179 protein-coding genes, 1 pseudogene and 1 riboswitch are annotated in these 191,294 nt (G+C 39.8%); of the genes and pseudogenes, 39 read left to right on the top strand and 141 right to left on the bottom strand.

All coding sequences use genetic code 11. The annotated features are described in order from the left end of the window. Positions 1-146: 146 nt before the first annotated feature. The 5 genes from LMF89_RS05120 to LMF89_RS05100 all read right to left on the bottom strand — a co-directional run bounded on the left by LMF89_RS05120 (position 147) and on the right by LMF89_RS05100 (position 5,812). Positions 147-290, bottom strand: a complete 144-nt coding sequence (locus LMF89_RS05120) for a hypothetical protein (protein ID WP_007961169.1) — start codon at positions 288-290, stop codon at positions 147-149. 211 nt (positions 291-501) lie between these two features. Next, positions 502-1,449, bottom strand: a complete 948-nt coding sequence (locus tag LMF89_RS05115) for a LysR family transcriptional regulator (RefSeq protein WP_229534181.1) — start codon at positions 1,447-1,449, stop codon at positions 502-504. A gap of 217 nt (positions 1,450-1,666) precedes the next feature. Next, positions 1,667-2,926 (bottom strand): C4-dicarboxylate transporter DcuC, encoded by a 1,260-nt coding sequence (gene dcuC / locus LMF89_RS05110; RefSeq protein WP_229534180.1) that lies wholly within the window; start codon positions 2,924-2,926, stop codon positions 1,667-1,669. A gap of 31 nt (positions 2,927-2,957) precedes the next feature. Continuing rightward, complete coding sequence (locus tag LMF89_RS05105; protein WP_229534179.1) at positions 2,958-3,548, bottom strand: DMSO/selenate family reductase complex B subunit; 591 nt, start codon at positions 3,546-3,548, stop codon at positions 2,958-2,960. Next, a complete protein-coding gene (locus LMF89_RS05100) occupies positions 3,545-5,812 on the bottom strand; it encodes a DMSO/selenate family reductase complex A subunit (protein ID WP_229534178.1) in 2,268 nt (755 codons plus the stop codon). Before LMF89_RS05100 ends, LMF89_RS05105 begins: the two co-directional genes overlap by 4 nt. A 295-nt stretch (positions 5,813-6,107) precedes the next feature. Beyond that, a riboswitch (purine riboswitch) is annotated at positions 6,108-6,208 on the top strand. Positions 6,209-6,373: 165 nt separating this feature from the next. Here LMF89_RS05100 and LMF89_RS05095 point away from each other — a divergent pair. Both LMF89_RS05095 and LMF89_RS05090 read left to right on the top strand, forming a co-directional pair. Then, positions 6,374-6,943 carry a xanthine phosphoribosyltransferase gene (locus LMF89_RS05095; protein ID WP_229534177.1) on the top strand — a complete coding sequence of 190 codons (570 nt, stop codon included), beginning with the start codon at positions 6,374-6,376 and terminating at the stop codon, positions 6,941-6,943. A gap of 24 nt (positions 6,944-6,967) precedes the next feature. Further along, entirely contained in the window at positions 6,968-8,257 is a 1,290-nt protein-coding gene (locus LMF89_RS05090) for a nucleobase:cation symporter-2 family protein (protein ID WP_229534176.1), read from the top strand. A 141-nt stretch (positions 8,258-8,398) separates the two neighbouring features. Here the strand turns inward: LMF89_RS05090 and iadA are convergent, their stop codons facing one another. After that, entirely contained in the window at positions 8,399-9,421 is a 1,023-nt protein-coding gene (gene iadA / locus LMF89_RS05085; RefSeq protein WP_229534175.1) for a beta-aspartyl-peptidase, read from the bottom strand. A gap of 62 nt (positions 9,422-9,483) precedes the next feature. On the opposite strand from iadA, the gene LMF89_RS05080 reads away from it, so the two are divergent. Then, positions 9,484-10,470, top strand: a complete 987-nt coding sequence (locus LMF89_RS05080; protein WP_229534174.1) for a sigma 54-interacting transcriptional regulator — start codon at positions 9,484-9,486, stop codon at positions 10,468-10,470. 34 nt (positions 10,471-10,504) lie between these two features. Here LMF89_RS05080 and LMF89_RS05075 read toward each other — a convergent pair whose 3' ends face one another. From LMF89_RS05075 to LMF89_RS05050, 6 genes are all read right to left on the bottom strand, one after another. Then, positions 10,505-11,845, bottom strand: a complete 1,341-nt coding sequence (locus tag LMF89_RS05075) for an FAD-dependent oxidoreductase (RefSeq protein WP_229534173.1) — start codon at positions 11,843-11,845, stop codon at positions 10,505-10,507. Beyond that, positions 11,832-12,401 (bottom strand): hypothetical protein, encoded by a 570-nt coding sequence (locus LMF89_RS05070; RefSeq protein ID WP_229534172.1) that lies wholly within the window; start codon positions 12,399-12,401, stop codon positions 11,832-11,834. The genes LMF89_RS05075 and LMF89_RS05070 overlap by 14 nt, the downstream gene beginning before the upstream one ends. After that, positions 12,402-14,561, bottom strand: a complete 2,160-nt coding sequence (locus tag LMF89_RS05065; protein WP_229534171.1) for a hydantoinase/oxoprolinase family protein — start codon at positions 14,559-14,561, stop codon at positions 12,402-12,404. A gap of 33 nt (positions 14,562-14,594) precedes the next feature. Beyond that, complete coding sequence (locus LMF89_RS05060) at positions 14,595-15,908, bottom strand: hypothetical protein (RefSeq protein WP_229534170.1); 1,314 nt, start codon at positions 15,906-15,908, stop codon at positions 14,595-14,597. Positions 15,909-15,961: 53 nt separating this feature from the next. Further along, complete coding sequence (locus tag LMF89_RS05055) at positions 15,962-17,233, bottom strand: ROK family protein (RefSeq protein ID WP_229534169.1); 1,272 nt, start codon at positions 17,231-17,233, stop codon at positions 15,962-15,964. Between the two features lie 272 nt (positions 17,234-17,505). Continuing rightward, positions 17,506-18,387 (bottom strand): LysR family transcriptional regulator, encoded by an 882-nt coding sequence (locus LMF89_RS05050; protein WP_229534168.1) that lies wholly within the window; start codon positions 18,385-18,387, stop codon positions 17,506-17,508. Positions 18,388-18,509: 122 nt separating this feature from the next. Between LMF89_RS05050 and LMF89_RS05045 the strand changes: the two genes are divergently transcribed. Continuing rightward, a complete protein-coding gene (locus LMF89_RS05045) occupies positions 18,510-19,511 on the top strand; it encodes a DMT family transporter (RefSeq protein WP_229534167.1) in 1,002 nt (333 codons plus the stop codon). 183 nt (positions 19,512-19,694) lie between these two features. On the opposite strand, the gene LMF89_RS05040 is transcribed toward LMF89_RS05045, so the two are convergent. The 12 genes and pseudogenes from LMF89_RS05040 to LMF89_RS04980 all read right to left on the bottom strand — a co-directional run bounded on the left by LMF89_RS05040 (position 19,695) and on the right by LMF89_RS04980 (position 30,000). Further along, entirely contained in the window at positions 19,695-21,005 is a 1,311-nt protein-coding gene (locus LMF89_RS05040; RefSeq protein ID WP_229534166.1) for an amidohydrolase, read from the bottom strand. Between the two features lie 163 nt (positions 21,006-21,168). Beyond that, positions 21,169-21,783, bottom strand: a complete 615-nt coding sequence (locus LMF89_RS05035; protein ID WP_229534165.1) for a hypothetical protein — start codon at positions 21,781-21,783, stop codon at positions 21,169-21,171. A 94-nt stretch (positions 21,784-21,877) separates the two neighbouring features. Beyond that, a pseudogene (locus LMF89_RS05030) lies at positions 21,878-22,611 on the bottom strand (TerC family protein). 316 nt (positions 22,612-22,927) lie between these two features. Then, entirely contained in the window at positions 22,928-23,632 is a 705-nt protein-coding gene (locus LMF89_RS05020) for a hypothetical protein (RefSeq protein WP_229534162.1), read from the bottom strand. Next, positions 23,632-24,327: an ABC transporter ATP-binding protein gene (locus LMF89_RS05015; protein WP_229534161.1), complete on the bottom strand. Its 696-nt coding sequence runs from the start codon at positions 24,325-24,327 to the stop codon at positions 23,632-23,634. Before LMF89_RS05015 ends, LMF89_RS05020 begins: the two co-directional genes overlap by 1 nt. Then, positions 24,320-24,697 carry a GntR family transcriptional regulator gene (locus LMF89_RS05010; protein WP_229534160.1) on the bottom strand — a complete coding sequence of 126 codons (378 nt, stop codon included), beginning with the start codon at positions 24,695-24,697 and terminating at the stop codon, positions 24,320-24,322. The genes LMF89_RS05015 and LMF89_RS05010 overlap by 8 nt, the downstream gene beginning before the upstream one ends. Positions 24,698-24,924: 227 nt before the next feature. Next, positions 24,925-26,034: an Acg family FMN-binding oxidoreductase gene (locus LMF89_RS05005; RefSeq protein ID WP_229534159.1), complete on the bottom strand. Its 1,110-nt coding sequence runs from the start codon at positions 26,032-26,034 to the stop codon at positions 24,925-24,927. A gap of 38 nt (positions 26,035-26,072) precedes the next feature. Then, positions 26,073-26,660, bottom strand: coding sequence for a hypothetical protein (locus tag LMF89_RS05000; protein WP_229534158.1), 588 nt, complete (start codon positions 26,658-26,660; stop codon positions 26,073-26,075). A 73-nt stretch (positions 26,661-26,733) separates the two neighbouring features. Then, positions 26,734-27,180 carry a MarR family winged helix-turn-helix transcriptional regulator gene (locus LMF89_RS04995; RefSeq protein ID WP_229534157.1) on the bottom strand — a complete coding sequence of 149 codons (447 nt, stop codon included), beginning with the start codon at positions 27,178-27,180 and terminating at the stop codon, positions 26,734-26,736. Positions 27,181-27,449: 269 nt separating this feature from the next. Continuing rightward, complete coding sequence (locus LMF89_RS04990) at positions 27,450-28,055, bottom strand: hypothetical protein (RefSeq protein WP_229534156.1); 606 nt, start codon at positions 28,053-28,055, stop codon at positions 27,450-27,452. Positions 28,056-28,103: 48 nt separating this feature from the next. Next, positions 28,104-29,078, bottom strand: a complete 975-nt coding sequence (locus LMF89_RS04985) for a diaminopimelate dehydrogenase (RefSeq protein WP_229534155.1) — start codon at positions 29,076-29,078, stop codon at positions 28,104-28,106. A gap of 19 nt (positions 29,079-29,097) precedes the next feature. Beyond that, positions 29,098-30,000 carry a LysR family transcriptional regulator gene (locus LMF89_RS04980; RefSeq protein WP_229534154.1) on the bottom strand — a complete coding sequence of 301 codons (903 nt, stop codon included), beginning with the start codon at positions 29,998-30,000 and terminating at the stop codon, positions 29,098-29,100. A gap of 184 nt (positions 30,001-30,184) precedes the next feature. Between LMF89_RS04980 and LMF89_RS04975 the strand changes: the two genes are divergently transcribed. After that, positions 30,185-30,358, top strand: coding sequence for a hypothetical protein (locus LMF89_RS04975; RefSeq protein WP_229534153.1), 174 nt, complete (start codon positions 30,185-30,187; stop codon positions 30,356-30,358). Between the two features lie 29 nt (positions 30,359-30,387). Next, positions 30,388-31,152 carry a TSUP family transporter gene (locus LMF89_RS04970; protein WP_229534152.1) on the top strand — a complete coding sequence of 255 codons (765 nt, stop codon included), beginning with the start codon at positions 30,388-30,390 and terminating at the stop codon, positions 31,150-31,152. A gap of 61 nt (positions 31,153-31,213) precedes the next feature. On the opposite strand, the gene LMF89_RS04965 is transcribed toward LMF89_RS04970, so the two are convergent. After that, positions 31,214-31,852 carry a M23 family metallopeptidase gene (locus LMF89_RS04965; RefSeq protein ID WP_229534151.1) on the bottom strand — a complete coding sequence of 213 codons (639 nt, stop codon included), beginning with the start codon at positions 31,850-31,852 and terminating at the stop codon, positions 31,214-31,216. 223 nt (positions 31,853-32,075) lie between these two features. Here LMF89_RS04965 and LMF89_RS04960 point away from each other — a divergent pair, with 223 nt between their 5' ends. Continuing rightward, the gene (locus tag LMF89_RS04960; RefSeq protein WP_229534150.1) at positions 32,076-33,209 is read left to right on the top strand and encodes an efflux RND transporter periplasmic adaptor subunit; all 1,134 of its coding nucleotides are present in this window, start codon (positions 32,076-32,078) and stop codon (positions 33,207-33,209) included. A gap of 125 nt (positions 33,210-33,334) precedes the next feature. Here LMF89_RS04960 and LMF89_RS04955 read toward each other — a convergent pair whose 3' ends face one another. The 10 genes from LMF89_RS04955 to LMF89_RS04910 all read right to left on the bottom strand — a co-directional run bounded on the left by LMF89_RS04955 (position 33,335) and on the right by LMF89_RS04910 (position 43,938). Next, entirely contained in the window at positions 33,335-34,519 is a 1,185-nt protein-coding gene (locus LMF89_RS04955) for a right-handed parallel beta-helix repeat-containing protein (RefSeq protein WP_229534149.1), read from the bottom strand. 128 nt (positions 34,520-34,647) lie between these two features. Then, positions 34,648-35,181, bottom strand: a complete 534-nt coding sequence (locus tag LMF89_RS04950; protein WP_229534148.1) for an RNA polymerase sigma factor — start codon at positions 35,179-35,181, stop codon at positions 34,648-34,650. Continuing rightward, positions 35,166-35,366 (bottom strand): hypothetical protein, encoded by a 201-nt coding sequence (locus LMF89_RS04945; RefSeq protein ID WP_229534147.1) that lies wholly within the window; start codon positions 35,364-35,366, stop codon positions 35,166-35,168. Before LMF89_RS04945 ends, LMF89_RS04950 begins: the two co-directional genes overlap by 16 nt. A gap of 474 nt (positions 35,367-35,840) precedes the next feature. Beyond that, positions 35,841-36,839, bottom strand: coding sequence for a right-handed parallel beta-helix repeat-containing protein (locus tag LMF89_RS04940; RefSeq protein ID WP_229534146.1), 999 nt, complete (start codon positions 36,837-36,839; stop codon positions 35,841-35,843). A gap of 279 nt (positions 36,840-37,118) precedes the next feature. Next, positions 37,119-38,474 (bottom strand): two-component system sensor histidine kinase NtrB, encoded by a 1,356-nt coding sequence (locus LMF89_RS04935; protein WP_229534145.1) that lies wholly within the window; start codon positions 38,472-38,474, stop codon positions 37,119-37,121. Positions 38,475-38,730: 256 nt separating this feature from the next. Continuing rightward, on the bottom strand, positions 38,731-39,384 hold the full coding sequence (thiT, locus tag LMF89_RS04930; protein ID WP_229534144.1) for an energy-coupled thiamine transporter ThiT: 654 nt from the start codon (positions 39,382-39,384) through the stop codon (positions 38,731-38,733). Then, the gene (locus tag LMF89_RS04925; RefSeq protein ID WP_229534143.1) at positions 39,368-40,108 is read right to left on the bottom strand and encodes a thiamine diphosphokinase; all 741 of its coding nucleotides are present in this window, start codon (positions 40,106-40,108) and stop codon (positions 39,368-39,370) included. Before LMF89_RS04925 ends, thiT begins: the two co-directional genes overlap by 17 nt. A gap of 169 nt (positions 40,109-40,277) precedes the next feature. Continuing rightward, positions 40,278-41,399 carry a M20 family metallopeptidase gene (locus LMF89_RS04920; protein ID WP_229534142.1) on the bottom strand — a complete coding sequence of 374 codons (1,122 nt, stop codon included), beginning with the start codon at positions 41,397-41,399 and terminating at the stop codon, positions 40,278-40,280. A 52-nt stretch (positions 41,400-41,451) separates the two neighbouring features. After that, the gene (dcuC, locus tag LMF89_RS04915; protein WP_229534141.1) at positions 41,452-42,834 is read right to left on the bottom strand and encodes a C4-dicarboxylate transporter DcuC; all 1,383 of its coding nucleotides are present in this window, start codon (positions 42,832-42,834) and stop codon (positions 41,452-41,454) included. Positions 42,835-43,083: 249 nt separating this feature from the next. Then, the gene (locus LMF89_RS04910; RefSeq protein WP_229534140.1) at positions 43,084-43,938 is read right to left on the bottom strand and encodes a MurR/RpiR family transcriptional regulator; all 855 of its coding nucleotides are present in this window, start codon (positions 43,936-43,938) and stop codon (positions 43,084-43,086) included. Positions 43,939-44,514: 576 nt separating this feature from the next. On the opposite strand from LMF89_RS04910, the gene LMF89_RS04905 reads away from it, so the two are divergent. The 3 genes from LMF89_RS04905 (at position 44,515) to LMF89_RS04895 (ending at position 49,446) form a co-directional block, all read left to right on the top strand. Then, positions 44,515-45,135 (top strand): TetR/AcrR family transcriptional regulator, encoded by a 621-nt coding sequence (locus LMF89_RS04905; protein ID WP_229534139.1) that lies wholly within the window; start codon positions 44,515-44,517, stop codon positions 45,133-45,135. Positions 45,136-45,280: 145 nt separating this feature from the next. Then, positions 45,281-46,387: an efflux RND transporter periplasmic adaptor subunit gene (locus LMF89_RS04900; RefSeq protein WP_229534138.1), complete on the top strand. Its 1,107-nt coding sequence runs from the start codon at positions 45,281-45,283 to the stop codon at positions 46,385-46,387. After that, complete coding sequence (locus LMF89_RS04895) at positions 46,384-49,446, top strand: efflux RND transporter permease subunit (protein WP_229534137.1); 3,063 nt, start codon at positions 46,384-46,386, stop codon at positions 49,444-49,446. Before LMF89_RS04900 ends, LMF89_RS04895 begins: the two co-directional genes overlap by 4 nt. Positions 49,447-49,660: 214 nt before the next feature. On the opposite strand, the gene LMF89_RS04890 is transcribed toward LMF89_RS04895, so the two are convergent. The 6 genes from LMF89_RS04890 to LMF89_RS04865 form a co-directional block, all read right to left on the bottom strand. Continuing rightward, positions 49,661-51,043 carry a mannose-1-phosphate guanylyltransferase/mannose-6-phosphate isomerase gene (locus LMF89_RS04890; RefSeq protein WP_229534136.1) on the bottom strand — a complete coding sequence of 461 codons (1,383 nt, stop codon included), beginning with the start codon at positions 51,041-51,043 and terminating at the stop codon, positions 49,661-49,663. A gap of 48 nt (positions 51,044-51,091) precedes the next feature. After that, positions 51,092-52,234 (bottom strand): AGE family epimerase/isomerase, encoded by a 1,143-nt coding sequence (locus LMF89_RS04885; RefSeq protein ID WP_229534135.1) that lies wholly within the window; start codon positions 52,232-52,234, stop codon positions 51,092-51,094. Beyond that, the gene (locus LMF89_RS04880; RefSeq protein ID WP_229534134.1) at positions 52,234-53,448 is read right to left on the bottom strand and encodes a glycosyltransferase family 4 protein; all 1,215 of its coding nucleotides are present in this window, start codon (positions 53,446-53,448) and stop codon (positions 52,234-52,236) included. The genes LMF89_RS04885 and LMF89_RS04880 overlap by 1 nt, the downstream gene beginning before the upstream one ends. Positions 53,449-53,678: 230 nt before the next feature. Next, on the bottom strand, positions 53,679-54,023 hold the full coding sequence (locus LMF89_RS04875; protein WP_036682087.1) for a hypothetical protein: 345 nt from the start codon (positions 54,021-54,023) through the stop codon (positions 53,679-53,681). Between the two features lie 148 nt (positions 54,024-54,171). Continuing rightward, a complete protein-coding gene (locus LMF89_RS04870) occupies positions 54,172-55,182 on the bottom strand; it encodes a glycoside hydrolase family 130 protein (protein ID WP_229534133.1) in 1,011 nt (336 codons plus the stop codon). Between the two features lie 308 nt (positions 55,183-55,490). Then, the gene (locus tag LMF89_RS04865) at positions 55,491-56,501 is read right to left on the bottom strand and encodes a glycosyltransferase family 4 protein (RefSeq protein WP_229534132.1); all 1,011 of its coding nucleotides are present in this window, start codon (positions 56,499-56,501) and stop codon (positions 55,491-55,493) included. A gap of 266 nt (positions 56,502-56,767) precedes the next feature. Here LMF89_RS04865 and LMF89_RS04860 point away from each other — a divergent pair, with 266 nt between their 5' ends. Beyond that, a complete protein-coding gene (locus tag LMF89_RS04860) occupies positions 56,768-57,682 on the top strand; it encodes a fumarylacetoacetate hydrolase family protein (RefSeq protein WP_229534131.1) in 915 nt (304 codons plus the stop codon). Between the two features lie 26 nt (positions 57,683-57,708). Further along, the gene (locus tag LMF89_RS04855) at positions 57,709-57,912 is read left to right on the top strand and encodes a hypothetical protein (RefSeq protein ID WP_229534130.1); all 204 of its coding nucleotides are present in this window, start codon (positions 57,709-57,711) and stop codon (positions 57,910-57,912) included. 6 nt (positions 57,913-57,918) lie between these two features. On the opposite strand, the gene LMF89_RS04850 is transcribed toward LMF89_RS04855, so the two are convergent. Next, on the bottom strand, positions 57,919-58,734 hold the full coding sequence (locus LMF89_RS04850) for an alpha/beta fold hydrolase (RefSeq protein WP_229534129.1): 816 nt from the start codon (positions 58,732-58,734) through the stop codon (positions 57,919-57,921). A 150-nt stretch (positions 58,735-58,884) separates the two neighbouring features. Between LMF89_RS04850 and LMF89_RS04845 the strand changes: the two genes are divergently transcribed. Together LMF89_RS04845 and LMF89_RS04840 are read left to right on the top strand one after the other, a co-directional pair. Further along, complete coding sequence (locus LMF89_RS04845; protein ID WP_439651929.1) at positions 58,885-60,228, top strand: putative DNA modification/repair radical SAM protein; 1,344 nt, start codon at positions 58,885-58,887, stop codon at positions 60,226-60,228. Next, positions 60,207-61,010, top strand: a complete 804-nt coding sequence (locus LMF89_RS04840) for a TIGR03915 family putative DNA repair protein (RefSeq protein ID WP_229534128.1) — start codon at positions 60,207-60,209, stop codon at positions 61,008-61,010. The genes LMF89_RS04845 and LMF89_RS04840 overlap by 22 nt, the downstream gene beginning before the upstream one ends. Here LMF89_RS04840 and LMF89_RS04835 read toward each other — a convergent pair. The 4 genes from LMF89_RS04835 to LMF89_RS04820 all read right to left on the bottom strand — a co-directional run bounded on the left by LMF89_RS04835 (position 61,000) and on the right by LMF89_RS04820 (position 65,905). Continuing rightward, positions 61,000-62,331, bottom strand: a complete 1,332-nt coding sequence (locus tag LMF89_RS04835; RefSeq protein ID WP_229534127.1) for an MATE family efflux transporter — start codon at positions 62,329-62,331, stop codon at positions 61,000-61,002. The two genes, LMF89_RS04840 and LMF89_RS04835, sit on opposite strands and share 11 nt — an antisense overlap. Positions 62,332-62,634: 303 nt before the next feature. Further along, on the bottom strand, positions 62,635-62,979 hold the full coding sequence (locus LMF89_RS04830; RefSeq protein ID WP_229534126.1) for a CGGC domain-containing protein: 345 nt from the start codon (positions 62,977-62,979) through the stop codon (positions 62,635-62,637). Positions 62,980-63,155: 176 nt separating this feature from the next. Then, positions 63,156-64,808: a flagellinolysin gene (locus tag LMF89_RS04825; protein ID WP_229534125.1), complete on the bottom strand. Its 1,653-nt coding sequence runs from the start codon at positions 64,806-64,808 to the stop codon at positions 63,156-63,158. A gap of 293 nt (positions 64,809-65,101) precedes the next feature. After that, positions 65,102-65,905: an epoxyqueuosine reductase gene (locus LMF89_RS04820; protein WP_229534124.1), complete on the bottom strand. Its 804-nt coding sequence runs from the start codon at positions 65,903-65,905 to the stop codon at positions 65,102-65,104. A gap of 226 nt (positions 65,906-66,131) precedes the next feature. Between LMF89_RS04820 and LMF89_RS04815 the strand changes: the two genes are divergently transcribed. Beyond that, positions 66,132-67,013 carry a LysR family transcriptional regulator gene (locus LMF89_RS04815; RefSeq protein WP_229534123.1) on the top strand — a complete coding sequence of 294 codons (882 nt, stop codon included), beginning with the start codon at positions 66,132-66,134 and terminating at the stop codon, positions 67,011-67,013. Between the two features lie 228 nt (positions 67,014-67,241). Here LMF89_RS04815 and LMF89_RS04810 read toward each other — a convergent pair whose 3' ends face one another. From LMF89_RS04810 to LMF89_RS04790, 5 genes are read right to left on the bottom strand one after another with little or no spacing between them, the layout of a single operon-like run. Next, entirely contained in the window at positions 67,242-67,976 is a 735-nt protein-coding gene (locus LMF89_RS04810; protein WP_229534122.1) for an alpha/beta hydrolase, read from the bottom strand. Next, positions 67,973-68,788 carry an ABC transporter ATP-binding protein gene (locus tag LMF89_RS04805; protein WP_304622595.1) on the bottom strand — a complete coding sequence of 272 codons (816 nt, stop codon included), beginning with the start codon at positions 68,786-68,788 and terminating at the stop codon, positions 67,973-67,975. The genes LMF89_RS04810 and LMF89_RS04805 overlap by 4 nt, the downstream gene beginning before the upstream one ends. 16 nt (positions 68,789-68,804) lie before the next feature. Beyond that, positions 68,805-69,827 carry a FecCD family ABC transporter permease gene (locus LMF89_RS04800; protein WP_229534120.1) on the bottom strand — a complete coding sequence of 341 codons (1,023 nt, stop codon included), beginning with the start codon at positions 69,825-69,827 and terminating at the stop codon, positions 68,805-68,807. After that, positions 69,820-70,827, bottom strand: coding sequence for a FecCD family ABC transporter permease (locus LMF89_RS04795; protein ID WP_229534119.1), 1,008 nt, complete (start codon positions 70,825-70,827; stop codon positions 69,820-69,822). The genes LMF89_RS04800 and LMF89_RS04795 overlap by 8 nt, the downstream gene beginning before the upstream one ends. 23 nt (positions 70,828-70,850) lie before the next feature. After that, positions 70,851-71,825 (bottom strand): ABC transporter substrate-binding protein, encoded by a 975-nt coding sequence (locus LMF89_RS04790; protein WP_229534118.1) that lies wholly within the window; start codon positions 71,823-71,825, stop codon positions 70,851-70,853. A 332-nt stretch (positions 71,826-72,157) separates the two neighbouring features. Here LMF89_RS04790 and LMF89_RS04785 point away from each other — a divergent pair, with 332 nt between their 5' ends. Both LMF89_RS04785 and LMF89_RS04780 read left to right on the top strand, forming a co-directional pair. After that, complete coding sequence (locus LMF89_RS04785; protein ID WP_229534117.1) at positions 72,158-72,787, top strand: helix-turn-helix transcriptional regulator; 630 nt, start codon at positions 72,158-72,160, stop codon at positions 72,785-72,787. Between the two features lie 15 nt (positions 72,788-72,802). Next, on the top strand, positions 72,803-72,916 hold the full coding sequence (locus LMF89_RS04780) for a helix-turn-helix domain-containing protein (RefSeq protein WP_255710960.1): 114 nt from the start codon (positions 72,803-72,805) through the stop codon (positions 72,914-72,916). Positions 72,917-73,275: 359 nt separating this feature from the next. Here LMF89_RS04780 and LMF89_RS04775 read toward each other — a convergent pair whose 3' ends face one another. Beyond that, positions 73,276-73,572, bottom strand: coding sequence for a putative quinol monooxygenase (locus LMF89_RS04775; RefSeq protein WP_229534115.1), 297 nt, complete (start codon positions 73,570-73,572; stop codon positions 73,276-73,278). Between the two features lie 120 nt (positions 73,573-73,692). After that, the gene (locus LMF89_RS04770; RefSeq protein WP_229534114.1) at positions 73,693-74,385 is read right to left on the bottom strand and encodes a Crp/Fnr family transcriptional regulator; all 693 of its coding nucleotides are present in this window, start codon (positions 74,383-74,385) and stop codon (positions 73,693-73,695) included. 106 nt (positions 74,386-74,491) lie between these two features. Between LMF89_RS04770 and LMF89_RS04765 the strand changes: the two genes are divergently transcribed. Next, positions 74,492-75,178 (top strand): ATP-binding protein, encoded by a 687-nt coding sequence (locus LMF89_RS04765; protein WP_229534113.1) that lies wholly within the window; start codon positions 74,492-74,494, stop codon positions 75,176-75,178. Positions 75,179-75,287: 109 nt separating this feature from the next. Here LMF89_RS04765 and LMF89_RS04760 read toward each other — a convergent pair whose 3' ends face one another. Next, positions 75,288-75,722: a MarR family winged helix-turn-helix transcriptional regulator gene (locus LMF89_RS04760; RefSeq protein WP_007961042.1), complete on the bottom strand. Its 435-nt coding sequence runs from the start codon at positions 75,720-75,722 to the stop codon at positions 75,288-75,290. Positions 75,723-75,904: 182 nt separating this feature from the next. Between LMF89_RS04760 and LMF89_RS04755 the strand changes: the two genes are divergently transcribed. Then, positions 75,905-76,906: a YhdH/YhfP family quinone oxidoreductase gene (locus tag LMF89_RS04755; RefSeq protein WP_229534112.1), complete on the top strand. Its 1,002-nt coding sequence runs from the start codon at positions 75,905-75,907 to the stop codon at positions 76,904-76,906. Between the two features lie 164 nt (positions 76,907-77,070). Here LMF89_RS04755 and LMF89_RS04750 read toward each other — a convergent pair whose 3' ends face one another. The 4 genes from LMF89_RS04750 to LMF89_RS04735 all read right to left on the bottom strand — a co-directional run bounded on the left by LMF89_RS04750 (position 77,071) and on the right by LMF89_RS04735 (position 83,217). Further along, positions 77,071-77,490 (bottom strand): CBS domain-containing protein, encoded by a 420-nt coding sequence (locus tag LMF89_RS04750; RefSeq protein ID WP_229534111.1) that lies wholly within the window; start codon positions 77,488-77,490, stop codon positions 77,071-77,073. Between the two features lie 104 nt (positions 77,491-77,594). Continuing rightward, entirely contained in the window at positions 77,595-80,708 is a 3,114-nt protein-coding gene (locus LMF89_RS04745; RefSeq protein ID WP_229534110.1) for an efflux RND transporter permease subunit, read from the bottom strand. Between the two features lie 14 nt (positions 80,709-80,722). After that, on the bottom strand, positions 80,723-81,892 hold the full coding sequence (locus tag LMF89_RS04740; RefSeq protein WP_229534109.1) for an efflux RND transporter periplasmic adaptor subunit: 1,170 nt from the start codon (positions 81,890-81,892) through the stop codon (positions 80,723-80,725). A 32-nt stretch (positions 81,893-81,924) separates the two neighbouring features. Beyond that, complete coding sequence (locus LMF89_RS04735; protein WP_229534108.1) at positions 81,925-83,217, bottom strand: TolC family protein; 1,293 nt, start codon at positions 83,215-83,217, stop codon at positions 81,925-81,927. Positions 83,218-83,509: 292 nt separating this feature from the next. On the opposite strand from LMF89_RS04735, the gene LMF89_RS04730 reads away from it, so the two are divergent. Together LMF89_RS04730 and LMF89_RS04725 are read left to right on the top strand one after the other, a co-directional pair. Beyond that, positions 83,510-84,127, top strand: coding sequence for an outer membrane beta-barrel protein (locus tag LMF89_RS04730; protein WP_229534107.1), 618 nt, complete (start codon positions 83,510-83,512; stop codon positions 84,125-84,127). A 916-nt stretch (positions 84,128-85,043) separates the two neighbouring features. Then, positions 85,044-85,313, top strand: coding sequence for a hypothetical protein (locus tag LMF89_RS04725; protein ID WP_007960874.1), 270 nt, complete (start codon positions 85,044-85,046; stop codon positions 85,311-85,313). 209 nt (positions 85,314-85,522) lie between these two features. On the opposite strand, the gene LMF89_RS04720 is transcribed toward LMF89_RS04725, so the two are convergent. From LMF89_RS04720 to LMF89_RS04690, 7 genes are all read right to left on the bottom strand, one after another. Then, the gene (locus LMF89_RS04720; protein WP_229534106.1) at positions 85,523-86,647 is read right to left on the bottom strand and encodes a DUF362 domain-containing protein; all 1,125 of its coding nucleotides are present in this window, start codon (positions 86,645-86,647) and stop codon (positions 85,523-85,525) included. Between the two features lie 338 nt (positions 86,648-86,985). Continuing rightward, positions 86,986-87,366, bottom strand: coding sequence for an HsmA family protein (locus LMF89_RS04715; RefSeq protein ID WP_229534105.1), 381 nt, complete (start codon positions 87,364-87,366; stop codon positions 86,986-86,988). A gap of 341 nt (positions 87,367-87,707) precedes the next feature. Further along, positions 87,708-88,313: a LysO family transporter gene (locus LMF89_RS04710; RefSeq protein ID WP_007960877.1), complete on the bottom strand. Its 606-nt coding sequence runs from the start codon at positions 88,311-88,313 to the stop codon at positions 87,708-87,710. Next, on the bottom strand, positions 88,310-88,609 hold the full coding sequence (locus LMF89_RS04705; RefSeq protein WP_229534104.1) for a LysO family transporter: 300 nt from the start codon (positions 88,607-88,609) through the stop codon (positions 88,310-88,312). Before LMF89_RS04705 ends, LMF89_RS04710 begins: the two co-directional genes overlap by 4 nt. Positions 88,610-89,128: 519 nt before the next feature. Then, positions 89,129-89,623 carry a hypothetical protein gene (locus LMF89_RS04700; protein WP_229534103.1) on the bottom strand — a complete coding sequence of 165 codons (495 nt, stop codon included), beginning with the start codon at positions 89,621-89,623 and terminating at the stop codon, positions 89,129-89,131. A 51-nt stretch (positions 89,624-89,674) separates the two neighbouring features. Beyond that, the gene (locus LMF89_RS04695) at positions 89,675-90,220 is read right to left on the bottom strand and encodes a hypothetical protein (RefSeq protein ID WP_229534102.1); all 546 of its coding nucleotides are present in this window, start codon (positions 90,218-90,220) and stop codon (positions 89,675-89,677) included. Positions 90,221-90,386: 166 nt separating this feature from the next. Further along, the gene (locus LMF89_RS04690) at positions 90,387-91,652 is read right to left on the bottom strand and encodes a cation:dicarboxylate symporter family transporter (RefSeq protein WP_229534101.1); all 1,266 of its coding nucleotides are present in this window, start codon (positions 91,650-91,652) and stop codon (positions 90,387-90,389) included. Positions 91,653-91,874: 222 nt separating this feature from the next. On the opposite strand from LMF89_RS04690, the gene LMF89_RS04685 reads away from it, so the two are divergent. Beyond that, a complete protein-coding gene (locus tag LMF89_RS04685; protein WP_229534100.1) occupies positions 91,875-93,167 on the top strand; it encodes a sensor histidine kinase in 1,293 nt (430 codons plus the stop codon). A 4-nt stretch (positions 93,168-93,171) separates the two neighbouring features. Further along, on the top strand, positions 93,172-94,092 hold the full coding sequence (locus LMF89_RS04680) for a response regulator (protein ID WP_229534099.1): 921 nt from the start codon (positions 93,172-93,174) through the stop codon (positions 94,090-94,092). A gap of 207 nt (positions 94,093-94,299) precedes the next feature. On the opposite strand, the gene LMF89_RS04675 is transcribed toward LMF89_RS04680, so the two are convergent. From LMF89_RS04675 to LMF89_RS04605, 15 genes are all read right to left on the bottom strand, one after another. Further along, positions 94,300-95,046, bottom strand: coding sequence for an ABC transporter permease (locus LMF89_RS04675; RefSeq protein WP_229534098.1), 747 nt, complete (start codon positions 95,044-95,046; stop codon positions 94,300-94,302). Then, positions 95,043-95,795 (bottom strand): ABC transporter ATP-binding protein, encoded by a 753-nt coding sequence (locus LMF89_RS04670; protein WP_229534097.1) that lies wholly within the window; start codon positions 95,793-95,795, stop codon positions 95,043-95,045. The genes LMF89_RS04675 and LMF89_RS04670 overlap by 4 nt, the downstream gene beginning before the upstream one ends. Continuing rightward, positions 95,795-96,748 carry an ABC transporter substrate-binding protein gene (locus tag LMF89_RS04665; RefSeq protein WP_229534096.1) on the bottom strand — a complete coding sequence of 318 codons (954 nt, stop codon included), beginning with the start codon at positions 96,746-96,748 and terminating at the stop codon, positions 95,795-95,797. The genes LMF89_RS04670 and LMF89_RS04665 overlap by 1 nt, the downstream gene beginning before the upstream one ends. Positions 96,749-97,055: 307 nt before the next feature. Continuing rightward, on the bottom strand, positions 97,056-97,853 hold the full coding sequence (locus tag LMF89_RS04660; RefSeq protein ID WP_229534095.1) for an ATP-binding protein: 798 nt from the start codon (positions 97,851-97,853) through the stop codon (positions 97,056-97,058). Then, entirely contained in the window at positions 97,850-99,811 is a 1,962-nt protein-coding gene (gene cooS, locus LMF89_RS04655; protein ID WP_229534094.1) for an anaerobic carbon-monoxide dehydrogenase catalytic subunit, read from the bottom strand. The genes LMF89_RS04660 and cooS overlap by 4 nt, the downstream gene beginning before the upstream one ends. 163 nt (positions 99,812-99,974) lie before the next feature. Further along, a complete protein-coding gene (locus LMF89_RS04650) occupies positions 99,975-100,646 on the bottom strand; it encodes a Crp/Fnr family transcriptional regulator (RefSeq protein ID WP_007960900.1) in 672 nt (223 codons plus the stop codon). Between the two features lie 176 nt (positions 100,647-100,822). Next, positions 100,823-102,727, bottom strand: a complete 1,905-nt coding sequence (locus LMF89_RS04645; protein WP_229534093.1) for a heavy metal translocating P-type ATPase — start codon at positions 102,725-102,727, stop codon at positions 100,823-100,825. A 2-nt stretch (positions 102,728-102,729) separates the two neighbouring features. After that, on the bottom strand, positions 102,730-103,149 hold the full coding sequence (locus tag LMF89_RS04640; protein WP_229534092.1) for a MarR family winged helix-turn-helix transcriptional regulator: 420 nt from the start codon (positions 103,147-103,149) through the stop codon (positions 102,730-102,732). 344 nt (positions 103,150-103,493) lie between these two features. Next, a complete protein-coding gene (locus LMF89_RS04635) occupies positions 103,494-103,799 on the bottom strand; it encodes an antibiotic biosynthesis monooxygenase (protein WP_007960904.1) in 306 nt (101 codons plus the stop codon). Positions 103,800-103,861: 62 nt separating this feature from the next. Next, positions 103,862-106,762, bottom strand: a complete 2,901-nt coding sequence (locus tag LMF89_RS04630; protein WP_229534091.1) for a sigma 54-interacting transcriptional regulator — start codon at positions 106,760-106,762, stop codon at positions 103,862-103,864. Between the two features lie 240 nt (positions 106,763-107,002). Beyond that, positions 107,003-107,836: a class II fructose-bisphosphate aldolase gene (locus LMF89_RS04625; protein ID WP_229534090.1), complete on the bottom strand. Its 834-nt coding sequence runs from the start codon at positions 107,834-107,836 to the stop codon at positions 107,003-107,005. Between the two features lie 40 nt (positions 107,837-107,876). Beyond that, positions 107,877-108,989, bottom strand: coding sequence for an NAD(P)-dependent oxidoreductase (locus tag LMF89_RS04620; protein WP_229534089.1), 1,113 nt, complete (start codon positions 108,987-108,989; stop codon positions 107,877-107,879). A 25-nt stretch (positions 108,990-109,014) separates the two neighbouring features. Continuing rightward, positions 109,015-109,488 carry a PTS sugar transporter subunit IIA gene (locus LMF89_RS04615; protein WP_007960908.1) on the bottom strand — a complete coding sequence of 158 codons (474 nt, stop codon included), beginning with the start codon at positions 109,486-109,488 and terminating at the stop codon, positions 109,015-109,017. A gap of 171 nt (positions 109,489-109,659) precedes the next feature. Continuing rightward, positions 109,660-110,934, bottom strand: a complete 1,275-nt coding sequence (locus LMF89_RS04610) for a PTS transporter subunit IIC (protein WP_007960909.1) — start codon at positions 110,932-110,934, stop codon at positions 109,660-109,662. Between the two features lie 73 nt (positions 110,935-111,007). After that, on the bottom strand, positions 111,008-111,313 hold the full coding sequence (locus tag LMF89_RS04605; RefSeq protein WP_007960916.1) for a PTS sugar transporter subunit IIB: 306 nt from the start codon (positions 111,311-111,313) through the stop codon (positions 111,008-111,010). A gap of 557 nt (positions 111,314-111,870) precedes the next feature. On the opposite strand from LMF89_RS04605, the gene LMF89_RS04600 reads away from it, so the two are divergent. Then, positions 111,871-112,368 (top strand): hypothetical protein, encoded by a 498-nt coding sequence (locus LMF89_RS04600; protein WP_007960918.1) that lies wholly within the window; start codon positions 111,871-111,873, stop codon positions 112,366-112,368. Positions 112,369-112,425: 57 nt separating this feature from the next. On the opposite strand, the gene LMF89_RS04595 is transcribed toward LMF89_RS04600, so the two are convergent. Genes LMF89_RS04595 through LMF89_RS04585 form a run of 3 tightly spaced genes read right to left on the bottom strand, consistent with a single transcriptional unit; the run spans position 112,426 to position 116,473 of the window. Continuing rightward, complete coding sequence (locus tag LMF89_RS04595; protein WP_229534088.1) at positions 112,426-114,117, bottom strand: [FeFe] hydrogenase, group A; 1,692 nt, start codon at positions 114,115-114,117, stop codon at positions 112,426-112,428. A gap of 4 nt (positions 114,118-114,121) precedes the next feature. Then, complete coding sequence (gene nuoF / locus LMF89_RS04590) at positions 114,122-115,996, bottom strand: NADH-quinone oxidoreductase subunit NuoF (protein ID WP_304622594.1); 1,875 nt, start codon at positions 115,994-115,996, stop codon at positions 114,122-114,124. Then, complete coding sequence (locus LMF89_RS04585; RefSeq protein WP_229534087.1) at positions 115,997-116,473, bottom strand: complex I 24 kDa subunit family protein; 477 nt, start codon at positions 116,471-116,473, stop codon at positions 115,997-115,999. It lies immediately after the preceding gene. A gap of 367 nt (positions 116,474-116,840) precedes the next feature. On the opposite strand from LMF89_RS04585, the gene LMF89_RS04580 reads away from it, so the two are divergent. Then, positions 116,841-117,209 (top strand): ArsR/SmtB family transcription factor, encoded by a 369-nt coding sequence (locus LMF89_RS04580; RefSeq protein WP_229534182.1) that lies wholly within the window; start codon positions 116,841-116,843, stop codon positions 117,207-117,209. A 10-nt stretch (positions 117,210-117,219) separates the two neighbouring features. Then, positions 117,220-119,790 (top strand): heavy metal translocating P-type ATPase, encoded by a 2,571-nt coding sequence (locus tag LMF89_RS04575; RefSeq protein WP_229534086.1) that lies wholly within the window; start codon positions 117,220-117,222, stop codon positions 119,788-119,790. A 271-nt stretch (positions 119,791-120,061) separates the two neighbouring features. On the opposite strand, the gene LMF89_RS04570 is transcribed toward LMF89_RS04575, so the two are convergent. Both LMF89_RS04570 and LMF89_RS04565 read right to left on the bottom strand, forming a co-directional pair. Further along, positions 120,062-120,382 (bottom strand): DUF1540 domain-containing protein, encoded by a 321-nt coding sequence (locus LMF89_RS04570; RefSeq protein ID WP_229534085.1) that lies wholly within the window; start codon positions 120,380-120,382, stop codon positions 120,062-120,064. A 12-nt stretch (positions 120,383-120,394) separates the two neighbouring features. Continuing rightward, positions 120,395-120,937, bottom strand: a complete 543-nt coding sequence (locus LMF89_RS04565) for an NADH peroxidase (RefSeq protein ID WP_229534084.1) — start codon at positions 120,935-120,937, stop codon at positions 120,395-120,397. 230 nt (positions 120,938-121,167) lie between these two features. Here LMF89_RS04565 and LMF89_RS04560 point away from each other — a divergent pair, with 230 nt between their 5' ends. Further along, on the top strand, positions 121,168-121,944 hold the full coding sequence (locus LMF89_RS04560; protein ID WP_229534083.1) for an NRDE family protein: 777 nt from the start codon (positions 121,168-121,170) through the stop codon (positions 121,942-121,944). Positions 121,945-122,187: 243 nt separating this feature from the next. Then, positions 122,188-123,150 carry an L-lactate dehydrogenase gene (locus tag LMF89_RS04555; protein ID WP_229534082.1) on the top strand — a complete coding sequence of 321 codons (963 nt, stop codon included), beginning with the start codon at positions 122,188-122,190 and terminating at the stop codon, positions 123,148-123,150. 23 nt (positions 123,151-123,173) lie between these two features. On the opposite strand, the gene LMF89_RS25670 is transcribed toward LMF89_RS04555, so the two are convergent. Beyond that, entirely contained in the window at positions 123,174-123,305 is a 132-nt protein-coding gene (locus LMF89_RS25670) for a hypothetical protein (protein ID WP_255710956.1), read from the bottom strand. A gap of 261 nt (positions 123,306-123,566) precedes the next feature. Between LMF89_RS25670 and hsp18 the strand changes: the two genes are divergently transcribed. Then, positions 123,567-124,010 carry a heat shock protein Hsp18 gene (gene hsp18 / locus LMF89_RS04550; protein ID WP_229534081.1) on the top strand — a complete coding sequence of 148 codons (444 nt, stop codon included), beginning with the start codon at positions 123,567-123,569 and terminating at the stop codon, positions 124,008-124,010. Positions 124,011-124,178: 168 nt separating this feature from the next. Here hsp18 and LMF89_RS04545 read toward each other — a convergent pair whose 3' ends face one another. The 19 genes from LMF89_RS04545 to LMF89_RS04455 form a co-directional block, all read right to left on the bottom strand. Continuing rightward, positions 124,179-124,409: a GlsB/YeaQ/YmgE family stress response membrane protein gene (locus tag LMF89_RS04545; RefSeq protein WP_007960928.1), complete on the bottom strand. Its 231-nt coding sequence runs from the start codon at positions 124,407-124,409 to the stop codon at positions 124,179-124,181. 62 nt (positions 124,410-124,471) lie between these two features. Continuing rightward, on the bottom strand, positions 124,472-124,780 hold the full coding sequence (locus LMF89_RS04540) for a YbhB/YbcL family Raf kinase inhibitor-like protein (protein ID WP_229534080.1): 309 nt from the start codon (positions 124,778-124,780) through the stop codon (positions 124,472-124,474). 214 nt (positions 124,781-124,994) lie between these two features. Next, positions 124,995-125,285 carry a cysteine hydrolase family protein gene (locus LMF89_RS04535; RefSeq protein ID WP_229534079.1) on the bottom strand — a complete coding sequence of 97 codons (291 nt, stop codon included), beginning with the start codon at positions 125,283-125,285 and terminating at the stop codon, positions 124,995-124,997. 378 nt (positions 125,286-125,663) lie between these two features. Next, positions 125,664-126,524: an SDR family NAD(P)-dependent oxidoreductase gene (locus LMF89_RS04530; RefSeq protein ID WP_229534078.1), complete on the bottom strand. Its 861-nt coding sequence runs from the start codon at positions 126,522-126,524 to the stop codon at positions 125,664-125,666. A 95-nt stretch (positions 126,525-126,619) separates the two neighbouring features. Further along, complete coding sequence (locus tag LMF89_RS04525; RefSeq protein WP_229534077.1) at positions 126,620-127,042, bottom strand: MarR family winged helix-turn-helix transcriptional regulator; 423 nt, start codon at positions 127,040-127,042, stop codon at positions 126,620-126,622. A 149-nt stretch (positions 127,043-127,191) separates the two neighbouring features. Next, positions 127,192-128,691, bottom strand: coding sequence for an ArnT family glycosyltransferase (locus LMF89_RS04520; protein WP_229534076.1), 1,500 nt, complete (start codon positions 128,689-128,691; stop codon positions 127,192-127,194). Between the two features lie 318 nt (positions 128,692-129,009). Continuing rightward, entirely contained in the window at positions 129,010-129,360 is a 351-nt protein-coding gene (locus tag LMF89_RS04515; protein ID WP_229534075.1) for a PHP domain-containing protein, read from the bottom strand. Between the two features lie 229 nt (positions 129,361-129,589). Further along, positions 129,590-130,480: a decaprenyl-phosphate phosphoribosyltransferase gene (locus LMF89_RS04510; protein ID WP_229534074.1), complete on the bottom strand. Its 891-nt coding sequence runs from the start codon at positions 130,478-130,480 to the stop codon at positions 129,590-129,592. A gap of 346 nt (positions 130,481-130,826) precedes the next feature. Continuing rightward, positions 130,827-131,954: an ABC transporter permease gene (locus LMF89_RS04505; protein WP_229534073.1), complete on the bottom strand. Its 1,128-nt coding sequence runs from the start codon at positions 131,952-131,954 to the stop codon at positions 130,827-130,829. Positions 131,955-131,977: 23 nt separating this feature from the next. Then, complete coding sequence (locus LMF89_RS04500; RefSeq protein WP_229534072.1) at positions 131,978-132,670, bottom strand: ABC transporter ATP-binding protein; 693 nt, start codon at positions 132,668-132,670, stop codon at positions 131,978-131,980. Positions 132,671-132,718: 48 nt separating this feature from the next. After that, positions 132,719-133,357 (bottom strand): response regulator, encoded by a 639-nt coding sequence (locus LMF89_RS04495; RefSeq protein ID WP_229534071.1) that lies wholly within the window; start codon positions 133,355-133,357, stop codon positions 132,719-132,721. Next, positions 133,347-134,573: a sensor histidine kinase gene (locus LMF89_RS04490; protein WP_229534070.1), complete on the bottom strand. Its 1,227-nt coding sequence runs from the start codon at positions 134,571-134,573 to the stop codon at positions 133,347-133,349. Before LMF89_RS04490 ends, LMF89_RS04495 begins: the two co-directional genes overlap by 11 nt. Positions 134,574-135,279: 706 nt before the next feature. Beyond that, complete coding sequence (locus LMF89_RS04485; RefSeq protein ID WP_229534069.1) at positions 135,280-135,570, bottom strand: class I SAM-dependent methyltransferase; 291 nt, start codon at positions 135,568-135,570, stop codon at positions 135,280-135,282. 105 nt (positions 135,571-135,675) lie between these two features. Beyond that, positions 135,676-136,635 (bottom strand): carbohydrate kinase family protein, encoded by a 960-nt coding sequence (locus LMF89_RS04480; RefSeq protein WP_229534068.1) that lies wholly within the window; start codon positions 136,633-136,635, stop codon positions 135,676-135,678. Positions 136,636-136,676: 41 nt separating this feature from the next. Next, on the bottom strand, positions 136,677-137,678 hold the full coding sequence (locus LMF89_RS04475; RefSeq protein ID WP_229534067.1) for a LacI family DNA-binding transcriptional regulator: 1,002 nt from the start codon (positions 137,676-137,678) through the stop codon (positions 136,677-136,679). A gap of 290 nt (positions 137,679-137,968) precedes the next feature. Further along, the gene (locus tag LMF89_RS04470) at positions 137,969-138,397 is read right to left on the bottom strand and encodes an RbsD/FucU family protein (RefSeq protein ID WP_229534066.1); all 429 of its coding nucleotides are present in this window, start codon (positions 138,395-138,397) and stop codon (positions 137,969-137,971) included. 132 nt (positions 138,398-138,529) lie between these two features. Further along, positions 138,530-139,525, bottom strand: a complete 996-nt coding sequence (locus LMF89_RS04465; RefSeq protein WP_229534065.1) for an ABC transporter substrate-binding protein — start codon at positions 139,523-139,525, stop codon at positions 138,530-138,532. Positions 139,526-139,709: 184 nt separating this feature from the next. Then, positions 139,710-140,681 (bottom strand): ABC transporter permease, encoded by a 972-nt coding sequence (locus tag LMF89_RS04460; protein ID WP_229534064.1) that lies wholly within the window; start codon positions 140,679-140,681, stop codon positions 139,710-139,712. A 40-nt stretch (positions 140,682-140,721) separates the two neighbouring features. After that, positions 140,722-142,212, bottom strand: coding sequence for a sugar ABC transporter ATP-binding protein (locus tag LMF89_RS04455; protein ID WP_229534063.1), 1,491 nt, complete (start codon positions 142,210-142,212; stop codon positions 140,722-140,724). A gap of 588 nt (positions 142,213-142,800) precedes the next feature. On the opposite strand from LMF89_RS04455, the gene LMF89_RS04450 reads away from it, so the two are divergent. After that, the gene (locus tag LMF89_RS04450; protein ID WP_229534062.1) at positions 142,801-143,961 is read left to right on the top strand and encodes a cupin domain-containing protein; all 1,161 of its coding nucleotides are present in this window, start codon (positions 142,801-142,803) and stop codon (positions 143,959-143,961) included. 283 nt (positions 143,962-144,244) lie between these two features. On the opposite strand, the gene LMF89_RS04445 is transcribed toward LMF89_RS04450, so the two are convergent. From LMF89_RS04445 to LMF89_RS04375, 15 genes are all read right to left on the bottom strand, one after another. Further along, positions 144,245-145,513: an S-layer homology domain-containing protein gene (locus LMF89_RS04445; protein WP_229534061.1), complete on the bottom strand. Its 1,269-nt coding sequence runs from the start codon at positions 145,511-145,513 to the stop codon at positions 144,245-144,247. 208 nt (positions 145,514-145,721) lie between these two features. Next, positions 145,722-147,155, bottom strand: coding sequence for a sucrose-specific PTS transporter subunit IIBC (locus LMF89_RS04440; protein ID WP_229534060.1), 1,434 nt, complete (start codon positions 147,153-147,155; stop codon positions 145,722-145,724). 185 nt (positions 147,156-147,340) lie between these two features. Beyond that, positions 147,341-148,171: a PRD domain-containing protein gene (locus tag LMF89_RS26140; protein ID WP_229534059.1), complete on the bottom strand. Its 831-nt coding sequence runs from the start codon at positions 148,169-148,171 to the stop codon at positions 147,341-147,343. A 21-nt stretch (positions 148,172-148,192) separates the two neighbouring features. After that, positions 148,193-148,690 carry a PTS sugar transporter subunit IIA gene (locus LMF89_RS04430; RefSeq protein ID WP_229534058.1) on the bottom strand — a complete coding sequence of 166 codons (498 nt, stop codon included), beginning with the start codon at positions 148,688-148,690 and terminating at the stop codon, positions 148,193-148,195. 71 nt (positions 148,691-148,761) lie between these two features. Further along, positions 148,762-150,240 (bottom strand): glycoside hydrolase family 32 protein, encoded by a 1,479-nt coding sequence (locus tag LMF89_RS04425; protein ID WP_229534057.1) that lies wholly within the window; start codon positions 150,238-150,240, stop codon positions 148,762-148,764. A gap of 56 nt (positions 150,241-150,296) precedes the next feature. Further along, a complete protein-coding gene (locus tag LMF89_RS04420; RefSeq protein ID WP_229534056.1) occupies positions 150,297-151,718 on the bottom strand; it encodes a sucrose-specific PTS transporter subunit IIBC in 1,422 nt (473 codons plus the stop codon). Between the two features lie 119 nt (positions 151,719-151,837). Then, on the bottom strand, positions 151,838-152,824 hold the full coding sequence (locus LMF89_RS04415) for a LacI family DNA-binding transcriptional regulator (protein WP_229534055.1): 987 nt from the start codon (positions 152,822-152,824) through the stop codon (positions 151,838-151,840). Between the two features lie 294 nt (positions 152,825-153,118). Further along, on the bottom strand, positions 153,119-153,652 hold the full coding sequence (locus LMF89_RS04410) for a histidine phosphatase family protein (protein WP_229534054.1): 534 nt from the start codon (positions 153,650-153,652) through the stop codon (positions 153,119-153,121). A 99-nt stretch (positions 153,653-153,751) separates the two neighbouring features. Further along, on the bottom strand, positions 153,752-154,093 hold the full coding sequence (locus LMF89_RS04405) for a LysE family translocator (protein ID WP_229534053.1): 342 nt from the start codon (positions 154,091-154,093) through the stop codon (positions 153,752-153,754). Positions 154,094-154,220: 127 nt separating this feature from the next. Beyond that, complete coding sequence (locus LMF89_RS04400; RefSeq protein WP_229534052.1) at positions 154,221-154,652, bottom strand: GNAT family N-acetyltransferase; 432 nt, start codon at positions 154,650-154,652, stop codon at positions 154,221-154,223. A gap of 245 nt (positions 154,653-154,897) precedes the next feature. Next, on the bottom strand, positions 154,898-156,079 hold the full coding sequence (locus LMF89_RS04395; RefSeq protein WP_229534051.1) for an acetyl-CoA C-acetyltransferase: 1,182 nt from the start codon (positions 156,077-156,079) through the stop codon (positions 154,898-154,900). A gap of 234 nt (positions 156,080-156,313) precedes the next feature. Next, a complete protein-coding gene (locus tag LMF89_RS04390; RefSeq protein WP_229534050.1) occupies positions 156,314-156,967 on the bottom strand; it encodes a 3-oxoacid CoA-transferase subunit B in 654 nt (217 codons plus the stop codon). Positions 156,968-156,969: 2 nt separating this feature from the next. Beyond that, on the bottom strand, positions 156,970-157,629 hold the full coding sequence (gene atoD / locus LMF89_RS04385; RefSeq protein ID WP_229534049.1) for an acetate CoA-transferase subunit alpha: 660 nt from the start codon (positions 157,627-157,629) through the stop codon (positions 156,970-156,972). Positions 157,630-157,777: 148 nt separating this feature from the next. Continuing rightward, entirely contained in the window at positions 157,778-158,521 is a 744-nt protein-coding gene (locus LMF89_RS04380; RefSeq protein ID WP_229534048.1) for an acetoacetate decarboxylase, read from the bottom strand. Positions 158,522-158,789: 268 nt separating this feature from the next. Then, on the bottom strand, positions 158,790-159,923 hold the full coding sequence (locus LMF89_RS04375) for a GNAT family N-acetyltransferase (RefSeq protein ID WP_229534047.1): 1,134 nt from the start codon (positions 159,921-159,923) through the stop codon (positions 158,790-158,792). 132 nt (positions 159,924-160,055) lie between these two features. On the opposite strand from LMF89_RS04375, the gene LMF89_RS04370 reads away from it, so the two are divergent. Further along, positions 160,056-160,949 carry a LysR family transcriptional regulator gene (locus LMF89_RS04370; protein WP_229534046.1) on the top strand — a complete coding sequence of 298 codons (894 nt, stop codon included), beginning with the start codon at positions 160,056-160,058 and terminating at the stop codon, positions 160,947-160,949. A gap of 157 nt (positions 160,950-161,106) precedes the next feature. On the opposite strand, the gene LMF89_RS04365 is transcribed toward LMF89_RS04370, so the two are convergent. Continuing rightward, positions 161,107-163,221 carry an amino acid permease gene (locus LMF89_RS04365; RefSeq protein ID WP_229534045.1) on the bottom strand — a complete coding sequence of 705 codons (2,115 nt, stop codon included), beginning with the start codon at positions 163,219-163,221 and terminating at the stop codon, positions 161,107-161,109. A 268-nt stretch (positions 163,222-163,489) separates the two neighbouring features. Beyond that, positions 163,490-164,611, bottom strand: coding sequence for an alanine dehydrogenase (gene ald / locus LMF89_RS04360; protein ID WP_229534044.1), 1,122 nt, complete (start codon positions 164,609-164,611; stop codon positions 163,490-163,492). Between the two features lie 388 nt (positions 164,612-164,999). Between ald and LMF89_RS04355 the strand changes: the two genes are divergently transcribed. Beyond that, positions 165,000-166,574, top strand: a complete 1,575-nt coding sequence (locus tag LMF89_RS04355) for a sigma 54-interacting transcriptional regulator (RefSeq protein WP_229534043.1) — start codon at positions 165,000-165,002, stop codon at positions 166,572-166,574. A 31-nt stretch (positions 166,575-166,605) separates the two neighbouring features. Here LMF89_RS04355 and LMF89_RS25655 read toward each other — a convergent pair whose 3' ends face one another. After that, positions 166,606-166,830, bottom strand: a complete 225-nt coding sequence (locus LMF89_RS25655) for a S4 domain-containing protein (protein ID WP_439651931.1) — start codon at positions 166,828-166,830, stop codon at positions 166,606-166,608. Positions 166,831-167,009: 179 nt separating this feature from the next. Between LMF89_RS25655 and LMF89_RS04345 the strand changes: the two genes are divergently transcribed. Then, positions 167,010-167,636, top strand: coding sequence for an NAD(P)-dependent oxidoreductase (locus LMF89_RS04345; RefSeq protein ID WP_229534042.1), 627 nt, complete (start codon positions 167,010-167,012; stop codon positions 167,634-167,636). A 74-nt stretch (positions 167,637-167,710) separates the two neighbouring features. On the opposite strand, the gene LMF89_RS04340 is transcribed toward LMF89_RS04345, so the two are convergent. From LMF89_RS04340 to LMF89_RS04320, 5 genes are all read right to left on the bottom strand, one after another. Continuing rightward, the gene (locus LMF89_RS04340) at positions 167,711-168,037 is read right to left on the bottom strand and encodes a winged helix-turn-helix transcriptional regulator (RefSeq protein WP_229534041.1); all 327 of its coding nucleotides are present in this window, start codon (positions 168,035-168,037) and stop codon (positions 167,711-167,713) included. A 43-nt stretch (positions 168,038-168,080) separates the two neighbouring features. Then, a complete protein-coding gene (locus tag LMF89_RS04335; RefSeq protein WP_229534040.1) occupies positions 168,081-168,449 on the bottom strand; it encodes an arsenate reductase family protein in 369 nt (122 codons plus the stop codon). A gap of 181 nt (positions 168,450-168,630) precedes the next feature. Continuing rightward, on the bottom strand, positions 168,631-168,786 hold the full coding sequence (locus LMF89_RS04330; protein WP_229534039.1) for a hypothetical protein: 156 nt from the start codon (positions 168,784-168,786) through the stop codon (positions 168,631-168,633). Between the two features lie 181 nt (positions 168,787-168,967). Continuing rightward, a complete protein-coding gene (locus LMF89_RS04325) occupies positions 168,968-170,332 on the bottom strand; it encodes an amino acid permease (RefSeq protein ID WP_229534038.1) in 1,365 nt (454 codons plus the stop codon). Positions 170,333-170,366: 34 nt separating this feature from the next. Further along, complete coding sequence (locus LMF89_RS04320) at positions 170,367-170,831, bottom strand: Lrp/AsnC family transcriptional regulator (protein WP_007953732.1); 465 nt, start codon at positions 170,829-170,831, stop codon at positions 170,367-170,369. 383 nt (positions 170,832-171,214) lie between these two features. On the opposite strand from LMF89_RS04320, the gene LMF89_RS04315 reads away from it, so the two are divergent. The 4 genes from LMF89_RS04315 to LMF89_RS04300 all read left to right on the top strand — a co-directional run bounded on the left by LMF89_RS04315 (position 171,215) and on the right by LMF89_RS04300 (position 175,215). Beyond that, on the top strand, positions 171,215-172,261 hold the full coding sequence (locus LMF89_RS04315) for an energy-coupling factor ABC transporter permease (protein WP_229534037.1): 1,047 nt from the start codon (positions 171,215-171,217) through the stop codon (positions 172,259-172,261). 86 nt (positions 172,262-172,347) lie between these two features. Beyond that, on the top strand, positions 172,348-173,160 hold the full coding sequence (gene cbiQ, locus LMF89_RS04310; RefSeq protein ID WP_229534036.1) for a cobalt ECF transporter T component CbiQ: 813 nt from the start codon (positions 172,348-172,350) through the stop codon (positions 173,158-173,160). Next, on the top strand, positions 173,157-173,909 hold the full coding sequence (locus LMF89_RS04305) for an energy-coupling factor ABC transporter ATP-binding protein (protein ID WP_229534035.1): 753 nt from the start codon (positions 173,157-173,159) through the stop codon (positions 173,907-173,909). Before cbiQ ends, LMF89_RS04305 begins: the two co-directional genes overlap by 4 nt. 388 nt (positions 173,910-174,297) lie before the next feature. Further along, positions 174,298-175,215 carry a protease complex subunit PrcB family protein gene (locus LMF89_RS04300; protein ID WP_229534034.1) on the top strand — a complete coding sequence of 306 codons (918 nt, stop codon included), beginning with the start codon at positions 174,298-174,300 and terminating at the stop codon, positions 175,213-175,215. Positions 175,216-175,426: 211 nt separating this feature from the next. Here LMF89_RS04300 and gnd read toward each other — a convergent pair whose 3' ends face one another. The 4 genes from gnd to LMF89_RS04280 all read right to left on the bottom strand — a co-directional run bounded on the left by gnd (position 175,427) and on the right by LMF89_RS04280 (position 179,301). Continuing rightward, positions 175,427-176,836, bottom strand: a complete 1,410-nt coding sequence (gene gnd / locus LMF89_RS04295; RefSeq protein WP_229534033.1) for a decarboxylating NADP(+)-dependent phosphogluconate dehydrogenase — start codon at positions 176,834-176,836, stop codon at positions 175,427-175,429. 171 nt (positions 176,837-177,007) lie between these two features. After that, on the bottom strand, positions 177,008-177,658 hold the full coding sequence (locus tag LMF89_RS04290; RefSeq protein ID WP_229534032.1) for an HAD family hydrolase: 651 nt from the start codon (positions 177,656-177,658) through the stop codon (positions 177,008-177,010). A 330-nt stretch (positions 177,659-177,988) separates the two neighbouring features. Continuing rightward, on the bottom strand, positions 177,989-178,447 hold the full coding sequence (locus LMF89_RS04285; RefSeq protein ID WP_229534031.1) for a chemotaxis protein CheX: 459 nt from the start codon (positions 178,445-178,447) through the stop codon (positions 177,989-177,991). A 2-nt stretch (positions 178,448-178,449) separates the two neighbouring features. Beyond that, entirely contained in the window at positions 178,450-179,301 is an 852-nt protein-coding gene (locus LMF89_RS04280; RefSeq protein ID WP_229534030.1) for a response regulator, read from the bottom strand. Between the two features lie 539 nt (positions 179,302-179,840). On the opposite strand from LMF89_RS04280, the gene LMF89_RS04275 reads away from it, so the two are divergent. Next, complete coding sequence (locus tag LMF89_RS04275; RefSeq protein ID WP_229534029.1) at positions 179,841-181,166, top strand: hexokinase family protein; 1,326 nt, start codon at positions 179,841-179,843, stop codon at positions 181,164-181,166. Between the two features lie 145 nt (positions 181,167-181,311). On the opposite strand, the gene LMF89_RS04270 is transcribed toward LMF89_RS04275, so the two are convergent. The 8 genes from LMF89_RS04270 to LMF89_RS04235 form a co-directional block, all read right to left on the bottom strand. Next, positions 181,312-181,473, bottom strand: a complete 162-nt coding sequence (locus LMF89_RS04270) for a hypothetical protein (RefSeq protein WP_439651932.1) — start codon at positions 181,471-181,473, stop codon at positions 181,312-181,314. Positions 181,474-181,600: 127 nt separating this feature from the next. Beyond that, positions 181,601-182,173: a pyridoxal 5'-phosphate synthase glutaminase subunit PdxT gene (pdxT, locus tag LMF89_RS04265; protein ID WP_229534028.1), complete on the bottom strand. Its 573-nt coding sequence runs from the start codon at positions 182,171-182,173 to the stop codon at positions 181,601-181,603. 24 nt (positions 182,174-182,197) lie between these two features. Next, positions 182,198-183,079 (bottom strand): pyridoxal 5'-phosphate synthase lyase subunit PdxS, encoded by an 882-nt coding sequence (gene pdxS, locus LMF89_RS04260; protein WP_229534027.1) that lies wholly within the window; start codon positions 183,077-183,079, stop codon positions 182,198-182,200. A gap of 270 nt (positions 183,080-183,349) precedes the next feature. Beyond that, on the bottom strand, positions 183,350-184,054 hold the full coding sequence (locus tag LMF89_RS04255; RefSeq protein ID WP_229534026.1) for an NAD(P)-binding domain-containing protein: 705 nt from the start codon (positions 184,052-184,054) through the stop codon (positions 183,350-183,352). 389 nt (positions 184,055-184,443) lie between these two features. Further along, positions 184,444-185,733 carry a DUF445 domain-containing protein gene (locus LMF89_RS04250; protein ID WP_229534025.1) on the bottom strand — a complete coding sequence of 430 codons (1,290 nt, stop codon included), beginning with the start codon at positions 185,731-185,733 and terminating at the stop codon, positions 184,444-184,446. A 16-nt stretch (positions 185,734-185,749) separates the two neighbouring features. After that, positions 185,750-186,991 (bottom strand): DUF445 domain-containing protein, encoded by a 1,242-nt coding sequence (locus LMF89_RS04245; RefSeq protein ID WP_229534024.1) that lies wholly within the window; start codon positions 186,989-186,991, stop codon positions 185,750-185,752. Then, positions 186,988-187,374, bottom strand: coding sequence for a YkvA family protein (locus LMF89_RS04240; RefSeq protein ID WP_229534023.1), 387 nt, complete (start codon positions 187,372-187,374; stop codon positions 186,988-186,990). Before LMF89_RS04240 ends, LMF89_RS04245 begins: the two co-directional genes overlap by 4 nt. A gap of 129 nt (positions 187,375-187,503) precedes the next feature. Continuing rightward, entirely contained in the window at positions 187,504-189,240 is a 1,737-nt protein-coding gene (locus tag LMF89_RS04235) for a hypothetical protein (RefSeq protein WP_229534022.1), read from the bottom strand. A 325-nt stretch (positions 189,241-189,565) separates the two neighbouring features. On the opposite strand from LMF89_RS04235, the gene LMF89_RS04230 reads away from it, so the two are divergent. Continuing rightward, complete coding sequence (locus LMF89_RS04230; protein ID WP_229534021.1) at positions 189,566-189,940, top strand: methylglyoxal synthase; 375 nt, start codon at positions 189,566-189,568, stop codon at positions 189,938-189,940. Positions 189,941-190,020: 80 nt separating this feature from the next. On the opposite strand, the gene mqnE is transcribed toward LMF89_RS04230, so the two are convergent. Beyond that, a complete protein-coding gene (mqnE, locus tag LMF89_RS04225; protein WP_229534020.1) occupies positions 190,021-191,106 on the bottom strand; it encodes an aminofutalosine synthase MqnE in 1,086 nt (361 codons plus the stop codon). Between the last annotated feature and the right edge of the window lie 188 nt (positions 191,107-191,294).

The following is a 191,294-nucleotide window of genomic DNA, read 5'->3' as shown; positions in this document are numbered from 1 at the left end:
ATTTTTGAAGTGATCATTTTTTTCTAGTGAGGGCTTGACTTTAGTTAGCTGGTCTTGTGTCCCGGATAGCAGAAAAAAGGCTTGGCAAAAGTGCCAAACCTGCAAAATTTCTATTACTTTGTAGTCCAATACAACAAAAACGATTTTTATGACATTACTGCCTGATCCCAAAACCATTGCTGCTGGGTAATATCCACGATTTTTGCTTCATCTTTTTTAACTTCAGCAGAAGATTCTTCTTCTGGTTTATCAAAGATACTCTGATCTAGAACATTGATCGAACTGCTCACGATATCCCTCCTAATCCTATGTGACTGCTTAGCATACTTATAACGCTTGCCTTGATCTTATTGTATTCCTCTTACAATCGGAAGTGAAATACGGATTCGGCATATATTGCATTTAGATTCGGAATAAGTAGCCTAAAAGCAGTCAACACAGGACAGGATTGGTGTAATTGCCTATGTATACATAGGTGAAAAATGAAATTGATGTCTTTATCTAGGACGGAGCAGCAGTATCCCAAAACCATTGATGCCGCGTAATATCAGGTTTTTTATCATCGAAGTCGATCTTATCTTTTACAAACTGCAGCCATGCTTTTGTGGCGTGAGAAACATATCGTTCTTTTTTCCAAGCCACTCCTAACTGTAAATAGATTGGCGGATCAGCTAATGGAAGGGACTTCAGTGCATTAGTGTCCAAGTGTTGACAAACGGTACTTGGCAAAAGAGCTATACCGAAATGATCTGCTACCAGTTGAGTCATCAGCTCAAGCTGCAACGTTTCAAAAATAACATTTGGACGGAAACCTGCTTGCATGCACCGATCGATAATGAGATCATTTAAACTAAAGTCATTACTATACAGCACAAAGGATTCATTGATCAGATTCGCATAGTCAATGATTTCACATTTGGCAAAAGGGTGCTCTGGATGGACGACGAGCCGAAGGGGATCTTGGATACTGCAAATCATTTCATAAAGTTCCTGATCACTAGGTGGAATACATATTATACCTACGTCTAGCGTCCCATCTAGAATACCAGTTTCAATTCTCTTCGATCCGAACTCAAATAGCTGTATATTAATATTCGGATAGGCCCTTTTAAAAGGGCCAAATAAGCGGGAGAATGATGTCAGACCCGTAATTGGCGGAATACCAATCCGTATTTTCCCTGATTTTAAATTAGATCCTCCAACTAAATTAGCACTTATATTTTGAAAAGATGAAACAATATTCTCTGCTTGTTGTAAGATTATTTCACCTGCATCAGTCAATTCCACATATTTTGTAGTTCGGTAAAATAGTACCACTCCAAAATGACTCTCAATTTCTTTAATTATTTTACTAATCGACGGCTGGGAAATATGCATTTGGTCAGCCGCCTTACTAAAACTCTTTTGCCGCGCTACCTCTATGAAATATTCCAGATGTCGTATCTCCATTTTGATCTCCTTACAAAAAAGTTCTAACTTAAATTGTAGCAATAAGTAACTCTTTTCAAAGCAATTATAATCGCTATTCCATCATATGGCAACTCACGAAAAAATGTAACAGGCAGCATAATAACAGGGCTTATGTACCACTATTTGTACAACTATTGTGGTACATAAGCCCTGTTATTCATGATATATCGTACTCGACATTGGATCAAACAGCAAATTAGTTGAATGAGAAAACAATTAAGACAGCAACAAGGGCACAAAACATTCCTGGGGCGGTACGTTTAGCGATCTCCATGGGATTTACACCAGCTATTGTTGCACATACAATGGCACCACCAGCAACGGGAGACATTGTACGTCCTAAACCACCAGATATTGTAGCAAGGGAGCCCATATCTGTAATTTTAAACCCAAACTGCGCAGCATGTGGAGTAACCGCACCATTGAAAGCAAGAGCAGCCGCATCACCTGATCCACTTAAAACTGCGAGAAAAAATGGACCGATGGATGCGGCATATCTTGCTACATCCTGTGATTCTTTCATATTTTCAATCAGTGCACCAGTAAGTCCAATGGTATCCATTCCCTGGGTGAATACAGCTGCTGCAATAATAATACCCATTATTTCTCCATAAGAGTCACCCATGCCCTTAAAAAAGCTTTTGGATATTTCTTGTGCATTGCCCCATGTTACGACAAATCCAAGCATGGCACCTATAATCATAGCTTGGGGAACTGTGACCTCAGGAATCAGAGCAACCATTTTGCTCCCTAGTACCAACAAGACCAGAGGAATGATAGGAACTACAGCTTTTACAACGTTAATCTCAAATTTTTCACCATCATTGGCAATTTCAGTAGATCGCTCAGCGCTAGCACCTTCTTTTCGCAAATGAGAAACAATCGTTAGCATTGTTGCTGCAACAGCAAGTGAAATAAGGGCAGGAATAGTATGACCAGCGATCACTGCCATCACATTAACATTGGCTAATTTAGCGACAAATGGATTATGTGCAAGACCCGGACTCATGACACTGCCAATCGTACCAGACATGACACAAGCAGCAGCCATCGCAGGGTGTACGCCAGATACGATCAATGTAGGTATTAATACGGCGCCAACAGCAGCAGCACATCCAGCTGTACTCGGTAAAGCAATATTAATGATCCATGTTACGATAACCGCTCCTGGTATCAGAACAAATTTAGCTTGTTTTAGCAAACTAGTTAATACGTTTACCAGATGACTATCACAGCCAGTTAATTTCATTACATAAGAAAAGCCCATCACTGTACAGATCGTTGTTACAAGCCCTCCGCTAACCATTGTTTTAGCGAAAGCATCTATGGCTACTAAAGGCTTGCCAACGACTAAAGCCATTGCCACGCCAGCTACAAATAGAACCAACCTAGTTTCATAACGTTTGATGATAGCAAAAAATGTTAAAGCTACAATTAAAATACCAATCCAAATCATGAATTACACCTCCTGTTTTTCTCCACCAAAACTACATTGTTTCTACCAAGACTGCATCACGGTGGGGTACCAGGACCCAAGCCGGTTTGATTTTTGCTGTATTGGGCAGTCCCTTTACCCAGCTGGTATTACCATACTTTTTCTGTAATTCACTAAGCTCGCCATATCCCAGCACCCGCATAGGGCAGGCTGAAACACAAGCCGGTGCTGTTCCTTGCAGCAGGAGATCTTGGCAGAAGTCACATTTCTTCATCTTGCTGGTGGCAGCATCAAACTGTGGTGCCTGATAAGGACAGACTAAGAAACAACGGCGGCAGCCAATGCAGCTCTTTTCGTTAATCAGCACCAATCCATCTTCTTGTCTTTTGTATATCGCTTTACTTGGACACACGGCAATGCAAGGAGCATCTACACAATGATTGCAGCTAACCGGTATCCAATAGGCATATGTATTTTGATGAACAACATTGCCGGAAATGGTAAAACCGCCGCCTTCATAGGCATGAATTCGTCTAAAATTCTGACCGACAGGTAGATTATGCTTATCTTTGCAGGCAATCTGGCAGGCGCTGCAGCCCGTACAATGTTTTTGCTCAACATAAAATGCCATTTGTTTGCTCATCCCTTTGCCTCCATCTGATCCAGTTTCACCACTTCAACCAAGTTGGTATGTTGAGGATTCGCAAAAGCCAGTGGTGTCGGCTGGTATTTGGTTAATGTATTGATGCAGCCGCGTTGGTCGATGCCTTCCTTATCAGGTGACCACCAGCCCCCCTGGGGTATTGAAACCACCCCCGGCATAATACGGGGAGTGACTTTAGCGGTGAGTATGACTTTGCCGCGGGCATTATAGATACAAACCCTTTCACCATTTTTTATGCCGCGCTTTTTTGCATCATATACGCTAATCCAAAATACCTGTGCTTCTGCCTGCTCCATCCAGTCACTATTGTCAAACATGGAATGTACGCGCCGTTTGGTATGATGACCAATGCATTGCAGCGGATACGTGTCTCGCAGGGGATCTTCCGGTCCTTCCCAGGCAGGGATATATTTTGGAATGGCAGGCACTTCAGCAGGCTTATCTAATTCCCATAAGCGTAATGAGAAAAATTCGATTTTCCCAGAAGGGGTGGGAAAAGGATGGTGCTCGGGATCTTCGATCTGCTCCTTAAAAGCAATTGCAGGTTCCTCATACTCCCAGTCATACACACCCTTTTCTTTAAATTCTTCATAGGAGGGAAAACCGGGATTTTCCTTGCGGGTTTCATCAACAATAAAACGCAGCCAGTCTTCTAACGTCCTTCCTTGGGTAAATTCATCTGCAAGCTCCAGTCTTTCAGCTAAATCCCTGACCCAGTCATATCCGTTTCGACATTCATAAACCGTATCCACTGCCTTATTCATAAACAACACATAATCACCAGCAGACCAGGGTAATACAATATCTTCTCGCTCCATGAAATTATCACCCGGCAGCAAAATGTCAGCAAACTTCGCGCTGCTTGTAAGAAAATGATCACTGACTACAATAAATTGAGCTAACTTTTCATCGGTTAACAGTTCTGCCGTTCCATTAGTATCAGAATGCTGATTGATGAGGCAGTTGCCTGCCAGATTAAATATTAGTTTAATGTTGGCTGACAGCTTATCAACACCCCGGACGCCCTCCTTTTTCCCTAGTTCAGTGCCCTTTTGAATCGCCAGCGGCCACATGTACATGGAGATCGCTGCTTTGCAGGGGTTATTGATGGGAATCGAACCAACATACTGTTTGCGGCATGGTGAACCGCAGCCAGAGGCCCAGCCGCCTTTTATGCCAATATTTCCTGTCATAGCAGCAAGAGCAGCCGCACTGCGGGGCGGCTGTTCACCATAGGCATGGCGCTGGGGTCCAAATCCCTGAATGAGTGCACCGGGTTTATTTAGGGCATATTCCCTAGCCAGCTGAATAATGATCTCCCTTGGAATGCCTGTTGATCTTTCCGCCCAAGCAGGGGTTTTAGGAACCGGATCTGTGCCCGTGCCAAGAATATAACTTTTGTATGAGTTGCCCGCTGGAACATCTTCCGGCATATGATCCTCATCAAAACCGAGACAATAGGTATCCAAGAATAACTGATCTTGTAGATTTTCTGTAATGATCACATAGGCCATTGCATCCAAAAGAGCACTATCGGTGGTGGGGCGTATGGGTATCCACTGATCAGCCAGAGCGATAGCAGTATCCGAATACAGTGGATCGATACAGATGATTTTTGCCCCAGCTGCCTTCGCTTTTTTTAGATAATAAGCTGTATTTGTTCCATGAATGGTTGTCGCCGGGTTAAATCCCATCAGAATGATAAGCTTCGAATTAACCCAGTCTTCTCGGCTGCTGCCAGTATTGACAGTCCCATATGTATAGGGGGTTGCTGCGTTCGTACAAGCTGAACTATATGTTCCATAGTAATCCAAGTAGCCTCCATAGAGTGCCAGCAGCCGTCTCATCCAGACCCGTTCCGACGTCTTCCCTGCATTGCCTGTAGCATATGACAGATAAATAGCCTCTGGACCATACTCAGCCATAATTCGTTTTGTATGATCTGCAATCGTGTCTAGGGCTTCCTCCCAGGAAATACGTTCAAATAGACCTTCTCCTCGTTTGCCGACTCGCTTCATCGGATACTTCAGCCGATCATCATGATACAAGTAGCTCCTGTAGGCCCGGCAGCGGAGGCAGCCACGCAATTGGGGTCTTTTATCCGTATCGGGACGTTCATCATCACTGGTAATGCGAATAATGCGTCCGCCTTTTACATGAGCCTTAACAATGCAGCGACCGCCGCAATTATGGGAGCCTGATGTCCGTATTATGGTTTCTTCTTGGAACGTTGTATCCGTCATATCTCTTTGCTCCCTTGATTACATTTTTGTACATAGATCCAACCACATAGAGTTTAATGGCTCTTTTATAAAAGTAGTAACTATATTACCTTATTTACAATTAGAAGACAAAATTCCTGCAAGTTTTTATAGGGCTTTTACAGGAATTTATTGTCTTATCGCGACGAATACAGTTGATAAGAAGAATGATTGTAAAGGATTGATGAAGCAAAGAAAGTTAAATATTAGAAATATACGTTTTTTCGACAAAATAAGCGTTACTCTTTATTGACAATGAGTTTTGAGACTGCTACAATAAACCACATGTAAATAGTCTCGTATAATTTTGGGGATATGGCCCAGAAGTTTCTACCGGCAGCCGTAAATTGCCTGTCTACGAGTGAAAGTGTATCTAAGGTCTACGCGCTACGTTACTTTCATTAGTAGTCGTGATCCAATGATACAGGTGATCATACACCACACCCAAGGATAAAGTCCTGATGGGGAATTTTCGCTCATTTTCTACAACGCGGAGATTCCCTATCAGGGCTTTTTTTATTTTAAAGAACTAAAGGAGGGCTTATGGATTTATTAAAAAAAAGGATTCAGTCTGACGGACAAGTTTTAAACGACTCCTTACTCAAAGTTGACTCCTTTTTAAACCAACAAATTGACCCTCAGCTTATGCTGAAAATGGGAGAGGAGTTTGCTAAACGCTTTAGTGGAGAATCGATTACGAAAATCTTGACGATTGAATCCTCCGGTATCGCCGTATCGGTAATGGCAGGACTAATCCTTAATGTTCCCGTCATTTTCGCTAGAAAGAAAAAATCAGTGGTTTCCAATGAAGCCTTATACTGTACCACGGTCTATTCCTTTACAAAGCGCGAGAGTAACAATATTATTGTCTCTAAAAAATTTCTACAAGAGGACGATCATGTACTTATTATCGATGACTTCCTAGCCAATGGAGAAGCTGCTACAGGTTTAGCATCTATTGTGGAGCAAGCCAATGCAAAAGTAACAGGAATAGGCATTGTAATCGAAAAATCCTTCCAGCCTGGTGCTCAAAAGTTACTGCAAGCTGGGTATCGTGTAGAATCGTTAGCTCGAATCGCTTCCTTTTCAAATGGACAAGTCAATTTTCTATAATCAGTATCACTAGGAGGATTGTGTATGAAAAACTCTGCCGGGAAAACATATCTGCTTGGCACTCAGCATGTGCTTGCCATGTACGCTGGTGCAATTATCGTTCCCCTTATTGTTGGCGGCGCTCTTAAATTAAACTTTGAACAAATGGGTTATATTATTGCAGCTGATTTACTAACTTCCGGTCTTGCCACTCTGCTGCAAGCATGGCGAAATCCTTTCTGTGGAATTGGTTTGCCGGTTGTACTAGGTTGTACCTTTACAGCTGTTTTCCCCATGATTAGTATTGGAAGCCAGTATGGTATGACAGCCATGTATGGCTCCATTATATGCTCCGGTCTTTTCGTGGTACTCATCGCAAATTACTTTTCAAAACTGGTTACGTTCTTCCCGCCTGTTGTGACAGGTTCTGTCGTTACGATTATCGGTATCACATTGGTTCCAGTCGCCATTAACAATGTGGCTGGGGGTGTAGGAAGTGCAGATTTTGGTTCCCTATCCAACTTTGCTCTAGCTTTTGGCGTGCTATTATTTATCATATTATTAAATCGCTTTACCACAGGATTTATCCGTTCTATTTCCGTCTTACTGGGATTAATTGCCGGAACCATTGTCGCGGCACTAATGGGCAATGTTTCCTTCAGCAGTGTTGCCCAAGCTTCATGGTTTAATATGATCACTCCCTTCTATTTCGGAATGCCCACTTTTGAACCAAGTGCAATTATCACCATGATTGTTGTTGCAATTGTCAGCATGATTGAATCAACAGGAGTTTTCATGGCACTGGGTGAGATTTGCGGCAAGAAAATAACAGAAACCGACCTGACTCGCGGCTATCGAGCCGAAGGAATTGCTGTAATCCTGGGAGGTATTTTCAATTCTTTTCCTTATACAACATTCTCCCAAAATGTTGGCCTCGTACAGCTTTCCCATTCTAAGACCACTAATGTAACCATTGTTGCTGGTTTTATGCTCATAGTGTTAGGACTGATACCTAAATTCGCAGCACTAGCTATGATTATTCCAAATTCCGTACTGGGTGGAGCCATGATTGCCATGTTTGGAATCGTCGTTGCCTCAGGAATTAAAATGCTCAGTAAAGTTGATTTCGCCAGCAATGAAAACTTACTGGTTATTGCCTGCTCTGTTGCTTTAGGTTTAGGAGTCACTGTCGTCCCCAATCTCTTTGTTAAATTTCCGCCACTACTAAAAATGTTCTTTGAAAATGGAATTGTAACAGGTGCGTTAACAGCCGTAATTTTAAACATTATCCTGAATATGGGACAAAAGAAGCTGCCGCCTGCCCCTAAAGTTTAATCATTAATAAAACAAATTGCCGAAAAAGTTAGTAAGCCCGGAAGTCTTCTATAAAAGAAAACTTCCGGGCTATTTTTACTACTATTATTTAGTTTAGACCATGCTCTTTTTCTGCAAAGCTTATTTAACTATCATGATAATTTATTTTTCAAAAACACCTTTTACAACCGCCTGCTGCTCTTTGACCATACAGCGTCCTTTGGCAAATACATGACGAATAGTCAGCGTTTTATCAAGTACTACAATATCGGCATCATACCCCTTCGATATCATGCCTTTCTTAGGTAATTTTAAAGATTTAGCCGGGTTGATGGTTACTAATTTGATTGCATCCTCTAAAGGCAATATTCCAGCTTCAACAATATTACGAACAGCCTGATATAAACTGCGTGGCGATGCTGCCATCAAGCCAGTCAATTCACCATTTTTACTGAAAACGGGCAAGCTTCCGTTGCCATCTGAGCTCATAGTGACCTTCTCTAAAGGCACCTCTGCTCCAATACACATTTTTACTGCTTCAGGCGGCTGTATACGTCCAGGAGATATCGTTGAACTACTGGTTGTTATATCTAACATGCCTCCTGCTTTCGCAAATCGTATCCCCTCCATAAACAATTCCTTATTTTTATTGAAATGTGTGGGGGTAAATTGTGTAATCGGCAAGTCTGTTTGGGTTATTATATCGAATACCCAATCCAGCTTTCCCTTTCCATCTCCCAGATGGATATGCAAGACTCCCGCTTTACCCGACAGCATCCCACCAACTCGCGCCTGGGCTGCTAATTGTGCAAAATCTTCTTTTGATGGTTGGGAAGAACGATGATCTGACATAGCGACTTCACCAACACCAACGACTTTATCAATAAGAAGAATATCAGAACGTACGCTGCCTGTAATTGTGGGAACAGGGACATCATAGGCCCCAGTATATATCCAGGTAGAAATCCCTTCTTCTTCTAACCCTTTAGCCTTTGCCAGTAAAGATTCCATATGTCTTGTAACACTATCCGTTCCCAAAGTTCCTACCACTGTAGTAATCCCAGCAGTGGTAAGTTCACTCAGCATCACCTCCGGCGTTCTGGTTGAGAATCCGCCTTCTCCTCCGCCGCCTATCAAATGAACATGTTGATCAACAAAGCCAGGGACAACAAGACATCCCGTCACATCATAAACCTCCGTATCTCCATAGCCAGGAAATAAAACACACCTTAGAGCTGGCACGCAAAATGGCCGTATCTGATGCTCCCATCCTGATTCTAGGAGAAAGCGGCACAGGAAAAGAGCTTTTAGCCCAAAGTATTCACAATGCTTCACCACGAAAAAGTGGTCCGTTTGTCGCAGTAAATTTTGCAGCAATGACGGAAAATTTGTTAGAAAGCGAACTTTTTGGTTATGAGGAAGGTTCCTTTACTGGTGCCCGTAAAGGTGGATCCGCTGGTCTATTTGAACAAGCCCATAAAGGAACCATTTTCTTAGATGAAGTAGGTGATGCGCCTTTGCCTTTTCAGGTCAAACTGTTAAGAGTACTCCAAGAAAAACAAGTCCGTCGTATCGGTGGATCACGAATTATTCCAATTGATGTTAGAGTCATTACCGCTACCAATAGGGATTTAAAAAAGCTAATTGCAAAAAATATTTTTCGCCAAGATTTATATTATCGTTTGAATGTCTTACCCATAAAGATGCCATCGTTAAAAGACAGAAAAGCAGATATTCTTCTACTGGCAGAAAAGTTCTACGATGTTCATTGCCGTCGGCAGGAAAATGCAATTCCGTCTGACATGTATTTTAGGCTTATTGCATCGCACTTTTTTTCATATGACTGGCCCGGGAATATTAGAGAACTGCAAAATGTAATTGAATATCTTGTTACTATTTCTCCCTCTCATCCTCCCTCGCCCGATATGCTGTCCGAAGAACTGCATTCAGATACGATCAACGTCCATGGGAATGGCTGTCACGATATCCACTCCCTAATTCTCACCACAATAGCTAAATGTAATGAACAGGAAACATCCATTGGTCGAAGATCATTGGCTGCAGCGTTAGCACTGCCAGAGAGTGTGGTAAGAAAGTCACTAACTTGCCTACAACAGGAAGGATTCATTCAGGTCACTAAAGGCAGAAAAGGGTTGTTAATTTCTAAACCACAAAAAGCACTTTTCGGTGACGACTTAGCCTCGCTTGATGCTTGTTCTGAGCTAACGACATAATCCGTATAAATTATTGACACCCAAAGTTAGCAATCTATCGAAGATATGCACCGCTTTCTAAGAGTTGAGTTCTAATTTCCGGATATTTAACGGCTACCGCATTACTATTATGTATAGCAGCCCATGCTGCAGCTATACCACCGGCTTGCCCGACTGCCATTGCAATTGGCGATACCCGCACTGACGCACAAGCTTCATGCGTAACAGATATACAGCGCCCCACATTGATGAGATTATCGACTTTAGAATTAGTTAAACATCTGTACGGGATTCCATATATTACTCCCCAAGCTAAATGTCGACTGTTTGTACCTTCACCATCAGGACTATGAACATCTACAGGATAACCGCCGCAAGCAATTTCATCTTCAAACCGTAACCCGTCAAACAGATCTTTTGCCGTAAGAATATAGTTGCCTTTAATTTTACGGGATTCCCTCACTCCTACATTAGGTCCAGTATACATTAGTATCGATTTTTCAAAACCAGGCACCCTGTTGTTCATAAAACCAAACAGTTCCAAGGCCTGACGCCGTCCTTCTATTTCAGCGCCGGAAAGCTGCCAGAAATCTGTTGGATTCACCTTTTGTACACGGGTAGTGTTGACAATTACTTCACCGGGATTGCTGGTCTCAAACAATAAAATGAACTCTCGGGAAAAAGTAATTTCTCCGTTTTTTCTGCCTTCGTCGAAAATCTTTTTAAAGCCTCCCATTGATAACCTGGGTGCCTTATCCAAAAGATCCACGCTAGTATTCGGAAAATCACCAGGATCTTGCCGTATGCATTCTTTTAACTTTTCGATATCCACATTTCTGACTTTCATATTCATGGTTACCGGCTGACATAAATTATCCGTGTCTCGTCCCAACAAAAAACCCACACCGCTCAACGCTGCTAAATCCCCATCACCAGTAGCGTCAATGAATATTCGGGCTGTAAATTCTATGGAACCCGATTTAGTACATACATGAATAGCTTTGATTTTTCCTGTCTGAACAGTAGCCTTGAGTAGCATACTATGGTACAGAATTTCTCCTCCAGCCGCCAGAAACATATTCTCCAGAACATGCTTTAGTAGTTCCGCATCAAAAGGAGTTACCGTATAAGTATAGCCTGTCGTATCTACAATATGTCCAGGTGAACCTCCCTGTTCCTTAAGTTTTTGTACGATTTCTTCGGCAATGCCCCTAACTACTTGAATATCCCCGGCGTGAAAAGTCATCATCGGTCCAACACCCCCAGCCGTAAGCATACCGCCTAAAAATCCCATTTTCTCAATGATTAATGTTTTAACGCCCATTCTGGCGCAGGCTATTCCAGCTACGGCTCCAGAAACTCCTCCACCTACAATTACAACATCATAATCGTACATACGAAACCTCCTCATCCATCCGCAGTAAGGCCTTGGTAAAGCTATGAGCCCCAATTTCACACAATGCTCTTATGCCGGAGGTAATTTTTAAGGGTCCAATTCTGAATGTAATAATCTTTTGCTTTTTGGAAGTAAGTCCTTTATGATGGCACTCAATGTGATGATAAATTTCATGAGCAATAAAAAGTTCCCGTATCTGATCATAGCTTTCACAATACGTGCGCTCCCTGTCGCTGCACCTCTTTACTTCTTTTAAAATAGTATTTTTATATAGTACAATCCGTTTTAGATTGCTAAAATATTCGCTATAAACCTGGGTTTCAGACAAAATGAAATTCTCATCAATCTCCAGTAAAGACAGTTCCATCCTGCCAGCTAATTCGCTTGGCACACGAGTCTGGTATTTCTCACAATACTCGATGGCAGTTTCACGACCAACGTTCCAGGCAAAATCAATGAGCTGGTAGTAACGTTCAGGAGGTATTCTGTAAAAAAGAATATCATGCTGGATTTCCCACATACCAAGCCGATATTTATCATAAAAGAAGTGCTCCATTTAGAAAAGACATCTCCCTTCCGTGTCTTTTCCACTAATAAAGGCATAAATTATACTTTCTTCATCGAGCCCACTGACTTCCAGTTTGGCAACCGAAACAATTTGTGATGTATTAATAAGTCCTGAAAAGTCCATTATTTTTTTGTAATACAGCAAGAAAACATCTGGTAATTGCTTGCCGCCATCACCATACGTAGTACATTGTTCAATGGCTCGCTCAAGTTCCAGCTCAAAATTGGTTAAAGAAAGCTTAAAAATCCCCCCCCCTGATCTCTGTATTCTAATTACACCTTCACTGTCAATTACCCGTAAAGGATGACAAACATTCTTAATCAGTCCGAACATTTTTTTCTTGATGGTTTCTCCACGAACAATGTATATCTCACCGGTAATTCCAATAACTTGCACTGAACTTGATTCCACTTTCATGGACTTAGCCGCAACTTGTAAGATTTCCGCATCAGACAGCCGCTTCTGCATTCGTTCTTTGGTACGAAGCTCGGTAATGCCTGTAGCAATTACCCTTACAATATTGCGTGGAGCGTCCACTTCAACACTCAGTTCAATAGATCCAGGAGCGGCTCCTGAATGAATTGCCGCCTGTTCAGCTTCTCTGCGCACTCGTATAATATCATCAACAGTTGGATTATCAATTGTTCGCTCAACAACCTCCCTCACCATTGCCAACGCTACCCCAATAGGAGAAATAACTTCGGCAGTCTTAGAAATTCTATGCTCAAGCCCCATATATTGAGCTAAATAAGGAACAACTGCCGTCGCTCCTCCACCACCGCCCACTAAGACTGTATTGGAAAGATCAAACTTATAATCAGTAATGAGATTTTTTAACACCACTGCATTTTTCTTTGCTGCTATTTCCATAATTTTCTTAGCAAACTCTTCCACTGTAGTGCAGTATTTTTCAGCGAAAGGTACAAGTGCCTTATAAGTAGCTTCCTGGCAGCCGTGCGCATAATCTCCCGGCCTACTATATCCTAGAACATTGGCTGCACACGAAAGAGTAACAGTATATTCCTTGCCGTTTTTACATCTGATGGCAGCATAATTAGCCGGGTCCCCTTCCTTGGGTTGTACTAACATAATTTCTGGGTCAATAATATCATCGGGACTAGCATATGCAGCATATGCCAGTCCCGCAATATGAGCGCTGCGCGGCCCTACATCTGCCACACCGTTATCATCAATCCGGATCATGCTCCCGCCGCCAACGCCGACAGTGCGAATGTCCAGTGAATGGAGATAGGTTTTATGACCTCCAACCTCTGCATAAGAAATCATAACCTTGCCATTACGAATAGCGGAAATGTCAGTACTAGTACCACCAACCTCCAGGAATATTCCGTCTGAAATTTTTTCATACATCAAAGCCCCGGCAACACCTGCAGCCGGCCCAGATAGCATAGTCAAAATCGGTCGCTTGCGAACTTCATCAATATCCATTACGCCACCGTCGCCGCGCATAATCATTAAAGGAGTTTGTATACCTGCTAACCGAACACTTCTTTCTGTAATATCCGCAGTTTCAATCATCTTCGGCAATATACTGGCATTGATGACAGCCGTCCGTGTCCTTATTTTCAAACCGTACAGTTTTGATATTTCATGGCTTCCGGTTGCCAACAATCCTAATTCTACCGCCTTAGTAATAGCTGTTTCTTCGGTAGACGGATCATCCACAGCAAAAGCAGCGCTGGCGACAATAACCTGGCAGCCATTCTCTTTTAGTTCATGGATAGATTTCTCTAAATGATTATCTTTAGCAATGTCAATATAACGATGAAAGGTCTTTAAATACCTGCCAGTCGCAAGCTCAATATCTCCTACCTGAGTATCGCTTTTGGCTTTAACCCCTTCTAGTCCCTTTCCCATACCGATAATTCCTACTGGAATGACATCACCTTCCAGCAAAGCATTGGTAGCCTGTGTAGTACCGTAAGCAATAAATACCACATCTTCATGCTGTATATTATACTTTTCCATGATTCTTTGGATAACTTGACTAACGCCTCGGGCCACACCTTCTTTTTCCGCATGTGTGGTAGGTATTTTTAGAGTACCGATAATACTGTAAGTATTGTCGTCAATTGCAACGGCATCAGTAAATGTTCCACCAACGTCGATGCCTATTCTGATTTTCATTTATTATAATACCTCCATGCTGATCACGACGTATTAGAACCACATAGAACTGGAAATTATAATGCCAATTATAGCTAGTCCCCAGATATAGGGCAGCACCTTTACAAGTATTTGGTTCACATCCACTCCAACATAGTTGGACAACCAAACATTGTGTGTATTGGTCGGATCACCGATATATTGCACTCTTTCGGCAGATAAGAAGGCGCTAAACACCGCAGGCGCAGGCAATATCTTGAGACCGATAATCACAGCAGCAATGCCACTTCCTAACCCCCACAGGTTAAGCGGCCCCCGATACAAAGCCAGCGGTGCCAGTAACGAGAAAAACACGATGTAAGTGATCTGTTGTGACGGAATAACAGCCTGTAGGAAAGGCGTTATATTCTTAGCTACAATGGGATGCATAAAAGAATTGAGTACCATCCCAATACCAATCATTAACAGAACAGCCGGAGCGCTGTCGGAAACTCCCTCGAAGGCCGCTTTCATAAGGAGTGATGTTAATTGGCTAAATTTCCTTTGCGCCGATAAAAGATATACTGTCAGGAAACACCAGACAAGACCAGCAAGAAAGGCCGGTAATATGGGCCAGTTAAAAAGAATGACACAAAAGATGGGGATTATCGGCGTAACCAACGACAACACCGGGGGCTTCTCTTCTTGCATCTGCAGTGAAAATTTAGTAGCTGTATGAGCCGCCCATGCAAATTTAATTCCCGTACGTTTGAATTCAATGATGGCAAACAAGAGACTAATTATTGCAGTTAACGCTGCTAAGGTTAAAGTAAAGGTCTGCACATCACTCTGCGCCACGCCGGTAGCCATAGTATAAAAAGCCCAGTTGGACATATTGACAATACCGCCGGTCGCCATACCGAACAACATCATGCAGGCAGCAGTAATCCCTGGTACGCCTACCGAAGTCATAATCGGTACTACTATAGTAGCTGTCATAATAGCGGCTCCTAGTCCTTCAATTGTTGTAAAAAGTAAAGCCACCGCCAGCGTTATTAATACAGTAACCAACAAGGGGTTGTCACCACCCAATTCCGCCGCTCCTTTGACAATTCTTTTGGAAACGGCGGTTTGATTCATAAATTGCCCCAACCATGCCCCTAAAATGACCGCACAGTAAGTAGCCACCAAGCGGGTGGCACCTCCCTGAATTACATAATTCAATATCCCCATATCCTTTTCGCCGCCGGTATCAACCAACGGTACGCCAGCAATTACTGCCACACCTACTGCTAAAATGGGCAGCGCAAGCAGAGCCGGTAGCTTGCGGGTAACCATCAGCCCTGTGATGACCAAAAACAAGCCAAGCATCCCAATTGCAGTTAACATAAATTTATCCTCCTGACAAATCGGCATATAAGTAAGCCTTGCATAGGCAAGGCTTACTTATATTTGTACTTTCTATAGGTATTATCATAAGCTGCCAACTTGTCTTCGATAAAACCTGTTTCTAAATAATTACGCAAAACAATAGCGCCGTTTCCTATATTCACCTCTTCCTGGGGCAACGACGTTACAAGTACACAGCTGCGTTCCTTTTGAAATAGGATATGTTTTCCCCAAGCCTCTGCCAGTGCATGGGAAAAATTTGTTAGCCGCCCCACCTTGCCGTCAATAACAACATTATTTATATTAAGCAGAGCCATCATGTTGAATATCCCGGTACATAGCATTTCTGCCGTCTTCGCGATAATATCCTCGATAAAGCGATCCCCCTCATTGGTGCACCGGATAATCATATCAAAATTAACCTGATTCATATCCCCACCGGATAATTCATGTACAAGCGTTGCTTTTTCTCCAAGCAGATCCCGTTTAACGCGTTTCACAATAGCACCTGTGGTAACCAGTACTCCTAGACAGCCTCGTTGACCACAGCTGCACTTCGGACCATTCCGATCAATAATAATGTGTCCCAGATTGCTGTGTACTACAAGGGGCATCTTTACAATTTGACCCTTTTGTACAACGACGGTCTGAATGTCCTCACTGACATCAATAAAAATAAATTCCTCCATGTTCTTAGCTGCACCTAAATAGTATTCCGCTATCGCGCGTGAATGGATCGTTGGTTCAATAAATACAGGTTGTTTATACTTGAAACCTAAAGCAAAATCAAGGTTCATCCTATCTGCCGACACCCCGGTATCGAGCAGGACTTTTCTATCCATATCATCGTACTCCCGAGGAATGCTGATGCTAATACCAAGTAGTTTCTTACTGAATTTCGGCCTATTGGCGAGCAGTAGATCTATGTTTTCCACCAAGTTTTCAAACAACTGCTGCAGGATAATTTCTTCGGAGTTTTCTACGATGAATTCCTCTATTTTTTCTAATTTCATGTTAAACAATGTATAGGTTATAGTGTTAGACAGGACGCTTACCGCACATATGCAGCCACCATGGGGATTAATCTGCAATAGGGATACTTTAGTTACTTTTTTGCTGCTATTAGGCATTATTTCCCAGATCTCGACTATCATTTTTATATCAAGAAGTTGTTTTGTTAAAACAGCAACCGTTGCCGGATTTAGTCCGGTAAATTCAGCCAATTCGGTACGTGACATTTCCTTTTGATAGAAAATGGCATTCAAAAATATTACCTGATTTGTTCTTTTCATGTCTTTAATGTATACTACCTTATTGTTCTTCACCAATAAACCTCCTTTCTACATTGTTCGAAATTACCATATAGTATAATTCTATATAAATTACCATGTTCCTCTTTAAATGTCTAATATTGTATATTTTTCCGTGAAATGATAATATTTAGCAAAAACTGATGTCGCTTTTTGCCTTTTAAAAATCTACGCTTTTATTTATATAAGACCCAGGACCAAAGCATAGACATAGACAAACCCCACTTTTAAAACGAAAGACAAAAAAGCGGGGTCTTGCAAGTAGCGCTTAATAATATTACGCTGTATTACTTGAGAAGCGTAGCTTTTAACAAATCCAAGAAGTGCTTACTGCTAGCAGACAATTTGTGATTTCTCGCCCAGACAATTACCGTTTGTGTCGATACGGTGGGCTCCACAATAGTTTTATAAGTCAGTTCTGAATCAGAAATGAGTTCCTGGGTAGACTTTGGCACTAAGGCCATGCCAATTCCTAGTTTCGTCCATATTATATTGAGTAAAATTCCATCACTTATACATACAATATTCGGCTTAAATCCGGCTTTTCGGCACCATTCAACAAACATAGCCTTCCACCTTAGCGGAATAATTAATGGTTGGTTAACAAGCTCAATCATCCGAATTTTTTCAGGATCCTTTCCACAAGAATGTACATCTCTTTTCATCGCAATTACTAGTGGCTCATCGGGCAAAGTGATTGATTCATATATTTCTAGATTAAAGGGAGCTCGTATAATGCCAATTTCAATCACTCGATTATTTAGCAGCTCTAAAATACGATTACCATCCCCTTCCCATAGCTGGAATGTAACCTTCGGGTATAAGTTATGAAATTGATGCAGCAGGTTTGGAAGCAATGTAGCTCCCGATGTACTCACCGTACCGATTGACAGCGCACCGACTAAGCCTGAATTCAACTCTGTAATTTCTTTAATTGTACCATCGACTAACCCTAATATTTGCTCTACCCGCTCTCGTAATAACTCCCCTGCTTCTGTCAGCCTTATTCTACGACTTCCGCGCTCAAACAATTGAACTCCGAGATTATCTTCTAACTGTTTCATCTGCTTACTAAGGGGTGGCTGCGCTATATTAAGCCGCCTCGCTGCATTGCTGATATTTCCTTCCTCAACGATGGCATAAAAGTTTTTCATATCCCGAATGTCCATTTTTCTCACCTCATACTATATATTTTCAGTATAGAACGTATATTTTATTAATAATTTTATTATAGTTTGCGTCATGCTATAATTGCAACAAATATGATTAGTAAAGACTGGGAGTGATTGTAGTGAATGACCAAACTACTCTTTATAACAACTTTAACATCAAAGGTATTGCATGTACTAAACCTTCTCCTTGGAAAAAATTTTATAATATCTATCTGCTTTTAATGACTGTACCTATATTTCTTGGAACATCATATGTTGCAGCTAAAATTGGAATGCGTGACTTCCTTCCTATGAACCTGGTTATTTTACGGTTTGTAATTGCATCTTTAGTATTTACTCTCATTCTTTTGCTTAAAAAGGGAACTAGCTGCATTGATAAAAAGGATATACCTCAGTTCTTCCTGCTTGGCTTTTTTGCTATTACTTCATTTTTCTATATTCATTATACAGGTTTGCAATATACAACCAGTACAAATGCTGGTCTTATTATGGCAACTACCCCGGTCTTTGCTGCTTTATTCTGCATCATTACCAAAAAAGAAAAAGTGACTACTCGCAGCAGGTTAGGGATATGTATTGCTTTTTTCGGTGTTCTGCTAGTCATAAGCCAAGGACAATTTGGCAGCATATTCTATCAAAAGACCCTCTTAGGAGACGGTTTACTGGTTCTAAATGCACTAGTTTGGGCCTGGTTTACTCTTAAAGGTAAAACAGTGTTAGAAAAGTATAGTCCATTTATCGCAATGGCTTATATTCACATTTTTGGAACCATTCTATTACTGCCATTTGCAATTTTTCCAACGGTATTAGCTGAAACAACATTGTTGCAGCAACTTCCCACAGTTAGCAGGGCTACCCTTTTAGCCGCAGCGTATTTAGCCATTTTTTGCTCCGTTTATTCATACTTTATCTGGTATCTAGGAATCGCAAAGATCGGTGCCGTAAAAACAGCAATCTTCAGCTATTTTAATCCAATTATGGCTACACTGGCTGGCATAATGATTTTTGACGATAAACTGACTCTATCTATTGTTTTAGGTGGATTATTTGTCATTCTAGGTGTATATATCACCAATCAGAAGAACGCCATCTCCTTAGGCAATACTATTTCTACCAAGTAGAAAATTTAACTAAAATACTAGGACCAGTAGTTTTTATTGTTATCATTGGTAGCCTTTTAAAGTAAAGTGTATCAGTACTTTTTTCAGTATGTACTCGAATATGAGTACATGAGTAGTGATAAAAACTCCTGCAAGGCTATACTTTAGAGCCCCTGCAGGAGTTTACTAACTCATCTATTCAACTCAACGTGTTTTTTGCAAAAGATCCGATACCGCTAATGTCAAGACCGTCACAGCATTTGATAAGGCAGCTTCGTCAAAATCAAATGCCCCATCATGATGCCCGGCAGCTCGATTAATTCCGACCATAGCATATCCGCCTTGTCCGCCGCTTTCTTGAACCCGCTCTAAAAAGCATGTGAAATCCTCGCTGGCTCCCAAACTGCCACGGTCCTCAATCACGGCAAACAAACTCGAAGCCTCTGCCGCCTGCCGCAAGCGATTTGCAATAGCAGTATCACTTTGACCGCCGGAAGCTCCGCCCATTTCACGAATGGCTACGGTTACGCCTTGTATGGCAGCAGCTCCGTGAATGATTCGCAGAGCCTCTTCCTGCATAAAGCAATTAATCGCTGAAGTTTCTCCGCGAGTTTCCAGTTTTAGAACAGCTCTATCAGCAATAACATTGCGCCCGCTGCCTGCTTCCAATACTCCAACATTAATGCGCGATACACCAGCAGCATGACGGGGAATCCCATGCAAACTGATGGCAGCATGAGCCGCAGCAAGCAATGCATTGCGTCCTTCCTGTGGTGCCGCTCCGGCATGGGCCGGCACACCCGAAAAATAGGCATCAAATTTTGTAGTAGCTAAAAAACCGTCAGTACCACAAATAAAGCGATCACTGCTCCCAGCCAAGAAACCTAAATGCATGCCAAATAAATAATCAACATCATCAACGACTCCAGCTTCAACCATTGCCTTGGCTCCTCGCACCCCTTCTTCGGCTGGTTGAAAAATCAGTTTGACGGTTCCACAAAGATTGGCTTTTTGTTCTTTTAAGATTTTTGCCACTCCCAGCCCAACAGCTGTATGTCCGTCATGACCACAAGCATGCATGACACCAGCATGAAGAGAGGCAAACCCCTCTTGCCAAGGCCGATGCTTCTCATCTGTTTTCTCCTGCACTTCATTAGCATCCATGTCAAAACGCAGCGCCACTACAGGACCGGGGCGACCAGTATATAGTGTGCCAACGACACCCGTTTTACCACCTGTCATACTCTCTACCACTGTACTGTCCGCGCCTTCTTCGATTGCCCTCTTTGAACTATTTTCTAGAACGTCCTGAGTCGGCACCCCCATCATAGCAGCCTCTTCAACAACCTCACTACCATATTGAACGTCGTAACCAAAACTGTTCAATACTTTCACCACTCTGTCAGCTGTACGAAACTCAGTCCAGGCCGCCTCCGGATATCGGTGAAAATCTCTTCGCCATTCAATGATTTGCCCCTCGATTTGCTTCACGGCTTCTTTAATATCTACGTTCATTGTTCCACCTTCCTCGCTATCTTCTCTTAATACTAAAAAAAATATTTACATATCTTACTCCATTATAACATGATCGACTTGATTTCTTAATTTTTTAGGAAATTTCCGAGGAAATATGAAAATCCCGACCAGCAGATTTGCCAGTCGGGATTGGTTTAAAACCTTATAAGTAGCTCTTTATTTTTTCATTGGCATCATCCATTGCCTGGTTTAACGCCTTTGTAATTGGATCTTTGTATCCAACATCACCAAACACCGTTTTATTTTCCGACAGCCCCGTTACTTGAAAAGAAGCAACTTTATCGTTTTCCGCGTTATAAAATTTGTAACGCAGCTTTGCTTTTGATACTACTTTAGTTTGAAATAAACTCATATGCCTTGTAGTTGTTAATTGTGATATCTCCATGGCAATCACATAATCCGCATTCGTTTGTTTCGCAACAGAAGCTAAGATATCTTTTTCAGCAAGCTCCTGATTTGAAACATCATAGCCTGTACTATTTAGAGCCTTTTGTACATCTTCCAAGGGAATAATTTGAAAATTTTTGTTGGAATAGTGTTCCGTATATTTTCCATCCACAATTTCTTGTATGTAGCCTTTCTTTTCTTCTGTAGAGTTAATATAAGGAACGATAGCGAGACGATAGGATGTTTTAGCAGTTGATTGAACAGCATCGTTGTGTGTGTGTTGCGGAGTAGTCATCTCTTCAGCAGACACAATAGCAACCATTGACATTACAAAAAGACATAGAATTGCGATAATCGATATTTTTTTCATAATTCCACTCCATTTACTTGTTAATCCATGTTAATTATACCTTTAAATAATAGTCAGATTTTGTCGAATGGAGAAGACAACTAAAATATATCATTCAAAAATCCGTCTCTTTCAACTCTACCGGCTTTGATAAAAACCAGCCACCAAGACAAATCAGGAGAAATCCACTCCAGAAAATAAGCTTCCATTCTACTGAACCAGAAAATCCTGCATCCAGCCAAGCAACTCCCGGATGTGACAGCGTATAAACTGCCAGCTTGACACCTACCCAGCCGACCAACAGATACGCTGCGGTTTCCAAACCCGGTTTACGAAGCAGGATATCCACAAACCACTGGGCAGCAAAACGCATTAGTACCAGACCGACAAATCCGCCAGCGAAAACAACCACAAAATGTCCGCCGTCGAGTCCTCCAATGCTTGGCAGTGTAGTTTTCGGCAAACTAACTGCCAATGCAACTGCTGCCAGAATGGAGTCTGCTGCAAAAGCAATATCCGCGATTTCCACCTTTATCACAGTATTCCAGAAACCTGATCCCTCCGCAGCAACCGAATTAACTTTCCCTCCATTGCTGCACACAACAGATTTATATATATGATTGAGACTTAGGAAGATCAAATAAAGCGCTCCTACCGCTTGCAGTTGCCACCATTCGATCAACATCGATATTGCGAATAAAGATGCCGCGCGAAAAACAAATGCTCCTGCCAACCCGTACATCAGAGCCTCTTGCGTTCTTCAACCGGCAAATGTTTAACCATGACCCCTAGAACACAGGCATTATCAGCCGCCAATATCCCTTCCAAGAAAATAAGAATCACAAACATCCAAGCATACTCTACAACAATTGTAAAATCCAATTGCTATCCCTCCCTTTTTTACATCAAAAAAGACCCCGCCTATGGAAAGAAACAATTCGATTGCTCTTCTCATAGGCAAAGGTCTCGCATACAACTTGCATTGCCAGAAAGCCGGAGTCTGCACTCGTATTGACGGCTTACCTGTATTTAGCTACTCCCCTTTGCAGGAGGCTTTATTGAGTTATAATTTATTATAGAGGTATTACGGGTATTTTGTCAATAATGATTCTTCTTAATACTGTATTTACGATGCTATACCTACCGCTCCTTATCAATTCCCTCTTTACAGATCTACCTTGTGCTCTAATAGGTAAGAAGTAGCTATGAATAACAGAACAAAGGTAACAATGTCAAATATCATGCTTCCAACATTCATTGTCATGGTTGTGACAGAATGAATTTGCACCATCTGGGGAAAGAGATTTGCGATTGCCACCGATAGCCCTGTCCTTGCTATGCTTAGCAGAAAGAAAATAATAAAGGAACCTATTTTCCCTACCTTTTTCCCTTTCAAGGCAATTCTTCCAACAACCATGCAAAAATACATAAATGTTAATGTCGAAACGATAGTCCATAGATGCATTAGGATAAAATACAGTAATTCACGTATTTCAACTTGCTGCAAAATAGCATTGAGTAATCTTCCTTGATCAAGTAAACAAAACATGGACACAGACACAATCAAAACAATGCTGATTTGAATCACAGCGGTAATCAGCCTTGATGCCATGATTGAGACACCGGACTGGGGAAGTGTAAATAATAGATAACCTTGGTCATCATACAGATAATCACTCATCAATGTTAACGAAGCTATGCATATAACGACCAGGGCACCGCCCCCTAAGAAACCAGATAGCACAGGTGCTCCAATTTGCCAGGAGTCTACCTTGGTCATTAAGAAGAGATTTCCGATTATAACTGTTAGGCAAATACCCAGTATGGTTAACAACTTTCCTCTTAGTTCATATTTTATAAGATGAAACATTATTGAAACACCTCCCTGTACAATTCATCAATGGATTTATTCTTGTTCAATCGTAATTCTTCTGCATTCCCCTGCAGCACAATTTCTCCGTCAGAGATAAATGCCACCTCATCAAAAATTCGTTCAATATCATTTACAAGATGGGTCGTAATAATCATGGAGCTGTTTTCACTAAAATTATTGATGATAGCATCTAATATTTTTTCTCGGGCAGTAGGATCTACTCCGCCAAGGGGCTCATCCAGTATATACAGCTTAGCCTTCCGGGAAAGCACTAAGGTTAGTTTTAATTTTTCTTTCATGCCCTTTGACAAACTCTTAACACTGCTATTGGCATCTAGTTTCATAAACTCTAGCAGCGCAAAAGCTTTCTTTTCATCAAAGTCAGAGTAAAAATCCTTAAAATATTGAACAGCATCTTTTATTTTCATCCATTTGAATAAATATTCCGTGTCAGGCAGATACGAAACGATAGACTTTGTGTACACCCCAGGTTCTTGGCCATCTATAAGTAGTTTTCCAGAGGAAGGATGCAATATGCCTGCTGCTATTTTTAAAAACGTAGTTTTACCACTGCCATTCGGACCAAGAAGGCCCAGGATTCTTCCTTGTTGTATCGTCAAATTTGCTCCTTGCAATGCTCTTTTATTTAAATAGGATTTACATAAGTTTTCAGCTTCCAATACATTATACATGCTTGTTCACCTCTGTTATATTTTTAGAAATACTCGCAATGATCTCTTCCTCGCTAAACCCCAAACGCTTCATTCGCAGGATAAAAGAATCGATAACTTCCTTTGCCATTTCCTGTTTCAAATCATCTATCATATGCTTTCGCTCCCCCACAAATGTACCCATCCCCCTTTGGGTATAGACAATTCCAAGTCGTTCAAGTTCTTGATAGGCTCTTTGCAGGGTATTGGGATTTACCTTTAAAATCGTTGCCATTTCCCGTACTGAAGGTAATTTATCATTTGCTTTTAACTTTTCTGTAGCAATATCCATCTTTATGCGGTCCATAATTTGTAGATATATGGGCATCTTATCATCAAATTCTAAATCCATACCTTCATCTCCTTAGCTTGCTACATCTCCAGTCTAGTGTATTAGTTAAATAATACACTAGACCATTCTATTTGTCAAAAAAGTTTTTCCCTAATACTATACATTTGGAATACGGTTCAACACCAAAAAGGACAGATTGAATTTTTTCACTCTGTCCTTTGATCATATCCATTATTTTTTATTGATAACCTTATCGCAACTCTACCAGTTGGTGACAACAAGTATCCCTATATGATGATACACTGTAAGGGCATCCTTAGACTCACGGGTTTGGGATAGTCATTTATATAACCAACCCGTAATAGGAGTTGGATCTCCTCTGCAATTCCTAATGTCGACGAGAGCTCATCTCGTATTGCGGTCTCCTCAATCATCTGAGTCATGGGATGAATTGCTATTTTTTTATCTCTTGCTGCAAGCCATATTCGCTGAAGGTTCCGCCCCACATTAATCAATTCCGCAACAGAAGAATCTTTACTCGTAAGGAGCAGCCATCCACTGCCGGTTACTACCTGCTCCCGTATTTTCTGAATGGTTGCTTCACGAAAATGCTTTGCTAATGCAGATTGATGGGAGTAAAAATTCTTAACAAACCATCGTGATATTCCTTCAATTTCCATTGTTTCAGCTGTCAATCCGTTTTGATACTTCTTACTCTCTTCATTAGACCATCGAATCCATTTTGCTAATTCCTCTTGCGTAGAATTTCGATCGGTCTGTATTTTATTTGCTAAAACAGTCCCTTGGGATAGGTACTTACCTTCCTTGCCCTGCCTTGAGAAATAAAAGAACGACTCTTTGTTTTTCCCTGTAAGAAATCGAATATCTTCACTGGATAATTCATTCGTAAGAAAGTTATTTCTTATGGTTCTGCGTAATTGAATCTTCTTAATGTCAAAAGGTTCTGTCTGACCTACTTTATATAGCTGCACATCCACTATTTCTTTATCTTTGGAACTTTGTGCTTTTAGCTGAACCTCTATATCATACCCTTTTGTCCTTGCCGCTACAGCTAGATTTTCTAAGAAAGCACCGATTGAAATCAAAGCTTCCCGATTCTCTGGATCCACAACAGGCAACCACCTGGCAGCATCTATACCGATAAGCCAATGATGACAGGTAATAAACTTTACTGTCCATGGTTGCGTATTATGGCCGCTAGGCGCTAAGGATGCTAGATATAGCAGTTCCATATACTCTTTTTCTGTTTCTTGGACATGATCATAAAAATTGTCTCTAGCTACTTCTTTTAACTGCGCCAGGGAGTGAAACAGAGAAATTCCTCCTGCTGCGGCAAGGCCTGCACCACTCCACTTAATAAATTGCCTCCTATTCATAAGCCACCTCCATGCGGCAGAGACTTTAGCTATACGTATTAATCACTTTTTGCATTTTGATTTACCTTTTGTGCTGCCATGTCAGTCGCTTTATGAATCGCTTCCAGTACCGTTACCTTCTTTCCTACAGATGTATACGGAATGAAGGTTTTATTAGTATCTGTACCTGCCACGTCTTCAGACAGCACATATTGTTTTCTTGCCACGTCATATAAACGAATTCTTAATGTAGCATCTGATCGTATCGCCTTATAAAATACAATATCACTAAAATCAGACTTAACCGGCAATATCTCTACGACTAGTACTTGGTCTGCACCTGTCTTCTTAGCCAATTCTAATAACTCTGGCTGTTCAACCTTCGCTATTTTGTCAATTTCATGGCTACTTTGATTTATCAGCTCACTTTCTTTCATCACTGCAGCCTTTAACTGTTTCTTTAATTGTGTAAATACCTCACTCTGCAGCTGGGTGCCATAAGTTTCTTTCGATTGATCTACAATAAGCAAAAGAACCTCTTGATTCGATACACTCTGAGTATCATTGGCTAGGCAAGAGAATGATGCCCCAAAATAAATTAAAATGACTAAAAAAACGCTTAAAAAACCAGATATTTTCTTCATCATTAACCTCCTTAAATTCATGTCTTTGCATATAGTTAGTTTTATAAAACTAACTATATGTTTATTTTAAACCCGCTTAATTGCGGGTAATATTATTGGTAACTTTATTTAAAAGAAATGTAAAGGTCTTCCTTTCCGTCTCATCCAATGTCTCCATAATGAGATCAGCAAATTGATAGTATCCCAAGTCCTCGATCTGAATTAAATGTTTTCCTTTCCCCGACAAGCGTACATACACGACTCGTAAATCGCTTTGAGATGAAAATTTCTCAACAAAGCCGCGCTGCAATAACTTATTAACTGCAACGGTTACTGTTGATCTTTGCACTCCAAATATTTCGGCAAGTTCGCTAATCGTAGGATTCGTCCGCTCCCTTATTGCATGGAGATAATGCAATTGGGTTATGGATAAATTAAATAATTCCTGACTATTCGGAGTCTGTTCCTTATGTTTTCGCATACATTCGCGCATTGAGTCTGATAAAACATTGATTGCTTTGACGATTACCTCTTTAGTTGCCATAAAATTATTCCTTTTCAATAGTTAGTTTCATCAAACTAACTATATAATATTTATACCTCACTGTCAAGCTACAAACCTTACTATAGAACTAAATCATTCCTTGCCAGTATCAAAGACTCGGCAGATCGTCGCCACTCTGAAGAGATTAAGAGAAGCAATCCTAGATTGTCAACATTTTTCCACTATACCATGAATATCCTAATTACTTTTTTAATTAAATGGAAGTTGCCAAAATAGGACTGTTCCTCATCTTACTTTTTCGAGTATCATTACTCGATTGACATAATATCATACCTAATTTCTGTAACCTCGTTCTGGTAGTTAAAAAATTCAATGGTCACCTTTTTATTTTTATCCACGTAGCCAATGATTGGTACACCAAAATCAGACATCCTCTTATAATAATCTTTTCCATAGACTTTAATAACTTCATCAACTACATTTCCTAGTCCAATGCCTTTATTTGTTTTTATATTATGATCTGACTCATTGTTCTTTATGATTCTGATAATTTGCCTATCTTTATTTACAGCAATTATCAAACCATCACTTAGCTTGTAATAATCAAATAAGGAATTATCAATTCTTTCAAGGTTTGTTCCATACCTCTTTGTAAACCCTTTATTATCAATATTCTCATACAATTGAAGCTCCCCTATATTCTCATCACTAAGATTAGTTGTTTTAGTAAATATAAGACTACTTGACCTTTGAGAATATTGATAAACACTAAATATGATACAACTTATTAAAACGAACATAATCGTGGTAAATGTAAAGATCTTTTTCACTTGAACTTTTCTTTTAATAAGTCCTCCTATAATCAATATCGCTGCTACTAAAAAAATCAGCAGCAAAATACTTGTAAATGACAAAAAGACTCCCCCTCGTCCTTCTCGTTTCCTCCCTCTCCACCACAATCACTAAAGCATTGTGGCCCGCAACTCTTCACCTGACTTCGGCAATAACCAACCAAAGGGAATATCAAATACGGTAAAGGCACCTGTGCTGCCCTTTTGGGCTAAGCGGAAAGTCGCCCGGGCATAGGCTACGAGGACACTGGAAGTAAATTCAGGATTGCTGTCCAGTTTAAGGGCAAACTCCATAACATGGTTGGTATTTGGACTGGTGGAACCAGTACGGAAGACAAAACCACCATGGGGATAACCTGCATGCTCAGCTTGGAGTTCTTCTTCCGATATAAACGTAACATGAGTTTCATATCCTTCAAAATAATGGGGCATAGTTTTAATCTCTTTTGTAATGGCATCAAGATCTGCACCTGGCTTGGCTACAACATAGCATTCACGGGTATGGGCTGTGTTGGAACTGACATCTAGACTTTCCCCTGCCCGCAGGGAGGCAATTACCTGTTCTTTAGGAACGGTATACTGTTTTGCATCTTTTACACCGGCAATGCGGCGAATGGCATCGGAATGACCTTGACTTACCCCTTTACCCCAGAATGTATGATTTGTTCCATTAGGTAAGACTGAACTGGCTAGAAGTCGGTTTAGTGAAAAGAGACCAGGGTCCCAGCCGACGGAGATGGTTGCAACAGTCCCTGAAATCCCAGCAATCTTATTCATCGAAGCAAAATAGTCGTTAATCTTAGCATGAGTATCAAAACTATCCACAGTGTTAAAAAGCGAAGCAATCAGCGGACCTTGTTCTATCAGGTCCGTTGCCGATCCACCACACAGCAACATCACATCGATTTTTTCTTTATAGGCGGCAGCATCCTTTATGGAGAGGACAGGTACACCGCTTTTTGTCCCTGGGAGGCTGCGACGTGAAAAAACGGCCACAAGTTCCATATCTGGATTATTGCCAATCGCTAATTCCACACCTCTGCCTAGATTTCCATAGCCTACAATACCAATACGTATTTTTTGCATCTTAAAGTACCTCCTATTATCAAGTATATTTTGTCAGGTAATCAACTTCTTTGAATATTTCTGCCGCAAAGGCATCAAAAATGGTTATTGCTTCTTTTGTTCTGGATTTCGCAAATTTATGAGTAAGCTTATAACAGATTCGGTCGGGAGGAGGATCACTCAATCTTTGAATGGTATATGTGTTAGCTGCTACCGTGGATTGAGCGATGGATAAGGGAACAATGGCCCATTGCTTTGGTGTTCTAAGAAGAGGTAAAACCATGGGGCCGTTGCTTACCTGAATATGAGATGACTGAAAAGGGTCCCACCATTTGTTATGCCAAATCTGATAAGCTGGAAACCATTCATGATACAATTCATCACGGGGATTCAGCTGATCTGGGTCAATATTGGGAGCCCCTAAATGCTCTGGCAGAGCCAAACGGACCACAACCATAGGTTCTGCAAAAAAGGGAGATAGTTCAATATTCTTTATGATTCTCTCATGCAAAACAAAAGCAATATCGATCGTCCGCTGTTCAATTAATGTATAAAGATCTGTTGAATTCTGGGTATAGATATGTAAGCGCATGGCGGGGTGCTGTTGGATGATCTGCTGATAAATATTGGGCAGCACATGGGTATTTACGCTGTCAACTGCACCAATTGCTAAAGACAACCGAGTACGTGCTTTTAAGGATTGGGTTTCTAATAACAATTGAATCCACTTTTCGGCAACTGGAATGAAATCTTCACCCGCAGGAGTAAGAGAGATGGTTTTTAATCCTTTCCCGCGTTCAATCAGAACCAGGTCCAGTTCTTGTTCCAGGTTTTTGAGGCGATGGCTCACGGAAGACTGGGATAGGTGAAGAATTTCAGCAGCCTTTGTTAAACTCTGATTAGAGACAACCGCTAAAAATGCTTGAATGTCATCAATATTCATTATTGCCCCTTTAAGTAAATATTAATTTTTTGCATATTATTAATGAATTTTATTTGTTTTACTTTAAGTATACGCACTGGCTATAATAAATTCAAGAGACAGCACCCAATAAGGTTGTGCAGAATAAAGTCATGAAACGGTTATGGACTTATTTTTGAGGCTGGCAGGATAAGGGGGCAAAGCCATGCGAGCTTGTAGTTTTGTATGTACGATTATCGTTGTATTTTTATGCATTGACCAATTTTACAGCGGTCTAAATTGGTGGCGGCTTTTTATTGGCGGTTTTATGATTGTTGCCATATGGACAGATTGTGAACGTTGGCTGCGCTATAAGATAAGGCATAGAAGACATGGATAACGTATAGTAAAAATCGGAGGGTAATGTTTATGGATCATATTAGCTTGGAAATGCTTAGTTTTCTATTCGGAGCAGGTTTTGTTGCTGCTTTTATCGACTCTGTTGTTGGCGGCGGCGGTTTAATATCCATGCCAGCACTGCTGATGACAGGACTGCCTCCCAGTGTTGTATTAGGGACTAACAAACTTGCCTCCATCTGCTGTTCCAGTACCAGCAGTATCTCCTTTTTGCGTTCAGGTAACATGGAACTTGGTTTAGTGAAATATCTTTTCCCCTTATCCCTGCTTGGCTCTGTATTAGGAGCCTATACGGTACGGCTGATTCCACCGGAATTTTTAAAACCATTAGTTATCGTTATGTTGATTTTAGTAGCCATCTATACGATTTTCAAAAAGGATTGGGGTGATCAGTCAACTTATAAAGGCATTAGTAAAAGGGTCGGCATCTTAGGAGGTTGTGTTGCTTTCCTACTGGGTTTTTATGACGGATTTTTCGGACCGGGAGCAGGATCATTTCTAATCTTTGCATTTTTAATGCTTGGTTTTGATTTTGTGGTGGCTGCGGGAAATGCCAAGGCCTTGAACCTAGCGAGCAATCTTGGTGCAGTCTCAACATTTTTGCTATTCGGTTCCGTCAATTATGTCTATGGTATCAGCATGGGGATCGCAATGGTTTTTGGTGCAATCGCAGGTTCTCGGTTTGCAATTGCCAAAGGTACCACTTATATAAAACCACTATTCATTTCAATGACAACATTGTTAATTGGAAAACAAATGTGGGATATCTTACATTAACTAATAAAATCCTGGAGGAATGCTCAAGCCTTCCTCCAGGATTTTATTAGTTATCCGATGACTATTGAACCATAAAGCCAATCGGATCCACCGCATTCCCATTTACTCTGACTTCATAATGAAGATGAGGACCAGTACTTTTCCCTGTGCTGCCCACATAAGAAATAACCTGACCTTTTCTCACACTTTGACCGACGCTTACTATAATGCGGGAATTATGCCCATAAATAGTCGAAATGCCATTGCCATGATCGATCTGCACCATATTGCCATAGCCTCCAGCCGCTCCACTCTGCACAACCACACCATCAGCCGCGACAACAACGGGTGCCCCCATACTGTTGGCAATATCCATCCCCGGATGCAATTCACTCCCGCCACCCATAGGCGAATTACGCCAGCCAAAACCAGAGGTAACTTCTCCGCTAGTTGGCCAAATAGAAGGCTTTGTCGCTAGCTGATCCGTATCTCTCGCCATTTTTTCAATCTCTTGAACCTGTCCATTCTCTCTATGCCGAATCGGCTCCGGTTCAGGGATCACACGGCTGCCAGCACTAATGCTTTGATGATAGTTTGCAAAAAGGATTATCAAAAATATGCTAAGTACGCACATGGAGGAAACAATCCATCGGACAGAGATAAACTTCGTCCACTGGTTGCCTACTTTTTGCGTCTCATGAGGTTCATTCGAAATATGCATTACGATGTATCTCCTCTTTAAATAAATATAGCCGCCAAAACATTCTGGCTGTAGTATGGTCACAAACAATGTTCAACCACTCTACCCTACATTATACCGGAAATCCATCTTTTTTACTGTCCTATCCTGCAATTTAATTCGCTTTTTTTATCAAAACTTGACGTAAAAAGTGAAAAGTGAGAACATAGTAACTACTACAGTATCATTATTGGAGGAAACACAGGTGAAGAAATTAATCCAGCAATATCCCATTGTCGCTCTACTAACCGTACTTTCATTTGCCGTGGCACTACTGTTAGCCGCCAATCATAATAATCTGTTCCCTTTTTCACTTTGGAATGAGCACAGGGTTCCCCGAGAGCCAATTAACCTCACTGCTGTACCTTTAGGCACCATAAATAAGCCAGTACAAATCATTCGAACGGGTTCTGTCGAACATGCCACATCCACTCCGATTACGGCAGACTTTTCTGGCCTTCTTAGTGAACTATACGTCGCAGAGGGACAAGTAGTCAAAGCAGGCCAGCCTCTGCTTAAGCTCCAGGCTCAGGCATCTTCAGAGCCAATAGCCGCTCAGGCTGCAGAATCTTCTCCCCAGGCACAAACCAATTATGACAATGCCTTAAAAGAATTTAACCGCTTACAAAAATTATTCGAAATAGGGGCGATTCCACGGCGGCAAGTGGATACTGCTGCCGCCCGTTTGCAAGAAGCAAAAGAAAACTTGTCCAATGTCCAAAATACAACGCAATCTTCTAGCAGCACTATAAACGGCTCTGCTACTATCAGCGCACCAATCGACGGCATCGTGACTGGTTTATCCACATCTTCAGGAAAAACGGTACAGGCTGGTCAGCAGCTGCTTTCCTTAGGAAGCGGTCAAGAAGTAGAAGTTGTTATTCCTCTGAATCAAAACGATCTGTATTTGGTTCATTTAGGCACACCAGCTACAATAGAAGTATCTGGGCAAACGATCGGAGGCCAAATTTCCAGCATCTATCCTCGAATTGAAGCAGAAGAAGTTTCTGCCTATCTTGCTCATATGAAACTTGCTGCTAATCCAAATGGTTTACTTACATTTGGTATGTCCGTTACCATTCATATCGATACCGGCAAAACAACTCTCGCACCCGCAGTTCCTAAATCATCAATATTTCAAGATGATCAGGGCCGAAATCTCATCTACCTCGCGGTCAGTGAAAAAGCGCTCCTGCAAGAAATCAGCATTGGAGAAACCATTGGCGATTTCACGGAAATCACTTCTGACCTTCCACAGCAAAGCATGATCATAACAAGCAACATGAACGATATAAAAAATGGTGATGCTATTGCAGTCACGCAGGACGAAACTAATTAAGCCTTCTTATTCACCAGTCAAACATATAATTTTCATCAGACAGAAATGCCATGTATTTTTCCCAGATCCCAACGCTCACCTGTCCGGCACCTTTCGATGCCGGGCAGGTGAGCGTTGTTTTTATGTTATCTGGCTCCAATATTAGTGCCGCTTGGAGTACCTGTACCGATGAGATCACTACCAGTAGCAAGTTGTAAGAAGGTTCCAAAGTTGATAGAACCATCTGAGTTTCTGGTTACAGCTGGAGTGAGGCTAACAAAGTCTGCCTCGCTGCAAACTAATCCATTTGCATTTGTACTTTTTTTGTTTTTCCACCAGACATTTGAATTATTTACATCAGTGCCGCTTGTCTTGTCACTCGAACTGGCTATGTAGGACAATAAATTAGTAAATACGTGTGTGCCTTTATCAAACGCGAAGTTGCTTCCTGACGTAGTTCCATTATTATAACTTGTACAATTTGTTAACTCGATAGAGCCAGGATTACTGTTATAAGTAAATCCATGTTTTTTATTGTTGAAGGCAATACAATTTTCTACAATATGGTTAACAGATATTTTATCTCCGCCTAATTTAAATCCATTACCATCGCTATTTGCTGTAGATGTACCATCAGAAGTTACGCCGTTATTAAAGGCTACACAATCTTCTATCGTTACAGCACCAATAGCGCCAGTGGCGGTTTTCGTATATAAATCCCAGCCATCATCAACATTGTTATAGGAAATGCACCCTCTAAATACATTGCCTTCACCGGTAGTTAGCTTGCAGGCAAAACCATCTGCATCTTCCCCATTATCAGGATCATAATTGTCATGAGAAGTACAATTTAAGATTTCATTATTGGCTGGCCAATCACTTTCTGCAGCGGTGGAAATATACCGCCCTAACTGCAAGCCTGAGTCTCTATTCTCATACGTTTCGCAAAGTTCTATTTTGTTATAGCTTCCACCGATATAAATACCATTGTCAGCGGCACCTTTTACAGCAAGACCTTTAATATGCCAATAATTTCCGTTTATTTGCAGTCCTCTAGGATTGGTTACGCTGGATGGATTTCCATAAGCTTGGGAAGAAAAGTCTAAGATTACTGTTCCAGATTTGTATGGCATAATACTTTTGTAGCTGCCTGATGTTCCATCATTGCCGCGTTCAATCGTTAGTTGAGAATCATAAGTATAGGTTCCTGACATCATGTAAATCGTTCCACCTGCAGTTACCTTTGTAATTGCCGCGGTAAGGATAGTTGGGCTGCTCACACTGCCTGAATTACTGGCACTTCCTGATGTAGATACATATAAATCACTCATAATTAACACTCCTACAGTTTTTTATTTAAGTTAAAAAAGAAACTAGTTCTTAACATTTCTTAATATACGCATCTAAGCGCCACCTCCTTATAACTTTCAATAATCCAATATAGTCTAGGAAACTTTCATCAATTGTTTTGTCCTGTATATTGGCTTTCACTTATATACATTCTTTCAAGTTTCTTTTTTAAACGGGCTAGCCCACGATTTCGCAAATTATATATTGCTTGTGGCGTTACTCCCAATGTAGCTGCGGTTTCAGTTTGGCTAAAGTTACAAACCACCGTTTTAATTACAGCAACACGCTGACGTTCGGGTAACATATTAATAGCTTCTCGTAATTCTTCCATCAGAAATATCTGTTCGACCTCATCCGAAACATTTGTGCCACTCGATAATATATCAATTAAACTGTTTTCTTCATTATTTTCGTTACTTTCCAAATCCACTTCATGCTCCCATTGTCTATGTTGCTTTCTAAGCATATTCCAAACTGAATATTTGACTCTGCTTTTTACAAAGCCAGCAAATGGTATTCCCTTAGTTGAATCATATAATTTTGTTGCCTCCACTACTGCTAACCATGCTTCTGCTCTTACATCCTCCGATTTATTCCAAGTATATTTACGCACTAGTGGTGCAAAATCTAACGCTGTCCCCATGCTTTTTCTGTAATTCTACTATTCGTAATACCGTTAAAAGACGCTTTATTCATTGTGCATGCAATTTTAATATTTTCAGCAATATTTGCACCATTAGTGGCAATATTCTGTTTTTCTTTCCATCCCCTAAAGCTTTCCGTGATATCTGCCGCATTGTATCTAGGTAAATCTTGATTGTATACCATCTAAATCGCCTCCTAAATTTTTAATGCTTTTTGCAAAGCCAATATAATCAAAAAATCTTATGATTTGATTATGTTTCGCGTATATCGGCTTTTACTTATATACATTGTTTAAAGACGCTTTTTTAAACGGATCAATCCATGATTACGAAAATATTTTTTCCCAGTATTTATGGCAAGCCAACTTCGGTATCAGTCAAATTTTTATTATCCATTCCTCCTTTTTAATGTTCAAGCAATTTTGCAACATTATCATTATATAAGATAAAATCCCATTTTTCCCTTTTATTTCAATTCGCTTTGCACCAAAAGGTGATTTCATGAATCAAAAAGCTACATTGACTGTTGCTATCGATTCATTAGCCTCTTAGACATGATTTAATCATATTCTTGTAAGCTGGTCTTATAAACAAATAAAAGCCCCCAGCCGAAGCCAGAGGCAAGTTGCAAGCACCAGTAATAAACATTTTCTGGATATTAGTCCCATATATCTAAAGTGATCGCTCCTGTAATAATATTATTTTCGCAATTGGATAAAATTTTGTTACATGCAGTCTTGACCGCACTCCGAATGGAAGCTTGTTTTGTTGTATCAGTAATCTTCGTAACAGAAACACCGGATGGCAGCTCATCACTGTCGCAATTGAACTCTCGACAATTCTTCATGACAAGGCTAGATGCGTCGTCTAACTGGTAGCCTATAACATTGTCAAAGGATAGACAATTTGTTAATGTTGTAGCACCAATACCATTGTTTTGGTCAAACCCTTTTTTTCCATTATATTGAGTATCCCAAGCGATACAGCGAGTCATAGTTCGTTTTCCATTACCGCCTTTAGACCCAAGTTTGAACCCATTACCGTTGCCTGCATAAGTAGTTATACTGGCGTCTCCGTTATGCCAAGTAATGCAATCTGTATATGTAACATCATTATTCATATCGTAGCTATCCCAACCATCGTCAGAATTTTGAAAACCTCGGCATCCGATGAATTGATTGCCTGTGCCCGCACTCAATTTGCATGCAAAACCATCCGCATTTCCGCCGCTTGTTGCTGTATCACAATTTCTATAGGAATCACAATACTTTATTGTATTATTTTTAGCTGTAGACTTGGATATCTGTAGACCAGTATCTCCGTTATAGCGGAAGATGCAGTTTTGCACCGTATTACTAGCTCCTTCAATCTTTATTCCATTATCCCCGGCATTTTGAATAATAAGACCATAAATGGTATTATTGCTACCAGTTACATAGATCCCAATCCCCTTTGAACCTGAATTAATGCTTCCGATAGCGGAAAAATCTAAAACAGGTGTTACTCCCGTTGCTGCCTTTAGGGTTACACCGCTGGTACTCATTACGATTTGCGCAGAACAAGTAATGGACGCTCCAATATAAATTGTGTCACCAGATGTGGCAGAAGCCACCGCACTTTTTAATTGGGTATAAGTCGTTACATTATAAGTAGACATTTTTACACAACCTTTCTATTATTTTGAAATCGATATAGCCAAGGAACTCTTTTTATCAATTATTTTTTTCCTGTATATCGACTTCTACTTATATAAATTCTTTTAAGATTCTTTTTTAAACGGGCTGAAAATAAAAAAACGTCTACCTAATCGTAAGCTGAACCAATAAATTGGAAATGAATAAAAAGTACCCCCAGTCGTAGAATAAAAAAACTACGATTGGGGGCATTTTTATTACAACACTAACTAATGCTAAGTCCTAGCAGCTTGCTTCTGTCTTTATCCCTCACACTCTTTTATATACAAATAAAAAGTAGTTCCTGAATCACCCGTCGTGAAGTCAATCGTAGCATCATGCCTTTTTGCAATACTATAACACGTTGCAAGGCCAAGACCAGTTCCCTTTTCCTTTGTAGTAAGAAATGGAGTTCCTAGTTTGGATCGTATCTCCTCTGGAATTCCAGATCCCTCATCTTGTACGGCAAATACGATCTTATCATTATTTTTATAAATCCGAATTGTTAGAGTCCCTCCTGATTGCATTGATTCAAAGGCATTACGTACTAGATTCAATATTAACTGACGTATTTCTCTTGGATCTAACAAAGCCATTGGAATTTTTTGCAGCTGCGTTTTTACATTTTGCCCTAAAAGGCGGGCATCCGATTCTATCAAAGGTAATATTGCTTTAATAAGTTCTACCAAATTGATGGGTGTGCGCACAACGATTTTATTGTTGGCCAAAGATAAAAACTCTGAAATAATTTGATTGGCCCGATCTAATTCTTCAATCATCAGATCAAACTGCTCACTAAAGTCAAGGAGCCGATCCTTGACCTTAAGCATTTGCAAATACCCGCGAACCGTGGTCATAGGATTTCTGATTTCGTGTGATATACCGGCTGCCATTTCCCCTACTAAGTGTAGTTGCTCGAGTCGAGCCATTTCTCGCTGAATTCTTTTTTGTTCATCGATATTACGAAAATAAACGGTTAATCCTCCATCCGATAAGGGATAGATATTCACACTCATCCACTGCTGTCCGAATTGCGAAAAAATTTCAAAGTGCACAGGAGTTCTTGTCTTTTTAACTTTCGTTATATTCTCAAAGAACATCGGGGTTTTAGGGACAATATCCCATATGTATTTACCGATCAGCTGCTGCGCTACATTTAGAGATGCATATCTGGCAGCATATTCCATAGCTACTCGATTTGCATATGAAAAATGCCATTCATTATCTAATGAAAAAAATCCATCCAAGGCTTGAGCTGCATGGCTAATAATCTCCTGATTTAGCAGACTGATCCCCAATGCAATCACACCAGTGATCGTTCCATCTTCATCCTTTATCGGGAGAGAATTTGACTTAAAAGCTACCCCATATGCTTCCTTCTCCACATTGATGCTGGAAGCCTGCCCTATTTCTAGCACTTTCCTAAACCCTGCACTTTGCGGGATAGGCGCTCCTAGCGGAAGTTTTATATCAATCTCTTTGCCAGGCAAATAGTAAATAAATTTTTCCTGGTCAGTAATACCAAACATAATATCCAATGGAAGAAGTTCTTGAATAATTGGCAAGGTAATTTTTAGAGCTGCCAATAATTCTTTGGTTTCGCTCTTTGCTATGTTCACAGAACAATCAACTCCTCAATACCCATATATGGCTGACATGCAAGGGCCTTCTAACTTACTAGACATAATAGTCCCACTTCGATTGGTGTAACCCATTGGTAACGTAGAAGTAAATAGATGTTGTAATTACTTTTCTTTCTTAATTTCCCACTAATATACAAAATTCCTGCAAGTTCTCTTTAAAGTTCTTGCAGGAATTTATTATTTTCTATAAATCGTCAACACTTTGCCACGAACCAGTTAATCTCTCTTAAATTCACCGTCCATAGCCTGACACATAATTTTCACTATTTCTCATTTGAAGCAGCAAACGCTTCACTGGCAGTACACGTAAGATGAGCAGGCAGATCATCAACTCCGGTAAAAGATAGGTGGCATTAAACACCAAGGAATACCAATAGGGAGATGTTCCAGGCGGCGCATAGCTGGCAAAGAAAACTACCCCAGATATAAAATGACAAATAAATCGACCACAACTGCCGACAATGGCTCCCAACAGCATTCGATCTTTAAAATAGCCTGCCAGACCAAGTGCCATATATGGCAGGGGATAATCAAAAAGGACTTGAACAGGATGCAGGATATAAGGATCTTGGAGTAAATTAAGCAGACCATAGGTAAATCCCGCCAGATACCCGACAACCGGTCCATAGCGAAAGGCAATCAGTAAAAGAGGAATCATTGCTCCTAAGGTTACACTGCCCCCCTGGGGCATATGGTACAAGCGGAAAGTATGCAAAATGACGGTCAATGCAAGCATTAAGCCAATATGAACCATCATCGATGTATTCAGTTTTACTTTTTTTATGTATGCAAAAGCTAGAATCAATGCCACCATAGCTGCTAGGGCAAAAACACTGGTAGGCTGTTCAAATATCATTGCTATATTCTTACTAAAAGCTGCTTCCATAACACTCATCTCCTTTCCAGCATAAATAGATCCCTAACCAACCTGTTCCTATCGAAACGCGAATTTCCCTGTTCATTTCATTGGGGCGATTACTGACAGCATAAGGCAGGGCATCACGCAATGTAACATTGGCTAAGGGCCAGTGAACACCCTCAATCGATACATCCGTACATTCCGTAGATAACGGGAGTAAAGAAACTACTTCTGGAGGCGCAGCCGTTTCTATACATACAGAATCCTTACCTTTTAATAAGATCAGTACCTCTTTTTCATCTGCAGCGCAACAACCCCGTATCCCAAAATCTTCACAGCCCTTTAATGAATGGATATTACTAAAGGTATGATCGAAGCGGCCTCCCCATACGCCAGTTATAGTGACTGCTGCATGTCCATGAACCACTCCCACCCTTTGTAATGCCAGTTGTAAATCCGTCAAGTTCTTTTCTGCCGGATAGACCTCCACAGGGATTCCCAAGCTCTCCCCCCAAGCCCATCCCTGAGATGTGGCACTATCACCATCACCAATGAGCCGCTCGGGAATAATGTGATTCGCGTAACAACTATCAATACCGCTATCTACACACCAAACTGGAAACTGGTCAGCGGCCTGAATCAGCCAGTCAGATGCTGGTTTCCTTCCCCCCGCGACAAGCAGCACTTGTGTATCCGGCAGTTCTTTTTCAAAGGAACATCGTAATTGTGGCAATACCAAAAGGTTCTTCATTCCATCAATCTCCTGAATCTTTATCCATTACATCTTTGAAAGCAATCTTATCATATGACTTATATTATATATTCTTTATTCAAAAAAATCATCTATATAGTAAGCCCCCGCAATATATACCCTATCGAGGATATTGCGGGGGCTTTACTATCGCTAGCAGGAAAATGCACTATTTTACTTTTACGGCCTCTTTAATCATTCTCCTTAGCAAATGAATCCGCGGCTCTACAGACTCGATAAGCATATACTCGTGAATACCATGAGCATTGCCGCCGACTGGTCCTAATCCATCAATAGTCGGCACACCTAAGGCTGCTGAAAAATTTCCATCCGAACCGCCGCCCGTCTTAGCCCAATGAACCCTCATATCTACCTCTTTGCCAATGGTTTCTGCCAATCTGCAAATCTTTTGGGTTTCTTCCGTAGGGTTCAACGGTGGCCGAGTCATACCGCCAGAGACTCCGATCTTAACACCAGATGTTTTTGCATGTGCCAGTAATGAATCAATTTTTTGCTCTATGATATGTACCTGACTCATATCAGCAACCCTAAAATCCAATTCTGCTTTAGCGTAGTCGGCTACCACATTCGCGGTTGTACCACCTACAACTGTGCCTACATTGAGTGTAAGGCCCGAAGAAAAATCAGTCAGGCCATGAAGAGCAACAATCCAGTGCCCTAGTTCCAAAATGGCACTTATACCATTTTGTGGGGCAACACCAGCGTGAGCCGCTACACCATGAAACTCAAAAGTATATCGCCCAAGCCCTTTTCGCGTCAAGACTAAATCACCATTTTCTCTCGCAGCTTCCAAAACAAATACATAGCGACTTTTACCAGCTGCCTTCTCTAACCAAGGACGAACCCGCCTTGATCCCATTTCCTCTTCGCTATTGAGTAGTAAACATATCGAAAGTTCTTGGTCTTTCAGCCCATCTAAAGCATAATAGGCAGATAACAAGCCGGATTTCATATCGATGACACCGGGACCATATGCTTTTCCATCTTTTATTGTAAAAGGTCTTTCCTTAACCGTCCCCGCTGGAAATACCGTATCCATGTGTCCTAAAAGTAAAATATCAAAGCGGTCTGTATCACGATTGGTAATTTCAATGCAAGGAGCAATCTCAGTTGCGATGTCATATTTTTTTATATTCCATCCTGCAGCTTTAAATTTCTCTGAAAAATACTCCCCGATTTGCGCAACACCTTCTAGACTCTTTGAACCGCTGTCTATATTCACAAGATACTCTAGCTCTTTTAAATACCGTTCCAAATCAAACTGTTCCATTTTTTGTCCCTACCTTCGATTCCAGTATATGTTCTACCTTCTGCTTGATTCGTTACCCAAATAGTATATAAGTCATAATCTGGGTGGTAAGCAATCCCACTGCCATAGGAATAGCAGTTCGCTTGACTACTTCAAAAGGTGATGCTCCCGAAATACCGCATACCGCTACAATTACCGCTGTAATGGGTGATATGCCGCGAGCCAGGCTGGAAGTAAGCTGCATGGGCAAAAGCAGATTCACAGCATCAAAGCCTAATTTCTTCGCAACTTGGGGTGCAAAAGCTGAAAAAGCAAAGAAAGGGGCATTACCCGATCCCATAACAATGCAGCTAACAGCAATAATCCCACTCATAACCAAGACCATGACTGTTTTGCCAGAACCTGTTGACTGTGTGACATTGATTAGCGTATCAATAGCACCCAAGGCTGTGAGTCCTTGGGCTAGTGTCTCGCCAGCAACAATTAATGTAATAACCGTAGCAAACTGACTTCCCATTCCATCAAAAAAAGTTTGAATACTTGCAAAAACTTTCTTTACATTCCGAGTCGTGAGAGCTTCACAAACCATAGAAATAAATAAACTGACAAACATACAAGGAATAATATCTAAGTGTATTCCTCGAAACTTAAAAAAGCCAAATGCTAAAATTAATATCATTGGGAAAATTGGCAAAAATACATACCACAACGGACGAAGAGGCTCTGTATCACTTTTATGATCTGTTTTTTCCTCTTCCCGGGGTACCCCTGCAGCCAATCCACCTTCATGTTTTTTATCAAACCAACGCTGTACAAAATAATGAGTTACTGCAATGGCCAATATAACAACTACAGCCACTGGAAGCTGATACGTGACGAAATAATCTACGGTTTGCAGTCCAGCCGTTTTTGCTGCCAGTACCGTATTGCCTGAGCTAGGACCCAGGTCAATAGCAGAAGTGGTTCCAATTACAGCAGTAGCACCATTCCGACTGATCCCAAGGCTAATAAGAATCGGATACATCGTTACCATTAGCAATACACCTAAACCTGAAGCGCTGGCAATAAAAAGGTGTAAACATTGACCAATAATAAAGCCAAGGGCCATTACGATATAAGGTGACCGCAGAGCCTGCAGAGGCTTGATGCAAATATGAACAAGCACTCTGCTGGCACCAATTTTGTCCATGTAGCGGGCAAAACCAGTAACGACCATAATTAACATACCGATCTCTGCAGCTCGCTTCGATGCAAGAACTGCAACAAACTGAAACATGTCAAACCAAGGACTTCCTGTAGAATTCTTAACAGGCAGAATATCTCCCATTCCTAAAAGGATAGCAACTGACATCATGGCAAAACCGCCTGTTAATAATACGGTTTGGGCCTTATATTTTTTAAAAATAGCATAGCCGCAGATACATAAAAAGAATAGTGCGATCATTAATCCTAACACTGGTACATCCTCCTATTAATCATTTATTTTTACAATTTGGCTTTTTCTAGTAAAAATCGCCTCCTTTACTTCACTATTTTCAATTGCAAACGTCGTATACACTACATTTTATAATATAAATGTTATAATACACTACATTAAGTTGTAATACAATAGACTCAACAAAAAAACACCAGCCGTCTTGTAGACCGCTGGTGTTTTTATTGTTCGATTCATTCTATGCTGCTCTATTCTCTCTCATAAGAAAGCTTACAGTTTTTCTCTAAACATCTCCATGTTTTGTATATTTTCTTTTAATGTTACATATATTTTCTCTTTGTTTCTCTCTAAAATACTCATAGTTAAAACATTACATAATTCCATAGGCACTACATAGGAATTAAAGAAAGTGGAATTATCTATTTTTAATGAAAATACAATGTCGCTGTTCATACTCATCGTAGAAAAGTAACTATCCGTAATGGAGAGTATCTTTGCCGCTTTTTGTTTGGCAAAATCAATGGCTCCAAAGGTAATTTTAGAGTATCTCGGAAAACTGCAAGCAATGAGTAAGTCATTCTCAGTGATCGGTATTATTTTTTCTATACTTGCCACTCCGCCTTCACTTAATGCAAGTACACGAAACCCCATTCTTCTTAAATGCAAAGCTAGAAAATCAATTAGAACACCGGAAGATCCTGCTCCAATTAAATAGATGATATTTGCTTTATAGATTTCATCAACAGCTTGATTTATTTTATCCATATCGAAATTTACTAAAAATTCTTCGAGATTTTTTAAATCTTTTTTGCCAACTTGTGAAATCAAATCGTTATCATTATGAAGATCATCAACGCTTTGTGAAAGCCTTTTATGAGGAGGATCAAAGTTCTTAATCCCCTCTCTGATTTGTTTTCTCAACTCTGCAAAACCACTATAACCAATGGAACGAGCAAATCTTATAATCGTAGCATCACTGACTCCTACTTTTTCACCTAATTCAATTGCCGACATAAACGCAATCTCTTTATAATTGTCTAGAACATATTGTCCGATATTCTTTTGGCTTCCTGTTAATTTATTATAATTTTCTTTTAAGTCTAGAAATACATTGTTTTTATTCATATTATCTCTCATTTATTTATTTTATTTCTATTATATCATAAGAGAGATATTTGGGAATGTTCTTACATTACCCATATAATGCTGTCATACCTCTGATACCGAAAAAAACAGTTCCTAGATAATCTGAACGGCGGACTGCTACTTTTTCATAAGACTTTATAAGGATAGGCATCCCAACATATTTAAATAATAATAATAACACTTTGCACGCCTAAAAAATAAATCATTTGAACACAAAAAAAGCGAAGACTGTAAAGAATAAAGAATAGGTATACTACCTCTTCGTGTTCTTTACATTTCTTCGCTTCCTTCGCGGTTCATCTTTTTTTATTTATTTCTTTTCATAACATACGGCTGCTCCGGTTTCCAATACACTTGTAATGTATTTGGATACTTCCATATGCACTGAATGAACCAAATACGCATCAAAATCGTAATCAATATGATGTCATAAGACGATGCTCCATGGCGGATATCTATTTCTGGAAATAGGCATTCCTGCAGAATAGTTTTTCTTGACAATGGTAATATTTCTTTATAATATAATAACTGACCCAGGTCAGTTATTTTAAGGAGGTGACAATCATCGTTAGAACGATAAAAGACCCCGAGGTCCGGCGATCGGAATTGATAGATGCAGCCCAAGAATTATTCATTGCTTTCGGCTACAATAAAACGATGATTATTGATATCGTCAAAAAAGCAGGTGTTGCCAAAGGAACTTTCTATTATTATTTCCCTTCCAAAGAAGCGATTCTGGAAGCAATTATCGCTCGTTACTCTACAAAACTCGCTGCTGAGATAAAAAATTTGGGTGCCTCCGTTACAGCCTTACATAAACTCAGGCTATTGATCGGCTATCTCTTTCGCTTTGATCAAACGGATATCGTGTTTTATTTATTATGGGAAGAGCAGGAATTTTCTTTGCTTTTTAAAACTTGGAAACAAAGTGATACGATTTTAAATCCTGTGCTAACAGATGTTATTCAGCAAGGTACTGAGGAAGGTACTATACATGTACAGTCTATTGATGAAACCATTTGCTTTTTTTGGAGCACCCTTAGTTGTTTATGGGAGTCCCAATATAATAAAGAGGCACCCAAACTATTTACCCGTAAAAGCAAGATTGCTGAAGTGATTTTAGAGCGGATATTAGGGATATCCGAAGGCTCACTTGCGCTAAAAATATTGATATAGTAAAAAACTTATAAAACGAATCGAACCACAAAGGCGCAAAGGACACAAAGGGTTCTATTTCTATTTTTTGTGTACTCCTTTGTGTGCCACAGCAGCGGCATTGTACCTTTGTGACTCAATAAACCCATTAAAGGAGAAAATCTGGATGCTCAAAACGAAAAATATTCGTACACTCATGATCGTGCTAATATTACTTATCATCGGCAGTATAACTGCCTGGCGTATCTATAACTCCCAACAGACAGCAGTTATCGCCGAACAGCCCCTTGCAGTTACTACTGCGGTAACCAGACTGGTTAATAAACCGCAGGTGCTGTCACTAACCGGTACAGTAGAAGGCTTAACTTCAGTCCTGATCAGCAGCCGCTTTCAAGGTAAAGTGGAGCAAATCCTGGTGGAAGATGGTCAGGCTGTACAGATTGGTGCAACGCTAATCACACTAGACCCGCTAGAACTGAATAACGCTGTACGAATTGCCGAGAACAATGTCCGCCACACCGAGGCTAATTTGCATACAGCACAAATGGATTATCAGCGTTATCAAACCCTTTACTCTCAAAATGCCATTACCAAACAGCAGCTGGAAAGCACAGAAGCCCGTTTGATTACCAGCCGCACCGAAGTAGATAATGCCTACGCCAATTTAAACAGTGCACAAAAACAAGCAAAGGATACGCTAATCACTACTCCTGTAACCGGTGTAATAGCTAATAAGGCAGTCACTGTCGGACAAGTCGTCTCCCCCGGCAATACGCTCTTAACCGTGGAACAGCTGGATCAGGTTTACGTCGTAGTGCATATCGAACAAAAAGACATTGCTGCAGCTCAGCTAGGAAGGGATGTAGCAATTACCGTTGACGCTTATCCCGGAGAAATATTCAGGGGAACTATTGCGGTAATTAATCCTGCCGCTGGCAATGAAAGTCGTATGTTCCGGGTAAAAGTCAAAATCAATAATCCAGATCAACTACTAAAACCAGGAATGTTTGCCCAGACCACGCTGTCCACTGGCGATGTCAAAACGGTCCTTGCAGTACCTCACAAGGCAATCGTGAAACACAAGGGATTGAATTATGTCTACATAGATGACAATAAAAAAGCCAAGAAAATCCTTGTGGAGACGGGAGAATTACTCGGCGATTCAATTGAAATCACAGCTGGATTGCAGGAAAATACGCCGATCATAATCGACAACCTGGATAAAATCAAAGATGGTGATGCCCTGCTGACGGAAGGAGGCAATACGCTGTGAGTCTGCCTGAACTTAGTATTAGACGTCCCGTTTTCGCCACTGTAAGCCTTCTGGCTCTGATTTTACTAGGTATCGTCAGTTATCTAGGCATGAATGTCGATGAGAATCCAGATGTCTCTCTTCCTTACGTATCCGTCATGATTACCTATGAGGGGGCTTTACCGGAGCAAATGGACACCCAGGTAACCAAGAAGGTAGAAGAAGCTGTCGGCGAGGCTAAGGGTGTCAAGCACATTCAATCCACCTCATCGGAAGGGTATTCCCGAACAGGCATTGAGTTCAATCTGGACATTGATCCGGCTATGGCCGCCCAGGACGTCCGAGATAAGCTCAGTGCCATCCGCGGCGAGCTGCCGGAAGGAATCAAGGAACCTATCATTGCCCGATACGACATGAAGGCGTCCCCGGTTGCAACGATTGCCTTTACTGGCGACACTGCCAGCCTTCGTGAATTAAGCATTCTGGTGGAAGACGTGATCAAACCCCGTCTGCAAAAAATCAGTGGGGTAGGACAATTGAAAGTAACGGGTCTACAGGAACGGCGCATCGAATTATTGCTGGATCGGGACAAGGTGGCGTCTTTCGGATTTTCCGTACCGGAAATCATCCAGCGCCTGCAGCAGGAAAATCTCGATATTCCAGCAGGTAAGCTTACCGAAAACACAAATGAATTAGCGGTACGAACCGCCGGAAATTTTAAAGATCCTAAGGATTTTCTTTCCCTTGTCATGGGTATCCGTAATGGTGCGCCGGTATATTATAAACAAATTGGCACTGTCAAAGATACTGTTAAGGATATCGAAAGCATTGCCCGCTATGACGGTCAGGAGGTTGTTGGACTGGAAATTGGCAAACAGTCCGGCGCCAATGCTGTAAAAGTCGCTAAACAAGTCAAGGCGGCACTAGAAAGAATTCAGCAAGATCTGCCGTCAGGCATAGCGCTGCATATGGTGCGGGATGATGCCAAACGCATCGAAGAATCCATTCATGAAGTATGGTTTGATCTCATTGTCGGCGGCGTTTTTGCAGTGATCACCGTCCTTTGGTTCCTGGGCGACTGGCGCAGTACCGTAATTAGCGCCCTTACGATCCCCGCCTCCATTATTGCCACCTTTTTCTTTATGAAATTGGCCAATTTCACCATCAACAGCATGTCTCTCCTCGGTCTTTCCTTATCTGTCGGCCTGTTAATTGACGATGCCATTGTAGTGATCGAAAATATTATTAGGCACCGCCAGCTGGGCAAATCGGCGATGACGGCCGCTGCCGATGGGACGAAAGAAATTGCTCTGGCGGTCATGGCCACTACCTTTACCGTTGTCGCCGTATTTATCCCAGTCGGTTTTATGTCCGGCGTTGTGGGGCAATTCTTCAAAGAATTCGGGCTGACCATTGCTTTTGCTGTCCTGATTTCTCTATTCATCGCTTTTACGCTGACGCCAATGATGGCCGCCTTATATTTACCCGTGGGACAGCACGCAACAGGCAGGCTAGGTCGCTGGTGGATGACTTGGAATACTCTATTTGAAAAAATGGCAACTTCCTACGCTTCTATATTGCACAACTTATTGCAATTTCATCGCAAAAAAACATTAGGTATCTCCGCAGCACTGTTTCTGCTCAGCATGCTGCTCCTCCCCTATCTGGGCTCATCTTTTATCCCGGATACCGACCAGGCTCAATTCACAGTCAAGGTACAAACACAGATCGGTCCTACAATTGAAGGTCTGGATCAATCAACACTCTATCTGGTGGAGACCCTGCAGCAACTTCCCGAGGTACAGCATGTATTTAGTACCACCGCTGCCGGTGAACAAAATCTGTTTGTGACATTGATTCCTAAACAAAACCGTGAACGCTCCCAAATCGAAATTATTGGTGATGCCAGAAACAAACTCAACAGCATTCCCGGTATCCGTGCTGACTTCGAACAGGGCGGCGGAAAACCAGTCAGTGTATCCCTAACTGGCGAATCCGTAGAAACACTTGGTGAGATTGCAGAACAGCTGCACCGGAAAATGGAGACCATTCCCGGTGTCCGAGACATCGTGTCGAATTATCGTCCCGGCAGTCCCAATCTGGACATTACAATCAAAACAGAACGAGCTAATGATCTAGGTATATCCACCTCCACCATCGGCAACGCCCTGCAAACGCTATTGCAGGGAACAGTGATTGGCAAGTTCAGCGACGGCGATGAACGGGTCGATATCAACCTACGGCTTAATGCTAAGGATCGCAGCAGCCCAGAAAGTCTGCAGAATGTGTTTCTAACCAGTGAAAAAATGAAAACAGACGGACAGCGACTCCTGATTCCGTTGTCCCAAGTAGTTAACATGGGGTACGCCACCAGTCCGTCAGAGATTAACCGCTATGATCGGCAAAAAGAAATCAGGTTAACAGCTAACCTGGAGAAAACCACCCTTGGTGATTTTAACAACAAATTCTACGAGGATATGAACGAAATCCCACTGCCTGCAGGCTATCAAGTAGGCGGCGCCGGTCAAACCGAGGATATGGATGATTCGTTTTCCAGCATGACCATTGCGCTGGTGTTAGCGGCAGCCTTTATCTTCATGGTTCTGGCGGCCCAATTTGAAAGTTACAGCGAACCCTTCGCCATCATGCTCGCCCTGCCCTTGGCTGTCATAGGGGCTCTGGCCGGATTATTTCTAGCAGGTAGTGAATTGAGCCTAATCTCACTCATCGGGATTATGATGTTAATGGGACTGGTTACCAAGAATGCGATTCTCCTGATTGATTTCGCCAAGCAACGCATGCAGGAAGGCACTTCCTGCAATGACGCTCTAGTGGACGCGGCCCGCATCCGTCTGCGCCCTATTCTTATGACCAGCATTGCAATGATCTTCGGCATGCTCCCAATTGCCCTATCCATCGGACCAGGTGCTGAAGCCCGGGCCCCGATGGCCCACGCCATCATCGGCGGCCTTATTACCTCTACCCTCCTGACGCTTATAGTCGTACCCGTGGTATATTCTCTCATCCACGGTTGGAGAAAGCATCAAAGCAATAAAGAGGTCCGGCAGAGCATAAGCTAAGTCCCAAACAAATAATAAATTCCTTGCCTCTTACTTTAGACACTAATACAAAAAACCTCCCTAGTATGGGAGGTTTTTTACCATTATCCTACATTTATCGTCATCTTTGCTTCGGTAACGGTTTGCCCTCAGGCAGCAATCACTCTTTTGCGGGTATCTCGAAAGCAAGCTTCAGCATGAACAGATTTTAGTGCCTCAATCAAGTCTCTACGGCTCATGACCTCCCATATCGATCATCAAAACGCACAATATCATCTTCACCCAGATAGCTGCCGTTCTGTACTTCGATAATCTGAAGAGGCAGTCTTCCGGGATTTTCAAGTCGGTGGTTAGTGGTTTGCGGCACGAAAACACTCTCATTTTCATGTACCATTTGTTCTGCAATACCGATAGTGACCTTTGCCGTACCGCCAATAACAATCCAATGCTCACTACGATGATAATGCATTTGCAGACTTAGGATTTCACCGGGATTCACAACAATCTTTTTCATTTTATACCCTGGACCAGAACCAAGTACGGTATAGAAGCCCCAGGGTCGATAAACAGTTGTATGCTGGTCCGCCTCAATCCTGCCCTTCTCCTTTAGTTCACAAACAAGATCCTTGACCTTTTGGGATTCGCCTTTTTTAGCAACAACGATAACATCGTTTGTCTCCACTACCAGAATATCCTCAAGACCGATGCCGGCAATAAGACGACTATGTCCCAGTATCAGGGTATTTGAGCATTCAATCGGAATGCAATCCCCTTTTACTGCATTGCCATCCAAATCCTTATCGAGCACGTCATAGATTGCATCCCATGAACCGATATCATTCCATTCCGCCGTAATCGGCAGCATCACCATCTTTTGGGATTTTTCAGCAATTGCATAGTCAATAGAGATATTGGGCATTAGGGTGAAATTCTCCTTCATCCCGTCCAAACCACTTTGGACCAGCTCGTAAATATCGGGCTGATACGCTGCTAGTTCCTCCATAAAACACTGAATCGCAAACGCAAACATACCTGAGTTCCAGTAGTAGTTGCCAGCAGCCAGATATTCTTCTGCTGTTTTTAGATCTGGCTTTTCCCGAAAGGATTGAACGGCAAAGCCACCGCTAAAAGGTGTACCTGCCTGCATATAGCCATAACCGGTTTCCGGATGATTGGGTCGTATACCAAGAGTCACAATCTTGTCCATGTTCGCCAATCCAATGGCCTGGCGAACATTTGCTGCAAACGTCTCTATCGGGCGGATTATGTGATCAGAGGGTGTTACATACAGTATTTCATCGGGTTGACAGCCCAAATGTTCGAGGCAGTATTGTGCCGCGAATGCAACTGCCGGCGCTGTATTTCGTGCCATCGGCTCCAGCAGGATATGGGCTCCCTGAGCCTTAGCCAGGATGAGTTCTGTCCGGACATGATGAACATATTCCTGATTGGTCACCACTACCATGTCAGAAGGTTTGACCATAGGCAAAAATCGGGTTATGGTCTGGGCAAGCAGCGACTCTTCCCCATTGAGTTTTAAAAATTGTTTAGGAAACAGGGTACGGGAAAGAGGAAATAAACGACTACCTCCGCCACCGGCGAGAATAATGACTTTCATAGGATCATCACATTCCTTTTTATGCTGAATTACCGCCCAATATTTATTTTATTTGCGATTGGCTTGACGCCATGAAGGTAAAATAACTTTCCCCAATCTTCTCCAATTAGATTGCGGTGATGCTTCTTCTGTGTTTTGTAAAAATTGGTCATGAATCCCCAATGGTGCTGATGCTGCATTATCCAAAGCCAGATTAGCGATTGCATAGCCAACAATACTTTCAGCACCTTGATTACGGTTCAAGCCCTCAACCATAATGCCATCAAAGCAGCCACCAGTTTCTGCATCAATTAAACTTTCATTGCGAGAATTTTCCCCCAAATACCAGGCAAAACTTCGTCTGGCCAATTCCAGCATAGATTCATCACCAGTCACCTTATAAGCAGCCAAATGAGCTAGTGTGGACATGGATGCCTCGACTGGCTGCTGGTCATATAATGCCGGTTCAGCCCCCCGCATCCGCCATCCTCTGCAACCCACTGGTCGGAAAAAGCCATCCCGAAAAGCATCTTGGTCGAGAAATTCCATACTTTCACGCCCGATATGGAGAAAGCGTTCCTGCCCTGTTTGATAGGAAGCCACGAACATAGCCCACGGCAGAACCCCATTATCGTAAGTCAGGCTGTCTTCGAACCATTTCCAATTTTCTCCAGAGCACTGCTCAAAGCAATTTCCAATAGCATCTGCGAGCTTAAGAATAAGGCTATCCCTTTTTATATCTGGGATAAGACCAAGACCGATCAGAACATATGCCTGTCCCCGCAGGCATTTAAGAGAAGAAATAATCGGTAATGCACGGGTGATCGCACTCGTACATGCATCCTTTATCCCACCGGGCATTACTGGTGAAGCCAATGTATATCCTAAAGCCCAGAGGCAGCGACCAAAGCATTCTTCCGATCCTTCTGCTTCCGTGAATTGACGACCATATGTCATAAAGTTCCGAAAATGACCATTTTCATTCTGGGCATACAAAATAAATGCCAGGTAGCGATAAATTAATACGAGGTATTCGGGCTTGCGTCTCGTTTCATAAAGCATCACTGCCATAATTAATGCCCGGGCATTGTCGTCAGTGGTATACCCTTTAGCCAAATCAGGAACATTGTAACGGGTATGTTGAAACATACCCGTATCATCGGTCATACGAAAGATATGTGCGTCATCAAAGACGTTGCCTAATTGGTTCATTATATAGCCCTCATTCCGCTTTGCTTAGCGATCGTAAGATGGGGATGGGATTTTGGAAGTAAGCGCCGGGCTGGTTGAATACTATCCGCGCATAACTGAACATATTGCTTTGCTACAGTAGACCAGGTCATTGTCTGACCAACTGCCAATGTTTTCATCTCCATTGCTTTCTTTCCAGGTGAGTTCCCGAGTACCGTTCGAATACATGATGCAATTGAGTCAGAATCTCTAAATTTGCTAAGCATTCCACGACCGTCTCCCAGCATTTCCTCTGCATATCGGTATGGAGTTGATACAATTACTCGTCCACACCCCATGGCGTATGCCAGCGTTCCGCTGACTGCCTGCTCTTTTGATAGATAAGGCGTCAGATACATATCAGACATGTGAAGATAGGTAATTACTTCTTCTTTTGTCAGGTATTTATCAATAAATCGAATGTTATTTTGCACCCCAAGGCTTTGTGCTAAATCCATCAGACTCTGCCTGTATGTTTCGCCCATGCTTTCTTTGACGCATGGATGAGTCTTACCAAGAATCAGATACATCAGATTTTTATAATCCGGGACAACCTTCGCCACCGCTTCAATTCCATACTCGATACCTTTCGCTGGGCTAATGAGTCCAAAGCTGCTAATAACTTCCTTTTTCTGCAAACCATGTCGGGCTTTCAATTTTTCACGGGATTCAACCTTCATATTAGGAACGCCATGAGGTATGAACACAATCTTCTCTGACTCGATACTATACGTCCCTGCCAATATGGAAATGGAACTTTGCGCCATAGTCACGACCTTTGTGCTAAGCCTCCCTAGATCCCTGAGGACAGTACATTGCTTCAAAGATGGTTCTAGCAATACAGTATGTGTTGTAACAATAAAAGGAATTTTTAGTCCTTTCGCTAAATCAATAATGTATTCGCCACATTCGCCGCCAAAGATCCCATATTCATGTTCAATAACTAAAAGATCCAAATTATCATTGGCCCATGCTGCGGTCTTTATATAGCTTGTACGATCGTGCTGGCTCAATTTATAATGTACCTTTGAATTTGTATACTCTTCCTTATCTACTACTGCAATGACACTGGGCCTAACCAATGTTATTTTATTAATTTCGTTTATTAGGTCTTCCGTAAATGTAGCTAGTCCGCATTCTCGAGGAGGATACGTACTTAAAAAACCAATATTCTTGATTCTATTTTCTCCAACCATTTTCTTTATCTCCTTCATTTTGAGCAGCCTTTTTATAGATGTTTAGCTGCATCTTATCGATTTACGCTGGTTATATTCATTAATCTACTTTTACAAACTTGGATTGTACCAAACTTCAACAAAGCGCAAACCACCATTGTACGCACATCTTAGCAAAAATGGTCATCACCAGCAATTTGAAACACCTTTAGATGTCTTCTAGATCCACTGTTGATGACCATTATCAGTCATTACATTTTTCTATTTTTATAGCTTAGTCCTTTATGAATCCCCCAATGGCCTTTTCTGAGAGATTCAACATCAATCCATAGTTTCTGCGGGATCGGCTGACATGTTGTATACCAATCCTTTGCACCTTCTACTAGTTTCTGCGGCGGCGCGTTCTTACCAAAATGTGATATGTTAAGAAGTGACACGCTGATTCTAATCGTAGCATTATTTCCCCCAGACCATTCCTGCGCTTCTAGTTCCTTGTTCTTAGTTAGCCATACAACTCCTCCACCTGACTGGTTAAGGCAGCCGTGCTCCAATATTTGTTCCAAATTCTCCTCTGTCGTAAAGTGATATAGTTTCATATTTCACCCGTGAAAATTAGTAAATTTTTTATAAAATTCATTTTATTCTCTTCCTTTCTTCAAGACTCATGGTCACATGTTATAGTCTTTTTATTTTCAGCTTAGGTATCTAATGAAGAGTAACGTCTGATTTTAGCAACGACTCTGACTAATAAAGCGCTTCATCTAAGGGTTCTGGACACTTTTTTATATATTCCAGCAAATCCCCTACGCTGGCAGTAGCCAAGGCAATACAAGAATCGGCCCCCCCATAGTACATTTTAAGCAATCCGGTCTTATCGTCTAACACCCAGCCGCTTGGAAAAACGACGTCATCAACGTCCCCCTCCCGTTCATACCCTTCCGTTGGACCAAAGACCCATTCATCAGTGCGGTGCAATACCTTTGCCGGATTATCCAGATCCAGTAATGCCAGGCCGATTCGGTAAATCGAACCAGAAGCTGTTTGGCGCACCCCGTGATACAAGAGTATCCAGCCTTCAGCAGTCTCGATAGGTGGCGCTGCAAGACCAATTTTTCCACCATCCCACCAGCCACCTCGACGGGCGTGCATTACCACCTGGCGGTCTCCCCAATGGGTAAAGTTACTATCAGAATATGATAACCAGATGTGAGAACCTGGTACATAATTAGTAGTAATTGGCCGATGAATCAGGACCCATTTTCCCTGTATTCGACGAGGAAAAAGTGCGGCATCTTTGTCTTCCGGCGGCATGAGCGGTCCGATCCGCTCAAACGTGATAAAGTCATTTGTCAGTGCCATCGCTACAAGTGGTCCACGACGAGAGTAAGCAGTATAGGTTATCGCCCACTTATTTAGTTCAGCAAGCCAAGTAATCCTAGGATCTTCAATTCCCCACCGTTCCTCCGGATAATTTAACGGATCTGATTCCAGCGTTGGCACTCTGTCAATCTGCCAATTGCTGACTCCATCATCACTAATCGCCTTAGTCAGGTGGGAAAAACCTCGTCTATCCTCTACACGAGCCAGCAACAATACTTTACCGTGAAACATAGTGGCTGCTGGATTGAATACTGAATGCGCAGGATAGGGCCAGTCTTTCGCTGTCAAAATCGGATTCTTTGGATGCCGCTTAAACAGTTCTATAAATGTATGATTATCATTTTCCAACTGAGTGCCAAACCTATTTTTATCCATAAAAAAACCCCCCTACGTTTGGATATTCGGCGCGTTGCCGGCAAGTGTGATATCTCACACCCAGTCTGTATATCCCGTGGCGGTTAAAACACAATATGGTATTGTTACTAATCGTCAGACAGTAGGTTCAAACGATTTATGTTTTATTATACTACAAATAATCATTTCCGTCAAATAACCGTTTTTCCTGAATAAACAATCATCCATTTCTATTGAACATTTTTTAACAATATTCTGATTTATAGCAGGACATATGCATAAATTAATCCTCTATTTGTAATGCCCAAGAGCTTTTTATTCCTTATTAACTATAATTTTTTTAATATTTCTTTGTAAACCTCAATATATTGTTTTACCATTTGCTCCTGTGTAAATTTGCATTCAACCGTTTTGCGGCAGACTTCCCGTGAAATATTTCTGACATCTTTAATTTTCTCAGCCATTTCTTCCACATCAGACACAATAAGCCCATTCACGCCATCCTGAATAATTTCAGGCATCGAACCTTTATTAAATGCAAGGACAGGTGTTCCGCATGCCATTGACTCCACAATACTAAGACCAAAAGGTTCATTAAAATGAATGGGATGTAACAATGCGTATGCATTACCCAGTACTCTATTTCTTTCTTCAGGACCTACGGAGCCAATATAGCATACGTCATCATTAAGATATGGCTCTACATCATTTTCGTAATAGGACTTATCCTGTATAATACCAGCAATAACCAGCTTCATTTTTGCTCTTTTAGCAACTTGTATTGCCTCCCAAGTTCCCTTGTCCCTATGTATTCTTCCAAAATAAACTAAATAATTGCCCTGTTCTTTGTTGAATGTGAATTTTTCGATATCAATACCATGGTACACAGTCCTTATATAATCAAGATCTTCATGCCGGTCCGCATTACTAATAGAAACATAGTGTGTTTTTTTGTTATATTTTCTATACACAGGCAAAATTTTAGGCGAGGAAAATCCATGTATCGTTGTTATAACAGGTGTTTTTATAAGACTGCTATAGGTCAGAGGCAGAAAATCATAATTGTTATGTATGATGTCAAATTCATCTGCCTGCTCCATGATTTCGGATATATGCAAAGATTCCCAAACTTTAGCATCCAGTTCTTTGTCTTCTTCATAGGGCGCTTTGCACACACTACGAAGCTTCGCATTGGTTAATGAATCGCCAGTAGCATAGAGTGTTACATCAATCCCCTCTTTCACAAGTCCCTCTGCCAATAACGAAACGACTCTCTCCCAAGGACCATAATGCCTAGGCGGCGTCCTCCATGCAATTGGTGAAATGATTGCAATTTTCATATTAAAAATCCCCCTCCATAAATTCCCCTAAAAAACCACTCTACTTATTCCTACTTACTATCTATAAACTTCGTCAGGGACAAAGGTGAAGCCTCTATTCCCCGAGCATACAAAAGCTTTTATTTTACCAGAGCTGCTTTACTATGAAACATTTCCCTAATAATGAGAATAACGTTTTAGATTTTTCTCATATAGTGATTGACAAAACTGTAAAATGGGATTATGTTAAATTTTGTATACTATTTTTTAAGAGGAGGGATACTTGCATGCATTTTTTAACATATCAATCTAACGGTCAAGAAGAAATAGGCCTCTTCACAGCAGATCAGAAACAGATCATTCCTCTGCTGACCGCCGAGCATCATTTTTATGGTCAAACCATATTACCAGCTGCGCTACTCTCTCTTATTCAACAAGGTGAATTAGCTTTACAGCGAGTCAAGTCGATCGTGAAATCAGTGGAAGCACAAAGCGATCTTCCATTTCTGCTGTCACCGGACAACATCCGGATTGTGGCGCCAATTCCTCGTCCTGCCAAAAATATTTTCTGCATTGGCAAAAACTATGCCGAACACGCTATGGAGGGTGACAAAAGCGCCGACCCGAGTGTGGCCATCCCTAAATATCCAGTTATCTTTACCAAGGCTCCCACCACGGTAATTGGTCCTGGCGATATCATTAACAGTCATAGCCAAGTTACAAGTGCTTTGGATTACGAGGTAGAGCTGGCTGTAATCATTGGGAAGAAGGCTTCCTATGTTAGCAAAGAAGAGGCAATGGACTATGTATTTGGCTATACCATTCTTAATGATGTGACGGCGCGGGATTTACAAAAGCGTCACCAGCAGTGGTTTCGCGGCAAAAGTCTTGATACTACAGCACCAATGGGTCCCTTCCTTGTTCACAAGACTTCTGTTCCTTCGGTCAATGACCTAACGGTAACATTAAAGGTAAACGGCGAGCTAAGACAGCATGCTAACACGAATTCTCTAATTTTTGACATTCCAACACTTATCAGTACGATTTCCTCTGGTATCACTCTTGAACCCGGAGATATTATCTCTACCGGCACCCCCGCCGGGGTCGGAGCCTATTCAACACCTCCTGTATTTTTGAAGCCTGGAGACAAACTGGAACTATCAATTACTGGTCTGGGAACATTAATTAACACAGTAGGCTAGTAGTCCGCCAAGACCAAAGCTATGGGATGAATTGTGCGAGATTTTTCGTCCAGCAAGGCGGAGGAGCCGCGCATATCGGACATATGCAAGGTGACGATAACGAAGCTGGACGGGAAATATTGCGACAAGAACACCATGGATTTAGGCTTGGTGGACTACTAGTCAATGCCCCTTGGTCAATCACTGACCAAGGGGCATTATACATTCACGGCTGTCTATTCAAATGTTAAAAGATTTCATTCCTCCACAAATTGCACCAATTCCTTATTGAACTTATCCCGCTGGTCATAGAACAATCCGTGACCGCTGTATTTAAAGGGTACAAGTTTAGAATTTCTAATTCCTTCATGTTGTGCAATAGCTAATGGAAACAGGCAAACTTTATCATGAATGCCATGAAGAATTAATGTAGGAACGCATATGGCTTCAAGATCGGAAAAGAGCCTTTCTTCATCTAGCCACGAGTTTGCAACCGCAGCGGTAGACCAGCCTGCCGCTTGTAGTCCTAATTGAAAGAACCAGTCTGAGAAAGGCTGAGATACATACTGAAAGAAAAACATATCTCCAAAGCCCCTAAGCATTTTGGGACGATCATTCAGTGTGTCTTGAATGATTTTATCTACATCCTCTTTCCTTAAGCCATGAGGAAAATACGGACGTTGAATCAAACTTGGAGCTGCAGCTGCAAAAAGGGCAAGCTTTGCTACCCCATAGCCATTGTGACGGGCCATGTAGCGAATCACAATGCCTCCCCCTGTAGAATGTCCTCCAAGTACAAAGTTCTCCAAACCAAGGGCTTCAACCACACATCGAATATCATCTGCCGATTGATCGTAGTCATAGCCTCCCCAAGGCTTATCCGAATTGCCGAACCCTCTAAGATCAATTCCGATACAGCGATAGCCCATTGCCGGGAGCTGGTCAAATTGATATTCAAACATTCTATGATTGGCAGGCCAACCATGTATAAATACAATGGTCTTACAGCTTCCCGGGTTGACATCTTCCACATAAAGATTTACGTTTGGCTCCACTTCAATAAAATATCCCATGCAAATCACTCCATCAAAAGTCTCTACATGGTACTATATTCAACTCGTAAGAAAAAAGCGCAGAATAGGTCGTATCTGAAAAGGTTAAAAATTCCTTTGCAAAAACCAAACGTATGTTCTACAATATAATGAAGATACTTAAAGGAGTTAATGCACATGGATGTTTTTGACAAGCTGAAAATTTTGACCGACGCAGCCAAATATGATGTGGCCTGCACCTCCAGCGGAGTGAATAAAAAGGCGGCTGCCGGAGGAATTGGCAGTGCAGCGGCCAGCGGCATCTGCCACAGCTTCTCAGGAGACGGTCGGTGCATCTCACTATTAAAGGTACTGATGACCAACGTATGCGCCTATGACTGTAAATACTGTGTAAACCGGAAGTCAAATGACACCCCTCGAGCGTCTTTCACACCACGGGAATTGGCAGAACTGACCATCAATTTTTATCGACGCAATTATATTGAAGGGCTTTTCTTGAGTTCTGGCGTACTGAAAAATCCTGACTATACCACCGAGCAAATGATTGAGGCACTGCGCATTCTGCGAGAGGAATACCGATTTTTCGGGTACATCCATGCAAAAGCCATCCCTGGAACAGACAGCGGTCTCATTGCCCAGTTGGGCATGCTAACCGATCGCATGAGTGTAAATATTGAACTGCCTTCCCAGAGTAGTCTGCAGATGCTGGCGCCGGACAAGTCAAAGCATTCTATTTTAGCGCCTATGAAATACATTCAAAATCGCATCCAAGAAAATTCCAAGGATATCATAAAATATCGCCATGCACCAAAGTTTGTTCCTGCCGGTCAGAGTACCCAAATGATTATCGGTGCTACGCCAGATACTGATTTTCAGATCTTGAATTTAACAGAAGGTCTTTATAAAAAATATAAGTTAAAGCGGGTATTTTTTTCTGCCTATATGCCTGTAGCCGAAAGCACCCTGCTGCCCACCTTAGATACAACTCCGCCTCTTTGGCGCGAGCATAGGCTTTATCAAGCGGATTGGCTGCTTCGATTTTACGGTTTCACGGCAAATGAGCTCCTGGATCAGCATCACCAAAGCTTCAATCCCTATTTAGACCCCAAATGCAATTGGGCACTCCATCATATGGATTTCTTTCCTATGAATGTAAACCGGGCACCCTACAGTGACTTGCTGCGGGTGCCGGGCATTGGAGTAAATAGCGCCAAACGAATTGTTATTGCCCGCCGCTCAGCTACCCTCCAATTCAATGATCTAAAGAAACTGGGAGTTGTACTAAAGCGAGCACAGTATTTTATTACTTGTGGCGGTAAAGTCACAGGCGGTTTAAAAATTACTCAGGATAAAGTACTGCAGTCTTTAATGTCAGAGAAAACCTTGGGTATGTATCACCAGAGTTTCCCGCTTCAATCACAGATCAAGCAGCTCTCCCTTTTTGAACAACCACCCATGATACCATCTGGATTCCCACAGGAGGATCTTCAAAGATGTTTGACCAATCCAATCTGATTTATCGTTATGACGGAAGCTTTGACGGGCTGCTCTGCTGCGTATTTGAAAGCTATGATAAAAAAGAAATTCCGACAGAAATCATTCTGCCGGATACCTCTCAGACGTTGCTTTTTACCGTTAAAGAAATTCGGACCGATGTTCAAAAGTCGAGCCGAGTGCTGGCTTCCATCCCAGAAAAAATGGGATTCGATGCTCTGAACTTTATACGCCGCGCCTTCTTAACCTGCTTTACACAAAAAGAATTGTACATCCTTTTATTCCTGCGTTTAGGCTACCGCCATGGCCAATCCGTAATGAGTATGTTGGCCAATGATGTAGTCAACATCCTTTTTAAGGCAGTAAAGCATTTGGATAACGAAAGTCACCTGCTGAAAGGATTTGTACGCTTTTCCATCTTCAGCAATATTCTGGTTGCCCAAATAGAGCCCAAGAATTACGTACTGCCGCTGATGACCCAGCATTTTAGTGAACGTTATCCAGAAGAGCGTTTTCTAATCTATGATAAAACCCATGGCATGGCACTGGTTTATCAGCCTTACCAGTCAGCCATTATTCCCATTGAGGATCTTGAACTACCTGAACCGGATGAACAAGAACAATCCTACCGGGAACTATGGCAGCTCTTCTACGATACCATCGAAATACAAGGCCGTCATAACCCTAAATGCCGCATGAGCCATATGCCAAAGCGTTACTGGAAGTACATGACAGAATTCGGCGGACCACGAAAGAAATCTCCGTTGAAACTGGAGGATACCGCCAAGTTCCTTATACCATGATCTTGGCCTTCCATGCACCGCTTTTCCAGCGCCATAACATACACATTCCACGCAGCCATTCATCGACAAGCATCAGAGCCCAAATCGCCGGCAGACCAAATCCTAAAATGACTCCCAGGTAGTAACCCAGCCCGATGGTAACAGACCACATGGAAAGTATGGCAACGATCACAGGAAAATTGACATCTCCAGCTCCCCGCAAACCATAAATAAAGACAATATTAAACGTTCGTCCCGGCTCTAGAAGAGCATCAATTGCAAAGATCAGGGCACCAAGAGCGATAATCTTTGCATCCGTGGTGAATATCCCGATGAGATGATACCTAAATAAGAACAACATACCGCCAATGATCCAGGCAGAACCAAAGGCAATCAAAAAATTATGCATTCCAGCTTTCTCTGCTTCTTCAAATTTCCTGGCACCCACTAATTGCCCGATCATAATAATATTGGCTTGCCCAATAGCTAAGGAAAATAGGAAGGCCATTTTAATAATGGACCAGGCATAGGTGCGAGTAATATACGCATCGGCGCCCAAATGGACAATAATGATGGTCATGAGCACTGTCTGACTCATGTTATAAGACATGTTTTCCATTGCAGCCGGAAAGCCAATCTTCAATAATTGTTTCAATTGCGTCTTAGGAAATTGAAGTAAATGACGCAGGATATCAAGCTTAAGCAGCTTAGTAAATAAATATACCAAGGCAGAGCACACTGCAATTCCTTTACTGCAAACAGCCGCAATCCCAACACCATAAACCCCCATCGCCGGAATTCCTGCCACCCCAAGCCCCAGTACTACGGAACCGATCAAATTTAAAATATTCATAAAAGCGGTAATCGCAAGACACTGCTTTGTTTTCCCAAAGCCTTTCAGTATGGCATCAGCCGACGACAGCATCGCATCAAAAAAAATAAAACCACCTGCCAGAAGCAAGTAGGTATGAGCGTAGGATAATAAATTATCAGCAATTCCCATAAACATCAACATCTTTTTTCCGCCAATGACTAGCACCAAACTGGCTATCCCGCCCAGAATCGCATTAAATAGCAGAGATACAGCAGCTACTTTATCAATTTCTTCCGGTCGTTTGGCCCCTACATTCTGCGCCACTAAAACCGAGGTTCCCATGGAAATGATGGCAAATACCAGAAGAAAATTCCATAGAATTTGAATCGTAGCTTCCACAGCTGCTGCAGCAACACTGTCATACTTACTCAATATAAATACATTTACAAACCCTACCAACGTAATCAGAAATAATTCCAAAAATATCGGCCAGGCAAGTTTAAATAACGATAACTGACTCACAGCCATCCCCCCATGCAACACAAACAGGATTCCAATACAATTGGTTTATCCTATCAGAAAACTGTGAGATTGTCAAAATTCCCTGCATTCTAAGAAAATGCTGCGCGTCCTTTTTTTTAAAACCTTTAGAACCGCGAAGAACAGGTCGGCTAAAATATCTATAATATTCCGACGCGTTTTTCAAAACAAATAATTGAACCACAAAGACGCAAAGGACACAAAGGGTTTTATTATATTTTTTGTGTTCTCCTTTGTGTGCCGCGGGCAGCGGCATTGCGCCTTTGTGGTTCAAAACATCTTATATTTTCTTTACTTAGTAACTCTCTTCATAATAATTGTCTCTTGCCCCTTGCCTTCTTTTGATCCATGGGTATATCCTACGACATCAAAATGCTCGCTTAGACGCTTTGCCAATGCCTCATAATTAACGGCTTTCCCCCGCATGCAGGTAGACAAATGCACCACATCCACGCCATTTTTGATCATCGTCTCAATCTTATGATCGATATCGCCGTCAGCATGAGAAAAAGTTATAAGCTCAATATCGCCCTCGTATCCGGCAAAAGCATCCTTTCTTTGAAAGAAGGCATTAAGGCAGCCTTTACCAGTACAACGCTTCATGGTTTCTTCTCTGACTAATATAGCAACTTTCATGGTTCACCTTCACTTTTACATTTTTGAATAACTCTATCTATCCTTACCTTTGTTGCAACTGATCTAGAGCCACTCGTGTCTTTTCTAAAAAATCTCTGTTTCTATTCTATTTCTCATTTTACATACAAACTCCTGCAAGTTCATTCCTTGCAGGAGTTAATATTTATCCCTCTTTCCTAACTACTTTTCAGCAGTTGCAATACTCTCTCAGGCTGTAGTCTTGCTATCTTCGACACAATTCTAGCATTTGCATCACCCAGGCTGGTTTTTACTTGTTCCATTTCTTTTTTGACCATGTGGGAATCTGTTATCGCCAAAGAATTGACCTTTTCAGCGGTCTCACTCTCTTGATTGTTTAATTTATTTTTTATATCGCCAAGCTGCACTTGTTTATTGGTAACATAGGATATCGCCTCATCAAAAATTCCGCTGGCTGCATCAGAATGATTAACAACATCTACTTGATCCGTACCAAGAGCCTTGCTATCCACTTTAAACTGTGTGTAATTTCCCATACTACTTTCAATCATAGCAGCTTTATTGTCCTGATATGGAATTTTATCTTCCCTAGTTGGCCAGATAACGCGGAAGTTATCCAGCGGTGTCTCGGTCGGATGATTGATATCAGGAATTACCGATTCTGCCGTCTGAACAGGACCACCATCAACAGTAGCTCCTCCTATAGCTCCAGTATCGCCTCCAGCTAGAGAAGCTCTAAATTCACCCGCTACATCAAGCTTATGGATAAATGCAGCTCCGTTCCCATTTTTAACGTAATCATTAACAAAATCTTTCACATTAGAATAACGAGAGACATTGTTCAAAGCTTGATCAAGGCTTTCCGTTGGGTTGGACTTTAGATCCGTTAACAAATCTTTTACGCCGCCGCTATAGCCATCTTCTTTTATTTTCATATGTAAATAACGTACTGCCATGGAAGCTGCCGAATAATTTAAACTCGTATTCGCCCAGGAATTATTGGTCCCATCCCCCAAAGCATCTTGAAGCGCTGTTGCGCCTTTCATACCTCCACCACTACGCTTTAAATCACCAGCAACCCTTTCATTAGGGCCATGGATAAACTCTGCAGTTCCTTCTTTAAACCAGTTAGGCATCGCCTGAAAGTTCATTGTCCGCCCCATGAGCACATGAACCATCTCATGAGTAATAACGCGATCGTCGTACTGCCCTGGGTCTCTTCCCCCATTAGGCAAAGCAGCCGGAAGTGCGCTCTTAACGGCAATATGCATGGTCTGGTTAATGGCTTTGCCATCTTTGTCGTAATTGTACATGATCGCAGCAAGATAAGGCACAGCATCTTCATCCAGCACGATCTGTAATTCTGCTCCATCGCCGACTAGCCCATAACGCTCCTTTATGACATCTTCTGCTACTTCTAACCAATCACTTTTTAAGGCAGTCATAATCTCTTCATTATTCGGATCTGATGAGTAAGTGGTTTTATAGCTGTCAATATCATGATTTATACTATTAATTTCATTTTGAAGCCTTTCCTTTTCAGCTTCGTCTTGAGAATCAGCCGCTTGAGCAGCTAGTTCTTTTCCTCGCTCAAGCATGCTGCGAATTTTATCTAAATCTTGATCCGCAGCTTGCAGCAAGGATACGCCATTTTGCATATTTTTCAATGTTTGCGCCGGTATATCAGCCTTATTCTTTGTATCTTCAGACATTTCAACCTTGACAGCATCTTCATAATTTGCAGAACTTGTCTCTCTATTAGGAACAAGTGATAGCGGCTTCTTCTTTGACACATTATCTTTCTGACTCGCAGCCTTATTCGTTTCCACAATGGCGCTATTAATTCTCATTGGTGCTCACTCCTAACCCCTCGTGAGAAGGTACAACTTTTTCCCATCCTATATTTTGTATCGAAAGGATTTCTTTGAACTGCATTTGACTATATGCAATTAAACCAATTATATAAAAAATTTTTGAACCGCAATGATGCGAAGACTACGAAGAATAGAGAATACACATATCTCGACCTGTTCTTCGTACTGCTTCGCGACTTCGCGGTTCAATTTTTTTATAAAGCTATATATTTTTGTTGTTTAAATGTTGTCTAACATTAGGATTTTCATTAATAGTGCTATTTGATTTATTATCTGTTTACAGACATAGAACTTGCTTGTACGCGGGGAATACGCGCTTCACAAGGCACAGCGGTCTGACATTTTCCACAGCCGTATCTGGGACGATAGCGCGCCAATACGCGATCAAGGTAATCTGAGCAAACTGCATTATCCTTACCTTGCTCATTGATCGCCAAAGGAGGACAGCGCAAGATACAAGCACCACATTTGATGCAATGTTCATCAATTGCAGTATACTGCCGCTCAGTAGGATCAATGATAACATCTACAATGATACTGCCAATCCTGCCTGCGGAACCATGAGTTGTAATTAATGACCGATTCAGGCTAAAGGTTCCTAAACCAGCTACAAAGGCAACATGCCGTTCTGACCAATTACTGCGGCGATTCACCACACTAAAACGAGAATCCATAACGGGGGCAACGGCTCTCATTCCAGAGCCTTCAAAAAACTCTACTAAATATTTACTCAAAGAGTTATTGAATTGCTCTCCTTCATAGCGCCCATACATCCATTCCCGAGCAGCCACCCCTAATTTTCGATTCGCTTCACGGACTCTTTTCGTCAAGGGCAGGAAGTAAGATATAACCGACTTGGCACCTTCTAACCACTCCTGGGGCATTAGATGCTGCGGACCTACAACCTCTTTTTCCTTTAACTTTGTAAATAATGGGTCAAAGGCATCTGCTGCTGCAATCAGCGGCGCATCAAAAAGCTGCAATGAATCTAACTCTGCAATCGTATTCATTGGACTGTTCCTTGTGAAATCACATGCAGCATCTTGTATCCCCTGTAACGTTATTCCTGTCATACATCATTCCCCCACCCCTAGTACCTTGTGTGATTCCCGATCTGCGCGGCTCCTCCGCTTTGCAGGTCAAAAAAATCCTGGCTAAATTATCTATAGTTTTAACGGAGATAAGGTACTAGTAATTTTCTAATTTCATTGTACTACATCTCTTTAATTCTGTATAATTGAAATAAGAGAATGATTATATCAATATTATTGAACTATCAATATTGGAGTGATAACAAATATGGACCTACGAGGACTCAAAACATTCCTAACGATTGTAAAACTGGGGAACTTCCAACAAGCCGCCCAAGAGCTTCGCTATGCACAATCCACTGTAACGATGCAAATTCAAAAATTAGAGCGAGATTTGGGAGTAACCTTATTTGAACGGGGGAAAAGCTTTCGTCTGACAGAAGCAGGAAGAATCTGCAGCGAACAATCCGCCCATATCCTACGAGACGTCGATCAATTGCAAAATACCATGAGCGATATCACCCTCGGAGAATCCGGTTCCATTTTAATAGGTGCTATGGAACCAGCTGCAAGTTTCCGATTGCCTAACATTCTCGCTGCCTTCATGGAGCGCCATCCCAAAGTACAAATATCAATTCAAATTGGAAATACATGCACCTTAACGGAACTCACTCTAAAAGGCGAAATCGACTTTGCTATTTCTTCTGTACCAACAACCAGCTCTGGCTTAACGTTTGATCCTTTATTTTCTGAGCCCCTTGTATTGCTGGTTCCTTCCGTGAATCCCCTTGCAGTAAAACAAGATATCACGATACAGGATTTAAAAGGAGAGCGATTTCTAGTTACCTCTCGCGAATGTGTTTTTCGAAAAAAACTATCCATTCTATTACAAAAAATAGGCACTTCTTACACAACACTTGAAATCAACAGTTTAGCTGCACTTAAGTATTATGTCCAAGCAAATCATGGCATTGCCCTGGTTCCCGCAGCTACCGTCACACCAGCTCCTGCTGGTACGGCAGTAAAAATAGTACAGGATTTGAATCTGGATCTAGAAGTTGGATTTTTGCGCAGCTCTGAAAGAACTACCTTTGGCATAGCCGAAGAGAAGCTTTTCGCTTTCTTAAGAAAATCCTTATGCGTCTTTTAAAATAACTAAAAACATAATCGAACCACAAAGACGCAAAGTACACAAAGGATTTTATTTATATTTTTTGTGTTCTCCTTTGTGTGCCGCGGACGGCGGCATTGTGCCTTTGTGGTTCATAACATTCGATATTTTTGACCTACAAAACATATGCATTCTGCTATAGTAAAAATATCTACCTTGAAACAAAAAATGACCAGCTGCTCTATCTTTTAGAGCAACTGGTCATCTTTATGGGAATAACCATTGTAATGCTGTTGGGAAACGCTTCAGAAAGAAGGAGTGCCCATGGTCCCCACCTTCGTGGGTAACAAATTGGCAGTGCTCCTTAAGAAACCCTTTATCCAATAAAATCTCATGAACTTCTTGATTCTTTGCGACCATGTTTCTTTGAGCATTGTCTTTTCTTGTACCCTCTAATGATCCAACGTCCATGTAGATCCTGCGCCCAAACTGTACAATATCTGCTGAACGCATAAACGCAGTAAATCCTGCATACCAAAAAGAGCCTGAGATAGAGGCGATTCTGCCAAAAACCCCAGGATACAGGTACGCCGCATACATCGAGATCAAACCCCCAAAAGATGCACCTGCAATTACTGTATTTTCCGGATTCCTCATCGTACGATACTTCTCATCAATGTACGGTTTCAGATCCTTTACCAAAAACGCAAGATACTTGGCTCCCTGACCGCCAAAGTCTGAAAATCCTGCTGTAACTGCTTTCGCAAACCAAGGAGTATACTCATCATTGCGATTATCCGGTTTAATACCTGCAAAGATAAACTCTCGCAGTTCTTTTTCAATCATCATTTCTTCTAACTCACTCAGACAGTCGCAAAACAGGTAACCGCCATCATGCAGATAAACAACGGGAAAATGCTCCTCATGCATATCATAGGATGGCGGCAGGTAAATACAGATTTCGCTGCTCATAAAAGTGGTAAGAATCAGCTTTCCCTTCATGCCTCTCCTCCTATTGCTTCCTTCTCTGTCTGTAGATTGTCGTAACTAAAACAAACAGGTACTCCATCCCGAGGATCAAGCATCACTCTGGCATCAATACAAAAAACTTGTTTTAATACTTCTGGCGTGATCATTTCCTGAGGGCTGCCCAACGCAACGATATGACCTTCTTTCATCGCAACAATCTCGTGAGAAAAACGGGCAGCGTGGTTAATATCATGCAGCACCATAACAATGGTGCACTGCCGCTGACGATTTAACTGCTGCACGATCTTTAGCACTTCTAACTGATGCACCATATCCAAATAGGTAGTCGGTTCATCCAATAGAAGAATTGCGGTTTCTTGTGCCAATGCCATCGCCAGCCATACCTTTTGCCGTTCTCCTCCTGACAAACTGCCCAGCTCCCGATGCCGAAAAGAAATCGTTTTGGTAATATCCATAGCCCATTCAATGGCCTTTTGATCAGCTATTGAACTTTTTTGTCCTTGATTGAGATGGGGGAACCGCCCGTATGTAACCAATTCTTCTACTGTCAATTCATTAGGTCCCACTGAATTTTGGGGAAGAAGTGTGAGTCTTTTAGCGATTTCCCGGGTAGCAAGGCTTCTTAGATCCTGGTTATATAAAAAGACGGTTCCTGCCTTCTGTTTAAGAATCCGTCCCATGGTTTTCAATAGTGTTGATTTACCACAACCATTTGGACCAATAATCGTGGTGATTTTCCCTTCTTTTACAGAAAAATTAAGATCCTGGAAAACCGTATGCTGCTCATAGCCCGCTTGCAGTTTTTCTGTTCTAAGTATACTCATATCCATACACATCCTCTTAGGCTTTACTTCTAAATAACAAATAAACAAAATAAGGTACTCCAATCAGGGATATGATTGTCCCTGTAGCGATTTCTGCCGGTGCAAAGATGTTTTTGGCGATAAAATCTGCCACTATCACAAGAAGCATGCCTAACATTGCACATAGAGGAATCATTTGCTGATGGCGAATACCCGTCAGGGATTTGGCTAAATGAGGAACAATTAATCCTACAAACCCGATGCTCCCGGACACAGAAACACAGGCACTAACCAGCCCAGTGCTGCAAAGCAATAAAATAACCTGCTCTCTCCCTACAGAAACACCCAGGCTTTTGACGCTGCTTTCCTCTAGTTGGAACAAATCAAGAATATGGGCTTTCCAGAAAATGATAGGCAGTAAAAATAAGAACCATGGCAATATGGAGATGCTATATTGCCAATTGGCATGAAACAGACTGCCGACGCTCCAAACTGTCGCTGTGTGAAATTCCGTAGGATCCATTTTTAATGTAATATACAATGAAAGTGCCGCAAAACCAGAATCAAGAGCAATTCCCGTTAACAAGAAGCGTTGAGAATCCAGCCTCCCATTTTTCCAGGAAAGAAGATATACCAAAATTGAAGCAGCTAATCCTCCAATTAAACCAAAAAAGGGCATAGCCAGTATCGAAAACCAATCCGTTCCAGCAAGTTTCCCCTGATAAAAGAACATAAATACGACAATGGCAAGGCCCGCTCCAGCATTAATGCCTAAGATGCCAGGATCAGCCAGTCCATTTCGGGAAACACCTTGTAATACAGCTCCGGCGACCCCCAGCCCCGCCCCTACCAATCCGGCAATCACGATCCTGGGCAGTCGAAATTGATAAATCAGTACATCATATTCTCCGTTGCTCTGACTGCCAAATAGCGTCTTAACGACCTCAGCAAAAGTAAGATCAAAGACTCCATAACTAAGGCTTATATAAATAGCAGCCACAATTAGCCCTAGAGCAGTAAGCATGATGCCCACAAAACGCTCCTGACTGTATTTAAGCATACTTATTGCCCCCCTTTTTCCTCGCTAAATAAAGAAAGAAAGGCACGCCAATCAATGAGGTAATGACTCCAACTGGAGTCTCGAAGGGATAGTTGAGAAAGCGGCTTACTATATCAGATAAAGCCAAAAAGATGGCCCCTAGTGCCCCTGAACAAGGTATGACCCATTTATAATCAGCACCTACAAGGAAGCGGACGATATGAGGAATAATCAGACCTACGAAAGCAATTTTACCAGCTAAAGCCACAGCACTCCCCGTCAAAAGCATGACAGCAGCAGCAGCCAAGACTTTTACGACAGTAGTCCGCTGCCCCAAGCTGACCGCCACTTCTTCTCCCAAGGAAAGTACGGTGACAGATCTAGCAATCCGAAGAGCCGCAAGCATTCCGCCTACTACAAAGGGAATCGCTAATCCTACTTGCTCCGGCTGCAACTGATGCAGACGCGCATGATACCAAAAGCCAATATCCTGAGAGATTTGAAAATAGATTGCTAAGGCAGAAGCAAAGCTGCTTAGAAATGTTCCAATAATCGTCCCTAAGATAGCCAGTCTGACTGGCGATAATCCATTGGGCAATATGGATCCCAAACCAAAGACAATCCCTGCCCCAAGAGCAGATCCGGCAAAGGAAAATATGATCCGCTGCAAATCAGAGGCTTCGGGCAGCAAAATCATACTCAAGGTAACGGCTAAAATTGAACCATCACTGATACCCATAATTCCGGGAGAAGCCAGATAATTTCTGGTAATTCCCTGCATCAGCGCCCCGGATACCGCAAGAGCGCAGCCAATCAGCATGGTTCCCATCACTCTGGGCAGGCGGGAACTCATAATAATCTGGTGATCCACATTGGTGGGATCGAATTGAAATATGGCATTTCGTATCGTCATCATATCAATCTCTTTTGCACCATATAGTATAGATAAAGCCGCCATCAGAAGGATCAACGCTGGAGATGCCAGCAAAATCATATAGGGAAAATAACGTTTTACATACATTGGTTCCACTCACTTTGTACCGTTTATTGTGATAATTTTTCTATAGCAGCATTTAGAAACTGAATTTTTCCACCGATTGCTACCCCTTGCACCAAAGGGTCAACTACATTGATAAACACATTATTATTTTTTACTGCTTTCATACTCCGCCAAATCGGATTCTGCTGCAAGTCTTTCAATACGTTAGGCTGTGCCGGACTTTCAAGCACCGCATATTGCAGAAAGATATAATCCGGGTCCATTTCGCTGAACTTCTCCAAAGAAATGACTTCCTGTGCTTTAACGGCTTTGATTTCCTCTGGGACAGACAAACCTAATTCGCCATACAGTATTTCATTAAAAAATACATTCGCTGGATAAACACCAATATTACCCGCACGAATTCGTACTGCTACCACTTTTTTGTCCTTCACCCCTTCCGGCAAGCGAACTTTGGCAGCTGCCGCATCCTGCTCATACTTTCGCAGCACTTCTTTTGCCTGTTCTTGCTTACCAGTCAATTCGCCAAGAAAGAGGAGATTGGCTTTCCCGTCAATGGGAAAATGGGATATGGGGATGGTCGGAGCAATTTTTTTCAATTGCTCTGCCGTAGATGCAGGGAATTTGTCACTGCTCAAAATGACATCCGGTCTTATTTTCAAAATCGCTTCAAAGCTAGGCTGCATCCGTTCTCCGATGGGTTTCGCATCTTTCGTAATGTCTGCAAACAGGGTAGGAAACGTCCCGCCAATCGTCATAACACCAACGGGCTTCACCCCCAAAACTAACAGATCCTCTAATGCTTCCAGCGCACCAGTAACTACAATTTTGTCAATCTTATCAGGCAAGATATATTCTTTTCCAAGATAAGAATGACTTTTTCTCCCTACTTGACCCTTTGCTGAAACTGGCACACTCTGATCGGCTTGGTATAACACCGTCTTGTTGACATAAATACCAGTAATGAGACCGCCAGCGATTACAACCGCCAATCCCAAAATCCATAATTTTCTTGTCATGCTATTACTCCCTTACTTTATCTCAGTATGAAAGTAACGTACATCCGTTCCTTTCATGAAATTACACTGATTTTATTTCTCAATTAAAGATAGCATTTCTCTTACGAATTTCTTAGAAGGATATTACGATTTTTATAATAATATTGTGATTTTCAGAAAATAAATGTCTTGCAGAATCCTTGACACGCTCACCAAGACTCATTGACAAGCAAAGCAAAGAAGAATACAATAAATAAAATCAAATAATTGATAACGGTTATCATATTGTAACGATCTGCACAATTCTAAAGTCAAAATTAAGAATCCTATCTGATGTTTTGGAGGTATACTACATGTCGGTTCAAGAACATATCCGTCAAATCGATACAAAATTCTTTTTGTGTACTCATCTTCCCATCCGAACCTTTGATTTCAACGGAAATCTCATTCATTCCGCTGGCTATAACCGAGATATGGAAGATTTTTTTAAACACCATGACATTTTTGAGCAAGTACGCCAGGAACTTGTCACAAAGACCGAGAATTGCATCATTACGATCCCCTGCTTGGAATCTATTTCTTTCACCGCTTGCTGGGTTTGCAGCAAAAACATCAATTGGGGCTTTCACATCCTAGGTCCTTACACTACTTTGGAAGCTGTCAATCTCTTTGACATCGTATACAAGCCAACCTATTGTATACCTTACTTAATCACATTGCTGGGCACCATAGCAGCAGATAGTGCGTTTCTAAAGCAAAAAATCAAAAAATTTAATGACATGCCCTATAGTGCCTATGTCAAAAAATCCATTGATTACCTGAATGCACGTTACCATGAAACAATCACACTATCGGATATTGCAGCACACCTGAATATCAGCAAATACTATCTTTGCAGCTTATTTAAAAAGGAGACAGGGAAAAATTTTTCTCAGTACCTAAATGAAATCCGTATTGAAAAAAGCAAGGAACTGCTATTGTAGGAAAATTTATCTGTCTTGGATATCGCTCTTTCTGTGGGATTCAATAATCAAAACTACTATAATGTAATGTTTAAAAAATTTATGAATTATACCCCCTTAGAGTTTCGCAACCAACGCAAATCATCATAGCTGCATTGCAGCTATGATGATTTGAAAATAAGAAACACCTCGCCACGTCATATTTTAAGCAGATAAACGAATCGAACCACAAAGGCGCAAAGGGCACAAAGGGGGGGTATTTATATTTTCTGTGCACTCCTTTGTGTGCCACATCAGCGGCATTGTGCCTTTGTGGTTCATAATTTCTTATGTTTTTTACTTACACAACTTATAAATTCTATAAGAAAACACTAACTCATCCATCAAAACATAGCCGTTCTGAAACACAAAGAACACAAAGATGCAGAATAAACACATCGCTGTGTTCTTTTTGCATCTTTGTGTTCTTTGATTCTTACTATCTACTTTGAAACATGGCATACTCTCTGTCAGAAGCTTATTTCATCAGACTGATAAAGCTCAATTGTCGTTTTTTCAGCCAACAGGTTGGCTGATTTTTGCCGCCATTCATTAAGATGAGGTGTTTTAAGATGTTCTACAAGAGCCTCTTTGTCTCCCCATCTTTCTACAAAAGCGCAGCGATTGTCGTCATATGGATCATCCAGCAGCTCATAACTTATACATTTCTCTTCTTTCCGGGTGGCTGCAATCACGTCTTTTGCCAGAGCAAATAGTTCAGCCTTTTTTCCGGGTTTCAGCGTTTGTCTTGCAATTACAATTACCATGATATATATCTCTCCTCATTCCATCGTTCTCTATGTACTCTTTTCCATTAGAAGGAATATTCCTGCAACGCCAGTTTATCCGCCAGAAGATTTCTATTTCAAAATCCAAATACGCTGGGCTCACTCAGCTCCTCTTCTTAGCATGGCAAGATTATTAATTTTAACTGATGTCCGATAAAATTCGATGATGCCCTCGTCACGCATGCGGCCTAACTCCCGGGAAAGTGCTGTGCGGGAAACGCTGAGAAAATCAGCTAATTCATTGCGTTTTAAGGGCAAAACAAAGGTATTTTTTTGATTGATCTTATATTGCTCAAGAAGATAAATACTTATTTTCTCCCGCATGCCTTTTATCGCCAAATATTCCACTCTTTGATTCAGCATTAGTGCCTTAGTTGATAAAAGCACCAGCATGTTTTTAATCAGTTGCTTATAGCCTCCACAAACTTGAGTGCATTCACCAATTATTTTCTCAGGGGGTAAAAACATCACTGAGCATGTACCTTGTGCAAAAACCGATGCCGGCCAATGTTTTCTTGGTGAGAAAGCGATCATTTCTCCAAACAAATCTCCCGGACCAATCACCGTCATGATAACACGGCTGCCTGACGCACTTTCCTTGATGATTGCTGCCTCTCCTAATAACAAGATGCCCAAACCCGTATAGGGTTCACCCTGGACGGCAATATAGCTGTTTTTGTTATAGGTATTGATTTTAGGATTTAGACAATCTAACATGATATCTAGCTGACTCGGTGAAATATCATGAAAAATCGGCGATGAGACCAGAATTTTTACTATATTTGCATCCAAATGATCCTCACCTCACTTTAGGTAGCTATAGCTACCGATTTTTTACCTCTATTGTATTACAGTTAGGTATAAGAATTCAATGAATATCCCTTAGGAGGAATCTACGATGCAACTTCGAAAAGTTAGTAGAATCGATGAAGAGAAATGCACCGGATGTGGAATTTGCACCCAAACCTGTCATGAAGGTGCTTTGCAATTAGTGAATGGTAAAGCCAAATTGATTTCAGCCTCCCAATGCGACGGCCTGGGAATCTGCTTGCCAGTATGCCCGAATGGTGCGATTACCCTGGAAGAACAACCTGTTACTGCCCCTGCCATTGCTCAGGCGAATACAGCATTTCAATGCCCTGGAAGCCGTTCCAACCGAATTGAAAGAAAAATGGCTGGCAGCCAACTGCCAGAGCAAACAATTGTGCCACAATCCCAATTGCAGCAATGGCCTTGTCAGATCAAACTCATTCCTGTCACTGCTAGTTATTTTGACAATGCTCATGTTTTGATTGCCGCAGATTGTACGGCATATGCCTATGCTAACATTCATCACGATTTTATGCGTGATAAAATTACCCTAATTGGCTGTCCAAAGCTGGATGAGGGCAATTATGCCGACAAGCTGAAAGAAATCTTCCAATCCAATACCATCAGCAGCATCACCGTATTGCGGATGGAAAAGCCTTGCTGCAGCGGTTTGGTAAATGCTGCCCGGGAAGCATTAGAAAACAGCGGCAAGTCCATCCCCTTTGACTTTGTAATCATCGGGGTTGACGGCAGTATTATCAGTACACAACACTAAGTTAACAATATAAAGTACACCCTCACTGCTGGAGTTTATTACAATTGAAATAAACTCCAGCAAATTTTTCTTTACTCTGCTGGAGTTATCTTTATCCAATCGGTTAATACTAAACCGAATCAAAATTATTATTTAATTTCTTTAATAAACGTAGAAAAACCTTCTGTTCTTCAACGGAAAAACCCTTATAGGCTGTTCGATATACCTCATTTGAGATCCCACTGAACTTTGCCTGCATTTGCTTGCCCTTCTCCGTAAGCATGATATACGTAACTCTCTTATCCATTTGATTTTTTTCTCTTGTGATATAGCCTAAATCCATTAGTTTATTTACTAATGGTGTTATCGTTGATTTGTCCTTGCCGATTGTTTTGGCTATTTGCTTCATGGTTAGCTTATCATGATTTTCATAAAGGGCGGTAAGGATATTTCCATGAGACGGAATCAAATCATCCAATTCATTTTTCTGTAGTTGCTTTTCAATAAAGTGTAACATTTTATCTTTCGTTCTACTGATAAAGTAGACGATATATTTATCCTTCATATAACAACCTCGTTAACAAATAATAATTCTATATCGGAATAGCCATTGTAATTATAGTACTAGGTAAAATCCCATGTCAATATGGAATATTCTTCAAAAACAGATAATGGTTTGACACAAAACTATTTTCTGTTATAATGTTTTTAACAAACTTTATTCAATTAGGAAAGGAAAGTGAATCTATGTCTATAACCCATTTTAAAGCCATGTTAGTAACAGAGAATACGGATGCTACATTTTCAAGAGAAATTATCAATAGAGAGCTTACTGCCCTTCCAGAGGGAGAAGTTTTAATCCAGGTGAAATATTCTTCTTTAAATTATAAGGATGCTTTATCTGCCTCCGGCAATAAGGGCGTGACAAGGAAATATCCTCATACTCCAGGCATCGACGCCGCAGGAATTATTGTAAAAAGCAGTAATGAAAAGTTTCATACTGGGGATGAAGTCCTGGTTACTGGTTATGATTTAGGGATGAATACATCTGGCGGCTACGGTCAGTATCTTAGAGTACCTGCAGAATGGGTAGTTAAGTTACCTGAGAATCTTTCATTACGAGAAAGTATGATCTACGGCACTGCCGGCTTTACGGCTGCTCTTTCCGTCTATAAAATGATACATGGCGGTATTAAACCCGATGCAGGTAATATCTTGGTAACGGGAGCAACAGGCGGCGTAGGCAGTATTGCAGTTAGCATCTTACATAAGCTTGGCTATAGTGTGATTGCAGCTACTGGTAAAGCAGAAGCTAAAGAGATGTTATTACAACTCGGCGCCAAAGATATCATCTTAAGAGAAGAGCTTAATGATCAATCAGGAAGAATCCTTTTAAAAGGAAATTGGGCTGGAGTCATTGATACCGTTGGCGGAAATATGTTAGCCACTGCGTTAAAATCCACTAACTATGGCGGCAGTGTAACGTGCTGCGGAAATGTAGCCTCTCCTGAGTTATTAACTTCTGTATATCCATTTATCTTAAGAGGCATCACTCTATATGGAGTGGATTCGGTAATGTGTCCTATGGACTTGCGTTTGGAACTCTGGTCTTTACTCGCAAATGAATGGAAACCTCTTCAGCTGGAACAAAATGTCGAAGAAGTATCATTAGAGGGCTTAGATAAAAAAATTGACTTAATCCTGCAGGGAAAACTTCAAGGCAGAACCATCGTCAATCTTGATTTGTAATCTATGCAAGGCAATAGGACACAAAAGGTTCTGTTTTTTTAACCTATTTTTTGCGTTCTACTTTGTGTGCCGCGGGCGGCGGCATTGCGCCTTTATTGTATCTCATAGTAAAAAACGAGGTGCGGCTTTTATGCCGCCCTCGTTTTTTTGCTACGGTATACGATTTATATAGCATCTGATTTTATCGAACATTGTTTTGCGTAATGCTCAATAATCTCTCTTCGGCGAATGATCCCGATAAAGATTCCGCTGTCATCCACCACTGGAACAAAATTTTGTACGATGGCTAAGGAGAGCAGCCCTTCTATGTGAGCATTTACACGCACTGGATTATTGATTATCCGCCAAGGAATTTCGTTTATCATAACCCGCTCTGTATCAGCAAAGGTTAAGCCTGGTGTGTTTTTCATTTTCCATAGTAAATCCCCTTCGGTAATTGTCCCGGCATATTTACCATCCTCATCAATGATTGGAACAGCCGTATAACGATGATATTCCATTTTTTCGAGGGCCTGGCGCATTGTACTATTCACTGGCAAATGAACGACTTCATTTTTGGGAATCAGGAAGAATGCAATGTTCATGGAAAAGAATCCTCCAACTTCGATTTAGTCCTGCTCGCAGTATGTTAAAATTGCCTTTCTGGCAATACATTATGCTTCTACACGAGCCATCATTTTTCCTGGTTTTATGCCTTCTTCCCCAATGCAATTTTTTCTATCACTACAAACAGAACAGGGATTAAAAAAATCCCAAGAGTTGTAGCGGTAAACATACCGCCAACAACTGCCGTCCCCATAGAATTTCTAGCGCCAGCACCAGCACCAGTAGCAATTGCCAAGGGAAAGCAGCCAATAATAAACGCTAAGGACGTCATCAGAATCGGACGCAGACGGATCTTGGCTGATTCTATGGCAGCCTGTACAGGGTCCATGCCTTTATCAACCCTGACTTTAGCAAATTCAACAATTAATATTGCATTCTTTGCAGCCAAACCAATGAGCATCACTAGACCGATCTGCATATACACGCTATTTTCTAAATTACGCGCATACTGAAATAGAAACGCCCCAAAGATTCCTACAGGAACGGTAAGCAGTACTGCAAAGGGAACACTCCAGCTTTCGTAAAGTGCAGCTAAGCACAAAAACGCAAATACCATTGCCATGCCAAATACGATGGGGGCCCGATCACCAGAAAGCTTTTCCTCCCGACTTTGACCTGACCATTCATAGGTATAGCCATCAGGTAATACCTCAGCAGCCACTTCTTCTAAAGCTGTCATTGCCTGGCCGGAACTGTATCCTACCGCCTGACTGCCGCTGATTTTAACAGACTTAACACCGTTGTATCTTGTAATGACCGAAGGAGCACTTACTTTCTTGGGTTTTACTAAGGTATTTAACGGTACCATTGTGTCATTTGAACTTTTTACAAACAGATATCTCATGGCATTAATATCACTGCGAAATGCGGAGTCTGCCTGTACGGTGACTTTGTAAGTACGTCCAAACTTATTAAAATCATTTACCTGTGATCCACCGAGAAATACTTGTAAGGTCGTAAATACATCGTCAACGTCTACACCCAATTTCTCAGCTTTCGCCCGGTCTACTTCAAATTCATATCCCGGTGTATTGGCTTTGAAATTGGAAGCAATTGACCCAATTTCAGGGCGCTGCTGTGCTGCAGCAATAAATTTCTGTGATATGCTGTCTAAATCATCCAATGAGCCTCCACTTCGATCTTCCAGCATTAAACTATATCCGCCCACCATCCCAAGTCCTGGAAGAGCAGGAGGAGCAAACGAAATTACAGTTCCTTCTGGTAATTGAGCTCCACTCATAAAGGTTTGTGCAATTTCCGCTTTCACTTGTAATTGCGCATCTTTTCTTTCTTCCCACGGAGCCAATGAAATAAACATCGCACCTGCATTTGGCTTGGTTCCTCCACCTAACATGTCCATTCCAGATAAGGACATCACGTTTACAACTCCTCCTTGAGAGGACACGGTTTGGGTTAAACCTTTCATTGCACTAATCGTACGATTTAAGCTGGATGCCTCTGGCAAAGTAAGAGAGGTCATATAGAATCCCTGATCCTCATCAGGTACAAAAGATGTGGGAACCAGCTTATACAATACACCAATCAAAATAAATACAACCAACAGCAGAACCATACACAAACGTGCCTTAGCAATGATTTTTGTTAAGCCCGCTCCATATTTTTCAATCACCCTATCAAAGCAGTCATTAAATTCATCAAAAAATCTGCCAACAATCCCCTTGTGACTATTGGGATCATATGGTTTCAATAGCAGCACGCAAAGTGCCGGTGTAAGGGACAACGCAACAACAGCAGATAGAGCCATGGATACTGCAATGGTTATAGCAAACTGTTTGTATAAAATCCCCATCATTCCGCCAAAAAAGGCAACTGGAATAAATACAGATGCTAAGACAAAGGCTATAGCAACTACTGGGCCGGAAACTTCACTCATCGCCCGTCTCGTAGCTTCTAAAGGGGTCAGTCCTGAATAACGCATATGATGCTCAACTGCCTCAATTACAACAATCGCATCATCCACTACAAGCCCGATGGCAAGCACCATGGCAAATAAGGTCAATGTATTGATCGTAAATCCTAAGGCACTAAAAGCGCCGAATGTTCCCAGCAAGGATACGGGAATTGCCAAGGTAGGAATCAATGTGGCACGCCAGCTTTGTAAAAAGAGGAATACAACAATGACTACCAGCAGCAATGCTTCGGCAAAGGTTTTCCCAACCTCTATCATTGATTGCCGTACAAAATTGGTATTATCAACAACTATTTTGTATTGCATCCCCACAGGGAAATTTTTTGACGCTTCTTCCAAAACTTTTTTTACATTGCCGATTGTCTCTAAAGCGTTTGCATCACTGGTTAGCTGAATAGCAAACCCGGCACTGTGATGCCCATTAATCAGACTGTCATACGTGTACTCTTTGCTGCCGAACTCAACTCTAGCTACATCTTTGATATGAACCGCTGAGCCATCGGAATTGGAACGAATAATAATATTTTCAAACTCTTTAGCAGTACTAAGACGTCCCTTTACGCGGGCCGTATACTGGAACTCCTGGTCGGATGCTACCGGCATTTTGCCAAGAGAACCAGCAGCAGCCTGCACATTTTGCTTTTCAATAGCCGACGTCACTTCACTTGTCGAAATCGCCAGCTCCGCCATTTTTTCAGGCTGCAGCCATATTCTCATACTGTAATCGGAACCAAATGCCGACACATCACCGACACCTTTGACCCGTTTAATATCATCAAGAAAGTAAATACTTCCATAATTCTTCAAGAAATTCACATCATAAGTGTCATCTGGAGAATAGAGATTAAAAATCATGGACATATCTTGGGATGCTTTTCGAGTTGTAATGCCTGTTGTCTGAACAGAACTTGGTAATGATGCGTTTGCCTCTGATACACGATTTTGCGTCTGCACGGCTGCCGTGTCAGAGTCTTTACCAGATTCAAATTGAACCGTTAGCGAATAGGAACCTGAATCTGTACTGGTGGAAGACATGTAAGACATACCTTCTACGCCATTTACTTGCTGTTCAATTACCTGTGCTACCGTTTGATCTACAACATCAGCATTTGCCCCTTGATAACTTGTGCTAATGCTTACTGTCGGCGGCGAAATTTGCGGATACTGCGCCACAGGCAGGCTGAAGGCAGCGGTTACGCCTATTATTGTTATGATGATTGATAAAACAATAGCAAAAATAGGGCGATCAATAAAGAATTTAGCCATTGAAATCTCCCCCCTTATTGCTTAGCCGGAGTCTGTAAATCCTCCGGTTCTATCATGGTTACTTTTAATGTTGTTCCTTGTTTAACTTTGTCGATTCCTTCTACAACAATACAATCATCAACAGTAAGTCCTTCTTCTACGATCCACATGTTGCCGACCTTATTTCCCATCTTCACGCTACGGCTTTCAGCTTTGTAGTCTTTTGTCACTACAGTAACAAATGTATTTTCCAGCAATTCTTTTACTGCCCGCTGGGGAATTAGCAACGCTCCCTTACGAACATCTCCTTGGGCTGATACCCGGGCAAACATCCCAGGCAAAAGAAGTTTTTGCGGATTACTAAAAGCTGCTTTTAGAGTAATTGTTCCCGTAGTATCACTTACTCCTTTATCAATTTGCTCAATATGACCAATCAATGGATATTCTACTCCATTACTAAGGGTAAGTTTGAGATTGTCCTTAAAATTACTTGGCAGCGTACCATTCCCTAGCTGAGCAAAATTTAAGTATTCATTCTCACTCATACTAAATTGCACCCAAATAGGGTCCATTGATGATACGGTAGCCATAGTAGTGGACCCCGCTACTACATAATATCCGTTGCTTACATCGTTCACATCAATTCGTCCATCAACTGGCGAGACGATTAACGTATCTTGTGAATCCTCCTCAGCCTGCTGCAAATTGGCCTGATTCACGTCAACGGTAGCAGCATCTTCTTCGGCTTGCGACACATTCGCATCTACTGTTTGCTGGGCAATACCGTTTACACTTGCTAATTTCTGATATCTTTCCACATCTTTTTGGGAATTACGAAGTGTCACTTTTGATTTGTTGAGGGTTGCCCTAGCAGAATTTATGGCTGATCGATACTGCTTGTCATCAATCTGAAACAATGGCTGTCCCTTATAAACTAAATCTCCACCATTGACCATTTTAGCCACAATGTTGCCAGATACTTTAGACATAATTTTGATTTCATCTTTCGATTTTACTTGTCCTACGAATTCATACTGAATCGGAGTATCACGCTGTACGACTTTCGTTGCTTTTACTTCTACTGCTTGTGGGGCTTGGGTGGTTTGTGTTTTTGAGAACCAGCCTGAATGTACAATAACAGCACCTACTAAGATTACCGAAATCATGATCGCTGCATATGTTCTAGTTGAATATTTACTGCTCACTTACGATTCCTCCTATAACAACATTTGATGATTTATTTGACGGGAATCCCCATAGCCTGCTCTAACTTTGCTTTATTGGTGTTATGGTCATATAAAGCCTGAATATGGTCTTTTTTAGCGGAATCTAACGATAATACTGCATCAAGAAGGTCAAGATTGGTACCAACTCCCACATCATAACGAACTTTCTGGATCATAAGACTTTCTTCCGCTTGGTCTACTGATACTTTACTTGTCTCAATCCGCTTTTCAGCTTCATACATGCTCAGATAATACTGGCGAACACTCAGCAGGATAGAATCCCGTTCGGTCTTCGCCTTATCTTCCACCATATCCACATTATGTTGTGCTTGCTGCACTTTGGAATGGGTTAATCCGGAATCAAATACATTGAAGGAGGCTGTCATTTTCAGCGTCCAATTATTATTTTTCGCCCCCGGAAGATGCGTATCATTCCAATCCTCCGTAGCCGCCAGATCAACTGTCGGCAGATAACCACTTTTGGCAATTTTAACATCATATTGGGCGCTGGCAATATTTGCATCATATTGCGCTAGTTCTAATCGGTGTTTTTTTGCATATTCGATGCATTCCTCAAGGGTTTGTGAATATTTTTCATATTGAAAGCTGTCTTTTAATTTTAACTCCGTGTCATGAGATAGGCCAATCGCATTATTGAGTGCAGCCATCGCATTATTGTAATTATTTTGCGCTTTAATTAGGCTATTTTGAGCCGTTGCCAAATTAACTTGGCTTGACAGTACATCTGTTTTAGCAACAAGACCTAAATCATATTTTATTTTCACTAAATTCAGATGATCCACATAGTTATTCACGGTGTCCTGATCCACTTGTACTTCGTTGCGATATTCTAAAACCGTAAAGTAGTCCGTAACCACATCTAATTTGAGTTGCTGTTTTGCCAGGTCAATATCCATTTCGGCAACTTTAAGACTCAGTTTAGCCTGATCAATTTTATTCTCTAATTTATTGCCCGAGTAAATCGGCAGGCTAAGAGATAAGCTATTATCAAACTCAGTAGTATAGGTGTATGCGGGGGTTAAAACTGTGGGTGCTGTCTTGTACCTTTCACTTATGTGACTATAGTCAAGAGAAACGCCTTTATTCTTCTTAGCTTCTTCGACAGCCCAATAAGACTTTTCTCGCGAGGACTGCGCATATTTTATATCATGATTATTCTGCAGGGCTAATGCAATGCTATCATCCAATGATAGCTCTATGGGGTTTGCAAATGCAGCTTGACTGAAAGTCAGCATGAAGATCATGGGAATTAATGCTGTAAAGCATCGCTGTTGAATGCTCATATGTTACCTCCTAATGAATCTTAGATCTGTAAATTATACCAACTTAAAATTACATTCAGTTGTAACTTATGTGTCGATTCTGTCACAATTCTTATTTATGAAACGACAAAAAGCAGCTATATGCGATTTATATCGAGTCTTCAAATACAAATAAAATAATCTTTTGTTATAATCCATATAAAATTGCTTTGTGTTTCTTTTTTAATCGGAGGACACAGAGAAAATATAGATAGGGTTGCCTTGTAACAACTATACAAAAGATCATTTTACACAAAAATAGGGAGGTTTTATCTTGAAAAAAATCATTTATGTGGTCTTTTTATTATTCATTTCCACTTCAGCTCTTTGCTCAGCCAGCCCTGTACCAAACTATTCTTTGGGGGAAATCTCAATTGATATGAATTTAGGTGCTCCGGACCTGACAAATGACAGTGGAAAAGCTGACGGAAAATACAATGTAGGATACAGCGTAACAGCAGGGGTTGGATTTGGTTTTGCCGGACAATATACCTATAATAATTTCAAAACAAAGTCGCCTCTTAATGGAAGCAATGAAATTAAAGCCCAGCAGCTAAATGTAATAAGTAATATATTTGACACCATTGCTAATGTTTCTGTGTTTGGAGGTATTTCACAAACTGAGGCAGTTGGCGGATCTCAAAAAGATGGACTTGTAGTAGGTATTGCTGCGAATATGCCAATCGCTCCAAGAACGAAAGTCTATGGAGTACTCAGTACAGGCAACCACCTGGGGGGCTATGAAATCGGCATAAGCTACCATATAGCCAAAGATACTGACTTTAACCTTGGTTATCACGACACCAAATATAAAGATTTAACATTTGAAGATGACACCAAAAGTGACGTAATCTCGAAAGGTTTCGTTGGCGGTGTTCACTTTAAACTGTAATAAATACATAAAGAAAAGGGCCGTCTTAAAAAGGATTTTTCATCCTGATTTGAGCGGTCCTTTTCGCATGATCTAAAATTGGTTTAAAAGTGGGTATACGAAAATAGAGGAAGATTCTTCCTCTATTTCCGAGTTTTACGATATACCTGAAAGTCGTAAAATAAGACTTAGGAACTGGCTTCGCAAGGTGTAGGAGCTCAAGTCTCCTCTCCCGCACCCCAACAAATACAAGGCTTTCAGGGTTATACATGAAGTTTTTTTATTGCAGCATAACGTTTGTACAGCAACGCGGGAAAAAAGTATTGTTGCATTTTTGACGTTTTTTTCAATTCGATAATTAGGATTTTAGGGACTTTTTCCACTCTATTTTAGCTTGCAATCTCCATAAAATATAATATAATTAGAAATAGGTGGAAATTAAAAAAGTCGCCGTGTCCTGAGAGTGCGGTAACACTCTCAGGCACGAGCAGGTGTACGAGCACCTACACGTAACAGCTAGCTGTCTACGACGACAATTTATTATACCGTGATCTTTCCTTGAAAACAAGGGATGCATTATTCGGAATAGTAATATTGTGAGTTTTGGCAGAGGCTTAGCGTCTGCGCGTAGTCAAGACGAAGCAAAGCGCATGTGTAGGTTGAAAAGACCTCGCATATGCGTTTTTTTAATTTCCCCTGAAACAAACTGTATGCTGGTTTCTTCTATCCTGAACTGGGGATAGAAGAAACCTCCTACAGGATGAAGATGGGGGGATATAAATTGGTAGCAATCCAAGGTAAGAAAGAAGTATGCAGTTGGGGCAAAAGCACCGCACCAGCACGTGGCGGGGACTCCTCCTCGCCACAACGAAGGAGAGATATTCATTCCATTTACGAAGCACAACACCCGATTCCTGGGAAAATGAGGATAGTGTAAATGTACAGAACCTATAGAACAACGAAAGACACGATTATGGGTGAGGAAACAGAGAGCGCCGACATTACACTTAAATTGATTACAGATTTGGATGGGAAAGAATATGTGATAGTCAAGAAGCAAAAAGAAGATGCGATATATCATCTTTCGCTTGTTGGAAAAGTCACTGAAATAGTTCACGAAATTTCATTCGAAGAATATAGAGACATTACCTATGCAAGATTAGACAAGGAATTGTTAGAGCAAGGAATCAAACCCAGGAGACGGTAAAACATGGTGTAAAGTGTTCGAAGATTTGGTTCTAAAGAACAATTCAATATACATGGGAAGAAACTACGCACATTATAAAAACGTGGGTAGTTTTTTGATTTTTTACGAAAAAACAAACCTGTCTCTCATACTTTTGTATTTTGAGACAGGTCCTTTTTCTTTACGTATTATTAAATGGGTATGCAATCTATAGATTATAACGTTAATGCCTAAACTTCAATAAGCTCATACTGTTTGGTGCCAATACCGATTTTTTCGGCATGATCAAGACAGGACATCCAATTGGTTTCAGGATGAGCCGTTTGAAAATGATCATGGTCATTCGACGAGCCATTTTTATTCTTTAGCTGCTCTGCCAGATAGCTGTCCGCAATGGCAGGCGCCGCATTTGCTTTATCAGCACAAGCCATATCAAGGGCCACGGGATCAAAGGATGCAAACATACCAATATCAGGAATGATCGCTACATCATTTTCAGCATGACAGTCGCAAAATGGGGAAACATCAATGACTAAACTGATATGAAAATGCGGCCTGCCATTTAAAACCGCCCAAGTGTATTCGGCCATTTTTTTATTAAGGACATCATTGGATTCGTCCCAGGCAGCGCCAATCGCATCAAAATGGCAAACCCCAATACATCTTCCACAGCCAACACATTTTGCATGGTCAATTTGAGCCTTCTTGTCAATAAGGCTTATGGCGCTATGAGCGCAAATCTTCACACAGGCGCCGCACCCTACACAACTTTTTGTACGAACGTTTGGCTTACCGTCACTGTGCATTTCCATTTTGCCAGCCCTTGAACCACAGCCCATGCCGATATTCTTTAACGCACCGCCGAACCCCGTCAGCTCGTGACCCTTAAAGTGACTTAGGCTGATAATAATATCCGCATCCATTACAGCACGGCCAATTTTCGCTTCTTTCACATATTCTCCAACAGGCACAGGTACATATGACTCATCCGTACCTTTTAAACCGTCACCTATAATAATCTGACAGCCAGTAGTAAAGGGATTATAGCCATTTTCATATGCTGCATCTAAATGCTCAAGAGCATCTTTACGTCTTCCGACGTATAAGGTATTACAGTCCGTAAGAAAGACCCTACCACCTAAACTTTTGATTACATCTGCAATCACTTTAGAGTAATTCGGTCTAAGATATGCAAGATTGCCAGGCTCACCAAAATGTATTTTAATAGCACTAAATTTACCTGTAAAATCAATTTGCTCAATTCCAGCTTTCTTTACTAATCGCTCCAGCTTTTGCAGCAAGTTCATCTTGCTAGTTGCCCGCATATTTGTGAAATAAACCTTTGATTTTTCCATAATATCCTCCCCTTGTTCTCATGATCATAGATTCTTGGAAAAGTAATCCACAATCGCTATTTATGTTTTATTTACCATTCAAAGACATTTTCCTGCAAGAGTACAATTAAGAACTTAGAATAAAAAACAAAACATTTTCAACCGCGAAGATGCGAAGATTACGAAGACTAGTCGAATATGGACTATTTCTTCGTAACCTTCGCAGTTCATGGCTTTTTCACTATAACGTTATCTTTATTAATGCTGCGTTATTTCAATAACTTCTCAATGTCCTTTTCCAAGCCTTTTGGCTATACCAGAATTATGCTCTTTGGTATGATCGCTGACCAGCGGTTTATTTATAGAAAATGGACAATTGCTCCGCTAATAAAGGGCAATAACCAAATCAGCCAAACGAGTAAGCTATAGCGATGAAACTTTCGAATCCAGCTTTCCTTATGAGTCACGATAATAATCGTAGCCCAGCACGTATGCAATAGCATCAATAGCAGCGCTATAATACCAGTCAAACTGTGAAAATCGCTGGTTATGGGTATGACACTAGCAACATGCCCCTTAGCGATTTCCCCCATAGCTGATGTTCCTAGAACATCACAAATAATTCCTAACCAGAATAGGAATAAATGTCCTCGTTTTAATTTACCTTTTATCTTTTCACTCCAAACTCCAACTGTATATAATACAAAGGCACAATTTATAAATATGATTCCATATGACATTTTAACTCCTCATTCTTTCGTTTCTTGCTGCATCATGGCTTGCATTTCGTATTTTCTTTTTTTACTTTAACAATGATCTCGACTACATCTTTTTCTTGGTTATACATAGCATCTGAATTCCCTCAACCTAGCCAGAATTCTATGATTCACTTATAATATGACTCTTCTTTCCTATTGTACCACTATTATACATGACGAAATAACAGCCAATTTATTGCATGACTTTTTTCTTTTACTGAATGGACAAAAAAAGCCCCAGAATCATCTCACTCTAGAGCAATTTAAAGGTATCTTTGGGTCCGCGCTTCCCCAGCTTTTTTATTTAAAAAGACACACTTACTTTAATAAATCGCCAATAATAAGGGGATCAGAAATGGTACCATTGTTGTTAATATTAGACCGCTTACGAAGGCAATCATTGCCGTGGGTGTATCCGTCATTTTAGCAATAATCGGCAAGGTAGAATCCATGGTTGTCGCACCGCCGGGAGCGATCGCCACAATCTTTCCAATATGAATGGCTAAAAAGGGAATTAAGACAAATGCCATTAATTCACGAAAAACATTAGCCAAAAATGCAATAGCTCCCAACTCAGCACTATAAAGCTGAGTAATGAGCACACTAGACAAACTATACCAGCCAAATCCCGCCCCAACAACTAACACTTCTTTCAAGGACATATCTAAAAACATGCTGGCAATAGAAGCTCCCAAAAGACTTCCTCCCGCAATCGCTACGGGTACTAATATAATACGCCAGCCGACTGCTTTTATTTTTACTAACTCCCGGCGATTATATCCTATGCTGATCCCTACACCAAATAGCATGACCGCCAATACATAGGTGATTACCTGATCCAACACCTCGGGGTTCATCAAAGAAGGCAGCATCCATCCAAGAGCAATGCCTGCTAAAACCGCTGCCACAATACAGCTAATCATTTTCATAATTGCTCTTCCTCTTTTTTGTGATGTTGAAAAAAATCTACTTTTAAAACGACAAACCATAACGCAAACACACTGCCAATCGTACTTAAACCTGAGATCACCATTGCTTTGTAGCCTAACAACGTTAAGTTTCCAATGAGCTCTCGATTGCTGCCAATTCCAATACCAACAGCAATTAATAAAACAAAAACAATTGCCATTACGATTTTATCCAAATGTCCAATCCATTTTTCCGTAATTATATTACTAGCCCCCAATAAACATCCTGCAAGTAAGCTGATGATTACAATTTCCACTTCATTCCCTCACCTTATCCTTTTCATTTATATTATTTATTTCAATACTATAGCGAAATAACCTGTATTCCTGGACGTTACTTTTCTGATTTTAACATAGATTCATCTTTTTCCATCGATGAAAATTATACTTTTACTAGTAAAAAGAGACCCTGCAAGGATGGAGGGCACTGAAAAACATAGTCTTCACAGATAGCTGAGGAAATAAGCGCCTCAAAAAAGACGACCTTCATTCACCTATTTGGGAACGGAGGCCGTCTTTTTTTTGGGGGCGGATATTTAAACATCCGGACCGGGTCCACGGCGGTACGTCCGTTATTGTATACTGATAAATAAAAAAACTTCCGCCTGCTGCAAGTGGGAGTTAAGAATCGATAGTATCTCATTTGCGTTAAAACTATAGATAATTTAGTGAGGATCTTTTCGACCTGCAAGGCGACGACAACAAGGCTGGACGGAAAAAGACTGCTAAAGTAGCAGATTTTTAATGCAGATGAGGAACTAGGAGTCCTGGATCGATTAAAATTTACAACTAACACCTATGCCAATACTGGATTTATTACCAGAAAGAGTGGACAAATTGATATTTAGATCACTGGTATCCGTCAATCGATAGTTAGCACCCAGCTGTAATTCTTGCAAACCGTTTCCAGCAATTAAAGAAGCGTAGCCTTCTAGATCATCAGCTAATTCGCTCTGTACGGCTCCACCCAAATATCCTTTGGAATGAGAGTCAGAAATTCGATTTCCAACGATCACTCTCAATGTTTCATTATCCGTTCTAATCTGGGCATAATAATCCGTTGCACTCTTGTCATCTCTTAAGTCACGGTAAGAAATACCGAGAATCAGATTATCCGTAGTTTGCATTTCCATATAGTACATACTATTCTTGCTGCCGCTAATGACACCAACAGCCGTATCTTCTCTTTCCAGATCATTGATCGGCGTGGCAAATACATTATTCATATTGAGTAAAAGGAAAGATATAAAGGTTATTATTATTTTTTTCAACTAAAATTCCCTCCCAACTATCTACTGCCTTTACCTCACTACTTTTTAGCTTTACTTCATCGTGACATATTCAATATTATTTTGGATATAGTCTGTCATATTTCTCATAATTTGTGCTTCTGTTGAATCAACAGGAACTGCAACCCAGTCAGATGAGTTTGCATCTCTAGAAATAAGCTGGGAATCTTTATCATAGTAATAGGATTCTAGAGCTTTGTATCTAAAATTTTTAGAATCAAATTGAATATGTATGTATTGATAAGACATCTTTTTATAGAGTTCCTTTATTTCCTTGGCTTTTGCCTTTTCCTTCTTCGATGCCTTTTTGATACTTTCCAGTTTTGCTTTTCTTTCTTTGTCCGTAACTACTTTTTTTACCCAGCCATCCAGAATTCCACTGTTAACATATTTGGTGATTCTTGTATTATCCAGATAAACGGTTCCAGGCTCTCTGGTAGTAATCTCTAGCAAACCACTTTGCCCATGAACAGGAGCCACTATCCCCGTCAGCAAAAAGATCGTGATGAGCAGTATCGATACATTGTGATGCAGCCATTTCTTTTTTTGGGATATCCATAAGTATTTTATCTTAACCATGGGATTATCACTTCCCCTCACACTTATAATTATTAAATCATTATAAGTGATAAACTTTGTAATTTCCTTTTAAATTCTTATTTTATGACTGATAATGGTAAATAAAATAGCCTGAAGCTTATTTGCAAAGCCTCAGACTATTTTTTAAAAAAGTATAGTAATAATCCTATGCAATTTTACGAAGTATTTCTTCTTCTTTTTTAGTATCGTATTGATGTTCCAATTTAGAAATTACTACTGCAGCTAATGCATTGCCAATAACATTGACAACCGTTCTTGCCATGTCCATAAAGCGATCAACCCCTGCAATAAAGGCCAATCCTTCTGCTGGTATTCCTACGGTACCAAGGGTTGCTAATAATACAACAAAGGATGCGCCTGGCACACCTGCTATACCTTTAGAGGTAAGCATAAGCACCAGCATCAAGTCAATTTGACTGCGAATGGACAAATCAATACCATATAATTGGGCTAAGAAAATAGCAGCAACTGCCTGATAAAGGGTCGAACCAGTTAGATTAAATGAATAACCTGTAGGAATTACAAACGTTGTAATCGATTTGGGACAGCCCATCTTTTCCATTTTCAACATAATATTAGGCAGAACGGCTTCTGAACTTGCTGTTGTGTAAGCAAGAATCAATTCATCCTTCAGTACCCTAATAAAATTCATGATGCTCAGACCATAAAGTTTGGCAATCCCACCCAGTACCACGAATACAAATACAAACATCGCTCCATAAACTGTAATAACCAGTTTCCCCAGAGGAATCAAAGATTGAAGACCAAATTTAGCAACGGTTGAACCAATTAAGGCAAACACACCAAAAGGTGCAAATTTCATGATTTGGTTCGTCACCCAAAACATGGTTTCTGCAATTCCTTCGCAAAGCTTAAGAACAGGTTTTCCTTTTTCTCCAATCGCTGCTACTCCTAGCCCAAACATAACGGAGAAAAATATGATAGCAAGTAAATCACCCTTAGCCAGTACATCAAACACATTCGTAGGAACAATATTAACAAAGGTATCAGCAAAACTATGCTGACTCATACTTTCCGCAGTATTCACATAATTGGCAATATTCGTTTTAGCAAGAGTACCACTGTTTTCAATGCCAATTCCGGGTTTTACTACGTTGGCAATGATAAGTCCCATAACAATAGCTATCGTTGTGACAATTTCGAAAAAAAGAATAGTTTTACCGCCTATTTTCCCAAGCTTCTTGGCATCACCAACACCCGCAATCCCAACAATCAGGGAGGAAACCACGATGGGTACCACAATCATTTTAATCAGCCTAATAAACATGTCACCTAAGGGTTTGAGATACCCTTCAATCGTTGGATCACCATAGTAAGCAGCACCGACTGCAACGCCTAATACAAGACCAATCAGAATCTGCATACCTAATCCAAATTTAATTTTCTTCATTTTTTCATCGTCCTTTCTATTTTCTCTGGTATGATGGAAAAGTCTAATGTAATACAATTTTCTGATTTTACTGTATCACGCAGCCTATAAAATCCAACATAATACTAGAAAGCTACTGAAAACTTTAAAAAGAATGCCTGGAAGACAGTTATATTTTCTGTTATTCTGTAAAGAGTACCAACAGCATTCCCAAGATTCCCGTCCAAGGAAGTGTACCTGAAAATGAAGAAACACTATATTGCGATTTTGCTAATGATGTTCATTGTTCCCTTAGCCGGCGAATTAAAATTTTATCCTTTTGAAGGGGAATTTCACTCTTTCCGTGTTAGTTTTGGCTCACCAGCATTTTTATTTTTTCTATTATGGCTGCGCAGCACCTCATTTATGCTGTCAGGCTTACTTTCTGGTTTGTCCGTTTTAGTCTTTCGCATGCTCTTAGACTGGAGTACGGGGGATGGATCTTGGACTTCTAGTTTTTTATTTCACCTGCCAGCATTTCTTTATTATGTGATTTATGCAGGGATCTTTTATTTGGCAAAAGCCAATGATTTATATAGCAGCCCCTTACGTATTGGACTGTTGTCCATACTAGCAGAAATTACCGCTAGTATGATAGAACTCTTACTCCCCCTTACCTATTCCAGTGCAGCCTTTATACTTACATTTTCGATTATTAGTAAGCTTTTAATTGCTGCCGTTATACGCAGCTTTTTTGTTCTTAGCTTCTTTTTTATCACAAACTTACGCCACGCGGAATTTGCCGCTGAACAGCAAAAAGAACAGAACAAGCACATATTACTATTAATCTCCAGTTTATATGAAGAAGCCATTCAACTTACAAAGTCTCTGCAAAATGCAGAAAATATTACGCGAGACTGTTATAAATTATATAAAGATGTAAATGATGATCATTTTTTGCTTACTAAAAACCAACTTGCGCAGAACATACTGGAAATAGCCGGACAAGTACATGAAATAAAAAAAGATAACCAAAGAATCTATGCCAGTCTTACCCAGTTAATCTCAGACGGTGAATTGCATGACTATATGACCGCCTCGGAATTAGCAGAAATTATCGTACAATCCCATCAAAAATATGCCCGCTCCTTGGGCAAGAATATAGCCTTTGACCTGCAGGTTGAAAAAACACTGCCACCATTGCACGTGTATACAGTTTTATCTCTCGTCAATAATCTGGTATCCAATGCCGTAGAATCCATTCAAGATTCTGGCTGTATCAGAATCTTTTTTTATCGCAAGGAGCAATACATCGCCTTCCAGGTAGCCGATACGGGGCCAGGAATTCCCCTCAAAAAAAGAAATCTGATTTTCAAACCTGGCTACACTACTAAGTTTGATGTATCAGGCAATCCGTCTACAGGTATGGGCCTGCCATATATTAAAGATTTAGCCAATAGTCTAAACGGCAGTCTTACACTCGAAGAAAATTCTCCTAGCAATGAGACCATTTTCACCATAACGTTACCACCACAACATTTAATAAGGGAAGGATAATATCATGCGTTTTTTTATTGTTGATGATGATGAGGCAATCCGTTCTATGTTGTCAGAAATCATTGAAGATTATGACCTTGGAATTGTAGTAGGAGAAGCGGCAAATGGCGCTGCCATTGATGATCATCTGTTAAACGTGAAAGCTGTTGATATTCTCATAATTGATCTACTTATGCCTGTGCGAGATGGAATTGAAACGGTTCGTGCAATAAAATCCGGATTTGGCGGCAAAATTATCATGCTCTCCCAAATAGATAATAAAGAGATGATCGGCAATGCCTATTTACTAGGAGTAAACTATTACATTACCAAACCTATTAATCGCCTGGAAGTTCTCGGCATTATTCAAAATGTAATGGAACATGTAAGGCTGCAGAATGTGATCAATAATATTGAGAAAAACTTGAATGTGCTCAATACAGAAAAAGGCCCCTCTGCATCTGGAACTGCTGCAGTAAGTAAACATTCCATTGTAGTATCGGGACAAAACCTGCTCGCTGAATTGGGAATGATCGGAGAAAATGGCTGCAACGACTTGTTAGGCATGCTGGACTATCTAAAAAGCTATGAGAATCATCAACCATTAGAGCTGGAATTTCCGTCTTTAAAAGATATCTTTATGAATGTAGCAATGAAGAAGCTGGGCTTATCTGACCCGAATGATATAAAAAAAGAAACAAAGGCATTAGAGCAGCGAGTGCGCCGCGCTATCTTTCAAGGACTGCATCATCTATCTTCCATCGGCGTTACAGATTACGCCAATCCAAAATTTGAAGAATATGCACCAAAGTTCTATGATTTTGTTGAAGTCCGAAAAATGATGCTCAACTTACAAAATAATATGAAACCTTCCATCTCCAATTCTCATATCAATATTAAAAAATTTATAAAAGTTTTGTATCTGGAATCAAAAAAAAGGCTCTGACAGCAGTAGCTGCCTTCTCATTAGGACAGCAAAGGATGAGCATAACTAACGCTTCAACCTTGTACTTAACCTGCGCTTATAGTTATGCTCATCCTTTGCTTGTCTACGGCTATAGTTCTTTTTCGAGAATAAACCATCATAAGTCCCAGTAAATTCTCTTCCATAAGAATATTTACTGGGACTTTATGATGTACGCTACATTCTACTTTATTTATACTGCCAGTGGCATATTTTTCGATCCAAATAATCAATCACACCGAATAAAACCAGCCCCATGCAGCTTAGCACCACGATACCTGAATACATTTCCAAATAATTTACCCGCATCCAGGCATCCATAATGAAATATCCCATCCCATACTCAGTGCCAAATGTTTCTGTAAAAAATAGCACGGAAATTGCCGTTGCCATAGCCACTCGTATCGATGTCAAAAATTTAGGCATGGAAGCAGGTATGAGAATTTCCCGGAAAATATTACTAAATGTAGCCCCTAATGAATATAAAGGATAATATGTTTCCTTCGGTATACTTTTGACTCCATCTCGAACGGCTATAATGACCTGAAAAACAATGATTAAAAAAATCATAAGGATTTTTGATACTTCTCCTAATCCCAATAACAGCATCATAATCGGTAATAATGCAATTTTAGGTATGGGATAGGTTAAATAGACAATGGGCGACAAGGCCCTGTCCCATTTTGGAAAATAACCCATGCATAGACCTACAGGAACCCCGACAATCACAGCTAAAATAACACCCGCCACAATACGCCATAAACTATAGGAACCGTGAATTAGAATTTTGGGAATAAAAATTCCCAGTAAATTCTTCATCACAATCCAAGGCGTTGGGATAATTGGCAGATTTACTAAGCTGGCAGCCATATACCATAAAGTGAAAAAAATCAGTATGCCGTAAAGATACCAAACTCCCCTTCGCTGTTCTATCATTTTGACCAATCCTCTTTTATCATTTTGCGCAGTGTAAGGCTGAGTTGAAAAAAATCTTGATGGTTTCGAATATCGTCTATGCCGAAGAGAGGATTATCAATTATTTTACTGATCGTACCGGGAATACCAGATAAAATTACAATCTTTTGTCCTAAATACAAGGCTTCTTCTACATAGTGAGTGACAAGAATGGTGGAAACGGAATATTTGCGCCAAACATCCAAGAAAACATTTTGTATTTCTTCTCGCGTCATCGCATCTAAAGCAGAAAAGGGCTCATCCATTAATAGCAAATCCGGCTTTAGCAAAAAGGAGCGAGCCAAAGCAACCCGCTGCTGCTGCCCTCCACTTAATTCTCCAGGATACCTGCCTTCCAAGCCTGCAAGTCCTAACTGCTGAATAAAAAAATCCAATTCTTTAGAATGGTCGCTCTCTTTTTTATTTTTAATTTTGGCACTCAACCGGATATTTTCATATACATTCTTCCAAGGCAGCAGTCCATAGTTTTGGGGAATAAAGCCAATTTTCTGCTTCATCGGCATAATAGGCTGTCCATTTATTTCTACTACACCTTCATATTTTCTGATAATCCCTGCCAATACTTTTAAAAGCGTGGACTTGCCGCAGCCAGAAGGTCCAATAATAGCGCAGGTTTCTCCTGCCCCAAGCTCCAGATTAATATTTTCAAGAGCAACGTATCCCTCTCCCATGGCTTCATAGGTAACGTTTAAGTTCTTAATCTGAATCATTACCTTACAAACCGATCATCAACCAATTCTTTGTAGGGATAGACCTTTTGGATCAATTGTCTAGCTTGAAGCCATGTCACACAATCTTCAACATCGGCTACCCCTGGTGCCACAGCTTTCTTATATTGAGGCAGGACCAGCGCACCTTTCACACTTTCAGGAAAACCGCCTTTTTCGATTAACAGGTCAATATAATTGTCCATAGGCTCCTTGGCTAGATACTCTATGGCTTTATTGTAAGCTCGATACATCCCTTGAAGTTCCTTATCTTTTTCATTCACTGCCTTAGTAGTAAAAATCAGAACTCCAGGATTGATGCCCAGTTGATCTGAACTATTTAGTAACTTGCCACCATTGCGCACAGCAATACTTGCCATGGGCTCCGGCAGAGTGGCAGCAGCCACCTTGCCGCTTTGCAGCATTTCCAGCCTTGTGGGAATTTGAGGGATCACAACTTTATGAATGTCCTCTGGAGCAAGTCCCCCTTCTGCCATAATCTTATCCGTTACATATTCAATAATTGTATTTTTTGATATAGCGACATCCTTGCCTTTCAGCTCTTTAATGGATGTAATCTTTTCATCTTTGTTAATGACCAGCTTATAACTGCCGCTTGTCAAAGAGGTAATCACGGTATCAAATCCACCTTCCTTAGCAAAGGCTTCTGCCAGCATATCCGAAATCGCTCCGTCTAAATTGCCGCTTTGCAAGGCACTATCCCGGTCTACAGCACTTCGAAATGGTTTGAGTATTACCGTTACTCCTTCTTCTTTAAAATATCCCTTTTCCTGGGCAATGATGAAGGGAATGGAATCCACATCAGGCATAAGCCCAATGGTAATATTCTGCAGTTGTCCCGACTTTGAATCAGCGCCTTCTTTTTTACTGTTAGCGCAAGCTCCGAGAACAACCGTCATAGCACATATAAGTAGGAATACAATGATTTTTTTCACTTCATGATCCTCCGTTTTCCATATAATAATTCTTCTTCATCCATAATAACATAGAATAGTTATCTTTTAAAACAGAAAAACAGAGGCGCAGAGAACACAGAGAAAATACAGATAGGGTAAAATAAAACGATTTTGAACCGCAAAGACGCGAAGGACACAAAGGGGTCTATTTATATCTTGTATGCCGTATCAGCTGTCTTATACCTTTATAGTTCATAAAATCTATACTGTAAATAGGAAGAAGCCAGGAGTATTGTCAATTGATACTCCTGGCTTCTTCCTATCTACTTATTTACACTTGGTTTTTTTAATCAACTTCTGCCAGTTCTTTATCAATTCGATCTAAAATAGCAGCGGCTTCTTCTACCAGGTCGGGACACAAATCAAAGATCGTCTTTCCTTGCAGATCGGCAAAAACCGCCTCTACTTTATAGGGCAGAAAACCAATTACGTTTAAATTCTGCAGTTCATCTTTGATAGAGGATGCATTGACTCCGTGAAGCTTACTCACAACAACATACACGTTTTGAACACTTAAATCTCTGGCCATTTTGGCAACGGCACGTGCGGTAGCAAAGCTGCGCTGCCCAGGCTCCACTACAATAATAAAGGCATCTACACCTTCGGCAGTACCCCGCCCTAAATGCTCTAAACCTGCTTCCATATCAACAATAACTGCTTCATCCCGCTCTACTACCAAATGGTTTAAGAGAGATTTCAGCAATATACTTTGGGGACATGCACATCCTGTACCACCTGTGGATTTAGCCCCCATCTGCAATAGACTGATATTCCCTTGTTTTACTACATATTTCTCCGGTATATCTTCTACAAAGGGGTTTAGTGCAAACCAGCCACCGAATTCTCCGGGAACTGCTCCAGTACGTTCTTCAATCAGCTTCTCATCCTGGGCAATGGTTGTTGCTTGAGCAAGAAGCCCTGAGCTGAATCCCAGTGCCATACCAAGATTGGCATCAGGATCTGCATCAACGGCAAGCACCTTACTTTTCTTTCGGGATAAAATATGGCACAGCAGTGATGCCAGCGTTGTTTTACCCACACCGCCCTTACCGGATATGGCAATCTTTATCCCTTTTTCTTTCATATTGCTGACTCCAATTTTGAACTGAGCCCCAGCGCCAGGCGCTTTTCTTCAATTCGTCTTAACAAAATAGCTGCTGCCTTCACCGGATCTTTTTCATAGATCAATTTACCGCCAAAAAGCTTTTCTAAATTCAAACCGTCATCTTTCGCACCATTGCATAGTACATCTGTAACAAACTGAGAACCGGATACTTGAGGATTCACACCAACGTGAACATCCACCCCATTGGCTAAAAAGTACGTACCAATGACCAATGCTTTCGGGCTATGGGTTTCCGGGCAAGATCCAACTGCAGGCAAATCCTTAACTTCCACACCTAATCGATTTGCCACAGCCGTCAACAGATCGGCAGGACGGGAATTATCCACACAGCTTCCCATATGAAGAGTCGGCGGCAGAGATTCAAGCCCAGCAGCTTGCCCAATCGCCTTTAAGACACCCCGCAAGGATTCACCACAGTATTCCAAGCCTTGCATGTTCATCAAGTTATGTTTTGCTAAAGAATGAGCCGAACAACCTGTAGCAACGACTAGAACATTATTCTTGAGCAACTCTTTGGCAACAGTAACATTTCCCCAGTCTTGAAATTCACGGACATTTGTACAACCAACGATGGCTGCAACACCCCGAATGGCTCCGCTGGTTATTGCATCAAGCAAGGGCTTAAGGGGATCTTCTTTATTTAACGCACTTAGCGCTTCTATGATTTGTTCGTTGGAAAAACCCGCATATGCTTCTACAGTGCCGGTAAAGCTGGTAATTTTCTGATGATCTCTTTTGGGGAAGTTGGCAATTGCTTTGCGAACAATATCCTGAGCCGCTTTATCCGCCTTATCCGTGTGGAAATTAACATGGGTAGATCCTGCAATCTTAACATAAGGCAGAGTTGTAATAATCTCGGTGTGATAACATTCCGCTACTTTTTGAATGCCAGGCATAATGCACTGCACGTCTACGATCATTGCTTCGAGCATACCCGTTACAATGACCAGTTCCTGAGATGAAAAACTAGAAGCTGCAGGTATGCCATGACGCATGAGCATTTCATTACCGGAACAGCAAATCCCCACAACATTAATGCCTGCGGCTCCAGCAGCTTTTGCTTCTTCCGATAATTTTCGAGACCATTCTACAATTTTCTCCGACAATAAAGGAACATGACCATGTACTGCAATATTAACCATTTCTTTTTTTATTACGCCGAGTCTAAAATTGGATTTGACCAATTTAGGTACACCAAAAAGAATGTCTTGTAAATCCGAAGACAAATGCAGACCGCCAAAGCCATCTACCAATCCCATGGTCAAGCAGCCCAAAAGAAGGTTTATCGGATCAGCATCGCATCCCATTGATGTTCGGGTAACAGCTTTGGAAATCTCTAAATGAATGTTAACAGGGGTTATACCAAGCTCATCCCACTTATCGATTGATTGCTGCTGGGCGTGAAGCGTTAGCCAATTCATCGCCCCTGCTTGTTTCTGAAAGTCTTCTAATGCCTTGAGAGCCACTTGCTTTCCAATATCCTCCACTGCTTTGCCATTCGTTTCAATTCCCAGACCAGCAGCTACCTGATATAACTTTTCCACACCTTTAATCTGATAATCAGAATGCCCCTCTGAGGCTTCTAATAATGCCAAGGCAGTCTCTCTGCCATGCTCGGCGTGTCCTGCCGCACCTTCGATCATCATCGTTAATAAGTTGCGAGCAACAATCGTATCTCCATTCGCTCCACATATGCCTTCCTGGGGTCCTTTGCCATTTAATCCTATACGGCATGGACCTTCCAAACAGTGTCTACAGCAAACTCCTGCAGACCCAAAAGGACAAGGAACAGGGGTTTGTTTTGCCCGAGAAAATGCTGTGTCAATACCTGCTTCACAAGCCTTCTCGTAAAGAACTTCAAAGTCATGATCCAAAGAGATCCTCTGCGTATGAGTGTGATCCTGAGTCTTAGGCATTGTAAATCCTCCCCCTCAAATTTATCCTAAAATAAGTTCAACTTTAAACCAGCTGGAGAAAAACATCCACCCGGTTCTTTAGTCTACTTATCTATACACTAGCAGAGAGACGGAAATAAAAATGTCGGCTAGCTGACAGAATCTTATGTTTTTTTTTATATTTCTATTCATCATCATCCTTGGCTCGCTCCATAATGATATCAAATTTTTGAATGATAATCTTATCCTTTCCAAGAATGAGTACTCCTTCTTTTTGCAGATTATTAAAGAATGTGTTCACCGTCTGCCTTGTGCTTCCCACAATCGTAGCAATCTGCTGATGGGTTAACCCGATATTAACCTGGAAGGAATGTAATTCTTGTCTGTCACTAGACAAAGCCAGGCTATAAATGAACTGATAGAGCCGTTTATTCACTTCTTTAAAAACAAGACTTTCAATGGTGTTAATTGAATTTTTTAAGGAGTCTCCCAGCACTCCGATTACGGTCATCGCGAAGGAAGGAACTTCCATGAGCAAATTTCGAAATGCATCTACAGGAATAAATAAAATTTCGCTATCGGCAATCGCCTGACCAAAAGCACGGGTATGACCACTATAAGTATCGCCCGCATCCAGCAGCGTGAGAGTGAACTCTTTACCGTTTGGGTACCGTAAATACACACGAATTCTGCCGCTGACCACAAGATAAATATACTCAGAATGCTCCTCTGGTCCAAAAATCTCTGCTTTCTTTTTATATTTTTTAGTAAGACAGTGACTTAAATATTGGGTTACAATAGGTCCAGGCAATTGGCTAAATAATTGTTTTCCCTGCGGTCCTCCTAGATTTTTCATTATAGGGCCCTCCCACTATTTAAATCTGGATATAAGTATATCTCAATCATAGTCTTTTTTATATTTTCTATATTACTATAAAAATGCAAAACTCCTGCAAGATTGAGATAAAATCCATCTTACAGGAGTTTTGTATACGTTGTACGATAACCATATCTCTTGTTCACTCTACATAATCAATTACGTAATAAACGCGCAGAGTTCAATACGACTAAAATGGAACCAACATTATGCACAATAGCAGCGGCAACAGGTCCTAACAGACCAAGAGCAGCCAAAATAATTGCTGCAAAGTTAATCACATTTGCTACTACAATATTCTGCCAAATGGTACGAATCGCCTTGCGGCTTTTCTGTATTGTCTCAGGCACCCTTTTCAGGTCATCGGACAGTAATACAATATCTGCAGCCTCAATGGCAATATCCGTTCCAGAGTATCCCATGGCAATCCCAATATTCGCCTTGGCTAGCGCTGGCGCATCGTTGATTCCATCCCCAATCATTGCTACATTACAGCCTGAACGTTGATATGTTTCCACATAGCTGACTTTATCTGTGGGTAGTAGATCTCCATGAACGATAGGAACATCCACTTGCTTCCCGACAGCCTCTCCAACCCTTGAGGCATCGCCCGTCAGCATCACTATTTTTGTAATTTTTTCACGTTTTAAGGCGTTAATTGCCTCTTTCGAACCCGTCCGAATGGGATCTTGTATTGTCAGTATCCCGCTTATCATGCCATTTACGGCTATAAAAACGACGGTGGCTCCTGATTTTTGGTTTTCAGAACAATATTCCTGCTGCTCTGCTGTAAGCCCTATATCTTTGGATTCCATCAAGGATTGATTTCCCAATAAGAAATGGTCACCATCTTTTTCTGCAACTATACCTTGACCAATGACAGGCTCCCAATAAGATGGCTCAACAAAGGATATGTTTTCTTTTTGGGCCTCCTCAATAATTGCTTTTGCCAAATGATGCTCGGAGCGCTTTTCTATTCCTGCTGCAATTGCCAGCAGCTCATTTCTTTGCCAGCCATTATAGCCGCGAATCTCTTTTAATGAAGGCTTCCCAAGTGTGATTGTACCTGTTTTGTCAAATAAAATTGTATCTAGTGCTCCCACTTTTTCTAATATTTCCCCGCCCTTAATTAAAATACCCCGACGAGCTGCCGCCCCAATGGCTGCAGCCACAGCGGTAGGTGTACTCAATAACATCGCACAGGGGCAGAATACAATTAAAATTGTAACGCCTCGTACAATATCTCCCGTTACTAGGTAGACTAATACTGCAATCGCCAAGCTTAATGGAACAAACCAATTCGCCCAGCGATCGATGATTCGCGCACTCGGTGCCTTATTGGCCTGAGCCTCTTTTACCATTCGAATAATATGACCTAAAGCCGTATCTTGCCCAACCTTCGTCGCTACAATCTCAATACTCCCCATAGTTACAATCGTACCGCCGAAGACACTCGCACCATTACGACATTCAACAGGTATAGATTCACCCGTTATCGTAGCCTGATCGACTGTAGCCTGCCCACTGACTACCATACCATCAACCGGGATTTTTTCTCCAGGTTTTATCAACAGCTTATCTCCAGTCCGTACTAATTCGGCTGCAATTTCTCGTTCTGTTCCATCCTCTATAATACGAGCTTGCAATGGTGATAGTTCCGCAAGTTTTTTTAATGCAGTATTTGATTTTTCCAAGGTGATATGTTCTAACATCTCTCCGATCGTCATAATAAGAGCAACTTCAGCAGCTGCTAAATATTCACCAATGGCGATGGAAGCAATAATTGCAATACTTACTAAGAGACCAACCCTGGTATCTCCTCTTTTATAAATAGCTGTAATTGCTTCTTTCACAATGGGTACTCCACCGATGATAGCAGCAATCAGCGTTGTATCAATGCCAAAAATTTGTGGCAGCCACTGAAACCAACTGCTTAATAACAAGATCGATGTGGATGCAATGACCACATAATCTCGAACATGGCCTCCTGCCCCATGTTCCATATGCTCAGCGTGCTCAGTAATTTCTGCTTTTGCCATTTGTCTGCTTTCAACTTCCATACCTAAAAAGCCTCCGCATTAATTTTCTTAAGTATATTTATCAATTGTTCATTTTCTTCACTGGAAAGAACAGAAAGTATCTGTTCAGTTAAATTAGAATGATACTGATGATGCTCAGCAAAAGCCTGCTGACCTTTTTGAGTTAGCGTAATTAAATGAATGCGACGGTCTTCCTTCACAGACTCTCTTCTGGCATAGTCTTTCTTTTCCAGGCGATCAACAGTAACCGTAGTGGTACCGGTCGTCACTCCCAGATGCCCTGCAAGAGTTTTCATCTTCATTTGACCATGTGTTCCCAATATTTCTATGGCATGGGCTTCCGAAACAGACAGTTCACTCGTCTTTATTACGGAGTTTTCCCATGAAGAAAAACCATTAAAAAAAGTAAATAACTCATGTGTCAATTCATCTAAAGAATTCATTATTCACAACTCCTTTGATTGTCTTATTGTTTTAATTAGTGATTGTTTGATATTCAAACTAATTGTAATTTATTGATATTACTTTGTCAATTTAAATTTATAAGGCAAATAAGAAAAACGCTTCGCGTCCTTTAAAACATAGAAAGTAAACCGAACCGCAGAGGCGCAGAGAACACTGAGAAAAAATAGATAAGGGTTAAAAACCTCTGAGCTCTCTGCGAACTCTGTGCCCTCTGCGTTCAACGTTCCCTCTAAAACTTATAACTTCTAGTGAATGCTAAAATAAAAAGAACAGGTTCGTTGAACCTGCCCTTGCTACACTCCATTTGAAATTACTTATTTTCTCAAAAATCCTTTTCAAGAGGAGCAATAACAGAATGTGCTACTCCTGCTCGTGGTCGTGCCATCCAATCGGCGACTGTATCTCTCCATTTTAAATAATGAGCTGTCTTTTTATGAGCTGCCGCCGCCTCTTCTGAGGAGTAGGCTTCATAAAGAAAAAATCTGGTTTCATCACTAATGCATCTCAGTACATCGAATCGAAGATTCCCTTCTTCTTTTATTGAATTTCTGTGATTATCAAGAGTGGCTTCAATAAAATTGGGTATAAAGGGTTCTTTTACATAAATAGTAACGCATGTAACAATCATCTGTATTCCCTCTCCTTTGTATATTACTGAATGCCATCATCAAAAGTCCTACAATGCAGAACTTATGAAAAGGAATCATACAATACTTTTATAAATTCAAAACGATTTTTTGCTTTTATAAATTCATCTATATTATTTTTTTGTTTAAGTAATCTAAACAAATCATTGATAATATTAATGTCATCATCTTTTACTGCAAGTAAAAATACCAAATTGACCAAATTTCCGCTGTTATCCCACTCAATGGCTTGGCTTAACCTTGCAGAAATGATCGAAGTTTCATTAACAAATGACGGTAATCCATGGGGAATGGCCACATTTTTTTTAAAACACGTACTACTCATATTCTCTCTTTCAAATACGGAGTCTATATAACCTTTTTTAATAAAACCATTATTAAAAAGAACCATACTCATGGTTTCGATTACTTCCTGCTTTGTTTTACATTCTAAGTCAATCATTATAAAATCTTCTCTAAAAATCTTCTTAAGACTACTGTAATTTTTCTGTTTTAATACATGATCAAGAAGCATCTTTTTGTCTTGCGTAAAATTACTTTCAAAGGGTATAAAGTTAATCCCTTCTATATAAGGATTCATCGTACCAATAATCGCCGGGATATTATATTTTTGTTTTAAATTGTGGATTTCCTGCTTTACATTAGCATCTAATATGCTTAAGGGGATTACTTTTATATGAGGGTAATTTGCAGATAAAAGTTCTTTTATTTTTATAGCAACTCCATGACCTGTAAGACACATAGCAATTAAAGCTAAGGGCTTATCCGAATGATTCGTTGACACCATATGATAGGTGTGTTTAGAATTCATTATATCGTAATAAATGTCATCAAGGGTTTCCTCGGATATATATATTTTTCTAATTGCTTCCATAACAGAAACAAGGTCCACTCTATCAATGGTGCGAGTTTTAATACCGGTTCTTTTTTCAACTATCTCTCCAACATTTAGCAGGGAGCCCATGTCTACAAAAAATAATATACCACTTTGGCTATCTAAGGTTTTAGAGATTTCAATGATTTGTTCAAAAATCCTTATCGGATTCACATTAAAAGGCATGTCCACAGCAATTGGAAAATCTACATTCATCATTTTATTAGCAACAGCTATCATCTCTGACGCTATTTTCCCATGAGAAATAACAATTATATTGATTCTACTTTTGCTGCTTCTGGGTTTTAACAGCTCATTAATATACATCGCAATAAACCCGACTTCCCCTTCAGGAATCCTGACTTTATTATTGGCCTCCAAATCTTGTACCAGACTGCATGCCATATCATATTCCGCTTTGAGGTTTTCTTTTATATAGATAAGATTGGGATTAATTATATCTTGTTTTAAATTAATCCTTTTCATCGCTTCACTGATGTGAATGGCTAAGTATATCGCAACTTTCTCATTTACCTGTAATTGAGAATCATTTTTTTTAATCCTTTTTATGAACTGTTTTACGACTACTGCAATATTTTCACCCACAAGATATTTTAATTCATCTAGAGAAGTTATATTTTTATCGTTATTCGAATCAATTCCCATCATGCTGAAATTACTTAATATAAAATTCCAAATGATTTTTTCTATTTCGACGGGTGTAACGTTTGCTTTTTTCAGTTCATAATATTTTTCTTCAATTTTTTCATAAATATCTTTTGGCAGAGAGTAATGACTATCGTTTGCCGTAACAAAGTGTTCCCCTTTATTCGCTGCGTTTGGAATGAATAACATATCCTTAAAGGTAACTGTGAGCTTCGTTGTCTGTATTTCGGAATTTTCTGTATTATTGTTAAAGAAATTATGATACAACATCTCATTAAAGCCAATATTAATTTCATCCCTGCTGTTATTCATTTTCTCAACATAAGCATTTGCGCAGGTTACTTGAATCTCACTTTTGAGTTGACCTATATTTCCTAAGTATTTTTTCAGAACAAAGGCTTCCATAATTTTAGCCTTTACAAAAATTTTTAAATGAGTCCGATTTGCTTCTTCTTGAAAGAAACTATAAATCAATTGAATCTTCTCTTTGGTGGATCGATCCTTTAGCGATGGCAGTTCTATGATCATAGGAATTCTTCTTCTAAATGTTAAAAGCAGAGAAGACTCAATGTTCTCAGTGGTTGCACCGATAAAATAAATCTGGGACTTTCGGTCATTTACAACCTCACCAAGTCTTCTAAATTTTCCTTTATCCAAAATAGAAAATAGCATTTCCTGTCCCTTAGGAGGCAGGCGATGTATTTCATCTAAGAAAAGGATCCCTTTATTGGCGCGCTCTACAAGACCTTCTGTATCTTGATTCGCTCCTGTAAAGGCCCCTTTTTTGTATCCATACAGCATAGAAAGCAAAAGTTGAGGATTATCACTATAGTCAGCACAATTTAGCGATACAAAAGGACCATCCAATTCTATTATTTTCTTCTGAACCGCATATTGATAAATACATTCTGCAAACAAGGTTTTGCCAGTACCGCTTTCTCCTATAATAAGGGTAGGGAGACCAAAGGGAGGATATAATACAGATGCCTTGCCTTGTTTAATATTATTGGAAAGACTTCCATCATAACCTGTTAAATTCTGAAAGCTATCCATTTCATTTTCACATTCAGCACGTGACTGTAATTCTTTTGTTACTTCATCGCATTCACTATTGATGATCTCCCCGATATAGCTCCTCGACACTTTAAACCCCTGCTGTTTCAACTTGGCTACAAGACTCGTTATCGTTATATCTGAGTTTTTCGTCTTTATTAGTTCTACAGCCTTTTTAACGTTCATTCTTTTTCGGTCTCGAGAACTGGGGATATTCAGTTTTTTTCTAACATTGTTAACGGTTTCCCGCAAGATGGACAACTTTTGTGATATTTGCTCATCCGTTAATGGCTCTTGGGGACGTTCATTCTTAATTAATTCCGTAATGTCCTTCCGATTGCCTTCTGCCATATTTTTCTCCTTATCAAAATAGTGATGTAATGACATTATTATAACGCAAATTAGAAATTTCAAGTTATAATTACGCAAAAATCATTACATTTTTCCACATTTTTTTACACTAAGTTACAATCATTGCGCCATTTAGAAAATAAATTAGTCTACTATTCTATTTTCTAAAAGAGATATGCAAGCTGATAGGAGTAAGCTCACATATCTCTAAATAGAAAAAATTTTCACTTTATTAAATTACTATGCTTTACCGCTTGCTCCAAACCATTGTATGTAGTGTGTCAGTTTGTCAGAGTAGCCTTTAAACATGAAATTGCAAGCTTCTGTTATTTTACTTATTTCCTGCTTCTTTATCGACTCTTGAAATAAATTATATCCTGCCATATCCAAATCAGTATATAAATTGAGTTTTGTTATTCCATACCCGATGGCCTTTTTTAAGTTTTCATCTCCCGTGCCTGAGCATCCATGAAGTACTAAAGGAACATCTACTGCACGATTTAACTTGCTGAGCAAATCAAACTGCAATTCTGGTTTTCCTTTATACACACCATGGGAAGTTCCGACAGCAACCGCAAGACAATCCACACCTGTCATTTCTACAAATTCAATTGCTTCATTTGGATCTGTAAGTCCTTGATCCTTGGTTTCTTTATAGTCACACCCCTGCCCAACATGGCCTAATTCTGCTTCTACTGTTACTCCTACCGCGTGAGCAAACTTAACAATTTCTTTCACGGCTTCTACGTTCTTGTCAAAAGGCAAGGTTGAACGATCAACCATAACAGATGTAAATCCAGCACGTATGGCCTTAACTACCTGTTCTAACTCTTGTCCATGATCTAAATGAACTGCAACTGGTACTGACGCGTTCTTTGCCATTTCTACGGCAATTTTACCAAATTCAAAAATATCAGCCATTACAGGATAAAGGGCAATAATGATTGGCGCTTTTTCTCTTTCGGCAGCTCCGATTGCTGCTCTTATGCTATCTTCATTCCATGCATTAGGAGCTGCCACCCCATAAGACTTCTTTCTGGCATCTGTCAGAATGCTTTTCATATCTGTAAGCATAATTTCACCTTCATTTTCTCTATATTTTATACTAAGGCACTTACGCCTGCCGCTTATTTATTTCCATGATTTCAGCGGAATTAAAGCAAGTAGCAAGGCTGTCTTCTTGGAAGAATGGCTTCATCGTTCCTTCTAATATGGAGGCTGACCCTTCTGAAACATCTTTTCTTTGACCTGCTAAATGAGGGGTTAGTATCACATTGTCCAATTTGACTAAAGGACTGGTCTTTGGCAGAGGTTCTGTATAATATACATCCAGCGCTGCTCCCGCTATTTTTCCTTTCTGCAATACATCAATCAGAGCTTCTTCATCAATAATTTCTCCTCTTGCAACATTGATGAAGTATGCGGAAGGTTTCATCTTATTAAAGAGTTCTCTGCTGATGATGCCTCTGTTTGATTCGACAGGGGGAATGTGAATGGTTATAAAATCGCTGTTTACAAATAGTTCCTCCAGAGTACATACCGTGCCATACTCACCTAATATCTTTTTATCTAGAAACGGATCATACACTTGTACGTCCATACCAAGTCCGGCTGCCTTCTCAGCGACTTTCCGCCCTATTTTACCAAGGCCAACCACTCCAAATTTTTTATTTTTAAGGGTAAGTCCTCTAAACGTTTCGTACTCTTCCCAACTTGGTACTTCTCTATTGAGATCGCCTGCCCATTTGCCCTCTTTTACGTATCGATCAGCTCTCATTATATTTCTGCAAAGTGCCAAAGCGAAAGTGATAGTAAGATCCGATACTGGTTCAACGGACCGTCCTGGAGCATTAAAGAAATAAATTCCTTTATCCGTAACAGCGTCTACATTTACACTTACAGCATCGGATCTGCAGCAGCCAATCGCAATAAGATCCTTACCAGCCTCAATCACTTGCTTTGTAACAGGAGATGTATGAACCACAAGAAGATTCACACCATCAATCCTGCTGATCAGTTCTTGAGGATGCCCACAATATTCTGTAACACTGTCATCGCCTATATCGTCTTTTTTTTCTCTGCTCATCGGTTTGTCCATTACTTGATCAAATGAATCAATTTCATAATCGTAACCTTCCAATACACGCTTGGTAGCTTCAATCAGATCTTTCGTTTTTACCCAATCGTCTCCCACGACTAATGCTTTTATTTTCTTACCTTTATCCATACTAACATCCTCCTCTTATTTTGTTTTAATCAGCATTTACGATCTCAGATACAAATATCTTTAACGCTTCCTCTGCCGATTTTACACCATAGAGTTTTGTAATATTTTCTTCCACCTTGCAATAATTAACAATATTCTTCAAGTAATTAATATGACCATTCTCACCCTTTAGTGCCAGTAAAAACATGATTCCAACATTCAGCTTAGAATCACTATTTCCCATTTCTGAAAACTCGATTAGATGATCTGATATTCCCAGTACAACCGACTGCGTTATTACATTCTCGTGTTTAGAATGAGGAACTGCTATAGCAATTGGTTTGGTTGGAAGACCAGTAGGATAGGCATCTTCCCTTTCAATTGTTGCACGTTCATAATGTTCATTGACATACCCTTTCTCCAGCAAATGATTCGTTAAAGAATGTATTGCTGCTTCTTTTGATGTTATGTTCTTCAACATTACTACGTCATAAAATATAGTGTCTGCTTCATTGCTCATATTTCCCCTCCTCCTAGTCTTTTGATGTTGGCTAATCATGTGCTTACACATCCTCTTATCATGAATTTTCTCTTATGATTCGGATGTGTAAGCGTATCTTTTCATACCCTTAGCTATATAGCTGCCAATATGAAGAAATCTTACTATAACAATCTCATTTACACGTGCACGTTAAAAACCAAATATCCAAGAAAACAATCCATATACTAAAACCAGTCCGGGAGTCCCTGCCGCATCCCAATTGGACACTAGGCCTTTAGCAGCATCATATCCCATGGAAACCGCCAAATGAGTCATAGGACCCGCCATGAAAGTAGCTCCCCAGCAAAAGAGACAAACGATCAGGGATAATATTATGATATTATGAAATATGTTTCCTTCTGTGATCGCATTTACCGCTGCACTCTCCCAGAGAATGATAATTAAACTTACGGATGAAATCATCTGATTCCCTGGAAGTATAACCGATATCAGCAATGCTATCGGATACATAATGAGTGTTGTAGGAACAACTGCTGCATGTCCAATAACCGTTGAACAATCAAGTGCAATACGCACATCATCCCTTTTTAGTTTACTTACAAGTATCTGTCTTGCAGCCTTAATGACTGGAAACCAACCTTCCACAAGTATGGCGGCCATTCTTGGAAGAAGGAGAAATGCGGCTGCCATCTTCACTCCAAGTAATAGGGAGGGCATAATACCGACTTGGCTAAATAGTCCAATGATAATACCCAGTATTGCTCCCATGACTGTTGTTTCTCCAAATATTCCAAATTTTTCTTCAATAGTTTCAGCATTAATATTTATATCTTTAATAACAGGTATTCTTTTTAAAACCCATTCAATTGGTATGGCAATGCATGCCTGAAATGAAAAGTGAGTCCCATGAGGCCATGAGCCTCCCGGAGGAAAATTATTAATTCTTTCTATATATGGCGCTGCAATATCTGCAGCTTTTACATCAATGATCAGAAAGATTACAACAGCAAAAGTGGCAATCCAGAAGTTTCCGGTAGTAACTCCGATCATTCCTGCCAAAAGCATCGCTCTCCATGTATTAAAAACATCGACATAGATGGTTTGGGTAAATCGCACAGATACTAATATTACATTTACGATTAGAAATACGAGTACCCCAAAATAACCATATGTATTTCCAAAAGCATATCCTACAGAACCCCAGCCAATATCTACTACACTTTTATTGATGCCATACAGAGAGATCATATTGCTTATTGGATTTACCATGGCGGTCTGTATCAAATTTACAACAAGGAACAGACCTGTAAGCCCTATAGAAACTTTCAAGGCACCAAGTATAGCTTTCTTAATTGGTACTTTCACAAGCAAAGAAATGGCAATAATAATACCTAGTATAGTGACGGTTGAATCAAAGCTAAAGAACGCAGATAGCCCATTGGTGATTGAATCTATAAATTCCATTTTTTTACCCTCCATACATATTCTCGTTACCATCACAATATCTTGAAATCTTTAAACCAACGATCAGAATCACTTATTCTTGCATAATTTTTTTAACTTCATCCACAATTTGATCCAGTGCCTTTTTGGCAGCCTTATCATCTAACATGATCCCTAAAGCCCTTATCATTGGTATGGAGTATGTTGCTTTCATTTCCACAGTTGTAACAAGTAAGTCAGCTCCGCTGATTGCTTCGTCTACATCACTTACTCTACATAAAACTATTTTGACATTTTTTAGACCTTCCTGTTTGATTCGATCTTCAATTTCTTCTTTTAAGTAATTGGATGTACATATACCTGCTCCGCAGCAGCAAAGGATTGTCACTTTTTCTTTCATGCTCTCATCTCCTCCAGATTCTATTTCACTTATAAATATATGCAACTATCGTGCCAGTTACAAATTAAGTAGATAATCCCCTTGTAAACACTGTTACTATCGAGTTCTAACATAAATGTAATTACATAACTATTCACAATATTGGCACGAAATCATACAAAACTAATCAAAAACGGTCCATATTTCTATTAAATAATAAAAAACCAATATTTCATAACAAAAAACTCCCACATTTCTTGTAGGAGTTTTTTATTTAAATGATGATAACCTCGATTACTTCGGCCTGGAGAAGCATCCATTTCCCGTTCTTACACCATATACTATCTTTACATTATTCATCATTTGCTGCAGAGTTCTGTAATATTGTCAAATTATAGTATGTAACATATACTAAGTCAACTAAAAAAATTAAATTAGCGTAGTAATATATTGTAAGGTACGTATATACTAACTTAAAGGTATCAAAATCGAAAGAATACATGATCCATCAGGAGATTTTATAAATAATGTAGTTAGATACTGCTATAAAAGTAAAAAAAGAAGGTGAAGCGATAGCAATGAGCAGTAATCAATGGGATATCCAAGCACGTGCTTTTCAGATTCCCTATACTCCTTTTAGCCATAACTTCTGGGTATTAACCAATTCCACTCATAGAGTAACAGATCAAATTCATGGCCTAGCATTTCATATAGAAACTAAAACAACCAAGGCAATCGGCAGCTCCGTTGATCGCCTGCAAGTGTTTCGTGATGCTGGAATCCCTTGGTCCTTGCAGCCCAATCAACCAACGAGATCCTGTATTACAGGTGATGAAGCCCAGGTAAAAGAACGATGGCAAGCAGCAGTCAATGCAATTCCTGCCATTAATGCATTACAGCTGTGTTACCCTAATTTATGGGAGCATTTTCACAAAAAAAACTGCAACTCTGTCTTTAATACCCTGGGACAGATCATGGGGATTGACGCCCCCTCTCTCTTACTCCCCACTTGGGCCCCTGGAATCCACTTAATCATTTCACAAGATATTATCAATCAATATTGCTATAAACAGTAGTAAATGCCAATACAGCTTTCCAAATGCTGAACAATATTAAAATTCTTTTATTGGAACTTACATATCCGATTTAAGATAATTAACATGAAGCAGCTTATGTACCTTACCTTTTAGCATCCCATCGTAAAGCTCTTTTATAATCGGATTTTCTTCTGATCGTTTTATATTGCTCATCCGATCAGCATTATAAAGCCCTGCGCCTCTATTATACTTCCCATCACGATTGGTAACCGGCTGTCCCGCTCCGCCGATGCAGCCTCCGGGACAAGACATCACTTCAACAAAATCATATTGTTTTTCTCCTTGTTGTATGCTTCTGATTAAATCATCAGCGTTTTTTAGACCGCTGACAATTGCAATTTTTACCTCACGACCATTACAATCAATCCTTGCTTCTTTTACGCCCTGCATGCCCCGTACACCTGTAAAGGCAATTGCTCGCAGTGCAAATGATGATTTATCATCCGAAAGCCGCCTAATTACTGCCTCAGTAACCCCCCCAGTTACACCAAAAATGACCCCAGAACCGCTGGTGGTTCCAAAAGGCATATCTACAGCTTCTGGCTCTATTTCAGAAAAAATAAGGTTCGCTTCTTTAATAAGATGGATCAGTTCTTGTGTTGTGATCACATAATCCACATAGGGAACGCCATCCTCTTTAAATTCATCTCGTGCAGCTTCCTGCTTTTTGGCAGTACAAGGCATGACTGCAACGACAACGACTCTCTTTTCATCGTTTCTGTGGTGTTCTTTAAGAATTGATGCCAGCATTTGCATTGGGGAACGGCATGTAGATATATTCTTGAGCAGCTGAGGATAGTTCTGTTCAGCATACCTTACCCATGCAGGACAGCAAGAGGTGAATAACGGCAGGTTTTCTCCAGTTAGCAGCCTTTTGCTAAACTCCTCTGCTTCTTCCAATACGGTAAAATCCGCCCCGGTAGATGTATCGAATACTTCATCAAAGCCAATCCGTCTTAAAGCAGCAACAATCCTGCCCATCACATTTTGCCCCTCTGAAAAACCAAGTTCTTTTCCAATGCCCACTCTTACTGCAGGAGCAATCTGTACAATTACTTTTGTATTGTTATCACTTAGTTCCTTCCAGAGTTTCGCTGTGTCATTTCGAACCACGATGGCACCTGTGGGACAGACAACGGAACACTGACCGCAGCCTACACACTTTGTATTGGCTAGAGGCTCGTCAAATGCTGTACTTACACACATCTTTGATCCGCGAAAAGCAAATTCGATGGCTCCCACATTCTGCACTTCATTGCACATTCTTACACAATCACCACAGAGTATACATTTACTTTTATCCCGAACAATGCAGAGAGAAGAGGTATCAAGCTCCGAATCTTCCGAGGTGTTGTGAAATCGCACCTGTTTTATGCCAAAACGCTGCGCCAGCTCCTGCAGCTTGCATTTTCCATTTTTTTCACAGGTTGTACAGTCACGACAGTGATTGGAAAGCAGCAGCTCTAGAATCATCTTTCTATATTTCCTGAGCCTTGGCGTATTCGTGCGGATCTCCATACCAGCTTTAGGAGGTGTGGAGCATGCGGCCTGAATCGTCCCCCACTGATCCTCTACCACGCACATACGACAGGCGCCATAAACGGATAATTCGGAGTAGTAACAAAATGTTGGAAGGTCAATTCCCGCCTTCCTGATTACATCCAGGATATTTCTTTCTCCATTTATTTCTACGGGCATATTATCAATTACCATAAATTCTGTATTCATTGCGTCATGCCTCCTTGATTGCTTTGAAGGCACATGACTCTATACATGCACCGCACTTTATGCATTTATCCGGATCTATCAAGAACGGCTCTTTTAATTTGCCGCTAATTGCCCCCACCGGGCATAACCTGGAACATTTTGAACAGCCGCGGCAAAATTCTGCAGCAATATAGATTCTTTTTAATTTTTGGCAAGTTCTTGACGGACATCTCTTTTCGACGATGTGAGCTTCGTATTCTTCGCGGAAGTTTCGAATGGTGCTGACAACAGGCAATGCTGCAGTTTTTCCCAGACCACACAGTGCCGTGGCTGATATCGTGTCGGCAAGCTCCAATAACATATCCAAATCTTCTATGACTCCTTGCCCGGAAACGATCCGATCCAGGATTTCAAGCATACGTTTGGTTCCCTCGCGGCAGGGTATGCATTTACCACAAGATTCATTTTGCGTAAAATTCATAAAGAATCTTGCTACTTCTACCATGCATGTATGTTCATCCATTACCACCAGACCGCCAGATCCGATCATCGCTCCCGCCTTTTTAAGAGAATCAAAATCTAAAGGCAGATCAAGCTGTTCTTTGGTCAAGCATCCACCAGAAGGCCCGCCAATCTGGACCGCTTTGAACTCATGTCCACCCCGCATTCCGCCGCCAATATCAAATATCACCTCACCTAAGGTGGTACCCATTGGAACCTCAATGAGACCTGTATTTTCGATATTTCCTGTTAGAGCAAAAGCCTTTGTTCCCGGGCTATTCTCCGGACCTATTGCTTTATACCACTTAGCCCCCTTATGAATAATAAATGGAACATTCGCAAAAGTCTCTACATTATTAAGGACCGTAGGTTTATCAAAGAGACCATGTTCAACAGTTCGAGGAGGCTTAACTCTTGGCATTCCCCGCTTACCCTCAATCGATGCAGTAAGGGCACTTCCCTCACCACAAACAAATGCTCCTGCACCTTTGCATATTTTTATGTCAAAGTCGAAACCTGAACTGAGAATATTTCTGCCAAGAAGTCCCCTCTCCTTCGCTTCACCAATTGCTGTTTCTAGACGGCTAACGGCAAGGGGATATTCCGCCCGTACATAGATGTAGCCTTCCGCTGAGCCACAGCCTACACCAGCAATCATCATTCCTTCCAGTACCCTGTGAGGATCGCCTTCCATTATACTGCGATCCATAAATGCACCCGGATCACCCTCATCCCCATTGCAGACAATATACTTAACGCTGGAATTCTGCCCTTTTACCTGCTTCCATTTACGGCCTGTAGGATATCCGCCGCCTCCCCGCCCTCGTAAATTAGATAGATCAATTTCCTTTACGACATCCTCCTGACTCATATCGAATAAGGCTTTTGTAAATGCGCCGTATCCCCCAATTGCCAAGTATTCATTGATCGATGTGGCATCAATATGCCCACAATGTTCAAGTGCAAGCCGGGTTTGCTTTTTATAAAAAGGAATCTCTTCTTGAGTAGGATACATCACTCCCTCTTTTTTATAAGCCAAGCGCTCTATAAAGGTTTCATTAATGATTGATTTCTCTATAATTTCAGCACAGTCCTCTGGCTTTACTTTTATATATAGCCATCCCTGGGGTTCTATTCGTACTAATGGACCCATTTCGCAAAAGCCATGGCACCCGCTCTTTTTGATTCCTATGGATTTGTCATGAGGCTCCTTCTCTAACGTCACCGTACAAGGTACATCATACTTTTCATTGGATTTTATCAATTGTTCATAAATCTCAATGGCTCCACCAGCCACGCATCCCGTTCCGGCACAAACCAAGATCTTCTTTATTTGCATAGCAAGAGAGTCCGTATATGTTGTACAGGCATTTTTAAAATCTTCTCTGTTTAAAAACATCTATTCTTCCTCCTTGAGCCTCTTAAGAAGTTCCTGTGCTTTGTCCGGCGTCATGGCAGGATATACCTGATCATTTACGGTAAGCACAGGTGCTAGCCCGCACGCCCCAAGACAGGAAACCGTTTCAAGAGTAAACATAAGATCATCGGTCGTTACCTTGTCTGCAGTAAGTCCAAGCTGATTTTTCAGTCGTTCCAAGATAGGAATGGATTTTCTCACATGACACGCTGTTCCATCACATATTTTTATTACATATTTTCCTTTTTGCTCTAGGGAAAAATTTTCATAAAAAGTAGCTATACTATAGATTTTAGCAGTGCTGATTCCTAGATTTTCTGAAAGGTAAGAAAAGGCTTCCTTGGGCAGATATCTATATCTTGCTTGTGTTTCCTGTAATATAGGTATAATACAGCTTTTCTCATACCCATACTTCTCCAGAATTTCGTCCATTTCTCTGTTATCAACTACTTCCGACACTCGATTCCCTCCCCATATTGACCACATGATTGATTTCTTTATCTGATTATAAACAACCTATATGAATGTATTCCCACAAAAATACAATATTCCTGCTATTGCCAATGGAAGATATCGCGTTGCTGAAACATTTCCCCCGGAAGATGCAGATTATGTTACGTATAGTCTTTATGTAACATATAATATAGCAGTTTGGAGTAAGTTTAATTAGCGGTGATTGTATAATTGAAGATAAACCATATTTTTTTCTACGGGGTTATTTTCTTAATCATATTTTATTAAAAGGTTGCATTTGCCCTTGACTTCTCATATAAATCATTTATAATACAACATATGAATACATGTTCATATGTTAGGGAGTGAGAACTTGCAAACAAAAGAATGTCCCGAAGATATTTGTGAGCAGCTCTGTGAGCATCCGCAAATTATCTGTATCGCCAAAAAAGAATCTATTTCTGATAGTGAGGCACAGCAAGTCGCTGAAATCTTTAAATTACTTGGTGATCCGACCAGAGTGAAAATATTACAAGTGTTAACAAAACGGGAGTTATGTGTATGTGATATTGCAGCGGTGATCGAAATGGGCCAGTCTACCGTTTCTCATCAGCTGCGGCTTCTACGCAATGCTCGACTTGTCCGATACCGCCGAGAGGGAAAAATGGCTTGGTATTCCTTAGATGACGAACACGTCCGTTCATTGCTCTCTCAAGGTATCGACCATATTAAACACCGATAGGAGTGAGATCATGGCGAATAAAACTCAATTCATTGAAGAAACAAAACATTCCTGTGACGATAGCTGCTCTGAATCCGGTGCAGTATTGACAAAGCCGGAGACAATACCATCCTGCAGTTGTTGCTCGCCAGAAGGTTCTCCCACTGATGCTGATATGAATCATGAGGGACACATAGATGAAGAAGCAGCAGCTGTTGAAGATCATTGCGATTGCTCACACACAGCTGCTCCAGCCATTGCCCAAAGTGATATTATCGTAAATAACTTTACCATCGCCGGCCTCGACTGCGGAGATTGCGCTATTAAATTGGAAAAAGGTCTCGGAAAGCAAAAAGGCATTATAGACGTAAAGGTCAACTTTGCCACTGCAAAGATGAAAGTAACGTATAATCATACTATGATTCAAACTGCAGAAATTGCAAAAGCCGTTAGCAGTTTTGGATATAAAGCCAGTCTAATAAACGATATAAATAAACAGTCCCAATTTCATAAGTCAGTATTTACCGTCTCTGGACTTGATTGTGGCGATTGCGCCAATAAGCTGGAAAAACATCTCTCCACTCTGACAGGAGTGCACACAGCGAATGTAAACTTTGCTGCTGCAAAATTAACGGTAGAGCATACAACTACCGACTCTGCTATTATGCAGGCGGTCGCACAAGTAGGTTACAAGGCAGAAATTAATACCCAATCGATACAACATACCAAAATACAGGCAGAGTGGTGGACCAACCCCAAAACCCAGTCCACAGTATTTTCCGGAATCATCCTAGCAGTCAGCATGATACTTGATTGGCTGGGTATTGGTGATACAATCATTGTTCCCTTATATGTTCTAGCTGCCATTGTGGGCGGATACAATACCGCAAAAAGCGGCTTTTACAGCCTGCGGTCCCTTACTTTTGATATGAATTTTCTGATGACAGTAGCTGTCATCGGAGCATTCGCCATCGAAGAGTGGGGCGAAGGAGCAACGGTTGCTTTTCTGTTCTCCTTTGGTAACACATTGCAAACCTATACGATGGATAAAACAAGACAATCAATAAGGGCACTTATGGAATTAGCACCAGCGGAAGCTTTAGTTTTGCGTAACGGTCTGGAGCAAAAGCTTCCTGTAGAAGAAATCGTGATCAGTGATATCATTATCGTAAAGCCTGGTGAACGCATTGCTATGGATGGCATTGTTAAGAACGGGGCATCTGCCGTGAACCAGGCGACAATTACAGGAGAATCATTACCGGTAGAAAAAACAATTGGCGATGGGGTATATGCAGGTACCGTCAATGAGCATGGTGCTTTAGAAATTGAAGTTACTAAAATTGCTGCCGACTCTACTCTTGCCAAAATTATGCACTTAGTTGAAGAAGCACAGTCACAGAAGGCTCCCTCCCAACAGTTTGTTGATCAGTTCGCGAAATACTATACACCAGCAGTGTTAGTAATTGCTGCAGGGATCATGGTTGTACCTTGGCTGCTCTTTAGTCAGCCATTCGCTCCATGGTTCTACAAAGGCTTAGTCCTTCTTGTCATATCTTGCCCTTGCGCTTTGGTTATTTCCACACCTGTTTCCATCGTTTCAGCCATTGGTAACTCCTCTAGGAATGGTGTTCTTATTAAAGGTGGTGCTTACCTAGAGCAAATGGGTTCCATACAGGCCATTGCCTTTGATAAAACTGGTACCTTAACTCATGGTCATCCCAGAGTTACAGATATTATATCTTTGAACAGCAATGAACAAGATGTTTTAACCACCGCAGCCTCCATCGAAAAATGGTCTGAACATCCATTGGCTGTTGCAATCGTCGAAAAATCTTCAGGGTTAGCCTTAAAGCCAATAATCAATTTTAAAGCCCTGGTGGGACGTGGGGCACAAGCAGATATCGATAACCAAACTGTATTTATCGGAAATCCACGCTTGTTTGAAGAATTGGGATTGAACCTATCTCAATACGAAAAACAAATTACAGATCTACAGCAACAAGGCAAAACTCTTATGCTAGTCGGAACGCAAAACACTCTATACGGCATGATTGCGGTAGCTGATACCTTACGGGAAAATAGTAAAGATGCCCTTATGAAACTCCGGGAGGCAGGTATAAAACACATTGCCATGTTGACAGGTGATAATCGACAAGTAGCTGGCTCTATCGCAAAAGAATTGAACATTGATACCCTTTATAGTGAACTCCTACCCCAAGATAAAGTAGCAACCATAAATGAACTCCTGAATAAATATAACAATGTAGCGATGGTCGGCGATGGAGTCAATGATGCTCCTGCCATGGCCGCCTCCACAATTGGTGTTGCCATGGGGGTCGCTGGCTCGGATACGGCCCTGGAAACAGCCGATATCGCGCTGATGTCCGATGATCTGGGAAAATTGGCCTATGTAATCAAACTCAGCAATAAGACGCTGTCCATCATTAAGCAAAATATCAGTTTTTCAATCATAATTAAAATCATTTTTGTTATTTTAACATTCACCGGCATGGCGAATTTGTGGCTTGCCGTCTTCGCTGATACGGGTTCATCAATCCTTGTAACGTTAAATGGAATGCGATTGATGCGAAAAATAAATTAACACTGCATAATAAAATAACAAGAAAAACGCTGCGCATCCTTTAAAACATACAAACGAATTGAACCACAAAGACGCAAAGTACACAAAGGATTTTATTAATATTTTTGTCATTGCGAACAGAGTGAAGCAATCTCTTAACAGCAGGGGATTGCTTCGCTATGCTCGCAATGACAGATGAAGCTCATTCTTACCAGCGTAAGAGTGAGCTTCACTTATTTGGGGAAACCTTCTAAATGGACAGGCTTTGATTCTATCATCTCAAAATTGCACATTAGCCTCTTTGCTGGAAGCTGGAACACTCCGTTTGCGTATAGTATTCTACTCTTTGTCCACCGACCTGAATCTGGTCTAACGAACAGAGTCGATTGTCATTATAGGAACAAGTCTCAACAGTACATTTTAAACAATCACAGGAACCCATACTTAACGTATTGTTTGTCAGTTCAGAGTAATGACGGTTGTCTAAAAAAGAGCCACAGCAGGTGTCACATTCTTTTTTAGCAGAGCTGCCAACAATATCAATACAGTTTGCATAACATTCACCAGATTGATTATGGGAACAGTTCGTAACTTTACAGTTGATTTTTGCCATGTTGATTCCTCCTCACTTAAAATATCGATCGAGTAAGCCCGCAAAAACGCACCCATGCCTAGCTTCATCCTTGCACATCTCATGTACGGTATCATGAATCGCGTCTAAATTATGTTGTTTTGCCAACGTCGCAAGCTTTTTCTTCCCATCACATGCGCCATACTCCGCTTCCACTCTTGCTGTTAAGTTAGCTTTCGTATCTGCCACAACTACCTCACCTAAGATCTCGGCAAATTTAGCAGCATGATCCGCTTCTTCATAAGCAATGCGCCTATAAGCCTCTGCCACTTCCGGATAACCTTGCCGATCTGCCTGGCGGGACATAGCCAAATACATCCCAACCTCTGTACATTCTCCCAGAAAATTAGCACGTAACCCTTCCACAATCTCTCCGGGAACATCCTTAACAATGCCAATTCGATGTTCATCTGCCCAAGCTAATTTTCCAGTCATTTCTTTAAACTGATCCTTGCCAGCTTTGCAGATGGGACATTTGTCAGGCGCTTCTTCACCTTCATGAACATATCCGCAAATTGTACAAATAAATTTTTTCATTCCTTTTCCTCCCAGCTTGTTTAAAAAGATATTTCATCTTTTATGGATAGTATTCGTTATATTTCCCCATACGATACCAGCTTGCATTCTCACTTGGGAAAAAATACAATATTTCCTTGAGCTTTTTTCTCATTAAGAATTCCATTTTCTAAAAATAGCTTTTTTACTTTTTTTGAAGGTGACAGGTATTTTCTTGGAGAACCATAAAATAAAGGGAGGTTATTGCTACGATGTGCTTAATTTTATTTTCTTACAAACATCATCCCAAATACCCTTTGATTGTTGCTGCAAACCGAGATGAGTTTTATTCCCGCCCTACTGCCCCAGCCCAATATTGGCCAGACTATCCTCATATTTTAGCTGGAAGAGATTTAAAAGAGCTTGGCACTTGGATGGGAATCACTGTCCATGGACGCTTTGCAGCTCTAACCAACTATCGGGATCCTCGCCAGCATACAGCAGATGCACTATCTAGAGGACATTTAGTTGCCAACTATCTTAGCAATCAGCAATCGCCCCAAGAGTACTTAGGAAAGATTGCCAAACAAGCTGATCAGTATAATGGTTTTAACCTCCTTGTTGGCGATCTGCAATCCCTGTGGTATTATGGGAACAAACAAGGACAAGTGCAGCCCGTCGTACCTGGAGTCCACGGGCTTTGCAATCATCTATTAAACGCTCCCTGGCCTAAGCTTGAAAAAGGACGCCAGCAGTTAGCCCAATGCCTTACTCAAGAGGATGTTTTCGAAGATGAGTTATGGCAGATCCTGACCAATGGAGAACAAGCCGCTGATGATCTGCTGCCAAACACAGGCGTTGGTTTGGAGTTAGAGCGTACTCTCTCCTCGATCTTCATTGAAAGTCCAGAGTATGGAACACGCTCTTCTACAATATTACTTATCAGGCAAGATGGATGGGTTACGTTTGTTGAACGAAAATATCATTCCTCTCAAAGTTCGTGGCAAGAGTCCTCACATGAATTCCAACTCAGGGAACAGCTGCTATAAGGAAAACGCTTCACTCCCTTTTAAGAAATAAGACCCTTTGAACCACGAAGACGCAAAGTACACAAAGGGGGTTCTTTATATTTTTTGTGTTCTCCTTTGTGTGCCGCACAGCGGCATTGCGCCTTTGTGGTTCATAATTTCTTTTATGACTAAAAACTTATACTTTTAGGTCTATAAGAAAAGTTGGGATCGAATGTCTTTATATATTATAATGAATCAATTAAAACTGGAGGGAAATTATCTATGAATGCAACAAAAAACAAGCTTGTCATCGTTGGTACAGGTCATGTAGGTTCGGCAGTACTAAATTGTGCTTTATCCTTTAATTTTGTATCCGAGATTGCCGTTATCGATGTTATTAACAAAAAAGCCCAAGGCGAAGCCTTGGATTCCACTCATGCAATACCGTTTTCCACTGGCACAAACGTAAACATTCATGCTGGGACTTTTGAAGAATGCAAAGATGCACGTGTGATTATCATCGCCGCCGGCCCTAGTATCATGCCAGGTGAAATCCCTGATCGCTTAACTCTTGCCAGTAGAAATGTAGAAGTAATGAAGGATGTAATGACCTCCATCACCCAATACACCAAAGATGCTGTCATCATCATGATCACAAATCCCTTGGATATTATGGTCTATTATGCAGAAAACTTCTTCGGTTATCCCAAGAATAAGATCTTCGGTACTGGAACAACCCTTGAGACGGCGCGCTTTAGAAGTATTATGGCAAACAAGTATAAGGTAGATCCTAAAAATGTTCATGGCTATATGCTTGGCGAACATGGTAATTCCGCATTCCCAGCTTGGAGCCTTGTCAATATCGCTGGAGTTCCCTACAATCAGTTAGACAGCTATTTTCAGCCAAATGAGCCTCTAGACACAGAAAAGACAGCTGCTAGTGTTATTTCTGTCGCCTATGATGTCCTTAACCTTAAAGGCTGCACCAATTCTGGCATCGCAATGGCTGCTTGTCATCTTGCCAGAGCGGTTCTATTTAATGAACGCAGCATATTCCCCGTCTCTACCACTCTGCAAGGAGAATATGGCTTACATCATGTTGCCTTGAGTCTTCCCTGCATCATAACAGAAGAAGGCATCGAAAGACGCATTGAGGTTGCCCTATCCGATGAAGAAATTAAAAAACTCCAGCATAGTGCCCAAAGTATCTCAAATGTCATGAAGTCGGTAGGACTGCTAAAGTAAATAACCATAGGCTAAAATAAAACCTAAGTTCTTTCTGCTGCCCAAACGCATAACATTTCTTCTGCCACAGAAAAGCAGTCAGCAGTCATGCAGGAAATATCCTCTTCCAGCCAAGGGTTAGCCAATTCCATCAGTTTAAAAATATAGTCTGTCATCCTAAAATAGTCTTTTATTTCAATATTTTTTATATTAAAATGCTTAAGATAGGTCAAAAACAAGAAAATATCCTTAAAAATTTTTACAATATGAAGTTATCATTTCTTTAATTGTTTTTTCTTTTATTTTTACATGATTACATATTCTTCCTTGTGTTGAAAAAATTTGACCTTTTGACTATAATAGAATCAAAGGCAAGGAACAACTGCCTTCACTGGTGGTTAATAAAAAAATTACATCTTTGTAAGGAGGAAAAAAGTATGTTCAATCTAGTTCCTTTTGGTAAAAATCATCCATTAGAAAAAAGGGAGGACTTCTTTAATCAAGTATTTGATAACTTCTTCAGAGAGGATTTTTTTGCTCCTCTAACTAAAATCGGCAATGACTTCCGTGTCGATCTCAAAGAAGTAGAAGATTCTTATTTGATTGAAGCTGATTTACCGGGTATCAAAAAAGAAGATATTGCATTACAATACGCAAATAACTATCTCACTATCATTGCCAAACGTCATTACAATGAGGAAAACAAACAAGACAATTATCTGCGCAGAGAACGCCGCTATGGTGAATTTCAGCGTTCATTCTACATCGGTAATGTCCAGGAAGACCAAATCGATGCTGAATTTAAGGACGGTGTTCTGATCATTACATTACCTAAGAAAGATAAAGCTATTAAGAATGTCAATACTATTCCCATTCGTTAATTCCATATTATCTCCTAAGTAAATAATACGCTCTTAAGACTTGGCTTAGCCGCCAAGTCTTTTCTTTTTAATTTATTCGATATCCAATTCTGGAAGCCCCACACAGATACGCTGCCTCCGTTTACGGGAAGGTTGCAAAAAGTAGATTTTCTCTTATTTAAATAGTCATTATCCAACCAGTCTCATAATCCACAATAATACAATCGCCCCGATTGTTGCTGTAATGATTTCACCGATTGTTCCATAAGCGCTTAGACCCAAGAGGCTAAACAAGAAGCCGCCGATGAAAGATCCTACGACCCCTATAACCAAATCACCAACCAGACCAAATCCTCTGCCTTTTGTAATATTACCGGCTAGCCATCCTGCTATAATTCCAATGATTAAAAACCAAAGCATACTTGCCCCCTCCTTTTTTTATTAACGAAAGAGGCAAGCTTACCTCTTTCGCTAATGAATTTCTACTGGAAAGTTTCTATTTTATCTGGATTATTCGTACCTTGAACAAATTCTTTGGTATTCACACTCGCATTCTCCCCTAATGAATCACTTGTTACATTTGCAGCAGACCAATGTATCCAAGAAAATCCGGTAGGAGGTATTGCATCTTTATCTTCCATAAGAATCGCAAAAGTTCTCGTGTTTTGAGGATACTCTTTGATCTCTAAAGGTAAGGAATACGTTGGCATCCCCTTAAAAAATTGTTCTCCATACTTTCCATATTTCTTATCGATAATGCCATTGACAATACCAGTACTAGTAACAATCATATCAATAGTCCCCTTTCAACTCTCTTTACCAATAAATGTATACCAAAATCATAAAACAGTAAAGTACAAAATGCTTCGCTGACCATACTCCTAAAACCGATTAATCCCCCACAACGATAAGAGATTTTGCTTCTGATAGCCATACTTGTAACAAAAAGAGCTATTCGTCCATCATCGGACAAATAGCTCTTTCCTATTTTGGTTAAATGTCTTGTTAGGAGATTTTCTCATCAAATTCTTTACTCAATAACAGAGTAATGCCATTCTTTTTGTACTTTTTCAAAAGACTGTTCCATTTCTTTTCAGCTAATAAGACAATGCCATCTTGAATGGTGGAAACTTTGTATCCCCGTTTTAAGGCTCCCTTTGCTGTAAAATAGACGCACCCTTCTGCATCTAATAATTGCTTATTAATCTCCACTGCTTCAACACAGCCAATTACCTTGTAGAAAGCTTGGGACTCTTCAGAAGAGTGTGCAGAAATATATATCTTTCTAGCTCCCATTTCAACTGCCTTGTGACAGATAAGATGAAAAGTTGTTCAGCAAATTGCCAAGCAGACGGAATTACCCATTTTTGCAATTTATGATGATACGATTTCTAAAAAGACAAAGCCTTCGTCACAGGCTTTTAATCCGATGGAATCAACTGATTATCACTTTTCTCATCTTGAATGTAAAACAGTATGGGGTCATCAGCTACTGGCAGGGGTACTTGCTGTTGGCTCATTGACATTGCCCGATCATTTTGCACACTATGAAAAGCAATCAATTAGTAAAATTGATAGGGTATGCCAAATCGCAGATAGTTTGCCTATTTCTTGCTGCGAGAGTGAGTTATTAAAATATCTTTTCGCCCAATTTAGGAGGTATGGTCGTTGTCCCTACTTAAAGTTTTCGACTTGGGTTTTATATCTTTTCTGCGCCAAATGCAAACTCCATGTCGGAAATAACCGCTCCAACCACCAGAAGAGTTTCCACCAGCTCGGAAGAACAATAATTGCCTTATTCTTGGCGATCGCATCCACCGCTTTTACAGCAAAAAACTCCGGTGGCATCGGACTTAACTTCTCTATCATTTTTTCCATCTTTTCCTGTTGCTGTGGCGAAATATCCATAAGCATTTTTCCATATTTTCCGCCCCCTTTGAGAATTGGGGTACGAATAAACCCGGGACAGAGAACGCTTACGCGAATCCCTAGCGGAGCGGCTTCAATCCGCAGTGTCTTTGACAGTCCGACAATAGCATGTTTAGTGGTTGTGTAGCTTATACTCCCTGGCGAAGGTAACAAACCAGCCAATGAGGCGGTGTTAACGATATGGCCAAATCCCTGCTCCCGCATAATCTGATAAGTTACCTGAATTCCATGTATTACGCCTCGGAGATTGACATCAAGAACAGAATCCCAGTCTTCGATTTTGTAAACCGAAGCTGGACCAAACGTACCAATCCCAGCATTATTAAACATATAGTCTAATCTGCCAGTGCGTTTGATGATTTTATAAATCATCGCTTCGACAGCATCAAAACTAGTAACATCAAGCTCTGCTGCGCTTGCTTTCCCCCCTGCAGTACGGATTGTCTCAGCAATCTCCTCCGCCAAGTCTATCTGCCGGTCGGCAAGAACCACTTCACAACCCCGTTTTGCCAATTCTCTGCCAAGTGCGGCACCAATTCCCGATGCACCCCCAGTAATAATCGCAACAGCCCCATTATAAACTCGAATTGTTTCATTTGATTTCATACAGATACCTCCATAAAAGAGTTAAAGTACGGAATGTTCCGTTTAACATTTAAAGATTGTTAACTACTTGTCAAGACAAGTATTAATTTTAAAAATCAGATGTTTCGAGAAAGCTTTTCAAGAATTTGCTTTAAATATGTAATGTCTTTGTCATCTATACCTCTTTGGGCACGGATTAGAACATCAGTAACAATCGGGATGAGTTTCTCTTTCAGTTCACACCCCGTGTCAGTAAGGAATACTAAAACTATTCTCCGATCCTGTGTGTCAGGAATTCTATTAACTAATCCTTTCCTTTCTAACTTATCCAAAATTCGTCCAGTATTGGGTTGATCTTTGCCTGTTCTTTCCGCTAAATCTTTTTGTGTTACCCCTTGTTCTTCCCACAACCTACTTAAAACGGCCCACTGTTCAGCCGTGATATTGTACATGCTAATACTACGATTTAGTTCATTTTTCATTTTCCCAGCAACGACATTTATCCAAAAGCCGAGTGAATCATCCAATTTGAAATGCATATTTTCCTCCATAAGATTGTCACGACATTTATTGTTATGACAATCTTATATCTTAGACAAAACCGCTGTCAAGATAATTTTATCTGTCGTTTATCCCGATATGGTCCATAAATTGGAGTGATCGCATAACACACACTGTGCTGGTAACATTACTCTCCATCAAAATACTTATCTGAAAAATAATTACCTTTCATCGGTAACCAAGCTGGAATCTTATAAAAGTTATTTTTAATCGGCAGTAGAACCAACTCACGGTAACTATCATACTTGAAATCTTTACCTTGTACCAAATAAAGTAGTGAATTATCCACCTTTACTTCTTGAATATCAACCTCTTGGAAGTAAGGAATGTATTTATCCTTATCGGCTGGTGTGGTACGAACTATTATTATATTCTTTTTATCAAAATGTCGAAAATTAGTATACATATCATCCTGGCGGGCATGATATGTGCCTTGCCCAAAGACACTTACATAGTTGTCGGTATAGTAAGACAGCACTGCCGATTTTGAATAACTTTCTGTGGTAAGAATATAATCTTTAACATAAGGTTTAAGGATATCAGTTACTACTTGTGGTTTAAAATAAATTAAATTTTGTTGATACACCCTATTCTGTGTTAGTTTTTCAGGCGGCGAAATAGAAATATAAGCTATTAAGATACTGAAACTAAAAGTAAAAATAGCTACAAACAGCGTTGTCTTCCGAAAAGTTTCTTCGTCAAAACGGAAAAAGGTTAGAATAAACAAAAATGGCACGAAAGATAGAATCCAATGGAGACCAATGGACTTTGTGAAAGATAACAGCGTAAATATAGCCAGCGGCACATAAAATAGAACAGAATAGTATTGTCTAAGATGTTCGTAACCAATAAATTGCATCACCATTTTAGCGGGACGGAGCAAAAAGTAGATAACAAAAGGCGTTATCAAAAACATTAATTTTCCCAAATAGAATAGAAAATATTCTGGCTTAAAGGTACCAATACCTTGATTTCGATTATATACATTAAACATAATGTTAGACCATCCATGGGTATAATTATAATATAAATTCAGAAATCCAAATGGGGTGGCGCAAATAATTACTATAGCGAGTGCGGTAAGGCCCCGTCGATTACGTTGATAAATCAATACATATATGCCATAAGCAATAACCAGCAATACTGAGAAATATTTAGATAAAAAAGCTCCGCCTAGAAAGACACCTGCTAAGATTAGGTAAAGTAACTTGTTGTTATGAAGACCCCGATAGAAACATGCAGCCGAAAGCGAGACAAATAAAATGAGCGGGGTGTCGCTTGTAACTAAAACGTTCATCATATTGATCGGTGATACAAAGAATAAAATTACAGTCCACCTGGCAAGGTTTTTATCTAGGTTCTGTACCAAGCCATAAATAATGGCACCAATAATATAAGGAAAAATAAGCGACGGGAGGCGTAGTGCATACTCGCTGGAGCTAAAATTTAAAATTATAGCGAGAAGCCAGCCGACCATTGGCGGATGATCATAGAAACCAATGTCCACAAAAGTTCCCCATGTATAAAAGTAAGCCTCATCACCAGTGAGCGGAATTGAAAAGGCCATAAGCGATTTTGCGAGAAATGTAATGCCTGTTGCTATCCATAAAAGTATTTTACTATCCAATTTTTAATCTTCCCCCAAAGTGTACATTATTTGTGATATAAAACATATTTCTATTACAAGGTAGAACCGTATTGCCTTTTTGCGGTCATGAAGAATCATTGTACAATAGCCGTCTAAAATGAAAGGAAAAACGGTCTAATCGCCAGTCCATATCCCCATGCTATCGAACCCGATGGTTTGTATTATGTCTCCTACTATTTGTACCCAACATTAACAGCAAATTTTAGTTCAATAGGGGCTTGACCTTTAAAGATGATGATATAACTCTTCCTTATTTTTAAGCATAGCAAGACCGATTTTTTCTTTATATTATCATTGCTATAAGCCAAACTTACAAGCAACTTTATTCCACTTGATTATTATATGGACAACCATCGCGCTACGCTGGCATCTGAGCGTGCCTTGTTTTATATCAACTTCATATGGAGAATGACAATCGCTTCCTACTAATACTGCATTTCCGTACTTTTTAGCAAAAAACATTGCCGCTTTGTCGTCTGCATCAAAAATATTGCAACTATTGAAAACTTCAATGGCGTCGACATCGTTTATAATAGATATTAATGCTTCATTTTCAATTGCCGATTTACGTAAACGTTCAAAGGGATGTGGTACACATACCAGACCGCCTTGTTCTTTGATAAGTCTCTTTAAACTAAATCTTTGCAAACTTATAAAAGTAAATCATATCAACTAGAATCATATTTTACAAAAATCAAAACTGATGGTTATTTTACCATTACGAAAGCTGCAAATACATCAAAGAAGTGAGTCATCGCTGAAGGCGCTCCATTAGAAGGCTAGTACTATAGGGTCCAACTGTTATTTCTTATAGATAATCCAATAAACCACCGATACACCTAACCTTACCTGTTATTTTCACAAGTAATAAACGCTATTAAAAACAGTAGAGAATGACAGCTACAGATATAACATATATAACAACTGTATTGAAAATAGGCTTATCTTCAAGTAACACTTTTTCAGGACTACCACCTTTTTTTTCTACATGGATAAGATAAAGATAACGAAAAATACCGTAGAGTACCAACGGAATTGTAATCATCATATACAGTGTCCGCCCAGAAGTGAAAGTATACAAGGCATAACTCATGACAACAGAAGTAGTAACAATACCGCTGAGCTGATCCAGAAATTCAAGAGAATAATATTCAAGCACCTTACGAGAAGAACTTCGATTTTGCTGCATAAGATCAACTTCATGACGTCTTTTGCCAATAGCTAAGAAAAGAGCCAATAATAGAGTGCAAATTAAGAACCATGGTGTTAAAGTAACATCAATTATAACACCGCCTGCAACGGCTCGTAATACAAAGCCAACAGCAATTGTCATAATATCAACGATGACAATATATTTTAACCTTACCGAATAACTGACATTTAAACCAAAATATACTGTTAGGATTAAAAAAAACATAGGATTTAATGCTAAAGCAATAGCTAAAGATAAAAATAGCAGTACAGCACCCGCTACAATAGCAAATGCAGGGTCAAGTGCTCCAGATGCCAGTGGCCGGTGCCTTTTTTCCGGATGATGGCTATCTTGCTCACGGTCAATATAATCGTTAAAAATATAGACACAACTAGAAACGCTACAAAATAGAACAAATCCCAAACTCGCATAATATACGTTTACAATATTGATTTGATTAATAGAAAACAGCAATGCGGCAAAGATTAGCAAATTTTTTGTCCACTGTTTGGGTCTCAATAAGCGAATAAAAGCTTGCACTTTTGACTCATTTATAAAGACTTCTGATGTATTCATATAGTCAGAACCTATCCTTTCAAAGGGCTATGTTTGTATTTTGGGTATCTCCCAACCTTGGTTCGTTTGGCAAAAGGTTTTTTCGTTATCTACACCTTGCTCATTCATTATTGTATTTCCTACTCTACAATTAATAGTGGTCGATTCGTCACCTACAAAACAACTAAAAAATGCAAACGGGGACTTGGCGCTATAACATCATCTCCTCAATCAAATTATAAATAGAAAAATGCCATTTTACTATTCACTCAAGTCATGTTTTGAGTAATAAATAAAATGACATTAATCATATGACAAAACAGTCATAGTTTTTGGAGCCGCAATAAAACATCAGGCCTAATCCTTATTATACTTCTCCCTCAATGATTGAAATAGCATCGACTTTTTTTAGCATGCGCCAGACCGGTAGTAAACTGCTAAAAGTGACAAATAAGGGCGTGGATAATAGTTTGAAAATATAACTTTGATCCCATAGCACTAATGGCAAGCCGCGCTCCATCAAAATAAAGCTGCTTAAAGCCCATTCACATACTGTAGCAACTCCTACCCCACCGATGAATCCTAACAAATTAATTCCGGCAATTTCTAAAAACGCTTTGCCGATAATAGTTTGCCTGGTATGCCCTAACGCTTCCAGCAGGCCGAACTCAGGACGTCTTTGGTAAAAATAGATATAAAACAGGAAACTGACACAAATGGTTACAATAACTGTAATCACTAAATAAATAATGTTTAAAAACATGATGATACTGTTATTTACATTATTATAAGAAACTTCTTCTGCAATTGTAGTATATAACTTGTCATCCTGTTGGACAAGGTCTGCTAAGTAGTTTTTAGCTTGGGCAATTTGCTCTTTTTTAGGAATAATAACCAAGTTTGCGAAATCGTCTTCAGTAAAATGCTGTTCGGTGCACTCCAAGTCAGAAAATCCGATGACTGATTTTCCATCCAAAAGGCCTACTAATCGATATTCTCCCATAAGCAATTCGGATTGGGAGATTTTACGGCCAAAATGGTCGCCGATTTTCAACCCCTTATTTGCGGCGAGTTTCCAGTGCAAGACGACATCACTGGAACCCGGGGTTGGAAGTTGCCCGTTGATTAAGGTAAGGTTTAAATAGTCCATCACGGTTTTAATATCTTTTGATTGTAACAAAAAAATATAGGCAACGTCGCTACCATACACCGAGGTGACTTTGGTTGAAAATGGTATGACTTCAGAGATCGCTTGGTTTTGGTCAAGCGATCGTCTTAAACGGTCTCGGTTTTCCTGGGATTGATTTGAACTACCAATTATGATCATGGTCGCCACAGGTTCGAGCGTTGTCGCTTGATAAAAATTAATCATGGTCGTTGCAAAGACCAATAGGGCGGATTGTAAGAAAGCACTGAGAAAAGTTACCAACAAAACTACTATAACTTTTTTTTGATTATTTCGGTAATACTTCCAAACGGAAAGTGGCTTGGTCATTTTAACTCCTTTTCATGATGGGATTACTTTTTTGTTGGGTCAAAAAGACTTGATGGGAGAGTAGTTTTAATAATACGACCATCCCACATATGAATCACCCTGTCGGCCTGCTCTAAGATCGAATAATCATGTGTGGTCACCAAGATAGTGGTCTGACCTTTTAAACTCGCCAAAATATCCATCACCAGTCGAGCATTACTGTGATCAAGGGAAGCGGTAGGCTCGTCGGCAAAGATGATTTTAGGTTTATTTACCAAAGCACGGGCAATGGCAACTTTTTGACGTTGCCCAACTGACATTTTGTGAGGTTTTTGATCTGCAAAATCGGCAATTCCCAAAATTTCAAGGAGGTTTATAGCGGTATTTCGCCAAGCTTTTTGGCTTTGGTTAACCACGACTAAAACATTATCAAGCACTGTTAAATAATCAATGAGAAAATGTCTTTGGAAGATAAATCCATATTCTTTTCTGCGGATTGCCGCCGAATCGTTAAAAGACATGACTTCTATTGAATGATCTTGATAATACACCGTACCAGCAGTGGGCTTTTTTAATCCGGACAGGATATATAATAGTGAACTTTTCCCACTCCCGGACGGGCCGATCATTCCTATCATTTCGCCGCGGTCTGCCAGAAAGTTGATATCGCGAAGTGCGTAATACTCTTCATTTCGTTCATTGCCATAAATAAGACTTAATTCTCGAGCCTCTAACATTTGTTTCCTCCTATATATGATGTTTGCTAATAATGTCATAATCCTAGTTTACAGGTCTTGATTTAATAATAATACAGCATTAGTCCGATCATTAACGCCCATCTTACTGTAAATGGTACTGATATAGTTACGAACCGTACCATCAGAGATGAAAAGTGCCATCGCAATTTGTTTATTCGAAAAGCCCTGGGTTAGCATAGTGGCAATTTCTTTTTCCCTCTCAGACAGCTTATCTAACGCTGAACTTGGTTTTTTAGGGGCAATTTTATGTAACCCCTTGGCAAGCTCGGTGGCGACAACCGGCGGCAAAATCATTTTTTCGCCGATAGCATCATGAATGGCTTCCACTAATTTTTCTATTTCGATATCCTTAAGTACATATCCGTTAGCCCCGTTAGCCAAAGCTTCCATTATATATTCTTCGTCATTAAAAGTTGTCAACATAAGAACTTTGATTTCGGGATAAGTTTGCTTAATGTGTTTAACGGTCTCCACACCATTCATTTCATGCATTCTGATATCGAGCAATACCAAATCGGGAAGAGTACTTGAATTAAGAAGCGAAAGCGCTTCTTTGCCGCTTGCCACTGCGGAGATGACATTAATGCTTTTCTCCAAATCCAGAACTGTTTTTAATCCTTCTCTGAATAACAGTTGGTCATCCACGATCATAATGTTAACCAGCATAATTGTAGTCCTCCTTAAGTGGAATTGAAATACGAATTAGACAACCTTCCCCTGGTTTGCAATAAATTCTAAAAATTCCTCCCACCCCTTTAATCCGTTCTTCCATGATTGTCAAACCAAAACCAGGAATGAGCTGTTTAGCACCGACGCCATTATCCTGAAGAAGGAACTCAATCCATTTGTTTGTGAGCTTTAGGTTGAACACAAAAGCGTTACTTTTTCCATGACGAATTCCATTGGTAATGCCTTCTTGGAGGGCACGGTAGAGTGCTTTTTCCTCTTCTGAGGTAAGCTGAGGCAATTCGTCAATTTGATAGCGTATATTAACATCGCCATATAACATTGTTTCGTGAATCAACAATTTAATCGTAGAAATAAAATCCAGCATTTCGTTTCCGGAGTTAAGCGTTTCAACAGAGGTACGAATATCATTCAGTCCTTTGCGAATTTGACTTTTGGCCAGTTTAACTTTGGATGCCGCCGAGGCGGGATCAATCACAATTAAACGTTCTCCAGCTTCCAGTCCCAGTAAAACAGTGGTCAATGTGTGACCGACTGTATCATGAATTTCTCGAGCAATTCGGTTTCGTTCCCGCAAAACAGTAATATCTTCCAACTCCATGGAGGTTTCTTTTAGTTTTTGGTAAGTCTTTTCCAGTTCTTTGGTTTTAATTTTCAATTGAATCATCACTTGGCGCAAATGCTCTTTCTGTTGAATTTGGTAACGAATAAAAGTCATCATAATAAAACTGCCTAAAAAAATCACTAAATCGACCAAGAGTAGTGAAACTAAAAAGCTAAAATTAGGTTGTTGAAAGTGAAGGTATCTTTCAAATCCGTGTATAATATACCCGACTAGCGTGACTCCACCAGTAAAAGCGGTTGAATAAGATAATGAAGCATCGATAATAAGTACAAGGTAAAAAATAGAAGAAAAAGAACTTTGGTCAAAATAATTTATGGTAAATACCATTATTAGATCAAGGATGATATTGATTTTGCCAACATACAAATATCGAGATGAGTCATATATTATGGCTCTGCGAATCGTTACGGATGTCACCAGTAGGCTGGAAATAAAGAAAAGCAGCCAACATTTTTCCGAATTTTTTATAACAATTAAAACTATTCCTATTAATAAGATTAAATATATTAATCGGGTAATCGTAATTTCGGTCTTTTCATCAGTAGTCAAGTTGCTATCTGAAAAGCTCATTGTTCCGCCTCACATATAATTATGTAACTAACAGCTAATCGCTAATTTCTGAAGAATTTTATAAAATCATGCTCAATCTAAGAGTTTGATCCAATTCTTCATACATTTTTCACTTTGTTAATTTCCCGCATAAGCACTCCGTATTGAATTTCCATATCATAATAGTTTTCGGAAACCTTTAACACAGGAATCCTTTCCATGTATCTAAGTTCACCATTACTAAACCTTTTACTTCCATCTGGAGATACCTGGACCTCAAAAGTCCTTCGCATCCAGACAAACACACTGCACTAACAAAGCTATTATCACTAATGCTAAAAAAGTGACAGAAATAAATGTATTTCTTAAATTATTAGTAAACAATTGTATTATTAACAGTAATCTCCTTGGAAAATAACAATTCAGTATAATCTCTGTATAAAAGCTTCTGTTATTATCAAAAAAATCCTGCTAGTTTACATTCAACTAACAGGATTTACGCTATTTTGATCAGATTAGTGTAAACAAAAATGTTACTTTAATGGACATGCCACCAAGGTCACTTAAAACACTGTTTACAAGTTTTGAAAAGCCAGTAAAACCAAGCCCTGTAAGGCTCTATTCTCTTGTTCCATGACATATCATTTCTTATTCCATTACATGCCATTGAAAAAAGCAAGATGCTTTCAAACGATGAGTCCACGAGTTATCTGCCTTAGAGCCTCTTCTAATTTAAAGAAACATTCCTTAAATCAGCGCAGATAAATTCTGTATTTAATTTTTCAAGAGAAGAAATTCTCATAGCCTCTTTTATATAATCAAGTGTAATATCAACACCAACTACTGAAAAACCTCTTCTTGAAAGTTCTATTGCGTGTCTACCGAAACCACATGCTAAATCCAAGATTCTTTCTGTTCCTGATAAATCCATAATATCAATGATAAAATTGATTTCATCTTTAGTATGTTCAACCCAAGACATATCTTGAATGTCAAGTGACCATATTTTTTTCTTCAAATACTATCCCTGCTTGGAAAATTTGGATCGAAATAATAGTAATCTTTAATTTTTTTGTCGTGCTCTTAAACAGAATACAATCCATACCTAAATGATAAGCTGTGATTATCGTGTAAGACGAATATTATGAATTTCATCGATGCTAGGTAATGCTGGTATCGCTCCCGTCCTAGTGGTAGCAAGTGCCCCCGCTGCATTAGAAAAATCAATTATTCTTTTAAAATCATTCTTATTAAGACCACACAGTTCATCCATTTTCATATCGCAAATCTGGTATAAAAATGCTCCTAGAAAGGCATCACCAGCTCCAGTAGTATCAATTGCATTAACCGCATATCCATCAACATATCCTTCGCCGCCAGTATATTTATAGTAACATCCACGCTTTCCTAAAGTTACGAGAACTACTTTAACGCCTTCTCTAAACAGCATGTCAGCACCAACTGCCACATCTATCTTTCCTGTAATTAATTCTAGCTCTTCTTCCGATACTTTAAGAATATCGGCTAACTTCACCCCAATTCCAATGATTTTTTTTGCTTCTTCTACAGAGGACCATAATAGTGGTCGATAATTTGGATCAAAGGATATTATCGATCCATTTTCTGTTGCAAACATAGCTGCTTTAATACTTGCCGCTCTGACTGGTTCCTCAGTCATAGACACTGATCCAAAATGAAATATCTTTGCTTCTTTAATGACTTCATAGTTCACATCAGAAGCATTTAGCATCATATCCGCACCTAGATTACGATAAAAGCTAAATGTCCTATCTCCAGACTTGTCAAGATGGACAAAGGCTAAGGTTGTCTGAAACTTCTCAGAAATTTTTAATCCAGACACATTAATATTATTTTTTTCAAGCACCTCTTTGAGAAATAAACCAAATTGATCCTGACCCACCATACCTAAAAAAGCTGTTTTTTTTCCCAATTTGGAGACCAATGCTAAAACATTAGCTGGAGCCCCTCCTGGATTTTGCTCAAAAATTGGATTTTTAGCATTTGATAAACCAACTGGAGTAAAATCAATCAATAATTCTCCCAATGCCGCAACATGAAACATTATCCATCTATCCTTTCATGATAAAATAAGTATATCAGTAATTAATATATTGTTTTAACTGAATTCGTAACAACAATTTCCGTTTTTAATCGATTAATAATTGGAAATCCTGTATAATCACCTTTCATTCTACTAATCAAGATTTCCGCAGATCTTTTACCAATAGTTTCTAATGGCTGAATTACAACCGAAATTTGCGGTCGAACCATTTGGCATAACTCGGTTTGATCATATCCAAATAAAGAAATATCCTCTCCTATAAGTAAGCCACGTTCGATGATTGATTTATAAGCACCAATTGTAGTTTCATCATTAGAAGTAAAAATAGCTGTAGGTGGTTCATCCATCGCACAAAAACTTGCTATGCCTTGATATCCGCCTTCCCTCGTCAATTCATTCTGATAGATAAGATTATGATCTACTTCTATATTGTAATCTTTCATAGCCCTCAAATATCCTTCAAGTCGTTCCTTCGCAGGATAGATATTTTGTGGCCCGGCGATAATAGCAATTCTCCGATGCCCACGATTAATGATAGCTTCAACGGCTTGATATACACCATTCACATTATCTGAAACTACACCATCACATTGCAAATTATTAACAAGCCTATCTATTAATACAATAGGCACCCCATTTTCCTGAATTTCTCGTATATGTTGTTCCGTATTATTTACTGGCATTAAAATGATTCCATCAACAAGTTTGTCCTTAAATAATCTTAATTTTTCCTTCTCTTTTTCTAAACTATTTTTAGAATCACAAACTAATATGCTATAACCAAGTGGATCAAATACTTGATCCATCCCCTCAATCACACTTGTACTAAAAAGATTAGCAAGTTTGGGAATCAGTATTCCAACCGTATAGGTTTTATTGGTTTTTAACCCTCTGGCAATGGGATTAATACTGAAATCTAAACATTTAATGGCATCCTCGATTTTTTCCTTGTTAACAGTTTTAATTGGATATCCATTTAAGTATCGGGAAACAGTACCAACAGAAGTCTGAGATAATTTTGCTACATCCTTTATAGTTGACATCACTACATTCCTCTCACTAAATACAATTCATATACTATTTTTCATTTAAAACCTTAGTAATTTATTTCGCATACATTTTAGAAACGTTTCAATTACTGCATTCTAACTTTTCCAAACAGGATTTGCAATTAATTGTTAAAATCACAACAACTACATTAAAGCCATACATTAACTGAAAAACGAAATAATCATACCCCGGTTTAAGCCATCAATAACTGCATTGATGGTTTAAACCGTGCCATAATTATTTTGAGACACGGAAAACCACCAGAAAAAATAAGGATTCCCAGTTATTTTACAACACCTTTTTTCAATATAATATTCGCATATAATGCTTCCTCACTTGTTGCAACAATTGCATAAGCTTTTTTAGCTCGTTCATAAAAGGAAAATCGTTCTACTTCTTCTATTTTAACATCGCCTTCATACTCTTTAATTATCTTTTTGTATTCTTCCCAAATAATTGGTTTTACAGGATCACCTGGAACTACTTCAGTAACCGCAACAGGTGCTTTTACATACTTATCCAGAGGAAAAAACTTTAAAATAGCTTCTAGCACTTCTGGTACTTTATTCCCATCACATCGGATTATATACTTAGAAGCACATGCAGCTGCAGGAAAGTTACCATCTGCTATTACAATCTCATCACCGTGTCCCATCTCCATTAATACCATCATCAATTGAGGTGAAAGTACTGCGGGAACTCCTTTTAGCATAATTAACACTCCCCCTTAATTAAAAAATATCAACTTTCTATCACTAAATTTTTTTGCATCTTTTTCATTCTCATGCTCATGTAATAAGTTAGCATGCTATACATACTAACTTATTACACAAAAAACAATCAGTTATTTTTTTCCCAATGGATACAACGCTTTCTGGCTCTCTGGGCTTTCCATATTCTCTGTAGTGACCAATGTAAATCCAGTATCTTGGTTTTTCACAACTTCTTTACCATTTAATTTATCAACCATTGCCTTTACTCCCAAGTACCCCATATTATAAGGCATTTGCACAATGGTTCCTTTAAGATAACCTTCTTTAATTAATGGAATAATATCGTCAGAGGAATCAAACCCAATTTCAATAACTTTTTTATTATTCTTTTCTTTTAACGCTCTGCCTACACCTACAGTTCCTGGTTCATTGCAGGCAAAGATAGCATCTAAATCTGGGTTGGCAGTAAGAATATCTTGTGTTAATGAAAGGGCTTTTTGTTTATCGTTGTTATAGTATTGAGTTTGCAATACTTGTATGTCAGGATATTTAGCCATCGCATCTTTAAAGCCTTTTTCACGTTCAATAGCGCCTTGAGCACCTGCCACAAAGTTTACTATTGCAACTTTCCCTTTTCCATTAAGCATTTTAGCCAATGATTCACCTGCTGCACTAGCCGCAGCTACGTTGTCAGTGGTAAGAAAACTAGTATATTTATCAGTTTGCAGACCAGAGTCAATAACTACAACAGGAATACCAGCAGCAATTGCTTTTTCTGTAATCGGTACAAGTGCTTTCGCATCAGATGCAGCAATTATAATACCAGATACTTTTTGACTTATCGCATTTTCTACAAGACTGACTTGTCCATTAATATCTGTTTCGCCAGCGGAACTACCTGTAAAGTAATATTCAACACCAGTTTCTTTAGCTGCAACATCTGCACCAGCTTTCACCGATTGATAAAAGACATTTTCTGTCCCCTTCACGATAATTGCAATTCTCTTTTTTGTACCCGCATCTGCGTTTTTTGAATCAGCTGTTTTGGCAGTATCAGACTTTCCGCAGCCAACTAACAATACTGACACCATAAATATGGCTAACACAAGACTTAATACTTTTTTCAAACTAAACTCCTCCTCTTAAATTTTGTTTAAAAGAATGTAAAACAAACACCATACTATATACCGTTAAACATCTCCTCCTCCCATATGAAAGAAACAAATTTTAATTCTATCTAAAATAGATAGCTTCATAAGAATCATGAATAGAATATATCGCAACGTTTATCATAATATTTTTTGTTCCATATCATTTTCTTCTCAACTTATCAATATACACTGCTACAATGATTACCACACCAATTGCTATCTGCTGCCAAAAGGCATTTACATTTAAAAGATTAAGACCATTTCGTAATACTCCCATAATAAAGGCACCAATAATAGTTCCAAGAATGGTTCCCGATCCACCCATGGGGCTTACACCACCGATGATAGAAGCTGCAATAGCATCGAGTTCATACCCCAAACCAGCTTGTGCCTGTGCTGATACTAATCTTGCAGCAAGCATTACACCAACCAAACCACTTAGTAATCCTGAAACTGCATAAACCCCGATTGTCGTCATACCAATATTAACACCTGACAGTCTAGCAGCATCTTCATTACTCCCTAGGGCAAAAACATATTTTCCAAACGCTGTTCTATTTAGAATGAAAGCAAACAACATTGCTACCAACAACATAATGATTACAGGAACTGGTATAATTCCCAATACTGTTCCGCCACCGATAAAAAAAAAGTCCTCAGGTAACCCAGACACAGGCAAAGAATCTGTAATTACATTAGCCACACCTCTGCCAATACTCATCATTCCTAAAGTAGCAATAAAGGGTGCTATTCCCATCCTGGATATAGCTAATCCATTAATAGCACCACACAAACCACCAACTAAAATAGCAGCTAACATACTAAGGGGTATACCAAAACCAGCTAATAATAACTTGCCGCATACCACTCCAGACACGGCCAATATGGAGCCAACGGAAAGATCTATCCCAGATGTTATAATTACATATGTCTCAGCAATTGCTAAGAGACAAATATATGCAGTTTGTAATGCTACAGTTAGAAGATTATTCACGGTAAAAAAATTATCAGTAGTGATGGAAAAAACAAAACCTATGATTAATAATCCTGTAAAAGAACCCAATTCGTTATATATCTTTTTATTAAATAGGCCCGCTTTACCAAAACTAACTTTACTTGTCTCTACACTCATATTATCACCCTTTCAGATCCTATCACTTTTTATAAAAACGTTATTGAACAGCATGATATAACAATTTTTCTTGAGTCGCATCTTTTCTGTTGACCTCGCCTGTAAATCGCCCATCACGCATAACCAGTATTCTATCACTCATGCCCAATATTTCTGGCAACTCACTTGAAATCATAATGACACCTACTCCTGCTACTACAAGTTTATTCATAAGCTCATATACTTCAATTTTAGCCCCTATGTCGATTCCTCTTGTCGGCTCATCAAAAATTAAAACTTTAGCTTGTCGACACAACCATTTAGCTATTATAATTTTTTGCTGATTACCACCGCTTAAAAACTTGGCTTTTTGCTCTAGGTTCGGTGTCTTTATATTAAGATCTGCTATATATTGATTCGATAATTTTTTACTTTTATTCCTATCTATAATACCAAATTTACACACATTCAGAAGGTTCGCTAAAATAATATTATCTTCAACTGATAATCCTAAAGCCAATCCATCTTTTTTCCTATCTTCAGTTAAATAACCTATACCATGGCGTATAGCATCTCTGGGATTTTTAATGACAACCTTTTTACCCTGTATTTTTATTTCCATTATTTCTGACTTGTCAGCACCAAACAAAGCTCTAGCAAATTCCGTCCGCCCCGCTCCTACCAATCCATAAATCCCTACTATTTCTCCCTCGTATAATTTAAACTTCTGAATATTAAGTACACCTGTACTAACTAGCCGATTAACTTCAAGTATTACTTTTCCCTCAGTCAAATTGTGATGCATAGGAAATTTCTCATCAAGACTCCGGCCAACCATAGTTGCTATAAGATTACCTAAACATGATTCATCATAATCAACAGTTTTTATATAGTGTCCATCTCGCATTACTGTAACCCGATCAGCGATATGCTTTAGTTCTTCCAATCTGTGAGATATGTATACTATGCCAACTCCACTTTCTTTAAGTTGTTTTATAACTCTAAACAATTCTTTAACTTCTCGCTCTGTAAGCGCTGCTGTCGGTTCATCCATAACTATAACTTCCGAATTCATTGACAATACCCGTGCTATTTCAACCATCTGCTGCTGCGCAACGCTAAGATCTTTTACTAACGTGTCAGGATCAATATCTAGATGAATTGTCGCAAGAAGCTCTTTTGTTTTCTTTTTTAAATCTTTTTCCATTATTACAAAGTTAAGTATTTTATTTCTAGGTTCTCGTCCGATAAAAATGTTTTCTGCTACGCTAAGATGTGGAAACAAACTAAATTCCTGATGAATAATACTAATTCCAAGCTTTTGAGCATCTTTAGGTTGATGAATGCTAACTTCTTGCCCCTTAAAATGGATCTTGCCCGAATCACAGGAGTATACTCCTGTCAGCACTTTCATCAATGTTGACTTTCCAGCACCATTTTCCCCTAACATAGCATGTACTTCACCACTTCTGATATCAAAACTTACATTGGTTAAGGCCTTAACACCAGGAAAGGTTTTATAAATACCTTCCATTTTTACTAATTCCGTCAAATAAATACACCACCTGATTTCTTTATCATGCCATATATTTTGGAAACGTTTCATTTTTATTTTAACCTATTCATAATAAAGTTTCAATACTAAATATTATTAATTTTCTAATTATTGTTCTTTTAGTATTATTTCCTAACAAAACAAGTCGTGTAAGTGAAAGTAATAACAGCAATATTTTAGAACAGAAATAATATCGCAGTTATTTTTTTATGTATTTTTTTAATTTATACCCTTCATTCAAGAATATTTTTTGGTAACGTTTCAATTTTGCAAATGAATGAGCTATATTCTTCTTCTAGGTCTTTCAAGTATATAATTCCTTATTACTATATCAAGTTTCTGCAAATCTACTACATTTTTCACTTTACATATTGACGCATCACTTGTTCTAACAGTTCTATACCAATTTTTAATAATGGATGCATATGATTTCCCATTAAACAATATCGCGTCATTATTCTGATATATCATACTCCTTGTCCTATTGCCTTACCATTGGTTCCTCCTGTTTATTTTTTACATAACTTATAACATAATGCTTTTTTTTAGCAGTACCAAGTAAGAAACAAATAAGGAGGATGCTTGATGGATAAAACATTTTGGAAGCAATCAATGTGCGAAGATGAGCCGCAGCCAATTCGATATGATGGCGCTGGCGCCTTTGATCTGGGTCCACGGGATGTCATGAGGGACCTCGAAAACCCAGACATGTTCATCCCACCAGATACAGACGCAGGATTGATTCCCAACTTAAAATTCTCTTTTTCCGACGCCCATATGACGTTAAATCACGGAGGCTGGTCACGAGAAGTGACGATTCGAGAACTGCCGATTGCAACCACGCTTGCAGGGGTAAACATGGCCCTGACACCGGGTGGTGTACGTGAAATGCACTGGCATTCACAAACGGAATGGGCTTATGTACTATTAGGGAGTGCTCGCGTCACCTCCGTCGACCAGGATGGTCGAAATTTCATTGGTGACATTTTCCCTGGCGATCTTTGGTTTTTCCCAGAGGGCATTCCTCACACAATCCAGGGACTAGAAAATGGCTGTGAATTTCTACTCGTCTTTAACGATGGAAATTTCTCGGATCTTAATACCTTCTCTATCTCCGATTGGTTTGCCCATACACCTAAGGACGTACTTTCGGCAAACTTCAACGTACCACAAAGTGCCTTTGCCAACATCCCTGCAAAGCAGCGGTATATTTACCAATCCAATATCCCCTGTCCAATAGAATGTCAAAAGGTACCAGACCCTTTCGGTACTGTGCCAAAGACTTTCAAACACCAGTTACTTGCACAGGAACCATTAATATATCCATATGGGACGGTACGCATAGTTGATTCCACCAACTTCCCTATTTCAACTACGACTGCTGCAGCTTTGGTAGAAGTCAAACCAGGCGGAATGCGAGAAATGCATTGGCACTTCAACGATGAATGGCAATACTACATCTCGGGCATGGGGCGCATGTCGGTATTCGCAGCGAATGGTAATAATCGTACTTTCAATGTCCGTGCTGGCGATGTAGGTTATATCCCTTTCCCGTATGGACACTACGTACAAAACACAGGGGAATGCAGCCTATGGTTCCTGGAGATATTTCGCTCTGCCCACTATGCAGACATGTCGCTAAACCAGTGGATGGCATTGACTCCTCCAGAACTAGTACAAAGTAATTTACATGTAGGACCGAAATTTATTAATGCCTTGCGCAAACAGAAAGTGGAAATCGTTTAAGAACAGCACAACGGCCTACGCGTGGCTTTTACTTTTATATGACGCCGAATTGGAGTCTCTTTGTGACTCAACAAGGGAAAACCTGTCTTTAAAAACAAGTTTTCCCTTGTGTACAATCCAATACCGTTCAATAGATCCAATGTCTTGTTTTTTTAGGATGCCTGCGCCTCGCCCAAACCCACTTCAGCCGAACGCTGCAATTAAGTAATGCATTTTTTTATTTTCTGCTTAGTAAGCAATTAAATTTTCTTATTTTTAACAAATTTATTCATTGTTGTTGCTATTAGAACTTAAAGTCAAATTCTGCACGATACCATTTAGTTTTTTCACCAGTAGCAATATACTTGCCATCACTATACCATGCAGTCAGACCAATATTCTTGTCAAGCACATAGTTAGTACCTACACGGAAACCTTTTACATCATTAACCCAGTCATCAGTATTGCTGAACTGAGCAGCAGATGGGCTATGACGATAAAAAGCAAACACATTATAGGAACCGGGAACACTGTAGTTAGCCATTTTATAAGTTACTTTAGCTAAATAAGATTTATTTGATTCAGCAGAATCAGCGTCCGATTTAGAATATGCGCCGACTAAAGTAAAATCTTTAGCAAATTTGGTATCCAAGCTTACTGTATAGTAGTTAAATTTAGTACCATCAGCAATAATATAGCCATTATTATTATCGGTACCGTTAGCATATCTGTAGTATGCTACTTTAGCGTTAGTCACAGGACTCAAAGGGGCTTCTACAGTAACTGCTGTAATGTCAGCAGCATTATTACCTGAAATTTCCAAGCTTCCACTAAAAATATTTTTCGCCTCTTCCACAGTATTAGATTTACCAGCATCTAACGTTATTTTGACTACTTTACCAAATTTTGCTTCCACACCAGTAAGTTTATCATCATACATCAAGCCATATGGGGAATACAAGGAGAAACGCCCAGCTTTTACCGTAGCACAGCCAACAGGTCCAGTAACATAAAGTTGTTCAAACTGGTCAGTCAGAGAGGTATTCAAAGTGGATTTACTTAATCCTCTTTGATATTCACTTTCACCCTGAATACTCCAGTTGTCATTTACTTTATAACCAAAAAATAAGTCCAAGTTTACATGTTGGTCAGTTGTTTTTGAAGCGCCATCATCTTTATGGGTATCGAATCTTAAACGCAAAGTGCTAGGATTGATTGTGAATTTTTCGGCTTTTGTTTCTAAAGTGTCTACGCGAACGCCAAGGTTATCCAACTCAGCTTTGTATTCGGCAGCTAGTTTTTCGATCAACACTTTTTGTTCTTTGTTTGCCTTGTCTTCTTTTAAAATAGCTCTTGCTACGATTTGAGCCATTTCATAACGGGTGATGGTTTTGTCACCTTTGAAGGTGCCATCGCTATTGCCCTCAACGATACCAGCATCAGCCAATTTGGAAACAGCATCATAAGACCAGTGTTTTGTAGGAACATCAGCAAAAGGATTTGCAGCGAATGAAGTGCCAACTAGACCAAGTACCATTGCTGCTGCCAGGGAAGCTACTAACTTTTTGTTCATGATAAAATCGCTCCTTAGTTTTTATTCCACTTGTACTACTGAGCCTAATTCGAGAGGGATCTATCTAAGTTCCTAAATTTCCTTAAACATTCCCTAACCAACAAACTCCTATCTATTGACTAACATTAAGAACTGCTGCGAGCACCTAAGATACCTCCTCCTTACTTGTCAGTTCTCTTTAGTAATAGATCGCGTAAATGTTTTCTGCCTATTTCCACAAGTTGAATTTTCCCTTAGGCTGATCTGATATAGCCTCCATATGATCATTTTTATTTGAACTATCGCTTTTCTTGAAACCTAATAAATAAGTAATAGCAAAGGCTCCTCCGAATGCTAAAATCATACCAATAATATAATTTATAACACCAGTTGGCTGGATAATTGAAATACCAGGAATACCGGTAAGGCCTACCGCCGTCATTCCAACTTTCATAAATACTACGTATGCGCCACCTATAGCACCACCAATAGCAGCAGCAATAAAGGGACGTACCAATCGCAGGTTGACTCCAAAAATTGCAGCTTCAGTAATACCAAGGAGACAAGAAGTTGCTGCCGGAATAGCAATTGACTTAATTTTTTCATCCTTTGTTTTGAAATATACAGCTACCGCCGCGCCACCTTGAGCAACATTGGCCATAGACCAAATAGGCAACAGAAAATTAACTCCTGCATTTTTAATCAATTCGGCCTCAATAGCATAAAAACTATGATGAACACCAGTAATTACGATAGTAGAATATATACCACCAAAGATCAGACCTGCCGCAGCTCCCCCATGATCATAAATTAAAGAGAGAGCGCTAGAAATACCACTTCCTAATAAACGGCCAAAAGGTCCAATAGCCACCAGCGTGATGAAACCAGCTACCAGGATTGTAATAAAAGGAGTCACTATGATATCCAAGAAATCAGGAACTACTTTGCGAATGTTGCGTTCAATCATGCCCATAATCCATACAGCCAGCAATACCGGTAAAACGGTGCCTTGATAGCCAACCATACCGACACTCAGTCCAAAAATATCAATGGATTTTTCAATGCCGTCCCCTAATGTCCATGCATTTTGCAGGGCTGGATGAATCATAATGCCTCCTAAAGCAACTGCTAAATAAGGATTGGCATCAAATTCTTTGGCAGCACTAAAAGCAATAAGTACAGGTAAAAATATGAATGCTGCATTGGAGAACATATCCAATATAGTAAAAACACCACTATTTCCTTCAACCCAATGAAATGTTTTGCACATACTGAGAAGTCCCATCAACAAGCCGCTAGCCACAATTGCCGGAATAATAGGCACAAATACATTAGATAAAGTTCGTGCAAGACGCTGAACCGGATTGAGCTTTTGCATGGCTGCTCGCTTTACGTCGCCAGTAGTGGCAGCCTCCATTTGTCCCTCTTTCAGCATATGGCTGTATACTTTATTAACTAACCCACTACCTAAAATAATTTGAAACTGCCCGTCAGCGGAAAATGTTCCTTTCACATCTTCTACTGCTTCAATAGCCTTAACATCCACCTTATCCATATCTTTTACTACTAACCGCAGACGCGTAGCACAATGGGCAGCACTTTCCAAATTACTAGCTCCCCCCAGATAATGTAATAATTCCTTGGCGATTTGTCTTACTTCCATAAAAATGTACCTCCCTTTTTTATTTTATTCATAACTGATAAGTATATAAAAAGACCCAAAAACAATGAAGATATCTTCCACTGTTTTTGGGTCTTGCCTAATAATTCAGTAACAATCCCACGATATACTTTTTATTTATTGCAGTAAACGATTCTTTGCTATTGTCAAAAATATTCTTAAAATTCTCAAGACTGACAAATACGGCGGATATGAAGCGCAATATATCCTAATTCGTTATCCGGAAGCTCATATTCATACTCCTGACGGATAAATCGGGCAATAACCTGAGCACAACAAAATTCAGCCTTACATTTTATCCTAATCATATCCAATAGATCGGGATCAATATCATATATATCTTTACCTGTCACCAGACGCTGCAAAGCAAAACGCATATGAGTCAAAAGTCGCTGATAGGCCATACTAGTTTTCTCTAAATCAATACCTAACTGCTGTTCAATAATTCCTACTATTTCTTTGATCATAGTAGGAACATTCATCGTCATACCCATATCCATTTGGCTTATTTTAGCAGTATGAATATGAAGCGCAATATAGCCAGCCTCATCTTCTGGCATAATAATTCCTAAACGCTGCGCTATTTTCTTTGAAGCCCAGCAGCCAATTTCATATTCCCTAGGGTATAAAAGGCGTATTTCAGGCAAGAGTTTATTATGAACAATTACACCAACTTTAAGCCTCTCTATAGCAAAAGAGAGATGATCCGTCAAAGCGATACGGATATGATCATTTAATCTAGTCTGTAATTGCCGTTCTGCATAACTGATAATTTCCTCTGCAACATGAATAAGTTCTGCAGGCATCCTTTTAACCATCTGTTCAAAAGAGCTATATTCCTTCTCAGCCAGCACAAATACCTTTTCAATTAAATCGGAATTTACTAAATCGTTTGCTTTCTTTTGATACCCTAACCCCTTACCCCTAGCAATAATCTCCTGACCATCTTCACGGACAATAACTACATTATTATTATTTAATACCTTTTGAATTCTCACTCCCTCATTCCACCCTTAACACTAGACTAGAGTAAACAGTATTGTTTCTCCAAGCTGAACATACTCTTTCTGAGCTAGCACTACACGGCTAAAATCTTTGGGATTCGTGATAATCACCGGAGTCAAAATACTTTTAGCCTTCTTTTCTACTAATTCAAGCGAAAAAGTCAATAGTTTCTGCCCCGGTATAACCTTGTCTCCTTCCTTCACATGGCTAACAAACCCCTCCCCATCCATATTTACAGTATCAATTCCAACATGAATCAGAACTTCTGCTCCTTCTTCCGTACAAATACCAATAGCATGTTTTGTAGGAGATATGAATAGCACTTCCCCAGCCGCAGGTGACACGACCTCGCCCGCTGCAGGACGAATAGCAATTCCTTCCCCTAATAATTGAAACGCCGGATCTGCAAGTTCATTCAATGGAAGGATAGAACCACTTAAAGGTGACACCAATTGGATCTCTTTTGCTACCGCAGCCCCTCTATTGAACAACTTTTTAAAGGCATTTATCATCTTACACCTCCTTTTAGAACTCTATGCACAACAAGACCTTATTTCAGCCATTTCGAGAATTGCTGCTAAGCCTATATCCCTCTTGTCAAATTATACTTATCAACATGATAAGTAAGGGTCCCAGTGGCAGATATTTCGATTCTTGTTATTGTTTCCTTAGGGAATATCCTTGATGTAAATACTAAGTCACCATTATTGAGAAAAATCTCTACTATGCTCTTATCAACAAAAATTCGAGCGGTAATTTTCTCACCTATCTTTAGTTCTCCAGTCCTTACATATCCATATTCCTTGCCTACACTATTCACAAAGTTTTGTCTATCAATAGAAACTACATTTTTTTTAAGATCAAAACATATAATAAAGGCTTCTCCCTCTGATTTAAATAACGTTAATTGAATCTCAGAACTCTGAATTGCAGTAAATTCCAGGTCTAATTCATAGCTATTACTATCGTTTTCCATCTCTACCAGATTGTCATCTAACATTCCCTGTATATTTTTATGATCATTTCTTAACGTCTCTAGCTCTCTAACAGGTTTTTGCTTAAGCACGTTGTCTTCTAAAATTAATTCTCTTGGCACCGTTAAACAATGGGCCCATTGGTTTATATCCGATGGATATTGGATTTCTGGCATTCCCGCCCATCCAAACATGATCCTTCTACCTAAAGCATCCTGGAAAGTTTGTGGTACATAGAAATCGAATCCTTTATCTAACTCGCTAGTATATTCAATATCAAAGGTTAGTTCATTTATATCTAATGTTCCAACAGCATAGATAACATTATCAAGATTTTGATAATCATGCCCATTTTTCTCCATTCCTTGAGGAGAAAAAACTAAAATATCTTTACCCTGTAACTTAAAGAAATCAGGGCATTCCCACATATATCCAAAATTCACCAATGAAGTTTTTAATTCCCCTTTGAAATTCCAATCAATGGCGTTATTAGATTCATAAATAATTAATGTCCCAGTTAGATTTTTCCTTTGTGCCCCCAACATCATGTAGTATTTTCCTGAATCTTCCCAAACCTTAGGATCTCTAACATGTCCGGTATAACCTTCCGGTATCCCTGTTATGACAGGATTAACAAGTGATTTTGAAATTTTATACTTCTTATTCATTATGGCTAAGCATTGATTCGCCGTTCTCGTTTCCTCAGAATATTTAATGTTGCCAGTATAAAAAAGAAGTAATTCATCATTTTTTACAATCGCACTACCTGAATAGGCACCATGTACTTCATATTCTTCTGTAGGAATGATGGCAACAGGCATTCTCTCCCAATGAACTAAATCTTTTGATTTAACATGTGCCCAATGTTTTATTCCGTGTATAGACCCAAATGGAAACCATTGATAAAATACATGATATTCCTTATTAAAATACGAAAGTCCGTTAGGATCATTTAAGAGTCCACATTCCGGATGTATATGAAAAATAGGCTTCCAAGGATCATTTTTTGAAAACCGTATTAATTCCTCTAATTGTTCTTTTTGTACTTCTAATATCGTAGTATATTTATTAAATTTAAACTGTTTCAATTACGTACCCCCTAGACTAAGAAAGCTCAATATTATTTTTATAATCTTCATCTTCCTTATTTCACATTTTCATATTTTTTAGAAAGGACTATCGTCAATCCAAATGCCACTATAAAAGAAATTATCATACCAATCATATAGTGCAAGACACTGTCCGATCGAATCGAAATAATGCCTGGCACCCCTGCTGCTCCAAGGGCAATGGCTAAGGTTTTATAGAAAGTAATATATGCTGAAGCTATCGCGGATCCCATAATAGCAGCAATAAAAGGATATTTCAATTTCAAATTAACACCGAACATAGCAGGCTCCGTAATCCCCAGCACAGCAGAGATACCAGCCGCAGAAGCAATACTCTTCATTTTCGAATTTTGAGTAACAAAAAAGACTGCCAATGTCGCTGCTCCTTGTGCCACATTTGACATGGCAGCAATTGGAAAAATAAAAGTTCCACCTGTTTTCGTAATGTTTGCCAAAAGTTGAGTCTCTACTGCAATAAAACTATGATGCATACCTGTAATGACGATAGGTGCATAAAGCAACCCAAAGACCCCACCACCAATAAATCCACCAGTAGTATACAACCAAACAAGAACCTCTGTTAATAAATTTCCTACCGAACGTGTTATAGGACCAACTACTGTAAACGTCAGTATTCCTGTAATAAAAACTGTTAATAAAGGAGTTAACAAGTTATCTAATGCAGACGGCATTATTTTTCGTAGAGATTGTTCGATTTTAGCCATTATGAAAGATGCAGCCAAAACAGGTATCACTGTTCCCTGATAACCTACCTTTTCAATTGCAAATCCAAAAATATTCCACGCTGGAATTTCACCTTTTGCTAAAGAGCTACCATAATTCCATCCATTTAGCAAATCGGGATGAACCATTATCATTCCCAACGTTGCTCCCAAAAATGGATTTCCACCAAAACGCTTGGCAGCTGAGAATCCAATTAGTATTGGCAAGAACACAAACGCAGCGTTTGCAAAAGTATTTATCATAGCAGCTAAATCCTTCGCTTGAGGATATGCTTCAACCAATGACTTACCCGCAATGACTAAGCTAGGAGCAGTAAAAATGTTATTGAGTCCTATTAATAAGCCACCTGCAACAATAGCTGGAATAATAGGCACAAAAATATCCGATAGCACTTTTACAAATTGTTGAAAAAGATTCAAGTTTTTCGCCCCTGCATCTTTTACATCTTCCGTCGACATTTCCATTATTCCAGTAACAGCGGTAAATTCCTTGTAAACTTGATTTACAATTCCCGGTCCTAAAATAACTTGGTATTGTCCACCAGTTGAGAACGTTCCTTTTACGGCATCCATATTGTCTAGTTTCCCCTGGTTGACGTTACCTTCATCTTTTAGGACAAGGCGTAAACGAGTTGCACAATGTGCCGCAGCGACAATATTTTCTTTTCCACCAACTGCTTCCACAACCTCTTGCGCTATCTTTGCATAATCCATCTCTTCAGCCCCCCTACTCGTTTGTGGGAACGATTCCATATGGTATAAAAAAATAATAAGTCCTTACAACTTATCGTTGCATATAAGGGAACGGTTCCATATTCTTATTATAATTAACTCTATTCCAATTTGTCAACGCTTTTTTTCTTAATTATTTGATAATTAGAAATTATCAACTTATTTATAAATTCCCCTTTAATAAGCTTTATTATATTTTCGCCAGCAATCGTTCCTGTATTGTTATAGTCAAATCTGACCGTTGTCAATCCTGGGTATATGATTTCAGATACTTTGTATCCGCCAAAACCCACAACTGAAATATCTGCTGGAACCTGTAAATGATTAGAATAGATGCTACCTATTGTACCTAGTGCAATATTATCTGTCGCACAAAATATAAGAGAAGGCTTTTCATCTTTAATTATACTATTGGACATATTTACGGCATCCTCGATGGCAAAGCTGGTAACATGATAAGAAATATCCATGTTTCTTCCTTCATTTACCGCTTTCTTAAAGCCAGCCTTTCTCTTCACTCCTACAGATACATCATATTCCGGTACTCCCAAATAAGCAATTTTTTTATGCCCCATATCGATTACATATTGAGCCAATTCATAGGCGGCATTAAAATCATCGTATACTATACAATTATATTTGCAATGTTCCTGTCCCATTATGATAATTGGTATTTTTATATTATCAATAGCAGTTTGATGTTTTTCTGTTATCTCTGTGGCTAAAAGAATGATACCAGCCACCTTCTGATTCGCAAAACTATATAGACTTTCTACTTCTCTATCTTTATTTTGACTGGTATTTGCTATTAACATTTGATAATTATTTTGTTTTAATTTCTCATCAACTCCAATAAGAATTCTAGCAGTGGCATAGGAATCCAACCTAGGGATGATAACACCAATAAAATTTGATGTTTTTAATTTTAAATTTTGGGCAAAGGTATTAGGCTCATATCCAGTTTCCTTGATTACTTGCTCTATTCTTTCTTTTGCTTCAACACTAACATAACCACCATTTAAATGTCTGGAAACCGTACTTTTTGAAACTCCTGCCAGTTTTGCTATATCAGATATCGTTTGTTTCATATAATTCTCCATACCTTTATCATTCTAGATCTTTAGTCTTATTTCCTAATTTCTAGATTTTTTTGATTTTCCTTCTTTATACTATAGATACCTAGAATAATTATAACCTATTTATACTGGTTTAATCTATAGAATCAAGTGATTTATATACTATTTGACGTCCTATCCTCAACTTCAAAAAGAAGTGGTTCTTTTTCTAAAATGCTGAGCCCACTCCAAAGATTGAACTCTCCCCCTACTTTTCTTAGTGGCACAAAGCTCTTTATAAAACTTCTTTCTTATTTGTACTATCTCTTAATTTTCAAATAGATATATTTTTCCGCATTCTGCATTTCTGAAATGATCACCCAAAAAGCCTCTATTCTTCAACTCCTTTTGAAGCTGTATCATTAAAAATCCATGTGTTACTACAAGTACGCTTGCCTCAGCTTCTGCAATAATTTCGGAAACAAACTGTTCTACCTTATCTTTAGTCTGCTCGATTAACTCTGTCTGAGACGGATGTGATAAGAACCATGCTATTCTTCCTGCAATTAACCAAAATACATGAGGTAGTTTTATTTTAGAATTAAAAACCGGCATTATAGGTACTTCGCGAATTAATGAAGATTTAAGTATATTTCCTTTGTATATATACTTAGCTGTATCAATTGCTCGCGGCAAATCACTGCAATAACATTTCTCCCACTTATACGTATCCACTACTGTATCTACTACTCTAATTGGCGAACAATCATATTCTTTTACCCATTTTTCAAATTCATCACTTGATAATAAATATTTATGAAAACAATTAACTTCAAAATGTCTTACTAAGCCAATTCTCATACTTTTTCATCCTAACTTTCATCATTAGTTATGACTATCTCCGTTCCGAAAAAGCCACCCGCAATCCAAAACCGATAAAGATTATCCCTGTTATCCAATTTAAATAGGCCTGTATTCTTTCATTTTTTGAGATCCAGCAACGTAGTTTCTCGGGACTACAGCATAAGCGATCATTACAAAAAAGCCCATAATAACAAACATTGCACCAGGTATTTTTATGATGAAAAACGCCAACGATGACACCTGTAATAGTACTGCTAAGCCTAAAGAAGCTGCCAATACTTGAACCATATCTCCCGCTGATGCCCCCAATACTGCCTTAAATGCTGCTTTACGTCCCTCGGTCATCCCCTTGGTAACAACATATATCGTATTTGGCCCGGGTGATATCAGTAGAATAAACGATATAGAAATAAAAAAATATATATTGCTTATTTCCACATGGAAACACTCCTTTATTATATATTTGTTGTTCTCTTAGACTTGTAACTTTACTTTAATGTTGCTGTAGTCTTCTATGTTCATCATAAGTATCTATTTTTGTGCTCATTTTTCCAAAATAGATAGATTATTCTATGTCCTTTGAAAAAATATTCAAATCCTTCCTTTTATGAAATTTGATCTGCTTCCAGAAATTCATACCTTGCTGGTTATTCGAAAACACAAATAAATGACATTTACTTATACCTTCTTCTTTAAGCTTTGCAAAGCAATTTTTGACTAATCTGCTTGCAATTCCTTTCTTCCTGCAAATAGGGCTCACAGCTAAGTGATGAAGATATCCTCTTCTCCCATCATGTCCACATAATATGGCACCGACAATCTGTTGCCCGTCGTCTTCAGCGACAAAACTCAAACCAACATTTCGTTTTAAAAACTTACTTATATTTACTTGAGTATCTGCATCACTTAATCCTATACCTTCAATGCTTGACCAAAGCCTTACTACTTGTTCGTAATCCTCAATACTCATTTCTCGTATTAAAATTGTATCCTCCAAATAACTCTCTCCTTTATTATATCAGATGTCGGTAGATTAAATTTCGCATTAATAGTTCCTTAAACCATCAAGCTTGACTGCTTAACGTATTTTGTGCTTTTATGTTCATCCTACATTAACGTATATAAAGAGGCTGTGTTCCGAAATTATGGAATACAGCCTCTAGCAAATTTACTAGTCAGTTGTTATGCTTCATTCTACTATATATTTACATTTCTTGTCCACAACACTTTTATATTTAAAGCTTACATTCTTTCAACAATAGTTGCTACGCCTTGACCGCCACCTATGCACAAAGTAGCCAAACCAAGCTTAGCATTTCTTTGCTCCATGGCGTGCAGCAGTGTTACTAGAATACGTGCACCGCTAGCGCCTAACGGATGTCCAAGAGCAACTGCCCCCCCATGGATATTTACTTTTTCCTTGGCAAATTCAAGTTCCTTACCGACTGCCAGAAACTGTGCAGCAAATGCTTCATTAGCTTCAATTAAATCCATATCATTGATACTAAGACCAGCTTTAGTCAATGCCTTACGAGTAGCAGATATAGGTCCCAAGCCCATAACACTTGGATCAACCCCTCCAGAAGCATAAGAACGAATACGAGCCATTGGTTTAATGCCAAGTTCTTTGGCTTTTTCGGCTGACATCATTACTAAAGCTGCAGCACCATCATTAACTCCTGAAGCGTTACCAGCAGTAACAGTTCCGTCTTTCTTGAATGCAGGCTTTAGCTTGGCTAATCCTTCTATGGTAGTTTCTGCACGAGGAAATTCATCAGTATCAACAATTACTTCACCTTTTTTAGTTTTTATAACAAGCGGCAAAAGTTCTTTTTTGAAAGCACCACTTTTAATTGCTACAGCAGCTTTTTTCTGTGATTCAACAGCCATCTGATCTTGTTCTTCACGAGTAATTCCATATCTCTCAGCAACATTTTCAGCAGTTACGCCCATATGATAGTTATTAAATGCGCACAACAAAGCATCCTGTAACAGACTATCAAGAACTTGACCATGCCCCATACGATAACCCCACCTAGACTTGTTTTCCAGAAGATAAGGTGCATTCGTCATACTTTCCATACCGCCTGCAACAATAATCTCAGCATCTCCAGCCATAATTGCCTGCGCTGCAAGGTTAACACATTTCAGACCTGAACCACACAATTTGTTAACAGTAAAGGACGTTACTTCTACTGGTAAGCCTGCCTTGATGGCTGACTGACGAGCGGGATTTGGTCCTTGACCGGCCTGCACTGAATTTCCAAAGATTACTTCTTCAATATTTTCTGGTTTTATGCCGGCACGGGATACAGCTTCTTTTATTACTGCTGCTCCCAATTCACTAGCAGAAAAAGGCGCCAGCACACCGTTAAAACTACCAATAGCAGTACGTACTGCACTTGCAATAACTACTTCTCGCATTGTAATTACCTCCATAAGTTATATACTTGTGTTAATATTTTCACTTTCAATCTTCTAATAATTTATTAATCAAGTATTTTTCCATAAGAATAACAATGGCCCCCTCTATTGGGTTCTGGAATCAAAAGAGGATCATTCTTATACTTAGTAGACCCTGTTAAGTAAATTCTAGCTTGGTATTTGTCAAATAGGGCTGCTTAATGATAAGACTCTTGTCAAGTCCTCCCCCTTATTTTATGAGACATTTTTCATGGATATTAAATTGTTACTAATAATTAAATCAGCTTCTGTTTTACCTTTCACTGTTTCAACGGTAACGCCAGGAGCAATCTCCGTCAATAAAAGACCTTTTTCGGTCACACGGAATACGCCGAGTTCGGTAACAATTAAATCAACAACACCTTTTCCGGTGAGCGGCAAATTGCAGATCTTCAAAATTTTTGCAGAACCATCTTTGGCACAATGTTCCATTGCAACAATAACCTTCTTTGCACCTATCACTAAATCCATAGCTCCCCCCATGCCAGGTACCATTTTCCCCGGAACCATCCAATTGGCCAGATTGCCTTTCTGGTCTGTCTGCAAACCGCCAAGCACAGTAACATCTACATGCCCGCCGCGAATAAGGGAAAACGACATTGCACTGTCAAACATAGCCCCACCAGGAATAATACCACACAGCTGACCACCAGCATTTACAAGATTGGAATCCGTGCTTTCTCCGACAGATCCCAAACCGATAAAGCCATTCTCAGATTCCAGCATTACATCTATACCTTTAGGCAGATAATTTGCCACCATGGTCGGCAGACCAATTCCCAGATTAACAACATCACCATCTTTTAGTTCCACAGCTGCGCGTCTTGCAATCATCTCTTTTGCTTTCATATTTAGCAACCCTCCACACAAATAATCTTATCTACTAACACACCAGCAGTCATAACTTCATCAGGCACAATTTCACCAACTTCAACCAGTTCATCCACTTCAACAATTACAACATCTGCAGCCATCGCCATTATAGGATTGAAATTACGTGCTGCTTTATCGTAAATTAAATTCCCCGCTGTATCTGCTTTCCTTGCTTTTATCAAAGCTACATCAGCGTGTAGTGGTTTCTCCAAAAGATATATCTTACCATCAACACTAATTTTCCGTTTATTTTCTTCCACAATAGTACCTACACCAGTGAGAGTAAGCACACCACCTAATCCTGATCCTCCGCAGCGAATTCTTTCTGCCAGTGTTCCTTGTGGTACAAGTTCCACCTCCAATTCCTTGGCAATCATTTGCTTACCTGTTTCAGGATTGGTGCCAATATGAGAAGCAACAACTTTTTTCACCTGCCGATTGACAATGAGTTGTCCCACCCCTTTATCCGGTACAGCAGTGTCATTTGTAATTAAGGTAATATCCTTAACCCCTCTGTCAACAATGGCATGAACCAGCCTTTCAGGTGTGCCAACCGCTAGAAAACCTCCAACCATTACTGTCATGCCGTCTTTAAAGTACTCGCTTGCTTGTTGAATATTTAATTGTTTATTTTTCATACCTAGCCTCCTTGATTTGGAGATTCATAAGGATTCATTTGGCATTATTGGTACCAAATAAAACCGACAAAGCCCCCTCTTATTGTTACGTCTCAAAGATTTTTACAACATATATTCTATAATTCTAATATTGTGTGCATTTTCGCATTTATTTTCCTTCTGCCAAGTAGTCATAGACCATTTTTACAGGTGCTAATGTTAAATCTGTTAGAATATGAGATGCACCAACAACCTCTAACACTGGCAAGTCTGCCAATGGCGCAAGGGCGTGGGCAAATAACTGCAGTCGTGCAGGACCTGTCCATGCACCATGTATAGTGATATCCGTAGTCTGTGTGCGGACAAGCTCGCAGACTTTTGGTTCACCAGTGTACCCCCGCATTATTTTTATCATAAAAGTAGGTCTGCCAATTTCCGCGAAGGCCTCTGTTTGCTCAATTGGAAAATGCTTATATCCCATTGTTGCAGTGGCTACTCGTAGTGAACCATAATCAAGAGTGCCCACTAACGTGTCATTGTCCACATATAATTTGGGTGTTGCTAATAATTTGGGAAAAGCACTCACTTCTCTCCCAAATGCAATGGCGGGAAGATTATCCAAATACATAGCATGCAAATAGTCACCTTCCTCTCCATTAAACCGCACTGGTATAACCTGACCGCTTTCAGTGTAAGAACCCAAACCAGTCACATCTGGCATACGCATCATTTCAAATCGTACTAATGGGTCTATAATTTCTAATGGTTCTGGAACCACCTGGCGCAGAGCCGCTAAATCGGTGCGATAAACGATATTAAGATACTCCCGATTGTTAAACCTATAAGTAGTTTTGGGGAAAGCTGGCCCCGTCAGCGGCGTTGTAAAGCATTTAAGAACCTCACTTTTTAACATGTAAACCACCCTTTCTTTGTACTGACATTTTTTAAACTCTACTCTCCCTACGGATGAGAATCCCATGTTCGCAATTAGATCATTACCAATAGAAAGATTTACAGTTTAATTAATTGGTGCTTCATAAGCTTTTAAAAAAATCACCTCCTTAGTATAATGTCTAGTTAATTTCTCTATTTTTTATTTACAAGCCAATGCTTGCACTAGGAAAACTTTCTTTAATATTTTCCATACCGGTTTGCATCATAGGCTTGCGTAGCAGATTAAACTAGCCAACTAACCTAATCATATGTCTTGCTTTAAGTTCACATTTTCTAACATAATCCAATATTTCTTTCGCATTTTTAGAAGCGATTTGAACCTTGTTATAATCAAAATTACTTGCATTAAGATATTGTAAAATTAAAGCATCGCCAATAGACATAGCTGGCAAAACACCCGCGAAAAAAAATCCCATTTGTTCAAACTGTTCAGCAAATTTATATGTTAACGGATCATTTAGACTTAAATAGAGAAGTATGGCTTCCGTATTCTTTGCCAGCATTTCCTTCATCTTTTTTTTCACACATTCCACAATATCAGCACCATATCTGCTTACTTTTATACTTGCGTTATTAAGTTTTGGAACAATTTTCGCTTTTATCAAAGAAGTTTCTTTATAACTTTGATCATCATAATGACACTGTGGTTCTTCCCAATTCGGGACCGCACCTAAATTTCCATAAATATCTAAAATCATTTTTCTATGCTGACTCGGAGGATAAATAATCTTATTTTTTCGATTCTGCAATGAATAGTACGTTAAAACTAAGCTTATCCTTTGCGATTGTTTATTTGATATATCTTTTATTTCCGCTGGAGGGTAATTTCCTAGTAAGCATCCACAATCTTTAAAACCACATTTATACATTGCTAATTGTGAATATATATGCTCAGAAATTGGTGGAGAAAATAAACCAGAAAGATTTTTCGTGTACGAAAGATCCTCTTTCATTACCCGATTCATCATTCTGCTAAATATATTCATATTTCTATAGTCAGGTCTTACCATTACCATTGATGGTTCACCAAGTTTACATTCTTCTTTAGTACCAGTTCGTGCAATATTACCAATGATTTCATTTCTGAATAAAGTCATATGACCAATTATTTCACCGTTCTTATTTACGGCCACTAATGATCTCATTACACCCCGCTCGTTGTATTCAGCGATATGCTCAGGGTAATAAAAATTCTCATAAAAATATGTATATCCATAACATTGATATATGAGACGCACTACATCAACGGCCTCACAGAGTTTCATATATCTAATCTCAATGTGATCGTCGTCTTTTTTTGCTAATAATATCGGTATATCTTTCCCTTTGGCGGAAATTATCTCATTAGAGACTTCACACATAAATGGTTCCCCCATTTCAATATGGTATTTTTTTGTATTCATGGAAGTAGTATACAAAAACTGACAAACTGCGTCCAATACTTAATCTATAATAGACTTATACTTTATTAATATAAAACAAGGAGATCTTCTATGGAGTTGCGCCACTTAAGATATTTTGTAGCTGTTGCAGAAGAATTACATTTTACCCGGGCCGCTGAACGCTTAAATATGGCACAGCCCCCCCTTAGTCAACAAATTCGCCAATTAGAAAGCGAATTAGGTGTCCAGTTATTTCAGCGAACTAAACGTCAAGTTGAACTAACAGCTGCCGGAAAGAATTTTCTCAAGAATGTATACAAAATCCTTATTGACCTCGATAAAACATGTGATTCTGCACAAAGGGCACAGAAGGGAGAGATTGGTAATATTGTAGTAGGATTTACTGGAACAGCTACTTATGATATTCTGCCAAAGCTATTACAGCCTTATCGAAGTGAATTTCCATTCGTTGACATTTCGGTACTTCAATTGAGCACTACAGATCAAATTCAATCATTACTGAACGGTGAAATTAATATTGGCATACTCTGTGCCCCTATCAAAAACTCTCAATTAAATTTTGAGGTTATTCACCAGGAACCATTCATTATTGCCATGCCCAGAAACCATCCCTTAGCCTCAAAATCAGGTCCAATTGAGGTACAAGAGTTTTCAAAAGAGTTATTCATAATGATTCCAAGAAACTCGGGACAAATTTACTACGATACTATAATAAATATTTGTCATAATGCTGGTTTTAGCCCCAATATTACGCAGGAGGTGCATGAACTACATACATCCATATCACTTGTTGCTGCCGGAATGGGAGTTGCACTAGTGCCCGATTCAATCCAAAATCTCCGGGTAAGAGGTATTACTTATCGCCAATTAAAAAATTCAGTGTCAACTCTTAAAACAGCTTTAGCATGGCGAAATGATGAAACGTCTCCACTTGTGCACACATTCATTGCTTTAGCCAAGAAAAGTATAAAGAAATTGGCCTAAGTATTAAAAAAAGCAGCATCTCCCTTGTTTTTTTACAAGGGAGATGCTGCTTTTCTATGAGATTAATTCTTACTAAAATCAACCATAGCGAAACTCAACTCCAAGTATCACCTCGTATCATATTTTATAAGCAAGCATACACCATCTCTTAATTCCATTATATACTCACATTATTAAACCACTTCTGATACAATGCTTCCAATTCACCGTTTTTCCTCATGTCTGATATGATCTTGTTAATCCTTTCACCGACTGCCTTATTCTTGTTGGAAAAAGCAATCGCATAGTCTTCTTGATGGATCACTTGCAGCTCCACCGGATAAGCAATCATTTTTTGTGATATGAAATACTCTAATGTTAACTTATCAAAGGCGATCACATCAATCCATCCTTGATTAAAGGCTTGGATCATATCCAAATTGGATTGAAAAACCTGTATTCTTGCGTTACTGTTATTGCGGATGAATGCTTCACTAGTCGATCCTTGCGGCACACCTGCGACCTTACCGGTCAAGTCTTTCACATCTTGAATCGACGCCCCCTGTCTAGCCAATAGGGCTAAGCCGCCTTTTTCAATATAGGGTTTCGTAAATTTGACACTCTTTTGCCTTTCTGGTGTCACAGATAAAGAACATATCGCAATGTCAGCATATTCATGACTTACCGCCTCAAAAATATATTCTAACGAAACCATTCGATAATTGACTTTTAAATCGGCCTTTTCTGCTATGATATTAATGAGTTCTATATCAAATCCCGTAAGCTTACCGTTTTGATCTTCATAAGCAAAGGGCGCGAATTGAGGTACAATACCTACAGTAATTTCTTCCCGATTATCAATTACCTGCACAAATAGCGTCAGCAATCCAATAACAAGCAAAGCGCCTATACCCACTACATATTTTGTTTTCAATCTCGAAAACAGGTTTACTTTCTTTTCACTCCTATTTAGATAATAATATAAGGGTAATCCAGCCAACGTAAGGCCAATGGAGATGATACCGTTGAGAAATTGATAACTCAGCATACCATAAATGACATATATGGCACCACCAATTGCAATTAGGGGGACAACTGGATAGCAAAGCACCTTATAGGATCGTGGTACATCTGCATGGGTCTTCCGGGCAATGATAACACCAACAAACGCCAGTAAATAAAACAGCCAAACGGAGAACATCGCAATATCGGAAAGCTTGTCAGCATCTAACAGGCGACAATAGATATAAGAACTTGTAACCAGCATCAGTATCGCATTGACTGGTGAATTACTGTCATTATCAATCTTACTTAGAATAGAAGCGCCGAAAATCTGCCCTCTTTTTCCCATAATATAAATCGTGCGGGACAAGGTCATAATATATCCATTAAGACCACCCAGGATCGAAATCATGATACCCACTGCAATCAAATTGCCCCCCATCAGACCGAACATCCTTTGTGCCGCAATGGAAGATGCATCATGACCAAGGGCAACCATTTCACTTACAGGAAAAATATTAAACATGGCAATATTAATACTGATATATACGATAATCAGAAATGATATCCCACCAATAATCGCCTTCGGCAATACCTTACTGGGATTCTTGATTTCACCAGCTACAGACGCAACTTGAGCCCAGCCGTCATAGGCGAATAAAGTTGCAAGAATTGCAACAGAAAAGGGAGCTGCGGTCGCTATGCCCCCACCGCTGGCACCAAATATAGCTACCTGCCCATTCCCCTTTAAAATGCCGAATACGGCTAATAAAATAATTGGAATCAGTTTACAGAAGGTTGCTACAGTCTGCAGATATCCGGCTTCTTTTACACCGATGGAGTTCACAAAGGCAATAAAGCCTAAAGCTCCCGCGCCGACAACGCCATTATATGAATCCGGAATATTAAATAACAAGCAGAATACAGAACTAAAATATCCAGTAAGTGCTCCAACCAAAGCCGGTCCAAAAATTACACTAATCATCCAACCGTATAAGAAGGCCACTTTAGGACCATATATTTCTTCCAGATAGACAAAAATACCGCCTGTACGGGGAAACATAACACCCAATTCACAGAGTGTCAAACCACCACTAATCGAGAAAAGACCACCGATAGCCCAGGCAGCTAATGCCAAATTAAAATCTCCTGCCGCTGCCAATACAGCTGGTGGTTTCATGAACGCACCAGCCCCCAAGACCATACCGACTACCAAGGACAATGCTGAGATCAGCCCAAGATCAGCTCGTAGCTCTTTTTCAGGTGAATTATGATTGCTTAACTGACTCATAGAAATACCTCCTTGCGCGAATATTCTCATATTTTAGATGTTTTATATATAAGTTAAACTACATAATCGTACTGTTACATTATATATGGAAGAAAACCTGGAAAAGGACCATAAATTAATCCTAGTATTTATGGTCCTATTACCAGTTCTTAGATGATTTACCCGAAAAAGCATTCTTTCCTGTTTTTATCTTGTTATAATTTCATTTTGTTTTTCTTAAAAATAGCTGATCTAAATCTGTATCTTCTATGCCAAAGATGGCTATTTATTATTTACGAATCAACTCTTCTAAGGCTACATAGGGTAATTTCAAAGCATCTGCTACTGCTTTGTAGGTCACGTTACCGTCCAATACGTTAACTCCTTTAGCCAGCCCTTCATTATCAAGTACAGCCTGTTTCCAACCTTTATTTGCAATCTGCAGTGCATAATCCAATGTAGCATTTGTCAATGCCAACGTGGAAGTACGAGATACTGCCCCTGGCATATTCGCTACGGAATAATGCACCACGCCATGTTTAGTATAGGTAGGATCACTGTGAGTGGTAGCGTGATCAATGGTAGCAATAGAACCGCCCTGGTCAATGGCAACATCCACAATAACCGATCCTTCCTCCATCGTTTTAACCATTTGTTCACTTACTAATTTAGGAGCCTTCGCACCTGGAATCAACACTGCTCCTACTAAAAGATCAGCTTTCTTGACCCATCGGGCAATATTGTAGCTATTGGACATGACAGTTGTAACTCTTCCGCCAAAAATATCATCCAAATAAGCCAGACGATCGGTTGATTTATCAAGAATGGCAACCCGTGCCCCCATACCTAAAGCCATTTTAGCTGCATTCGTGCCAACATTGCCGCCGCCGATAATAACGACCTGCGCGGATTCAACTCCTGGTACGCCCCCTAAGAGAATTCCTTTACCACCCCAAGGTTTTTCTAAAAATTGGGCACCGATCTGTATTGACATTCGACCTGCGACTTCACTCATTGGTGATAATAATGGCAATGTATTATTACGCCCTATAATGGTTTCATAGGCAATACCAATTACTTTCTTTTCTAATAAAGCATGAGCTAATTTAGGCTCTGGTGCTAAGTGCAGATATGTAAAGAGAATTTGCCCTTCATGGAAAAGTTCATACTCTGATTCGATTGGCTCTTTTACTTTAATAATCATTTCTGCTTTATCAAATAAGGTCTTCCTGTCAGTAATAATAACTCCGCCGGTTTTTTGATAACTTTCATCTGAGAAGCCACAACCAATGCCTGCGCCTTTTTCAATCATGACGGCGTGACCAGCCTTACACAGAGCTTCAGTACCTGCTGGCGTCAAGCCTACACGAGCTTCATTGTTTTTAATCTCTTTTGCTACACCAATAATCATTATAAAAAACCTCCATCTAATAATTTAGCAAGTACTTATCATGAGTACTTGCTAATTAGTAATGCAACAAACATGCCAAGCTGATAATTCAGATTTTACTAACTTTTCTATATATTCTGTAATATTTTCGTTCCAAAAGGTGGTACAAAAATGTTCCGCATGGAACATTTTTGTACCACCTAAGACAAGCTCGTTCTTAAATTGACATTTAATTCAAAAAATTTCTTTATTCTGGAGATTTCCAATGTTATACTATTTTTAGAAAAAAGTTTGTCCTTATTGAGAGAGCTAAAAAATATAGCATTGGACCTAGCCTGTTAATAATATAGCTTCATCTTTCATATTATTAACAAGAGGAAGAGATTTTCTTATAAGGAGAGTGAAGGAGATGGCCAATCTCTGTTTAAAAATCTGCAATCAGGATCGGGTAGGACTTGTTCTTGATATTTCTCGTGTACTCGCAGAGCAAAATATCAATATTCTTTCTATGGAAGTCTTACCCGATATCATGTATTTAGAAATTGAATCCTTGTCCCCTTACGAGGAAGTACTCCTCAATACCCAATTGGGTGAGATCCCGCAGATCGGCAATGTGAATCGGATATCTCGCATGCCTCATCAGGAACGGGAACAAGAATTAAAGACAGTAATGGACACGATTGGTGATGGGATTTTAGCTATTAACCAACAGGAAATCATAACCCATTTTAATGCCGCTGCTGAAAAAATGATGAGCTGCAAAAGTGGAAAAATCATTGGATCTAATATTAAAGATGTTTTTATCTCCAAAGTACCATTATTAGAAATACTGCATAATGGACTGCCTTATAATAATCGCGAAATCATAGTTACCACGGTGAAAGGTAAGAATCATTATCTTACAAGCGGACGTCCCATAAAGGATGCCAACGGTATCGTTATCGGAGCTGTCGCAGTATTAAAAGCCATGAAAGACGTGGAGGAATTAGTATATTCAGTAACCAAACCTGAGATTAATAGTTTTGAGGAAATTCTACATGTTAGCAAAGTTATGGAACATACCATAAACGTGGCAAAATTAGTTGCGCAAAATGATTCTACCGTGCTCATTCGCGGAGAAAGCGGTACTGGCAAGGAACTTTTTGCAAGATCCATACATATGGCAAGTCCAAGGCAGGAAAAAGTTTTTGCACCTGTGAATTGTGCAGCTTTGCCAGATGCTCTTCTGGAAAGTGAATTATTTGGCTATGAAGAAGGTGCTTTTACAGGAGGGCAGAAATATGGCAAAAGTGGACTTTTTGAATATGCCAATGGCGGGACAATCTTTTTAGATGAAATCGGTGAGCTTTCCTTTAGTCTCCAGGCAAAATTATTACGAGTGCTGCAGGAGGGGAAAATCAGACGCGTCGGCGGCAATCGGGAAATCGATGTCGATGTCCGAATTATTACAGCAACCCATAGTAATTTAGAAGAGATGCTTCGGAAAAATCAGTTCCGTGAGGACTTATATTATCGTTTAAATGTGATTCCAATCTTCATTCCTCCTCTGCGTGAGCGTAAAGAAGACTTGCCCCTACTCATCGAAAGCCTCTTATTTAAGAAAAATCATCGCTTGAAAAAACATGTTAAGCATATCTTGAAGCCTGCCATGGACAAACTGCTGCAGCACGACTGGTTAGGAAATGTCCGGGAATTAGAAAATGTAATGGAACGTGCCGTTAGCTTTGCTTCTCATGGAGAAATCACCCAGGATGACATTATCCTGGATCATATTACTCCCACGACTTCTACTGTTACCACACCAACTAGTAACACCCGCAAATTAAAAGAAGTCTTAGAAGAGATGGAATGCTGTATTCTTCACGAAACCATTAATAAGTATGGAACCTCCCGTCAAGTCGGTAAAATACTTGGTTTATCCCATACTGGAGTTTTAAATCGAATGAGAAAATACAATATTCCTAGTAGAACGGATTCCCTGTGAGCAAGTTACTATCGTAAGCCTTGAAAAACGATCAATTGCATTTTAACTGTCGATAGATACGCTTGCCAACTTGAATAATCAAGTCATTCGTTATCGTAATCACTGCATGTATATCCACTATCTTTTCACCATTAATCTTTATACCACCGTTTTGAATCATTCTTCTTGCTTCACTTTTAGAACTCTGCAAATCAAGTGTAACGAGTAAATCGATCGCTGCTATTGATCTGGAGCCTTGCCAGTGAACTGCAGGGATGTCGGTTGGAAGAGGTTACCTCTAGGTAAGCAGCTAATAGTAAAGTGCGCTCTTCTCTCTCTAACCATTAAGTGATATCATTATCGTAAAGCGACATGATCCTGGTTAGGCAGCCGTAGATTTGTAAGTCCAGGCATTTCTATGACTGGTATCAATATAAAATATAAGGAGGGTTTTTTATGAAAATAGCTGTGATTGGTGCTACCGGTCGAGCTGGTTCCCGAATTCTAACAGAAGCAAAAAACCGCCGGCATGATGTTACTGCCATTGTACGTAATGCAGCAAAATTAGCTGATTCTGATACAAAAAGCCTCGAAAAAGATATCTTTTCCTTACAGGCCGCTGATCTTGAGCCTTTTGATGCCGTTGTCAATGCTTTTGGCACAGATTCCAGCCAGAATCATTTGCACCTGGAAGCAGCGAAGCATTTAGTTTCGCTGCTTAAGGGTAAAGAAAAACCACGACTGTTAATCGTCGGAGGAGCTGGCAGCTTGCTGGTTGATGATCAGGGAACAAAAGTATCTTCTACCCCTAACTTCCCGCCTGCATATCTCCCTACAGCTACAGCAATGGGAGAAGAACTGGTCTTTTTAAGAACAATTGACAATGTAAACTGGACATTCTTTAGCCCTGCTGCTGAGTTTGGACCGGGAGAAAGAACGGGCCAATTCCGTTTGGGCAAGGACCATCTCCTCACTGATGCCCAAGGTCAAAGTCACATTAGCATGGAAGACTATGCGATTGCGCTGGTAGATGAAATAGAACATCCATACCATATACGAGAACGCTTTACAATTGGATATTAATGTAAGATCATCTCAATGCTTACTCATCCTAAAAAAATAGAGCACTGCTTTTAGAAAAAGCAGTGCTCTATTTTTTAGTCTATTTTCGTATAATGATATGCCCATGTATTAATATCTTCAATAATGTTAGCAAACTCAGTTCCTTGCTCAGTGAGACAATATTCAACAGTTGGCGGTATGGCTGGATACACAGTTCTAGTTAGAATGTGATTTTCTTCGAGGATTTGCAGATTATCTGACAGCACCTTGGCACTGATGCCATTGATTAGTCTATGCAGTTGGGAAAATCGTTTTGGTCCGTTAATTAGTGACAGAATAATCGTCGTTCTCCATTTTCCTTTAATCATATTGATAAAGCAATCAAAGGGACATTCATACTTGGTTGCATGAAATAAAAACATCACAGAGCTCCTTTGCATTTATGTAACTTCAAATGCCTGCTTCTTAGCACCGCGCAGTGAGTATTTCCCACTCCGCTTCCTTAAACCCGACCAGAACATTATCCTGGGCTATCACCAAAGGCCGTTTAACAAGCATTCCGTCAGTTGCCAGCAGGGAAAACTGTTCCTCCTCAGACATACCTGACAGTTTATCCTTTAGTCCTAAGGATTTGTATAGGAGTCCGCTGGTATTAAAGAATTTGCGCAAGGGAAGGTTGCTTTTTTCCCACCATTGACGCAGCTCCGATGCGGTTGGATTCTGTTCCTTAATATTTCGCATTTCATATAAAATTTCATTATCATCAAGCCATTTCTTCGCTTTTTGACAAGTAGTGCATTTAGGATACCATATAAAAAGACATTCTTTACTCATGAGTGCATCTCTCCTATCTTAAATTAAAAGGCATTCCTCCATGATCAATCCTACGTGACCTTCCGCTGGCTGCAGCATTGCACCCCTTTATTCGATTCACCTATTCGTATATTTCTTAGCAAAGAACAAAACTCCTGCTAAACTCCCTAGGGAATTTAACAAGAGCTTTCCTTTTTTACCATTATACTATTCTTTCCATATGAACAATCTGAGCGACTCCTTCTTCATCAACCGTAATGGTAAAGCCCTGATTTCTCCAAAAGTTAAAACCGCCGGGAAAGAATCGATGAGTGTGCAGATACATCATATCATACCCATGTTCTTGAACTATAGACATTAACGCCTCATAAGACAATACCATTGTACATCTCAAGAATTACGTTCGAAGGCTTAAACGCAAAACATCCCTTGCAACACGTTAACTATATTAATCGATATGATTTTCTATTATAACCAAAGTGCCTACTCCACAATAAGAAGAGTAGGCACTGAGTAGTAATTTTTATAGTTGGATGTAATTAATTCTTCTTTGCAGCCGTTTTTAATTTAAAGCCGATATACAAAGAAAACAGCCAAATAGGAGCAATATATAAAGAGAAGCGCAAATCAGGGATAAAGGCCATAATAACAACAACAACAACTAAAAAGACCAAACTAATATACGATGAAATCGGATGCAGCGGCATCTTAAACAAGATTGGCTCACCTGTCTTTTCTTTATGCCTTCGAAATTTTAATTGTACAATCAAAATGGTCGCCCAATTGATAATAACAGAAATCGTTGCCAGCGCCATAAAGTATAGGAACACCTTTTCTGGGTCCAAATAGCTGATTAACACCGTAAGTAATGTAAACGCGGTAGAAAATAAAATTGCAATGATTGGTGCTCCAGCTGAATTGAGTCTTCCAAAGAGTTTGGGAGCATTCCCCTGTACTGCTAAGCCATATAACATTCTTCCATTGCTATATAGGGCACTGTTATATGCAGATAGGGCCGCTGTTAGAACGACAAAGTTTAATAAATTAGCCGCGGATGGAATACCCACGTGAGAAAATATCTGTACAAAAGGGCTGCCCGTTGCCTCAATTTCATTCCAAGGAAAGATTGCTAATATAACTCCCATAGCTCCTATATAAAAAAGCAAAATCCGCCAAACTACTTGGTTGATTGCTTGTGGAATTGTTTTATTAGGATTTTCAGCTTCACCGGCAGTAATCCCCACAAGCTCAACGCCACCAAATGAAAACATGACTAAAACCAGTGACATCACCACTCCCAAGACGCCATTCGGAAAAAAACCGCCATGTTCCCACAAATTACTGATTCCAACAGGCTGTCCACTATTACCAATGCCAAAAACAATCATAGCTACGCCAAAAACGATCATTCCAATGATTGCCAAAACTTTAATAATCGCAAACCAGAACTCAAGCTCGCCATAGGCTTTTACATTTACCGTATTAATGAATGTAACAACCACTAAACAAGCAAGTGCTGTTACCCATGTAGGAATATCAGGATACCAATAATTAATATAAGTCCCTACAACTGATAATTCAGCCATACCAACAACCACATAATTAAACCAGTAGTTCCAGCCAGCAATAAATCCAGGAAGCTCACCCCAATATTGATAGGCATACTGACTAAATGAGCCCGATACTGGACAATCCACAGCCATCTCGCCTAATGCTCGCATAATAAAGAAAATAATAATGCCGCCAATTAAATACGATAAAGTAATCGCAGGTCCAGCAGTTTTTACTACCGTAGCGGAACCGTAAAATAAACCTGTACCAATGGCTCCCCCTAATGCGATCATTTGGATATGACGATTTTTCAGACCACGTTGTATTTGTTGATTTGTAGTGTTACTATCCATACTTTTCCCCTTTTTCAATTGCATTTTGTTCGGATCATTCTTCCGTTGGTATCGATAATGTTCTCTTTTCAGTATTAATTACGATACTGGTTTCCACCCGGCTTACCCCGGGTATCGCCATAAGTGAATCGATTACAAAGTCTTTGTACGTTGGCATATCTTTAGCAACGATCTTTAAAAGATAGTCCTTATTGCCAGTAATGCTGTAGCACTCAAGTACTTGTGGAAGCTTATTAATCTGCTCTAAGAAAAAATCAGCTGTTTCTCGATTCAAAGGAGACAAAATCACCATAATAAAGGCAATGGTCTCCATCCCAAGCTTTCTTTCATCCACAATCGTTGTAAACTGCTTAATAACCCCCAGTTCTTTTAAGTTTTTTGTTCTAGTAAGACATGCAGAGGTTGAAAGACCAATTAATTTAGACAAATCCAAATTGGATATTGAAGAATCTTTTTGTAAAGCACTCAAAATGGCTCGGTCATAACTATCAAGTCTCATAACAATATCCTGCTCCTTTATAACGAAACACAAAATAATATTTTTGCATAAGTATATAATGCAATATTTTATTTTGCTTTGTCAATAAATTTAAGTATATTATTATGTATAAGGTCATAAATCATTGGAAGATCACACCTGGTATTTTTATTATTATTTTCTGCAAGAAGCAGGATAAAGAAAAAAAGCGGCGAACTTGAAAGTCATAAATATATATATTTACTACTACAGGTCATGAAGGCTTGTCAGATGGCTACGAAAGTCATGCTCCAAGAAGTTTTGGAGCTTTTCTTGCGTAGCTATTTTTATGAAGAAAAAAGAGAAACATTACATTAAGTGTCTTGGATATATAAATTGAGAAATATAATTAGGAGTGATGATGTATGCACATGGCAGATGCACTAATTTCCCCAGCGGTCGGTGGAACCCTCTGGGCCGCTACTGCTTTCTTGGCTTCTTACGCAGCCAAGAAAGTTCAAAATGATATGGATGAGCAGAAAGTTCCCTTGATGGGCGTGTTGGGTGCCTTTGTCTTTGCTTCCCAAATGATTAATTTCACCATACCTGGTACAGGATCAAGCGGTCACATCGGAGGAGTCGTGCTGCTGGCGATACTCCTTGGCCCTCATGCTGCTTTTTTAACAATTGCTTCTATATTAACGGTTCAGGCATTATTCTTTGCCGATGGAGGTTTACTAGCCCTTGGCTGCAATATTTTTAACATGGGTTTTATTCCTTGCTATATAGCGTATCCATTTATCTATAAACCATTAGTCGGCACGACTCCCTCACAAAGACGTATTATGCTTGGCTCCGTCATAGCAGCAGTTGCAGGACTCCAACTAGGAGCCTTTAGCGTAGTTTTAGAAACCCTCTTTTCTGGAATATCAGCTCTACCTTTTTCAACCTTTGTACTGCTCATGCAGCCCATTCACCTTGCTATTGGTTTGATTGAAGGCATTATTACCGCTGTGGTCATTGGATTCATTTTTCAAGAAGCACCCCATATCATCCAACCCACGGCTTTAAATCAACCATTAGGTCCTACCTCTATAAAAAAAGTGATTATCGTCTTATTTGTCCTCGCTTTAATCACAGGCGGCGCTTTATCCTGGTTTGCTTCCAGCAATCCCGATGGACTGGAGTGGTCGATTTCCGGAATCAACGGCGAAGAAGAGCTGCAAGCAACGGATGAGGTTCATGGTTTTTTCGCCGAAATACAGGAAAAAATCGCCTTCCTTCCTGATTACAATTTTAAGACTACGCCTGCCTCTCATCCAGCGGCAGTTGAAGAAACCGAGGCAACCACAGAAGCAGTTTGGCCTACGGTAGATACAGGAACCTCGGTAGCTGGTCTTGTGGGATCTTTAATTACATTGATTTTAGCTTATTTTATTGGCAAAGGGCTACAAGTTGCAGCAAAACGCTAGTATACTATAAGGGATGCGACAATACGTCGTATCCTTTACTCTTATGGGTATGCAAATATTATTTTTTTCTAATGAAAGAGGTTACTATGATCAAACTGGAGTCAACTTGGCTCGATCTGCGAAATATTGATGATCTCGCCACTCAAAAGACTTTCATTCACTCTTTGAATTCCTGTACTAAACTGATCACGACCTTAGTCTTTGTCGTGCTGGTTACCTCCTTTTCTAAATACGAAGTTACAAGTCTTCTTCCCCTATTATTTTATCCTGTTGCTTTAATGGCTTTAGGAAATCTGCCTTATAAACCGATAGTAAAACGCTTGATACTGATCGCTCCTTTTATTGTTTTTATTGGCCTATTCAATCCAGTTTTTGACCAAACGCCGATTGCAAAGCTCGGACCCTTTCTGATTACTGGAGGCTGGCTATCCTTTCTATCCATTACCATCAAACTACTCTTAACCGTAACATCGGCTTTAATTTTGGTTGCAACAACGGGTATGAATTCAATTTGTACAGCCTTGTCGCAAATTGGTGTTCCCAAGCCTATTGTGATTCAAATCCTCTTTATGTATCGCTATCTCCATGTATTGCTTGAAGAGTTTCTAAAAACAAATCAGGCCTACAATCTTCGTTCTTTCAAGGCAAATGGAATTCATTATAAGGCTTGGGGGTCATTGCTGGGACAATTACTACTTAGAACCATGGATCGAGCGCAACGAATCTATCAAGCTATGCTGTGTCGCGGCTTTGACGGAAAGGTCCCTTTACGATCTGCTGCAAGTTGGACAAAAAAAGATCATCTCTATCTACTTTTTTGTCTATCCTTCTTTCTCCTCTGTCGTTTTATTAATATTCCACAGACCTTGGGAACATTGCTAACAGGAGGTTTTCAATGAGTCATCACACAATCGATTTAACAAATGTACTATATACCTATCCTGACGGCACAACTGCATTAAGGAATCTCTCTCTTCATATCGGTCATGGGGAAGCGATCGCAATCGTTGGCTCCAATGGTTCAGGTAAAACCACTTTGCTATCTCATTTAAATGGTGTGCTATTTCCCACCGCAGGAGAGGTCAATATTGGCGGTTATCCCGTTGTCAAAGAAACTCTACCCCACATCCGCCGCACAGTTGGCATCGTTTTTCAAAATCCTGACGATCAGCTGTTCATGCCAACGGTTTATGATGATGTAGCTTTTGGTCCCCTAAACTTAGGATATCCGCCTCTAGAAGTGGAAAAGCGTGTAACATCAGCATTAAAAACCGTAGGTGCTTATGCTTTAAAAGACCGTCCCCCTTATCGCCTCTCAGGAGGACAAAAACGAGCAGTAGCCATCGCGACGGTGTTAGCCATGGACCCGGCAATATTGGTAATGGACGAACCAACCGCAGCCCTTGATCCCTTGGCCCGCCGCCAGTTGATCACTCTTTTGCACACATTTAGTCATACAAAAATTATTGCAACGCATGATTTAGATATGGTACTGGATCTTTGCAAGCGGACCATTGTCTTGCATAATGGCACCATTCTCGCTGATGGTCCTACCCTTGAAATCTTCCGCGACAGATGCCTATTAGAACAGGCAGGTCTAGAACAGCCCTTCTCCATGCAAATCTGCCCGATTTGCTCTAAAATTTGATAATCAGATATTTTGTAGCAAATAAGAAAAGTGCTTCGTGTCCTTTTAAACATAGCAGTTTTGAAACACAAAGACACAAAGCCGCTTACTCGGACACGAAGAACACAAAGGGGTAATAAACATGTCTCTGTGTTCTTTGTGCATTTCTGTGTCCTATGTATTTAACGTTCCCCTTAGAAAGCTTATACTTTTTAGCCTCGCAAACAAAAACGACTAGCCCTTTCATTTTTTAAAAAAGGGCTAGTTCTTTTTAATATCATAAATATATTCTTTTGACTCATGAAGGTTTAGGCATCCAATCTTTACTTATTTTTCGGATAAAACTCCCTAACATGTATCCATGCAGTAATGGAAACACTAACAAAAATGTATGAAAGGAAGATTAGCTATGAAAAGTATAATTCGTAGAAAGCAAATAAAGAACCACTCGAAGAAACTATTAGCTGCTGTTGCAGGAGCGGCAGTTATGTCTTCGGCAATGTTGCCTGGTCTTCCTGTAACAAAAGTTTTTGCCGCTTCGAATGAAACAAACCAAACTCCTGAAGCAGATCAAACTTCCAAGTCAAAAAATTGGTCGAACCCATCCAAAATGGACCCCGTAAGAACCGTAAAGGAAAATGCCTACACCTATGGCTTTAATCCCTTTCGTGATAGATTTACAATTCTTGATCAGTCAGCAAACAAAGCAACTGTTGAAGTACGAACCAGCGGTCAGACTTTTAAAGTGAACCTAGTAAAGACTCGTAATCAGGGATGGGAAATTACTGCAATACGTGGTATTGGCAATTCAAGATATCCTGCTACTTATACTCCCGCCAGCTTTTTTACCCACCGCCCCATTACGGGTCCAGTGGTTATCACCCCCAATGCTCCCCAAACCCTATATCAAACGAATGATTTCCGTGAATGGACATGGTACAATACCTCCTACCCCGCCGACATGACCTTTGGTGCTCTGATTCAAGACCCCCGCTTACGAGGAACGAACTTAGTTCCAGAAGACATCATCAACCAGATGAAAAATGTTGACTTTAACCATCAAATCGTTGTTTATACTCACCTTGGTACCGTAGACTCAACTGGGTACGGTATCGGCATTGAAAAGATCACGCAATCAGGAAATGACCTTACTGTTACCGTAAGAACAAAAAGCCCTCGCCTTAGTGAGAGTGTGACGACTACCAAGGGTTATGACTATATTGCCATGGAACGCTCATTATTTGATACCCGCCGTCCAATCCGGGTAACCTTTATTAACCAGAATAATACCATGCTAACAAATTATAATGTTACGCTAAACCAGTAAAAAATAAGGAACCACAGAGGCACAGAGAAAAAACAGATAACTAACAACGCTTCTCATCCCTTAAAACAATGGAATGATCGTTTTGAATCACAAAGACACGAAGCCGCTTACGCGGACACAAAGAACACAAAGGAAGAGAATATATTTCTCTATCTCTATGTTCTTTGTGGATCTCTGTGCCCTCTGTGTTTAACGTTCTCTACTTATGAACCTATTTTTTTATCCATTCCGTATGGAAAGTACCAGGTTGATCAACTCTCTCATAGGTATGAGCACCAAAGTAATCTCTTTGAGCTTGGATCAGATTGGAAGGGAGCACGGCTCTTCGATAGCTGTCATAATAGTCCAAGGAAGCACTAAAAGAAGGCGTCGGAATCCCTAGCTCTTTACACGTTTTTACAACTAGGCGCCAATTCTCTTGAACTCGGCTTAGTGCCTCTTGGAAGTAAGGCGCCAGCAGTAGATTCGGCAAATTAGCATCTTGCTGAAAAGACTCTTTAATCCGATCTAAAAATTGAGCCCGAATAATGCATCCACCTCGCCAAAGAAGAGCCACGTCACCATAGTTCAAGTTCCAGGCATATTCCTTATCAGCAGCTTTTAAAAGAGCAAACCCCTGGGCGTAAGAACATATCTTCGATGCATACAAAGCATCATGGATCGCTTTAATAAATACCTTGCGATCTCCCTTATATTGATCATTTGGACCAATTAAGATACTAGATGCAGCCACTCTTTCTTCTTTATAGGCCGACATACAGCGCGCGAATACGGCTTCTGTAATTGTTGGCGTCGGTACTCCCAAATCCAAAGCATTTTGCGAGGTCCACTTACCTGTCCCTTTCTGACCGGCTTTGTCTAAAATCATTTCTACTAATGGTTTACCCGTGAGTTCATCCTGCTCTAAAAACACATCTCGTGTAATTTCAATAAGATACGAATCCAGCTCCCCTTTGTTCCATTCAGCAAATACTTCATAGAGTTCCTCTGCTGACAACCCTAATGCAACTTTCATAATATAATATGCTTCACTAATGAGCTGCATATCGCCATATTCGATCCCATTATGTACCATTTTCACGTAATGACCGGCCCCGTCTGGTCCCACATAAGCGCAGCACGGACCATCTGCAACCTGAGCAGCAATCGCTGTAAAAATCGGTGCAACTTCCTGGTAAGCAGAAAGTTCAGCTCCCGGCATGAGACTTGGTCCCTTTAGTGCTCCTTCTTCTCCCCCAGACACGCCCATGCCAATAAAACGAATCCCTTTACGAGATAATTCATCAAATCGCCTGCGGGTATCTTGAAAATAAGAATTACCACCGTCAATAATGATATCCCCTTGATCTAGATAAGGCAGCAATTCAGCTATCATATCATCTACTGGCTTACCGGCCTTAACCATCAGCATAACTTTCCGAGGCTTGGTGAGCATCTTGGTCAGCTCCATTATAGAATGAGCCCCGCCAATCTTTTTGCCCTCTGCATTTTGCGCCAAAAATTCATCTACTTTACTTACCGTACGATTATATACCGCTACACCAAAGCCTTTGTTAGCCATATTCATCACTAGATTCTCACCCATTACAGCTAAGCCAACCAATCCAATATCATATAACATCCCTGTTTCCTCCCTTTCTGTAACAAATCAATTCCTCTTGCTACTGTATTATTCTAGTGTAAGTCTAAGGATACCTGCTCATTCAGAAAATTTATTTCATTTTTTCATTTTTTTTAGGGCATTATAATCAATATTGAAAAGGATACTACTTTCGCCTAATTCTAGGTGAATTTACAATCTTCCCAGGAGACTAGCAAGTTCTGAAACTGATAAAACGATATAATTAGGATCAGCGGCAGCCAGCTCTTCTTGGCTGCCGTATCCATAAGCAACAGCAATCACATCAATATGATTCTTCTTAGCACCGCTGATATCATATTTTCGATCTCCAATCATTACAACTTTACTTAGATCAGTAATGTTTTCCCCTATTAGGGCAAATTCGATGACATCGCTTTTTTCAGTCCTTGTTCCATCAAGATTACTTCCCACAATGGCAGCAAAGTACTGTTTTAAACCAAAGTGTTCTAAAATTTGCACTGAAAACTCGGTAGGCTTTGAAGTTGCTACGATTAGTTTTTTACCTTGGTTCTTCAAACTGGCTAATAGTTCCTCCATGCCCGCATATACTTTGTTTTCATATAATCCTGTTACCGAAAAACGTTCTCGATAATATCCAATCGCCTGCACTGCCTCCTGATCACTCATATGGTAGAACTCTTTAAAGGATGCTAATAAAGGTGGTCCGATAAAAGGGATCAACACATCTGGATCTTTTTCCTTAATTCCCATTTTCTGTAAGGCGTATTGAACGGATGATGTAATACCGATTTTAGGATCGGTCAATGTTCCATCCAAGTCAAATAATATGATTTCATACATAACTGTCACCTTCCTATTTGTTAAGATTTTCTATACTATTTTTTTATATTGCTTAGCTAAATTAACGATTGGCAACAGAAAACAATTCGCGCTCTGTCATTGCGAACAGAGTGAAGCAATCTCTTAGCAAGGGGTGCTTCGCTATGCTCGCAACAGATGGACGTTATTGTAAATTGATCCTAAAATAAAAAGGCCTAAGGTCTCCTCTTTATTACAGAGCAGTACTCTTACACCTTTGGTTTTCAATCAGCCAGTTATCGATTTTTACTCACGATTTCATAAGGAACTACAATGTCTCTATGATTAAGGCTGTAAACGTCCCCCCGTAAATTATTCGATGCCAATATTTAGTTCAATTACTAATGAATCGGCAATCATTTCCACTACTAAAAATTTTGCACTGCTTACTTTCAGTTTGAAATTCTCCCCCATAACTAGACTAGGAGGAGAAATATCCACTCGTAAGCCATCCTTCTCAAAATGAGTTGCAGCATTTCCCGTAACCATGTTGGTTAGCTCAGAAATTGCACTTTGTGCTAAGTCATCTAATGATGCAACAGGCATCCCCATCATCATTTTCGATGCAATCGACATGGCCGTTGCTTCCGTGAAATTATATGCAATGTTGCCACGCAACTGATCTGTCAATCCTACTAGCACGGTAATTCCCTTACTCTCGACAAACTGCTCCCCTACTGAAAGCTTGCCCTTCACAACATTTTGAAAACCTAATTGCGGCATAATATTCATAATCGCATCGATAAATGGATTAATCACTTTTACATCCAAAATTATTTCCCTCCTACAAACCCAACATTCATATGCAATGAACCAATAGCAGTTTTTGCTGTGACTGTATTCGAAGTCATTTTAGGATTAATAATAGCAATGGACTCACCAATTATAATGCTCGGTGGTGTAAGACGAATTTCAAATTCCTTAGCTTTTAATACATTATTAATCTCAGAGATACTATGTCCTGCAATAATATTAGTAAATTCAGAAATACTATTAAATACATCCTCATCCGCTACTACATCAGTTCCTAATAACTTCTTAGTAAATTCTTGCGCCACGTCCATAGATACATCCAGCATAATTCGCCCTTGCTGACTTCCTGTGATACCAATGATAACGCCTAAACCATGGGATACTACCGTCTGAATCTTACTATGATCTACAGAAAGAACATCCATTCCCGTCATGTCTATAATATTTTTCGTAAAGGCTGCAATAAAATATTCCAAGAAATGCTGCTGACCTGCTTCATTCCCCTTTTCAGCGATAATCTGTTCAAATCCAAGGAGGAGCGCCTCCGACTTCACCGGCTTTTGGAAAAATGCTTTTACGCCAATGGCTGTCCCCCGATTGATAATGGCTTCATCCTTCATGGCACTTACCACTACAATTTTACCGGCTGGATCAATGGTCAACAATTCACGGCAGCACTCCAACCCATCCATATCAGGCAATGTCAAATCCATCGTTACCAAATCCGGCTGTAGCTCACGGTACTGAAGTATACCATCACTACCCGTACCAGCACAACCGCACACCTCATACTTTGATTCTTTCAAAGCATCTTTTATTAACCTCTGACTAAAAGGGGAATCATCAACTATTAGTACTCGAATTTTATTCATCGTCTCACCGCCAGCATAATTTTTTACGATTAGCAATCTATTAAGTTATTATCATTCTATATTTTTATCTTTTTACCTGCGCCAAATGACAAATATAGCAATATATTTACAATGTTTTAACACGCATTCTGCTGCTTTCCCTCTTATCATCAACATTCTAGTGACCTTTTCTTTGCTCTAGACTTTACCATTGGAAGAATTTACGTTACCATAAAGAATGAATAGATCTAGAACCCCTCACTGATTTTTAAGGAGGCAATTATGCTTGTTCACCTATCTGAAAAAAAAGCTTGCTTCTTACAAAATTCCCAAGGAGTTTATCGTTGTAGATTTTCTACCTAAAAGTTCGACGGGAAAAATCCTAAAAACCAACTTACGCCAACAAGCAATGAATATACAAGCTCTAAATTGATTGTATATATTTAACTTTTTTGAGATAATTGCGTAAAAAGTCAGTTAAATTTCATATGTTTATGATATAATTTCCATAAACGCTGTCATAAACATAGCGAATCGATTTTTTACTGGAGGTTTACAGTATGAGCAAGTTGTTAACTCAGCTACATGAGCTAGCCGCACAACTCACCATTTCCCCTGAGCAAATTGGTTGCATCGCCGCTAAATTTCAACAAGCTATGGAAAATGGACTACGCAAAGCACCTAGTTCATTAAAAATGTTACCCTCTTATTTAAGCAAACCGTCCCGAAAAGAAATAGGAACATTTCTGGCTTTAGATTTTGGCGGAACCAATGTAAGAGTCCTGTTAACGGAATTGTTAGGAGAAGGACAGTATAGAATACATGCTCGGGCAGGAAAGCCCCTTAAACAGGAAGAAGAGCAATACAATCATATATCCAAACAATCTACTGCCGATCACTTATTTGATTTTATTGCAAAGCAAATTGCCCCTCTTGTAAAACCCGATCAGATATATCCCCTAGGTCATACGTTTTCCTTCCCCACAGACCAAAGAGGTCTTAATACAGGCACATTAATTCATTGGACAAAAGAAATTGAAACAACAGGTGTGGAAGGTAAAGACATTACAACTTTGCTACGATCAGCCTTAGACAGACAGAATCTTCGTAATGTGATACCTAAAGTCATCATAAATGATACTGTCGGTACCTTACTTGCCTCAGCCTATGAAGATCCCTTTACGGATATTGGCTCTATTTGCGGTACTGGCCACAACACAGCTTATATTGAACCTTGTGCGCCGGATACCAAAAGCCCAATGATTATCAACCTAGAATCAGGTAATTTTGATCAATTACCCTTTACCGCTTATGACGCCCTATTGGACCAACAAAGTGAGAAACCCGGCGAGCAACGATTAGAAAAAATGGTCTCTGGTCACTATATTGGTGAGTTAGTGCGCATCATAACATGTAGTTTATTTGACGATGGATTACTGGCAGGAAGCACCTCTACAAGAAAAATACTAACCACTCCTTATATATTACATGGTGCTCATATTTCGCTTTTACTGGAAGATAGCAGCGAGAAGAAAGAACAGATCGCCCACTTTCTTGAGAGCAAGCTAGGTATTACAAACTCTACGCTTGAGGATCGCCAAACCTTAAAAAAGATTGCCTCCCTTGTATCCATTCGCTCTGCCCGCTTGGTGGCGGCTACTTATATCGGAATTTTGCATCATATTGATCCGGATTGTTCTCAAAACCATACCATTGCCATCGACGGCTCACTATACGAAAAAGCCCCTAACTACGCTAAAACCATTCAGATGACGTTGGATGAAGGACTTGGAACTAAGAAGAAAATTACCAGCACCCTTACAAAAGATGGCTCAGGTATTGGTGCTGCCATCGCTACCGCCATTGCGATACATACAGAAAGTTAAGAAATACACGAAAAACAAGTCCAAGTAGTCAAACGGCTACTTGGACTTGTTTTCATGATACGTGTTATGCACCAATGCTTTGTCGCTCAGCAATCAAATCTTCCAAACGCTCTTTTTTGTTCTCATTAATTCATCCACGGGCACCTCAGCCACTCCTTGGGCTACTGGAGGCTGTAATGTTGAAATACATTTTTAGCATCGCTGCCGATTCAACTGCAATATCCGTACGCCGCCCGCCCATAGCTACACCTACATCGGCAAAGACTAAGGCTGGAGCATCATTGATGCCGTCACCAATCATCATCACCTGGGAACCCAGCTCCCTGCTGCTATGATATATATATTTCAGACATATTCGTCATTTCTATATCTACCTAATGACGTAATAACAAAAAAATCATTGAACACAAAAGTGTTCAATGATTTTTTTATTATTACGCGTTCTTGGCAATTGAAATAAAATACTGGTGAATTCGATCATCCTTGGTCAATTCAGGATGAAATGCCGTAACAAGGATATTATTTTGCCTAGCAATAACAATTTTATCATGTACCCTTGCCATAACTTTTACATCCTGGCCTGCCTCTTCAATATAAGGTGCGCGAATAAAGACAGCTTTTAACGATTCTGCGCCAAATTCAGGCACTGTCATATCCGCTTCAAAACTCTCACGCTGACGGCCAAAAGCATTGCGTCGAACCACAATATCCATGATCCCTAAACGAGGCTGATTGCTATCTTTAATTTCCTTCGCCAGCAGAATCATGCCAGCGCAAGTTCCATATACCGCCATTTTCTGATCCACTCTTAATTTAATCTTATCCATCAGTCCCCACTCTATCATTAGCTTGCCAATAGTGGTACTTTCTCCCCCAGGAATGATCAAACCGTCAACCCCATCTAATTCTTCTGGCTTTCGAATCTCTACTGCTGTTACTCCACAGCCTTCCAGCATCCAGCAATGCTCTCGGAAAGCACCTTGCAATGCCAATACTCCGATCTTCATAATAATCCCTGCTTTCTCTCTTGCTTACCAGCCACGATCCTGCATGCGCTCATGATCTGCTATGGTAGAAATCTCGATACCCACCATAGCCTCACCAAGATCGCGAGAGATTTCAGCCAAAATCTTGGGATCATTATAATAGGTAGTAGCTGCTACAATTGCCTTTGCCCTTTTTACAGGATCACCTGACTTAAAGACACCCGAACCAACAAAGATGCCATCGCAGCCTAAGTGCATCATCAGAGCCGCATCAGCCGGTGTCGCAATACCTCCTGCCGCAAAATTAACAACTGGCAGACGTCCTTGTTTTTTCACTTCCATAACAAGTTCTAAAGGAGCTGCAATATTTTTGGCAAAGGCAGATACTTCTTCATTGGGTAAGTTCTGCAGCTGACGAATTTCACTCATAACCATACGAATATGCTTTACAGCTTCGACTACATTGCCCGTTCCTGGCTCTCCCTTGGTACGAATCATCGCTGCCCCTTCACCAATACGACGAAGTGCTTCACCAAGATTTTTAGCACCACATACAAAGGGAACTTTAAACTGATGTTTATCAATATGATATTTATCATCGGCAGGTGTTAGCACTTCACTTTCATCAATATAATCAACCCCTAGTGATTCTATGATCTGCGCTTCTACAAAATGGCCAATTCTTCCTTTAGCCATAACTGGAATGGTCACAGCCTCCATGATTTTCAAGATAATCGTGGGATCAGCCATCCGAGCAACCCCGCCTGCCGCGCGAATATCTGCTGGCACACGTTCTAATGCCATTACAGCACAAGCTCCTGCTTCCTCAGCAATTTTTGCCTGCTCAGGCGTAGTTACATCCATAATCACGCCACCCTTAAGCATTTCTGCCAAACCAGCCTTTACGCGAAAAGTCCCTTGCTGCATATTGTTTATGCCTCCTGTACTTGTTTTTATTTTTAGTCCTAGGATCATTTGTTATTGAGGACTTCTAAAAATATAATGTTATTATAAAACAAAATAGACCTCTTTAAAATATACAGAATTATATTTTTCAATAGGTACAGATTTGAAAAAAATCGAACCACAAAGACGCAAAGGACACAAAGGGTTCTATTTATAACTTATTTGGTGTACTCCTTTGTGTGCCGCATCAGTGGCATTGCGCCTTTGTGGTTCATAATATTCCCTATCTTTTCACACACAAAAATTACAAGCTTTTGTCTCGTTCTTATGTTTGACAGATTGTACAATTTCCCTGGCAAAAGGTCCCAAGGTGCCATCAGCATAGGATTTCATCACTCCAGCGGCAACTTGCCCAATAGCATTTTTTATAATCCCTGGATCTGAAATCCCTTTTTGCTTTAAGACCTCCTCAATAGCCATGCCCGCTTCAATCGCTTTCTGAGCAGCTACCGTATTAATGGTATACACTAAATCTGCCTTGCCGATGATTACCTGTCCAACTAATTGAAAGATTTCCACAGTTTGTGCAACTAACTCTACAGGAAACTGATTGACAATAATGACTGGAGAATGTCCTAATGCAATCTCACCTGCATGGCCAATAAATTTAGCACAAATACACTTTACATGGGAATCCGCTATACTGTTTAGCATATCTTGGCTCGCATTTGTCGCGATATTAATCACAGTTACATTTTTTCCTATGTCATTAAATACTTTAATACAACTCACGACTTCTGGATCAGGGAGAGCCAAAATTACAATTCCCAATTCCGCCATCTCTCCTAATGAACCAACAGTAGAAACACTAATTTCTTCTGCTGCTTTTTCCACCTTCTCTATATTTCGATCAAATATGACTAAATCTACCTGACCTGCTAATAATCCCGCTAATACTCTTCCCATACGTCCAATCCCTACTAAACCAACCTTCACCTTAACCACTCCCTTGTTATTTATAAAATAACTTTCCAGCGACCTTCTATTAGTATATGACCAAACTCTTAAAATAGCGTTTTATTGATTGTAATCAGTTTATTTTCTAGTCATACCTCTAAGACATAGATAGTTGAATCACAAAGACGCAAAGCCGCTCATGCGGACACAAAGAACATAAAGGGGGAAGAATAATACTTCTCTGTGCTCTTTGTGGATCTCTGCGCCCTCTGTGTGTAACGTTCTCCGTAAAAAACTAACTTTCTAAAAAAGAATCACCTTCTCGTGTATAGAGAGGTGATTCTTTTTGCGACTTCGTCAACAATTTCTAATATGACTACCATAATAATAAGTATTGCAATTACAAAACGTTGTTTCATCATTTTTCCTTAAAACAAACTTTGGATAATGGGAACGACATAGGGATCATAAATATAACGTAAGAAGAAAAACATTATTAAACCGACTATACCGCCTACGATAGAACCATTGATGCGAATCCATTGTAAATCATTCCCTGCTTTTTCTTCCACGAAACGATTCAGCTTATCATCGTTAAATTCCCCTAAAACCCTTTGAACAATTTCACCAATGATATAATGCTCTTTTTCGATAAGCTCATATATCACCTGCTTAATACGCACTTCTAGCCATTCCTGCAGCTCAATATTTCCCTTAAAAAACATCCAGTATCGATCCATTTGAGTATAGATCCAATCGATGAGTTGAGGACTGAGCTGAGGATTCGTTGTCTTTAGAAAATTCTCCGATACATGAATCACTGCATCACCTAATTCTACTTCTGTCGCCAACGTTATTTTCCAGTTCTCCACTTGTTCTAGCCAAGTATAATTCTTTTCAGATGCTTCGGCTATCGCTGTTAAATTCTCATGAATTTTATTATGTATGACATGATCAGGGTTCTTAATATCTTGCAAAATTGCCAGAATCTCTGCGTAAAAAGCATCCGTTGCATCGGAAAGGCTTACACTATTAGTCTGCTCACCTAACCAAATGAAGGCTCTTTCTAAGGGTGACCGATTCTTGGTTTGCGTCATTTCTTCTAAATATTGGTAAATATTTCTTTTTGCCTCATTCTTATCTAGCTGATTGATAAGTTCATCTACAATGTACATTGTTAAAACTCGAGCACGGTCATTTTCTAATAACCATCTGACTATATTGTTCATTTGCGAGATAAGATCAATGTTTTTGATTTCTTTTCTAATAAAACCTTCCATATGATTAACGAAATCTCGAATATCAAGCTTACTGATCATATCCTTACCGAATCGCTCCAGAGAACTTCTTATGAACTCCCTTCCTCTCTCATGATCTACAAAGCCAATCAGCAAAGTAACAAAGCAGATACTCTCTACTCTTTTTTTAATGGATTGTACCGTAAGCAAATCTTGGTCAATAATATTCCGAATGGACCAAATTACCTTTTGACGATGCCTGGGGATCAATGCCGTATGCCAAGGAAAACCTAAAGGTTTTTTAAAAAGCGCAGTAATCGCAAACCAATCGGCAATCCCACCTACCAACGCCGCCTCCATTACAGCAAAGAGCATCTCTACAGCGAAAATATCTTTATAGTAATATTTAAGCCCAGCAGACAATAAAAATAGTAAAAATACCAATAGTAAAATTTGATTTGCTATGCTTTTATTATTCATTTCTCTTCACCTGCATTTATAACCAATAGGTCAATATGTATAGAATCATTCCTACCAAACCGCCAACAAATGAGCCATTAATACGAATCATCTGCAAATCATTGCCCATCTTGCTATCAATAAAATTTACTAATCGCTCATTGGTAAATTCATTAAGGCTCTCCTTTACAATTCTGCCAATTTGGTCATGGTTGCGATCTAGCCATTCTCCTAAAACAGCCTTAAGGTACAAATCCATCTTCACCCGATCTTCCTGATTTTCAGCGAAATCTTCCAGAACTATCTCCAGCTGTGCCATAAGAGAGTCCATCCCTCGAACTGCCAGTCTATTGTCACGAATCACTTTATTAAATACAGCTACCATGGACCTGGATATTTTTTCGCCTAATTTAAATTTATATATTATATTTTGCTGGAGCCATGACTCAACCCGTTGCCCAAAATCAGCATCATTTTGCAGCCTGACTACAAACTGTTTCAATTTCACCTTTCCGTCTAGCCTGAAAGGATGCTGGGCGGATTTCATTTCTAATAATATACTGACCAATCCATGCTGAGCTGCCTTCGCCAATTGCTTAGGGGATAAATCCATCAGCAAATTAAATAATTTCCTCCGATTCATACCATGTTCATATTTCTTGGTAACAGCAGCAAAAACATTTGCCAGCAAGTGGACAAACTTTTCATTCTGGGCAGCAATGATACATTGCTCAATGATAAGATCTAGTATTTTGTCATCATATTGGTGATCCATAAACCATTGGACAATGGGGATCCCATAGGGAAGAACCTTAATATTGTCCATATTGTCTTCCACAAAATCTTGAATTAATACCTCTAAATCTTCCGGATTCACTTGAAGAGCAAAATCCTGCCAAAAGCGATATAGCATTTTTTTCACATCTTGCCTACCGCTATTCTCATTGGTAAAATATAGTAATGTAGCCGTTAAATCATAGTCATCCAAGTTTTTCTTTATATTCTCTTTTATTAATATCTCATGCTCGACCATATCAATCAACGCTTGAAATATCTTTTCCCGATTTCGGGGGATAATCGCCGTACGAAAAGGTATGCCTAAGGGGCGGCGAAATAAGGCGGACACAGCAAACCAATCAGCTAAACCGCCTATCATTGCAGCACCGAACCCTCTGGCTAAAAGACCGCCAAAGAACGTGTGGGAAAAAGGATAGCTTGCTAAGAATCCACAAGAAACAATCCCCAATATACAAGTTGCCTTATATTTATTAGCACTCATAACTTAGCATTAACCTCTTCCAGTTCACTTTCATCTACTTCACCAAACCAAGACTCCAAACGGGACTTTGCTCGGATTTTTGTCTCTTTATCAATATATATTGCAACTACCGCTAACGCCATCATCAACGCACCAAAATCATCCGTATATCCTAAAAAAGGCAAAAAATCTGTAATGAAATCAAAAGGGGAAATAAAATATCCCAGTGCGCCAATAATAACCGCTTTCACTTTTTTCGGAACATTGTCTTTTTGCAATGTGTAATATAAAAGTAACGCAACATATACTAACTTTTTACCAGCTTTAAGGGAAAATCTTTTTAATTTCTCAAACAGCTTTTTATCCGTATATTTGGTCGAGTATTTCTCAAAATTAAAATTCATAATAAAAACCTCCTATAAAAGATACTGATTTATTCTTTTATAGTATCTCTCTTTATCACTACTATAATTTATCTTCCATATAAAGACAAGTCATCCTTCTACTTGCTGTAGCTGAATGACTTGTTTTATTTAATAGTTTTCACCTTTAAACTCAGTTATGCTTAATGTATTTTCTTTCGTATCATTTGCAGTTACCGATATGAGATCTCCTACCTTAACTAAAGGAATTTTCGGTGACGTATTCGAACTCCCCACAAAAATTCGATTATCGCCCTCGATCATAAAATAAAAATAAGACTCTCCACCCTTAACCACTTGAGAAACACGGCTGATTTTACCTTGCAATTTCAATGCTTTATTTTCCTGACTTGGAATAAACTGATTTCCCTTGCTAGCTAATACTTGCTGGTAAGCACGCAAGCCACTTTCAATATCAGCTCCAACACCTACTAAATTATAGTTTTCTACGGAGATAAAGGATACAGCTTTTAATAACCCTTCTTTATCTTTTAAAGGAGCAATATAAGTTGGCACACCGCCGATGTTATACAAAATAGGATATCCGGCACGATAGGATTTCTCCTGTACCTGACCTTCTGCTGATTTTTTTGCGCCGCCTTCATCAGCACCAGATACCTTATACCATTTTGCTTCTTTCGTACGAGAGTTGATCAAAATAAAACCGACCGAGCTTCCATCTTTACCTGATGAGGTAATCCCTGTATACCAATATACACTATCATCGTTGCCATAAATGAGATGAAGCTCATTTCCCGTTGGCTTTAATGTTCCCATTTTGGCAAATACACTATTCCAAAAACCATTTATGTAATCGCCCCAATCTTTAACTTGCTTATATACATAGGATTCTGGCTGAACCCTGTCAACCCAGCTAGGCAAATCATCAATAGTATGCCGACTGATTTCACCTGTTTGAGCATTTACAATCACTGCACCTACTGCATCAGAACCGTGATAACCTACTTTATTTTTATATAAGGTCACAACCCAATATGGATTAAGATCATCATCTACTTCAAAAGAAAAATCTGAAATCCCAATATTAAAAAATCCATTAAAATATACGTATCTGGGTAAATAATCAAAGAAGAAACCCTTCATTTGATACTTTAGATATACCTCTTTGCCATTAACCGACTGCACTAAATGTACATCTTGGGGATTCGTAGCAGAGACCATAACAAAGCCTTTACTTCCCCTAGTATAATTCGTCAGCCATTGAAAGATACCACGATGTTCTAGGGGTGCTACATAATATAATTTTTCTCGTACCTTTTGCAGTGATAATTCACCAATTTGCACTTCACTACCTAAAGCAGGTACTTCACCAATGATTTTTTCTGCCAGCTTACGAGCTGTTTCCTCATCTACAATTCGTATTTGCGATAAGTTTATCGGCTCGATATCAGAAGTAAAAGAACTTTCTTTTACCTCGCCTAATAAACCTCTGTAAGCACTGCTATATAGCATCGGAGCGCTTGTTAATATTGGTAGAATCAACAAATTACTCACACCAACTACTAACAATATAATCCCTACAAAGCCGAGCATTCTATAGCGTTTAAAATTTTGTCCTTGATTTTGATAATTAGCAATATCAACAACATGTGGCCGTTCCTGAAATAACTGAGGGAATAATTTTTTTAATACTTCTCCCCAGGCTGTTTTGGCTATAAATAACCTAAACTTATTCAGCAAAATTAATGCTGAGATAAATAAAAATAGTATTCCCCAGGCTATAACCAAATTCGACCAATCCGTAAAACCAAATGCTAATACGGGCATTTCCATAAAGAAATACAGGAAATTAACTACTAAGAATGCTATTATTAGAAATGGCAACACATTTAATCACTCCTTGCAAATTAAAGCTTCATTACTACTTTCTATTCGCCATAAATCAATACTCATCCTGCTTCTTCCACAGAATCATATTATATAATAAATTATTGATCCAGTTACTCCACTGTTAAATCTAGGCGCTCACTCATATAAGTGATCCTTGAATCCGAAAAAATCCATAGGACGGACTTAGCTTAAATTCTACAGCCTATTTCTCTTAGCAGGATTAGTTCTTTGGAAAAATTAACACTATGTTATTAACTTTAACATACTAGTAAAGCTAATTATGATATAATTTATCTATCTATAATTAGAGGTAGGTGTTGTCATGAAAACTGTTGCGTTAATTGCTCATGATCGTAAAAAAGAAACCATGTTAGAATTTGTTGTTAAACATCGAAAAATTCTAGCAAAACACCATTTAGTGGCTACTGCCACTACTGGTCGCCTAATTAAAGAATCCGTTGGTCTAGATGTTACCACATATTTATCCGGACCACTTGGTGGTGACCAACAAATAGGAGCACGTGTTGCCTGTGAAGAAATTGATTTAGTAATATTTCTAAGAGATCCTCTAACGGCTCAACCCCATGAACCAGATATCACAGCCCTTCTTAGAATATGTGATGTTCATAATATCCCAGTTGCAACAAATGTAGTCTGTGCGCATTTACTGGTTTCTACACTAAATGAACCGCTATAAAGAAGATTTAATTTAGATGGGCTTGCAGCTCCATCCATAAAGAAGGAACAGCTAATATCAATTTAGGCTGTTCCTTTCTATTACAATATTTTAACTATATTATACATAGAATCCCTCTCTACTGGAATACGACCAGTTTGACGGATTGTCTTAATGATTGTTTCTTTACTCAATGATGTAGCAGATTTTGCGCCTGCTGCATGCATGATTTTTTCTTCATTTACTGTACCATCAATATCATTTGCACCAAATCCCAATGCAAGCTGAGCTATCGGCAATGTTAGCATGACCCAATAAGCTTTTATATTCTTAAAATTATCTAACATCAAACGAGAAATAGCCATCGTCTTAAGTTCATCCCATACTGAAGTTCTTTCTATTCGTTCACCAAGTACCGTATTATTAGGATGAAAAGGAAAACAAATAAACGTTTGGAAGCCGCCTGTTTTATCCTGCAAATTGCGTAAAGATAATAAATGATCCACTCGTTCTTCTACTGTTTCAATATGACCATATAACATACTGGCATTACTGCGAATCCCTAGACTATGTGCTATGCGAGCTACCTCCAACCATTCAGCGGCAGTAGCCTTTTTAGGACAAATCTCATTTCTTACCCGATCTGACAATATCTCAGCACCACCTCCAGGCATAGAGTCTAAACCAGCATTTTGCAGTTCGATTAATACTTCGGCAACAGACTTTCCAGAAATAGCAGAAAAATATATAATCTCTACTGCTGTAAACGCTTTTAAATGAATATGTGGCAATGCCTGTTTTAATTCCTTTATTACATCGACATAGTATGAAAAAGGCCAATCTGGATGCAAGCCGCTCACGATATGCAGTTCTCTAAGATCTGGATCTTTAGCTGCCTGTTTAGCAATTTCTAAAGCATTTTCCTTATTCATGGCATAGGAGTGGACACTCTCTGCATCACATCCAAAAGCACATAACTCACAACGAGCAGTACAGATATTAGTAAGGTTAATATGACGATTCACATTGTAATATACATAATCGCCGCTCACATTTTGTCTAACTATATCTGCTAGGTAACCTAACCAAGTCAAATTGTTACATTCAAATAATGCAATGCCATCTTCTCGATTAAGACGAATTCCCTGCATAACTTTTGCCTCAATTTGTTCTAGAACTATATTCACGTATGACACTCCTTCCATTTTGTATTCTTCCCCAAAAAGACATTGCCTTCCTGCAAAACCTAATAAAAAACTAAAAAAATATAATCTTTTTCTTAATACACAAAAAGCACTCACATAAATGAGTGCTTTTTATTAACCAGCAACTACCTATCCTCCCAGGCCGTTTCCAACCAAGTACTTTCGGCGTA

The organism is Pelosinus baikalensis, assembly GCF_020819555.1.
Taxonomy (GTDB): Bacteria; Bacillota; Negativicutes; order DSM-13327; family DSM-13327; genus Pelosinus; species Pelosinus baikalensis.
This window is presented reverse-complemented; position numbering and strand designations above follow the sequence as displayed.

What these genes read in the sequence shown, in the direction of transcription:
- LMF89_RS04575 (WP_229534086.1), top strand. Translation starts at nt 117,220, where the DNA reads ATGGCGAATAAAACTCAATTCATTGAAGAAACAAAACATTCCTGTGAC.
- LMF89_RS05010 (WP_229534160.1), bottom strand. Translation starts at nt 24,697, where the DNA reads ATGGATTTAGAATTTGATGATAAGATGCCCATATATCTACAAATTATG.
- hsp18 (WP_229534081.1), top strand. Translation starts at nt 123,567, where the DNA reads ATGTTCAATCTAGTTCCTTTTGGTAAAAATCATCCATTAGAAAAAAGG.
- LMF89_RS04390 (WP_229534050.1), bottom strand. Translation starts at nt 156,967, where the DNA reads ATGAAAGCAAAAGAGATGATTGCAAGACGCGCAGCTGTGGAACTAAAA.
- LMF89_RS04230 (WP_229534021.1), top strand. Translation starts at nt 189,566, where the DNA reads ATGAAAACTGTTGCGTTAATTGCTCATGATCGTAAAAAAGAAACCATG.
- LMF89_RS04790 (WP_229534118.1), bottom strand. Translation starts at nt 71,825, where the DNA reads ATGACAAGAAAATTATGGATTTTGGGATTGGCGGTTGTAATCGCTGGC.
- LMF89_RS04240 (WP_229534023.1), bottom strand. Translation starts at nt 187,374, where the DNA reads ATGAATTTTAATTTTGAGAAATACTCGACCAAATATACGGATAAAAAG.
- LMF89_RS04880 (WP_229534134.1), bottom strand. Translation starts at nt 53,448, where the DNA reads ATGGTTGGAGAAAATAGAATCAAGAATATTGGTTTTTTAAGTACGTAT.
- LMF89_RS04785 (WP_229534117.1), top strand. Translation starts at nt 72,158, where the DNA reads ATGTCGGTTCAAGAACATATCCGTCAAATCGATACAAAATTCTTTTTG.
- LMF89_RS04765 (WP_229534113.1), top strand. Translation starts at nt 74,492, where the DNA reads ATGCAACTTCGAAAAGTTAGTAGAATCGATGAAGAGAAATGCACCGGA.
- LMF89_RS04290 (WP_229534032.1), bottom strand. Translation starts at nt 177,658, where the DNA reads ATGTATGAAATCATATTATTTGACTTGGATGGAACATTGACCGATCCT.
- LMF89_RS04445 (WP_229534061.1), bottom strand. Translation starts at nt 145,513, where the DNA reads ATGAACAAAAAGTTAGTAGCTTCCCTGGCAGCAGCAATGGTACTTGGT.
- LMF89_RS04625 (WP_229534090.1), bottom strand. Translation starts at nt 107,836, where the DNA reads ATGCTTACAGATATGAAAAGCATTCTGACAGATGCCAGAAAGAAGTCT.
- LMF89_RS25670 (WP_255710956.1), bottom strand. Translation starts at nt 123,305, where the DNA reads ATGACAGACTATATTTTTAAACTGATGGAATTGGCTAACCCTTGGCTG.
- LMF89_RS04870 (WP_229534133.1), bottom strand. Translation starts at nt 55,182, where the DNA reads ATGGATAAAAATAGGTTTGGCACTCAGTTGGAAAATGATAATCATACA.
- LMF89_RS05015 (WP_229534161.1), bottom strand. Translation starts at nt 24,327, where the DNA reads ATGTATAATGTATTGGAAGCTGAAAACTTATGTAAATCCTATTTAAAT.
- LMF89_RS04890 (WP_229534136.1), bottom strand. Translation starts at nt 51,043, where the DNA reads ATGAAAGTCATTATTCTCGCCGGTGGCGGAGGTAGTCGTTTATTTCCT.
- LMF89_RS04555 (WP_229534082.1), top strand. Translation starts at nt 122,188, where the DNA reads ATGAATGCAACAAAAAACAAGCTTGTCATCGTTGGTACAGGTCATGTA.
- LMF89_RS04300 (WP_229534034.1), top strand. Translation starts at nt 174,298, where the DNA reads ATGAAAAGTATAATTCGTAGAAAGCAAATAAAGAACCACTCGAAGAAA.
- LMF89_RS04355 (WP_229534043.1), top strand. Translation starts at nt 165,000, where the DNA reads ATGGCCAATCTCTGTTTAAAAATCTGCAATCAGGATCGGGTAGGACTT.
- LMF89_RS05060 (WP_229534170.1), bottom strand. Translation starts at nt 15,908, where the DNA reads ATGTTAACTGCAATTGGGATGCTTGGCTTGTTTTTGGTCATCACAGGG.
- gnd (WP_229534033.1), bottom strand. Translation starts at nt 176,836, where the DNA reads ATGTTATATGATATTGGATTGGTTGGCTTAGCTGTAATGGGTGAGAAT.
- LMF89_RS04970 (WP_229534152.1), top strand. Translation starts at nt 30,388, where the DNA reads ATGGATCATATTAGCTTGGAAATGCTTAGTTTTCTATTCGGAGCAGGT.
- ald (WP_229534044.1), bottom strand. Translation starts at nt 164,611, where the DNA reads ATGATTATTGGTGTAGCAAAAGAGATTAAAAACAATGAAGCTCGTGTA.
- LMF89_RS04620 (WP_229534089.1), bottom strand. Translation starts at nt 108,989, where the DNA reads ATGGATAAAGGTAAGAAAATAAAAGCATTAGTCGTGGGAGACGATTGG.
- LMF89_RS04375 (WP_229534047.1), bottom strand. Translation starts at nt 159,923, where the DNA reads ATGTGTGAAGTCTCTAATGAGATAATTTCCGCCAAAGGGAAAGATATA.
- LMF89_RS04690 (WP_229534101.1), bottom strand. Translation starts at nt 91,652, where the DNA reads ATGAAGAAAATTAAATTTGGATTAGGTATGCAGATTCTGATTGGTCTT.
- thiT (WP_229534144.1), bottom strand. Translation starts at nt 39,384, where the DNA reads ATGGAAGCAGCTTTTAGTAAGAATATAGCAATGATATTTGAACAGCCT.
- LMF89_RS04955 (WP_229534149.1), bottom strand. Translation starts at nt 34,519, where the DNA reads ATGAGTGATTTATATGTATCTACATCAGGAAGTGCCAGTAATTCAGGC.
- LMF89_RS04910 (WP_229534140.1), bottom strand. Translation starts at nt 43,938, where the DNA reads ATGAATAAAAACAATGTATTTCTAGACTTAAAAGAAAATTATAATAAA.
- cbiQ (WP_229534036.1), top strand. Translation starts at nt 172,348, where the DNA reads ATGATCAAACTGGAGTCAACTTGGCTCGATCTGCGAAATATTGATGAT.
- LMF89_RS05065 (WP_229534171.1), bottom strand. Translation starts at nt 14,561, where the DNA reads ATGAAAATCAGAATAGGCATCGACGTTGGTGGAACATTTACTGATGCC.
- LMF89_RS04610 (WP_007960909.1), bottom strand. Translation starts at nt 110,934, where the DNA reads ATGGAATTTATAGATTCAATCACCAATGGGCTATCTGCGTTCTTTAGC.
- LMF89_RS04430 (WP_229534058.1), bottom strand. Translation starts at nt 148,690, where the DNA reads ATGATAAATGCCTTTAAAAAGTTGTTCAATAGAGGGGCTGCGGTAGCA.
- LMF89_RS04325 (WP_229534038.1), bottom strand. Translation starts at nt 170,332, where the DNA reads ATGGATAGTAACACTACAAATCAACAAATACAACGTGGTCTGAAAAAT.
- LMF89_RS05035 (WP_229534165.1), bottom strand. Translation starts at nt 21,783, where the DNA reads ATGAAAAAAATATCGATTATCGCAATTCTATGTCTTTTTGTAATGTCA.
- LMF89_RS04875 (WP_036682087.1), bottom strand. Translation starts at nt 54,023, where the DNA reads ATGAAACTATATCACTTTACGACAGAGGAGAATTTGGAACAAATATTG.
- dcuC (WP_229534180.1), bottom strand. Translation starts at nt 2,926, where the DNA reads ATGATTTGGATTGGTATTTTAATTGTAGCTTTAACATTTTTTGCTATC.
- LMF89_RS04775 (WP_229534115.1), bottom strand. Translation starts at nt 73,572, where the DNA reads ATGGTAATTGTAATTGCAAGACAAACGCTGAAACCCGGAAAAAAGGCT.
- LMF89_RS04835 (WP_229534127.1), bottom strand. Translation starts at nt 62,331, where the DNA reads ATGGCTGTGAGTCAGTTATCGTTATTTAAACTTGCCTGGCCGATATTT.
- LMF89_RS04745 (WP_229534110.1), bottom strand. Translation starts at nt 80,708, where the DNA reads ATGGCTAAATTCTTTATTGATCGCCCTATTTTTGCTATTGTTTTATCA.
- LMF89_RS04410 (WP_229534054.1), bottom strand. Translation starts at nt 153,652, where the DNA reads ATGAGAATTGGCTTAGTAAGACATTTTGAAGTTAATTGTTTTCATAAA.
- LMF89_RS04800 (WP_229534120.1), bottom strand. Translation starts at nt 69,827, where the DNA reads ATGCTTAAATACAGTCAGGAGCGTTTTGTGGGCATCATGCTTACTGCT.
- LMF89_RS04900 (WP_229534138.1), top strand. Translation starts at nt 45,281, where the DNA reads ATGCTCAAAACGAAAAATATTCGTACACTCATGATCGTGCTAATATTA.
- LMF89_RS04670 (WP_229534097.1), bottom strand. Translation starts at nt 95,795, where the DNA reads ATGATTCAGATTAAGAACTTAAACGTTACCTATGAAGCCATGGGAGAG.
- LMF89_RS04985 (WP_229534155.1), bottom strand. Translation starts at nt 29,078, where the DNA reads ATGCAAAAAATACGTATTGGTATTGTAGGCTATGGAAATCTAGGCAGA.
- LMF89_RS04535 (WP_229534079.1), bottom strand. Translation starts at nt 125,285, where the DNA reads ATGGGAGCTAGAAAGATATATATTTCTGCACACTCTTCTGAAGAGTCC.
- LMF89_RS04645 (WP_229534093.1), bottom strand. Translation starts at nt 102,727, where the DNA reads ATGGAAGTTGAAAGCAGACAAATGGCAAAAGCAGAAATTACTGAGCAC.
- atoD (WP_229534049.1), bottom strand. Translation starts at nt 157,629, where the DNA reads ATGAAAAATAAACAATTAAATATTCAACAAGCAAGCGAGTACTTTAAA.
- LMF89_RS04275 (WP_229534029.1), top strand. Translation starts at nt 179,841, where the DNA reads ATGAGCAAGTTGTTAACTCAGCTACATGAGCTAGCCGCACAACTCACC.
- LMF89_RS04345 (WP_229534042.1), top strand. Translation starts at nt 167,010, where the DNA reads ATGAAAATAGCTGTGATTGGTGCTACCGGTCGAGCTGGTTCCCGAATT.
- nuoF (WP_304622594.1), bottom strand. Translation starts at nt 115,996, where the DNA reads ATGTTTTTAAACAGAGAAGATTTTAAAAATGCCTGTACAACATATACG.
- LMF89_RS04600 (WP_007960918.1), top strand. Translation starts at nt 111,871, where the DNA reads ATGAGCAGTAATCAATGGGATATCCAAGCACGTGCTTTTCAGATTCCC.
- LMF89_RS04490 (WP_229534070.1), bottom strand. Translation starts at nt 134,573, where the DNA reads ATGAGCTTTTCAGATAGCAACTTGACTACTGATGAAAAGACCGAAATT.
- LMF89_RS04365 (WP_229534045.1), bottom strand. Translation starts at nt 163,221, where the DNA reads ATGAGTCAGTTAAGCAATCATAATTCACCTGAAAAAGAGCTACGAGCT.
- LMF89_RS04460 (WP_229534064.1), bottom strand. Translation starts at nt 140,681, where the DNA reads ATGAGTGTAGAGACAAGTAAAGTTAGTTTTGGTAAAGCGGGCCTATTT.
- LMF89_RS04810 (WP_229534122.1), bottom strand. Translation starts at nt 67,976, where the DNA reads ATGAAGGGAAAGCTGATTCTTACCACTTTTATGAGCAGCGAAATCTGT.
- LMF89_RS04280 (WP_229534030.1), bottom strand. Translation starts at nt 179,301, where the DNA reads ATGAATAAAATTCGAGTACTAATAGTTGATGATTCCCCTTTTAGTCAG.
- LMF89_RS05105 (WP_229534179.1), bottom strand. Translation starts at nt 3,548, where the DNA reads ATGAGCAAACAAATGGCATTTTATGTTGAGCAAAAACATTGTACGGGC.
- LMF89_RS04510 (WP_229534074.1), bottom strand. Translation starts at nt 130,480, where the DNA reads ATGAATACATCAGAAGTCTTTATAAATGAGTCAAAAGTGCAAGCTTTT.
- LMF89_RS04995 (WP_229534157.1), bottom strand. Translation starts at nt 27,180, where the DNA reads ATGGCAACTAAAGAGGTAATCGTCAAAGCAATCAATGTTTTATCAGAC.
- LMF89_RS04715 (WP_229534105.1), bottom strand. Translation starts at nt 87,366, where the DNA reads ATGTCATATGGAATCATATTTATAAATTGTGCCTTTGTATTATATACA.
- LMF89_RS05090 (WP_229534176.1), top strand. Translation starts at nt 6,968, where the DNA reads ATGAAAAACTCTGCCGGGAAAACATATCTGCTTGGCACTCAGCATGTG.
- LMF89_RS04940 (WP_229534146.1), bottom strand. Translation starts at nt 36,839, where the DNA reads ATGTCTACTTATAATGTAACGACTTATACCCAATTAAAAAGTGCGGTG.
- LMF89_RS05115 (WP_229534181.1), bottom strand. Translation starts at nt 1,449, where the DNA reads ATGGAGATACGACATCTGGAATATTTCATAGAGGTAGCGCGGCAAAAG.
- LMF89_RS04545 (WP_007960928.1), bottom strand. Translation starts at nt 124,409, where the DNA reads ATGCTTTGGTTTTTAATCATTGGAATTATAGCAGGATGGCTAGCCGGT.
- LMF89_RS05005 (WP_229534159.1), bottom strand. Translation starts at nt 26,034, where the DNA reads ATGAATAGGAGGCAATTTATTAAGTGGAGTGGTGCAGGCCTTGCCGCA.
- LMF89_RS04885 (WP_229534135.1), bottom strand. Translation starts at nt 52,234, where the DNA reads ATGAACCAATTAGGCAACGTCTTTGATGACGCACATATCTTTCGTATG.
- LMF89_RS04605 (WP_007960916.1), bottom strand. Translation starts at nt 111,313, where the DNA reads ATGAAAGAAAAAGTGACAATCCTTTGCTGCTGCGGAGCAGGTATATGT.
- LMF89_RS04845 (WP_439651929.1), top strand. Translation starts at nt 58,885, where the DNA reads ATGCACATGGATGTTTTTGACAAGCTGAAAATTTTGACCGACGCAGCC.
- LMF89_RS04675 (WP_229534098.1), bottom strand. Translation starts at nt 95,046, where the DNA reads ATGATAGAACAGCGAAGGGGAGTTTGGTATCTTTACGGCATACTGATT.
- LMF89_RS04965 (WP_229534151.1), bottom strand. Translation starts at nt 31,852, where the DNA reads ATGCATATTTCGAATGAACCTCATGAGACGCAAAAAGTAGGCAACCAG.
- LMF89_RS04660 (WP_229534095.1), bottom strand. Translation starts at nt 97,853, where the DNA reads ATGAAAGAAAAAGGGATAAAGATTGCCATATCCGGTAAGGGCGGTGTG.
- LMF89_RS04685 (WP_229534100.1), top strand. Translation starts at nt 91,875, where the DNA reads ATGAAGAAACACTATATTGCGATTTTGCTAATGATGTTCATTGTTCCC.
- LMF89_RS04530 (WP_229534078.1), bottom strand. Translation starts at nt 126,524, where the DNA reads ATGAAATCAAATGAAACAATTCGAGTTTATAATGGGGCTGTTGCGATT.
- LMF89_RS04245 (WP_229534024.1), bottom strand. Translation starts at nt 186,991, where the DNA reads ATGAGTGCTAATAAATATAAGGCAACTTGTATATTGGGGATTGTTTCT.
- LMF89_RS04825 (WP_229534125.1), bottom strand. Translation starts at nt 64,808, where the DNA reads ATGAGAATTAATAGCGCCATTGTGGAAACGAATAAGGCTGCGAGTCAG.
- LMF89_RS04500 (WP_229534072.1), bottom strand. Translation starts at nt 132,670, where the DNA reads ATGTTAGAGGCTCGAGAATTAAGTCTTATTTATGGCAATGAACGAAAT.
- LMF89_RS04415 (WP_229534055.1), bottom strand. Translation starts at nt 152,824, where the DNA reads ATGAAACAAACGATATCTGATATAGCAAAACTGGCAGGAGTTTCAAAA.
- LMF89_RS05080 (WP_229534174.1), top strand. Translation starts at nt 9,484, where the DNA reads ATGGCCGTATCTGATGCTCCCATCCTGATTCTAGGAGAAAGCGGCACA.
- LMF89_RS04760 (WP_007961042.1), bottom strand. Translation starts at nt 75,722, where the DNA reads ATGAAGGATAAATATATCGTCTACTTTATCAGTAGAACGAAAGATAAA.
- LMF89_RS04975 (WP_229534153.1), top strand. Translation starts at nt 30,185, where the DNA reads ATGCGAGCTTGTAGTTTTGTATGTACGATTATCGTTGTATTTTTATGC.
- cooS (WP_229534094.1), bottom strand. Translation starts at nt 99,811, where the DNA reads ATGCCTAAGACTCAGGATCACACTCATACGCAGAGGATCTCTTTGGAT.
- LMF89_RS04855 (WP_229534130.1), top strand. Translation starts at nt 57,709, where the DNA reads ATGAATTGTGCGAGATTTTTCGTCCAGCAAGGCGGAGGAGCCGCGCAT.
- LMF89_RS04805 (WP_304622595.1), bottom strand. Translation starts at nt 68,788, where the DNA reads ATGAGTATACTTAGAACAGAAAAACTGCAAGCGGGCTATGAGCAGCAT.
- LMF89_RS04920 (WP_229534142.1), bottom strand. Translation starts at nt 41,399, where the DNA reads ATGGAACAGTTTGATTTGGAACGGTATTTAAAAGAGCTAGAGTATCTT.
- LMF89_RS04850 (WP_229534129.1), bottom strand. Translation starts at nt 58,734, where the DNA reads ATGGGATATTTTATTGAAGTGGAGCCAAACGTAAATCTTTATGTGGAA.
- LMF89_RS04440 (WP_229534060.1), bottom strand. Translation starts at nt 147,155, where the DNA reads ATGGAAGTAAGACAAATCGCCAAGGAATTATTACATTATCTGGGGGGA.
- LMF89_RS04725 (WP_007960874.1), top strand. Translation starts at nt 85,044, where the DNA reads ATGTACAGAACCTATAGAACAACGAAAGACACGATTATGGGTGAGGAA.
- LMF89_RS04815 (WP_229534123.1), top strand. Translation starts at nt 66,132, where the DNA reads ATGGACCTACGAGGACTCAAAACATTCCTAACGATTGTAAAACTGGGG.
- LMF89_RS04830 (WP_229534126.1), bottom strand. Translation starts at nt 62,979, where the DNA reads ATGAAAGTTGCTATATTAGTCAGAGAAGAAACCATGAAGCGTTGTACT.
- LMF89_RS04720 (WP_229534106.1), bottom strand. Translation starts at nt 86,647, where the DNA reads ATGGAAAAATCAAAGGTTTATTTCACAAATATGCGGGCAACTAGCAAG.
- LMF89_RS04680 (WP_229534099.1), top strand. Translation starts at nt 93,172, where the DNA reads ATGCGTTTTTTTATTGTTGATGATGATGAGGCAATCCGTTCTATGTTG.
- LMF89_RS04750 (WP_229534111.1), bottom strand. Translation starts at nt 77,490, where the DNA reads ATGAACATTGCATTCTTCCTGATTCCCAAAAATGAAGTCGTTCATTTG.
- LMF89_RS04980 (WP_229534154.1), bottom strand. Translation starts at nt 30,000, where the DNA reads ATGAATATTGATGACATTCAAGCATTTTTAGCGGTTGTCTCTAATCAG.
- LMF89_RS04370 (WP_229534046.1), top strand. Translation starts at nt 160,056, where the DNA reads ATGGAGTTGCGCCACTTAAGATATTTTGTAGCTGTTGCAGAAGAATTA.
- LMF89_RS04480 (WP_229534068.1), bottom strand. Translation starts at nt 136,635, where the DNA reads ATGTTTCATGTTGCGGCATTGGGAGAATTATTGATTGATTTTACTCCA.
- LMF89_RS04865 (WP_229534132.1), bottom strand. Translation starts at nt 56,501, where the DNA reads ATGAAAATTGCAATCATTTCACCAATTGCATGGAGGACGCCGCCTAGG.
- LMF89_RS04695 (WP_229534102.1), bottom strand. Translation starts at nt 90,220, where the DNA reads ATGGTTAAGATAAAATACTTATGGATATCCCAAAAAAAGAAATGGCTG.
- LMF89_RS04395 (WP_229534051.1), bottom strand. Translation starts at nt 156,079, where the DNA reads ATGCGAGAAGTAGTTATTGCAAGTGCAGTACGTACTGCTATTGGTAGT.
- LMF89_RS04710 (WP_007960877.1), bottom strand. Translation starts at nt 88,313, where the DNA reads ATGAAAATGATTAGCTGTATTGTGGCAGCGGTTTTAGCAGGCATTGCT.
- LMF89_RS04495 (WP_229534071.1), bottom strand. Translation starts at nt 133,357, where the DNA reads ATGCTGGTTAACATTATGATCGTGGATGACCAACTGTTATTCAGAGAA.
- LMF89_RS04735 (WP_229534108.1), bottom strand. Translation starts at nt 83,217, where the DNA reads ATGAGCATTCAACAGCGATGCTTTACAGCATTAATTCCCATGATCTTC.
- LMF89_RS04840 (WP_229534128.1), top strand. Translation starts at nt 60,207, where the DNA reads ATGTTTGACCAATCCAATCTGATTTATCGTTATGACGGAAGCTTTGAC.
- LMF89_RS04565 (WP_229534084.1), bottom strand. Translation starts at nt 120,937, where the DNA reads ATGAAAAAATTTATTTGTACAATTTGCGGATATGTTCATGAAGGTGAA.
- LMF89_RS05095 (WP_229534177.1), top strand. Translation starts at nt 6,374, where the DNA reads ATGGATTTATTAAAAAAAAGGATTCAGTCTGACGGACAAGTTTTAAAC.
- LMF89_RS05000 (WP_229534158.1), bottom strand. Translation starts at nt 26,660, where the DNA reads ATGATGAAGAAAATATCTGGTTTTTTAAGCGTTTTTTTAGTCATTTTA.
- LMF89_RS05075 (WP_229534173.1), bottom strand. Translation starts at nt 11,845, where the DNA reads ATGTACGATTATGATGTTGTAATTGTAGGTGGAGGAGTTTCTGGAGCC.
- LMF89_RS04635 (WP_007960904.1), bottom strand. Translation starts at nt 103,799, where the DNA reads ATGATTGTTACATGCGTTACTATTTATGTAAAAGAACCCTTTATACCC.
- pdxT (WP_229534028.1), bottom strand. Translation starts at nt 182,173, where the DNA reads ATGAAGATCGGAGTATTGGCATTGCAAGGTGCTTTCCGAGAGCATTGC.
- LMF89_RS04860 (WP_229534131.1), top strand. Translation starts at nt 56,768, where the DNA reads ATGCATTTTTTAACATATCAATCTAACGGTCAAGAAGAAATAGGCCTC.
- LMF89_RS04615 (WP_007960908.1), bottom strand. Translation starts at nt 109,488, where the DNA reads ATGAGCAATGAAGCAGACACTATATTTTATGACGTAGTAATGTTGAAG.
- LMF89_RS04475 (WP_229534067.1), bottom strand. Translation starts at nt 137,678, where the DNA reads ATGTCAACTATAAAGGATGTAGCAAAATTATCTCAGACTTCTGTTGGT.
- LMF89_RS04640 (WP_229534092.1), bottom strand. Translation starts at nt 103,149, where the DNA reads ATGAATTCTTTAGATGAATTGACACATGAGTTATTTACTTTTTTTAAT.
- LMF89_RS04630 (WP_229534091.1), bottom strand. Translation starts at nt 106,762, where the DNA reads ATGGCAGAAGGCAATCGGAAGGACATTACGGAATTAATTAAGAATGAA.
- LMF89_RS04560 (WP_229534083.1), top strand. Translation starts at nt 121,168, where the DNA reads ATGTGCTTAATTTTATTTTCTTACAAACATCATCCCAAATACCCTTTG.
- LMF89_RS04340 (WP_229534041.1), bottom strand. Translation starts at nt 168,037, where the DNA reads ATGTTTTTATTTCATGCAACCAAGTATGAATGTCCCTTTGATTGCTTT.
- LMF89_RS04505 (WP_229534073.1), bottom strand. Translation starts at nt 131,954, where the DNA reads ATGACCAAGCCACTTTCCGTTTGGAAGTATTACCGAAATAATCAAAAA.
- LMF89_RS04945 (WP_229534147.1), bottom strand. Translation starts at nt 35,366, where the DNA reads ATGGTATACAATCAAGATTTACCTAGATACAATGCGGCAGATATCACG.
- LMF89_RS04570 (WP_229534085.1), bottom strand. Translation starts at nt 120,382, where the DNA reads ATGGCAAAAATCAACTGTAAAGTTACGAACTGTTCCCATAATCAATCT.
- LMF89_RS04925 (WP_229534143.1), bottom strand. Translation starts at nt 40,108, where the DNA reads ATGAAGAACCTTTTGGTATTGCCACAATTACGATGTTCCTTTGAAAAA.
- LMF89_RS04950 (WP_229534148.1), bottom strand. Translation starts at nt 35,181, where the DNA reads ATGGGGACAGCGTTAGATTTTGCACCACTAGTGCGTAAATATACTTGG.
- LMF89_RS04595 (WP_229534088.1), bottom strand. Translation starts at nt 114,117, where the DNA reads ATGAATACAGAATTTATGGTAATTGATAATATGCCCGTAGAAATAAAT.
- LMF89_RS05040 (WP_229534166.1), bottom strand. Translation starts at nt 21,005, where the DNA reads ATGAACGTAGATATTAAAGAAGCCGTGAAGCAAATCGAGGGGCAAATC.
- LMF89_RS04315 (WP_229534037.1), top strand. Translation starts at nt 171,215, where the DNA reads ATGCACATGGCAGATGCACTAATTTCCCCAGCGGTCGGTGGAACCCTC.
- LMF89_RS04650 (WP_007960900.1), bottom strand. Translation starts at nt 100,646, where the DNA reads ATGAAAAATCTAGGAGGACCGCAGGGAAAACAATTATTTAGCCAATTG.
- LMF89_RS05070 (WP_229534172.1), bottom strand. Translation starts at nt 12,401, where the DNA reads ATGGAGCACTTCTTTTATGATAAATATCGGCTTGGTATGTGGGAAATC.
- LMF89_RS04470 (WP_229534066.1), bottom strand. Translation starts at nt 138,397, where the DNA reads ATGCTAAAAGGAGTTCCCGCAGTACTTTCACCTCAATTGATGATGGTA.
- LMF89_RS04420 (WP_229534056.1), bottom strand. Translation starts at nt 151,718, where the DNA reads ATGGATTATGCAAAGATAGCGCAAGAGGTTGTGGAAGCAGTTGGTGGA.
- LMF89_RS04335 (WP_229534040.1), bottom strand. Translation starts at nt 168,449, where the DNA reads ATGAGTAAAGAATGTCTTTTTATATGGTATCCTAAATGCACTACTTGT.
- LMF89_RS05020 (WP_229534162.1), bottom strand. Translation starts at nt 23,632, where the DNA reads ATGTTTCATCTTATAAAATATGAACTAAGAGGAAAGTTGTTAACCATA.
- LMF89_RS04450 (WP_229534062.1), top strand. Translation starts at nt 142,801, where the DNA reads ATGGATAAAACATTTTGGAAGCAATCAATGTGCGAAGATGAGCCGCAG.
- LMF89_RS04380 (WP_229534048.1), bottom strand. Translation starts at nt 158,521, where the DNA reads ATGTTAAAAAGTGAGGTTCTTAAATGCTTTACAACGCCGCTGACGGGG.
- LMF89_RS04795 (WP_229534119.1), bottom strand. Translation starts at nt 70,827, where the DNA reads ATGTATGTAAAACGTTATTTTCCCTATATGATTTTGCTGGCATCTCCA.
- pdxS (WP_229534027.1), bottom strand. Translation starts at nt 183,079, where the DNA reads ATGCAGCAAGGGACTTTTCGCGTAAAGGCTGGTTTGGCAGAAATGCTT.
- LMF89_RS04250 (WP_229534025.1), bottom strand. Translation starts at nt 185,733, where the DNA reads ATGAATAATAAAAGCATAGCAAATCAAATTTTACTATTGGTATTTTTA.
- LMF89_RS04540 (WP_229534080.1), bottom strand. Translation starts at nt 124,780, where the DNA reads ATGATTGTTACTAGTACTGGTATTGTCAATGGCATTATCGATAAGAAA.
- LMF89_RS04320 (WP_007953732.1), bottom strand. Translation starts at nt 170,831, where the DNA reads ATGAGACTTGATAGTTATGACCGAGCCATTTTGAGTGCTTTACAAAAA.
- LMF89_RS05050 (WP_229534168.1), bottom strand. Translation starts at nt 18,387, where the DNA reads ATGGACATTCGGGATATGAAAAACTTTTATGCCATCGTTGAGGAAGGA.
- LMF89_RS04820 (WP_229534124.1), bottom strand. Translation starts at nt 65,905, where the DNA reads ATGACAGGAATAACGTTACAGGGGATACAAGATGCTGCATGTGATTTC.
- LMF89_RS04755 (WP_229534112.1), top strand. Translation starts at nt 75,905, where the DNA reads ATGTCTATAACCCATTTTAAAGCCATGTTAGTAACAGAGAATACGGAT.
- LMF89_RS04525 (WP_229534077.1), bottom strand. Translation starts at nt 127,042, where the DNA reads ATGCATTTCAAATTGGATGATTCACTCGGCTTTTGGATAAATGTCGTT.
- LMF89_RS05100 (WP_229534178.1), bottom strand. Translation starts at nt 5,812, where the DNA reads ATGACGGATACAACGTTCCAAGAAGAAACCATAATACGGACATCAGGC.
- LMF89_RS04330 (WP_229534039.1), bottom strand. Translation starts at nt 168,786, where the DNA reads ATGTCTATAGTTCAAGAACATGGGTATGATATGATGTATCTGCACACT.
- LMF89_RS04305 (WP_229534035.1), top strand. Translation starts at nt 173,157, where the DNA reads ATGAGTCATCACACAATCGATTTAACAAATGTACTATATACCTATCCT.